Annotated in this window: 170 protein-coding genes and 11 pseudogenes (1 of these 181 only partly in view); 86 read left to right on the top strand and 95 right to left on the bottom strand. The window is 71.2% G+C overall.

Annotated elements, in window-relative coordinates; translation table 11 throughout:
- Positions 1-44 carry the 3' portion of a GntR family transcriptional regulator gene (locus ACZ4U1_RS01910; RefSeq protein ID WP_467898379.1) on the top strand. The gene continues 613 nt to the left of window position 1, outside the view, so 44 of the gene's 657 nt are visible here — the last part of the coding sequence; its start codon lies off the left edge, out of view; its stop codon occupies positions 42-44.
- Positions 45-85: 41 nt separating this feature from the next.
- On the opposite strand, the gene ACZ4U1_RS01905 is transcribed toward ACZ4U1_RS01910, so the two are convergent.
- The 5 genes from ACZ4U1_RS01905 to ACZ4U1_RS01885 form a co-directional block, all read right to left on the bottom strand.
- Positions 86-796, bottom strand: a complete 711-nt coding sequence (locus ACZ4U1_RS01905; protein WP_467898376.1) for an N-acyl homoserine lactonase family protein — start codon at positions 794-796, stop codon at positions 86-88.
- A gap of 97 nt (positions 797-893) precedes the next feature.
- Positions 894-1,862 (bottom strand): pentapeptide repeat-containing protein, encoded by a 969-nt coding sequence (locus ACZ4U1_RS01900; protein WP_467898374.1) that lies wholly within the window; start codon positions 1,860-1,862, stop codon positions 894-896.
- Positions 1,863-2,216: 354 nt separating this feature from the next.
- On the bottom strand, positions 2,217-3,446 hold the full coding sequence (locus ACZ4U1_RS01895) for a cytochrome P450 (RefSeq protein WP_467898371.1): 1,230 nt from the start codon (positions 3,444-3,446) through the stop codon (positions 2,217-2,219).
- A 64-nt stretch (positions 3,447-3,510) separates the two neighbouring features.
- Positions 3,511-4,119 (bottom strand): phosphopantetheine-binding protein, encoded by a 609-nt coding sequence (locus ACZ4U1_RS01890; RefSeq protein ID WP_467898368.1) that lies wholly within the window; start codon positions 4,117-4,119, stop codon positions 3,511-3,513.
- Complete coding sequence (locus tag ACZ4U1_RS01885; protein WP_467898365.1) at positions 4,116-4,919, bottom strand: thioesterase II family protein; 804 nt, start codon at positions 4,917-4,919, stop codon at positions 4,116-4,118. The genes ACZ4U1_RS01890 and ACZ4U1_RS01885 overlap by 4 nt, the downstream gene beginning before the upstream one ends.
- Before the next feature lie 1,191 nt (positions 4,920-6,110).
- Between ACZ4U1_RS01885 and ACZ4U1_RS01880 the strand changes: the two genes are divergently transcribed.
- Positions 6,111-7,439 (top strand): condensation domain-containing protein, encoded by a 1,329-nt coding sequence (locus ACZ4U1_RS01880; RefSeq protein ID WP_467898362.1) that lies wholly within the window; start codon positions 6,111-6,113, stop codon positions 7,437-7,439.
- 49 nt (positions 7,440-7,488) lie between these two features.
- The gene (gene aroF / locus ACZ4U1_RS01875; protein WP_467898358.1) at positions 7,489-8,541 is read left to right on the top strand and encodes a 3-deoxy-7-phosphoheptulonate synthase; all 1,053 of its coding nucleotides are present in this window, start codon (positions 7,489-7,491) and stop codon (positions 8,539-8,541) included.
- A gap of 116 nt (positions 8,542-8,657) precedes the next feature.
- Here the strand turns inward: aroF and ACZ4U1_RS01870 are convergent, their stop codons facing one another.
- A complete protein-coding gene (locus ACZ4U1_RS01870; protein WP_467898355.1) occupies positions 8,658-13,730 on the bottom strand; it encodes an amino acid adenylation domain-containing protein in 5,073 nt (1,690 codons plus the stop codon).
- Between the two features lie 122 nt (positions 13,731-13,852).
- On the opposite strand from ACZ4U1_RS01870, the gene ACZ4U1_RS01865 reads away from it, so the two are divergent.
- The gene (locus tag ACZ4U1_RS01865) at positions 13,853-15,766 is read left to right on the top strand and encodes a condensation domain-containing protein (protein WP_467898352.1); all 1,914 of its coding nucleotides are present in this window, start codon (positions 13,853-13,855) and stop codon (positions 15,764-15,766) included.
- Positions 15,767-15,876: 110 nt separating this feature from the next.
- On the opposite strand, the gene ACZ4U1_RS01860 is transcribed toward ACZ4U1_RS01865, so the two are convergent.
- A complete protein-coding gene (locus tag ACZ4U1_RS01860) occupies positions 15,877-17,391 on the bottom strand; it encodes an MFS transporter (RefSeq protein WP_467898349.1) in 1,515 nt (504 codons plus the stop codon).
- 122 nt (positions 17,392-17,513) lie between these two features.
- Here ACZ4U1_RS01860 and ACZ4U1_RS01855 point away from each other — a divergent pair, with 122 nt between their 5' ends.
- From ACZ4U1_RS01855 to ACZ4U1_RS01830, 6 genes are all read left to right on the top strand, one after another.
- A complete protein-coding gene (locus ACZ4U1_RS01855) occupies positions 17,514-18,470 on the top strand; it encodes a LysR family transcriptional regulator (protein WP_467898346.1) in 957 nt (318 codons plus the stop codon).
- Between the two features lie 477 nt (positions 18,471-18,947).
- On the top strand, positions 18,948-20,276 hold the full coding sequence (locus ACZ4U1_RS01850) for a serine hydroxymethyltransferase (protein WP_467900030.1): 1,329 nt from the start codon (positions 18,948-18,950) through the stop codon (positions 20,274-20,276).
- Positions 20,273-21,088 carry a thioesterase II family protein gene (locus ACZ4U1_RS01845; protein WP_467898344.1) on the top strand — a complete coding sequence of 272 codons (816 nt, stop codon included), beginning with the start codon at positions 20,273-20,275 and terminating at the stop codon, positions 21,086-21,088. The genes ACZ4U1_RS01850 and ACZ4U1_RS01845 overlap by 4 nt, the downstream gene beginning before the upstream one ends.
- Positions 21,075-22,703: a PhpK family radical SAM P-methyltransferase gene (locus tag ACZ4U1_RS01840; protein ID WP_467898341.1), complete on the top strand. Its 1,629-nt coding sequence runs from the start codon at positions 21,075-21,077 to the stop codon at positions 22,701-22,703. Before ACZ4U1_RS01845 ends, ACZ4U1_RS01840 begins: the two co-directional genes overlap by 14 nt.
- A gap of 39 nt (positions 22,704-22,742) precedes the next feature.
- Positions 22,743-24,671, top strand: coding sequence for a non-ribosomal peptide synthetase (locus ACZ4U1_RS01835; RefSeq protein WP_467898338.1), 1,929 nt, complete (start codon positions 22,743-22,745; stop codon positions 24,669-24,671).
- Positions 24,668-24,895, top strand: coding sequence for an MbtH family protein (locus ACZ4U1_RS01830; protein WP_467898335.1), 228 nt, complete (start codon positions 24,668-24,670; stop codon positions 24,893-24,895). The genes ACZ4U1_RS01835 and ACZ4U1_RS01830 overlap by 4 nt, the downstream gene beginning before the upstream one ends.
- A 79-nt stretch (positions 24,896-24,974) precedes the next feature.
- Here ACZ4U1_RS01830 and ACZ4U1_RS01825 read toward each other — a convergent pair whose 3' ends face one another.
- The 5 genes from ACZ4U1_RS01825 to ACZ4U1_RS01805 all read right to left on the bottom strand — a co-directional run bounded on the left by ACZ4U1_RS01825 (position 24,975) and on the right by ACZ4U1_RS01805 (position 30,796).
- Complete coding sequence (locus ACZ4U1_RS01825; RefSeq protein ID WP_467898332.1) at positions 24,975-26,201, bottom strand: cytochrome P450; 1,227 nt, start codon at positions 26,199-26,201, stop codon at positions 24,975-24,977.
- Positions 26,198-27,994 (bottom strand): non-ribosomal peptide synthetase, encoded by a 1,797-nt coding sequence (locus ACZ4U1_RS01820; RefSeq protein WP_467898329.1) that lies wholly within the window; start codon positions 27,992-27,994, stop codon positions 26,198-26,200. The genes ACZ4U1_RS01825 and ACZ4U1_RS01820 overlap by 4 nt, the downstream gene beginning before the upstream one ends.
- A gap of 39 nt (positions 27,995-28,033) precedes the next feature.
- The gene (locus ACZ4U1_RS01815) at positions 28,034-28,801 is read right to left on the bottom strand and encodes a thioesterase II family protein (protein WP_467898327.1); all 768 of its coding nucleotides are present in this window, start codon (positions 28,799-28,801) and stop codon (positions 28,034-28,036) included.
- 88 nt (positions 28,802-28,889) lie between these two features.
- Positions 28,890-30,110, bottom strand: a complete 1,221-nt coding sequence (locus ACZ4U1_RS01810; protein ID WP_467898324.1) for a winged helix DNA-binding domain-containing protein — start codon at positions 30,108-30,110, stop codon at positions 28,890-28,892.
- 32 nt (positions 30,111-30,142) lie between these two features.
- Positions 30,143-30,796 carry a response regulator transcription factor gene (locus ACZ4U1_RS01805; protein ID WP_467898321.1) on the bottom strand — a complete coding sequence of 218 codons (654 nt, stop codon included), beginning with the start codon at positions 30,794-30,796 and terminating at the stop codon, positions 30,143-30,145.
- A gap of 430 nt (positions 30,797-31,226) precedes the next feature.
- On the opposite strand from ACZ4U1_RS01805, the gene ACZ4U1_RS01800 reads away from it, so the two are divergent.
- From ACZ4U1_RS01800 to ACZ4U1_RS01775, 6 genes are all read left to right on the top strand, one after another.
- A complete protein-coding gene (locus tag ACZ4U1_RS01800; protein ID WP_467898319.1) occupies positions 31,227-32,078 on the top strand; it encodes an AfsR/SARP family transcriptional regulator in 852 nt (283 codons plus the stop codon).
- Between the two features lie 66 nt (positions 32,079-32,144).
- Positions 32,145-32,822 (top strand): flavodoxin family protein, encoded by a 678-nt coding sequence (locus ACZ4U1_RS01795; protein ID WP_467898316.1) that lies wholly within the window; start codon positions 32,145-32,147, stop codon positions 32,820-32,822.
- Entirely contained in the window at positions 32,819-34,234 is a 1,416-nt protein-coding gene (locus tag ACZ4U1_RS01790) for a phenylacetate--CoA ligase family protein (protein ID WP_467898313.1), read from the top strand. Before ACZ4U1_RS01795 ends, ACZ4U1_RS01790 begins: the two co-directional genes overlap by 4 nt.
- Before the next feature lie 96 nt (positions 34,235-34,330).
- Positions 34,331-35,890, top strand: coding sequence for an anthranilate synthase component I family protein (locus ACZ4U1_RS01785; protein WP_467898310.1), 1,560 nt, complete (start codon positions 34,331-34,333; stop codon positions 35,888-35,890).
- Positions 35,887-36,489, top strand: coding sequence for an anthranilate synthase component II (locus tag ACZ4U1_RS01780; RefSeq protein WP_467898307.1), 603 nt, complete (start codon positions 35,887-35,889; stop codon positions 36,487-36,489). Before ACZ4U1_RS01785 ends, ACZ4U1_RS01780 begins: the two co-directional genes overlap by 4 nt.
- 104 nt (positions 36,490-36,593) lie before the next feature.
- Positions 36,594-37,199, top strand: coding sequence for a DinB family protein (locus ACZ4U1_RS01775; protein ID WP_467898304.1), 606 nt, complete (start codon positions 36,594-36,596; stop codon positions 37,197-37,199).
- Here the strand turns inward: ACZ4U1_RS01775 and ACZ4U1_RS01770 are convergent.
- On the bottom strand, positions 37,154-37,468 hold the full coding sequence (locus tag ACZ4U1_RS01770) for an NIPSNAP family protein (protein WP_467898302.1): 315 nt from the start codon (positions 37,466-37,468) through the stop codon (positions 37,154-37,156). The two genes, ACZ4U1_RS01775 and ACZ4U1_RS01770, sit on opposite strands and share 46 nt — an antisense overlap.
- A 154-nt stretch (positions 37,469-37,622) precedes the next feature.
- On the opposite strand from ACZ4U1_RS01770, the gene ACZ4U1_RS01765 reads away from it, so the two are divergent.
- Positions 37,623-38,759 carry an FAD-dependent oxidoreductase gene (locus tag ACZ4U1_RS01765; protein ID WP_467898300.1) on the top strand — a complete coding sequence of 379 codons (1,137 nt, stop codon included), beginning with the start codon at positions 37,623-37,625 and terminating at the stop codon, positions 38,757-38,759.
- 66 nt (positions 38,760-38,825) lie between these two features.
- Here ACZ4U1_RS01765 and ACZ4U1_RS01760 read toward each other — a convergent pair whose 3' ends face one another.
- Positions 38,826-39,566, bottom strand: a complete 741-nt coding sequence (locus ACZ4U1_RS01760) for a DUF4097 family beta strand repeat-containing protein (protein WP_467898297.1) — start codon at positions 39,564-39,566, stop codon at positions 38,826-38,828.
- A 182-nt stretch (positions 39,567-39,748) separates the two neighbouring features.
- Between ACZ4U1_RS01760 and ACZ4U1_RS01755 the strand changes: the two genes are divergently transcribed.
- Positions 39,749-40,705, top strand: a complete 957-nt coding sequence (locus ACZ4U1_RS01755) for a hypothetical protein (RefSeq protein WP_467898294.1) — start codon at positions 39,749-39,751, stop codon at positions 40,703-40,705.
- Between the two features lie 16 nt (positions 40,706-40,721).
- Here ACZ4U1_RS01755 and ACZ4U1_RS01750 read toward each other — a convergent pair whose 3' ends face one another.
- On the bottom strand, positions 40,722-41,597 hold the full coding sequence (locus ACZ4U1_RS01750) for an alpha/beta hydrolase family protein (RefSeq protein ID WP_467898291.1): 876 nt from the start codon (positions 41,595-41,597) through the stop codon (positions 40,722-40,724).
- A gap of 143 nt (positions 41,598-41,740) precedes the next feature.
- Here ACZ4U1_RS01750 and ACZ4U1_RS01745 point away from each other — a divergent pair, with 143 nt between their 5' ends.
- The 3 genes from ACZ4U1_RS01745 to ACZ4U1_RS01735 all read left to right on the top strand — a co-directional run bounded on the left by ACZ4U1_RS01745 (position 41,741) and on the right by ACZ4U1_RS01735 (position 45,666).
- Positions 41,741-42,484: an HAD family hydrolase gene (locus ACZ4U1_RS01745; RefSeq protein ID WP_467898288.1), complete on the top strand. Its 744-nt coding sequence runs from the start codon at positions 41,741-41,743 to the stop codon at positions 42,482-42,484.
- Positions 42,481-44,877 carry a glycoside hydrolase family 65 protein gene (locus ACZ4U1_RS01740; RefSeq protein ID WP_467898285.1) on the top strand — a complete coding sequence of 799 codons (2,397 nt, stop codon included), beginning with the start codon at positions 42,481-42,483 and terminating at the stop codon, positions 44,875-44,877. The genes ACZ4U1_RS01745 and ACZ4U1_RS01740 overlap by 4 nt, the downstream gene beginning before the upstream one ends.
- A gap of 189 nt (positions 44,878-45,066) precedes the next feature.
- On the top strand, positions 45,067-45,666 hold the full coding sequence (locus ACZ4U1_RS01735; protein ID WP_467898282.1) for a hypothetical protein: 600 nt from the start codon (positions 45,067-45,069) through the stop codon (positions 45,664-45,666).
- A 158-nt stretch (positions 45,667-45,824) separates the two neighbouring features.
- Here ACZ4U1_RS01735 and ACZ4U1_RS01730 read toward each other — a convergent pair whose 3' ends face one another.
- A complete protein-coding gene (locus ACZ4U1_RS01730) occupies positions 45,825-46,691 on the bottom strand; it encodes a class I SAM-dependent methyltransferase (RefSeq protein ID WP_467898279.1) in 867 nt (288 codons plus the stop codon).
- Positions 46,692-46,831: 140 nt separating this feature from the next.
- Here ACZ4U1_RS01730 and ACZ4U1_RS01725 point away from each other — a divergent pair, with 140 nt between their 5' ends.
- Positions 46,832-47,416, top strand: coding sequence for a TetR/AcrR family transcriptional regulator (locus ACZ4U1_RS01725; RefSeq protein WP_467898276.1), 585 nt, complete (start codon positions 46,832-46,834; stop codon positions 47,414-47,416).
- Between the two features lie 97 nt (positions 47,417-47,513).
- Positions 47,514-47,942: an NAD(+)--rifampin ADP-ribosyltransferase gene (arr, locus tag ACZ4U1_RS01720; protein ID WP_467898273.1), complete on the top strand. Its 429-nt coding sequence runs from the start codon at positions 47,514-47,516 to the stop codon at positions 47,940-47,942.
- 42 nt (positions 47,943-47,984) lie between these two features.
- Here arr and ACZ4U1_RS01715 read toward each other — a convergent pair whose 3' ends face one another.
- The 10 genes from ACZ4U1_RS01715 to ACZ4U1_RS01670 form a co-directional block, all read right to left on the bottom strand.
- Entirely contained in the window at positions 47,985-48,896 is a 912-nt protein-coding gene (locus ACZ4U1_RS01715) for a GNAT family N-acetyltransferase (protein ID WP_467898270.1), read from the bottom strand.
- 354 nt (positions 48,897-49,250) lie between these two features.
- Positions 49,251-52,484, bottom strand: coding sequence for a trypsin-like serine protease (locus tag ACZ4U1_RS01710; RefSeq protein WP_467898267.1), 3,234 nt, complete (start codon positions 52,482-52,484; stop codon positions 49,251-49,253).
- A gap of 1 nt (position 52,485) precedes the next feature.
- On the bottom strand, positions 52,486-52,806 hold the full coding sequence (locus ACZ4U1_RS01705; RefSeq protein WP_467898265.1) for a trypco2 family protein: 321 nt from the start codon (positions 52,804-52,806) through the stop codon (positions 52,486-52,488).
- A 114-nt stretch (positions 52,807-52,920) separates the two neighbouring features.
- Positions 52,921-53,835 carry an NAD-dependent epimerase/dehydratase family protein gene (locus ACZ4U1_RS01700; RefSeq protein ID WP_467898262.1) on the bottom strand — a complete coding sequence of 305 codons (915 nt, stop codon included), beginning with the start codon at positions 53,833-53,835 and terminating at the stop codon, positions 52,921-52,923.
- Entirely contained in the window at positions 53,832-54,914 is a 1,083-nt protein-coding gene (locus ACZ4U1_RS01695) for a cytochrome P450 (protein WP_467898259.1), read from the bottom strand. The genes ACZ4U1_RS01700 and ACZ4U1_RS01695 overlap by 4 nt, the downstream gene beginning before the upstream one ends.
- Positions 54,915-54,958: 44 nt before the next feature.
- Positions 54,959-55,741, bottom strand: a complete 783-nt coding sequence (locus ACZ4U1_RS01690) for a glycosyltransferase family 2 protein (RefSeq protein ID WP_467898256.1) — start codon at positions 55,739-55,741, stop codon at positions 54,959-54,961.
- Positions 55,738-57,216, bottom strand: coding sequence for a class I adenylate-forming enzyme family protein (locus ACZ4U1_RS01685; RefSeq protein ID WP_467898253.1), 1,479 nt, complete (start codon positions 57,214-57,216; stop codon positions 55,738-55,740). The genes ACZ4U1_RS01690 and ACZ4U1_RS01685 overlap by 4 nt, the downstream gene beginning before the upstream one ends.
- Entirely contained in the window at positions 57,216-57,956 is a 741-nt protein-coding gene (locus ACZ4U1_RS01680; RefSeq protein ID WP_467898251.1) for a glycosyltransferase family 2 protein, read from the bottom strand. The genes ACZ4U1_RS01685 and ACZ4U1_RS01680 overlap by 1 nt, the downstream gene beginning before the upstream one ends.
- Positions 57,953-58,981: a 3-oxoacyl-ACP synthase III family protein gene (locus tag ACZ4U1_RS01675; protein ID WP_467898248.1), complete on the bottom strand. Its 1,029-nt coding sequence runs from the start codon at positions 58,979-58,981 to the stop codon at positions 57,953-57,955. The genes ACZ4U1_RS01680 and ACZ4U1_RS01675 overlap by 4 nt, the downstream gene beginning before the upstream one ends.
- Before the next feature lie 235 nt (positions 58,982-59,216).
- Positions 59,217-60,203: an NADP-dependent oxidoreductase gene (locus tag ACZ4U1_RS01670; RefSeq protein WP_467898245.1), complete on the bottom strand. Its 987-nt coding sequence runs from the start codon at positions 60,201-60,203 to the stop codon at positions 59,217-59,219.
- 126 nt (positions 60,204-60,329) lie between these two features.
- Between ACZ4U1_RS01670 and ACZ4U1_RS01665 the strand changes: the two genes are divergently transcribed.
- Entirely contained in the window at positions 60,330-61,310 is a 981-nt protein-coding gene (locus tag ACZ4U1_RS01665; RefSeq protein ID WP_467898242.1) for a GlxA family transcriptional regulator, read from the top strand.
- Positions 61,311-61,418: 108 nt separating this feature from the next.
- Here ACZ4U1_RS01665 and ACZ4U1_RS01660 read toward each other — a convergent pair whose 3' ends face one another.
- Both ACZ4U1_RS01660 and ACZ4U1_RS01655 read right to left on the bottom strand, forming a co-directional pair.
- Positions 61,419-65,504, bottom strand: a complete 4,086-nt coding sequence (locus tag ACZ4U1_RS01660) for a hypothetical protein (RefSeq protein WP_467898239.1) — start codon at positions 65,502-65,504, stop codon at positions 61,419-61,421.
- Positions 65,505-65,643: 139 nt separating this feature from the next.
- Positions 65,644-66,645 (bottom strand): ArsR/SmtB family transcription factor, encoded by a 1,002-nt coding sequence (locus tag ACZ4U1_RS01655; RefSeq protein WP_467898237.1) that lies wholly within the window; start codon positions 66,643-66,645, stop codon positions 65,644-65,646.
- A 56-nt stretch (positions 66,646-66,701) separates the two neighbouring features.
- Between ACZ4U1_RS01655 and ACZ4U1_RS01650 the strand changes: the two genes are divergently transcribed.
- The 3 genes from ACZ4U1_RS01650 (at position 66,702) to ACZ4U1_RS01640 (ending at position 68,240) form a co-directional block, all read left to right on the top strand.
- On the top strand, positions 66,702-66,827 hold the full coding sequence (locus tag ACZ4U1_RS01650; RefSeq protein ID WP_467898234.1) for a hypothetical protein: 126 nt from the start codon (positions 66,702-66,704) through the stop codon (positions 66,825-66,827).
- On the top strand, positions 66,824-67,561 hold the full coding sequence (locus tag ACZ4U1_RS01645; RefSeq protein WP_467898231.1) for a TSUP family transporter: 738 nt from the start codon (positions 66,824-66,826) through the stop codon (positions 67,559-67,561). The genes ACZ4U1_RS01650 and ACZ4U1_RS01645 overlap by 4 nt, the downstream gene beginning before the upstream one ends.
- A 316-nt stretch (positions 67,562-67,877) precedes the next feature.
- Entirely contained in the window at positions 67,878-68,240 is a 363-nt protein-coding gene (locus ACZ4U1_RS01640; RefSeq protein WP_467898228.1) for a hypothetical protein, read from the top strand.
- A gap of 55 nt (positions 68,241-68,295) precedes the next feature.
- Here ACZ4U1_RS01640 and ACZ4U1_RS01635 read toward each other — a convergent pair whose 3' ends face one another.
- Together ACZ4U1_RS01635 and ACZ4U1_RS01630 are read right to left on the bottom strand one after the other, a co-directional pair.
- Positions 68,296-68,874 (bottom strand): class F sortase, encoded by a 579-nt coding sequence (locus ACZ4U1_RS01635; RefSeq protein ID WP_467898227.1) that lies wholly within the window; start codon positions 68,872-68,874, stop codon positions 68,296-68,298.
- A 150-nt stretch (positions 68,875-69,024) separates the two neighbouring features.
- Positions 69,025-69,324: a hypothetical protein gene (locus ACZ4U1_RS01630; protein ID WP_467898224.1), complete on the bottom strand. Its 300-nt coding sequence runs from the start codon at positions 69,322-69,324 to the stop codon at positions 69,025-69,027.
- Between the two features lie 573 nt (positions 69,325-69,897).
- Here ACZ4U1_RS01630 and ACZ4U1_RS01625 point away from each other — a divergent pair.
- Entirely contained in the window at positions 69,898-70,896 is a 999-nt protein-coding gene (locus ACZ4U1_RS01625; RefSeq protein ID WP_467898221.1) for an ATP-binding cassette domain-containing protein, read from the top strand.
- The gene (locus ACZ4U1_RS01620) at positions 70,893-71,702 is read left to right on the top strand and encodes an ABC transporter permease (RefSeq protein ID WP_467898218.1); all 810 of its coding nucleotides are present in this window, start codon (positions 70,893-70,895) and stop codon (positions 71,700-71,702) included. The genes ACZ4U1_RS01625 and ACZ4U1_RS01620 overlap by 4 nt, the downstream gene beginning before the upstream one ends.
- 7 nt (positions 71,703-71,709) lie before the next feature.
- On the opposite strand, the gene ACZ4U1_RS01615 is transcribed toward ACZ4U1_RS01620, so the two are convergent.
- Together ACZ4U1_RS01615 and ACZ4U1_RS01610 are read right to left on the bottom strand one after the other, a co-directional pair.
- Positions 71,710-74,847: an ATP-binding protein gene (locus ACZ4U1_RS01615; RefSeq protein WP_467898216.1), complete on the bottom strand. Its 3,138-nt coding sequence runs from the start codon at positions 74,845-74,847 to the stop codon at positions 71,710-71,712.
- A 639-nt stretch (positions 74,848-75,486) separates the two neighbouring features.
- Positions 75,487-77,061 (bottom strand): Na+/H+ antiporter, encoded by a 1,575-nt coding sequence (locus ACZ4U1_RS01610; RefSeq protein ID WP_467898213.1) that lies wholly within the window; start codon positions 77,059-77,061, stop codon positions 75,487-75,489.
- Positions 77,062-77,456: 395 nt separating this feature from the next.
- On the opposite strand from ACZ4U1_RS01610, the pseudogene ACZ4U1_RS01605 reads away from it, so the two are divergent.
- Positions 77,457-77,711: pseudogene (locus tag ACZ4U1_RS01605) on the top strand (amino acid permease); the annotation flags it as partial.
- Between the two features lie 375 nt (positions 77,712-78,086).
- A complete protein-coding gene (locus ACZ4U1_RS01600; protein WP_467898211.1) occupies positions 78,087-79,061 on the top strand; it encodes an L-threonylcarbamoyladenylate synthase in 975 nt (324 codons plus the stop codon).
- A 356-nt stretch (positions 79,062-79,417) separates the two neighbouring features.
- Here the strand turns inward: ACZ4U1_RS01600 and ACZ4U1_RS01595 are convergent, their stop codons facing one another.
- A complete protein-coding gene (locus ACZ4U1_RS01595) occupies positions 79,418-80,170 on the bottom strand; it encodes a helix-turn-helix transcriptional regulator (protein WP_467898208.1) in 753 nt (250 codons plus the stop codon).
- 123 nt (positions 80,171-80,293) lie between these two features.
- Between ACZ4U1_RS01595 and ACZ4U1_RS01590 the strand changes: the two genes are divergently transcribed.
- Positions 80,294-80,842: a DUF2231 domain-containing protein gene (locus ACZ4U1_RS01590; protein ID WP_467898205.1), complete on the top strand. Its 549-nt coding sequence runs from the start codon at positions 80,294-80,296 to the stop codon at positions 80,840-80,842.
- Between the two features lie 73 nt (positions 80,843-80,915).
- Entirely contained in the window at positions 80,916-81,374 is a 459-nt protein-coding gene (locus ACZ4U1_RS01585; protein ID WP_467898202.1) for a hypothetical protein, read from the top strand.
- Between the two features lie 70 nt (positions 81,375-81,444).
- Here the strand turns inward: ACZ4U1_RS01585 and ACZ4U1_RS01580 are convergent, their stop codons facing one another.
- Positions 81,445-81,891 carry a hypothetical protein gene (locus tag ACZ4U1_RS01580; RefSeq protein WP_467898199.1) on the bottom strand — a complete coding sequence of 149 codons (447 nt, stop codon included), beginning with the start codon at positions 81,889-81,891 and terminating at the stop codon, positions 81,445-81,447.
- 115 nt (positions 81,892-82,006) lie between these two features.
- Complete coding sequence (locus ACZ4U1_RS01575) at positions 82,007-82,861, bottom strand: hypothetical protein (RefSeq protein ID WP_467898196.1); 855 nt, start codon at positions 82,859-82,861, stop codon at positions 82,007-82,009.
- Positions 82,862-82,994: 133 nt separating this feature from the next.
- Between ACZ4U1_RS01575 and ACZ4U1_RS01570 the strand changes: the two genes are divergently transcribed.
- Positions 82,995-83,672, top strand: coding sequence for a hypothetical protein (locus tag ACZ4U1_RS01570; protein ID WP_467898194.1), 678 nt, complete (start codon positions 82,995-82,997; stop codon positions 83,670-83,672).
- Between the two features lie 133 nt (positions 83,673-83,805).
- On the opposite strand, the gene ACZ4U1_RS01565 is transcribed toward ACZ4U1_RS01570, so the two are convergent.
- Positions 83,806-84,153 carry a redoxin family protein gene (locus tag ACZ4U1_RS01565; RefSeq protein WP_467898191.1) on the bottom strand — a complete coding sequence of 116 codons (348 nt, stop codon included), beginning with the start codon at positions 84,151-84,153 and terminating at the stop codon, positions 83,806-83,808.
- A gap of 243 nt (positions 84,154-84,396) precedes the next feature.
- Here ACZ4U1_RS01565 and ACZ4U1_RS01560 point away from each other — a divergent pair, with 243 nt between their 5' ends.
- Positions 84,397-85,128, top strand: a complete 732-nt coding sequence (locus ACZ4U1_RS01560; RefSeq protein WP_467898189.1) for an SMI1/KNR4 family protein — start codon at positions 84,397-84,399, stop codon at positions 85,126-85,128.
- Positions 85,129-85,615: 487 nt separating this feature from the next.
- On the opposite strand, the gene ACZ4U1_RS01555 is transcribed toward ACZ4U1_RS01560, so the two are convergent.
- Positions 85,616-86,224, bottom strand: a complete 609-nt coding sequence (locus ACZ4U1_RS01555; RefSeq protein WP_467900027.1) for a YdeI/OmpD-associated family protein — start codon at positions 86,222-86,224, stop codon at positions 85,616-85,618.
- Between the two features lie 877 nt (positions 86,225-87,101).
- A complete protein-coding gene (locus ACZ4U1_RS01550; protein WP_467898187.1) occupies positions 87,102-87,512 on the bottom strand; it encodes a VOC family protein in 411 nt (136 codons plus the stop codon).
- A gap of 714 nt (positions 87,513-88,226) precedes the next feature.
- Between ACZ4U1_RS01550 and ACZ4U1_RS01545 the strand changes: the two genes are divergently transcribed.
- From ACZ4U1_RS01545 to ACZ4U1_RS01515, 7 genes are all read left to right on the top strand, one after another.
- The gene (locus tag ACZ4U1_RS01545; RefSeq protein ID WP_467898185.1) at positions 88,227-89,600 is read left to right on the top strand and encodes a phenylacetate--CoA ligase family protein; all 1,374 of its coding nucleotides are present in this window, start codon (positions 88,227-88,229) and stop codon (positions 89,598-89,600) included.
- The gene (locus tag ACZ4U1_RS01540) at positions 89,597-90,562 is read left to right on the top strand and encodes a hypothetical protein (protein WP_467898182.1); all 966 of its coding nucleotides are present in this window, start codon (positions 89,597-89,599) and stop codon (positions 90,560-90,562) included. Before ACZ4U1_RS01545 ends, ACZ4U1_RS01540 begins: the two co-directional genes overlap by 4 nt.
- Positions 90,563-91,128: 566 nt before the next feature.
- Positions 91,129-92,118, top strand: a complete 990-nt coding sequence (locus ACZ4U1_RS01535; RefSeq protein WP_467898179.1) for an STAS domain-containing protein — start codon at positions 91,129-91,131, stop codon at positions 92,116-92,118.
- A gap of 175 nt (positions 92,119-92,293) precedes the next feature.
- Complete coding sequence (locus tag ACZ4U1_RS01530) at positions 92,294-92,779, top strand: DUF5994 family protein (protein WP_467898176.1); 486 nt, start codon at positions 92,294-92,296, stop codon at positions 92,777-92,779.
- Between the two features lie 139 nt (positions 92,780-92,918).
- The gene (locus ACZ4U1_RS01525) at positions 92,919-94,112 is read left to right on the top strand and encodes a PP2C family protein-serine/threonine phosphatase (RefSeq protein ID WP_467898173.1); all 1,194 of its coding nucleotides are present in this window, start codon (positions 92,919-92,921) and stop codon (positions 94,110-94,112) included.
- A 436-nt stretch (positions 94,113-94,548) separates the two neighbouring features.
- Complete coding sequence (locus ACZ4U1_RS01520) at positions 94,549-96,126, top strand: N,N-dimethylformamidase beta subunit family domain-containing protein (protein WP_467898170.1); 1,578 nt, start codon at positions 94,549-94,551, stop codon at positions 96,124-96,126.
- 33 nt (positions 96,127-96,159) lie between these two features.
- Positions 96,160-96,594 carry a contact-dependent growth inhibition system immunity protein gene (locus ACZ4U1_RS01515; RefSeq protein ID WP_467898166.1) on the top strand — a complete coding sequence of 145 codons (435 nt, stop codon included), beginning with the start codon at positions 96,160-96,162 and terminating at the stop codon, positions 96,592-96,594.
- 354 nt (positions 96,595-96,948) lie between these two features.
- Here the strand turns inward: ACZ4U1_RS01515 and ACZ4U1_RS01510 are convergent, their stop codons facing one another.
- Positions 96,949-97,743: an alpha/beta fold hydrolase gene (locus ACZ4U1_RS01510; protein ID WP_467898163.1), complete on the bottom strand. Its 795-nt coding sequence runs from the start codon at positions 97,741-97,743 to the stop codon at positions 96,949-96,951.
- Between the two features lie 444 nt (positions 97,744-98,187).
- On the opposite strand from ACZ4U1_RS01510, the gene ACZ4U1_RS01505 reads away from it, so the two are divergent.
- Positions 98,188-98,580, top strand: a complete 393-nt coding sequence (locus ACZ4U1_RS01505) for a MerR family transcriptional regulator (protein WP_467898160.1) — start codon at positions 98,188-98,190, stop codon at positions 98,578-98,580.
- A 51-nt stretch (positions 98,581-98,631) separates the two neighbouring features.
- Here ACZ4U1_RS01505 and ACZ4U1_RS01500 read toward each other — a convergent pair whose 3' ends face one another.
- The 6 genes from ACZ4U1_RS01500 to ACZ4U1_RS01475 all read right to left on the bottom strand — a co-directional run bounded on the left by ACZ4U1_RS01500 (position 98,632) and on the right by ACZ4U1_RS01475 (position 103,622).
- Positions 98,632-99,327 (bottom strand): NAD(P)-dependent oxidoreductase, encoded by a 696-nt coding sequence (locus ACZ4U1_RS01500; protein WP_467898157.1) that lies wholly within the window; start codon positions 99,325-99,327, stop codon positions 98,632-98,634.
- A 23-nt stretch (positions 99,328-99,350) separates the two neighbouring features.
- Positions 99,351-99,941, bottom strand: coding sequence for an NADPH-dependent FMN reductase (locus tag ACZ4U1_RS01495; protein WP_467898155.1), 591 nt, complete (start codon positions 99,939-99,941; stop codon positions 99,351-99,353).
- Between the two features lie 105 nt (positions 99,942-100,046).
- Positions 100,047-100,982 carry an RNA polymerase sigma-70 factor gene (locus ACZ4U1_RS01490; RefSeq protein WP_467898153.1) on the bottom strand — a complete coding sequence of 312 codons (936 nt, stop codon included), beginning with the start codon at positions 100,980-100,982 and terminating at the stop codon, positions 100,047-100,049.
- On the bottom strand, positions 100,979-101,281 hold the full coding sequence (locus ACZ4U1_RS01485) for a hypothetical protein (protein WP_467898151.1): 303 nt from the start codon (positions 101,279-101,281) through the stop codon (positions 100,979-100,981). The genes ACZ4U1_RS01490 and ACZ4U1_RS01485 overlap by 4 nt, the downstream gene beginning before the upstream one ends.
- Positions 101,282-101,574: 293 nt before the next feature.
- Complete coding sequence (locus tag ACZ4U1_RS01480) at positions 101,575-102,810, bottom strand: epoxide hydrolase family protein (protein ID WP_467898148.1); 1,236 nt, start codon at positions 102,808-102,810, stop codon at positions 101,575-101,577.
- A gap of 194 nt (positions 102,811-103,004) precedes the next feature.
- On the bottom strand, positions 103,005-103,622 hold the full coding sequence (locus ACZ4U1_RS01475; protein WP_467898146.1) for an SUKH-4 family immunity protein: 618 nt from the start codon (positions 103,620-103,622) through the stop codon (positions 103,005-103,007).
- Between the two features lie 718 nt (positions 103,623-104,340).
- On the opposite strand from ACZ4U1_RS01475, the gene ACZ4U1_RS01470 reads away from it, so the two are divergent.
- Positions 104,341-106,503 carry an ATP-binding SpoIIE family protein phosphatase gene (locus tag ACZ4U1_RS01470; RefSeq protein ID WP_467898144.1) on the top strand — a complete coding sequence of 721 codons (2,163 nt, stop codon included), beginning with the start codon at positions 104,341-104,343 and terminating at the stop codon, positions 106,501-106,503.
- 169 nt (positions 106,504-106,672) lie between these two features.
- On the opposite strand, the gene ACZ4U1_RS01465 is transcribed toward ACZ4U1_RS01470, so the two are convergent.
- The 3 genes from ACZ4U1_RS01465 to ACZ4U1_RS01455 form a co-directional block, all read right to left on the bottom strand.
- A complete protein-coding gene (locus ACZ4U1_RS01465; protein ID WP_467898141.1) occupies positions 106,673-107,860 on the bottom strand; it encodes a beta-ketoacyl-[acyl-carrier-protein] synthase family protein in 1,188 nt (395 codons plus the stop codon).
- Positions 107,861-108,277: 417 nt separating this feature from the next.
- Positions 108,278-108,610 carry a putative quinol monooxygenase gene (locus ACZ4U1_RS01460; RefSeq protein ID WP_467898138.1) on the bottom strand — a complete coding sequence of 111 codons (333 nt, stop codon included), beginning with the start codon at positions 108,608-108,610 and terminating at the stop codon, positions 108,278-108,280.
- Positions 108,611-108,763: 153 nt separating this feature from the next.
- Positions 108,764-111,565 carry a SpoIIE family protein phosphatase gene (locus ACZ4U1_RS01455; protein ID WP_467898135.1) on the bottom strand — a complete coding sequence of 934 codons (2,802 nt, stop codon included), beginning with the start codon at positions 111,563-111,565 and terminating at the stop codon, positions 108,764-108,766.
- A 206-nt stretch (positions 111,566-111,771) separates the two neighbouring features.
- Here ACZ4U1_RS01455 and ACZ4U1_RS01450 point away from each other — a divergent pair, with 206 nt between their 5' ends.
- Positions 111,772-112,803, top strand: coding sequence for a PP2C family protein-serine/threonine phosphatase (locus tag ACZ4U1_RS01450; protein WP_467898134.1), 1,032 nt, complete (start codon positions 111,772-111,774; stop codon positions 112,801-112,803).
- Positions 112,804-112,935: 132 nt separating this feature from the next.
- On the opposite strand, the gene ACZ4U1_RS01445 is transcribed toward ACZ4U1_RS01450, so the two are convergent.
- Positions 112,936-115,317 (bottom strand): SpoIIE family protein phosphatase, encoded by a 2,382-nt coding sequence (locus tag ACZ4U1_RS01445; RefSeq protein ID WP_467898132.1) that lies wholly within the window; start codon positions 115,315-115,317, stop codon positions 112,936-112,938.
- 174 nt (positions 115,318-115,491) lie between these two features.
- Between ACZ4U1_RS01445 and ACZ4U1_RS01440 the strand changes: the two genes are divergently transcribed.
- Positions 115,492-116,067 (top strand): PadR family transcriptional regulator, encoded by a 576-nt coding sequence (locus ACZ4U1_RS01440; protein WP_467898129.1) that lies wholly within the window; start codon positions 115,492-115,494, stop codon positions 116,065-116,067.
- A 95-nt stretch (positions 116,068-116,162) separates the two neighbouring features.
- A complete protein-coding gene (locus ACZ4U1_RS01435; protein ID WP_467898126.1) occupies positions 116,163-117,887 on the top strand; it encodes an acyl-CoA dehydrogenase family protein in 1,725 nt (574 codons plus the stop codon).
- A 108-nt stretch (positions 117,888-117,995) separates the two neighbouring features.
- On the opposite strand, the gene ACZ4U1_RS01430 is transcribed toward ACZ4U1_RS01435, so the two are convergent.
- Positions 117,996-118,751, bottom strand: a complete 756-nt coding sequence (locus ACZ4U1_RS01430; RefSeq protein ID WP_467898123.1) for a metallophosphoesterase — start codon at positions 118,749-118,751, stop codon at positions 117,996-117,998.
- Between the two features lie 111 nt (positions 118,752-118,862).
- On the opposite strand from ACZ4U1_RS01430, the gene pdxR reads away from it, so the two are divergent.
- Together pdxR and ACZ4U1_RS01420 are read left to right on the top strand one after the other, a co-directional pair.
- Entirely contained in the window at positions 118,863-120,239 is a 1,377-nt protein-coding gene (pdxR, locus tag ACZ4U1_RS01425) for a MocR-like pyridoxine biosynthesis transcription factor PdxR (RefSeq protein WP_467898120.1), read from the top strand.
- An 862-nt stretch (positions 120,240-121,101) separates the two neighbouring features.
- Positions 121,102-121,761: a TetR/AcrR family transcriptional regulator gene (locus tag ACZ4U1_RS01420; RefSeq protein WP_467898117.1), complete on the top strand. Its 660-nt coding sequence runs from the start codon at positions 121,102-121,104 to the stop codon at positions 121,759-121,761.
- On the opposite strand, the gene ACZ4U1_RS01415 is transcribed toward ACZ4U1_RS01420, so the two are convergent.
- The 3 genes from ACZ4U1_RS01415 to ACZ4U1_RS01405 form a co-directional block, all read right to left on the bottom strand.
- On the bottom strand, positions 121,745-123,448 hold the full coding sequence (locus ACZ4U1_RS01415) for a carboxylesterase/lipase family protein (protein WP_467898114.1): 1,704 nt from the start codon (positions 123,446-123,448) through the stop codon (positions 121,745-121,747). The genes ACZ4U1_RS01420 and ACZ4U1_RS01415 overlap by 17 nt on opposite strands.
- Positions 123,449-123,480: 32 nt before the next feature.
- Positions 123,481-124,710, bottom strand: a complete 1,230-nt coding sequence (locus ACZ4U1_RS01410) for a choice-of-anchor Q domain-containing protein (RefSeq protein WP_467898111.1) — start codon at positions 124,708-124,710, stop codon at positions 123,481-123,483.
- A gap of 988 nt (positions 124,711-125,698) precedes the next feature.
- On the bottom strand, positions 125,699-126,520 hold the full coding sequence (locus ACZ4U1_RS01405) for an SCO6745 family protein (protein ID WP_467898109.1): 822 nt from the start codon (positions 126,518-126,520) through the stop codon (positions 125,699-125,701).
- Positions 126,521-127,438: 918 nt separating this feature from the next.
- Here ACZ4U1_RS01405 and ACZ4U1_RS01400 point away from each other — a divergent pair.
- The 3 genes from ACZ4U1_RS01400 to ACZ4U1_RS01390 are packed head-to-tail and all read left to right on the top strand — an operon-like array spanning position 127,439 to position 130,073.
- Positions 127,439-128,638: an acetyl-CoA C-acyltransferase gene (locus ACZ4U1_RS01400; protein WP_467898106.1), complete on the top strand. Its 1,200-nt coding sequence runs from the start codon at positions 127,439-127,441 to the stop codon at positions 128,636-128,638.
- A gap of 59 nt (positions 128,639-128,697) precedes the next feature.
- Positions 128,698-129,327 carry an HAD family hydrolase gene (locus ACZ4U1_RS01395; RefSeq protein ID WP_467898103.1) on the top strand — a complete coding sequence of 210 codons (630 nt, stop codon included), beginning with the start codon at positions 128,698-128,700 and terminating at the stop codon, positions 129,325-129,327.
- Positions 129,328-129,380: 53 nt separating this feature from the next.
- On the top strand, positions 129,381-130,073 hold the full coding sequence (locus ACZ4U1_RS01390; protein WP_467898100.1) for a TetR/AcrR family transcriptional regulator: 693 nt from the start codon (positions 129,381-129,383) through the stop codon (positions 130,071-130,073).
- Positions 130,074-130,131: 58 nt separating this feature from the next.
- Here the strand turns inward: ACZ4U1_RS01390 and ACZ4U1_RS01385 are convergent, their stop codons facing one another.
- Together ACZ4U1_RS01385 and ACZ4U1_RS01380 are read right to left on the bottom strand one after the other, a co-directional pair.
- Positions 130,132-130,797: a TetR/AcrR family transcriptional regulator gene (locus tag ACZ4U1_RS01385; RefSeq protein ID WP_467898097.1), complete on the bottom strand. Its 666-nt coding sequence runs from the start codon at positions 130,795-130,797 to the stop codon at positions 130,132-130,134.
- Positions 130,794-132,089 carry a PucR family transcriptional regulator gene (locus tag ACZ4U1_RS01380; protein WP_467898095.1) on the bottom strand — a complete coding sequence of 432 codons (1,296 nt, stop codon included), beginning with the start codon at positions 132,087-132,089 and terminating at the stop codon, positions 130,794-130,796. Before ACZ4U1_RS01380 ends, ACZ4U1_RS01385 begins: the two co-directional genes overlap by 4 nt.
- Positions 132,090-132,277: 188 nt before the next feature.
- On the opposite strand from ACZ4U1_RS01380, the gene ACZ4U1_RS01375 reads away from it, so the two are divergent.
- The 5 genes from ACZ4U1_RS01375 to ACZ4U1_RS01355 are packed head-to-tail and all read left to right on the top strand — an operon-like array spanning position 132,278 to position 137,154.
- Positions 132,278-133,036, top strand: a complete 759-nt coding sequence (locus ACZ4U1_RS01375) for an ABC transporter ATP-binding protein (RefSeq protein WP_467898092.1) — start codon at positions 132,278-132,280, stop codon at positions 133,034-133,036.
- Positions 133,033-133,839: an ABC transporter ATP-binding protein gene (locus tag ACZ4U1_RS01370; protein WP_467898090.1), complete on the top strand. Its 807-nt coding sequence runs from the start codon at positions 133,033-133,035 to the stop codon at positions 133,837-133,839. Before ACZ4U1_RS01375 ends, ACZ4U1_RS01370 begins: the two co-directional genes overlap by 4 nt.
- Before the next feature lie 5 nt (positions 133,840-133,844).
- A complete protein-coding gene (locus tag ACZ4U1_RS01365; protein ID WP_467898086.1) occupies positions 133,845-134,726 on the top strand; it encodes a branched-chain amino acid ABC transporter permease in 882 nt (293 codons plus the stop codon).
- Positions 134,723-135,871 carry a branched-chain amino acid ABC transporter permease gene (locus ACZ4U1_RS01360; RefSeq protein WP_467898084.1) on the top strand — a complete coding sequence of 383 codons (1,149 nt, stop codon included), beginning with the start codon at positions 134,723-134,725 and terminating at the stop codon, positions 135,869-135,871. Before ACZ4U1_RS01365 ends, ACZ4U1_RS01360 begins: the two co-directional genes overlap by 4 nt.
- Before the next feature lie 5 nt (positions 135,872-135,876).
- Positions 135,877-137,154, top strand: a complete 1,278-nt coding sequence (locus ACZ4U1_RS01355) for an ABC transporter substrate-binding protein (protein WP_467898082.1) — start codon at positions 135,877-135,879, stop codon at positions 137,152-137,154.
- A 64-nt stretch (positions 137,155-137,218) separates the two neighbouring features.
- Here ACZ4U1_RS01355 and ACZ4U1_RS01350 read toward each other — a convergent pair whose 3' ends face one another.
- The 7 genes from ACZ4U1_RS01350 to ACZ4U1_RS01320 form a co-directional block, all read right to left on the bottom strand.
- Positions 137,219-138,946, bottom strand: a complete 1,728-nt coding sequence (locus tag ACZ4U1_RS01350) for an alkaline phosphatase family protein (protein WP_467898079.1) — start codon at positions 138,944-138,946, stop codon at positions 137,219-137,221.
- Between the two features lie 127 nt (positions 138,947-139,073).
- The gene (locus ACZ4U1_RS01345) at positions 139,074-139,439 is read right to left on the bottom strand and encodes a hypothetical protein (RefSeq protein WP_467898076.1); all 366 of its coding nucleotides are present in this window, start codon (positions 139,437-139,439) and stop codon (positions 139,074-139,076) included.
- A gap of 94 nt (positions 139,440-139,533) precedes the next feature.
- Entirely contained in the window at positions 139,534-139,791 is a 258-nt protein-coding gene (locus tag ACZ4U1_RS01340; RefSeq protein ID WP_467898073.1) for a DUF5132 domain-containing protein, read from the bottom strand.
- A gap of 198 nt (positions 139,792-139,989) precedes the next feature.
- Positions 139,990-141,132 (bottom strand): alpha/beta fold hydrolase, encoded by a 1,143-nt coding sequence (locus tag ACZ4U1_RS01335; RefSeq protein ID WP_467898071.1) that lies wholly within the window; start codon positions 141,130-141,132, stop codon positions 139,990-139,992.
- Positions 141,133-141,270: 138 nt separating this feature from the next.
- Entirely contained in the window at positions 141,271-142,038 is a 768-nt protein-coding gene (locus tag ACZ4U1_RS01330; RefSeq protein ID WP_467898068.1) for a thioesterase II family protein, read from the bottom strand.
- Between the two features lie 76 nt (positions 142,039-142,114).
- Positions 142,115-142,540, bottom strand: coding sequence for a DUF5132 domain-containing protein (locus ACZ4U1_RS01325; RefSeq protein WP_467898065.1), 426 nt, complete (start codon positions 142,538-142,540; stop codon positions 142,115-142,117).
- A 164-nt stretch (positions 142,541-142,704) separates the two neighbouring features.
- Positions 142,705-144,480 (bottom strand): DUF885 domain-containing protein, encoded by a 1,776-nt coding sequence (locus ACZ4U1_RS01320; protein WP_467898063.1) that lies wholly within the window; start codon positions 144,478-144,480, stop codon positions 142,705-142,707.
- A gap of 284 nt (positions 144,481-144,764) precedes the next feature.
- Between ACZ4U1_RS01320 and ACZ4U1_RS01315 the strand changes: the two genes are divergently transcribed.
- The 5 genes from ACZ4U1_RS01315 (at position 144,765) to ACZ4U1_RS01295 (ending at position 151,595) form a co-directional block, all read left to right on the top strand.
- Positions 144,765-146,237: an ABC transporter substrate-binding protein gene (locus ACZ4U1_RS01315; protein ID WP_467898060.1), complete on the top strand. Its 1,473-nt coding sequence runs from the start codon at positions 144,765-144,767 to the stop codon at positions 146,235-146,237.
- A gap of 49 nt (positions 146,238-146,286) precedes the next feature.
- On the top strand, positions 146,287-147,273 hold the full coding sequence (locus ACZ4U1_RS01310) for an ABC transporter permease (RefSeq protein WP_467898057.1): 987 nt from the start codon (positions 146,287-146,289) through the stop codon (positions 147,271-147,273).
- Between the two features lie 88 nt (positions 147,274-147,361).
- On the top strand, positions 147,362-149,221 hold the full coding sequence (locus ACZ4U1_RS01305; RefSeq protein ID WP_467898054.1) for a dipeptide/oligopeptide/nickel ABC transporter permease/ATP-binding protein: 1,860 nt from the start codon (positions 147,362-147,364) through the stop codon (positions 149,219-149,221).
- Positions 149,218-150,285, top strand: a complete 1,068-nt coding sequence (locus tag ACZ4U1_RS01300; RefSeq protein ID WP_467898051.1) for an oligopeptide/dipeptide ABC transporter ATP-binding protein — start codon at positions 149,218-149,220, stop codon at positions 150,283-150,285. Before ACZ4U1_RS01305 ends, ACZ4U1_RS01300 begins: the two co-directional genes overlap by 4 nt.
- Positions 150,282-151,595 (top strand): NAD(P)/FAD-dependent oxidoreductase, encoded by a 1,314-nt coding sequence (locus ACZ4U1_RS01295; RefSeq protein ID WP_467898048.1) that lies wholly within the window; start codon positions 150,282-150,284, stop codon positions 151,593-151,595. Before ACZ4U1_RS01300 ends, ACZ4U1_RS01295 begins: the two co-directional genes overlap by 4 nt.
- Positions 151,596-151,679: 84 nt before the next feature.
- Here ACZ4U1_RS01295 and ACZ4U1_RS01290 read toward each other — a convergent pair whose 3' ends face one another.
- From ACZ4U1_RS01290 to ACZ4U1_RS01260, 7 genes are all read right to left on the bottom strand, one after another.
- Entirely contained in the window at positions 151,680-151,868 is a 189-nt protein-coding gene (locus tag ACZ4U1_RS01290) for a hypothetical protein (protein ID WP_467898046.1), read from the bottom strand.
- Between the two features lie 31 nt (positions 151,869-151,899).
- Positions 151,900-152,664: an SRPBCC family protein gene (locus ACZ4U1_RS01285; protein WP_467898043.1), complete on the bottom strand. Its 765-nt coding sequence runs from the start codon at positions 152,662-152,664 to the stop codon at positions 151,900-151,902.
- 3 nt (positions 152,665-152,667) lie between these two features.
- On the bottom strand, positions 152,668-153,915 hold the full coding sequence (locus tag ACZ4U1_RS01280; protein ID WP_467898040.1) for a cytochrome P450: 1,248 nt from the start codon (positions 153,913-153,915) through the stop codon (positions 152,668-152,670).
- 10 nt (positions 153,916-153,925) lie between these two features.
- Entirely contained in the window at positions 153,926-154,141 is a 216-nt protein-coding gene (locus ACZ4U1_RS01275) for an MbtH family protein (protein WP_467898037.1), read from the bottom strand.
- Between the two features lie 5 nt (positions 154,142-154,146).
- Entirely contained in the window at positions 154,147-177,981 is a 23,835-nt protein-coding gene (locus ACZ4U1_RS01270) for a non-ribosomal peptide synthase/polyketide synthase (RefSeq protein WP_467898034.1), read from the bottom strand.
- Between the two features lie 106 nt (positions 177,982-178,087).
- On the bottom strand, positions 178,088-180,382 hold the full coding sequence (locus ACZ4U1_RS01265; protein WP_467898032.1) for an ABC transporter ATP-binding protein: 2,295 nt from the start codon (positions 180,380-180,382) through the stop codon (positions 178,088-178,090).
- A 170-nt stretch (positions 180,383-180,552) separates the two neighbouring features.
- The gene (locus ACZ4U1_RS01260) at positions 180,553-180,888 is read right to left on the bottom strand and encodes a DUF5132 domain-containing protein (protein WP_467898030.1); all 336 of its coding nucleotides are present in this window, start codon (positions 180,886-180,888) and stop codon (positions 180,553-180,555) included.
- Between the two features lie 720 nt (positions 180,889-181,608).
- Here ACZ4U1_RS01260 and ACZ4U1_RS01255 point away from each other — a divergent pair.
- From ACZ4U1_RS01255 to ACZ4U1_RS01245, 3 genes are all read left to right on the top strand, one after another.
- A complete protein-coding gene (locus ACZ4U1_RS01255) occupies positions 181,609-181,956 on the top strand; it encodes a hypothetical protein (RefSeq protein ID WP_467898027.1) in 348 nt (115 codons plus the stop codon).
- A gap of 353 nt (positions 181,957-182,309) precedes the next feature.
- Positions 182,310-184,064: a hypothetical protein gene (locus ACZ4U1_RS01250; RefSeq protein ID WP_467898024.1), complete on the top strand. Its 1,755-nt coding sequence runs from the start codon at positions 182,310-182,312 to the stop codon at positions 184,062-184,064.
- Between the two features lie 135 nt (positions 184,065-184,199).
- Positions 184,200-185,981 (top strand): MFS transporter, encoded by a 1,782-nt coding sequence (locus ACZ4U1_RS01245; protein ID WP_467898021.1) that lies wholly within the window; start codon positions 184,200-184,202, stop codon positions 185,979-185,981.
- Positions 185,982-186,676: 695 nt separating this feature from the next.
- Here ACZ4U1_RS01245 and ACZ4U1_RS01240 read toward each other — a convergent pair.
- From ACZ4U1_RS01240 to ACZ4U1_RS01230, 3 genes are read right to left on the bottom strand one after another with little or no spacing between them, the layout of a single operon-like run.
- A complete protein-coding gene (locus tag ACZ4U1_RS01240; protein ID WP_467898019.1) occupies positions 186,677-187,093 on the bottom strand; it encodes an arsenate reductase ArsC in 417 nt (138 codons plus the stop codon).
- A gap of 31 nt (positions 187,094-187,124) precedes the next feature.
- Positions 187,125-187,859 (bottom strand): aquaporin, encoded by a 735-nt coding sequence (locus ACZ4U1_RS01235; RefSeq protein ID WP_467898016.1) that lies wholly within the window; start codon positions 187,857-187,859, stop codon positions 187,125-187,127.
- Positions 187,856-188,230 carry an ArsR/SmtB family transcription factor gene (locus ACZ4U1_RS01230; RefSeq protein WP_467898013.1) on the bottom strand — a complete coding sequence of 125 codons (375 nt, stop codon included), beginning with the start codon at positions 188,228-188,230 and terminating at the stop codon, positions 187,856-187,858. The genes ACZ4U1_RS01235 and ACZ4U1_RS01230 overlap by 4 nt, the downstream gene beginning before the upstream one ends.
- A gap of 103 nt (positions 188,231-188,333) precedes the next feature.
- Here ACZ4U1_RS01230 and arsM point away from each other — a divergent pair, with 103 nt between their 5' ends.
- From arsM to ACZ4U1_RS01200, 6 genes are all read left to right on the top strand, one after another.
- The gene (gene arsM / locus ACZ4U1_RS01225; protein WP_467898010.1) at positions 188,334-189,236 is read left to right on the top strand and encodes an arsenite methyltransferase; all 903 of its coding nucleotides are present in this window, start codon (positions 188,334-188,336) and stop codon (positions 189,234-189,236) included.
- Positions 189,218-190,288, top strand: coding sequence for a transposase family protein (locus ACZ4U1_RS01220; protein WP_467898007.1), 1,071 nt, complete (start codon positions 189,218-189,220; stop codon positions 190,286-190,288). The genes arsM and ACZ4U1_RS01220 overlap by 19 nt, the downstream gene beginning before the upstream one ends.
- Before the next feature lie 183 nt (positions 190,289-190,471).
- Entirely contained in the window at positions 190,472-191,230 is a 759-nt protein-coding gene (locus tag ACZ4U1_RS01215; protein WP_467898004.1) for a calcium-binding protein, read from the top strand.
- Between the two features lie 242 nt (positions 191,231-191,472).
- Positions 191,473-191,679, top strand: a complete 207-nt coding sequence (locus tag ACZ4U1_RS01210) for a hypothetical protein (RefSeq protein ID WP_467898001.1) — start codon at positions 191,473-191,475, stop codon at positions 191,677-191,679.
- A 171-nt stretch (positions 191,680-191,850) separates the two neighbouring features.
- A complete protein-coding gene (locus ACZ4U1_RS01205) occupies positions 191,851-192,021 on the top strand; it encodes a hypothetical protein (RefSeq protein ID WP_467897998.1) in 171 nt (56 codons plus the stop codon).
- 349 nt (positions 192,022-192,370) lie between these two features.
- Positions 192,371-193,642 (top strand): L,D-transpeptidase, encoded by a 1,272-nt coding sequence (locus tag ACZ4U1_RS01200; RefSeq protein ID WP_467897996.1) that lies wholly within the window; start codon positions 192,371-192,373, stop codon positions 193,640-193,642.
- 140 nt (positions 193,643-193,782) lie between these two features.
- On the opposite strand, the pseudogene ACZ4U1_RS01195 reads toward ACZ4U1_RS01200, so the two are convergent.
- Positions 193,783-194,351, bottom strand: a pseudogene (locus ACZ4U1_RS01195) (tetratricopeptide repeat protein); the annotation flags it as partial.
- A 153-nt stretch (positions 194,352-194,504) separates the two neighbouring features.
- Here ACZ4U1_RS01195 and ACZ4U1_RS01190 point away from each other — a divergent pair.
- Positions 194,505-195,551, top strand: a complete 1,047-nt coding sequence (locus ACZ4U1_RS01190) for a hypothetical protein (RefSeq protein ID WP_467897992.1) — start codon at positions 194,505-194,507, stop codon at positions 195,549-195,551.
- A gap of 17 nt (positions 195,552-195,568) precedes the next feature.
- On the opposite strand, the gene ACZ4U1_RS01185 is transcribed toward ACZ4U1_RS01190, so the two are convergent.
- Positions 195,569-195,814, bottom strand: a complete 246-nt coding sequence (locus ACZ4U1_RS01185; protein WP_467897989.1) for a hypothetical protein — start codon at positions 195,812-195,814, stop codon at positions 195,569-195,571.
- Positions 195,815-195,858: 44 nt separating this feature from the next.
- The gene (locus ACZ4U1_RS01180; protein WP_467897986.1) at positions 195,859-196,680 is read right to left on the bottom strand and encodes an SDR family NAD(P)-dependent oxidoreductase; all 822 of its coding nucleotides are present in this window, start codon (positions 196,678-196,680) and stop codon (positions 195,859-195,861) included.
- Positions 196,681-196,892: 212 nt separating this feature from the next.
- Between ACZ4U1_RS01180 and ACZ4U1_RS01175 the strand changes: the two genes are divergently transcribed.
- The 6 genes and pseudogenes from ACZ4U1_RS01175 to ACZ4U1_RS01150 all read left to right on the top strand — a co-directional run bounded on the left by ACZ4U1_RS01175 (position 196,893) and on the right by ACZ4U1_RS01150 (position 202,523).
- The gene (locus tag ACZ4U1_RS01175; protein ID WP_467897984.1) at positions 196,893-197,813 is read left to right on the top strand and encodes a hypothetical protein; all 921 of its coding nucleotides are present in this window, start codon (positions 196,893-196,895) and stop codon (positions 197,811-197,813) included.
- Positions 197,814-197,914: 101 nt separating this feature from the next.
- Complete coding sequence (locus ACZ4U1_RS01170) at positions 197,915-198,403, top strand: hypothetical protein (protein ID WP_467897982.1); 489 nt, start codon at positions 197,915-197,917, stop codon at positions 198,401-198,403.
- A gap of 304 nt (positions 198,404-198,707) precedes the next feature.
- Positions 198,708-199,136, top strand: a complete 429-nt coding sequence (locus tag ACZ4U1_RS01165; protein ID WP_467897979.1) for a VOC family protein — start codon at positions 198,708-198,710, stop codon at positions 199,134-199,136.
- Between the two features lie 395 nt (positions 199,137-199,531).
- On the top strand, positions 199,532-201,202 hold the full coding sequence (locus ACZ4U1_RS01160; RefSeq protein ID WP_467897976.1) for a tetratricopeptide repeat protein: 1,671 nt from the start codon (positions 199,532-199,534) through the stop codon (positions 201,200-201,202).
- 30 nt (positions 201,203-201,232) lie between these two features.
- Positions 201,233-201,424, top strand: a pseudogene (locus tag ACZ4U1_RS01155) (IS5/IS1182 family transposase); the annotation flags it as partial.
- 286 nt (positions 201,425-201,710) lie between these two features.
- Complete coding sequence (locus tag ACZ4U1_RS01150; protein WP_467897973.1) at positions 201,711-202,523, top strand: hypothetical protein; 813 nt, start codon at positions 201,711-201,713, stop codon at positions 202,521-202,523.
- Positions 202,524-202,642: 119 nt separating this feature from the next.
- Here ACZ4U1_RS01150 and ACZ4U1_RS01145 read toward each other — a convergent pair.
- The 11 genes and pseudogenes from ACZ4U1_RS01145 to ACZ4U1_RS01095 all read right to left on the bottom strand — a co-directional run.
- Positions 202,643-202,690: pseudogene (locus ACZ4U1_RS01145) on the bottom strand (hypothetical protein); the annotation flags it as partial.
- Entirely contained in the window at positions 202,687-202,827 is a 141-nt protein-coding gene (locus tag ACZ4U1_RS01140; RefSeq protein WP_467897970.1) for a hypothetical protein, read from the bottom strand. The pseudogene ACZ4U1_RS01145 and the gene ACZ4U1_RS01140, both read right to left, overlap by 4 nt.
- Before the next feature lie 190 nt (positions 202,828-203,017).
- Complete coding sequence (locus tag ACZ4U1_RS01135; protein ID WP_467897967.1) at positions 203,018-203,839, bottom strand: DUF2785 domain-containing protein; 822 nt, start codon at positions 203,837-203,839, stop codon at positions 203,018-203,020.
- Between the two features lie 400 nt (positions 203,840-204,239).
- Positions 204,240-204,887 carry a DUF7691 family protein gene (locus ACZ4U1_RS01130; RefSeq protein ID WP_467897964.1) on the bottom strand — a complete coding sequence of 216 codons (648 nt, stop codon included), beginning with the start codon at positions 204,885-204,887 and terminating at the stop codon, positions 204,240-204,242.
- A gap of 609 nt (positions 204,888-205,496) precedes the next feature.
- A pseudogene (locus ACZ4U1_RS01125) lies at positions 205,497-205,761 on the bottom strand (DUF4235 domain-containing protein).
- A 5-nt stretch (positions 205,762-205,766) separates the two neighbouring features.
- Positions 205,767-206,249, bottom strand: a complete 483-nt coding sequence (locus ACZ4U1_RS01120) for a DUF3618 domain-containing protein (protein WP_467897961.1) — start codon at positions 206,247-206,249, stop codon at positions 205,767-205,769.
- Entirely contained in the window at positions 206,246-206,617 is a 372-nt protein-coding gene (locus ACZ4U1_RS01115) for a phage holin family protein (protein WP_467897958.1), read from the bottom strand. The genes ACZ4U1_RS01120 and ACZ4U1_RS01115 overlap by 4 nt, the downstream gene beginning before the upstream one ends.
- A 472-nt stretch (positions 206,618-207,089) precedes the next feature.
- A pseudogene (locus ACZ4U1_RS01110) lies at positions 207,090-207,341 on the bottom strand (transposase); the annotation flags it as partial.
- A 24-nt stretch (positions 207,342-207,365) separates the two neighbouring features.
- On the bottom strand, positions 207,366-208,850 hold the full coding sequence (locus tag ACZ4U1_RS01105; protein ID WP_467897955.1) for an alpha/beta hydrolase: 1,485 nt from the start codon (positions 208,848-208,850) through the stop codon (positions 207,366-207,368).
- 328 nt (positions 208,851-209,178) lie between these two features.
- Positions 209,179-209,782, bottom strand: a pseudogene (locus ACZ4U1_RS01100) (hypothetical protein).
- A 326-nt stretch (positions 209,783-210,108) separates the two neighbouring features.
- A pseudogene (locus tag ACZ4U1_RS01095) lies at positions 210,109-210,243 on the bottom strand (IS5/IS1182 family transposase); the annotation flags it as partial.
- A 44-nt stretch (positions 210,244-210,287) separates the two neighbouring features.
- Here ACZ4U1_RS01095 and ACZ4U1_RS01090 point away from each other — a divergent pair.
- Positions 210,288-210,844, top strand: a pseudogene (locus tag ACZ4U1_RS01090) (TetR/AcrR family transcriptional regulator).
- Positions 210,845-211,766: 922 nt separating this feature from the next.
- Complete coding sequence (locus ACZ4U1_RS01085) at positions 211,767-212,348, top strand: hypothetical protein (RefSeq protein ID WP_467897952.1); 582 nt, start codon at positions 211,767-211,769, stop codon at positions 212,346-212,348.
- A 169-nt stretch (positions 212,349-212,517) separates the two neighbouring features.
- Here ACZ4U1_RS01085 and ACZ4U1_RS01080 read toward each other — a convergent pair whose 3' ends face one another.
- The 3 genes and pseudogenes from ACZ4U1_RS01080 to ACZ4U1_RS01070 form a co-directional block, all read right to left on the bottom strand.
- On the bottom strand, positions 212,518-213,255 hold the full coding sequence (locus ACZ4U1_RS01080; protein ID WP_467897949.1) for a maleylpyruvate isomerase family mycothiol-dependent enzyme: 738 nt from the start codon (positions 213,253-213,255) through the stop codon (positions 212,518-212,520).
- Positions 213,256-213,511: 256 nt separating this feature from the next.
- A pseudogene (locus ACZ4U1_RS01075) lies at positions 213,512-213,799 on the bottom strand (ATP-binding protein); the annotation flags it as partial.
- A gap of 148 nt (positions 213,800-213,947) precedes the next feature.
- On the bottom strand, positions 213,948-214,088 hold the full coding sequence (locus ACZ4U1_RS01070; protein ID WP_467897947.1) for a hypothetical protein: 141 nt from the start codon (positions 214,086-214,088) through the stop codon (positions 213,948-213,950).
- A 320-nt stretch (positions 214,089-214,408) separates the two neighbouring features.
- On the opposite strand from ACZ4U1_RS01070, the gene ACZ4U1_RS01065 reads away from it, so the two are divergent.
- Complete coding sequence (locus ACZ4U1_RS01065) at positions 214,409-215,320, top strand: DUF5995 family protein (RefSeq protein ID WP_467897944.1); 912 nt, start codon at positions 214,409-214,411, stop codon at positions 215,318-215,320.
- Between the two features lie 388 nt (positions 215,321-215,708).
- Here ACZ4U1_RS01065 and ACZ4U1_RS01060 read toward each other — a convergent pair whose 3' ends face one another.
- On the bottom strand, positions 215,709-216,791 hold the full coding sequence (locus ACZ4U1_RS01060; protein ID WP_467897941.1) for a DUF1996 domain-containing protein: 1,083 nt from the start codon (positions 216,789-216,791) through the stop codon (positions 215,709-215,711).
- Between the two features lie 135 nt (positions 216,792-216,926).
- Positions 216,927-219,056, bottom strand: coding sequence for a discoidin domain-containing protein (locus ACZ4U1_RS01055; RefSeq protein ID WP_467900025.1), 2,130 nt, complete (start codon positions 219,054-219,056; stop codon positions 216,927-216,929).
- Positions 219,057-219,467: 411 nt separating this feature from the next.
- Between ACZ4U1_RS01055 and ACZ4U1_RS01050 the strand changes: the two are divergent.
- The 3 genes and pseudogenes from ACZ4U1_RS01050 to ACZ4U1_RS01040 form a co-directional block, all read left to right on the top strand.
- A pseudogene (locus tag ACZ4U1_RS01050) lies at positions 219,468-220,562 on the top strand (DUF4158 domain-containing protein); the annotation flags it as partial.
- Positions 220,563-221,078: 516 nt separating this feature from the next.
- The gene (locus ACZ4U1_RS01045; protein ID WP_146464684.1) at positions 221,079-221,249 is read left to right on the top strand and encodes a DUF5670 family protein; all 171 of its coding nucleotides are present in this window, start codon (positions 221,079-221,081) and stop codon (positions 221,247-221,249) included.
- A gap of 517 nt (positions 221,250-221,766) precedes the next feature.
- Positions 221,767-222,039: a DUF4190 domain-containing protein gene (locus ACZ4U1_RS01040; RefSeq protein ID WP_467900023.1), complete on the top strand. Its 273-nt coding sequence runs from the start codon at positions 221,767-221,769 to the stop codon at positions 222,037-222,039.
- A gap of 792 nt (positions 222,040-222,831) precedes the next feature.
- Here the strand turns inward: ACZ4U1_RS01040 and ACZ4U1_RS01035 are convergent.
- Genes ACZ4U1_RS01035 through ACZ4U1_RS01020 form a run of 4 tightly spaced genes read right to left on the bottom strand, consistent with a single transcriptional unit; the run spans position 222,832 to position 227,540 of the window.
- The gene (locus ACZ4U1_RS01035) at positions 222,832-223,866 is read right to left on the bottom strand and encodes a 2-hydroxyacid dehydrogenase (RefSeq protein ID WP_467897938.1); all 1,035 of its coding nucleotides are present in this window, start codon (positions 223,864-223,866) and stop codon (positions 222,832-222,834) included.
- A gap of 17 nt (positions 223,867-223,883) precedes the next feature.
- Positions 223,884-224,504, bottom strand: coding sequence for a histidine phosphatase family protein (locus tag ACZ4U1_RS01030; RefSeq protein WP_467897935.1), 621 nt, complete (start codon positions 224,502-224,504; stop codon positions 223,884-223,886).
- Entirely contained in the window at positions 224,501-226,033 is a 1,533-nt protein-coding gene (locus ACZ4U1_RS01025; RefSeq protein ID WP_467897933.1) for an FGGY-family carbohydrate kinase, read from the bottom strand. Before ACZ4U1_RS01025 ends, ACZ4U1_RS01030 begins: the two co-directional genes overlap by 4 nt.
- Complete coding sequence (locus ACZ4U1_RS01020; RefSeq protein WP_467897930.1) at positions 226,026-227,540, bottom strand: FGGY family carbohydrate kinase; 1,515 nt, start codon at positions 227,538-227,540, stop codon at positions 226,026-226,028. The genes ACZ4U1_RS01025 and ACZ4U1_RS01020 overlap by 8 nt, the downstream gene beginning before the upstream one ends.
- A 247-nt stretch (positions 227,541-227,787) precedes the next feature.
- On the opposite strand from ACZ4U1_RS01020, the gene ACZ4U1_RS01015 reads away from it, so the two are divergent.
- Together ACZ4U1_RS01015 and ACZ4U1_RS01010 are read left to right on the top strand one after the other, a co-directional pair.
- Positions 227,788-228,564, top strand: a complete 777-nt coding sequence (locus ACZ4U1_RS01015; protein ID WP_230922903.1) for a DeoR/GlpR family DNA-binding transcription regulator — start codon at positions 227,788-227,790, stop codon at positions 228,562-228,564.
- 251 nt (positions 228,565-228,815) lie between these two features.
- Positions 228,816-230,084 carry an MFS transporter gene (locus tag ACZ4U1_RS01010; RefSeq protein ID WP_467897927.1) on the top strand — a complete coding sequence of 423 codons (1,269 nt, stop codon included), beginning with the start codon at positions 228,816-228,818 and terminating at the stop codon, positions 230,082-230,084.
- Positions 230,085-230,686 lie beyond the last annotated feature (602 nt).

Raw genomic sequence — 230,686 nt, 5'->3', positions numbered from 1 at the left:
GACACGTGGAAGGGTTCGAGGCGGCGATCCGCGGCGTCATCTGACGTTCGGGACGGGTTGTAGGCGTCTGCGCCCCGCGTCCGCGCTAGAACGTACTGCGCGCCGGTTCCCAGACCGAGCAGTCGTGGGCGAAGAGGACGCGGCGTGGGTCGAAGTCGGCGAGCCGTTCGAGCCAGGGCTGGTAGGCGGGGAGCGGCTCTTCCGGACCGTGCAGTGTTGCTTGGCGGGCGAGGTGGTCCGAGGCGAACTGGGACGCGAAGTCGTGTGCCTGCCCGGCGAGGATCACGGTGCCGTCGCTTCGCCGAACGACGAGGGACTGATGCCCCTGGGTGTGTCCTGGGGTCGGGATGATCCAGATTCCCGGCCGGACCTCCGCCTCGCCGGCGAGCTCCTCGTAGGTCGCGCCGGGGAAGTCGACGAGTTCGGCGAAGGTGTGGTCGCCGCGGCGGGCCGTGGCCAGCTCCACGTCCTGGACCAGGATGGGCTTGCCGCCCAGGAGGGGATTCCCGCCGCAGTGGTCGAAGTGCAGGTGGCAGTTGACGACAAGGGAGATGTCGCAGAGGCCGGCCCCCGCCTCGGAGAGGGCGTCTTGCAGCGGACGGCGACGGGGGCGGTAGTGCGCTTCCGTCTCGGGGTCCGCGTTGCCGATGCCGGTGTCGAAGAGGATCAGGCCCTGATCATGCTCCACCAGGTAGGCGAGCACGGGTTCCACCCGCGGTTGCGGGCCACCGGTCTCTGCGGCGGGGCGGACGAAGTAGCCCAGGTCAAGTCGATGCACCGCGGTGTTCTTCCCCATGCGGCCATCCTGGCAGGCGGCCTTCAACGGCGGTCACGGCCAACCGGTGTCCTGACGGACATCGGTGACTTTTCCGCTGTCGGCGGATTCCCCGCGCCTACCAGTGCGCGGGCCGGCTGAGCGCCGGGGGCAGTACGGTGGCCGCGTCGCCCTTGGCCGCGTTCAGCTGCGCCTGGGTGAGGAACAGCGCGCCGGTGAGGTCCGCGCCGCTCAGGTCGGCGTCCCGGAGGTCGGCCCCGATCAGGTCGGCGTCGCGCAGATCGGCCTCGCTGAGGTCGGCGGCGACGAGGAGGGCGCCGCGCAGGCTCGCCCCCCTGAGGTCGGCGCCGGAAAGTTTCGCGCCGATCAGATCGGCTCCCCGGTGGTTCTTCTTACGGCCCGGGACCTGGGCCCGGGCCAGCTCGCCGGCCCGCAGCAACAGTGTGTTGACCTCGCCGCGCAGCGCGTTCACGTCCAGCCGGGCGATCGACTCGGCGCTGCCGCGGGTCAGACCGTCGATGTGGGCCAGCGCCTTCCGCAGCTCCTTGTGGACGGGGCGGGCCGGTGCGAGGCCGAGGGCCTCGGTGACGTACCAGAGCAGCTCGTGCAGCTGCCGCATGACGGGGAAGACCTGGAACATGGAGCGCGCCGTCTTCGGCGCCTGACGCCAGTCTGTGCCCCCGAAGGTGGTCTGGGACACCTTCTGCCCGGCGCCGAAGCAGTCGAAGACGGTGCAGCCCGGGTAGCCCTTGTCGCGCAGCTGCGCGTGGATGCCGCAGCGGAAGTCCTGCCGGAGGTTCGAACAGGGCTGGCCGGCGGGCTTGTCGACGGCGAAGTCGGCTGAGCGGGCGAAGGGCAGCGCCACGCAGCACAGCCCGAAGCAGTTGGCGCAGTCGGCCTGCAGATCCTTGCGGTCCTCCGAGGCCTTGCCGCTTCGGGGCGCCGCGTGTTCCCGCCCCCGTGGCCGGGGCGGCCTGCGGTCCTGCTCCTTGGAGTCCGGGCGGTGCTCGGGGGTGGGCCGGCCCTTCTCGGCCTGCCGGCTCGTGAGGCCCTGGCCCGCGGTGCCGCGCTCCCGGTCCTTGCTCATCGGGCTACCGCCGTCGCGGCCCTGGCCTGCGGACGGACGCGTGCGCTCACCTGCCTGGGACGGGCGGCGTCCTTGCCCGCCGGCGGCGGACGACCGTCGGCGTCCCCCGGAGGAAGAGGGGGCTCCGTGCTGTGGCGACACCGTGCGTGCTCCTGTTGGGCGACGAGCACCGCATACCGTGGCGCTCTGAGAACGGCTCTCATTCTCGCAGACGGCACTTGGTGCCCGACCGAGCGGCTGCCGGGACCGGGACCGGGCGGCAGGTGCGGTGCCCGGGCGTCCGCGTCGCCGTCACCTCGCGCGCGTGGGTCGGGTCGCGCAGGCCGACCGCGTCCAGGGCCCGCCGGATGCCTGTCAGCGGCCCTTCAAGGTCACCGGAACGCTGCAGACTCCGCCGAGGAAGTTGGAGTAGATCCGGGCCGGTTCGCCGGCCGGTTCCAGGTCGGTGACCAGGTCGCGCAGGGATTCCAGGACCGCGCCGATCTCCAGACGCGCGAGATGGGAGCCGAGGCAGAAGTGGGAGCCTCCGCCGAGGGTGACGTGCTTGTTCGGGTTGCGCGACAGGCGGAAGTCGTCGGGGTGTTCGAAGACCTGCTCGTCGCGGTTGGCCGACACGTTCCACAGGGTGACGATGTCGCCGGCCCGCAGGTCCGTGCCGCCGACGGTGACGTCTCGTACGACGGTGCGCGCCATGTGCATGGACGGAGTGGTCCAGCGCAGCACCTCGTCGACGGCCGTCTCCACCGCGACCTCGCCGCGCTGCCACGCCTGCCACTGGGCGGGGTGGTCGAGGAACGCGAGCACCGCTCCGCCGATGGCCATCCGCGTGGTCTCGCCGCCGCCGAGGATCAGGCTGTAGCAGTTGAAGACGATCTCGTCGTCGGTGAGACCGCTGCCGTTGACACGAGCCGAGGTGAGCAGGGTGACGATGTCGTCGGCGGGGGCCGTCCGCCGTCCTTCGGAGAGGTTGGCGAAGTAGTACAGGACCTCGTTCTTGGCCCGCCAGGCGTCGGCATGGGTCAGGACGGGGGTCTCGGAGGCGACCATGGTCGAGGTGAGGGCGAAGATGCGCTCGCGGTCCCGGTGCGGGACGCCGAGCAGGTCGCAGATCGCGGCGAGCGGGATCTCCTTCGCCACGTCCGTCGCGAAGTCGCAGGTGCCGCGCTCCAGCGCCTGGCCGATCAGCTGCCGGGCCATCGCGCGGATGCGTACCCCCAGCGCCTCCAGGCCCCGCCGGGAGAAGGTCTTGGTGAGGATCTGGCGCACCTCGGTGTGCCGGACGCCGTCGGTCAGCGACAGCATGCGACGACCCGCCGAGTCCCCGCCTCCGCGCAGCGCGTCGAGCACGTTGCCGCGTTCGGAGGTGAAGTGCGTGGTGTCGCGGTAGACGGCGCTCACGTCACGGTGGGCCGTCAGCATCCAGTAGCCGGCCAGCCCGTCGCGCGGCGGCTGCCGGCGGACCGGCTCGTGCGTGCGCAGGTGACGCCACACCTCGGTGAGGTCACACGTCGAGTGCAGGACCCGGTCGGCGAAGTCGAGACGGTCGATCTCGTCGGGTGACAGGATGGGGCGGGACCCCGGCATCGGTCTTCTCCTTTCCTCCGCCTCGCATGCGTGGCTTTCCACCCGAGTACGCGGCTCGTGCGCCTCAGTGCGCGGCCTCGCCGGCACGCGCCCGGTCCACCGCGTCGGCCTGGTGCCGCAGCACGCTGTTCTCGAACAGCACCTCCGGCGGCACCTCCAGCCCCAGGTCCCGCTGCAGCCGTATCCGCACCCGCACGGCGAGCAGCGAGTGGCCGCCGAGCGAGAAGAAGTCGTCGTCGAGACCGATGGCGTCGACGGCGAGCAGGTCCTCCCAGACTCCCGCGAGGTACCGCTCGGTGGGACCGGCGGGCGGTGTATGGGGGGCTCGCCTGCGGGCCAGGTCCTCCAGGGCGCGGGCGAGGCCGTCCGCGGTCCAGGCGGCGTCCGACTGGTGAGCGCGTGCCGTCATGGCCACGAACTCCGGGACGCCCGCGGCCGGTTCACGGTCCGGTACGAGCTTCGCGTCGGCCAGGTGCTCCCGCAGCTCCCGCAGGGACAGCGCGTCACCGGACGGGGCCACGAAGGCGATCAGACGCCGGGGTTCGGCGTCCGTGGCGCGGACCGCCGCCCTGGCCACCGAGGGGTGCTCCAGCAGTACCCGCTCCATCTCGGCGGGCTCGGTGCGCACCCCTTGTACCTCCACGGGACCACTGGGGCGTACCAGAGGGGTCATACCGTCATCCTCCGCTGCACGTCGGCTTCCTGGGGCCGGCCGAAGTCCCGCTCGATCACCTCGGCCAGCGGCGCGGTGGCGTCGAGGACCGACCACTTGCCGCCGGGCAGCGTGTGCGGGCTGAGCGGGCCGCATTCGGACCAGTACGTCATCTCCTCCGGGCGGACATCGGTGTCGTCCTGCCAGCTGATGGCCGTCACGGGGCAGTTGACCGGTTCCGCCGCCGCGGGGCGGTAGCCGAAGCACATGCGCAGATCGGCCCTGAGCACCCGCAGCGCCATCGGGACCAGGTCGGAGTGCAGCTCTCCCTGACCCAGCATGCGGGAGACCCGCTGCACCTGTTCACGCAGCTCGTCGTCTGTCATCGACGGGTGGTAGACGCCGGTGGCGCCGGGGGCGGGCATCCGGTAGCGGCGCTCCGGCGGCCAGTGCGGCACACGCGACGACGACACGAAGAGCCGCCGGGGAGCGGGGGCCCGCTCCGCGGCCAGCGCGGCGACCAGAGCGTGGGCCAGCAAGGCGCCCATGCAGTGCCCGAACACGGCGTACGGCCGGTCGGTGTAGGGCAGCAGCGCTCGCGCGCAGTCCCTGCCGAAGTCCTCGAACGTCTCGTACGGGGCGTGGCCGAGCCGGTTCTCCCGGCCGGGCGGCTGCACCGGGCACACCTCCAGCGGCCCGAACCGCTCGGGCCAGTGCCGGAACACCGAGGCGCCGACGCCGCTGTACGGCATGACGAACAGCCGGGCGTCCGCGTGGGCCGACGGTTCCCGCAACAGCCAGGTGCCGCTGCGCTGCGACATGAATCCTCCCGGGGCCACGGCCTCCGGCGGCGCGGCCTGTCGACTCGAACACGGGCACGGACGCTAAGCGCGGGCGGTTAGCCGAAAGTTACGCCGCCCCTCACCTGCCGGCCCGCGCCCCGCGTGCCGGCCCACCCCCCACCGCTGCCTGCCGGTTCGTGCTTCGCCTGCCGGTCTGTGCCCCGCCTGCTGGCTTGGTCCGCGCCTCGCCTGCCGGTCCGTGCCCCGCCCGCTGGCTTGGCCTTCGCCATCGCCTGCCAGTCCGTGCCCCGCCCGCCGGTCCTGCTTCGCCTGCTGGCTTGGCCTTCGCCTTCGCCTGCCGGTCCGTGCTTCGCCTGCCGGCCCTGGCCTCCGGCCCGCCTGCCCGCCCGGCCTCCGCCCAACGCCTGTCGGCGTGGCCACCGGCCCTTGCGGCGACCGCCCGGGCGCGCGGGTCGGTACCCACCCGCCGAGGCCGCCTGCTCCCCAGGCCCCAGGCCCCAGGCCCCTGGCTACCGGGCCCCCGGACCGCGCGCCCACCCGCCCACGGCCCCCTGGACCGCGCGGCCGCTCCTCTCGCCCATCCGTCGAGCTCGGCAGCCCTGTTGTCGTCCGCCGAGGCCGCCTGTTCCCCAGGTCGTCGGCCCCTGGACCGCTGGGCCGCTCCACCCTTCCACTCTCCGACCCGACAGGCCCGGTTTGTCGTCCGCCGCGGTCGCCTGTCTCCCAGGCCGCCGTCCCCCAGGATTGCGGGCCCGCCCCGCCCTTCCACCCTCCGAGGCGACAGCCCCGGTTGTCCTCCACCGCGGTCGCCTGTCCCCCAGGCCGCCGTCCCCCAGGATTGCGGGCCCGCCCCGCCCTCCCACTCTCCGAGGCGACAGCCCGGTTGTGGTCCGCCGACGCCGTCTGCCCTCCAGGCCGCAGGCCCCCCGAGCCGCTCGGCCGCCCACCCTCACACCAGCCCACCCCCTGAGGCCGCAGCCCCGGTTGTCGTCCGCCGCGGTCACCGGCCCCCGGCCATCGCCCTCCGCGTTCGTCACCGTCGAGTTCGTCACCCCCCGCCGATCGCCCGCCGACGCCCGCCAGGCCGCCGTAACCGTCCGACGTCACCCGGGCAGCCCCACCCGTGTCCGAGGTCGCCCGGGCGGCCGTAACCGTGTGCAAACCGCGCCCCGGCACGCTGAGCCGCACGCGTACAAGGAGCTGATCTCCGTGGCCGATGCCCGCTCGCGCATCCAGGCGCTCTCGTCTGACCGGAGGGCCCTGATCGAGGCCTTGGCGGCCGGGCGACCGGCGGGCCGCGCGCCCACGACGGCGGCGCAGGAGCGGTACTGGCAGCTCAACCAGGCCGATCCCGCGGACCCCCGCTACCTGTGGCCGTGGGCCCTCTCGCTGCGCGGGCCGCTCGACACCGACGCGCTCGGCCGGGCCGTCCGCTCCGTGCTGAACCGGCACGACCTGCTCACCTCCACCTTCCGCCGGCAGGACGGCGCGTTGTGGCAGATGCGCGATACGGCGCCGGCCCGCGGGCCACGCCTCGTGCGGGTTCCCGACGGACCCGGTGGCGTGCAGCGCGAGATCGAGCGCATCAACCGGCGCGGCAGGGACCTGGCACGCCAGGCGCCCGTGGACACCACACTGCTGCGCGTCGGCCCGGACGAGCACGTCCTGGTGGCGGACATCCACGCGATCGCCAACGACGCCTGGTCGATGCGTCTCTTCCTCGACGACCTCGCGGCCCACTACAACGGGTCCGCGCCCGCCTCCCGTCCCGCCCCCTTCGCCGAGCACGCCGCCCGGCAGCGGCGCTGGCTGGCCGGTGAGGAGGCCGAGCGGCAGGCGCGCCACTGGGTCCGGGCCCTGGCAGGTCTGCCTCCCGCACCCCTGCCCGCCGACGGCCGTCGCTGCGTCGTACAGCGGGTCGACGTCCCGGCCGGCGTCATGGACGGGGTGCGCGCCATCGGCCGACAGGCCGGCGCCACCCCCTTCATGACCCTGTACGCCCTCTTCGCGGACGTCCTCGGCGCACTGACCGGGCGCACCGACATCGTGGTGGCCTCGTCGGTGTCGGGCCGCGACACACCGGACACCCACCAGGTCATCGGCTGCTTCGTGAACCGGGTGGTGCTGCGCGTCGACGTGGGCGGTGCTCCCGGTGACCGGGAACTCGTCCAACGCGGCCGGGCCTCGGTCCTCGCGGCCCTGGCCAACGCACGGCTGCCTTTCGAGCACGTGGTGCGCCGTGTCGCACCCGACGAGTACCACCGGCCTGCCCCGTTGGCGGACGTCATGTTCGTGTACGACGACCAGGACGGGCGGGCCGCCACCGGCGCCGCCCCTCGGTTCACCGGCCTGGAGGCGTCGTTCGTCGAGCCCGAGTACCGCACCACACGATTCGCCCTGCTGTTGACCGCGCGCCCCGTGCCGTCCGGGGGGCTGGTCCTCGAAGCGCACTGCCCGAGCGACCCGCACCACGTCCGCACCGCGCAGGAGTTGCTGCGCCGCTGTGCCGTACGGTTCGCGCGGCTGCGCGGCGCCTGAGCCACGTGCCGCGGCGCGCCCGCCCGCGCACCGGGAGGAAGGACCCCAGATGATCGCCATCGTCCTGAGTGACACGTGCACCCCCGCGCAGCGCCGGCACGTGCTGTCGGCGGTGCAGTTCGCGGGATCCGGTCTCAGAGTGCACACGCCGCATCTGGTGTCGCTCACCGGTGACCGGGACCGCGTCGCGGCCGTCCTGGACGGCCTGCCGCAGGTCACGCAGATCGCGTCGCTGTCGGCCGGGTACCCGCGTGCGGCGCGGCTGGCGGGGCGCGCGGCCACCACACGGGTGTGGGTGTCGGACGTGGAGATCGGAGGCCCCGGATTCACCGTCATCGCCGGCCCGTGCTCCGTGGAGAACCGGCACCAGATGCTGACCACGGCCCGGGAGGTCCACGCCTGCGGCGCGCACGCGATCCGCGCGGGCGCGTTCAAGCCCCGTACGTCGCCGTACGCGTTCCAGGGCCTCGGTGAGGCGGGACTGGGGCTCCTGGCGGAGGCCCGGGAGCGGACCGGCCTGCCCCTGGTGACGGAGGTGGTGGACGTACGGGATGTGGAGCGGGTGGCGCAGGCGGTGGACATGGTGCAGATCGGCGCCCGGAACATGCAGAACTACGCACTGCTGCGCGAGGCCGGCAGGTTGCGCATGCCGGTCCTGCTCAAGCGCGGCCTGGCGGCCACTCTGGACGAGTGGCTGCTCGCCGCGGAGTACGTGCTCGACGGCGGCAACGAGCAGGTCGTGCTGTGCGAGCGGGGGATCCGTACCTTCGAGACCGGATACCGCTTCACGCTGGATCTCGCCGCCGTCGTCGTCCTCAAGGAACGCACGCACCTGCCGGTCATCGTGGACCCGAGCCATGCCGCCGGCACCCGCGGCCGTGTCGTGCCCCTCGCGCTCGCGGCAGCCGCCGTGGGGGCCGACGGCATCATCGTCGAGGCACATCACGATCCGTCCGCCGCGCTGTGCGACGCGGCGCAGGCCCTGCCGACGAGTGACCTCGCCGAGCTGATGCGCAGGCTGCGGCCGGCCGCGCAGTCGGCGGGACGCACGCTGGAGCCTGCGCCGGGCGGGCGGACCCTGACGTCCGTGAGCGGCGGCTGACCGGGACGGCGCGGACGACACCCGAGGCGCCTGCCTGAGACACCGAGGGGCTGCCGGAGTACCGTCCGGCAGCCCCTCAGCAGCCCCTCGGTAGCCCCTCAGTGCGCACCCCCGGCCTATCCCGCGTCCTGCTCCTCGTCCTGCGCGGCCGTCCTGGCCACGGCCTCGGCGAAGGCGACGACCCGCGGGCCGTGCTCGGCGTCCGTCGCCAGGCCCTTGGCCAGCTGCGCGCACGTCGGCAGATCGAAGATGTCGCGGACGGACAGGGGCACGTCCAGCAGCGAGCCGAGCCGGGCCGCGAACCGCGTTCCCGTGAGGGAGTCGCCGCCGAGGAGGAAGAAGTCGTCCTGGACGCCCACTTCGGGCCGCTCCAGGACCTCCGCGCAGACCGCGGCGACCAGCGCCTCCAGCGGCCCCCTGGGAGTGTCGTCCGGGTCCTGCGGACTCGTCTGCCCGGCCGTACGGCGCGCCTGCTCGGTCAGGGCGAGCCGGTCCACCTTGCCGTTGCCGGTGAGCGGCAGCGCGTCCAGGATCCGTACGTCCGCCGGAACCATGTAGCCGGGCAGCCGCTCCCTGAGATGCGCGGACACCTCGTCACCGCTGACGTCCCCGGCGACGAAGGCCACCAGATGGCGGGCCCGGCTCTCCCGGGCGGGCGCCACGACCACGCACGCCTCCACCCGGGGATGGCTGCGGGCGGCGTGTTCCACCTCGCCCAGTTCGATCCGGTACCCGTTGACCTGGACCTGGAAGTCGTCGCGTCCGAGGATCTCGATCGAGCCGTCCGGCAGATAGCGCCCCAGGTCACCCGTGGCGTAGACGCGTTCCCCGGTGGAGGGGAGCCGGAAGAAGCGCTCCCGGGTGCGTTCCTCGTCGCGCCAGTAGCCGTGGGCCAGTCCGACGTCGCTGCCCACCACCATCTCGCCGGGCACCCACACGGGCCGGTCCCGCCAGGCGCCGTCCAGCACGTGGTAGCGGTGGTTGGCCATCGGCTTGCCGTACGGGATGCTCGTCCAGTCCGGGTCGATCTCGCCGACCGGCTGGAGGATGGACCAGCAGACGGTCTCCGTCGGGCCGCCCGACCCCATCACCCGCAGGCGCGGGGCCAGTGCCCGCATGCGGTCGGGGAGGGTCAGCGGGATCCAGTCGCCCGACAGCACGGTCAGCCGCAGCGGTTCCAGCACGGGTGCCGCGCTGTCGCCGGCGACCTGCTCGGCCGCCTCGACCAGCATCTGCGCCAGTGCCGGCACCGAGTTCCAGAAGGTCACCGACTCCCGGCGGACGAGGTCCACCCAGTGCGCGGGGTCGGGCCGTTCACCGGCATCGGGCAGTACGGCCGCCCCACCGGCGGCGATGATGCCGAAGACGTCGTACACGGAGGCGTCGAAGTGCAGCCCCGACACGGCGAGCACCCGGTCGCCGGGACCGACACCGAAGCGCGTGTTGATGTCGCTGAACATGTTGGTCACACCGCGGTGGTCGACCATGACACCCTTGGGACGGCCCGTCGACCCGGAGGTGTAGATGACGTACGCCAGGTCGCGCGGCCCCTGCACGGAGGCGAGCGGAGCATCGCTGACGGTGTCGAAGTCACGGTCCACGGCCAGCACCCGTACGCCGTCCGGCCACGCGAGTGCGTCGACGAGCCGGCTCTGCGTGAGCACCAGCTCCGCCTCGCCGTTCTCCAGCAGTTCCCGCAGCCTCAGCGGCGGTACCGCGGGGTCGACCGGCAGGTGCGCGGCTCCGGCGGTGAGGACGCCGTACACCGCGGCGTACTGCTCCCAGCCCTTCTCGGCGACGATCGCCACCAGCCTGCCCGGACGCGCCCCCAGTTCGCGCAGGCGCCGTCCGATGCGGTTGGCGTGGGCGTGCAGTTCGGCGTGGGACAGGGTGCGGGCGGTGGTGATGACGGCGGGGGCGTCGGGGCGCTCGGCCGCCTGCCGCGCGAGCATCTCGTGCAGGAGTGTGTCGCCGACCTCCCGCGCCGTGTCGTTGACCGCGGCGCGTACGGCGAGCTGTTCGGCCGGTACGAGATCGAACCGCTCGGCCTGCCAGAGCGCCTCTTCCGTGATCAGGCGGTCCAGCAGCCCGCAGTAGGCGGTGAACATGTCGTCGACGAGGCCGGGCGGGAACATCGCGTCGAGGAAGTCCCACTTCAGGTGCAGGGTCCTGTCGATCTCACGGATCTGGAAGTCGAGCAGCACCTGCGGGGTCTGGGAGATGCCGTACGTCTCCCGGCCGAGCCCCGACACCTGCCGCCGGGGCGGATGTCCGAGCAGGCTCGTCACCACGATGGGCATGGCCGGGCGGGCCCCCGCGGCGGGCCGGCGGCGTTGCAGCTCGCGCAGCACCCGCACCCCGTTGAAGTGCCGGTGCTGGAGATCGGTCCAGATCTGCTCCTGGATGTCCAGGGCACGCTCGGCGAACGTCCCGTCGGTCTTCTCCACGGCCACCAGGAGCGTGTTGGTGAAGTCGCCGAGCAGCCGGTCGATGTCCGGGTGCACCGGCAGCCGGTCGAAGACGGGGAAGTTGATGGTGAACGCGTCGTTCCTGCTCCAGGTGCGCAGGACCTCGGCGAAGACCGCCACGAGGATGCCGGACGGCGTCACGCCCAGCCGCCGGGCTCGCTCCTGGAGCCGGTGCCAGCGCGCGGGGGCGAGCTGGTGCGCGTGCCGTTCGAAGCGGATCGTGCCCCGCGGCCGCGTGACCAGGGGCAGGTCGGGTGCGGGGGGCAGATCCGGGACGCGCTCCAGCCAGTAGGCGCGGGAGCGTTCGTAGGCGGGCGTGGCCTCCAGTGCCGAGCGCGCCTGCGTCACGTAGTCCCGGAACGTGATCCCCGGTGCGGGCGGGGCCGTGTCCGGGTCCTCGTACAGCTCGATCAGCTCCGGGAAGAGCACCTGGAACAGGCTCCAGGCGTCGACGACCAGCAGATCGACGCCGATGTGCAGACGCACCCGGCCGCCGGGCAGCAGCGTGACCCGCACGTCGAACAGCGGGCCGGTGTGCGGGTCCATCACCTGGTGCGACATCTCCTCGCGCACCCGCTGCGTCCGCTCACCGGCCGCGTCCGGGGACTCCTCCCGCAGATCGAGCACCCGCACCTCCTGACCGGCGGACGGTGGCAGCACCCGCTGGGTGCCGTCGGCCAGGACGACCGCGCGCAGCATGTCGTGGCGGCGCACCACCTCGGCCCACGCCCGCTCGAACCGCGGCACGTCCAGCCCGTCGCGCTCCCACTCGAAATAGCCGTGGCAGCCCACGTTCCCGAAGTCGACGGCGGCGCCCCGGCCGATCCACAGCGCCTGCTGCGTCTCCGTCAGCGGGAACGGCTCGTACCGGCCGGCCCGGTCGCGGCGCACCGGCGGCAGGCCGGTCAGGGACGAGGTCGCCTCGGCCGCGCCGCGTGCCGCGGTCAGCCGGGCCAGCGAGGCGACGCTCGACGCGCGCATGAGTTCGGGGAGCGTCACGTCGAGGCCGAGTTCCTCGCGCGCGCGGGTCAGCAGCCGCAGGGCGCTCAGCGAGTCGCCGCCCAGGTCGAAGAAGCCGTCGAGGACACCGATGTCGTCCAGTCCGAGCACCTCCGACCACAGGGCCGCCAGGCGCCGCTCCGTCTCGTTGCGCGGCTCCACCCTGCGCACGTCCAGGCCGGGCCGGCTCCGGCCGGCCGCCGGCAGCGCGGCCCGGTCCACCTTGCCGCCGGGGCCGACGGGGATCTCGTCCACGACCGTGAGGGTCACCGGAACCATGTAGGCGGGCAGCGTCCGGCGCAGCGCCCGGCGGATCTCGGACAGCAGGGGCGGGGCGGACGGGGCGGTGACGAGGTAGCCGGCCAGCCGGCGTTCCCCGTCCGCCGGTTCGGTCACGGTCACGGCGGCCTGGAGCACACCCGGCTGCCGCGCCAGCGCCGACTCGACCTCGCCCAGGTGGACCCGGTAGCCGCGGATCTTCACCTCGTCGTCGGCCCGGCCGATGACCTCGATCTCGCCGTCGGGCCAGCGCCGTGCCACGTCGCCCGTCCGGTACAGGACCGGGTGCGGGTCGTCGGGCAGGGGGTTGGGCAGGAACTTCTCCTCGTTCGTCGCGGGCTGGTTGAGGTAGCCGAGCGAGAGGCCGGCGCCGGAGACGTACAGCTCGCCCGGCTCCCCGGGCGGGACCGGCGCCAGCGACTCGTCGAGCACATGGACGTGCACGCCGGGCACGGGGCGGCCCACCGGCGGGGCGCGGTGCAGGCGCTCGTCCTCGGTCAGGGTGCGGCTCACGGCCGACAGGTTGCACGTGGTCACCACGGTGGCCTCGGACGATCCGTAGACGTTCACCACCTCGAACGGCAGCGTGTCCGGCGGCCAGGTGCGCAGGCGCTCGCCCGCCACCCGCACATTGCGCAGCGCCGTGTCGTCCGGCCAGCCCAGCGACCAGCAGCGCTCCGCCGTCGCCGTCATCATGAGGCTGTGGGAGACGCGCTCGCCCACCAGCCAGTCCCGCAGCGCCCCGGGGTCCGCCGCGACATGCGGTTCCGGCACGCACACCGTCGCGCCCGCGGCGAGCAGCGGCAGACAGTCCACCTCGACCAGCCCCGCCCCCGGGGAACACAGCCAACTGCCCCGCGAGCGCGGCTCGATGGCGCACTGCTCGATCAGCGTGTGCACCAGCGTCCGCAGGGCGCCGTGCCGGAACAGCACGGCCTTCGGGTCGCCCGTCGAGCCCGAGGTGAACGCGACATGGCAGACGGTGGCGTCGGTCACCGCGACCTCGGGCGGTCCGGCGGGCGCCGAACGCCATGTGTCGCCGTCCATCAGGACCACCGGCACCCCGGGGCCCTCGTCCAGCCCGGCCGCCGTGTGCTCGTCCGCCAGGACGACGGCCACCTCGGCGTGCCGCAGCATCGACGCGACCCGGGCCGAGGGGTGCGCGGGGTCGATCAGCACCGCCGCCACGCCCAGTTTGAAGCAGGCCAGCTGGGCGATCAGGTGCGCCGTGCCGCGCCCCAGGTACAGACCGGCCCGCGCGTCCGGCCGTACTCCCAGCCCCTGGAGGTGCCGGGCGAGCCGGTTGGCCGACTCCTCCAGGCCGGCGAAGTCCAGGGCCGTGCCCGCGTGCTCGACGGCCGTGGCCCTCGGTGTGCGGCGGGCTGCCAGTGCCACACGTTCGTGGACGTAGAGCTGTGACTCGTGGGAGTGGGTGTCCCGCACGACGTTCCGCCCTTTCCGCGCTGGAGACAGGAGGCGGGGACGGTAGGCCGCCGAGGTTAGCGAAGGGTTACGCGGCCGGGCGTAACCGGGCCCTAACCCGGCGGCCCTAGCCTCGGCCGGTCATGGACGACTCCCTCAGCCGCCTGACGCCCCAGCAGTGGACCCGCCTCGCCGAGCGCGTGCGGGCCGGACAGCCCCCCGCGCACGGAGAACCCGGCCCGCCGGTGCCGCGCGCCGACCCCGCGGCCCCCCTCCCCGCCACCCACACGCAGGAACAGCTGTGGTTCCTCAGCCGGCTGACCGCCGGCACGCCGAACTACAACGTGCCCTTCCGCTTCGATCTGGAAGGCCACCTGGAGCCCCGCCACCTGCACACAGCCCTGCGTACGGTCGTCCAGCGGCACGACGCCCTGCGCACCGAGCTGCGGCCCCACCCCGGCGGACTGCGCCAGGTGGTCCGGGCACGGGTCCCGGTGGAGCTGCCGGTGCGCGATCTGTCCGGGCACGACGACCCCCGCGCCGCCGCCGACTCCCGCTGCTTCGAACTCGCCCGCACCGTCTTCGACCTGGAGACCGCGCCGCTGTGGCGCTTCGAACTGCTGCGGCTGGACGAGCGGGGCGAGCGGCACGTGCTGGTGTGGGTCGCCTCCCACACCATCGCCGACGGCGGAGCGGTGGGCGTCCTGCTGGACGAGGCCGGCGCCGCGTACGCCGCGCTGGCAGCCGGCCGTGACGTCGTACTGCCCGACCCCGGGCCCCAGCTGGCCGACTACGCCGCCTGGCAGCGGACCACGCTGACCCCGGCGGAGACCGAGCGGCTCACGGCCTACTGGCGCCGCCGCCTCGACGGCTACGACGGCCTGCGCCTGACCTACGACCGGCCGGGCACCGCGGGCACCCTCCCCACCGGCCGCACCGTGCGGTTCACCGTCCCGGCCGGCCTGCGCCAACGGGTCGTCGGCCTGGCCAGGGAGCACGCCGGGTCGCCGTTCATGGTCCTGCTGGCCGCCTACCAGGTGCTGCTCGCCCGGCTGGCCCGCCGCCCCGACGTGGCGACCGCCCTGCCGCTGGCGTGCCGCGACACCCCCGGCTTCGAGCGCGTGTTCGGCTCGCTCACGAACACCGTCGTGATCCGCACGGACACCGGCGGCGCCTCCTTCGCCACGGTCCTCGACCGGGTCAGGGAGGCCGTCCTGGGCGCCATCGAGCACCAGAACCTGCCGTTCGGCAAGCTCGTGGAGGAGCTGAGGCCGGTCCGCCACGGACGTACCAACCCCATCGCCGAGACGATCTTCAGTTACGGCGGCACACCCGCGACCCTCGGCTGGACCCCCCTCGGCGACTCGGTGCGCGCCGCCTGCCGGGGCATGTCCAACGACACCGTCCGCTTCGACTTCGAACTGGTGCTGGACGACACCCTGGAGGGGCTGACCGGCCGGTTCGAGTACGACAGCGACCGCATCGACGCGCGCAGCGCCCGCCAGATCTGCGAGGCCTACCTGGAGATCCTCCGCGCCGCGGTGGACCACCCCGACACCCCCCTGCCGCAGCTGCCGGGCGAGCAGTCCGGCCGGCCCCGCCCGCCGCTGCCGGCCTGGTCCGCGGCGCCCGCCGGCGCCCCGGATCCCGCACCCCCGGGCGGGCCGGCATCCCCGGGCGGGCCGGCACCCGGCACGTGCGGCGCACCGCGCACCGAGACCGAGCGCGCCGTGGCCCGCATCTGGGCCGGTGCCCTGGGCCGTGACGTCCTGGAACGCGACGACGACTTCTTCGCCCTCGGCGGCTACTCGATGCTGGCGGTGGACGTGATCGCCGCCGTCAACGAGGAGTTCGGAACCGATCTGTCGGTGATGCAGATCTTCGAGACGAGCGGTCTCGCGTCGCTGGCCCGTGCGGTGGAGGCCGACGCCGCCGCCGTCGGAACCGACGGGGCGCGCGAGGACGAGACGGTTGCCGCGGACCTCCTTGAGCAGGTGGAGGGGATGAGCGACGAGGAGGTGGCGCGGGCGCTGGAGCGTCTGCGCGAAACCCCCTGAACCCGGGCCCGCCGCAGGGGAGAAGGAGAGCGGCCGCCCCGCACCGGAGGCGGGGGATGACTCCGGCGGGACGGCCGCTCGTCGGGGGGCCGGTCGGGCGTGACCGGCCGTCAGGTGTGCTGCGCTCCGGCCCGAGGCGCCTGCACCTGCGGGGAGCCGGGCGTCTGCGGCTGCCGTACGGCCTGCATGACGGCGGCTACCAGGACCGCGCCGACGACGAGGACCACCGCCGCCGTCACGAACGCGAAGCGGTAGCCGTCCACCATGGCCTGCCCGGCCGCACCGCCGGAGCCGCGTGCGTCATGGGCGTGGGTGACGGCGAGCGTCGTCAGCACCGCCAGCCCGAGCGAACTGCCCAGCTGCTGCACCGACGTCTGCACTCCCGAGCCGAGGCCGGCGTCCGCGTCCGACAAGCGGTACAGCGCCGCGTTCTGCAGCGCCGGCAGGCCGATCGCCAGACCGAACGACAGCACCACCGTCGCCGGTACGAGCTGGCCCCAGAACGAGCCCTGGGCGTCGATGCGCGCCAGCAGCAGCATGCCCACCGCGCTGACACCGAAGCCCACGATGATCGCCGTCTTCGCGCCGGCCTTCGTCACCAGCTGCGTGGAGACCACCATCCCCGGGATGAACGCGGCGCAGAAGGGCAGATACGCCAGACCCGACTGGAGCGGGGAGTAGCCGAGGACCTGTTGCACGTACAGCGTGACCAGGAAGAACATCGCGGCCATGGCGCTGGTGAGGAACACGGTGGCCACATTGGCGGTGATCCGGGTGCGGTCGGTGAAGAACCGCAGCGGCATCATCGGATCCGGAACCCGGGCCTCGACCAGCGCGAACAGCACGACCAGCACCAGCCCACCGGCCAGGGACCCCCACACCGCCACGCTGCTCCACGGGTGCTCCGACGCCTGCAGCAGACCGTTGACCACCGCGACCAGCCCGGCCGTGATGAGCAGACCGCCCCAGACGTCGGGCCGTTGCCGCGCGCCCGTGACCGGCGCGTCCTGCACATTGCGTGCCGCGAGAGCCAGCGCGACGGCGGCGACGGGCAGGTTGACCAGGAACACCCAGCGCCAGCCGGCCAGATCCACCAGCACGCCCGACAGCAGGACGCCCACCGTCGCCCCCATGCCGGCCAGACCTCCCCACATGCCGAGGGCCTTCGCCCGCTCCTTGCCGTCCGTGAACATCAGGACGATCAGCGACAGGGCGGCCGGCGACGCCATGGCCTCGCCGACGCCCTGGGCGAACCGGCTGACGATGAGCACACCGGAGTTCCAGGCCAGGCCGCTGGTCAGCGAGGCCAGGGCGAACAGCGTCGTACCGATCACGAACAGCCGTTTGCGTCCGACGAGGTCGGCCACCCGGCCGCCCAGGACGAGCAGTCCGCCCGCGGCCAGCAGATAGCCGTTGACCACCCAGGCCAGGCCGGCCTGCGAGGTGCCCAGATCGTCCTCGATCGAGGGCAGCGCGATGTTCACGACCGTGTTGTCGATCACGATGATGAACTGGACCAGCGAGAGTACGGCCAGCGCCTTCCAGCGGCGCGGGAACGCTGCGGGCTGCTCCGCGGGTGCGGGGGCGCCTCCTTTGCCCTCGGGCCCGGTCTCCATGGTGGACATCTGTTCTCCCAGCAAGCGGACGGACATCTTCGTCACGTCGAGTCAATGCCGGGCGCACGCGGCCTGTCCAACAACGATCACTCCGGGTTTGACAACCATCGGGAGTCTTCGAAGATGAGAGCGTGGATCTGGACATGGCGCAGGTGAGGGCATTCATCACGACGGCTGACGAGCAGCACTTCGGCAAGGCGGCCGAGCGCCTCCACCTCAGCCAGCAGGCGCTGTCCAAGCGCATCCGCCGGCTGGAGGAACTGCTCGGCACCCGGCTCCTGGAGCGCTCCAGCCAGGGCGTGGAACTGACCGAGGCGGGCTCCCGCTTCCTGGGCCCCGCCGTCGCCGCCCTGGACGCCGCGGACACGGCCGTCGCCGCCGTCGCCGCGGCCGGCCGTCCGCTGCGCATCGACGTCCTCGACGAGCGCCTGGTCCCGATACACCTCGTGCAGCGCTGGATCGACGCCGACCCGGACGCGCCGCTGGAGGTGAGCATGCGGCACGGCCTGGAGAACGCGCTGCCCGCCCTGCGGCGCGGGGAGATCGACGTGGCGTTCGGCCGGGTGCACGCGCTGCGCACTCCGTGGCGGGACGAGTTCGCGTACCGGCCGGCGCGACTGGAACCCCTCGTGCTGCTGGTGGGCCTCGACCACCCCTTCGCCCAGGAGCCGTCCGTCCGCCTCGCCGAGCTGCCCGGAGTCCCCCTGAGGACGCCCATGGGCGGCGGCGTGCTGGAATGGACCGCCTTCCTGCGGGAGTTCGCCGACACCTGGTCGCTCGACCTGAACACGAGCGGACCGGCGCTCAGCCTCGACCACCTGGTGGACACCGTCGCGGACAGTCCCGGCGCGGCGACCCTCGTCGGCGCGGGCATGAACGTACCCGACGGGCAGCGCATCCGGACGGTGCCGCTCGTGGACCCCACCCCCGTGTACCCGTGGTCGGCCGTGTGGCGCCGGGACCGGCCGCACCGGCTCCTGTCGCGGCTGCTCGACGCCGCCGGGAGCGGCGCCCGCGCCCGGGACATGGCCGACGCGATCGGCCCCGTCTGGCTGCCGGCCGCCGACCGGTCCGGCCTCGGCCTGTGACCACGGCCGCCGGCACGGCTTTGCTTGCAGGCCTCGGTCGGTGAGGCCGGTTGCTGCCACGGCCCCGGCTCCCGCCTGCTGCCGCCGCCGTCGTCGCTGCCGAGGGGGCTGGCGTCGGTCTGTGGCATCGGCTGCCTGCGTGGCTCTGGTTGCAGGCCTCGGCCTGTGAGACCCGCCGCGGTTGCCGTTGCCGTTGCCGCTGCCGTTGCCGCCGTCGCCGACCGGTCCGGCCTCGGTCTGTGGCACCGGCTGCCTGCACGTGTGTGGTCGTCTGCCGCCGATCGGTCCGGTGCGGATCTGTGACCACCGCCGTCGGCACGGCGTAACCGCTGCCAAACCCCGCCGCCCTACGGTCGCCGGGCCCCCGGTCCTCCGGGGTGGCCGACCACGCACCTAGGACGCGAGGACAGGGCAGTGGACTCATTGACGTTGCCGAACCAGGCCGGGCCCGCGGCGCGGGGCACCGGGCAGCGGGACCTGACCGTCAGCGCCGCGGCGTCGCTCCGGCGGCACGACCCCGAACTGGACGGGCTGCTGGAGCAGGAGTTCAGGCGGCAGCAGGACACGCTCGCCATGGTCGCCTACGCCAGCCTCGCCGACCCGTCCGTCCTCGCCTGCGGCGCCTCGGTCCTGGCCAACGTCACGGCGGAGGGGTACCCCGGCGCCCGCTACCACCCCGGCTGCCGCTGGCTCGACCAGGTGGAGGAACTGGCCGTCCGCCGGACCCGCGCCGTCTTCGGGGCGCGCTACGCCAACGTCCAGCCGCACTCGTGCTCCCAGGCCAACCTCAGCGTGCTGTTCGCCCTCATGCGCCCCGGCGACACCGTCCTCGGCCTCGCCCTCGACGCGGGCGGCCATCTCACCCACGGCGCACCGGCGTCGGTGGTGGGCGACTACTTCCACGCCGTCGGGTACGGCGTGGGCGAGGACGGACGCATCGACTACGGGCAGGTGCGGCGCCTGGCGCACCGGCACCGCCCGAAGGTCGTCATCGCGGGCGCCAGCGCCTACCCACGGGCCCTGGACTACGAACGGTTCCGCTCCGTCGCCGACGAGGTGGGGGCGTACCTGCTCGCCGACATCTCGCACATCGCGGGCCTCGTCGCCGCGGGCGCGCACCCCAGCCCGATCGACCTCGCGCACATCACCACCCTCAGTACCTACAAGCAACTCGGCGGCCCCCGCGGCGGACTGATCCTGAGCGGCGCCGAGTGCGACACGCCCGGACCCGACGGCGTCCGCACCCTCGCCCAGCTGATGCAGCGGGCGGTCTTCCCACGCAGCCAGGGCACGCTGAACGCCGCCGGCATCGCCGCCAAGGCGCGGGCCCTCGCCCTGGTGGCGCGACCCGAGTTCCGGGCCCTGGCCGAGCGCATCGTGCGCGACGCCCGGGCCCTGGCCGAGGAGCTGACCCGCCGCGGTCACCGTGTGCTCACCGGCGGCACCGACACCCACATGGTCCTGGTCGACACCACGCCCCTCGGCCTGTCCGGGGCGGCCGCGGAGCGCGCCCTGGAGGAGTGCGGGATCCTCGCCAACCGCAACCGCATCCCGAACGACACCCGCTCACCGCGGATCACCAGCGGGCTCCGGTTCGGCACCAACATCCTCGCCCAACGTGGCCTGGGGCCCGAGGACATGGGGGAGTGCGCCGACCTCGTCCACCAGGTCCTCACCGCGACGAAGCCGGCCGGCGCGGCGGGACACCGGCTCGACCCCGCCGTACGCGATCGGGTACGGCGAGCCGTGCACCGGCTGTGCCGGCGGCACCCGCTCCCCGGCTACACGGGGGAGCTGGCCGTATGACCTCCGCACCCCAGCGCGCCGCCTACTTCTCCCGGCCCTGGGTGTGGGACCTGCGACCGACCCCCGGCCCGCACACCGCGGCCCTTCTTCTGCTGCCGCACGGCGGGGGCAGCGCCCACGCCTTCACCGAATGGCCCGCGCACTTCCCCGACGACGTCACCGTCCTCGCCGCCCAGTACCCCGGGCGCGGCTCCCGCTTCGGCGAGCCGCCGGCGCGCAGCATGGAGGAGTTGCGCGACGCGCTCGTCGAGGCCCTGGACGACCTGGACCTGCCCCTGGTGATCTTCGGCAACAGCCTGGGCGCACTCCTCGGGTTCGAGGTGGCCTGGCGTCTGGAACAGGCCGGGCGCCCGCCCGCCGCCCTGTGCGTGTCGGGGGCCTGGGCACCGCACGCCCGCGAACCCGGCGCGACCTACGGCGACGCCCTGTGGTCGGACTCCGCGCTGGTGGACTGGCTGCACGAGTACGGCGGGATGCCGGCGGAGGTGCTGGCGGACCCGGATCTCCTCACGCTCGTCCTCGACGCCGTCCGCGCGGACCTGACGATCGTGGAGAACTACCGGTTCGGGCCCGCACCACGGCGGTTGGCGTGCCCTATCACCGTGCTGGGCGGCACCGAGGACCGCCTGGTGAGCGAGCCCACCCTGAGGGCGTGGACCGAGCGGACCCGGCGGGACGCGGAGGTGCACCTCCTCCCGGGCGACCACTTCCACTTCGCCGACCACCTGCCGTACGTGACCGGACTCGTGCGCGCCCACTTCCCCACACCCGCCGACCCGAGCGGAAAGCGAGCCGAACATGACCGGACTTGACTGTGTCGTCATCGGTTACCACGCCGGTGACTTCGATGACTACCGGCTGATGTGCGAACAGGCCGGTCCGGACTCCCCCGAGTGGCAGATCTACCGCAAGGAGCACCTCGTCCTCGACGGCCGCCCCATGCCCTGGCTGGAGGCGTTCAGCCACCTGCGCAACCGCGCCACCGGACGCAACGACCGCTACCACGTGGGCGAGGTCTTCAACCTCGCCGCGCTCTACCTCACCAACCACCTGCGCCGGCACGGCTACTCCGCGGAACCCGTCTCGCTGTTCGGGGCGGAGCAGGAGGAGCTGGCCGGGCTGCTCAGCCGGCGCCCGCGCGTGGTGGCGATCACGACGACGTTCTACGTGACCATCCTGCCGGTCGTGCAGATCGTGGAGTTCGTGCGCAAGCACGCGCCCGACGCCCACATCGTGGTGGGCGGCCCCCTCATCGACAACCTGTGTCTCAACGGCATCACGGACGCGCTCCAGGACATGTTCTTCGCCATGGGCGCCGACACCTACGTCCAGGAGCCCCAGGGCGAACAGACCCTGGCCGACCTGTGCGCCGCGCTGACCGCGGGTGCCTCCGTGGAGAAGGTGCCCAACGTCATCCACTGCCCCGACGACACCTGGGTGCTCACCCGCCGCCGCCCCGAGGCCAACGACCTGGACGCCTGCGCCATCGACTGGAGCCGCTTCAGCAGCCGGCAGATCGGCGCCACGGCACAGACCCGCACCGCCCGCAGCTGCGCCTTCAAATGCGCCTTCTGCGACTACCCCTCCCGGGCCGGCGCCCTGACCACCGCCTCGGTCGACACCGTGCGCCGGGAACTGCGGGCGCTGGCCGAGAAGGGCGTGCGCAACGTCGTGTTCGTCGACGACACCTTCAACGTCCCGCCCAAACGGTTCAAGGAAATGTGCCGCATGATGATCGAGGAGGACCTGGGGCTGCGGTGGTACTCCTACCTGCGCTGCTCCAACGCCCGCGACGAGGAGACCTTCGACCTCGCGGCGGAGTCGGGGTGCGCCGGTGTCTTCCTCGGCATCGAGTCCGGGGACACACAGGTCCTGCAGAACATGAACAAGCTCGCGCAGGACAGCCAGTACCGCACCGGGATCCAGCGGCTGAAGGAACGCGGCGTGACCACCTTCGCCTCCCTCATCGTCGGCTTCCCCGGAGAGAACGAACGCACCGTCGCCAACACCGTCGACTTCCTCAACGAGACCGCCCCCGACTTCTGGCGGGCCCAGGCGTGGTGGGGCAACGAACGCTCGCCCGTCTACCGCAACAAGGAGCTGTACGGCATCAAGGGCGCCGGCTACAGCTGGGAGCACTTCACGATGGACTCCCGGGAGGCCGCCGCCCACTGCGACGCCATGTTCGACGCGGTCACCGAGTCGACCTGGCTGCCCCTGTACGACTTCGACTTCTGGTCCCTGCCGTACCTGGCGGGCAAGAACGTCACGGCAGCCGCGCTCAAGCCGCTGCTGGACACCACCCAGCGGCTGATGCGCGCACGCGACGCCGCCGCACCGGACGCCGCTCACCTGGCCGCCCTGGAGCGGGAGTTCGCCGACGCCGTCGCCGCCCTGGACACCGAACCGGCCAAGTACCGCTACTGACCGGAGCGGGCCGCGCCGAGCAGGGTAGAGGAGGACCGTGTGACACGCAGCAGCACGCCCTGGGCCACCGCCACGCGCGAGGGCACACCGACCCCGCCGGAGGGGTGGGAGCCCGTCCACCGCGGACTCGACCGCGCCGCGGCCCGGCATCCGGGCCGGCCCGGCGTCGTCGCCGCGGCCCGGTCGCTGACCTTCCGCCGGCTCCGGACGCACTCCGACGCACTGGCCCGGATCCTGCACGCCCGGGGAGCGGCCCCGGAGACCATGGTGGGCCTGTGCCTGCCCCGCACCGCGGACCTGCCGGTGGGCCTGTTCGGCATCCTGAAGTCGGGCGCGGCCTACGTGCCGCTGGATCCCTCCCACCCCGAGGACCGGCTGCGCTTCCTGGCCGCCGACTGCGGCATGACGACCGTGGTGACCCACTCGTCGGTCGCCGGCCGGCTGCCCCAGCCGCTGCGCGACCGCGCCCTCCACCTCGACACCCTCGACCTGGACGCCGACACGGCGGCGGGTCCCCCCGGGGTGGACCTCCGCTCCGGCCACCCCGCCTACGTCATCTACACCTCCGGCTCCACCGGCCGGCCCAAGGGCGTGCAGATCACGCACGGCGCCCTGACCGAGCTGCTGGACCGGCTGCGCGGCGCCGGCATCGTCCGCCGGGAACCAACCCGCGTCGGATGGAACGCGAGCATGTCCTTCGACGCCTCCGTACAGCAGTGGATCCGTGCCTGCGCCGGCGACACACTGGTCCTCCTCCCCGAGGAGCTGCGCACCGACCCCGAGGCGCTCGCCCGGTTCCTGCGCGAACAGCGCATCACCGACCTGGACATCACCCCCTCGCACCTCCGCCCCCTCGTCGAGCACCTGACGCCCACCGCCGACGCGGACCCGCTCACCCTCCTCGTCGGCGGGGAGGCCATCGACCCGGACCTCTGGCAGGCCCTCGCCGCTCTCCGGGCGAACGGTGCCGCCGTCGCCCACAACCTCTACGGCCCCACCGAATGCACCGTGGACGCCACCGCCACACCCGTCGAGGCACGGCACGACCCGCACCTGGGCGCCCCCCTGCCCGGGGTGGGCCTGTACCTGCTCGACCCGGCCCTGCGCCCCGTCCCCGACGGCGAGCCCGGGGAGATCTGCCTCGCCGGCACCGGGCTCGCCCGCGGTTATCTGGGCAGGCCCGGGCTGACCGCGGCCCGCTTCGTCCCGGACCCGTTCGCCGGGGACGGCAGCCGGCTGTACCGCACCGGAGACCTGGCCCGCCGGCGTCCCGACGGCACGCTCGCCTATCTGGGCCGGCTCGACCACCAGATCAAGCTGCGGGGCTTCCGGATCGAGCCGGGCGAGATCGAGGCGGTACTCGCCGGGCATCCGCAGGTGGCCGAGTCCGTCGTCGTCAAGCGCGACGACGTGCCCGCGGCCCCCGCCCTGGTCGCGTACTGCCGGAGCGCGCCGGGCGCACCGCGACGGCCGGACGAGGAGGACCTGGACGCATGGGCGCGCCGGCACCTCCCGGACCACATGGTCCCCGCCGCCTACGTCGTCGTCGACGCCTTCCCGCTGAACGGGTCCGGAAAGGTGGACCGGTCCGGGCTCCCGCGACCCGAGCCGCGTACGTCCGGCACACCGGACCGGACGGCCGCGCACGCCGCGGCCACGGGGCCGTACGAGGAACTGGTGGCCCGGACCTGGTGCGAGGTACTCGGCGTCGAAGAGGTCGGCGCGGACGAGGACTTCTTCCGCATCGGCGGGAACTCGCTGCTGGCGATCCGGGTGGCGGCCCGGATCAGACGAGCCACCCGGCTCGCCATCCCCATGAGCACCGTCTTCGCCAACTCCCGGTTGCGTGCCCTGGCCGCGCACCTGGAACAGGCGGCGCACGGCCGGCCCGGGGACGACAAGAACGACGACAAGAACGGCGACAAGAACGACGACAAGGACGACGACACGGTGGAGGGCATGGCATGAGCGTCGACCGCGAGGACGTCGGTACGGAACCCGCGCCCCGCACATGGAACGTGCTGGTCAACGCCGAGGAGCAGTACGGCCTGTTCCCCGCCGACCGGGAGCCGCCCGGAGGCTGGCGGCACACCGGGTTCTCGGGCGGCGAGCAGGAGTGCGAGCGCTACGTGGACGAGCACTGGACGGACATGCGGCCGCTGAGCCTCCGGCACGCCACCGAGCGGACGTGACAGAGCCGGCCGGAAGAGCGAGAGGGGGGAGACACCGTCTCCCCCCTCTCGCGGTGCGCCGTGCCGCTCCTTCGCGGGCTCAGCCGGCGGTCACCGTCACCGGCAGGTGCTTGATGCCCAGCATGAAGTTCGACCGCAGGCGCTCGACGGGCCCGGCCACGCGGAAGCGCAGCCGGCGCTCCGCCAGCGCCCGCATGAGCAGGGTGATCTCCTGCCGCGCCCCGCCCATGCCGATGCAGCGGTGCGCCGCCACGCCGAACGCCAGATGCTGGTTCGGGGTGCGGGAGACGTCGAAGACGTCCGGTGCGGGGAACTGCTCCTCGTCCCGGTTGGCGGAGGCGTTCCACAGCGTGACCGAGTCCCCGGCACGGATGAGGGCGCCGCGGAGCTCCACGTCGCGGGTCGCGGTCCGCTGCACGTAGGCGTTGGTGGACGTCCAGCGGAAGACCTCCTCCACCGCGGTGCTCAGCAGCCCCGGGTCGGCGATCAGTCGCTCGGCCTGATCGGGGTGGTCCGCCAGGGCCAGCACGGCCGCCGTGGCGGTGTACGGGGTGGTCTCGTTGCCGCCCACCGCCACGTTCAGGCAGTTGTACAGGATCTGGCTGTCCGTCATGGGGCGGCCGTTGATCTCGGCCGAGCACAGGATGCTGACCAGATCGCCGCCCGGTTCGCGCCGCCGTCGCTCCATCAGCTCGGAGATCATGTCGAAGATCTCCACCTGGGAGGCCACCAGCGTCATGCCCGTCCCGGCCGTCCCCGCGTACTCCGGGTCCTTGTGCCCGATCATGGAGCGGGTGAGCCGCAGCAGGCGGAACGCGTCGTCGCGCCCGAGGTCGAACATCGCCGACAGGAAACCGGCCGGGAGCTCCAGCGCCACCTCGGTGGCGAAGTCGCCGCCGCCTTGGGCCACGAACTTGTCCAGCGCCGCGTCGAGGAACTCCACCACCCGCCGCGTGGCCTTCTCGATCATCCAGGGCGCGAAGGCCTTGTGGACCTGCTGGCGCAGCAGCCGGTGGTCGGGCGGATCGGAGCAGATCAGCATCTGGCCGGACGCGGTGTCCGCGGCGCTGCGGTACGAGCCGCCCAGCACCGTCCCGAACCGGGACGAGAACGCGGACGCGTCGATGTACGCGGCGGCGACGTCCTCGTACTTCGTCAGCGCCCAGAAGCCGCCGTCCGGCGTCGGGTTCCAGTACACGGGCGCGTTCTGCCGCAGCCACGACCACGCGGCGTGCGGATCACCGGACACGAACAGGTCCAGGTCGTTGAGGTCGATCGGCGCGTCGGGCCGTGTGCGGCCGGTCATGAGGTCACCATCGCCTTTCGCTTCTCGTTGATGACGCGGGCCAGGTCTTCGAGCACGCTGTCCTCGAAGAGCGCCTCCGGCTTGAGCGAGACACGCATGTCCCGCTGGATGGTCAGGCGGGCCCGGACCGCCAGCAGGGAGTGCCCGCCGAGTGCGAAGAAGTCGTCGTGGACGCCGATGCCCTCCAGGGCCAGCAGGTCCTCCCACAACCGCACCAGATAGCGCTCGACGTCGTCGCGCGGGGGAGCGTGGCCGGCGCCGCGCAGGGGGCGGTCCGCGTGGATCGCCAACAGGCGGTCCCAGTCCCGCTTTCCGTGCGGGTCGGTCGGCATCGACGGCAGGACCACGAACTCGGACGGCACGAGATACCGGGGCACGCGCTGCTCCAGGAAGGCCCGCAGATCCCGCAGCGACAGCGCCTCGCCGGCGGGCACGGTGAACGCCACCAGGCGCCGGGCACCCGACTCGCCGACCGCGGTGACCGCGCACTCCCGCACCCCGGGATGACTGCGCACCGCCGCCTCCACCTCACCGGGCTCCACCCGGTAGCCACTGATCTTCCACTGGCGGTCGATCCGGCCCAGGTACTCCACGACCCCGTCCGGCCGCTGCCGGACCCGGTCACCCGTGCGGTACATACGGCTGCCGTCCGCGGCGAACGGGTCGGGCAGGAAACGGGCGGCGGTCAGCCCCGGCTGGTCGAGATAGCCCCGGCCCACCCCACTGCCCGCCACATGCAGCTCGCCGGGCGTGCCGGGCGGCACGGGACGCAACTGCGGGTCGAGCACGTACAGGCGCGCGCCCGCGAAGGCGCTGCCGATCGGCACGCTCTCGTCGGTGGCCGGCGGAGCGCTGCGGATCTCGTGCCCCGTGCACGCGACGGTGGTCTCGGTCGGGCCGTAGAGATTGAACAACCGCCCGGTGAAGCCGCCCGCCAGCAGGTCCCGGCAGGTCGCCGGGAGCAGGACGTCACCGCCCGAGCACAGCAGCCGCAGCGAGGAGAACGCCTCACGGTCGTGGCGCACCACGTCGCCCAGCGCGACGGCCGGCGCCAGCATCGCGGTGATCCGGCGCCGCCGCAGCTCGCGCTGGAGATCGGTGGCCAGCAACTGCGCGAACGACGGCAGCACCGCGATCTCGGCACCGCCCGCCAGGGCCCGCCAGACCTCGAAGGTGAAGGTGTCGAACGAGACGCTCGCGGCCTGCCCGGACCGGTCACCGGGACGCAGTTCGGGCAGCGCCGCGTCCAGCGCGAAGGCGGTCATCTGCCGGTGTTCGAGCACCACGCCCTTCGGGGTGCCCGTCGAGCCCGAGGTGAACAGCACACAGGCCGCGTCCGCACCGGCCGGCTCCGGGAGCGGCGGGCCGTCGGTGCCGGTGCTCTCCTCGGCGCCGCTCCACTCCATCACCGGGCAGCCGGCGCCGGCCGGCCCCTCGGCCAGGGCCGGCTCGGTGACCACGCAGGCCACCCGGCCGACGGACAGCATGTGGTCCCGGCGGGCCGCCGGATACGCGGTGTCGACGGGCAGATAGGCGGCGCCCGCCCGCAACACGCCCAGCACGGCGGTCACCAGGTCGACGCCCCGCGACAGGTACAGGCCGACCCGGTCGCCCCGGAGCACCCCCCGCCGGACCAGTGTCCGGGCCAGTGCGGTGGAACGGCGGTCCAGCTCCGCGTACGACAGGCGTGACGTGCCGTCGCTCACCGCCGGGGCGTCCGGGTACCGGCCCACGCTCCGGGCGAACAGCGCCACCAGGGTCGCGGATCCGGCCCCACGTGCGTCCTGATTCATGGTCGTCCCTTCCAGCAGACGCCCCCAGACGGATCCCGGTCACGGGGCGGCGGGTGCGAAGTCCTCGGCGATCAGTTCCGTCAGGGCGGTCGGCGCGGTCAGGTAGGTGAGCGCGTCACCGTCGAGGGTGTGATGGGTGACCTGCCCGTAGGCGTTCCACTCGCGCAGGTCGGCTGGCCCCACGTCCGGGTCGTCGCGCCAGCCGATCGCGCTGATCGGCGACTTGAGCGGGTACGGGCCCGGGGGCCGGTAGCCGTAGCACATGTCGACGTCGCCCCGCAGTACGCGGATCGCGAGCGGGAGCAGGTCCGGCAGGATCTCACCGCCGCCCAACCGCCGTACCACGCGGCCGAGTTCGCGGCCGAGCCGTTCGTCGCTCATGGACGGGTGGAACATCCCGAAGAAGCCGCGGCTGGGCACCAGGCAGGAGGAGAGGTACAGCCGGTCGGGCAGCAGGCCGCCCTCCTCCTGGATCCGTACCGTCAGCGCGTAGCACAGCAGCGCTCCCATGCAGTGCCCGAACAGCGCGTACGGCCGGTCCAGGTACGGCGCCAGCGCCCGTGAGGCGTCCGCGGCGAAGGTGTCGAAGTCGCGGTAGCCGTCCTCGCGGATGCGGTTCTCCCGCCCCGGCAACTGCACCGGGCACACCTCCAGCGGGCCGATGCGGCCGGGCCAGCCGCGGAACGAGGCGGCTCCGGTGCCGGCGAACGGCAGGCAGAACAGCCGTGCCCCGGACTCGTGCGACGGCTCGCGCAGCAGCCAGCGTCCCGCCGGGGGCGGCCTCCTGCCCGTGGCCGGTGGGATCATCCGTCCTCCCCAGGTCCGTTCGCCGACGCGGCTCGGCGGTGCCGCGACGGTCGGAGCGCGACCCTAGGGCGGGGAGGTTAGCGACCGGTTATGCGAAGCGGACCGCGACCTCGTGGTCACCGGAGGCCGCCAGCAGCGTCTCGGCCTCCTCGGTGACCCGGCGGCGCAGACCGGGGCGCAGCGGCGTGAACGCCTCGACCTCGACCTCGGTGCGCCGGGCCGACCGCCGCGCCGTCCACACCCCGCCGATCAGGCCGTCGACGACCAGCACCGGTGAGATCCAGCCCGCGGTGCGCGAGACCTTCGTGCGCAGCGCGGGGTCGGGCAGCAGGGACGCCAACTGCCGGGACACGCCCACGACGTACGGATCGAACCCCGGGAGCAGCCGGACCACGGGGGCGTCGCCCGCCGCGGGGCGGTCCATCGCCTCGAGGTCCTCCCGCAGAGCCCACGCCCGGTGGCCCTCGACACTCGTCGCCTCCACGGCGTCGCCCAGTTCGCGCAGCGCCGCGCGCACCTCGGGCGTTCCCGTGCCCCACCAACGAGCGAAATCGTCCGGCGCGGCCGGGCCGTACGCGCGCAGATAGCGTTCCAGCATCCGGCCGAGCGCCCGGGCCGGTCCGGACGGCTCCGCGCGGTCGGGAACCGCTGCCCGCTGGGGCGGCTCCGTGTCCCCGGGCGGCCGGCCGTGGCCGCCGAGCCAGTACCGGGGCGCGCAGAACGTCACGTTGCGGCCCCGCTGCGGGCCGAAGCACAACAGTCCGCGCCGCGCGGCCGGCTTGAGCAGCACCCCCCACCCCGAGCGCACCTTGTCGCCGAGCGCCTCGTCGCCCGTGACGGCGCCGAGGCGCTCGGCCAGCTCCTCCCGGGTGAGCGTCTCCTCGCCCAGCGCCTCCGGCAGCGCGTCCAGGACCAGCTCCACATCGCGCGGCGCGATCCCCTGCTGCTCCAGGAGCCGCTCGGTCAGGAGGCGCCCGTCGTGCCGTAACGCGGCGACGTACGACGGGAGTTCGGCGGCCGGCAGCAGATGGAGCGTGCCCCGCATCGCCCAGGTCTTGACCAGCCTCCGGCCGTCCCACAGCGCGGCACGTACCGCGGCCCCGGTGTCGGGGAGCCGGGTGCGGGCCGCCACCGCCTGTTCCGCTGACGACATGACCTGCGCGTGCACACCGCACAACGCCGACGCGACGCCTTCCACGGCTTCGCCCGGATCCGGCGCGGTGACCGGATCGACCAGGTGGTGCCGGCGCAGCCGCCAGGCCGCCACCTGGGACCAGGTGAGCGACCGTGGCCGTAAGGAGCGGGACATGGCCCTCATTCTAGGTTCCGGCGCGGCGGGCGCTAGGAGAAGTCGATGAGCCCGAGCGTGCCCGCGCGGCGCACCGCGTCGGCGCGGGAGACGGCGCCCAGCTTGCCGTAGACGTTGGTCAGGTGCCGTTTGACGGTGGCCTCGGCGAGGTGCAGTCTGCTCGCGATCTGACGGTTCGTCATGCCCTGTGCGACGAGGCGCAGGATGTCCAGCTCACGGGGCGAGGGCTCCTCGACGTCGGGTGTGCTGCGCCCCAGGGCGCGTATGGCCCCTTGCGGCACCGACACCAGCACGTTCCCGCTGCTGTGCATGACCGTGGTCAGCGCCGACACGAGTTCGTCCCGGGCCATGTTCTTGACCAGGTAGGCGGCGGCACCGCGCAGCAGCAGATCCTCCATCAGGGCGGTGTCGTCGTGCATGGCGAGCACGGCCGTCCGGGTCGTCGGCGACAGCCGGCAGGTGCACTCCACCACGGCCGCGGCCGTCGGGCCCGGCATCTGCACGTCCAGGAGCAGGATGTCCGGCCGGTGCTGCCGGACCAGGGACAGGGCCTCGTCGCCGTCGCCCGCGGTGCCCACGACGCTGAACTCGGGGACGGTCGCCAGGAGTTCCTTGAGCCCCTCGCGGAACAGGGATTGATCGTCGGCCACCACGATGGTGATCGTGTCGGTGGCTCGGTCGGTCATGTGCCGCTGCCTCGCGCCCGTACGGCGGGATGCCGGCGAAAGCGTCTTGCGCGGATCCCGGGGAGGGTGAGGCAGGCACTCGACCGGCGATTCCGTTCCTTGCAGTCTTGCCCAGACGCCATGCAGTTCCCCCTTACTGCACCGGACCCGAGTGACGGTGTTCAGCGCCGTTCAAGGCTATACCTCCCGGGCGAACCTGTGCCCGTGCGCGCGGCCGTTGTGGCTGGAACCGCTCGGCCCGCGGCCCGCTCCGGCACAGCACCCTCCGGCTGATCCCAAGGGTGTAGGCATGACTACGACGTTCGGCGCTCACCCCCTGATGCGAAGGGCTCACCGGCCGACCGTTGGCTTGTTGGCGCACATGGCACCTTCCTACGTTGGCCCCTGCCGTTTCGTGCTGGACACAACGGGGAAATCAGGGGGAAACACGATGCCCGACACGCACGCGAACAGCCGCGCCCCCCACGACGCGAACACCTCGGAGGACGCCGACACCTCGGACGACGCGACGGTGGAGGTGCGCTGCCTGGGTGACTTCAGCGTCACCCTCCAGGGCGCACCCGTCCTGAAGTGGCGGGCGGGCAAGGCCCGTCATCTCTTCCAGTACCTGGTGATGAACCGCGGCCGTCTCATGCTGCGGGAGCACCTGTACGAGGCACTGTGGCCCGGCAGCGAGTGGACACCCACCAGCAGTTCGCTGAAGGTCGCCATGCACGCGCTGCGCCAGGTGCTGCGGACCGAGGCGGACGGCCAGGGGCAGCCCGCCGTGACGATCGAGTACCGCGATCACGGCTACATCCTCCACGCCGACCGCGTCTGGGTCGACGCCGAGGAGATGGAACGCCACCTCGAGGGAGGCGCTCTGGCCGAACGCCGCGGCGACACCGCCGCGGCGACGGCCCACTACTGGCAGACCGTCACGCTCTACCGCGGCGAGTTCCTGCCCGGAGAGACCACCGACTGGGTGGCCGAACAGCGGGAGTGGACCCGCTCCACCGTGCTGCGCGCCCTGCACCGCCTGCGCGAACTGGCCCTGCGCGACGCCGAGTACGCCGCGGCGACGCGGTACTGCCGGCAGATCCTGGACGTGGACCCCTATCAGGAGGAGGCCTACCAGACCCTCATGTACGTCCACGGCAAGCGGGGCGAGCTGGGCAGCGTCAAGTCGTGGCACGACGTGTGCGCGCGCCGGCTCAGCCAGGGACTCGACGCCCAGCCCGCCCCGCGCACCCGGCGCCTCCTGGACGACGCGCTGCACGGCCGCCTCGCGCCGCTGATGTAACCGCCGGCTAACCGCGCCCGGCGAGGATCCACGCCCCGACCGGTTCACACGAGGGAGGCGCAGGTGGTGAGCGGCACCCAGAAGATCCGCATCCTGGCGGTCAACGGCTCGGAACGGCCCGACGGCAACAACGCGGCCATCCTCCGCCACGCCGACAAGGAACTCGCGGGCCGGGGCGCCTGCCTGGACGTCGTCTGCCTGCGCGACCTGCGGATGTCTCCATGCGGCCCCTGCGGCGACTGCAACTTCCGCACCACGCCCTGCACGGTGGACGACGACGTGGCCGCGGTCGTCGACCGGATGGCCGAGGCCGACGGCATCATCTACGCCACCCCCGTCCACGGATTCGGCAGCGCGCCGCTCATGCCCGCCTTCATCGAACGCTCCGGCACCGGGTACCTGCGGTTCGACCGGCGGCTGACCAACAAGGTGGCGGGCGCCGTGGTCACCGGGCGCCGCTACAGCCACGTCGAGACCTACGCGCACCTGCTCCACAACATCCTGCTCAACCGGATGATCGTGGCCGGCCACGGCTTCCCCTCCGTCGTCTACGGCGACGAGGCCGGCAGCGCCCTGGAGGACGAGGAGGGCATGGAGATGGTCACGCGCATGCTGCACCGCATGGTCGACCTGATCCAGGTGCTGCGTGAACACCGCGAGCTGACGGGCCGCGACGCACTGGCCGTCGACATCCCCAGCGAGCGTCACCGGTCCCCCCGCCGCGCACAGGGAGCAAGCCGATGAACGACGCCCACGTCGACCCGCTGTTCCGGGACGCCTACGCCGCGTTCACCGGTGACTACCACAACGGCACGCTGAGCGCGGAGCGATGGGAGGCCTGGGACACGGAACGGCTGCGGACGGTGGTCCGCCATGTACGGGACAACTCCCCGTTCTACCGCCGGCACCTCGCCGCCGCCGATGTCGACGGCCTCACCCCGCGATCCCTGGAGCAGCTGCCGTACACGACCAAGGACGACCTGCGCCGCGAACTGCTGGACGTGCTGTGCGCCCCCGTGTCCGAGGCCCTCGTCTACTACGAGACCACCGGCACGACCGGAGCCTCCACGCCCTGCCCGCGCGACGCCAAGGACGTCTTCACCAGCGACCTGCACGTGGAGGAGGCCTGCCGCCGGCTGTTCGCGGCGCGCTACGGCAACCGCCTGCCGGTGATCGGGCTGATGGGCCCCAGCGAGCTGTACGCGTTCGGCGACACCTTCGGTGAGGTGGCCCAGCGGCTCGGGGCGGCCCATGTCAAGATCTGGCCCGAGTCGCCGCGGGTCGGCTTCGAGAAGGCCCTGCGCCTGATGCACCAACTGGAGGTCGAGGTCGTCGTGGGCGCGCCCGCCCTGTGCCTGGGCCTGGCCAAGGCCGCCCGGCACTACGGCTACGACCTGCGCCGCGACTTCAAGGTCGACCTCTTCCTGGTGCTGGGCGAGATCTGCACCCCGGCGTTCGCCCGGAACGTCGCCTCGCTGTGGGGAGCCGACACGCTGCCGATCCTGTACGGCTCCCAGGAGGCGCTCGCCATCGCCACGGGCTGTGCCGAGGGCCGGCTCCACCTCTCGCGTCCCAACTACCTCCCCGAGGTCGTCGACCCCGCGACCGGGCGGAGCCTCGGCCGGACCGGCGAGGGGGAACTGGTCCTCACCATGCTGGTCGACGGGATCAAGCCCCTCATCCGGTACCGCACCGGCGACCATGTGCGCCTGTCCGAAGAGCGCTGCGCCTGCGGCCGGCCCGGTCCCCAGGTCGCGGTGACGGGACGCGTCGCCGACCACGTGACCGTCGGCGGGCGGCGCCTGCGGCCCGCGGATCTGGAGGAGGCGCTGCTGGACGGCGTGCGGGGCTGCCTCGGCTACCAGATCGTGGTCGATCCCGGCCCCGACGGCACGGACCGGGTCACCGTACGGCTGGAACTGCTGCCCGACCGCCAGGACGACGCGGCGGCGGTGGCCGCAGCGACCGCGCGGCGCCTCCTCGACAGGTGCGGCGTCCGGGCGAGCGTCGAACTCACCGCCGACCTCGACCCCGTGACCCACACCGGTGCGTTCGTCAGCTGGAAGGCGGCGCGCTTCCAGGACAATCGCGCGGAACCGGACCACGAGGTACGAGCAGCCCGGCAGGCCGCGGTGCGGCACCTGCTGCCCGGCTGACCACCCGTACCCGGTCCCCGCCCGTACCGGGGTCCGTACCCGGTCCCCGCCCGCAGCAGCCGCGATCCGGAAGAGGCCAGGAAGGAGTGCCGCCCCATGACGACGCACTCGCCCGCTCACCCCCCGGCCGTCGCCGTCACGGTACGGCGTACCCGCTGTGCCGCGCCGCGGCCGCTCGCCGCGTACCGGGCGCTGGCCGCTCGCTACGGGCGGGACCAGGTCTACCTCCTGGAGTCCGCGGGCGGCCCGGCGCCCGACAGCCGGCGCAGCCTGGTCGGCTTCCGTGCCCTGCTCACCGTCACCGTCACGCGCGGCCGTGTCGAGGCCACCGGCGTCCCGGCGCTCACGGATCTCGCGGCCAGCGCGATGCGCAGGGGACTCGGCCTGCCGGCCGCGGAGAGCGGATCGCTGCACCTGCCCTCGCCCGGCGCGCTGTGGACCGCGCTGCGGGCGCTGAACGCCGCCTTCGTCAGGAACGAACCCAACGAACCCAGCGAACCCAGCGAACCCGGCGAACGCGGCGAGCCCGCCGGGGACTTCGGCTTCCTCGCCTTCCTCGGCTACGACACCGTGCACTACATCGAGAACCTGCCGCGCCTCATCCCGCAGGAGGAGGAACTGCCCGACCTCTCCCTGGCCCTGTTCCAGGGCTGTCTGTCGTATACGGCGGAGCAGCCGCACACCGGCCCGTCGCACGCCGAGCTGGTGCTCGCCGACGCCCCCGGGTGGCCGCCGCTGGACGCGGAGACCGTCCGGCACACCCTCACCCCCGTCCCGCCCGCACCGGCGGACGAACCCGCGTGTCCCGACGTCCCGCCGCCGAGCCGCGTGCGCGACAGCACGACGCCCGAACGGTTCCGTGCCGACGCCCGGCAGGCCCTGGCCCACCTGCGGGCGGGGGACATCTACCAGGTACAGCTCGGCCACGAGCTGACGATCGAGAGCGACGCCGACCCCGTCGACGTCTACACGCGCCTGCGCATCCGCAACCCCTCGCCGTACATGTACCTCGCGCCGTTCGCGGGCCGGACGGTCATCGGTGCCAGCCCCGAGCTGTTCGTCCGCAAGGAGGGCGACCTGCTCACCATGCGACCCATCGCCGGCACGCTGCCGTGCGGCGCGGATCCGGGCCAGGCGGCACGCCAGGCCGCAGCCCTGCGCGCGGACCCGAAGGAGATCGCGGAGCACGTCATGCTGGTGGACCTGTGCCGCAACGACATCGGGCGGGTGTGCCGCAGGGACACGCTGGACGCTCCGGACATGCTGCGGACGGAGAGGTACACGAGGGTGCTGCACCTGGTGTCCACGGTCACCGGGCGGACCGAGCCGGACACGGACGTCTTCGACGTCATCGCGGCCCTCTTCCCGGCCGGCACCATGACGGGCGCACCGAAGATCCGCGCCATGGAGATCATCGAAGCGCTGGAGACCCGGCGCCGGGGCCTGTACGCGGGCGCCGTCGGCATCATCGGCCACCGGGGCCACCTCAACCTGGCCCTGTGCATCCGCACCCTGGTCCACGACGGCGGGGCCTACCGCACGAGAGCGTCGGCAGGCATCGTCGCCGACTCCGACCCCGACCGGGAGTGGACGGAGACCCTCGCCAAGTGCAGCGCCGCTCACTGGGCGGTGACGGGAGAGGAGCTGCTGACGTGAAGGTCCTGCTCATCGACGCCTTCGACAGTTTCGTCCACATCATCCGCCAGTACCTGCTGACGACGGGCGTGGACGTCGTGGTCGTACGGGCGGCCGACGTGGACGCCGCGGACCTGCCCGGCCCGGGGACGGACGCGGTCGTGCTCGGCCCGGGGCCGGGAACGCCCGACGACCACGACTACCCGCGCTTCGTCCGGGCGACGGCGGGCCGGGTCCCGCTGCTGGGGGTGTGCCTCGGGCACCAGGCGGTGGCCGCCGCCCACGGCGCCGCGGTCCGGCCGGCGGAGCGGATCATGCACGGCAAGACCAGCGCCATCGAGCACGACGGACGCGGCGTCTTCACCGGGATGCCCGACGGCTTCACCGCCACGCGCTACCACTCCCTGGTGGTCGTCGAGAAGACTCTCCCACAGGAGCTGGAGGTGAGCGCGAGGGCGCGGGACGACGGGTACGTCATGGGCCTGCGCCACCGCCGCCTGCCGATCGAGTCCGTGCAGTTCCACCCCGAGAGCGTCTGCACCCGCTCCGGCCTGCGGCTGATCGAGAACTTCGTCACGAACGCGGCCGACTGGACCGAGCGCCGGGCCGGCCACGGCTGACGGGACGTCACCACCCACGAACGGGGGGGCGGCCGTTCATACTTTCCGGGCTTCGGCTGTGCTGCGGGACCGGCGGCGCCCGCCCGCCGCCTACGGTCGTCGCCATGGAGATCGACTGGAACGAGCAGCTGGTGGCGCAACTCGACTGGCACTGGCGCCACCAGCTGCGCCCCCGGCTGGACGGCCTGAGCGACGACGAGTACTTCTGGGAGCCGGTGGCCGGCGCCTGGAACATCCGCCCCCGGGACCGCGGCCGTACGGCGTCGGCGGCGGGATCGGGCAGCCACGTCATCGACTGGGCGACACCCGAGCCGCACCCGGCTCCGGTCACCACCATCGCCTGGCGGCTCGGCCACGTCATCGTCGGCGTCCTGGGCATGCGGGTGGCGCACTACTTCGGCGGCCCGAAGACGGACTACGAGACCTACGCGTACGCGGCGACGGCCACGGAGGCGCTGCGCCAGCTCGACGAGGCGTACGAGGGGTGGCTCGCCGGAGTGCGGGGACTGGACGCCCACGCGCTGAGCGCCCCGAGCGACGACCTGTGGGACACCTACCGCCACTGGCCGCTGGCGGCCGTCGTCCTCCACGTCAACCGTGAGGTCATCCACCACGGAGCGGAGATCGCACTGCTCCGCGACCTGTACGCGGCGCCTTCCGCCGATCAGTCACGGCGCGGCAGCAACGGCCGCATGAAGGTGCGCTCGTAGCGCAGGACACAGCCGCTGTCGTCCCGGATGCGATCGGCCTCGACGAAGTCCGGATGCCTGCCGAACAGCTCTCGGTACCGCTCGTAGGCGGCCAGACCGGGAAAGCTGAACAAGGCCAACGCCTTGTCGCTCGCGCCCTCGGCCGGCAGGAAGTAGCCGTGGTGGGTGCCGCCGTGTTCCTCGACCAGCGTCATCCACCGCTCGGCGAACCGCTCGAAGGCGTCGATCTTCGCGGCGTCGATCGTGTACTCGACAACACAGGTGATCACGACAGCATCGTACGGCGGACTGCTGTTTCTGTCGGTGGTCTGTCGGTGGTCTGTCGATGCCTGCCGGGACATTGGAGTGGTTGGCGCCGGCCGACAACGGCACCGGCACCGGCCATCGGCATCGCAATCGTCCACGGTCAGGAAGGAAGCCCCCATGACCACCGACATCACGATCATCGGCGCTGGGCTCGGCGGCCTCACACTCGCCCGCGTCCTGCACGTCCACGGAATACCGGCCACCGTCTACGAGGCGGAGCCCTCCCCGGCTGCGCGCTCACAGGGCGGCATGCTCGACATCCACGACTACAACGGCCAACTCGCCCTCGAAGCAGCAGACTTGATGGACGAATTCCGTGGCCTCATCCTGGAGGGCCGCCAGGCACTGCGGATCCTCGACCCGGACGGAACCGTCCTGCTCGACAAAGCCGACGACGGCACGGGGGGACGCCCCGAGGTACAACGCGGCGAGCTGCGACAGATCCTGCTCGACTCACTCCCGGCCGGCACCGTCCGGTGGGGGCACAAGGTCAGCAGCACCCGTACCCTCGGCGAGGGCCGCCACGAGGTGACGTTCGCCGACGGCAGCACCGTCGTCACCAGCCTGCTGGTCGGCGCGGACGGCGCGTGGTCCCGGGTCCGGCCGCTACTCTCCGCCACCACACCCGAGTACACCGGCAAGTCGGTCGTCGAGACCTATCTGTTCGACGCCGACACCCGGCACCCAGCCGCCGCGAAAGCGGTCGGTGGCGGGTCGATGATCGTGCACACGCCGGGCCGGGAACTCTTCGCGCACCGGGAGAGGGGTGACACTCTGCACGCCTACGTGGGGCTGTCCGAGCCGCAGGACTGGTTCGACGCCATCGATTTCGCCGATGCCGCCGTGGCCACGGCGCGGATCGCGAAGGAGTTCGACGGCTGGGCGCCCGAGCTCACCGCGCTGATCACCGACTGCGACACCGCGCCGGTCCTGCGCCCCCTCTACGCCCTGCCGGCCGGGCACCGATGGGACCGGGTGCCCGGGGTGACCCTGCTCGGCGACGCCGCCCACCTCTCGGCCCCGAACGGCGAAGGCGCCAACCTCGCCATGCTCGACGGCGCCGAACTCGGCAAGGCACTGGCCGCCCAGCCCGACGACATCGAGGCCGCCCTCACCGCATACGAGGAGGCCATGTTCCCGCGCAGCACCGAGGCTGCCACCTTCGAGGGCGCCGAGGCCCACGGGACCGACTCCGACAACGACCCGATCCACGCCCTGATCACCGCGCTCACTCGGCAGGAGCAGTCCCGGTAGGGCCCCCGGAGACCGCGGGGGAACCGGTGGCCCAGCTGCGTGCCGGCCACCGGGCCCTTCCGCCCGCTACCCTGCCGATTTCACAGTCAAGTCACCGCTCGTCGTCGACAGGTCCAGGCGGTACTTGCCTGACGGATCATTCGTGAACGCCACTTTCTTGTCGCCGTCGGCGTTGTTCGCCGAGATCCGGTACTTGGCAGGCGGCGCCGTGACCGTGAGATTGCCGCTGGTCGTCCGGGCCTTGATGTTCTGCGGGGTGACCGTCTGGATCGTCACCTCGCCGTTCGATGTCTGCGCGACGATGTCGCCACCCTTGGCGTCCTTGACGTCGACGTCGCCGTTGGACGTGCGCAGCTTCACAGGGCCCGTCGCGCCGGTCACCGCGATCTCACCGTTGCTCGTGTGCACATCGACCGGACCCACACCGGCCAGCGTGAGGCCGCCGTTGGACGTGCCCCCCGTCACCGGAAGACCGGCGGGCACCTTGACGACGTAGTCGACGCCGCAGTTCTCACCGCAGCCGGAGAGCGTCAGGACGCCGTTGCTGACGCGGAAGGACGTGCCACCGGGCTTGTCACCACGGTAGTTGACCTTGCGGTGGACGGAGACCGAGGACGCGTCGGCCGAAGCGTCCACCGTCACCTGTCCGTTCCTGTTGTCGAGACGGACGGAGGTGACTTTCTGGGACACCTCGGCGTCGTCCTCGAAGGTGCTGTCCTGACCGAGTGCCGAGCACGCGGAGAGGCCTCCGACTGCGAGAGCAGCCAGAGCCACTGCAGTAACGACGCGGGTCTGTGGGCGTTGCATGAAGGTCCCCCGTGTGGAGCGAGTCGAATCGGTGGTCAGTCCCTGCGATCGTACGCAGCCAAGATCACCTTTCCACTGGGGTAAACCCCCCGATGCGCATCGAGTGATCACGCAGGGTGTGTGATCGATAACGATCTGGGCTCAGCCCTTGCGGGTGGTGTGATCCGTTTTAGCCTCCGGCCATGGGATTTCTCTCAAGCCGCCGCAAACGGGCTCGTCTCGCCCCCGAACTCGACGACCAGGAACTGGGCAGACTGCTGAAGTCCCTGCTGGCGACCACCAGGACGGGAACGATCGCCACCACCGACCTGTGTACGGCCCAGCTGTCCCGGCTCCTGGACCAGGACCCGGGTGACTGGGACCGCCGTACTCACCGCATCAGCGTCCTCGCGGACTTCCTCGCCGCATCGCGTCTGCCGGGCTCCTGGGCCGCGCGTGAACCCCGTAATGCGACCGCGCTCGTGCTGCACGCCTGGTCCCAGGTGGCACAGACCCACGCCCAGGACCGTCCGGGCGACACGGATGACGCCGTGGAAACCTGCCTGCGCGCCGCCGAACTCGCACCGGACGATCCCACCCCCTGGGTGGCCCTGCTCAAGGTGGCGCGCCGGCAGCGCTGGAAGCAGCCCCAGGTGTTCGGGGTGTGGAACGAGGTGCTCGCGCGTGACCGCTGGAACCGCGAGGCGTACATGAACATGCTGGGCTACCTCACCCCGGAGGAGGGAGGCTCCCGGCTCCAGGTTCTGGAGTTCGTCGACGCGCTGTGTGCCCGTATGCCCTCCAACGCGCCCTGCGCCGGGACGGAACTCACCGCGCAGATCTTCCAGTACCACGCCATTCTCGGCCGGGGCGGATACGAAGCACTGGTGGCGCGGACCCACTGGTCCCAGGGGATGGCCGCCCAGGCGCTCGACCGTGTGGCGCACACCTGGGGTCAGCCGGGATTCCTCCGTCACGCCAAGGCCCTTGCCGACCTGAACCTCCTCGCCTACGCACTGATGGCCGGCGATCGCCGGGTCGAGGCCGGGGCGGTGTTCGAGGCCATCGGTGGGATCGTCACCGCCTGGCCCTGGCAGGCAGGCGGCGATCCCCTCGCCGAGTTCGAACAGGCACAGCGCAGAGCCACCGTCGGCCTGTGAGCCGAGGGCCGTTGCCTCAGCAGTCACCAAGGTGCCGCCGGAAGAAGGCGGCCGCCTCCTCGCCGACCCGTACGCGGACAGCCGGGTCGGCGGGTTCCGGGGCGAAGAAGTCGTCGTGGCGGACGTCAGGGCCGGCCGAGCAGCCAGTCGCTGTGGGGATGTGCTCCAGGTACGGTTTGGTGTCGACTTCGTACGGGTTGACCGTGTCCGCTCCACCCCAGCGGATGCCCACAGGAACTCGTATGGTTGCCAGGCTTTCCGGGGTCACGAGGCCGCCGACTCCGGGGGCCACCTGGAACACCGCCCGCACTCGAGGATCCGAGAGGTCTGCTGCGGCGGCATCCAGCACACGTCGTGACGACTCGTCCCGTTGGTGCTTCTTCCGCAGCGCCTCCAGCGCGCCGGGGAACTCGGGGATCTCCGGCAGAGGGACCGTTCCCGTCAGTACGGCCGACACGATCTGCGGATCGAGACGGGCCCCGGCAAGGGCCGCCGCCGTGTAACCGCCGAGGGAGAAACCCGCCACGCCGACCGGACCGAGCAGCTGTTCCCGGGCGAGCGCTTCGAGGGTGAAGGAGACGTCCAGGGGCCGCTCCCATACGTGGAGAAAGCCCTCCGGCTCGTAGCCGTCGATGTGGTTGTTGCCGTGGTGATCAAGGGCCACGACACGGAAGCCCGCTTCGTACAGCGGTCGTACCAGCCACTCCATGCTGCTGCCCGAACCCCCGGTGCCGTGTGAGACGACGACCAGCGGAGCAGGCGCAGGCTGTGGGCGGCTCGGTTCCCACAGGTAGAGACGGACAGGACGCGGACGAGTCGGATCCCGCAGGTCGTGTCGGGACTCGTCGTGCAGGACACGTATCAGCGGCTGTCCCGGTCCAGAGATCGTCATGGTGACATCGTAGGGAGGCCGCTCGCCCCGAGTGCTGGTCTTGCGTTGGGCCGCCGCTCCGCCCTCGACCGTGCGGGTGTCGTCCGGCGTGCCGGACGGTGGCCTGACGTGAGCGCCCGCGGGTGCCTCATAGCCTCGGCGACATGCTGGGGCTTCCTGCTCATGTCCGTGCCTGTCTGTTCGACCTCGACGGTGTCCTCACCCAGACCGCGAAGGTGCACGCGGCGGCCTGGAAGGAGATGTTCGACGGCTACCTCCGCGAACGCGCGACACGCGAGGGGACCGCGTTCGTGCCCTTCGACGCGGTGGACGACTACGACGAGTACGTCGACGGACGCCCCCGCGAGGACGGCGTACGCACGTTCCTCGCCGCCCGGGGGGTGCACCTGCCCGAGGGAACACCGGACGACCCGCCGCGAGCGGAGACGGTCAACGGACTGGGCAACCGCAAGAACGCCCTGGTGCTGCAGCGGATCCGCGAGGACGGGGTGGAACCCTACGAGGGCTCGGTCCGCTTCCTCCACGCGGCACGCGAGGCCGGCCTGCGCCGGGCGGTGGTGTCGTCCAGTGCCAACTGCCGAGACGTCCTGGCCGCGGCCGGCATCGAGGACCTGTTCGAGGAACGGATCGACGGAGTCGTGGCGCGCGAACGCCGCCTGCGCGGCAAGCCCGCCCCGGACACCTACCTGGAGGCGGCCCGCGACCTCGGCGTCGAACCGGACGAGGCCGCCGTGTTCGAAGACGCCCTGGCCGGCGTCGAGGCCGGGCGGGCGGGCCGGTTCGGCGTGGTCGTGGGCGTCGACCGGGTGGGCCAGGCGGACCAGCTGCGGGCGCACGGGGCGGACATCGTCGTCCGTGACCTGGCCGAGCTACTGGAGTCGCGGTGATCACCCATCCCAGCTACACGGTCGAGCCGTGGTGCCTGCGCGAGACCGAGCTGAACCTGGACGTGCTCGCCCAGAGCGAATCGGTGTTCGCGCTGTCCAACGGACACATCGGGTGGCGCGGCAACCTGGACGAGGGAGAGCCGCACGGGCTGCCCGGCGCCTACCTCAACGGCGTCTACGAGCGGCACCCGCTGCCCTATGCGGAGGCGGGCTACGGATATCCCGAGTCCGGCCAGACGATGATCAACGTCACCGACGGCAAGATCATCCGTCTGCTCGTGGACGACCACCCGTGCGATCTGCGCTACGGCCGGCTGCAGGAGCACGAACGCGTTCTGGACTTCCGCTCCGGCATCGTCAACCGCACGGCGCGGTGGACGTCGCCCGGCGGCCGCACCGTCCGGATCACCTCGCAGCGGCTCGTCTCCTTCACCCAGCGCGCGGTGGCCGCGATCGTGTACGAGGTCGAGCCGGTCGACGGACCGACCACGGTGGCCGTGCAGTCCGAGCTGGTCGCCAACGAACAACTGCCCCGCCTCCACGGGGATCCCCGCGTGGCCGCGGCGATCGAGTCCCCTCTGATCGCCGAAGAGCACTTCGCCCAGGACACCCGTCTGCGGCTCGTGCACCGCACCACCCACAGCGCACTGCGGGTGGCGGCAGCGGCCGACCATCTCGTCGAAGGCCCCGAGAGCACGCGCTGGACGGCGCAGAGCGAGCCCGACGTCAGCCGTCTGACGGTGACCGCGGACCTGGTGCCCGGGCAGGCGCTGCGGCTGGTCAAGTTCGTGGCCTACGGCTGGTCGGGGGAGCGCTCACTGCCGGCCGTGCACGACCAGGTGGACGGAGCGGTGGCGGCCGCGGTCAGCACGGGCTGGGACGGGCTGCTCGCCGCGCAACGGGCCTACCTGGACAGCTTCTGGGCCGGCGCGGACGTCGAGGTCGAGGGCGACGCACAGATCCAGCAGGCGGTGCGGTTCGCCCTCTTCCACGTGCTCCAGGCGGCGGTCCGCAACGAGAACCGGGCCATCCCCGCGAAGGGCCTGACCGGCACCGGGTACGACGGGCACTCCTTCTGGGACACCGAGTCGTACGTGCTGCCCGTCCTGACGTTCACCGCGCCGGAAACCGTCGCGTCGGCGCTGAGGTGGCGGCACCGGATGCTGCCCGCGGCCCGGGAACGCGCGCGCCAGCTGGGCCTGTCGGGAGCCGCGTTCCCCTGGCGGACGATCGACGGCGCCGAGAGCTCCGCGTACTGGCCGGCCGGCACGGCCGCCTTCCACATCAACGCCGACATCGCCATGGCCGCCGTCCGGTACGTCATGGTGACCGGGGACGAGGACTTCGAGCGCCGTGAGGGTCTCGACCTCCTCGTGGACACCGCCCGGCTGTGGCGTTCCCTCGGACACCACGACGCGGAAGGCGTCTTCCACATCGACGGGGTCACCGGACCCGACGAGTACAGCGCCATCGCCCGCGACAACCTGTACACCAACCTGCTGGCCCGGCAGAACCTGCTGGCCGCCGCGGACGCTGCCGCGCGCCACCCGGACCGGGCCGCGGAACTCGGTGTCGACGACGAGGAGACCGCGGTGTGGCGGGACGCCGCGGCTCGCATGGCGGTGCCGTACAACGACTCCCTCGGCGTGCACGAACAGTCGGCAGGGTTCACGAGTCTCCAGCGCTGGGACTTCGAGGCGACCCCACCCGAGCACTATCCGCTGCTGCTGCACTACCCCTACTTCGACCTCTATCGCAAGCAGGTGGTGAAGCAGGCCGATCTGGTGCTGGCCATGATGGAGTGCCCGCACCTGTTCACCGAGGAGCAGAAGGCGCGCAACTTCGCCTACTACGAAGCGCTCACCGTCCGCGACTCCTCCCTGTCCGCGTGCTGCCAGGCCGTGCTCGCCGCCGAGACCGGGCACCTCCGGCTGGCCTACGCCTACCTCGGCGAGGCCGCGCTGATGGACCTGGACGATCTGGAGCACAACACCCGCGACGGGCTGCACATCGCCTCCCTCGCCGGCACGTGGATCGCCCTGGTCGCGGGTTTCGGCGGCCTGCGCCGGTACATCGGCGAAGACGGAGAACCCGATCTGCCGGCGTTCGCACCGCGCCTGCCGGAGGCACTGTCCAGGGTGGCGTTCACCGTGCTGGTCCGCGGACGCAGGCTGAAGGTGGACATCGGCCCGTCCCGCGCGCGTTACCGGCTGGTGGAAGGCGAGCCTCTGGTCGTGCTGCATCACGGGGAACCGATGACCGTGACCACCGACGCCCCGCTGGACCGTCCGGTGCCCCCCACACCCGCGCGGCCCGAGCCACAGCAGCCACCGGGCCGTCGCCCGGCGGGCCTCGTCACCGGAGAGGAACAGCAGGCGGGGACACAGGACTAGGTTCTTTCGTTTGGATCACCCGCCAAGTGCCTACAGTGCTCAGGCGTGGCGATTTCGTAGCTACTTACAACTTCCTGTCTGGTGGGTTGGGCACCGAGTACTGTCTTCCTCAAACGCGCACGGCTACCACGACGACGGAGGTCGGGCCCTCCGCGAGCAGTGGGAACAGGACCTTGGGGGACGTCAGTCATGCCACCGACGACGCAATCACCAGCCGAAGAGGTCTGGGAAGACTGGCGGAGATCGCGGATCGACTCCCTGCTCCCGATCTCCGGCTTCTCAGCCCTCGTCATCTTCGGGGCACTCGCCTACTTCAAATCCCACTACCGACTGACCATGACGGACGACTACGCCGCGATGAGCTCTGCCGCCATCATGGTCATCCTGGTCCTCGGGTTCGTCGAAATGCACGCGCTGGCCACGATCACGCGGCAGCTCGTGAGTCAGGCTTGGGAAGCGGGATTCGACACAGACGGGGACACGCTTGGAAGCCGGGTGGTCAAAACCCAATTACGGAGTCTGCGGCTGACAGTCTTCACTTGGATGCTGCTGTGCCTCTTCATGACCGCGGCCCTGATCCTCACCTTCCTGTGGGCGGCCATCGACGGCCACGGACCTGCTGGTCTTCTTGCCGGCTACACACTCATCGTCACGATCGTTGGTCTCCTGTTCGTACTGGCAACGGCCTTTGCAAAGGTCTACGCGGAGTATCGCACCGCAGCGTTCGGCGACGTGTTCCCCCTCAACGGAAGCAGCACCGCCCCAGCGGCCGAAGGTCCTACCGAGTAGCGTCGCCCCGATCGCCTGGCAACGCCGGCCCGCCTGTGACAGCGAGCGGGCCTTTCTCTGTCTGCTCCATCGGGCAGCGTGTGCGTGGCGTGGTAGCCAGGGCGGCAGGCACATTGCCGGATCTCCCTCGGGGGCGCCCGATGATCCAAACGAAACCCCTAGGACCTGGCCGACGAGCCGCCCGGGCGGTCCGCCGTGACCAGCCACGACGTGCTGCGCAGCCGGACCGTGCCGTCCGTCGCCTCGTGGTCGCGCAGGTGGTCCGTCAGGGTGCGGCGGGCGCGGGCCCGTGCCGTCGGGTCCGCCTGCTCCATCAGGTGACGACCGGGGCCCGTTCCCAGCAGGAACCGCGCCGCGTCCTCGGCTCCGTCTCCCCATGCCCCGTAGGCCTGCGTCTGCTCGATGGTGATGCCGGTGAATCCCGCCGAGGTGAGGACGTCGCGGACGCGGTCCGGCGCGGCCAGCGAGAACATGCCGGGCAGCCCCGGCTGCCCGAAGTCACCGACCGGCAGGAAGTCGCGCAGCGCTGCCATCGCCGTCACCCAGTCGTTGAGCGTGGCATCGGCCGGGCAGACGAACGCCAGGCGACCGCCGGGGCGCAGCGCTCGGCCGACGTTGCCGAACGCCGCTACGGGATCGGTGAAGAACATCACCCCGTAGCGGCTGATCGCCGCGTCGAACGCCCCCGCCTCGAAAGGGTGGGCCTGTGCGTCCCCTTGGCAGAACGAGACGTTGGTGATGCCCTCTCGCTCCGCGCGGGCCCGGGCCTCGGCCAGCATCGGACCGGACAGGTCAAGGCCCAGCGCGCGCCCCTGGGGCGCCCGGAGCGCCGCGAGGCGCGTGGTCTGCCCGGAACCGCAGCCGACATCGAGGGTCCAGTGGTCCTCAGCGATTCCGGCGGCGTCGAGAAGGGGCTGGTCGAACCCCTCGTTCACGGCGTTCCAGCGGTCCTGGTTGCGGGCCCAGTGGGCTCCTTCGGGGCCGTTCCACGCCTGAGCCTGCTCAGCGTTGACGATGTCCGGCACGGGTGCCTCCTGTGAGGGGCGACGGAGAATGGGCGTACGCCCAAACAGTATGGGCGCATGCCCATACTGGCAATCCCCGCTACCATCCAGAAGGTGGCGCCCCCTTGGAGGGCGGCGGAGGCGGAACGGAAGAGGAGCCCATGTCACCGCGCGGAGTGGCGACACCGGACGTACGCGAGCGGCTTTTCGCGGCCGCCGAGCGTGTCGTGGAGAGGGACGGGCCCGGCGCGCTCACCAGCCGGTCCGTCACCACCGAGGCGGGCTGCGCCAAAGGACTGTTGCACGCGCACTTCGCCGGGTTCGACGAGTTCGTGGCCGAGCTCTGCCTCGACCGGTTCGCACGGACGGCGGCGAAGGCGCGGGCACTGTCGGGGCTCGCCGGCCAGGGCACGGTGACGCGGAACCTCGAAGCTGTCGCCCTCGCGCTGTTCGACTCCGGCGGTCCCGCCATCTCGGGCCTGGCCATGACCCGCCCCGCCGCCGCGCTGCGCATCCGCGAGGCCCTGGAAGGAGGGGCCCCCGGGTTCACCGCGATCCAGGACGCCATCGCCGGCTACCTGAAGGACGAGCAGAAGCTCGGCCGGGTGGCGGAGACTGTCGACCCGTGCACGGTGAGCCTCGCCATCGTCGGCACCGCCCACCATCTGCTGATGACCAGCCGGCCGGGCACACCTGATCCACGGCCTCCCCTGACGCGCCTGGTGGCAGCGTTGGTGGACGGCTAGCTCGCCGGTGCCGTCGGCCTGTTCGTGGTGCGCGTCACGAGCCGCGGTAGCTGCTGTGGTTCCCTGTTATCCCAGGCCCAGGCCGAAGGAGTAGCCCATGACCAGCGCCCCTGTCCCCTTCCAGGTGTACGAGGAAGGAACCTACCTGCACGGTACGAAGGCCGATCTTGTTCCGGGGGATCTGTTGATCCCCGGCCACGCGTCCAACTTCGAGGAAGGGCGCACCTCCCGCCACGTCTACGTCTCCGAGACCCTGGATGCCGCTGCCTGGGGCGCCGAGCTGGCAGCCGGCGACGGACCGGGTCGGATCTACGTGGTGGAGCCGACCGGCGATCTGGAGGACGATCCCAACGTCACCGACAGGAAGTTCCCGGGCAACCCCACCCGTTCCTATCGCACACGCGAGCCCGTGCGCATCCTGTCGGAACTCAAGGGGTGGGTCGGGCACTCTCCCGAGCAGATCGAGGCCATGCTGAACGGGCTGGCCGACCTTCGCCGCCGTGGCATGGCCACGATCCTGGACTGACGAGTGCCGCCGAGCCCGCGGGAGCCTCCGCGAGGCAGTGGCCTAGAGGCCACCGGCTCGTACCGGCCCGGGGCCCTCGTCCGGGAGCCGTGGCGCTCGACCCCCTACGCCCTGGTCGGCTGTTGGGGTCCGGCGCGGAGCACCGTTCGGTGGAAGGAAACGCGCCGATTTGCGGGCCAGTAGGGCGGAGAAGTGTTCACGTGCGTCAGGGCGCAGCCGTGCCAGGGCGACCATGCCGGTGATGACGGCGTCGGCGATCTCGTCCTCGACGTCTGTCCATGAGTGGCTGTGCCCTTTCCGGGGATTGGTGCCCCGGGCGCCGATGACGGCCTGCGCGGCCTCTCCCACCTCCTCGGCGAGCTTGAGCACTTGCAGGGTCCACTGCTCCTCCGGCTGGAGCCCGTTCTCGGTGTCGAGGCGGCTGAACGCGTCGGCCAGACGCTGGATCGTGTCCCAGTCGCCGGCGGCAGCGGCACCCGTGTGGCGCTCACCGGATGGTCGCGGCACCGCGGTCCTGCGCATGAGTGCGGGATCGCTGGAGAAGCCGAGGGCCTCGTACAAGGGCCTGGACTCGTCACTGGCGTGCAACTCGAAGAGGGTGACGCCTTCTTGCTCCAGGTCGCCGAGGAGCGCTGTCAGGGCGGCCCTGGCATAGCCGCGGCGACGGTAACCGGGGAGCGTGGCCACGGCCTGGATGCGCGCGGCCAGTCCCTCTGGGTACCGAGGCGCGGGCAGCACGGGGCTGACGAGGGCCAGCGCACAGGTGACGAGTCCGGCGCCGGGCGCGTCGACGACGTAGGCCCGGGCGTCGCCGTCGGGCTGAAGGCGTCCGGCCAGCTGGTCCCGGCACAGGGCCAGCCAGGCCGTATCGAGCGGTCGGGAGAGGATCAGCTCCGATCGCAGGCGGGTGATGCCTTCGGCGTCGTCGGGCGTGGCACGGCGGGCAGTGGTCATGGACCGGTCCTTCGTGTTCTGTCGATGGGGGAGGCGGCAAGGAGGAGACGGCAAGGGGGAGGTGGCAAGGGGGAGGTGGCAAGGGGGCCGGCGTTCGGGCCGTTACCCCTGTGGTTCCTGCCCGGTCCCGGGGGAGGGGTCAGGCAGGAGTGGGCGTCCGCGGGTCGGTGATGGGGGTGAAGCGGGCGGGTGCGTGGCCGATCGGCACGCCGGGGCGCCAGTCGCCGATGCTCTCGCCGGGCTGGTCGGCCGGCTCCCCGCGCCGGCGGGTGACGAGTGCGCCGAACCACCCGCTTCCGGGCGGGGCAGGCTGTGCGGCCCGACGTGCAGGAGCTTGGTGTCTGACATGGTCAGTCAGACGTCTCCGTTTCGGCGAACGCGAGTGGAACTGCGCATCATGGCGTCGATGAACGCGCCCACGCTCGCCTGCTCGGTGGCCTCGGCAGGGTCGGAGGCCATCACGGTCACATGCGTCGACAGTGCCATCGCACGGCTCAGGTGTGCCGTGGCCTCCGTCATACGGCCCGCCGTCACCAGGGCATGGACGAGGCGGTTGCGGGTCGGTGCCTCCTCGTAGGGGTCGTCCGTCTCGTGGAAGAGGCGGCATGCCTGCTCGAACAGGGAGGCCGCGTCGTCGTACTGCCCGGCACGCTCCGCCGCCTCTCCGCGGCCACGCAGCACGAACGCCTCGGCATGCGGGTCCCCGCTCTCCTCCGCTATCGCCTGCGCCCGGTCCAGAGCGGCTGCCTCGTTTTCGCGCTGGTGTCCGGTGCCGTGGGCGAAGGCGAGGTCGATGAGGGCGAGGACTTCGCTGTACCAGTCTCCGTACTGCCGGAAGATGTCGATCGATCTCTCCAGGTGCCGCACCGCCTTCCGCAGCGCCGACCGGTTGTCCTGTGGCCGGCCCTGGAGCTGGAGCTCCAGCTCCTTCCTCTCCAGGGCGATCACCATGGCGGCTGCCCTGCGATCGGTGTCCAGTCCTCTGTGGTGCTGTCGTATGAAGTCGGCCGCCGCTCCCGGACGTGCGTCCGCGGAGGCCGCGTAGAGGTGAGCCCGTGCCCGTCCCAGCAGCCGGAGCGCTTTGCCTTCGCCGTACAGGTCCCCGGCCCGGCGGCTCAGGAACACCGCCCGCGTGCCACATTCGGCCGCCTCCAGGAGCTTGTCCGTCTCCAGCAGGACAAGCTCCTGGACCGGATGCAACATCGCTCTCTCGCGCAGGGTCTCGCCCAGACCGAGCAGTGCGGCCGCCTCGGCGGGCAGGTCGCCGAGACGCTGCTGAAGACGGATTGCCTGACGGAAGGCCTCTGTCGCGTTGTCGAACAACCGCTGGCGGGCCAGGACCCGCGCGAGATGGCTCAGGGCGACGCCCTCGCCCCGGGCATGGCCCAGCGAGTGATAGGTGCCGGCCGCCTCCCGCAACGGATCGACGGCCTCCAGCAGTCGCCCTTGCTCTGCCAGCGCTCTTCCCTGCCGATCCAGCGCGGCGGCCAGTTCCTCTTCCTGGTCCAGCTCACGGGCCGCGCGTACCGCTCGTTCCGCGATGGCCAGCCAGTCGCCGAAGCGACGCCGCAGCAGCAGGTATTCGTCGAGGCTACGGGACAACCGCAGCACCAGGTCCGGGAGTTGCGCATCCTCGGACGAGGCCACCGCGGCGACCAGTGCCACGGCCTCCGCGTCGAACCACGCCAGTGCTCCGGCCGGCTCCGAGGAAAAGCGCGACTTCCCGGCATGCGCAGGGCTCCACAGTTGCCGGGAGGCTTCCTCGGCCACCACCGAGTAGTGGTGCAGCAGCCGGTCGCGGGCCGCGCGGACGTCGTCGGGGGAGTCGCGCTCGTGGGCCAGGCCGGCGACGTACACGCTGATCAGGTCGTGCAGCCTCCAGCGGTTCTCGGGTGTCCCCCGGTCGACGAGGCTGGCACGGCACAGTGACGTCAGGGCGCGTCCTACGGCTGGGATGCCCTCGTCGGCGATGACGGCGGCCGTCTCGGTGGAGAAGTCGCTGCCCAGCCGCACCGACAGCAGTCGGAAGAGGCGGGCGTCGGACTCGGCCAGCCGCTCGTAGGACAGGTCGAAAGCGGCACGGACAGCGAGGTCGTCATGGACGAACTCGGCCAGCCGCTCGCGTTCGTCGGCGAGTCTCGCGACCAGCTCATCGAGGCCCAGGGCCGGATCCTCGCGCAGCAAGGCCCCGGCGATCCGCAGGGCGAGGGGCAAGTGCCCGCACAGCCGCGCCAGTTCCCGGGCCCGCCCCCGGTGCTCCGCCATGCGCCCGTCCCCCTCGCCCAACACCTTCTCCACGAGGGAGACGGCGTCGTCCGGGCCCAGCACCTCCAGCTTCATCGGCCGCACGCCGTCGAGACCGGTGAGCATCCGGCGAGAGGTGATGACGCCCCCTGTGCTCGGCAGTAGCGGACGGACCTGTTCGGGACCGGAGGCGTTGTCGACGACGACCAGACACCGCTGCCCCTGCTCGGCCCGCTCGGCAAGGACTTTCCGGTACAGCGCGCTGCGCTGGCCGGTACGCCTCGGGACCCGCTCCCCGGGCACGCCCAGGGCCAGCAGCAGGTCGTACAGCGCCGCGCCCGCGGCCTCGTCGTCGCCCTCCTCGTAGTCCCGGAGGTCGACGAACAGCGCCCCGCCGGGGAACCACCCTTGCTCCTCCGCCAACCGTGCGGCTTGGAGGGCGAGTTCGCTCTTGCCCACGCCGGGCAGCCCTGCGATCGCGACGACCGTCTCCCGGGAGTCAGGGGCGCGGGAGCGGGGGTCCCACGTACGGAGGATGGCGTCGAGTTCGGCCTGCCGGCCGGTGAAGTTCGGTGTGGCATCCGGAAGACAGAGGGCCAGGGACGGGACGATGTCCCTCACAGGTCCCTGGAGCACGGTGTCAGCCCCGGTGAGTGGTTGCGCGGTGAGGGGAACCAGTTTCGGTGCACCGTCCCCGTGGTGCTGCAGATACGCGACGAATCCGGGATCGGCGATGAACGTATGAGCGGGGCAGGCGTGCAGCCGGCGGTTCTCGTAGGCGTCGTCGTCATGTACGACCACACCGACGAGATGCTGGTGACAGAAAACGGCGCTGCCGGATGCGCCTCCCCAGGCTTGCCCGCCGCCCGGATGCCAGGCCGGAGCGGCGTCCACCGCCAGGACATAAAGGTCATGGGGAGCGGCGCCGCCGGCCAAGGGGGGAAGCGTTCCGTGCAGGTACTCGACGTTGCGCTGCCCATCGGCCTTCACGACCGCTCTGGGGAAACCCAGGGCCTTGTAGGGCAGTGGGTCAGTTCCGGCAGGCCGGCCCCAGCGCACCGTACCGGGCACCTCCACCGGGGCTTCGAGCAGGAGCAGAGCGACATCGCGGCCGCCGGGGTGGATCCAGCACACCGTCGCAGCGCGCCGCTCCCTTGCCTCGTGGTCGGGACCGGGATGCCCCACGCGCACGTCGATCCGCGGCCACGGAGCACCGGTGCTCTTGTTCACGACAGCGTGCCGGGCCGTGAGTACGAGGCTCGCCGCGATCAGGTAGCCGGAGGCCAGGCTGTGGTGCCGGTCCGCATCGCCGCTTCGGACGTCTGCCAGCCTGCGGGGGTCCAACTCAGTCCTCGCCGTCGTCCCAGGCGCCCGATTGGTTCTGGCTGATCTCGGGGCTGGTGCCGCCCGCAGCCCGATCCTTCACTTGCAGCTTCAGTGTCAACTTGTGGGTACGAGTGGAAGAACCAGACCCGCCCGCCCCGACGGTCGCCACCCCGAACTGCAGCTTCCCGTCCCCCTTGCCCTCTTTCCGTAGCTCCAGCAGCAGCTCCAGCTGGGCTTCCTCGATCTGGAAGGCGAACTGCTGCCCGGCTCCCCGGTCCTGGGCCTTGTACAGCTCCTGCCGCAGTTCCTCGATCGCCGCGGCCAATCCGGTCGTCGCCACGCTGGTCATCCCCCTTGGACACCGGTCTCGATACATCCGAGCATCGCTCAGGGCAGCAGTGTGCCAACCACGCCACGAATCGCCAACGCGGTGGGGCCGCCTTCCACCCTTCGTTCAGCAATGGGTGGCTATGGCAGCCGCATAGTCCGTGAGGAGGCGACCAGCTGTCCATCCCTGAGACTCGGCCTTGGACACGTCCAGAACGACCGAGGTGGCTAGTTGGTCGACCGCGTACGGGGTGAGCACCGGCTCGGTGCCGGAACGCGGTCCGGCCAGAAGCTGCGCAGCCCTCGCCGCCGTACGGGCAACGGGCGCCGGAACGTGGCGGATCCGTGCGCGTACGCCGTGGGCCTGAAGGACGGCCCGCACGGCCTGGTCCCGGTCGTACGGCGCCGGGTCGGCGATGTTGTAGGCCCCGGAAGGCCAGTCGGCCGCCGTGAGGCAGGCGTCGGTGAGGTTCTCGACGGCTGTCAGGCTGAGGCGGACACTGGGGCCGGGCAGCAGGAGCAGCCCGCGTCGGACGCGGGAGAGCAGCCGGGGCACCAGATGCGGGTCCCCGGAGCCGTAGACCGCCCGGGGCCGCAGGACGACGGCGCCGCCGGCGAGCGCCAGGGCCTCCCCGGCGGCCTTGGTGCGGCCGTACGCGTTCAACTGGCCGCGCACCGGGTGGTCTTCGGTGATGCGGGAGCGGCCGGGTCCCGGCTCGTACACGCTCGCGCTGCTCACCCACACCACCGGCCGTCCGGCAGCCGCCTCCATCAGCCGCGCCGTGCCGTCGACGTTCACGGCCCGCATCGCGGCCTCGGCACGGGAGCCGGGCAGTGGATCGCCGACCGCCGCCGCGCAGTGCACGACGAGGTCCGCGCCGGACAGATCCGGCACCTCGCGGGCGGCGTCCCACGGTATGTGCCGGCCGAGCGGCCCCGGCCGCCGCCCGACGCACAGCACCTCGAATCCCCGGACGGCGGCGGCGACGGCGACGTGGGACCCGCAGAAGCCGCTCGCACCGGTGACGGCGACGGTGGTCATCGATCCTCCTGTGTTCCGCGCGTGGCTCGGACGCTGAGCGACCGCCAGCCGGGCAGCGCGGCGCGCCGGTCCACGCGGGCGTGGACGACGGCGGGGCGGTACGCGGCCAACGCGGCGAGGAAATCGTCCAGTTGGGCACGGGCGAGCCGGGCGCCGGGGCAGGCGTGGGGTCCGGCACCGAAGACGAGCTGGGCCACGGCGGGCGGGGCGGGCCGATGGGCGTCCGGAGGGTCGCTGTGGGCCCGCGCGGCGTGCCGGGCCACCAGGATCAGCCGGTCCCCGGCCCGTACCGGGCAGCCGTCGAGGTCCGCCGCGGCCGCCGCCACGCGTGGCAGCAGGGGAGAGGGCGCGGTCACCCGGAGCAGTTCGCCCACCAGGACCGGGCGCAGCCGGTCGTCGGCGGCCTGGTCCCACAGCGCCGCGTCCGCGCACCAGGCGGCGGCGCGCGGGAGGGCCGCCACGGTCGTGTTGACGGCGGCGACCGCGAGCATCACCCGCAGGGCCGACTCCTCGGCACGCTCTACGGACCCGGCGGGGGAGAGCAGAGCCTCCAGCCGCCCCGCCGCCGCGGCGGCCGCCCGGGCGGTGCCGGGCGGCCGGGGTCCGGGCAGATGGTCGCGTACGGCGGCCGCCGCCGCGCGGGCGGCAGCCGCGGCGATGTGCTCCGGGTCCCCGGGGACGTCCAGGAGCGCCCGGACCGTGACCCCGGCCAGTTCGCGGGCCAACGGCACGAGGTCGACGGCGCGGCCCGCGCCGAGCGGGGCGAGGCGGTGGTCGAGGACCTGGCGCCACACGGGGCGCAGCCGCTGCACACCCGCCGCGCCGAGGTGGTCGGCGACCGCCCGCCGGGCGGCGCGGTGACCGGTGCCCTCCTGGTCGAACAGCGCGCCGCCCGCGGACAGCTCGCGGGCGGCGCCGCCGGTGGTGCCGCCCGCGGTGCGGTCCAGCGGGACGCGGGTGAGCGCGTGTCGGTACGCATCCTCGCCGTGCACCAGCACGGTGCCGCCCAGGCGGCTCACGGCCCGGCGGCGGGAGAGGGCGAGCAGCGCGAACAGCGCGGGGTGAGAGCGCGTGTACACGCGTCGGTCCCTGCGCCGTGCTGCCCGGGCCCCGGAAAGCGTGGTCATCGGATGTGCACCTCCTGCGGGTCGGCGGGCCGGAAGCGGCGGTCCCAGTTCCACAACAAGGTCCTGCGGGCGCCCCACGCCCGCAGCCGGCGGAGGCTGCTGTACACCACCATCCGTTCGGCCCGTGCGATCCGGTCGCTGTGCCGACGCGCCCGGTTGAGCAGGGCGACGTCCTCGGGCGGTCCCTCCAGCGGCACGCGCGGCGAGCCTCCGCAGCGCAGGTACAGATCGGCCGTGACAGCGAGGTTGTGGCCGTGGCACAGGACGTAGGGTGCGCGGTAGCGCGGGTGGCGGTGGGCCCTGCGGTAGCGGCCGTACAGCGCGGTCGTCCGCACCACCGCCGGCAGCAGGTACCGCTCGGCGAACGAGGGGTGCTCGTCCCGGCGCGGCACGCTCCGGCCGCAGGCCAGCTCCGTACCCCGGCCGAACTCGGCGCGGGCTGCGGCGATCCAGTCGGCGGCGGGCAGGCAGTCGGCGTCCGTACGGACGAGCAGCGCCGCCCCGCGCTCGATGGCGTACCGGAACCCCGTGTCGGCGGCGGCGCCGGTGCCCGGTTCCTCCTCCCGGACCACGTGCACGGGGAAGGGCGCGCCGGCGGAGAAGCGGTGCACCACGTCGGCGGTCGCATCGGTGGAGGCGTTGTCGACGACGACCAGCGCGAAGTCGGTGTCGGTCTGGTCGGCGAGCGCGGCGAGGGTGGCCCCGATCCCGGCCTCCTCGTTGTAGGCCGGCACCACCACCCACAGCGGCGGTGCCGACTTCGCCGGCAGGGCGGTCACGTGCGGCCCCCTTCCGCGAGGCGCCGGGCGGCGAGCCGGGCGGTGGCGGCCCGGTCGGGCTTGCGGGAGCGCCCGGACAACGGAATCTCGGTGAACAGGACCGCGTCGGGCCGGGCGGATCCCATCCGCTGGAGAGGCCTGTCCAGCGCCGCCCGCAGTGCCGCACGGTCGGTTCCCCGCCCCGGCTGCACGACGGCGACCAGACGCTCGTCGCCGTCATCGGCCGGTACGCCGACCAGCAGCGCCAATTCGACGCCGGGCACGTGCAGCGAGGGCTCGTACAGCCCCGGATAGATGTTCTCCGCGCGCCTGAGCACCATGTCCTTGGCGCGGCCCTCCAGCACGATCCGCCCCTCCTCCAGGCGGGCCCGGTCACCGGTGGCGACCCACGGGTCCGGTTCCTCGCCCAGACAGCGGTCGCGGGCCGCCGGGCCGGACAGCAGCAGCTCACCGGACGCGTCCACCTTCGCCGCCACTCCCGGAAGCGGTACGCCGACCAGGTCGCCGGCGCCCGTGTACGCGGCCTTGTCGGCCTGCTCCACCGCCGCAGCGGGGAACATCTCGGTCAGCGCGTACACGCCCCAGGCCTCCTCGGCGCCCGCTTCCTTGACGCGGGTGAGCAGCCCGGTGCTCGCCGGGGCCGAACCCGTCCACACCCGGCCCGTGAAACGGGCCCCCCGCGCCAGCGCCGACCGCAACTGAGGTGGGGTCAGATAGGTGGACGTCGGGGCCAGTTCGCTCAGCTGCCGGGCCAGGACGCGCGGGGACCGAGCGGGCAGCGCGACCGGTGCGCCGCTCGCGAGGGACGGTACGAGGACGAAGAACGTCCCGCCCAGGACCGGCCGTCCCGGCTCCGGACGTACCAGGTCGGTCACCGCGGTCATGCCGGCGGCCAGCGAGGAGCGGGTGTGCACCACCGCGCGCGGCCGGGACGTGGTACCGGAGGTGAAGACGATGACCGCGTCCGCGTCGTCGTCCACCGGCCGCGGCGGCACCACGCCCCGCGTGCCGCCGGCCATGGCGGGCGCGCAGCCGGGCAGCCGCGGCCCGACCGTGACCACCGGACCCAGCTCGGCCAGGTCCGGCAGCGCGAGGCGGGCCCGGCGGGCGAGCGGCCGGGCCCACCCGGCGACCGCCTGCGCGGCCGCGTCGGCGACGACGAGGCCGGGCCGGGCGAGGGCCAGCCGGGCGCGCAGCACGTCCGGTCCGGCACCGGGGTCGAGCACCGCCGCCCGCGCGCCGAGCCGGTGCACGGCCAGCATGACAGCCAGCGCCCGCGGCCCGGGCCGTACGGCGACGCCGACGGTCCCGGCCGGACCGACACCGTGCGCGTGCAAGGCGGCGACGTAGCGGTCGGTGAGATCGGCCAGGTCCCCGTACGTGGCCTTGACGCGGGTGGCGCCCGTCCGGGTGGCGCCGAGGACGGCGGGCCGGCCGGGATGGGCGCGCAGGGCATGGGTGAGCGCGTCGAGCATCAGCGCGGATCCTCCCCGTGCCGGCCCGGGCCCTTGTCGAGGTACCAACGGGCGGTGCCGATCAGGCCGTAGGCGCGCAGCCGCCGGGTCGAGTTCTCCACGATCATGTCGCGGGCGTGCACGATGGCGGTGGTGTGCCGGCGGACCCGGTTCAAGAAGAGCCGGTCGGTGGGGGAGGGGCGGCGCGGCATCCCGCCCACGGCCTCGTACAGCGCGGCGGTGACGGCCATGTTGTTCCCGGCGTGCATCCGGTACGGGGCGAGGTAGCCGTGCCGCCGCCGGTGCGCCGGGCGTACGCGCCCGAACAGGGCCGCGAGATGCACCAGACCCCGGAACACCGCCCGTCCGAACGGCCTGTGCTCGTCGCGCCGCGCCTCGATCCGCCCGCACACCAGACCGGCGCCACGCCCCAGCGCATCGCGTGCCGCGGCCGTCCAGCCGGGGTGCGGCAGGCAGTCGGCGTCGGTCCGGGCCAGCAGCGTCGCGCCGCGCCCGATGGCGTAACGGAAACCGGTGTCCACCGCGCAGCCCACCCCCTTCTCCTCCTCGCGCAGCACGTGCACGGGGAAGGGCGCCCGGCGGGCGAAGCCGCGCGCCACATCGGCGGTCGCGTCGGTGGAGGCGTTGTCCACGACGACGAGGGCGAAGTCCCTGTCCCGCTGGGCCGCGAGCGCCTCCAGCGTCGCGCCGATCCGCGCGGCCTCCTGGTGTGCGGGCACCACCACCCACAGGGCGCTCATGCCTTCTCCCAGACCATCGTCATGATGCTCACGCCGCCGCCCAGGCCGACGAACAGCACCCGGTCGCCGGGGCGCAGTCCGGCGTGCACGCGGTCCAGCTGCACACCCAGCGTGGCGCTGGCCATGTTGCCCAGCTCCGGCACGGTGACGACGAGCCGGTCCCGGGGTACGCCGGTGAGCTCGACGAACCGCTCCAGGTACGGCACGGTGACCTGGTGGACGAGAACGTGCCGGAAGTCGTCCCAGCCGAGTCCGGTGCGCTGCCGCATACGGTCGAGGACCGAGGTGCCGACCTTCTCGAACACGTCCCGCAGCTCGGCTCCGTCCCCGCGGAAGTAGGTGTACTCGTCCCCGCGGGGGTGACGCGAACCGCCCCCGAAGATCCCGCCGACCCGCCAGTGCTCGGAGTGCGTCTCGGTGTCCACGTCCAGGATTCCGCCCCGGTCGACCGCCTCCAGCACGACCGCGGCTCCCGCGTCACCGAAGGTGTAGCCCGCGAAGCCGTCCCGGAGCTGCTCGGGACTGGACGGGGCGTACCGGACCGCCCGGCTCGGGGTCTCCCCGGTGACCACGAGAGCCCGGCGGACCCGGCCGGCCAGGATCATCGCGCGGGCGGTGTCGATGCCGTTGGCGAAGCTGTTGCAGGCGTTCGTCACATCCAACGCGTGGGCCCGGGACCCCAGTTCGGCCTGCACGATGTGCGCCGTCGCCGGTTCGGCGACGTCCCGGGTGGCGGAGGCGAACACCAGCAGGTCCACGTCGTACGGCGTCAGCCCGGCCCGCTCCAGCGCGGTCCGCGCGGCCCGCACGGCCAGCGTGGAGGCGTACTCACCCTGCCGTACCGCCCGGCGGGCGACGATGCCGGTGGCCCGTTCGAGCATCCGTACCGGCAGGCGCAGCCCGGAGGCCGCGGCTACCTGCTCCTGGAGGTGCCGGGAGGTGATCTCGGAGTCCGGCAGGCAGGACGCCACCGCTGTGATGCCCACCCGCGGCACCGGGCCGCGAGCAGCATGGTCTATGTGCATGCGGTGCACGCTACGACCGGTTCCGGACAGCGTGCCTGAGCACGCGTACCTAGTCGACCTCGGTAAATGAGCGTGCGTACCCCGGCGGAGGGCAGCCGGCTCTCACTGGTGGACGCGTCCGCCTCCGGCGCGTCCCGGGGCTGATCGGCGATCACGGCACCGCTGGTCAGCAGGGCCACGCGTGAGCCGGGCCTTGGCGCGTGTTGCCGTTCCAGGCGGGCGCCGGAAGGCGAGCTTACGGGAGCTCGGGATCAGCAGCGACAGTCAGGACGATCTTTCCGGTGGTGTGGCCGGCCTCGCCCAACGCGTGTGCCCGGGCGGCTTGTTCGAGTGGGAATGCCTTGTCGACGATCACCCGCAGGCGGCCGTTCTCGATCAGTGCGCTGATCTCCCGCAGCCCCTGCTGGTCGGGTTCGACGAGCATGAACACCGCTCGCACCCCGGCTGCTTCGCACTGCCGGGTGGGGAAGGTGTCGTCGAACGGCAGGATCGAGACGAGGGTGCCTCCCCGGCGCAGGGTGCGCAGGGAGCGCGCCCAGTCGGGTCCGCCGATGCTGTCGAGGACGACATCGACGTCGCGGACGGTCTCGCCGACGTCATGGGTGCGGTAGTCGATGAGTTCGTCGGCGCCGAGCGTGCGCAGCAGGTCGTGCTTGGCGGCGCTGGCGGTGGCGATGACATACGCGCCGCGGGCCTTGGCGATCTGCACGGCCAGGTGGCCGACACCACCGGCGGCGGCATGGATCAGGACACGGTGTCCTGGCTGGACATGAGCGGTGTCGACCAGGGCCTGCCACGCGGTGAGCGCGGCCAGCGGCAGGGCACCGGCTTGGATGGGGTCGAGGCCGCGTGGGCGCGGGGCGAAGTGGCGGGCCGGTGCGGTGACGTACTCGGCATACCCGCCTGCGGGGTGCGGGAAGCGGGGCATCCCGAACACCTCGTCACCGGGCTGGTGGAGCGTCACGCCCGCGCCGACGGCCTCGACGACTCCGGCCACGTCGAAGCCGAGGATGAAGGGAGGTGTCGCCCCGGTGGCGAAGACACCGCGTTCGCGGGTTTTCCAGTCGGCGGGGTTCACACCCGCCGCGTGAACCCGGACCAGGATCTCGCCCCGGCCCGGCTCCGGTCGCATCGTCTCGATGACCTTCAGGACGTCGGGGCCTCCGGCCCTGTCCTGGGATACCGCACGCATGGTGGAACGGGTGGTGACGGGCTGGGACATGAAGGTGTTCCTTCCGCGGAGGTACAGGGGATTCTCGTGCCGGCGGGGCCGTGCACGGCCCAAGACTGCCTGGTCGGCACAACCCCCGGTCATGTCGTGACGGCCATGTCCTGAAAGGATCCGGCCATGCACCGTGTTGGCGTTCTGGCCCTGGACGGCGTCGTCCCCTTCGAACTCGGCATCCCTGCCCGCATCTTCAACGCCGCCCGCGACAGCGACGGCAACCCGCTCTACTCCGTGACCACATGCAGCGTGGACGGCGGCCCCGTGCGCGCCGAAGCGGACTACGACCTCGCCGTCTCCCACGACGCCTCTGTGCTGGCCACCGTCGACACCGTCGTCGTCCCGCCCTCCCACCAGCTGGGACCGATACGGGAGGAAGGCCGCCTGCCCGGCCCGCTGCGCCATGCCCTGTCCGCCATCCGCCCCGGCACGAGGATCGTCGCGATCTGCACGGGCACCTACGTCCTGGCCGCCGCCGGCCTCCTCGACGGCCGCCCCGCCACCACACACTGGCGCGAGGCCGACCGGCTGCAGCGCATGTTCACGACCACCCGCATCGATCCCGACGTCCTGTACGTCGACGACGGCGACGTGCTCACCTCCGCCGGAGTCGCGGCGGGCATCGACCTGTGTCTGCACATCGTTCGCCTCGACCACGGCAGCCACATCGCCAACGAGGTCGCCCGCTCCTGCGTCGTACCGCCGTGGCGCGACGGCGGCCAGGCCCAGTACATCCGACGCCCCGTGCCCGATCCATCCACCGGCAGCACCGCGGCCACCCGAGCATGGGCCGTGCAGCACCTGGTCGAACCGCTCACCCTGTCCGACCTTGCCGCCCACGCCAACATGAGTGTGCGCACCTTCAGCCGCCGCTTCCGCGACGAAGTCGGCAGCACCCCCGGTCAGTGGCTCACCCGGCAACGCGTCGACCTCGCACGACACCTCCTGGAGACCACCGACTGGCCGATCGACCTGGTCGCCCACAGAGCCGGTTTCGGCACCGGCGCCTCTCTGCGCCAACACCTCCACACCGCCATCGGCGTCAGCCCCCAGGCCTACCGCCGCACCTTCCGCCCCCAGACCTCGATCCGTCATGCTGGTTGACTGATGCCGGCTCCGGCGTGCTCCCAATCGCATCCCCGGCCGGCTCGAGGTTCCGACCTCGCAGCGCTTCGTCAGAGGTATGACCTCAGAGGTATGACCTCATCGGTATTACCTCGGGGCTGCTGCCACGCCGGCCGCTACGCCGTCCCACGCCCGCGTGAACAGCACGGGCAGCGGCGCGGAGGGGACCGCGGCCAGGTGTGACGTCGACCGGTGCTCCCTGGCCAGCGGCAGCAGACCGAGCTTCGACGCCTCGATCGGGAGACGCGGCGGCTTCCGCTCCTGCCAGGTGCCCGGCAGGAAGAGGGAGCGGCCCGCTCGTGACCGGACGGCCCGCAGCACTCGGCCCGACGCTTCCAGCTCGGCCTGCGCCTCTTTGAAGCGGCTGGGCTTCCATCCGGTCCACGCCTTGACGTTGCGGTCCGACGGGTCCGGCAGTGCCAGCAGCATCAGGTACAGCGACGCGGCGTCCCTGCCCAGCCCGAAGACCGCGGCGCAGTCCTCGACGAGATGCGGCACGGACCGCGCGGGGTCCTGTTCCCAGCCAGGGGAGCGCTCGCCGTCGATGGCCAGGTGCTTCCCGAGCGCGGCGAAGTCGTCGCTCAGCAGCAGCCGCAGGTCCGCGACGGCGGGCAGTCCGGAGGGGCTGGGCAGCCACTGCGAGGGCAGTACGGAGTCGAGGTAGGTGTCCAAGGTGTCCAGCAGCGGATCATCGGGTCCCTTGAGCGCGGCGGGGTCCACACGCAGATGACGCATGTCGTACGCCGCGTCGGCCACCTCCGTGACCGCCGGATGAGCGGTGAGCGCCTCGGTCGAAGGGGGCGCGCCCATCAGGTAGTTGCTCTGCAGGGAGAAGAGAGTGAGCGGGCCGGGGGCCGAGGCCCGCTCCTCGCACAGCCGGGATATCGCCGCGCCGATCACGGGGCGCAACGGGTCGCCGGCCGGGGTGCGGTAGGCGAGCCAGGCGGCGATCCTCGGCAGGGCCAGCAGGTGCGGTTCGCCCGCCAGGCCCGCGCGGTGCGGAGCCAGGCAGTCCGCCCCGGTGGCGAGGCGGCCGAGGAGGGCGGGCAGCCGCAGGTGGGGCCACCAGCCACGGCCGCCCCGGCGCTTCTGCCGGGCGATGGCCGCCTCGCCCTGCGGCGGGAGTGTCTCCTTGCCGGCGAGGGGCAGGAGCGCGGTGGGTACGGGCAGGGGGCTGCCCAGCTCCTCCAGCCACCATGCGGCGGCCCGCTCCACGTCGGGGCCTGTGATCCACAGCTGCTCGGGATCGTCGGGAAGGAGCTTGTCGTAGAGAGTCGTGAGGAACCGGGGGTCGAGGGCGTCGGTCAGTGCGGCAACCGCCTGTTCCGCTTCCTTGTGCCGGATCTTCCAGGGCTCCAGGTCGGTGGAGTAGTGGTCGGAGCGGTAGTCGTCCTCCTCGTCCAACTGGTGCGGCGCGCAGGGGACGTGTGCGGTCAGCAGCGCGGAGGCCTCCGCCGGGGAGAGGCCCAGCCGCTCCGCGAAGGCTCCGGCGAGCTCCGGGCGGGCCGGTGCCGGGCCGTGCTTGCGGTACAGCTCGGCGAAGCGCGTGAACCAGCCGCCGGGACGGACCGGCTTCAGCACGTGGGCACGCGTGAGCTTCACGCCCGCGGAAGCCAGTGGGCCGTCCTCCGGAAAGGTCCCGTCCGGGGAGTACTCCCACAGCGTTCGCCGGGGGTCCCTGCCCGCACTGGTCAGTACGTAGGCGACGGACGTGTCCGTCCGGAAGACGGTCCCGGGTAGCGGAGCGTTGATGTCGGCACGGTCCTCGGGAACCTCGCAGTGGACGATCCGCCAGTGGCCCGGCTCACCGGTGACGAAGGCATGGGCGGCGTACATCATCAGCGACCGGGCCGCAGAGCCGTTCGCCCGCGACGAGACGGCGCACAGGGCCAGTGCCGCGGCGCACGCGTGCGTGCGACGGAACCGCCCGTTGAGGGGCATCCGGTCGAACGTGGTGGTGGCCTGCGCCAGATCGCCTCCCCAAACTGCCGTGCCGTCCTTCGCGAGCGCCACCATCTGACGGCTCACCTGGTCCTCCGGCTCCTCCGGCCGCGCGCCGGCGGTCGGCGGCACCTCGCCCTCGCCGGGGGCGAGGCGGCGGACCAGCCGCTCCAGTCCCGCACGGCAGTTGACGGCCATGACCAGGCAACGAGCTGCCTGGTTCTGCATCGGCTCGCCCAGTTGCGGCAGCGCCTCCAGGATCGGACCGCGATTGGGCCCCGTGACACCCTCCCGCTCGACGTAGGACGGCTCCAGCCTCCCCAGCAACTCCTCGACCTGCGCACGCGAGACGGTGTCGGGCAGCTCCGCCATCAGCAGCGGCATGACGTCCACCGCCGCGAACTCGGCAGCGGCGTCCGCGTCCTTGAGGAGGAGGTCCACCGCCACGCCCACGTGAACGAGCCGGCCGAGCAGCAGGACCAGTTCCTCGAAGTCGACCCCCGCGCGCAACTTCGCCCGCTCCCGGCCGAACCAGGCCCGGATCTCCTCGTGCCCGACCGGATTGTCGAACAGCTGGGGGATCCGGTCCCAGCCCTTGGTCTGGTGCGGCTGGTACCAGCTGTTCGACGCCAGGTCCTTGGTGGTCATCTCCACGTCGGCGCGTACCCGCGCCCGCAGCTCCCGGGCGAAACGCTCGTCCGCCAGGAGGTGCTCCAGCTTCGGCCGGTGGCTGAGCTGGATGTGGTACAGCTGCGACGGGCCGAGGAGCTCCGGAGGATCGGCGACCGGGGCTCCGTGTTCCAGCAGCAGGTCGATCAGATCGAGAGGCGTCTTACCGTCGCTGTACTCGCCGAATCGCCGATAACGGAACTCCACGGGCACACCGTCGGCAGCCAGCTTCGGCGCGATCCGCTCGGCGATCTCGTACATCACGGGCCAGGGGCCGTTCCCGTCACTGTTCGACCGGATGCACGCGGACAGCCAGGCGGCGGCCTCGCCGACGGGCAGCCCCGGGACCTCGCCGGTGAGCAGCGCGAGCGCACCGGTGCGCTCCAGCAGCTCCCGCCACACCGTGGAGCTGTCGCCGAAACGGCGAGGACGCAGCTTCAGCACTTGGCGGGCGGCCTCCGGGGCGCGGCTGCCCAGCAGGTCCATGACCGGGCCCTTGAGGCAGTCGGTCCAGAACTTGTCGTCGGACAGCGAGACACCACCGACCGCGAACATCTCCCCGAGCAGAGTGGCCAGTTCCCTCTCGGGGTCCCGGCCGGCGGCCTTGGCGAGCTTGCGCACATCGGCGGCCAGCTGCGGGTACACCTCGGACGACGCCTGGACGCGACGGATCACCACCTGGCGGAAGCGCGAGAGGTCCGCCTCGGTCGCCTCTCCCTTGACGGCCAGCTCGCGAGCCCAGGCCCGCAGGACCGTGGCGGAGAGGGCCTTGCCCTCGGCGTACGTCAGGTACCGGTCCAGCAGCCACTGCTTGTCGGCCTTGCGCGCCTGCACCCGCTCGGCGGTGCGGGCCCGCCCGAACCAGGCGGCGGCCGCCGCGTGCTCACCCTCCCGCAGGGCGAGGTCGGCCATCTCGTCGAGGAGCGTGATCAGCAGTGCGGGGGCCGACTCCTCCAGGCCCTGGAGGACACCGTCGATGTCCTGCTTGAAGACGAAACGCCACTGACCCGTGCGGTCCTGCAGGAGCAGGAGCTTCTCGGTCGCCAGCTCCTCGAAGCCGGGGTGGGCGGCGATGACCCGCTCGGGGAAGGGAAGCACACCGTCGGACGGGTCCGGTATGCCGGTGGAGAAGCAGCCGTCCGGCTCCCAGTGCTGCCCGCGCATCAAGCGGTCGCGGTACGGGATGAGCTGCTCGGGAAGCACCTGGGTCAGCGTGCGGCCGTCGAACCCGGCATACGTACGGGCCCACAGCCCGCCGTCCCCCAACTCGTCGGTGAGCTGGACGGACTCGGCCTCCAGAACCTCCCGCCACAGCGGGTCCGCCTCGGCCAGGGCACGCGGCACGCGCACCCCGGCTCGCGCCCACTCAGCCGCCCGCAGGCGACACGCCTCACGGTGCTTCCGCAGATGCGTCCGTGCCCCGAGCAGGGCTGCGAGCCCCGGAGCACCCACGATCGCCTCGGGAATCTTCTTGAGCTTCCGCCCCTGCGGATTGCGGTAGACGACTTCCAGATCGTCCGTCAGCTCCGCGGTGTACCCGCCTTTTTCCACACGCGTGCCCATGCGTCGGCCTTCCCCCGTAGTGCTGGTTCGATGATCACACGCTACGCCGTGCCACTGACAATGCCCGAAGAAGGGGAGGCGAGGCCGTGCTCATGGGGCGCGGCCGACTGTCCGAGGAGTACTTGCCGAGTATCGCGAGCTACGGCCCCTCGTCGCAGAGTTGGTCGCCGAGAGGTGTGCGGCTGTACAGGACGTTTCGGCCGTGGCGGACGCGTCGTGTCAGCCGTGCCTGGTGGAGGACGTCGAGGTGCTGGCTGACGGCGGAGGGGGTGACGCCGATGCGGTGGGCGAGTTCGGTGGTGGAGGCGGGTTCCTCGAGCAGGAGCAACAGTCGGGCGCGGGGCCGGCCGAGGAGGCGTTGCAGTGAGCGGTGGACGCGGGCGGGGGTCAGGTCTTCGGCCATGAGGCCGTGTCCTCGCGCGGGGTAGATGATCAGTGGTGCTTGTTCGGGGTCGATGGCGGTGATGGCGCCTTGCGCGAACAGGGTCGGGCTGAGGACCAGTCCTCTGCCGCCGATCGCCACGCCTGCCGGAGTCGTGGGCGCGTGCTCGCAGGCGATGGTGAGTGTGCCGTGGTCCCAGCGCAGTTGTGGGTCGATGCCGGTGAACAGAGCGTCGGCTCCGCCGGCGGCGAGTGTGCGTGCGCGGTGGGCGATGTCCGCTTCGAGGAGGGAGCGGGCTCGAGGCCACCAGGCAGGGGCCAGGCAGGAGGTCCAGTAGGCCTCCAGCGCGTCGGCGACCTCGGCGAGCAGGCGCTCGGGGGAGTGGAGGCCGTGGCGCAGGGGTTCGGGGATGGCGCCGTCGTGCGGGAGGTAGGCGCGTTCCAGGTCACCGGGGACGCGGTGGGGCGGGGTGGCTCGCAGGGCGGCGAGTTCCTCCTGGATGTCCGGCCAGGGCGAGGTGGGGCGCGGAGTGAGGAAGTCGGGCAGCCACCGGTTGGACGCGATCAGGCAGTGCAGCAGCCGGGTGTGTGCCGGACCGAGCCCGGTGAAGGCGTCCCGGAGGCGGCGGAACCAGGGCAGTTGTGTCGGGTAGTGGACCGGGTGGGTCCACATGCGCAGGCTCAGTACGGCTTCCTGTAGGGGCGAGCAGGCGAAACAGGCTGACGCCAGGTCGTCGAGGCCGAGGTGGAACCGCACCATGAAGCCGGATGCTAAAGGAATTCACCCCGGGCACGCAGGATGCTGAGATCGGCCGCATGACCGCTGTCGCCTACGACCGCCCGCACCCCGCGCCGGCCGGGAACGCCCGCTCGGCGCATGCCGCACGCCCGCCCGGCGTGCTGCTCGCGATCGCACCGGCGGGCCGGGGGGAGGGGAGGTGAGCGGCGAGGTCGCCGCCCTGGCCCTGGGCGCGGTCATCGCGGTCGGCGCCCTGGTGCAGCGCATCACGGGGATGGGGTTCGCCCTGGTCTCGGTGCCCGTTCTCGCGCTGCTGCTGGGCCCGTCGGACGGGGTCGCGCTGGTCAACTGCGCGGCCGGCGTGGTCAGCGCGGTCGGGCTGGCCAGCACGTGGCGGCAGGTGCGCCTGCCGGCGATCAGCGTGCTGGTCGTGGCAGCGGCCGGCACGGTACCGCTGGGGACCTGGACGGCGGCCCGCTTGCCGGAGCCGGTACTGCTCGCCTTTCTGGGGGCGGCGGTGACCGCCGCCGTCCTGCTGGTGCTGGCCGGGGTCCGGGTGGCATCGCTGCGCGGCACCGGCGGTGCCGTGGTCGCGGGCGGGGCGAGCGGGTTCATGAACGCGGCCGCCGGAGTGGGCGGACCGGCGCTGTCGCTGTACGCGGCCAACGCCGACTGGCCGGTACGGCAGTTCGTACCGAACGCACTGTTCTACGGCGTCGCCCTGAACGTCTTCTCGGTGGCCGCCAACGGCCTGCCGGACCTCACCGCACCGGCATGGCTGGTGACGCTTGTCGGTCTGGTGGCCGGCGCCCTCCTCGGGGAGAGTCTCACCCGGCGGGTGCCTCAGGCGTGGACCCGGCACGCTGTGATGCTGCTGTCCCTGGCCGGCGGGCTGATCACCTTGCTGCGAGGTGTGTGGGAACTGAGCGGCCGGTGAGAGGTGACGGGCCGGGTCAGGAACCGGCGAATGGCCTCGTGGAGCTGCATCACGAGGTCCGCCGAGTCGGGCTCGGCATTCCGTCGTCCCCAGAGATCCAACCGGTTGACGCACGCCACCGTCGCACCGAGAATCGGGCGGCATGGACGCCGGATTGGCAGCAGTACTCGGAGCACTCGCCGGCGCTGTCGGAACGGTTGGCGCCGGACTCGCTACGAGCTGGTCAACCCGGATAAATGCTCGCATTACAGCACGCGCAGAATACATTCGTTTACGGGACGAGCCTCGGCGTGCGGCATATCGGTCGTACCTCCACGTGGTCGAGGATCTTCTGGAGCACAGCCTGACCGATTTGGGATTCGGTGAAGTGTCCCGCGATGAATTCACTGAAGCCCGGTTGGAAGAACTGCGCCTCAAGATGATCCAACTTGGGTCGAAGCGCCTGGATGTGGGTCTGGCCGGGCCGCCAGAAATGGGACGGATGGCCTTCGACCTGTACGGGACCGTGCGGCAGATTGTCCGGCGTCTTCATGTGGCGATTCACGGGAATGATGACGCGGACGCAGCGTTCGCTGCGGCACGACGGCAAGCCAAGGAATTCCACGCGGAAGTTGACTCTTTCATCAATACTGCGAGCAGCTCGCTGACAGACGACGGTACCAAGTTGATCGAGCGGTGACGTTCGCATTGCTGCAGCCGGGAAAGGGACACAGTGTTCCGCCCCGGGACAGGCGCTATGTCACCGCGGTCAGCGTCGCGTAGACCACGACGTTGCCCAGGTAGCCGGTGCGCTTGGTGTAGCCGCCACCGCAGGTGATCAGCCGGAGTTCGGGCCGGCCGGAATTGCCGTAGACCTTCTTGCTGGGGAAGTCGTCCCTGTCGTACAGCTCGACGGCGCGGACGGCGAACACCGCTGTCCGCCGGTCCGCACGGCTGATCTCGATGGTGGCGCCCTTGGTCAGGGCGCCGAGGTTGTAGAAGACGCCGGGGTCGCCGGTGGGCGTGTCCACGTGCCCGGTGGCGACGGCGGTTCCCGCCGAGCCGGGAACCGTGCCGTCGCCGTACCAGCCGGCGAGGCCGGATTCGCCGGCTGGTGGGGGCCGTAGCGCCCCTTCCGCATCGAGGCCCACTCGTGTCATCGGGGCGTCCACGCCGATGGCTGCGATCCGCAGCCGCACCGGCTCCGCGGGGGGCAGCGGACGGACCGGGGGGCGGGTGGGGTCCGCAGAGGCCGACAAGGCCTGGGCCGCCGCCGGCTGCGGTGGCTCCTCGTCGTGCGCCCCGCTGATCAGCAGCGCCGTACCAGCCGTCATGGCGCAGGCGAGAAGGAGCACTGCGCGGACGGACGGATCCCGGGAAGCGCTGGTGGGGTGTCTGGGTACCATCGCGGTTGAGCCTTTGCTCCACACGGCGGGTGCTGTGCAGCGGGACGGGTGGGCCTCGCGGCCACCGGAGGCGGATGGTCAGCTTCGGTTGTCGTTCGGGCGGCGGCACATCCAGACCACACCCCCGGCGGCGGCCGTGAGGAGCAGCCCACCACCCAGAGCGAGCCCCGTACCCGTGTTGTCGGCCGGTCCGAAGCCGGCGTTGACCGAACCGCTCGGCGGGCGGCCGGTGACCCGGTACGTTTCCGTGACCATGGTCAGCGGCGGACACTTCAGGGTGACTGTGTCGCTGCCCGCCTCGGTTCCCTCCGGGATCTGGAACTGGCCGGTGAGAACCCCCTCCTCATCGCCTTCGAACAGGTGGAACTCTCCCGCCACCTCCGACCGGCCCTTGCCGTAGTCCGCGTCAGGGTCGCAGGCCCTCGTACTGACCGTGACCGTGGAACCCGGGGAGGCATTCCACGGGTCGATACTGACATCTGAGTCATCAGCGGCGGCAGCGGCCGGGATCTGCAGTCCGAGGGCACCGAGAGCCAGGCCGATACCTGCACCCACATGTGTGTAACGCATGCCAATCCTCCAACGGAACAGCGTCCGGCCTGTCTGCGCGGCGCCTCTCCTGTTCCGCTCACGAGGCAACCGACAGCCCGTCAGTTCCGCAACCTGACGAGGCACCACATGTGTCACCCGGTCAGGTGCAGCAGGCGTCCGAACGTGGTTCCGTCCGCAGGTCACCGACGCGTAGATCATCCATGGCGATCACCCACCACCCCGTCCCCATAGTGGTGAAGTCGACCGGCCGCCTACGCATCCGCTGGGAGAGCCCAGACGACTGCTGCCGTAGCCCTGGATGTGCGGTTCCCTGCGGATTTCAACGCCCTGACGCCGCACGCGAGCGGCTGAAACCGTGTTGAAGTCACGCTGAACCGCCTGGGCCGCAGGCTCTGCTGCATGACGACGACGGATCACGCACAGGAACACGAACACGAACTCGCGATCGCGGCCACAGGCCTGCGCAAGTCCTACGGGGACAAGACCGTCCTCGACGGCATCGACATCCACGTGCCCGCCGGCACGATCTTCTCCCTCCTCGGGCCGAACGGTGCGGGCAAGACCACGGCGGTCAGCATCCTGTCCACGCTGATCTCCGCCGACGGCGGCCAGGCGCGGGTCGCCGGGCACGATCTCGCGGCCGAGGCCCAGGCGGTACGGGCCGCCATCGGGGTCACCGGGCAGTTCTCCGCCGTGGACGGGCTGATCACCGGCGAGGAGAACATGCTCCTGATGGCGGATCTGCACCACCTGTCCAAGCGGGAGGGGCGGCGGGTCACCGCCGAGCTGCTGGAGCGGTTCGACCTGGTCGAGGCCGCGAAGAAGCCCGCCTCCACCTACTCCGGTGGTATGAAGCGCCGCCTCGACATCGCCATGACCCTGATCGGCCCCCCGCGGATCATCTTCCTCGACGAGCCGACCACCGGTCTCGACCCGCGCTCCCGCCACACCATGTGGCAGATCATCCGCGAGCTGGTCTCCGGCGGTACGACCGTCTTCCTCACCACCCAGTACCTGGAGGAGGCCGACCAGCTCGCCGACCGTATCGCGGTGCTCAACGGCGGCAGGATCGTCGCCGACGGCAGCGCCGAGCAGCTCAAGCGGCTCGTCCCCGGCGGGCACGTGCGGATGCGCTTCTCCGACCCGGCGGCATACGAGCGGGCGGCCACCGCGCTGCGCGAGACCACCCGGAACGACGAGGCGCTCACCCTGCAGATCCCCAGTGACGGCAGCCAGCGGGAACTGCGCGCCATCCTCGACTGGCTCGACGCCGCCGGTATCGAGGCCGACGAGCTGTCCGTGCACACCCCGGACCTGGACGACGTGTTCTTCGCCCTCACCGCCGGCCCCGCACCTTCCCAGTCCGCCGAGTCCACCGACAAGGAGACCGTCCGATGAGCGCAGCGCCCCAGTCCCTCCGGGCCCACCCCTTCCGCGACAACCTCACCATGCTGCGGCGCAACCTCCTGCACGCGCGCCGCTACCCCTCGCTGACCCTGAACCTCCTGCTCACCCCGGTCATCCTGCTGCTGCTCTTCGTCTACGTCTTCGGTGACGTGATGAGCGCCGGCATCAACGGCGGGCACGCGAACCGTTCCGACTACATCGCCTACCTGGTACCCGGCATACTCCTGCTGACCGTGGCCATGACCTCGCTCGGCACCGCGGTGTCCGTGTGCACCGACATGACCGAGGGCATCATGGCCCGGTTCCGCACCATGGCGATCTCCCGCGCCTCCGTGCTGATCGGTCATGTGATCGGCAGCGTGATCCAAACACTGATGGCTCTGGTGGTGCTGCTGGGCATCGCACTCGCCATCGGCTTCCGGCCCGACGCGTCGCCGCTGGAGTGGATCGCGGCGGCCGGGCTGATGGCGCTGGTCAGCGTCGCGCTGACCTGGCTCGCGGTCGGCATCGGCCTGGTGAGCCCCAACCCCGAAGGTGCCAGCAACATCGGTACGCCCCTGGTGATGCTGCCGTTCCTGTCCAGCGCGTTCGTGCCGGTGGACGCCATGCCGGGCTGGTTCCGCTGGTTCGCCGAGTACCAGCCGTTCTCACCCGCCATCGAAACCCTGCGCGGGCTGCTGCTGGGCAGCGAAATCGGCACGAGGAACGCGGTACTGGCCGTCGCCTGGTGCCTGGGGCTGAGCCTGCTGGGCTACCTGTGGTCCAAGGCGCGGTTCAACCGCGAGCCGCGGCAGTGACCACGTGTCACCCGCGAGCCGCGACGGTGAGCTCGCGCAGTGCCGCGGCCCGCAGCTCCTCCCGCCTCAGGGCGGCGTACGCAGACCTCGCGTCGGCGTACGCCGCCCTGTCGGCGTTCTCGGCCCTCTGCCGCGACCGGGCCGAGGACATGCTCGGGAACTCCCGCATCACCGGCATCCGCTCCGCCAGCGCCACCAGCCGTACGGCCGACGTGTCGCCCCCGGCCAGCCCGGCGAGCCCGAGCGCCAGCAGGACCGTGCCGTACACCGGCAGTTCCACCGGTGATCTGTCGTCCGACGAGACGGACAGCATCCCGAGCAGCCGTTCCCGCAGCCGCTCGGCAAGGCCGGCCACCGGCTCCAGCCGACCATGGAGTGCGTGCGCCGCCAGTGCGGCTGACTGCACCTGAAGCAACCACTGATCCACGAACGGGTCGCCGGCCTGCCGCAGGCTGTCCTCCCGTATCCGCTCGATCGCCCGGCGCCACAGCCCGAGCCCGATCTCGGTCAGCCCCCGGGCCAGCGCGATCTCCGCCCGGGCGGACAGATCGGGAGTGTAGATCTGGGCGGCCTCAGGCTGCTGGACGAGGGCCGCGAGCCCCAGCCAGTACTCCGCCTCGTCGACCTCCCCGCGCTGCAGACAGGCCAGCACCAGCCCCCAGTGGACGCCGACCGAGTCCATCCAGTCCCCGAACCCACCGAGCCCGTCCTGGGCGGCCCGCAGATGGTCGTACGCTTCCTCGCCACGCTCGGTCCGCAGGCACAGCTCACTGATCCGCCCATGACTGAGCAGCAGCATGGCCGGATTGCCCAGCGGCTCCAGCGCGTCGAGCATCCGGCGGGCACAGCGGAGCGCGCGCTCCGTCTCGTGCTCGGACTCCCACAGGTAGCTGGCGACGCCCGCCGCGACGCCCGCCAGCAGGGGCTCGTCGGCGTCGCACAGCTCCTGCAGCCGGGCGTACTGCGGCGGGTGCATGTCCGGGACGGCGCAGAGCACGATGCCCGCCGCCCGCAGCAGGGTGTCCGGCGGGGCGGGCGGCAGTCGGCGCAGCGTGACGAGCTGGCGCAGTGCGTGCGGGCCGTAGCCCATGAAAAGGCTGGCCGTGCACACCGTCGCCGCCGTGCGGGCCGGCTCCACATCCTCGGGCCCCGGGCGGAAGTGGGACAGCGGCCCGCCGGTCTCGGCGGCGAGCCCTGCGAGCCGGGCGTAGTTGGTGTCGGTGGCCCACAAGGAGGACAGCACGGCGGTGAGCGCCGCGGTGGTGGACCCGTCGGCGCGGGCCAGCGCGTGGCGCAGCGCCAGGACGAGGTTGTCCTGCTCGGCCCGGATGCGGGTCCAGGCGGGCAGCGGATCGCCGCTGAACAGCACATCGTGGTGCGTACGGCCGAACTCCCGCGCCCAGCGGAGGAACCGGTCGGTCACCGCCTCGCCCTCGCCGGCCTCGGCGCGTCGGGCGGCGCTGAACTCCCGCAGCGTCTCCAGCATGTGGAAGCGCACCCCGGAAGGGCTGTCGCCCACCTTGACCAGAGACTGGTCGGCCAGCTGCTCCAGCAGATTCAGCGCGTCCCCGGTCCGGCCGAGCACGCACTGTGCCGCGTCCTCGGTGAAGCCCCCGGGAAACACGGACAGCGCCCGCAGCGCCGCCCGGCCGTCGGGCTCCAGCAGGTTCCAGCTCCACTCGACCACGGCGTGCAGCGTGCGGTGCCGCTCGGGTGCGTCACGGGCGCCGCCGCGCAGCAGCGCGAAACGGTCCCGGAGGCGACGCGCGATGTCGGCCACGGCCAGCACCCGCACCCGGGCCGCGGCCAGTTCCAGGGCGAGCGGCAGTCCGTCCAGGTGGCGGCAGATCTCGGCAACCCGGTCGGCGGGCAGGTCCACGCCGGGCCGGGCCGCCCGCGCCCGCTGCTCGAACAGTTCCACCGAGGTGGCCAGCGACAGCTCCGGCAGGGCGTACACGGACTCCGAGGTCAGCCCCAGCGGGGCCCGGCTGGTGGCCAGGACCCGCAGCTCCTTCGACCGCGACACCAGCGCCTGGACGAGGGCGGCGGCGCCGGCGATCACCTGCTCGCAGTTGTCCAGCACCAGCAGCGCGGGCCCCGTACCCAGCGCGCCGACGATGCCGCTCACCGCGTCGCCGCCGCCGGCGAGCTGCCGGCCGTCGCCCGCGCCGACGGCCGAGGCCACCTCACCGGCCACGTCGTCGTCGGCGGTGACACCGGCCAGGGGCACGAAGTGCACGACCGGCTGTTCGGCGGCACGGCTGACCGCGTGGGACAGCCGGGTCTTGCCCAGTCCGCCGGGGCCTACGACGGTGACCACCCGGGCCTCGCGCAACAGCCCGGCCACGGCGGCGATGTCGGCGTCCCGCCCCAGCAGCGGGTTCGGGTCGTGCGGCACCCCCTGGCGGACCCGGGGCGCATCCGCGTTCAGCAACTCCTGATAGAGGGACCTGAGGTCAGGGCCCGGATCGGTGCCCAGCTCGTCGCGCAGAGTACGGCGGTAGGTGTCGTACCGGGTCAGCGCCGCGGCCCGGCCCGCGGTGGCCGCCTCGCAGCGCAGCAGCTCCGCCAGCACCTCCTCGTCCCGCGGCAGCTCCCGGGCCACCTCGGCCAGCGGTGCCGCGGCCTCCTCCCGCCGCCCCAGCCGGGCGAGCGCGAGCGCACGGGAACGGACCAGCGAACGGTGTGCCCGGAGCCGATCGGTACGCAGCGCCACCACCGGATCGTGCAGGTCCTCTCCCGCCCCGGCCCCCACGCTTCCGTCCCACAGGGCCAGGCCCGCCTCGGCCTGCGCCAGGGCCCCCGCGTGATCCGCCGCCCTCGCGCGCTCGGCACTCGCCGCCTCGTACAGCAGCAGAGCGGAACTGTCGACCCGAGCCTCGTCCAGCGCCAGCCGGTACCCCGTCGGCGTACTGACGACCAGCTCCGCGCCCACCTGCGCCCTGAGCCGCGACACCAGGACCTGCACCGCCTTGCCGGGCCGCTCCGGCAGCCCGTCCGGCCACAGGCCCTCCACCAGCCGGGCCGTGCTGCACCCGGTGCGCAGATCCTCGGCGAGCAACGCCACCAGCCCGCGCAGCCGGGGCGCGGTGATCTCCTTTCCGCGACAGGCGACTTTGGGCAGCAGGGTCAACTCGGTGGTCACCCGTGAAGATTAGCCACATGGTGCTCTTCCCGGGTCAGGAGAGCCCCGAAGCCCGGAGCACCTCACGTGACGAAGCACTGCCAGGTGGTCCTCAGCCGGTGTGGACGCGGGGCCGGCGGTGCCGGTCCGGTTCTGCCTCGCGCAGGATCTCGCGAGTGACCGGGGCGACCTCGCCCTGGCCGAAGCGCGTCGGGCGCGCCGCGCGCGGCCACCTGCCCGGCGCCGGAGACGGCGAGGGCGCGGGGCGGGGCAGCGCGGTCGGTCCAGCACCGGCCGACGCGGTGGTCGGCACGTGCTCGCCGACTGGGGCCGGGCCCGGGGGCCGGCCGGGAGAACCAGCGGGCCGGCGACGGCACCGCGGCCACGGGTCTTCGATCATCGACGCCTCAGCTCTGGCCCGCCGTGCTGCCGCCCCCGGCCTTCTTCCTCCGGCGGGCCCTCTTCCCACGGGCACGCCTGGACATGGACGTCAGCTCGGACCGGCAGGTCCGGGCGCCTGGTCCTGCGGTCCTCGGCGGCGGCCGGAGCGGGCTCGACGTGCTGGTCACGGTCGTAGCAGGGCCGTTGACGTCCCCACGGCCGGGCCGCGGCGATGGTGTTCACGCTGCTCGGACCGCGGCCACGGCTCGCCGCATCCCGCTAGGCGTCCGCCAGCCGGGTCTCCTCCAGGTCCAGGGAGCGCTGGAGGCGCCGCCGGGTGGTGTCGCTGATGCGGTGGTCGTCGTACAGCCGCTGGAGTTCCGCCGACTCCACGGCGATCAGGTCGCGTCGCAGCTGGCGGTAGACCCGGTCGGCGGACTCGGTCGCCGTGGCGGTTCCGTCGCTCTCGGCGAGGCGCTCGCGGGCGTCCTCCAGCCGGGCGTTCAGGCCACGGCGGAGCCGGTCGAGGACGATGTCCGGTACGGCCTCCAGCTCCGCCAGTTCCTCCAGGCGGGCGAGTCCGGCGTGGGCGAGCCGGGAGCGGGCCTCGATCTCCTCGCGTTCGGTGTGGGCGGGCTTGAGGGCGATGCCGGAGGCGCGGACGACGGGGGCGAGAGTGAAGCCCTGGACGACGAGGGTGACCACGACCACCGAGGTGGTCAGGACCAGGACCAGGGGGCGGTCCGCCAGGGCACTGCCGTTCTTCGTGACCTCCGGGATGGACAGGGCCGCGGCCAGGGGCATCACACCCCGCGTTCCCGCCCACGTCAGCACCACCGGCATCCGCCAGTTCAGCCGGCTGATCCCGCCCTTGCGCTGCACGACCGCCGACAGCGGCGCCAGCCACAGCAGGCGCACGGCGATGAGCGTGCCGGCGACGGCGAGGGCGTACAGCGGCCAGGCCCGGTCGCCGGCGGCCAGCGCCCGCACCTGCGCCGGCAGCGCCAGCCCTATCAGCGAGAAGACCACGCTCTCCAGCAGGAACACCACGGTGCCGTACACGGCGTGCAGTTGGAGCCGTATGCGGGCGTTGGTGAGCCGGTCGCCCCGGCCGCCCAGGATCACCCCGGCGACCACGCAGGACGTCACGCCGGACGTGTGCGCGACCTCTGCCAGGAGGTAGGAGGCGTACGGGGTGACCAGGGCGATCACCGTCTCCAGTACGGGGTCCTCGGTGCGGCGCCGGATGAGGGTGATCACTCCGGCCACCGCCGCCCCGATGAGCGTGCCGCCGCCGGCCAGCAGCACGAACTCGGTCCCCGCCGCGCTCCAGTTCGCCGCCGCCGACGCGACCGCGATTCCCGCCGCCACCCGGACCAGCACCAGCGAGGTCGCGTCGTTGAACAGGCTCTCCGCCTGGACGAGGACCCGCACCTTCGGCGGCAGGGCCAACTTGCGGCCGAGCGCCGTCACCGCCACCGGGTCGGTGCTGGCCAGCACCGCGCCCAGCACGAACGCCATCTGCCAGGACAGGGGTGTGACCAGCGCCGCCACCGCGCCGACGGCCGCCGCCGAGGCGAGCACCAGACCGATCGCGAGGATCCCGACCGGCTTCCACACCGCCCGCAGCTCACGCCAGGGCATGTCCTCCGCGCTCGCGTACAGCAGCGGCGGCAGCACGACGAGCGCGATGATCTCCGGGCTGATCTCGATCTCGGGGGTGCCCGGCAACAGCGCCACGCCGAGACCGGCGACCACCAGCAGGGAGGGCGCGGGGACGCGCCAGCGGCGGGCGAAGGTCGCCACCACGGTGGCCAGGGTGACCAACGCCAGTACGGTCCCGACGCTCCGCATGCCGTCCCCCTGGGCTGTGAAGGGGAGCCGCCCTGGCTTCCCCGCCGACCAGACTTCCCGGCACACCGCTTTCACCCTATCGGCCCTGGTCAATGTCTGCGTGCCCGGCGCCAGGGAACCGCCCACGCGCGGCCCACGCGGCCTGCCGGACGGGTTTCCTTGCAGAACGGCCCCTTCGTGACGCGGCGCGTTGACCGGAGGTGCCGTGCCGCCCGCGGGGCGGACGTGCTGGTGGGCTTCGCGGAGCGCCACGGGCACCGGCACACGCAGACGCTGCTCGACGGCCGGAGGTCGTCTCGCGTGCCACGCCTGCACCTACCGCGGCGCGGCCCAACCCCAAGCGCGCAGGGCTGGGCAGATCGAGCTGGTGGACATGGCGCCCGAAGAGCTGCGGCGCCGCATGGGATCCCGGGGTGCCGCTGGTACGGCTGACCTGCGCGCGACGCACCCTCGGCCGGCCGATCGCCGCGTACGTCCGCGCGGTGGCCGCCGCCGAGCCCGGCGCCCGGGTCACCGTGCTGATCCCGGAGACCGAGCCCGAGCGGCTGTGGCAGCGCCTGTTGCAGAACCAGCGGGGCGCGGTCGTCGCGCACGCGGTGCGGCGGCAAACGGACGCGGTGATCTGCCGTCTGCGCTTCCGGCTGCCCTGACTGCCCTGCGGGAAGCCCGGTTCGCTCTGACCGGAGCGCGGCCAGGGAGCGCCGGTCGGCCGCCCGCTTCCACGTCACGCTCGCGCGCCCGGCGCCGCTTCGGCCGAGGGCGGACACGGTCCAGGACGGCGCCGGCACCCGCCACCGCACCGATGACCAGTATGAAGATCGAAAAAAGCCTCGACGCCCCGGCACCGTGGATCGCCTTGGGAACCGTCGGCCGGTCAGGTCCGCAAGGTGTCGGCGGTACGTTCCACTACGCCGCCCGCATCATGACGGCCATCACCAGCCCCGACGCCCGCGTCCCGCCGGCGGTTCGTGGCGGAGGGGGACCGGTTCGTGGCGGAGCGGGACAGTGAGAGGATTGCGAGAGTGATGGCAACAACCAGTGACATCGAGAAGGCGGCCGAGGTGCTGCGCGCCGGGGGCCTGGTGGCCCTCCCGACCGAAACCGTCTACGGTCTGGGCGCGAACGCCGAAGACCCTGCCGCCGTCGCGCGCATCTTCCAGGTCAAGGGACGCCCGCCCTCCCACCCGCTGATCGTTCACATCGGCGGCGCGGAGCACCTGGACGACTGGGTCGAGGACGTTCCCGCAACCGCGCGCCTACTGGCCGAACACTTCTGGCCGGGGCCCCTCACGCTGGTCCTGCGGCGCGGCCGACGGGTGCCCCTCGAAGCCACCGGCGGCCTGGAGACGGTGGCCGTGCGCGTGCCCGACCACCCCGTCGCACTCGCGCTGCTGTCGGCCTTCGGCGGAGGCGTCACGGCTCCGTCCGCCAACCGCTTCGGCTCGGTCAGCCCCACGACGGCACACCACGTCCGTGCGGAGCTCGGCGATGCCGTCGACTTCGTGCTGGACGGCGGCCCCTGCGAGGTCGGCGTCGAGTCGACTATCGTCGACGCCACGGGCGAGACCCCGAGCATCCTCCGACCCGGCGGGGTGACGCGCGAGGACCTCGAGGCGGTGCTGGGGCGCCCGATCGCAGTGCCCTCGACGAGCCGCGTCCGGGTACCGGGCCAGCACCCGTCGCACTACGCGCCCCGGGCACGGGTCGTCCTCGTCGAGCCGGAGAAGGTCGTCGCCGAGGCGGAGCTTGCGCAGGAGCTGGGGCACCAGGTGGGCGTCTTCCTCCCACACTCCCTCGCCGACGCTCCGGTGAAGGCGCACGCCGTGGTGACGGTCCCCGACTCCATGGCCGCCTACGCGCGCGGGCTGTACGGGTTTCTGCGCGAGCTCGACCTGCGAGGGTGCGACCTGATCGTCGCCTCCCTACCGGTGGAAGAGGGGCTGGGACTCGCGATCGCCAACCGGCTCCGCCGCGCTGCGGGCCCCCGGACCTCCGCCTGACCAGCACGGATGCCGTTCCAGGTGTCTTCCGGAACTCCCACTGGACACGCGTGCGACCCCCATCAGGGGGGCGTGCCGCTCCCGATGGGCCGTTCCGCCAGGGCCGCCAGGGATGGGCGGTCGGAGACGCCGCGCGGGGGACCACCGCATCGTGGTCCCCACCCTCACTGCCCCCACCTGCACCGGCCGCCTGAACCTGTCCGTCACCGGTAACCTGCCCGTCACTGGTACGCCCTCCCTGGTGACGACCCGTATCCGCCTCGACCGCCCCAGCCCGCGCCGGGAGGTCCGGGCTTCCGTCGACGCGGCCGACCTGCTCGCCGAACCGTTCGGCGCCTCCTCCTGATCTCCGTCCGTCAGCGCTCCTCGGGTGTCTCGCCGTCATCGTGGGGGGCGGTCGGGCCGAGCCGCACACAGCACTCTCCGGGTTCGGGGGCCAGGACGGCCTGCACCCCATTGACCTGCAAGCCCTGCAAGTAACCGGAGAGGAACGCCTGGTTCATGCCGCACACCAGGTCGGGGGCCTTGGCGGCCAGCGGGTGGAAGGGGCAGTTGCGCAGCCGCAGCTGGGTGGGGGTTTCCCGGACGGGTTCGTAGCCGTACCGGTCCAGCAGCTGCTCGCAGGTGGTCAGCCCGCGCTCGGGGCCGAGGCGGCCCGGGCGGGTCTCCTCCCGTGCGGCCTCGCCCAGTCGCCTGCCGCGTTGCCCGGCTGTCCGCATGGCCGCTTGCGCGGCTTTTTCGTCGGCGCCCTCGGTCAGGACGGCGTCCAGGAGCAGGTCGGCCAGGAGTTCGTGGCGCCTGTCGGGGATGCTCACGGTGATCTGGGCGTCGGTGGGTTCGTACACCTTGGGCTGCCTGCCGACCTTGCGGATCCCGCCGGGCCTCCCGTACCGCGCGCGCAGCAGGCCGGCCTCGACAAGCTTGTCGAGGTGGAAGGCGGCCAGCTTGCGCGATATGCCGACGCTGGCGGCGGCCTCGTCCCGGGTGACGGCGCGACCGGCACGCCGGATGAAGGCGAACATGTGCCGCCGCGAGTCCTCACTCAGGACGCTGACGGAGTCGATGGCGCGGTCGGTCCCGTCGGCCTGTGCAGTCGGATCAGAAGCCACAGGACCACGGTAACTCCCATTCATGCGGGCACAAGTGTTCTTCCGGCCCGCTGTCCTGCAGGTCTTGACGGCCTCCTGGAATAAGACCAGGATTTGTTGGTGAAACTAGTGGGAGGTCCCGCGATGGCCAGTGAGTCACAGTTTCAAGCCAAGCGTCCGGTCAGCGCCGCGCTCGCCGGTCCGTACGGCCACCCGTTCCACCCGATCCTGGTGACCGTGCCGATCGGTGCCTGGGTGACCAGCCTGGTGTTCGACATCGCGTCCCACGTCGTGCACCGCCCCGGCTTCCTGACCCAGTCCTCGGAGTGGCTGATAGCCGTCGGCGTGATCGGCGCGCTGCTGGCAGGCATGGTCGGATTCCTCGACCTGTTCGCGATCCCGTCCGGCACCCCGGCCTTCCGCACCGGCCTGGTCCACATGACGCTGAACCTGCTGGTGACAGCCGTCTACGTCGTCAACTTCCTGTGGCGCTACGGCGATCACGCCGGCGGTGGAAGCGTCGGCACCGGCAGGCTCGTCCTGTCCGCGGTCAGCGTGGCCGCCCTGGGCGTCTCGGGTTTCCTGGGCGGCAAGCTCGCCTACCGCTACGGCGTACGCGTCGCCGACGAGTCCACCCAGGCCGAGGGATACACGCGGAGCCACAGCCACAGCGGCACCCGCTCGACCGGGTGAACCGGCCCGCACACCCACCACGGTGGCCGGTGCCCTCCGGCTGCCCTCACCCCGCCCCCCTTCGGAGTTCCCCATGGACATCGCCGCACTGATCACCTGGGTGGTCACCGCTCTCGGCGGTTTCTACATGCTCGGCACCTGGATCCAACGCGGCGGCATCCGCCAGCAGCAAACCGGAACCAGTCGCCTTCCCGCACCCGTCGTCTTCGGCCACTTCGCCCTGGCCGCGATCGGCCTGGTGGTGTGGATCATCTACATCGTGGCCGACAAGGACGCCCTGGCCTGGACTGCGTTCGGCCTGCTGCTGCCGGTCGCCCTGCTGGGCTTCGTCATGCTCGCCCGCTGGATCCCCGTCTACCGCGAGCGCACAACGGCCGGGGCCGGAGCACCCGCCGCCACGGGCCCGGGAGCCGAGGCCACCGTCCCCGCCGAACGGCACTTCCCGGTACCGGTCGTGCTGGCCCACGGCCTGCTCGCCGTGGCCACCCTCGTCCTCGTACTACTGACCGCCCTGGGCGTCGGCGGCAGCTGACACCGAGCCGGCGCCGTACCGGCGGCGACGAGAACCGCTCAGGAAGGACAACGGCACCGGACACGGTGAGTCACAGCGACCACCAGCAATACACGCGCCGGCCGTCCGCGCGGGCGCGCTGAGCCAGCCGGGCCAGGCTCTTCAGAACACCGGCCGTCTGGTCGACGCTGATCCCGAGCTGCCGGAGTTCGTCGGTCATCGACCACGGCTCGGCGAAGCGCGCAAGGTCGTCCTGCGTTGCCGTGACGAGGGCATCGATCAGGGTGTCGGACAAGCTCACCACAAAGGGCGGGCCCTCATCCGGCGGCGACAGCACTTCGCCGGACCGCGGGCGTTCGCCGGCCTCCTCATAGCTGCAGCCCGTCATGATGGCTTCGAGCTGGGCGATGGCGACGACCGGATCGATGTCCTTGACGAAGACCACGTCGAGTTCGGCCTGCCCCGGCCCTCCCGGAGTCTGGAGGACCGCGACGGCGGCCTGGTCGTCAGCGGCGGAGAAGTAGTCGCACAGGGGCATGCCGCCGATTCTGACATCCAGGCTGCGAGAGTCCGCAGGTGTGCGACGCCGAGCAGGGCGTGATGAACACCGTCGCCTTCCATGCGGTGGTCACGGAGGAACGGATGGTGCGCTCTCAGGTGATGCCCAGGCGCGTCAGGACTCCGCTTGCGGCAGGGCTGGGAGGGTGTGAGCTGCCACTGAGTGGCGAGCCCCACGTGGGGTCATGCCATGCGCTCCCGGCCGAGTGCTCGAGCAGGTGCTGTGCTGTGATCGGGGCGGTGTCCTGAGAGGCTCCTACCGCAATCAGAGCGGCGGTGAGCGTCGCCGCTGCCTCATCCGGTAGGGCATGCTCATTGAGCAAGGGAAGCAGCAGCAGGAGACGGGCAGCCGGCTCCTCGATCCCTTCGGCTGTGGAACCCGGACTGTCGACGACGCGGATGAGTTCACGCCACGTCAGTGTGTCCCCGCGCAAGTCCCCGTCCCAACTGGCGATGTGCCGGGCACTGCTCCAGCTGGGATGCGTGAACAGGTAGTCGACTCCGTAGTCGCCGACGAGGTTGCGGTAGACCACCACGGCCTCGTACCCGCCATCCACCGGCAACCGGAACACCGGCCACCGCTCGGGGTCCATGAGCACCTCGGACATGGCGTCGACATCAGCTCCGTCATCGCCGAACCACTCCGGCTCAGCACCCGCATCACGACAACACGGGCCCCACAGGTGGTTCGACCAGAAGCCCGGACGGTCTACCAGCGGCTCGCCGGCGACCAGCGGGCCGCCGTCGTATCCCTCGATCAGCACGCCGTAAGCCTGCCATCCGCTGCTGACGGGGTCCGCTCCGGGCGCCGGCGCGGAGGTCCGACAGAAGCCGATGATCTTCCAGGTCTTCCTGCGGGCGAAGGCATGTTCGATGGGGGTGCGGACCTGCTTGGGGGAGCTGTGGTGGGCCTGCTTACAGTCGGGCAGTTCTGCACCTTTGCCGCGCATGCTGTCCCTCCACGACGGATCGACGCCGTGATCACACCAACCACATCAAGAGCATCCCGTCAGTGACCAACTGTCACAGGAGAGCCATTAGCCTGAGCGGATGTTCGGACGAAATACGAGGAGTACACGGACGGTGCTGCCTGCGTACACGGTCGAGGTCGGGACCGAACCGCTGATCCGTCCGGTGCGGGACTCGGTGGGAGGCTGGCCCTTCCTCGACCAGGGCCAGGACTGGCCCGAGTGCTTCTGTGGTGAGCGGATGGCTCTGTTCTTCCAGTTCGACATCCCCGGGGATCTGGAGCCTTTCGGTGGAGACCACCTCCTTGTCTTTCACTGCCGTGCGCACAACGACGCGTCCGACCCCCAACTTGCTGACGGTCGGCTCGTACCGAAGTACTGGGACGCTCCGCAGCCGCCCTACCCGGCTCCGTTCTGGCGTGTGCTGATGCAGAGCCGCGCGGCATTGCCGTACCCGGAAGCCGAACCGGCCCTGTGCGTGCTGCCGCTGACACTGCGACCTTTCGTCGATGCCACCGACGAGGAGGGCGGCGGGGCACAGACTTTCAAGGTGGGCGGTACCCCGTCCTGGGCGCAGGATCCCGAGTACTACACGTGCGCGTGCGGCGCGGACTTGGTGTATGTCTGCCAGGTTCCTGAGGGCAAGGACTTCGCTGTCTACCCCGGCCGGCCAGAACAGCCCTACAGCGTCAGGGCCGACACCTACTGGCTGTTCCTGGGCAACGAGGTCTACCTGCTGGCGTGCCCGGCCCGCTGCGATCCAGCGGCCATCTGGCCGGTCAACCAGCACTGAGGCGTCGCCAGCAGGCAGCCACCGTTCACCCTGCGCGCACGCCGTCAGCCGATGCCCCAGATACTCACCGGGACGGCATCGTCGTCCGGGGCGAAAGGGGAGATCCGACGGACGTGAGTCTTTGCGGTGCGCCCTACAGGGGGTTCTCACGCAGCCAGGTCAGGACCTGCTGGGTGTGCTCGTCGGGCGGGAGGATCAGGTAGAAGGCGTACTCGATCACACCGTCACGAATGACGAGTGTCAGCCGCTTGAACAGGCTCATTCCGTCAGCCTCGAAGGTGGGCAGACCAAGAGTCTCGGCCAGGCTGAGGGTGGGGTCGGAAAGCATGTCGAAGGGCAGCCCCAGTCGTTCCACGACTTCGTTCTGGTAGTCGGTGTCCTGGCTGGACAGCCCGTACACGCGGCCGGCGCCGGCTTCGAGGAGCTCTTGGGATCGACGTCCGGGACCAAGTAGATCGGTGGGCACCTGCGGGTTGTTCATCGTTACCGCCCGGACTCGCCAAGTCCTGGGGACACCGCATATTCATGGCGGCCCAGCTCACGGTGAGCGTGACGGTACGCCAGTCCGCATCGGGTACCGTCCGCCGTTCGATACGGCTCCTGCTCCTCGTGACCGATCCGACTCCTCTGGCTTCGCCAGTGTGAGACGGGAACGATTGATGCCGACTTGTGGGCGGGCCAGGGCGAGGAGAGCGTCGCTGAGCGGCACCGATATCGTCCTGGCATGACACAAAGGTTCGATCTTGCAGCCTCGCTCGCCAGAGGCGTCGAAGGCCGCAGTGGCGCATGGACCTTCATCCGGGGCTTCGCCGCTCACTGGGCCGGCGCACCCCTGGGAAGCGATGACGGATGGACGGAAGCCGATCTCGACGCTGCAGAGGAGAGGCTGGGTCTCAGGCTGCCGACGGCCTTGCGCGAGGCGTATCTGCTGTTCGGGCGTCGGAAGGATCTCACCAGCAATCACGATGTACTGCTCGGCCCGGCGGAGCTGTATGTCGATGACGCCAAGGAGGCCCTGGTCTTCCGTCACGAGAACCAGGGAGCAGCATCCTGGGGCATCCTCCTCGGCAGCCTTCAGGACGACGATCCTGCGGTGTTCATCCGGCCTGACCTTGCCGACAAGAGCGCCGAACGTTGGGAGGACTGGCTGGAGCGCCTTTCCCTTTGCTTCGTCGAGATCATCTTGTCCGAGTCCCTGCAGGCCGATGAAGAGCTCTGCGACTTCCTCGATCCGGATGATGACAGCGTTGAGCTGCTGGAGGCGAACTCCGTCCAACTTCCGTTCCCGGCGTATCCCACGGGTGAGGAGGAGAGCGGGACCCGGTGGTTCCTGGGCCAGGACGTCCTTCTGCGCGACGACGACGGCATGGCCGTTCTGGCCCGTGGCCGGACGGCGGAAGACCTCGACCGTGTTCGTGACCTGATCCCGGGCGACTGGCTCAACGACTGTCGCTGACCACGTCCGGGGCTGCTGCAGGCCGAGTTGGCGACTTCGACGTAAGCCCAGGTGATGGAGCGGAAGGGTGCCGCCGCATATATGTAACCAGCCGAAGTGAGGTGGGTACTGCGAAGCCGGGGCGCGGACGTGGACATGGCGATCTACCGCTTTCCCGACATGTCCACGAGCTTCGATACGCCCGAGCACGACGCCACACTTGTCCGGGATTCCACGCAGCCCCGAGCCGTTCTCGGTCATGCCGTATTGGAGGCTGCTCACCTCCGCCGACTGCACCCCCAGCGCGACAAGTGTGAACACCAACCCGATGCGGCCTTCCCGTAGAGGCTCGGAGACAGCTTTCCCGTGTCTCCGATCTTGAGCGGTGCGCCTGCTCAGGGCCTTAGGCGTTTCGTTACGCTCGGGGAGGGCATGTGGTGGCTGCTGCCGGGGCCGCAGGCGCGCCGGGGCCCCAGGGCACCACACGGCCATGGTCCCCTTTCCGTGACTACGGGTACAGCTTCTCGCCCTTCGCCAGCATCGCCACGTACTTCTCGATCCGGCGCGCCCGGGTCTCGGCCTTCTTGGCGTCCTGGATCCGGTACAGGATCGCGTAGCGGTTCTGCCGGTCCAGTGTCTCGAAGAACTCCGCCGCGCCCGGGGCGGCGGTCAGGGCCGCCGCGAGGTCGTCCGGCACCGTGGCGGTCTTCGCCCCGTCGTAGGCCGCCTCCCAGCGGCCGTCCGCCTTGGCGCGGTCGACCTCGGCCTGCCCCGGCGGACGCATCCGGCCCTGCTCGATCAGGGCGGCCACCCTGTCCCGGTTGACCTTGGACCACTTGCTGCGCGGCTTGCGCGGGGTGAACCGCTGGAGCCACCACTGGTCGTCGAACTTGGCCTTCTGGCCGTCGATCCAGCCGTAGCAGAGTGCCACGTCGAGCGCCTGGGCGTAGTCCAGCGCGACGATTCCGGGGCCCTTCTTACGAAGCTTGAGCCAGATACCCGGCGAGACGGCGTGGTTCTCACCGAGCCATGTCTCGAACGCCTCGGCGGATTCGAATGCGATGATCTCCAAGTCCTGAGTCACCCCAGCAGCGAACCACACCCCGCCGGTTGTCATGACGCATTCGGGCACGGCCCCGGATGCGGGATGCCCGTGGACCTGCGTGATCATCTCTGTTCTCGACGCAGAACGATCATGCGAGGGCCACGAGCTTGCGCAACGATACGACGTTGCTGCTCGGCCTCGACGGGGTGTCCGTCGCGCGGGTTGAGTCAGGGCCTGCCCGGCCTGCGGGGTTATCGCCCCCCGGGTGAAGGGCTCGGCGGTGACCCGGCCGGGCGATCTCCCTACGGGGAGAGCGGATGGGAGTTCCGCTGGCACAAGCGCCGCTGGTGGTGCCGCGAGGTCGACTGCCCTCGCCGGGCCTTCACCCAGCAGACCCCGGCCGGTGCCTGGCAGCCCTCATCCGCTACCGCCGGAGTGAGCGAGAGGGGATGGCCCGAGAGCGAGATCAGCGCCACCCCAACGGAATGGTGGACAACTGCCCCGCCGGCTCCCAGTCCGCTGGCCTTGCACTGGGCTCGAACCAAGGGGCTCCATCACCGATCCAGGCTCCGCGATGCCGGCGGACTGCGGCCAAGGTGCCGTCTTCGTTCCCGGACTCACATCCGCAGCACGCGCAGATGACAAACAAGGGCAAGCCGTACTCATCGAACCGCGCGTCGCCCGTAGCCAGCCCGCAGACCCGGCACACCGTCTCAACCCTGTCGGTCACGAGCCCAGCCTACGGCTACGCCAATCGAGACATCGTCGTGGTCGACAGGCCGCCGCGCGAGCGGCCCAGCGCGTGGTGGCCCGGCTCCGGTGTGCTCCCGCCGGGCGGCTCGCGCTAGCATCCCCTGCCGAAGCACGGTGGCAGGGCCCGCCAGGCGCAGCCGCTGACCAGGACGTAGACGATGGCCGCGAACAGCCGCTCGCCACATAGGGCACCGTCTTAGTCGCGCTTGGGCCAGATGAGGCCCTGATCGGTCCAGATGACACCCTTGTTGCGGCAGAGGCAGAAGGGGTGGCCGACGGGGTCGGCGTAGACGCGGAAGCCGTAGCCGTCGGGGTCGGTACAGTCCCGCAGCAGGGTTGCGCCGAGGGCCAGGACGCGGCGCTGTTCGACCTCGATGTCGTCGACTTCGAAGTCGAGGTGGAACTGCTTGGGGTGCTCGCTGTCGGGCCACTGCGGGGCGCGGTAGTCCTCCACCTGGATGAAGGCCAGTTCGATCTCGCCGAACTGGATACCGGCCCAGTTCTCGTTACTGCCCTCCTTGACCGGGAGCCCCATCACCTCGGAGTAGAAGGCTGCCAGCTTCATCGTGTCCGGGCAATCGATGATGAAGTCGGTTAGTCGTAGCATCCCGCGATCTTGCCACAAGATCAAATGATCCGGTCTCGTGTTGCGGAGCCGGCCGAGACGGTCCGCCACCGGTCAGCGACACAGCGAGCGGGATGCCGTGTCCGTCGGTGAGGACTTGTCGGCTTGCTGCCTGGCCGTGCTCGGTCGACCGGGCTGGAGCCCCCTTGGTGTGTGGTGGCGCTCGCCTCTCGTCCGGGGTGAGGGAGTGCGGCGTAGGTCGGTTCCGGTTGTGGTGGGTGTGGTGGGGCGTGCGGGGGTGCTGGTGGTCGTGGGCGCGGTGTGGGGTGGCTGCTGCCCGGATTCCGGTTCTTGTCGTGGCGCGAACTGGCCGTAGATTCGGGCCGATTGAATGTTTAGCGGCGCAAGTTTGATCGTGTAGCGGAACCTTGACAGCAGACATTGCGCCATTTGAAGATCGGTGCGCCTTCGCTGACCGGCGGGGGTTCAGTTGTGAGCGATGCAAGGGGGTTTTGGTATGTCTGCGATCGTTTCCACGCTCAAGCACACCAAGTACGTCATGGGTTCCCTGGCTGCGGTGCTGTTCACGAACTGCCCCAGCTGACATGGGGAACGGGGCGGGCGGCCACAGCCGCCCGCCCCGGCATGGTGAGGGGCCGGTGAGGTGGCAGTGCCGGCCTGACCGGGGGCCAGGACGGGGGTCGGGGGAGGGTCATGTTCGGTGCGGGGGTTCGGCAGTTCAGGATGGCGCTGGCTATGGTGCTCGGCCGTCCGATCAATGTGCGCTCTGCCGAGAGACTCGTCGAGGACGCGCTGGCCACGCTGGCCGAGTTCGGTGCGCCCGGTGAGGATGTCGAGCACCTGCTGCGCGGGCCTGCCGCGGACCCGCAGATGCGTACCGACCTCGCGAATCGGGCGTTGCGGCGCACCGCGAAACGCCTCGTGGCCACATCGCGTTTCTACGCCGACCACTTCGCGGCGGCGGGGGTCGACCCGGCCGCACTGACCGTCGAGAACGTCACCACGGTGCCCGTCACCACCAAAGCCGATCTGGTCGGGCGGCCCGGTGATTTCCTGTGCAGTGAGCCGTTTCTGGCGTCCCGGACGACGGGGACGACAGGCCGGCCGGTCGAGGTGTGGTACTCGCGGTACGAAGAACGTCTGTGGCCGGCGCTGGTCGCCCTGTCGCAGGTGCTGCGCGGCACCGTCCGTACCACCGACGTGGTCCAGTTCAACATCAGCTCCCGGGCGACGGGCACCGGGTATGCGGAGATGCAGGTCGCCCGCCTGGCCGGGGCGGCGATCCGCATGGTGGGCCTGGTCCCGCCGGCCGAGACACTCGATCTCATGGCGGGAACCGGCCCTACCGCACCGACCCTGATGGTCACTTACCCGAGCTATCTCGGGCAGCTGACCCGCCTGGCCCGTGAGCGGGGGCTGGGGCCTGCCGACTTCCGGCTGCGGCGTATCAACGTCGGCAGTGAGGTCCTCTCGCCCGCTCTCGCGCAGGCCGCGGAGAAGACGTTCGGCGCCGCTGTGCACGACGGCTACGGCATGACCGAGGTGACCCCGGTCGCCGGTGCGATCTGCAGCAAGCGCCATCTGCACATCGACGCCGGTATCGGCCTGGTGGAGGTGTGCGACCTGGACACCGGGGCGCCGGCCGCGCCGGGAGCGCTCGGCACGCTCGTCGCCACTCCCTTCTTCCCCTACCGGGAGTGCATGCCCTTGTTCCGTTACGACACCCGCGACCTGGTACGGCGCCTGCCCGATGAGCCGCTGACGTGCGAGATGGCGAACGTGCCGGCGACCTCGCACATCCTGGGAAAGGCCGACCATGTGCTGCGCACCGAGCACGGCCCGGTGACCCCGCGCGAGATCATCGAGGTCCTCGATGCGCTGCCCGGCGCGCGCTGGCCGGTGCGCCACCGCGCCGACGTCGTGGACGGGCGGCTGCACGTCCAGGTCGCCGCCGCCTCCGTACCCGAGACCAGCGGTATCGCGCGCTACTTCGCCGAGGCCGGCCTGGACGCCGGCGTCGACATCATCCCCGGAGAGGGACGCGAGCTGCGGCGCTACCGCTGTGATCTGGTCGAAAACAGCTTCGCCTACGCGGGGCCGGTCGCATGAGCGCCGCGCAGACCGCGTTCTTCGTCCTGGTGACCCTCGCCGTCGCCCTGGCCGTGTGCCTGGCCTCCCTCGCCTACTTCCAGCGGGTCACCCTGCCCCGGCCGGCCGTCGGCGTGTTCAACGGCAACGACATGGTCATCATGATGGGCTTCGTCGTCGTCCTGCCCGTGCTGTATCTGGCCCTGCCCGACTGGCTGCTGCCGCCCGTGCTGGGACTGACCCTGGCCGGCGGCCTCGCCGTCGGCTACGGGCCCGTTGTCCGCCGCACCGCGGTGCGCTGGACGCTCATCGCCGCGGTCCTGGCCGCCGACTGGATCACCGCGCGCAGCGCCCAGGACGACCCCACCCACGCCACACCGTACTGGCTGGTCAACAGCCTGGTGATCATGCTGATGGCGGTCGGCGCCGCCAACCTCAACGCCCAGGGCGGCCTGAAGCTGCGGCACGTCTCCCGCTTCGCCCTGGCACTGGCCGTCTACGACCTGTTCTTCGCCACCGTCATCCCCCTCACCCAGAAGCTGTTCGACGCCGTGCAGGGCTACGCCTTCGCACCCTCGGCCGGACTGCGCATCGGCGACTTCGGCGCCGTGGTGGGTATGGGCGACCTCCTGGTGTACGCACTGTTCACCACCGTGGCCTACAAAGCGTACGGACGAGCGGGGCTGCTCTGGGGCCTCGCGCTGGTCACCGTGTTCGGTGCGCTCGCCCCGACACTGACACCCGTCATGGTTCAGGCGCTCACCGGACACCTCCCGCAGATCGTGCCCGCGCAGATCTTCTTCGGCCCGGCCGCGTTCTGCGGCTACCTGGTGCTGCGGCGGCGCGGCCCCGAGCGGCGCATGGCCGACCTCCGCCCGCCCGCCCCGTCGGCGACAGCCCCCGCACTGCACCAGCCCGCGGAGCCGGCCACCGTCGGCGAGCCCCGCGAGCGTTCCCCACACCACTCGCCGACCGGCAGCTGACCGATCCGGCGGTGCAGAAGCGCAGTCACTCACCTTGGAGACCTCCGAGATACGGCCACAGGGTTGCCCCCGCTGCGAGGCGGACCCTCGCCGGCCGGCCCACGTCCGCGATCTCTGCGTCTTCGGGCAAGGAGGGGTGCACTGACCGGCAACCGGCAAGGAGGACCACGGCTCCTGGGAGCGGCAGAGCGCCGCACTGCTCTGCGGACGGGGCCGCGTCCGGCCCATGTCGTGTCACGCGGCCCTGCCGTGCCGGGCGCCGAGGACGCGACCGCTGCTGCCAGGGCGCACGTAGCGGGTCTTCGACTCTCCCCACTCCTGGCCCTGGTCGGCTCCGCTCCCGGCTGCGGGCGACGTACGGTGGAGTTACCGAGGGCATCACGTATTCCGGCCGCCGCGCCGGGGTCGTCCTCGGCGAGAGACGAACCCCGGGCCGCCCCAGCGGCCGGCGCGGAGACGGGTCGGCATCATGTCCGCCGCTGTCGGAGCACCTCCACACGAGCTCGTCATGACGGGCCCCTACCGCGTACCCGTGCCGGGCTGTGTCCCCGCCGAGGGGAGGCGTGATGGTCCTTTCCCGGCTGGACATCCACCGGCGGAATCGAGGGGAGGGAGCACTCGTCACGCTCGCCGGTGAGATCGGACCGGCTACGGCGCCGCTGCTGCGGGCCGCACTGGAGCAGTGTCTGCGCGACGGCGTCACCGTCATCGACATCGATCTGACCACGGTCGGCTCCTGCGACACCAAGGGCCTGGACGTCTTCCTGTCGGCGTCACGGCGCGCCGGCCGAGTGCACGCCTCCCTGCAGCTGCACCACCCGTGCGCACAGATCACCCGGCTCCTCGCCGTCACCGGATCCACCCCCTTGCTCCTCGCGGATCCCACGGACCCCGTGCCGCCCGCACCGCCGCGCGACCACCTGGAAGCGGCCTGCTCGGGTCCGTCGGACGACGGGAAGCGGACGCCGGGCGACCCCGCTCGTGGGCCGGTCCTCAAGGACGGGATACGCCTGCGTCGGCTGACCCGATGGCAGACCGAGGCGATGGAGGAGGACATCGCGGACCTGGCCATGACGTCCGTCGCGGACACTCCCGGTGGGTCGTTCCACAACCGGGCGGAGTTCCTGCACCGCCTGGCCATCAGTGCCCGGCGCCCCGGCTTCGCGCTGTTCGTCGCGGAGACGACGGTGCTGGTCGGCTGCGCCTACGGTTTTCCGGTGGGCCCGGACGGCTCAGGCCGGCGAGACTTCGAGCGCATGCTGCGGGAGAGCATCCAACGGCTCACCGCCTGTGCACGGTTCGTCGTCCTCACTCAGGTGGTGGCCCGTCCTCACGCTCAGCACCGCGACATCGCCCACCGCCTGCAACATCGTCTGCTCACCGACCGGCACGCCGCTCTCGGTGTCGTCCTGCTTCATCCGGCCGACCAGGCCGGACAGGCCGCCTTCCAATCCTGGGGCTGGCAGAACATGGGAGAGATCGTCGGGCTGCCCGGTCCGGTCGCTCCCTGTGTGCTGATTCTGCCTCTGGGAGGGACGTCCCCGGCGGGCCGGTGATCGAGCGTCTGCCGCGCGCACCTTTGCGCGGGCGACAAACGGCTCCGCCGTCCAGGCCGGTACGGCCGGGAGTACGCTGACCTTACCGAGAGCTTTCCGGGCGCACGAGCACGACGGCGCCGTTCCCGGCGAGTGACAGACGCGGGCAGCCGCAAGCTGCCCGGGACGGGATCGCATGATGGACGCCGTCACACAGCCCGCGGAAGGTACGTCACTGGGTGACGCGGGGACCTACCGGCCGCCCTTGTCCCGGCTGAGCCTTACGCCGGACGTCAGCCACGGCCCGCTGGACGGAGCCTGGTGGCCACGGTGCGACGCGCCGGAACTGGAGCTGCCCACGCTGGTCGGCTCATTGGACCCGGGTGCCGGCACCGTCACTCGCGTCACCTTGGGCACCGCCTCCTGGCCCGATGCCCCGCAGACAATGATCGCGCCCGGCCATGTCATCGAGGTGGTCCGGACCGACCTCTGCGGCACGGTGGGGCGCTGGGAGCTGCTGGCGATCCCACCCGACGAGCCGGCGGGAGTGGCCACCCGGCTGCCGACGGATGCCGCCGACCCCGAGAACCCGCTGCCGGCACCGCGCATGCTGGCTCTCGCCGAGGAAGACCTCGCCGAAGAGGCCACAGGGGAGGCGGAAGGAGGACACGGACTCAGGTGAGGGTCCGACGCCCGTCGGGCCCATGTGACCGTTCGGCGGGCCCGGTCGTCGACGTCCCCGGTGGAGCGATGGCACGAGCGATCTCCTGGTCGTCCCACCCCACCGCAACCGATAGGCGCGGATCATGGCGGGTGAGCGGATGAGGCCCGAACGGCCTGCGGGCCGCTCCGAGAGCTTCGGGGAAGCGCTGCTGGGAGCGGTTCTCGATCGCGCGCACGAGCTTCCTCCCCATCTCATCGGGCCGCTGGTCGCCGACGTGGTGGAGCGGTTGGGGGGCCGCCGTCCGCAGGTGCTGCTCCAGGACTACGGCCAGTTGCTGCTCGTACCGCTGGCCGGTGAGGGCCTCACCGGCGGGGAACCGCTGATGATCGACGACTCCGAGGCGGGCCGCTGCTTTCTCGACGCGGTGCCCGTCGAGCTTGCCGAGGACGACGGGGTACGGGTGCACATGCCGCTGCTGGACGGCGGCGACCAGGTCGGGGTCATGGCGGTGACGCTGGACAGCGTCGATGACGACGACCGCCGCCTGCTGCTGAGGATCTCCGGCCTGGTGGCCGACCTCTTGGTGACCAAACACGGCTACTCCGACCTGTTCTTCGGCGTCCGGCGCCGCGAACCGATGAGCGTCGCCGCGGAGATCCAGTGGTCCCTGCTTCCGCCGCTGGCGATGATCATGCCTCGGGTCGCGGTGGCCGGCATCCTGGAACCCGCCTATGACGTCGCGGGTGACAGCTTCGACTACGCCCTCAATGACGACACCCTTCACTCGATCATGATCGACGCGATGGGTCACGGACTGAACGCGGCCACGATGGCCACCGTGGCCATCGGCGCCTACCGCCACGCCCGCCGCCTCGGCATCGGACTGGCGGCGATCTACGACTTCATGGACCGCGCCGTAGCGAGGCAGTTCGGCCCCGAGCACTTCGTCACCGCGCAGATCATGCAGCTGGACACCACGACCGGACAGGTGCAGTGGGTCAATGCCGGTCACCCGCCGCCGATCCTCGTCCGCGACCACCGCGTCGCACAGCGCCTCGTCGCCCCGACGACCCTCCCGGTCGGCCTGGGTGGTCCGAAACCATCGGTCGGCGAGCTGAGGCTGGAGCACGGGGACCGCCTGCTGTGCTTCACCGACGGACTGATCGAGGAGCACGAGAGGGGAGGGGCGGTGTTCGGGGAGGACCAACTGATCGACTGCGTGAATCAACTGGAGAAAGCCGGCCGAGGGATCCGGGCGGTGACGCGCTCCCTGTCCCACACCCTCAAGCGGGCGCGGGGCGGGCACACCACAGACGACGCGACGCTGCTCATGGTGGAGTGGCGCGGTTGACCTCCCCCGTCGAGGACACCTTCGCGTGACTCCGTGGTCCAGCGCGCGGTCCGCTGCGAGGAGGGCATGGAGGAGGCCACACGAGCGATCTCGTCGTACGGGCGCCGTCCAGTACGTAGATCGTCGTCACACCGCGAGGCTAGGCGATCCCCGATGGGGCGCGGTAGTGGCGGATCTCGCGGGTGGCGTGCTCGTCGACGCCGGTCAGGACGTTCCGGCCCCTGGAAGATGAGCCGTGAGAAGCTCATCGATGCCCTTGACGGCAGGGGTGCCGTCGCAAGAAGACCGCCGCACGGTGGTGGCGGCGGTGTCGCAGGTGCTGGGGCCCGCGCCCCCATGACGCCCGGCGGCCGAGAGCAGGGCGCGCGGCCCGCATCGCTGTGCCACCTTGGTCCGGAGAGCAGGTGACGCGCGAGCCGCTGGCACGGGAGGCGTTATGGAGATCGGTCCTGTCCGGCAAGGAGGGCCGGAGAACGGGACGGCACACGTACGGCGGCTGGGGCGCAGGCGTGTCCTCGGAGCGTGCGCCGGCCTCGGGCTCGCCTCGGTGACGGCCGCGGCCTGCGACGCGGCCGCCCCTCCGCGCGGACAGCACCGGGCGGCCGTCTCCCACCGGCCCGAAGCGGAACGGGACCGCCCGGGAACACCCGAGTGGCGTATCACTTCCCGGGGTCCTGCCCCCGCCGTCGCCGGCTACGCGGACCGGGTGAGCGTGACGCCGGGCGAGGAGTGCGGCCTGTACGTCTCGACGACCGCGTCGTCCTTCCGGGTCTCGGCCTTCCGCGTCGGCTGGTACGGCGGGGCCCAGGCCCGGCTCGTGTGGTCATCGGAACGCATACGGGGCCGCGTCCAGCCGGAACCCCGCTTCCTGCCGGACACCCGCACCGTGCGCGCGGACTGGCCGCGCACGCTCACACTCGGCACGGCCGGCTGGCCGGAGGGGGCGTACCTGCTGCGGCTGGAGGCGGACAGCGGCCACCAGCGCTACATCCCTCTGATCGTGCGTTCCACGCAGGGCGCGGGCCGAACGGTCCTGATGCACGCTCCCGCCACCTGGCAGGCCTACAACCGGTGGGGCGGCTACAGCCTCTACGCCGGTGCCTCCGGCGCGTACGCCGCCCGCTCCCTGGCCGTCAGTTTCGACCGGCCCTACGACGCCGACGGCGCGGAGAAGTTCATGGTGTACGAACGGGCGGCGGTGGTGCTGGCGGAACGGCTCGGCATACCCCTCGCCTACACCACCGGCACGGATGTGCACCGCGACCCGGAGGTCCTGCGCGACGCGGCCGCGATTGTCTGTCTGGGCCACGACGAGTACTGGACCCCGGAGCAACGCCGGCACGTCACACAGGCGCGCGACACCGGCACCAACGTGCTCTTCCTCGGCGCCAACACCTGCTTCCGCCGGGTCCGCATCGAGCAGGGGGAGACGCAGCCGGACCGCACGGTGGTCTGCTACAAGTCCTCCGTCCGGACCGACCCCCTCTACACCACCCGGCCCGCCCTGGTGACCACCGACTTCCGCCGGGCTCCGGCGCCGGACCCCGAGTCGTCGCTCACGGGAGTGCTCTACGAGGGCTACCCGACGGACGCGCCGTACGTCGTCCACGCGGCGAACCACTGGCTGTACGAAGGAACGGGTGTACGGCCCGGCGACGGCTTCGCCCACCTGGTCGGCGTGGAATACGACCGGGTCAGCCCCGCTGCACCCGTCCCCGAACCGCTGGAGATAACGGCCCACTCTCCTCTGGTGTGCGGCGGGCGCCGCAGCCACAGTGACTCGGCCTACTACACGGCTCCGAGCGGCGCGGGCGTGTTCGCCACCGGCACCATGCGCTGGGTGGAGGCCCTCGTCGCCGGCACCTCCGACGGCGGCCGCGACCACGGGATGGATGCCCGCACCCGCGACTTCGTCACCCGTACGACGGAGAACGCCATGCGAGCCTTCGCGGAAGGCCCCGCCGCCCATCACCGCCCGGCAGCACGCCCGAACGTCAGCGAGGTGTACGTCTGACATTCCTTGCCGGCTCCGTTCAGAATGGACCGCATGGACCATCTGCTCCACCTCGACCGTACGCTCGATGAGTTGGACCCACCCCGGTGGAAGCCTCCTGCGGCCGACGCAACTCATCTGGTCCGTAACGTGCACGAGTTGCGGCGCGTGCCCCTGGGCGAACTCTCGCCGGCCGATCTGCGCACCCTCGTCTCACAGCAGGTGGCACTGCCCTACGTCCTTCCGCTCGCAGTGTGCTTGCTGCTGGAGGAACCGCTCCTTGACGCCTACTTCTACGAGGGTGACCTGCTGCTCGCCGCGGTCGATGCTCCCGCTTCGGCCTGGGCCCGGCTTCCGGATCTCGGCGCGCGGCTGTGCACCGTGATCACGGCATTGCCGGAGACAGCAGTCGCCGGCCTGCCTCGCGGCGCCACCGAGGAACTTGCCCGCTTCGTCGCGCGGCTCGAACCACTTCGCCCCGCGCCGTAGGACCCACCTTCCGTGGGCGGGAGAGCGCTTGAACACGGTCAGGTCGAGCGTGACGGTCTGGGGGCTACCCCCGCAGGTGTGGGTAGACCGTGGAGTGTACCCGCATGCCGTATGAGCGGGCCGGCGGGGTCGTACCGGCACACGACGCCGGTACGGCCGACGCGGGGCCTTGGCGGCCGGCGAGACGTGCGCGAGAGACGGCCCCTTCTGACGGTTGCCCGGCCCGGGGGAGTCCCGCCTCCGGATACCGCCGCCGGCCGGCGGTCTCGGTCACCAACGATCTGGTCGCCGTCGCGGGCGACCATGAGCGCCTTGTCGAGTTCGGGGCAGCGGGCGAGCTGGTGGGGACTGGCGTCAGGCGCGGACGTCGCGGAGGAAGTCGCGCATGAGGGCGCCCCACTGCTCGGGCTGCTCGATGAACGGCAGGTGCCCGGTGGGGATCTCGGCACAGCGCGCGCCGGGGATGCCGTCGGCGAGTTGCCGGTGGTGGTGCGGTGTGACCAGCTGGTCGAGCGTGGTGGAGATGACCAGGGTCGGCACGGCGACCGTGGCGAGGTCGGCTCGTACGTCGACGTGGTTGATGAGCAGGTCCAGGTGTTCTGGCGTGCCGGGCGGGACCGTGGCTGCGGTGTTCTTGATGGCCGTGTCCAGGTCGTCCTGGCCTACGGCGTCCAAGGCGGGGGCGCTGAGGCCGATCAGGGACACGAAGCCCGCCAGGCCCTCCAGGTCGTTCGCGAGGAGGAAGTCGCGCCACATCCGGGCCGCCAGCAGGAACCGCGGGTTGGGGTGCGCGAACCCAGCGGTGAGGACCAGAGCGGTGACGCGTTCAGGGTGCCGGGTGGCGGCCCGGATGGCGACCGGGCTGCCGAGCGAGTAGCCCGCGATGGCGAAGGACTCCACACCCTCCTCCACGGCGGTGGCGACAAGTTCGTCGGCCAGGCCGTTCAGGGAAAGGGGAGCGTCTGCGCGCGGAGTGCGGCCGCTGCCGGGGTAGTCGGGTCCGACGACGGTGTGCCGGGCGGCCAGCGTGTCCAGGACGGGGCCGTAATTGGCGTCCACACCGCCGCCGGCGCCGTGGGCGAGCAGCAGGCCCGGGCCGGTGCCGCGCACGACGCGGCCGAGGCTTGAGGTGGGCAGAGCAGTGGACATACGTGTCTCTCCTTCGGAAGGCCGGTGGTGAGGGCGTCGCCGCCGAGTTGGGAGCAGCCGGCGACGCATGGGTTGAAGGCGGAGGCGCGGATCACGGTGACCGAGGGCGAAGGTGGTTCGCCAGCCCCAACTGTTCGCCGCGCCAGATTCCCCGGGACGCGCCGAAAACTGAGGCCAGGTTCCGGTCGGCGGTCATGACGGCGATGGCACGGCCACGACCTGACACAGGTGCAGATCTGCGGCGCGCTCGGGCAGTAGCCCGACCATGACCCACTCGGCGGTGCCCACGACGCCCACACACCAGGTGAACCCCCAGGGCGGCTGTGCGGCCCGGTGCAGAGAGCGGGGGTCGTCGGGGCGCTGAGGTCGCGGTGCTGGTCGTCATGCACGGGACGCTAAAGTCTCACATCGGTGTGAGAGTCAATAGGGTGAGGTGCAGGTCACGTGCGCATCGGGGAGATGGTCCGCCGTACCGGGATCAGCGAGCGACTGCTGCGTTACTACGAGGAACAGGGGCTACTGGCGCCGACGAGGCTGCCGAGCGGCTACCGCGTCTACAGCGACGCGGACGTGGACACGGTCCGGCGCATCCGCATCCTGCTCGCCGCCGGGCTGCCGACCGCCACCATCGCCCAGGTCCTGCCGTGCGTCCGCGACGACAGGCCGACCCTCGCGCCGGTCTGCTCCGACCTGGTGGCGGAGCTGCGCCGCGAACGTGAGCGCATCACCCGCGCGATCAATGACCTGCAGGCGTCACGGAGCCTGCTGGACACGATCATCGCCGCCGGCCCCGCCGACGCCGACCCTGCGATCCGACAGCCGGTGTCACAGGGCTGACGTCGGCCGAGTCCCCGCGCGGGCACATGCAGTCAGTGGCTGTACCTCTGTTCAGACCTTGGCGAGCGCTTCCTGCCGGATCCACCGGAACAGAGAGGGGTTGTCGACGGTCGTGATGACGCTGATGGTGCTGCGGACATGGCGGTCGTCGTCCAGCAGAGCCAACATGCTCGCGGCCAGGTCCACCCGGGCGGTGAACCTGCCGTCGGCATGTCCTTCGACGACGGTGTAGTCGGTGGCGGACGGCAGGTGGTAGAGCCCGCTCGGACGGACGATCGTCCAGTCCAGGTCGCTGGCCTTGACCAGGGCTTCCATCCTGCGCATGTCGTCGTACAGGGTCTTGCCCAGCACCCGTGTCACGTAGGGCAGGAGCACGCGGTTGAAGAGGATGCCACCGTCGGAGTAGGGGTGCGGGTCCACCCCGCTGGAGCTGACCACGGCGAGTCGGCGCACGCCGTGCCGCCGCATGGCGGCGACGATGTTGGACGTCCCTTCCGAGTACGTGTGGATGGGCTGCTTGCCGGCCGGGACGCCGAGGGTGGACAGCACCGCGTCCTGCCCTGCCACGGCGGCGTCGACGGCCGCCGGGTCGAGTACGTCGGCGCCGGTCACCTTGAGCCGGTCGTGGCGCAGGGGGAACGTGTCCGGCTTGCGGGTGACCGCGGTGACCTGGTGTCCGGCCGTGAGTGCCTGGTCGGTGAGCAGGCGGCCGGTGGGGCCGTTCGCGCCGAAGACGGTGATACGCATGAAGACTGTTTCTCCTTGTGGGGTCACGACGCGTTCTGGGCGGCGGACTGGGCCAAGCGCAGCGGGCGGAGCGCACCGGCCCAAGCCAGGAGCTCGTCGACCAGCGCGTACACCTGCGCCCTGTGGAGTTCCCGTGGCCGGAAATCGGTGAGATCCGTGAAGTCCTCGCGCAGCAGCAGTGCCACCTGCGGCCCGATATCGGCCATGCACAGCACGCCCGCCTGTGCGCGGAGCTTCTGCACCGCCATGACGGCGCCGAAGATGCCGTAACCGACGTAGGCGACTGGCTTGCCGCCCCACTCGTCGTGGAGGTAGTCGAGGGCGTTGGTCAGCGCTGCGGGCGGTGCGGTGTTGTATTCGGGGGTGACGAAGACGAAGGCGTCGTACGAGGCGATCCGCTCGGCCCATCGTCGGGTGTGCGGGTGCCGTCCCGGTGTCATGCGTGCCGGAAGCGGTTCGTCGAGCAGCGGCAGGGCATGGTCCACCAGGTCCACGAGCTCGAACTCGGCTGTGCCGTCCGATCGTTCCGCTGCCAGTTTCTGTACCCATCGGGCGACCTGATGGCCGTTGCGGCCGGGACGGACGCTGCCGATGATGATGCCGATCCGTAGCATGTCGATCCTTTGTCCTGGTTGTCGGGCGTGCGTCGGGTGCCGCGGGGCGGGCGCGGCGGAGCGCCGGAGTGCGGTCGAGCGCCGGGGTGCGGTCGGTCGCCGGTCTCAGTCGGTGGCCTGTCGGGCGTACTGCGTGGCGCGCAGGACCGCCCAGGCGTCTGCCACGGGGCCGACGTGCCCGAGCTTGTCGGGGTTGCTCACCGTGCGGATGGTCTGGACCCGGCCGTCGAGGATGTCCAGGCTCCAGGTGTTGACGACGCGGCCGTCCCGGTCGCGGAAGACCGCTCCCGGCTGGCCGTTCACCTCGTGCGGTTCCACGGCGCCGCCGATCCGCGTGAAGGACGGGACGAGGGCGGCCAGCACGCGGGCCACCTGGTCGTCGCCGAAGAAGCCCCTGGCCCACTGAGGTGCCTTGCCGCCGCTGTCGGCGACGAGCTGGACGTCGGCGGCGAGCAATTCCCGGAGCCCGTCCACCTCTCCAGCCCGGACGGCGTCGAAGAACCGCGCGGCCAGCTCCTCGCGCTCGCGCCGGTCGGCCTCGAACCGTGGCCGGCCCTCCTGCATGTGACGGCGGGCACGGACCACCAGCTGGCGGCATGCGGCCTCCGAGCGGCCCACCGCCGTGGCGATGTCCGGGAAGCCGAAGGCGAACACCTCCCGCAGCACGAACACGGCCCGTTCCAGCGGGGTGAGCCGTTCGAGAAGGAGCAGTGCGGCCGTCGATACCGAGTCGGCCAGCTCCGCCGAGCGTTCCGGGTCCTGGTAGGGGTCGTTCAACAGCGGCTCGGGAAACCAGGGCCCGACGTACTCCTCGCGGCGGACCCGTGCTGACTTCAGCACGTTCATCGAGACGCGGGTGACCACAGCGGACAGGAACGCCTTGACCGACGCGGGCGGTGTCGTCGACGCCTGGTAGCGCAACCAGGTCTCCTGCACGGCGTCCTCGGCCTCGGCCACACTGCCCAGGATCCGGTAGGCGATCGAGAACAGCAGCGGTCGCAGCTCCTCGAACTCCTCGGCCCTTCCGGTCTGCGCGGTCACGCCGGCTCCTCCTCGAAGCCCTTGCGCCAGGACGGATGGCGCGGCTGCCGACCGAGCTCGCGCTCGGCCTTGGCGTTGGAGGAGCCACGCCCCCGCGTCATCATCACCACCGCCTGATCGCCGGCCAGGAGCCGGGCGAGCCACACGGGGATCCGCACCGGCCGCCTGGCTCCCGCGCACGCCGCCGGATGGGGAAGCCAGTCGCTCGCCGGGGCCGTCACCTGGTGGGCACAGGCGAGGAGCTGAGGCACCAGCCGGCGCCCCAGGACTCCGGCTCCCCTTGCCACGAACACCCTCATGACCCTCACCGTCCCGTCGTCGACATCAACATCTCTGTCACCTCCTGAGACAAGACGGCCGGTCGATCTGTGACATCGACGGCGGGATGGTCGGCACAGAGGACTCGCCGGGGTCCGCACGGCGGCCCGGCGGTACGGTCCTCATCGCCCTGTGATCAGCAGCCGACAAATGGAGAACGGCCCGACCGTGTGCGCGCCGCTCCCGTCACCACCGGCTTGCCCGGTCGGCCGATGCGCACGCCTCCGCCAGGCGGCGTGCGCCCGGCCGTCGCCGGACGAGCCCGCAGGCTTGTTCAGGGCCTGCGGCCGTGGAAGGTGCGGCGCAGGTCGCTCACCCAGGCGCCGGGGTTCTCCCAGGGGATGAAGTGGCCGCCGTGGTCGTGGGCGTTGACGTTGACGTGGTTGAACCAAGCGGCCTGCGGGCCGGTCTTGAACGCACGGACGCGCTCGTCGGCGGTGTGGATGCCGGGCGGATTCTCGTATGTGACGAAGGTGAGGCCGACCGGGGCCTGCACGACCGGGGTGCGGTCGTGAGCGGGGGACCAGGGGTAGCGGTTGGCGTTGGCGTAGTAACGCATCGACGTGGCGATGGAGTTGTTCACCCAGTAGATCGTGGCGTGGGTGAGCAGGTCGTCCCTGGTGAAGACGGCTTCAAGGTCACCGCCGTTGTCGCTCCAGACGTTCCACCGCTCCAGCAGCCAGGCGAGCAGTCCGGCGGGCGAGTCGCTCAGCCCGTGGGCCAGGGTGGCGCCGTCGAGCATGTGCACGGCGAGGTGGGACGCCCAGCGGTGGTCCAGCTCGATGATGCGGGCACGGACGTCGGCGGGCTGGTCGTCGGTGAGGGGCCGATTCCGTGCGAAGTCCCAAGCGCGGGGCCCGGTGAAGAAGTCGAGCGGCAGTCCGGAGCCGATGTGGATACCGTACAGCTCGTCGGCGTACTTGTGGCCGAGCTGGCTGGAGACGAGCCCGCCGATGTCGCAGCCCCCGGCGGCATACTTCTCGTATCCCAGGGTCTCGGTCATCAGGGTGTGCCAGAGGTCGGAGACCTTCCAGAAGTTGACGTCCGGAAAGCCGGTGAGCGGGCCGGGGAAACCGAAGCCGGGCAGGGACGGCACGATGACGTCGAACGCGTCGGCGGGGTCACCGCCGAACGCGGCCGGGTCGGCGAGCGGGTCGATCACCTTCGACCAGTGCCAGAACGTCCAAGGCCAGCCGTGGGTGAGGATCAACGGGACCGGGCGCGGTCCGCAGCCGGGCTTGCGCATGAAGTGCACGGGGACACCCGAGACGCTCACCTGGTAGTGCTCGTAGACGTTGATGGCGGCCTCGGCCTTGCGCCAGTCGTAGCCGTCCCGCCAGTAGGCGACCAGCTCGCGCACATAGCTGTCCGGGACGCCGTAGGACCAGTCCCCATTGTCCTCGTCCAGCGGCGGACGGGTCAATGTGAGTCGGGCGCGCAGGTCATCGAGGACCTCGTCGGACACATGGATCGGGGTGGGCTCCAGGGGTAAGGGCTGCGGGGTGGTCATGCCGTGATTCCTTACGGGACGGGGGAAGCGGTGCCGTCGGCCTGTTGGGTGGGCGGGCAGCGAGCCGGGCCATTTTAAGGAGTGCGGGCAGCGACGCGGCGAGTGCCTGCCGGTGGTGCGTGTCGAGCCGGCCGGCCAGACGACCGATGCGCTCCTTTCGCGGCGTCTCGTGTGTGGGCGACATCGGTCGGCGATCACCCGTGGAGCGAGCGGGCTCCCGGGCTGTTGCCCTTGAAGCGCTGGCCCATGGCGATCTCGTCGCCCACGACCGACCAGACGGTCTCGTCGTCCTGGAAGGGGAGTGGGTCAATGCTGCTCGTCTCCTCACGGATGCGGTCGACCTCGCCCTCCAGTCGCTCGAAGTCGGCTTCCTCGTCGCCGTCGTCGCCGCTGAAGGTGAATTCTTCGAGCAGGCGCTGGAACCGGAGGTTGACCTGGACGAGGGAGGAGACGTCCGTGTGGAGTTCCCGCGCGGTCTCCTCGTCGGGGTCGAAGGCGTGCACCCTGCCGGAGGCGGGGTCGAGGGCGGGGTGCGCGTTGAGCAGCCAGCCGATGACGGGCCATGCGCCCGCGCCTTCCGCGGCGTCCTCGAAGTCCTCGATGTGGACGGCGTCCTGGACGAGGGGCAGCAGGCCGTCGTCCTCGTCGGGCTGACGCAGCAGGAGTGTGCCGGTGGGTACGCCGACGGTCTGCAGGAGGCGGGCGCCCTCGGTGTCCGCGGCGGCGGACGGGAAGGCGGTGGCGGAGATGGTCGCGAGCCGGTCCTCGCCGAAGATGTCGGCGAGTTCGCTGCGGGATACGTCGAAAAGCACTGCCGGAACTCCGAACTCGGCGGCGGCACGGCCACCGTGGGACGCTCAACGGACGGAAGCGGTCACCACGACAGCGTTGAGCGAACCAGTCGCGTCCCTGCGGTGTGCCGCCATCCCCTTGCACGGAGGATACGGTCGCGATCTCCCCGCCGTCCTCCACGAAGCGGTGCTCGGCTCCCCGGACCTGGTCCGGCACCGGGATATCGCCGTGCGCTACCTGCCCGCCTGCCCAGGACGGCGGCGGTCATCAGCCCGTGGCCGATCACGTCGCCGACCGTACGGTGGCTGTGAGCCGCTCGACCAGGCCACCCCGCGGCGACGCCCTCGTCCTCTACACCGACGGCCTGATCGAACGGCCCCGGTGAGGACATCGACGTCGGCCTGACCCGCCCGGCCTCCACGCTCGCCACCTGCGCCGAGTACGGCGCGGAACGTCTCGCCGACGCCCTTCTCGCCCGCCTCGACGTTGCCGGTCGCGCCGCCGCGACATCGCCATCGTGGTCGTCCGCCTGAACCGAACCACCCGACCGTACGGACGACGTGTCCTGCCGGGGCCTCGGCCGTCCTCTGGGTCCGTGTTCACCGTGCGGTTCGCTGGTGTGGGCGAAGCGACCCCTGCTGTTATTCAATGAGGTGTGCGGTCAGGGATCTCGGGGGCCCCGTCGCACGGGTCCGAGTACGGCCCCGGCGCTGCGCCGGGGATTGCTGAGAGAGTCGCATGGACTCCACACCCTCCCCCTCGTCCTCTTCGGCGTTCGACCTGGTCAGCAGCGCCCTAGGGCGATACATCCCGCGCGGCGGAGCGGGCGCGGACGCCGGTCCTGGCGACGCGCAGGGCGACCGCACCACGCGCCGGCGCGTCCCCGAAGACCCGGCGGCCGGCCGTCAGGAGCAGATTCTCGGCGCCGTCAACCTGGACAGGGATCTGATCATCACGCGCTGCAATCTGGACGCCCCCGTATTCGCGGGTCTGGACGGCGTGGTCGGGAAGCCATTCGTCGATCTCCTGCCCCCCGGGGACGTACCGACGGTCACCCGGCGGTTGCGGCAGGTCGTGGAGACCGGTGAGGCGCACGTCGCCCGGATCCAGCGTCTGCGCCGCGACGACGGGTCGGAGCTCGTCGTCTCCATGAGCATCCTGCCCGCAGCGGCGCCCGAGGAGGGCCTGACCGTCTCCCTGATCGCGATGGCCAGGAGGCTGCACCTCTATGCCGCCGAGACCGCGATCGGCACCTCGCTGGACATCGGCGAGACCGCGCAGTCGCTGGCGGAGTCCCTGTTGGCCTGGGGAGACGTCGCCGCCGTCGACCTCGACTTCGCCGTGTGGACGGGCGAGGGAGTCAGCGGCCGGGCAAAGGGACGCATCCGGCTACGGCGGGCGGCCCTGGTGCCGGACCGGGCGTGGCCCGAGGGCTATGTGACTCCGGGCGACGATCTTCCCGGCGACGCGAGTCGCCTGCTGGCACAGGCGGTGCTACGGGACGATGCCCCGCAGACCATCGTCATACCCGACCGGGAGGCAGTCGAGCGGGTGCTCGGCAGCCCACGAGTCGTGCGGGCCCTGGTGCCCGGTGACCGGTCGGCGGGTGTGGCGTGCATACCGCTGGTCCTGGACGGCACGCCACCCGTCGTACTGGGCGTGGCGGAGGTCTGGCGGCGGGCGGACTGCCCCTTCCGCGACAGCGAGCTGCTCGACCTGCAGGAACTGGTGGCCAGGACCGCCCACCACGTCGACCTGGCTCGTCAGCACCAGCGCGAGCACACGCAGGTACTGGCCCTGCAGCGCCGTCTGCTGCCCCGGACCGGCGGTGACACGATCGAGATCGCCAGCGTCTACCAGCCCGCCACGCCCGACAGCGCGGGCGTCGGCGGCGACTGGGTGAACAGCTTCCCGCTGCCGGACGGCCGGACCGCGCTGGTGGTCGGTGATGTCGTCGGTCACGGTCTGGGAGCCGCGGCAACCATGGGCCAGCTGAGCATGGAGGCCCGCGCGCTGCTGTCCGCGGGACTCGCGCCCGACGAGGTGCTGGAGCACCTGGACGAGACCGTGACGCTCCTGGACGACGCGGAGTCCGGGCTGACGGCCGGCTACAGCGCCCTCGGGTCGACCTGCTGCATCGTCCTCTACGACCCGGTCGGCCACCACGTGACCCTGTCCAGCGCCGGCCACCTCCCCCCGGTCCTGGTCTCCCCGGACGGGCACGCGGACCCGCTCGCGGTCCGCCCCCACCCCGGCCTGGGCGCCGAGTTCGCGCTCCGGGAACCGTTCGACGTGCACACGTTCGGCGCACCCCCGGGCTCCCTGCTCGCCCTCTACACCGACGGCCTGGTGGAGGATCCGGCCGTACCGATCGACGAGGGCATCGGGAGGCTGGCGGACGCCGTGTCCTCGGTACACCCCTGGGACGCCCTGCAGCGGGCCGCACGGCACGTCGTCTCCGTGCTGGCACCCGTGCGCCAGCGCGACGATGTGACCCTGCTGCTCGCGCGGATGATCGGCTACCGCAAGGGGGACACCGCGACCTGGCGGCTGCCCGCCCGCGACGACGCCCCCGCGCGTGCCCGCGCGCAGGTCTCCGTGCTGCTGCGGCGATGGCACGCCAGGGAGGACACCCGGGACAACGTGCTGCTGCTGGTCAGCGAGCTGGTCACGAACGCGGTGCGTTTCGCCGCCGGTCCCATCACGGTACGGCTGATCAGGGCCGGTCACGGCCTGCTGTGCGAGGTGGGTGACACCGGCAGCGGCAGGCCGCGCCTGAGGCGGGGCGGCCTGCTCGACGACGGCGGTCGTGGCCTGCACATCGTGCACCGGCTCACCACTCGGTGGGGAGTGCGGTGGACGGACACCGGCAAGGTGGTCTGGGCCGAAGTCGCGAGGTGACGCGGCTACGTGCCGGGGACGCGGCCGGCGTGCGGGAGCGGGCGGGGGCAAGGGCGCCGTGCGCGTCAGCCGCCGCCACCGACGGTACGGACGGCGCCCTCGGCGGTACCGGTGGTGTGACCGCTGATGCGGGCGGCCCCTTTGCCGGTACCGGTGGCGCGGCCTCGCACTACAGCCACTCGCCTTCCAGGGCGGTGGCGGTGAGGCCCGGTGCCGCCGCGTACAGAACGGCGCGATTGCCGGGCTTCTGCTGCTTGGCGTCGTGCGCCCGCCGCAGGATGTCGAACACGGCGGCGCCTCCGCGGTTGCCGCTGGTGTAGCTGTCCCGGCTGTAGTCGAGCAGTCCCGACGGCCACGCGTCGGGCATCGTCTGCTCCATGTACTCCAGCACCCGGGTCCCCCCGGGGTGCGCGAGCAGCACGTCGGGGTGCCAGGAGTCGGGGGTGTCCTGGTAACGGACGCGCAGCCACTCCCACATCGCGGTGACCGTCGCCTGTACGGCGCGCGGCCCGCGCCGGTCCATCACGAAGTGGGTGCCGTCCGCCCGCGTCTCCAGGCGGTGCAGGTCCTGGGTGCCGGGCAGGGTGTGGTGCCAGGCGGCGTCCAGCCGCAGCACCGACTCACGCCGCGGGCGGCCCGTGACGACCGCGGCGACCGCGGTGTCCGCGAACAGCAACCGGACGATCAGAGACTCGAGCGTGTCGTCCGCGGGCTGGTAGGTCGTGCTCAGCGCCTCCGCGATGACGACCAGGACCACTCGGTCGGGGTCCGCGGCCACGAGATCCGCCGCCAGCGCCAGGGAGCGGGTCCCCGCGATACAGGCCCACTGCGTGGCCGGCAGCAGCATCACGTCGTTACGGAGCGGAAGCTTGTTGGCGAGGGCTATGTCCAGACCGGGCAGCGCGGGGGTGGTGGAGTGACTGGTGATCAGGCAGTCGACGTCCGCGGCGTCCAGCCCGGCTATCTGCAGGGCGCCGCGCGCCGCACGCTCCCCGTATGACTGCACGGCCTCCCAGGCCGGTGCGGTGCGCTCCTGGACGGTCTGCGGTCCGGGTATGGTTTCGAGGGCGGCGATCACGCGGTCCACGTCCTGCTGGGTGAACCCGTCGCGTGCCAGCGCCTCTTGGGCCGGCTCGATGCCGACAGTCCGCAGGCCGCCGCCGTTGCCGGGCGCGACGGCGGTCTCCAGCGGCAGCATCCACCCGCGTGTCTCGATGCCCGTACTCGCCGCGATGCTGTCGATCCGCGGTGCCCACGTCGCGTGCGGGTGCCGGTCGCGCACCTCCGCCACGATCTGGCTGGTCTTCACGGTGTGCTCGCCGTGTATCACGGCAGGAGGGCAGACGTAAGCGGCCATACTGGGGCACCTTTTCGGCAGGGGAGGGGGAGCGGGGCCAAAGGGGGAAGTCGCGAGTGCTGTGTCATGGGTCACTTCGGACCCTTGCATCCAATGGGTGCGCATTGACCCCACTTTGGGGGCTGGTGTCCGTTTCGAGCATGCGCGCTAAAGGGACATTTCCGCTGTGATGCAGGCAACTTAGGTGCCGTTGGAGCGCGTGACACGTGACACACCGCTGGTCAGGTCCCTCAGAGCGGTGCCACAGCTCTTGCCCGCGATGAACGACTCAACGAGTCAACGACTTGGGCGGGGCAACTCCTGGGCCGTTCTTCGCCGGTCCGGCGGGTGTCGCATCCGCTCCGTCAGCAACCGCGGACGCGACACCCCCGGAGGCGCCGGCGAGGTGACGACGACGGCGCCGAGACGCGGAGATGATCAGCCCCGGTCCTGTACGGCCATCTCTGCGAGCAGGGACCAGTCCTCCTGCGGAAGCGTCATGTTGACGATGCGCGGCGTCTCGGCGAGGTGCGGCGGCAGCGTCTGCTGCGCGTTGCGGAAATGTGGGGAACGGACGTGCGCGGCACCCGCCTCCTCGTCGCGGAAGGCCTCGACGAGCACGTACTCGGTCGGATCGTCCACGCTGCGGGACCAGTCGAACCACAGGCAACCCGGTTCGGCACGTGTCGCCTCGGTGAACGCGGCCGTGATCTGGGGCCATTGGTCGGCGTGCTCCGGCCGCACCCGGAATTTCGCGGTGATGAAGATCATCCAAGCTCCTCGACGGGCTTCGTGTTGCGTGCGTCCATGGTCTGCGTGGTCCGCCGCCGACGAAGCGCCCGACGCGCCGAGACCTCCCTTCCCGCTCCTGATGCACGCGCGCCAGTTCCGCGAGCAGCCCCCCAGCCGGGGGTTCACTTCGGCTCACAAGCCGGGATCGTCGAACTGGTCGAGAAGGAAGTCGACCGGTGCGAGGCCCGACGCGGCGGAAGTACCGTCCGGGAGAACCTGTTCCGCCCAGATGACCTTGCCGCGGGTCGTGTACCGCGTCCCCCATCGCTGAGCGAACTGTGCCACCAGGAACAGCCCCCGCCCGCCTTCGTCCGTGGTCGCCGCCCGCCGCAGGCGCGGCGAGGTGCCGCTGCTGTCCGAGACCTCGCAGATCAGACAGCGGCCGTGCAGCAGCCGCACGCCCACCGGCGGCGAGCCGTACCGGATCGCGTTCGTGACCAGTTCGCTGACGATCAGTTCCGTGGCGAATCCGGTCTCCTCCAGCCCCCACTTCCGCAACGTCTCCCTGCAACGCGCCCGCACCGAGGGAACCAGCGCGGGGTCCGGCGGCACGTCCCACTCGGCGACGTGCGAGGGCGGGAACGTCCGGGTGCGTGCCGTGAGCAGCGCGATGTCGTCGGAGGAGTGCGACGGCTTCAGCGCGTCGATCACCGCCTGACACGTCTCCTCGGGGGTGCGGCTTTCGGACCCCGCCAGCGCCCGGCGCAGCCTCTCCAGTCCGACGTCGATGTCCTGGGTGCGGTCCTCCACCAGGCCGTCGGTGTACAGCACCAGTTGGGAACCCTCCGGCAGGGACAGCTCGGTGGTCTCGAACGGGTAGCCGCCCAGACCGAGGGGCGCCGAGGCCGGTGTCCCGGCACAGGTGACCGTCCCGTCCGGGCGCACGACGACCGGTTCCGGGTGTCCCGCACGGGCCATGGTGCAGGCCCCCGCCACCGGGTCGTAGACCGCGTAGAGGCAGGTCGCTCCGGTGACGCCCGCGCCCTCGTGGTCTTCGGCGGCATCACCCGCGTGCTCCTCGTTGTCCATACGGACGACCAGGTCGTCCAGATTCCCGAGCACCTCGTCCACGGGCAGGTCCAGGACGGCGAAGTTGTGTACCGCGGTACGCAGCCGGCCCATCGTCGCCGCCGCGTGCAGACCGCGCCCGACGACGTCGCCCATCACCAGGGCCACGCGAGCCCCCGGAAGCGGGATGACGTCGAACCAGTCCCCGCCGACGCCCGCCTCCGCCGGCAGATACCGCCAGGCCACCTCCAGCGCGTCCTGTTCCGGCTGCCCCCGCGGCAGCAGACTGCGCTGCAGCGTCACCGCCATCGCGTGCTCCCGGGTGAACCTCCGGGCGTTGTCGATGGCCACCGCCGCCCGTACGGCCAGTTCCTCCGCGAAGGTGAGGTCCTCTGGCTCGAACGCCGGGGAATCCGCCGTCCGGTAGAAGTTCACCACACCCAGTGCCACGTTCCGCGCCCGCAGCGGGACGGTCACCAGCGACCGCAGCCCGCACTCCAGGGCCGTCCGGGCGCGCTCCGGATCCTGTTCCCGCCAGCCCTGGGCCTGCCGCAGATCCGCCTCCAGCACGACCCGCCCCTCCTGCAGCGTCCTCATCTGCGGGCTCCGGACCGAGAAAGTGATCACTTCGCCCAGCCGATACACCGGGATCATCCGCTGCGCACCGCCGATCGCCACCCGGCGCAGATGCCGCCAGCCCTCCGCGGTCGGCTCCCACCCCCGCAGCACCGCGTCGAGCAGATCCACCGTCACGAGGTCGGCGAACTGCGGCGCCGCCACCTCGGCCAGCTCCTGGGCCGTACGCCCCACGTCCAGTGTCGTGCCGATCCCCACCCCGGCCTCGTACAGGAGCTTCAGCCGCTCCCGTGCGACCTCGGCCCGCCCCGAGACCGCCGCCAGCTCCGTGGTGTCCCGCAGAGTCACCACGCTGCCTCCCCGGTCGGCCTGCGGGTACGTCGGCCGCTTGTTCACCGCCAGCAACCGGTTCCCTGCGCGATGCACCTCATCGGTGACCGCCTCCGGCGACGACAGCACGCGCATGACCGGATCCGGCAGTGCCAGCTCCCGCACCGGGCGCCCCTGCACGTCCTCCGGCAGCCCGAGCAGCCGCGTCGCCTCGTGGTTCGCGAGCAGCAGTCGTCCGTCGGGACCGGTGATCAGCACCCCCTCCCGCACCGCGTGCAGGACCGCGTCGTGGTGCTCGTACAGCTGCGCCAGCTCCACGGGGGACAAGCCGTGCGTCTGCCGCCGCAGCCGTCGGGACACCAGCGTCGTTCCCGTCATGGCCAGCGCCAGCGCGGCCGCGCCACTGCCCAGGATGACCGGCAGCTGCGGCAGCCACAGTGCCGCCACGTTCTTGACCGTGAGCCCGGCGGAGACCAGGCCGACCACCTTGCCACGCGAGTCGGTCACCGGGACGACGGCCTGTACGTCCGTCCCCTCGCCCGTGGGCAGGGGTGGCCCGCCGGCCTCCTCGACGACGGTACGGCCTTGCAGCGCCGGTTCGATGGTGCCGACGAACTTCTTCCCGATCTCCTTCGGATAGGGGTACGTATAACGAATCCCCGTCGTGCTCATGACGACGACGAAATCCATGCCCGCGCGCTTGCGCGCGGCCTCGGCCCGCGGCTGGAGCACCGCTGACGGGTCCCGGCCCAGCAGGGCCGCGGCCGTGCCGGGGGCACTCGCGAACGACTGGGCCGCGATGACCGACGCCCGTCGCCCCTGCTGCAGAGCGTCACGCGACGCCTGGAGCATCATGCCCACCACCGCGGCGACGACCAGCAGGACCACGATGACGACCTGGAGAAGGAACACCTGACCGGCCGCACTGCGCAGGTCCAGCAGGGAAGCGCGACGTTCTGGCGGACGTCCGACGGGCGGATGACGTTCCGGGCCCCGAGGGCGCCCGGAAAATACCTCCATACACCCTTGATAACACCGCTGCGGGGCAGTCGGCGCTGCTCGATCCCGCCGCGCGGCCGGCAGCACCCCTGGACTCGATGACCAGGCGCTCTCACGAAACGAAGACCGTTCTGCCCCGATAAGATGCTTTTGTGATCAGGACAGGACGGCTTCGGCGTCACCGCCCTCCATACGGTGGCCGACGCGAGACCGTGGTGCTGTCGCCCGTGATTCTCACCGTCGTCATCTCCGGCCTGGCCTTCGCCACCCCCAGGGAGATCGCCTTCAGCCGTCTCCTGCCCGTCGCACCCGCCATCGCCGCCGCGATGTGGCCCGTGGTCCCGACCATCCTGCTGGGGGCCTTCTGCCTGCTGGTCATGATCGGCCTCAGCCTCGTCTACACCGATCTGGGAACGCCCTACACGGCCGCCGCGATCGCCGCGGTCACTCTGGCGGCCGCTTATACGAGCCATCTCCGGCTCCAGCGAGAGGAGACACTCTTCCAGGTCCGGCTCGTCGCCGACGCGGCCCAGCAGGTGCTGCTGCGCCCGCTGCCGCGCCGGGTCCAGCACGTCGAGATCGAGTCGCTGTACCTGGCGGCCCAGGAGCAGGCCAGGATCGGGGGCGACTTCTATGAGGTGGCCGACACGCCGTACGGAGTTCGGCTGCTCATCGGTGACGTGCGCGGTAAGGGGCTGTCCGCGGTGGGGGCTGCCTCGGCGGTGATCAACTGCTTCAGGGAGAACGCGTACGACCAGCCCGACCTGAGGGGCATCATCCACCGCCTGGAGACCAGCATCGGCCGCTACAGCGTCGCGATACTCGACCCGGATCAGCCTGAGCACTTCGCCACCGCTCTGATCGCCGAGATCCCGTACGGGCGTGGGCAGGTGAAGATCCTCAACTGTGGGCATCCCCCGCCACTGCTGATGCGGAGCGGAGAGATCCGCGTCCTTGAGCCCACCGTCCCCTCGCCGCCCCTCAACCTTGCGACGCTCCTCGGAGACGACTACACCATCGACACCGTCGACTTCACCTCGGGCGACCAGATGCTCTTCTACACCGACGGCGTAACGGAGACCCGGGACCGCACGGGCGCGTTCTTTCCGCTGCCGGAGTGGACCCGGCAGCTCGGCCCGGCGGCGCCCCGCGAGCTGCTGGACCGGCTTCACGAAGACCTGCTCCACTACAGCGGCGGAAGGCTCGATGACGACATCGCCGCTGTCGCCGTCCGCTGTAGGCGCGCCGGGGCTCAGTAGGAGGCCGGACGGGTGTCAGATCACCCTCGTGGCCGGACGAGCCGGTCCGCCGACGAGAAAGCCGGCCTCCCGGTGCGCGTGCCGGTCCGACCGGTCTGTCCGTGAGGGGGCGTCCGCTGCGGCAAGGCGCTCCTAGGGAAGGGCCAGTTCGGCCCAGATGGTCTTCCCCGACGCGGTGTAGCGCGTGCCCCAGCGCTGGGACATCTGGGCGACGAGGAAGAGGCCGCGGCCTCCCTCGTCGTCCCGCCGCGCGCGCCGCAGGTGGGGTGCGGTGTGCGCGTTGTCGGAGACCTCGCACAGCAGGCAGCGGTCCCTGATCAGCCTCAGCATGACGGGCCCGGTGGCGTACCGGATGCTGTTGGTGACCAGCTCGCTCACCACGAGTGCCGCGTTGAACGACAGTTCGGACAGGCCCCAGTTCGCCAATTGGCGCTCGGTGTCCGTGCGGGCCCGCGCCACCATGGCCGGGTCGGGCGGCAGCTCCAGGTCCGCCACATGGTCGGCGCCGAGCCGGCGGGTGCGGACGAGCAGCAGCGTGGCATCGTCCGCCTGCGGGCCGGGCGGCCGGACCGACAGCGCGCGGTCGCACAGTTCCTCCAGCGGGCACCGCTGCCAGGTGAGTACATGGGCCAGGCGGTCGATTCCGCTGTCGATGTCGGTGTGCCGGTCCTCCACGACCCCGTCGGTGAAGAACGCCACGACGCTGCCGCTGGACAGACTCAGCTCGACGTTCTCGTAGGGCAGGCCGCCCAGCCCCAGAGGCGGCCCCGGCGCCAGCGCGGACAAGGCCACCGAGCCGCTCGCATCGGCCACGATCGGCGGGGGATGGCCCGCGCTCGCCCAGACACACCGGCCGCCGACCGGGTCGTAGATCGCGTACAGGCACGTCACCCCGAGCGTCTCGTCGCCGAGCCCGTCATCGGTGTCGGTTGCCGAGTCCTGCGCGACCAGGCCGTCCAGCCGGGTGAGCAGCTCGGCCGGGTCCAAGTCCAGCAGGGCCAGGGTCCGTACGGTGGCGCGCAGCCGGCCCATGGTCGCGGCCGCGTGCACCCCGTGGCCCACCACGTCGCCGACGGTGAGGCCGACTCTGGCACCGGACAGCGGGATCAGGTCGAACCAGTCGCCGCCCACGCCCACGCGACTGTCGGCAGGCAGGTAGCGGTACGCCACGTCGACCGCACTCTGCTCGGGCAGGTGCTGGGGCAGCAGGCTGCGCTGCAGTACCAGGGCTGCCGCGTGCTGGCTGGTGTAACGGCGGGCGTTGTCGATGCCGACGGCGGCTCGCTCGGCCAGTTCCACGGCGAGCGTCTGCTCCTCGGGCCCGAAGCGGTCGGGGTTGCTGCTGCGCCGGAAGGTGGCGAGGCCCAGCACCGCGTTGCGGGTGAGCAGCGGGACGAAGAGGCAGGAGTGCGAGGCGGCCGAGCCCTTACCGCCCGGTGTCCCGGGCGGGCAGGCGTCCACGACGGGGCGGCTGGTGGCCAGACTCTGCGCCTGTGGTGACGAGGCCGGGTAGGAGACGGGACTGGTCCGGAACTCTTCCGGTGTCCGGCCGTGCATCCGCAGCAGACTGTGCCCCGGCGCCGAGCCCGTGGGCGGCTGCCGCCCCTCGATGACCGCCGGCGCCAGGTCCACCAGCACCTCGTCGGCCAGTTGCGGTACCGCCACGTCCGCGAGTTCCGCGGCTGTGCGCCGCACATCCAGCGAGGCACCGATGCGCTTTCCCGCCCGTACGAGCAGCGACAGCCGTTCCTGGGCGCGGTAGCGTTCGGTGATGTCGAGGGACTCCTCGAAGAGTCCCAGCGGTTCCCCTCGGGCGTCCACCAGGCGGTGGTACGAGCAGGACCAGACGTGCTCGCGCACCGGGTCGGCGGGGGCGCGACCGCGATAGTGCATCCCCATGATCGGTTCCCCCGTCGTCAGCACGTGCTCCATGATCTGGTCTTCGTCCGGAGGGTGGTGGCGGGTGATGAATTCGCCTTCGGGGAAGAGATCCGCGGCCGGTCGGCCGATGTACTGGTCGATCCCCGCCAGCTCCAGATCGGTGGAGACGTTCCCCCACACGACGCGCATGTCGGTGTCGAAGATGGTCAAGCCCACGGCGGACTCGGTCGCCAGTCCCTGCAGCATCGCCAGCTGCGCCTCCCAGCCGCGCAACGTCTCCAGGTCGGCCGCGACCACGACGGTCGCAGCGGCGCCCCGGTGCGCGAGCGGGCTGAACGTCACGGCCGCGCGCAGGGTACGGCCGTCCCGACAGCAGAGGTCGAGGACCGTGCTGCGGGGCCTGTGCGTCTTGCAGAGCTTGCAGAGGGTGGACAGTCGCTGCTCGGGGGCCGCTGCCAGCAGCCGGGCAGCCGACTGGCCGAGCACGTCCTCGGGGGAATGTCCGAGCAGGCGCCGGGCCGAGGACCCCCATCCGGAAACGCGGCCTTCGGCGTCCAGTACCGCGGCGGCGGCCTTGGAGAGGTCCAGAGGACTATGGAAGTCGACGTTGGCGGCATTCGGAAAACGATCCATGGCACCGCTTCCCTTCGTGCTCCCTCAGCATCCCGTGCCGGGGGACGGTCGACAACCGCACCCGCGATCACGACCTGCCAGGTCGTGAGGACAGGGGCCGTCCGCGGGGTGAGCCGCGTCGCATCGGAGCGGGGAGACTTGTTATGCAACGAGTTGCATAGCATGATCGGCGTCATGGCGCTCGAACACGCGATCCTCGTGTCGCTCCTGGAGAAGCCAGGCTCCGGCTACGAGCTGGCCCGGCGCTTCGAGCGGTCCATCGGCTACTTCTGGACCGCTACCCACCAGCAGATCTACCGCGTGCTCAAGCGCATGGAGAACGACGGCTGGGTCGACGTCCGGGACGTTCCGCAGCAGGGCCGGCCGGACAAGAAGGAGTACTCCGTCGCCGACCTCGGCCGGGCCGCGCTGACCTCCTGGTTGCACGATCCGATCGAGCCGGAGAGCGTCCGCCACGATCTGGCCGTGAAGATCCGGGGCGCCGCCTTCGACGACGACCCCTCCGCCCTCATCCGCGAGGTGGAACGGCACCGGCAGGCCCACCGGAACCGGCTGGCCCACTATCTCGCGGGCCAGGCGCGGGACTTCACGGCGCCCGAGGCGAGCGAGACCGGCCCCGGGGGGCCGCTCGACGCGGAGCGAGAACTCCAGCACGTCGTCCTGCGCGGCGGCATCGCCTACGAGCGGATGATGATCGACTGGCTGGACGACGTGCTCGCCACGCTGGCCCGGTTCGGCCCGGGCCGCTGATCGCCGTCGTACCCGCCGCCGTACCCCCCGACCCGGCCAGTCCAGCCGTCAGACCTCCCGATCCCACCGTCCACCAGCCGAAAGGCGTCATTCCCATGGCTGACCAGCTGCTGTTCAACCCGCGCACCTACGACCCCGCGCACTTCGACCCCGAGACGCGCCGCTTGCTGCGGGCCACCGTCGACTGGTTCGAGGAGCGCGGGAAGGAGCGGCTGATCGAGGACTACCGGACCCGCGCGTGGCTCGGCGACTTCCTCGCCTTCGCAGCGAAGGAGAACCTCTTCGCCACCTTCCTGACACCGTCGTCCGCCGCGGGGGAGGGCGAACCGGACAAGCGCTGGGACACCGCCCGGATCGCCGCGCTCAACGAGATCCTGGGCTTCTACGGCCTCGACTACTGGTACGCCTGGCAGGTCACGATCCTCGGCCTCGGCCCGGTCTGGCAGAGCGGCAACGCCGCCGCCCGCGCCCGCGCCGCCGAACTCCTCGCCCAGGGAGAGGTGTTCGCGTTCGGCCTGTCGGAGAAGGCCCACGGCGCCGACATCTACTCCACCGACATGCTGCTCGAGCCCGACGGCAACGGCGGCTTCCGGGCCACCGGCTCCAAGTACTACATCGGCAACGGCAACGCCGCAGGACTCGTCTCCGTCTTCGGCCGCCGCACCGACGTCGAGGGCCCCGACGGCTACGTGTTCTTCGCCGCCGACAGCCGTCACCCGGCCTACCACCTGGTCAAGAACGTCGTCGACTCCTCCAAGTTCGTCAGCGAGTTCCGCCTGGAGGACTACCCCGTAGCGGCCGAGGACGTCCTGCACACCGGCCGCGCCGCCTTCGACGCCGCCCTGAACACCGTGAACGTCGGCAAGTTCAACCTGTGCACCGCCTCGATCGGCATCTGCGAGCACGCGATGTACGAGGCCGTCACCCACGCCCACAACCGCATCCTCTACGGCCGCCCCGTCACCGCCTTCCCGCATGTGCGGCGCGAGCTGACCGACGCGTACGTCAGGCTCGTCGGCATGAAGCTCTTCAGCGACCGCGCTGTCGACTACTTCCGCTCCGCCGGCCCGGACGACCGCCGCTACCTGCTCTTCAACCCGATGACGAAGATGAAGGTGACCACGGAGGGCGAGAAGGTCATCGACCTGATGTGGGACGTCATCGCGGCCAAGGGCTTCGAGAAGGACAACTACTTCGGCCAGGCGGCCGTGGAGATCCGCGGCCTGCCGAAGCTGGAGGGCACGGTCCACGTCAACCTGGCGCTGATCCTGAAGTTCATGCGCAGCCACCTCCTCGACCCGGTCGAGTACCCCGACGTACCGACCCGCCTCGACGCGGCCGACGACGACTTCCTGTTCCGGCAGGGGCCGGCGCGCGGCCTCGGCTCGGTGCGCTTCCACGACTGGCGGCCCGCCTTCGACGCGTACGCGCACCTGCCCAACGTGAGCCGCTTCCGCGAACAGGCCGACGCGCTCTGCACGTTCGTCGCCACGGCCGCTCCCGACGCCGAGCAGAGCCGCGACCTCGACCTCGTCCTCGCGGTCGGTCAGCTCTTCGCCCTCGTCGTGCACGGGCAGCTCATCCTGGAACAGGTCGCCCTGACCGGACTCGACGAGGACGTGCTCGACGAACTCTTCGCCGTCCTCGTGCGGGACTTCTCCACGCACGCCGTCGAACTGCACGGCAAGGACTCGGCGACCGCGCAGCAGCAGGAATGGGCGCTGGATTCGATCCGGCGACCGGTCGTCGACGAGGCACGTACGGAGCGGGTCTGGCAGCGGGTCGAGGCACTGTCCGGCGCGTACGAGATGGCCCCGTAGCCGCGCCATGGGCATCACCGGTGGCCGGGTCGCCTGGGCCCGGCCACCGGTGATGCCCAGGCGGCCCGGCTGGCCTGCCTCATGGGTTCTCGGGCCGGCGTGGCGCGCTCACCCGCCGACATGACGGAAGTGCGTGGTCACCTGCCCTGTCTCGTCGACGATGTGGAAAGCGAGCGCAGGTGGATGGTCCAGGTGGACGTGGTCCTGCGGGTGTGCGCGATGCTCCCAGGGGAGCCGGACGGTGGAGACGACTCCGGGGGCCACCAGCAGCGGGCGTCCGGCGAAGACGGTCGCCGCGGCGGTGTGGGCGTGGCCGCAGACGAACGCCGCTATATTGCGGTGGCGGTCAGCGAGGGCCGCGAGCCGCTCCGTACCGAACTGGCGGATGCCGTCGACGAACGGCACGTGCAACCGCGCCGGCGGGTGGTGGAAGCCGATCAGCACGGGTGTCCGGTCGGACGTCCGGGCCAGGACGTCTTCGAGCCACGTCAGCGTTTCGTCCGAGAGGAAGCCCTCGTCCTTTCCCGGAACCGACGAGTCGCACATCGCGATGACCACGTCGGCGCTCAGGTGCACCTGGTCGACCGGAGCCGTCGAACCCGCTTGCGCCAGCAGGTGAGTGCGGAAGACATCACGCCTGTCGTGGTTACCGGGACAGAGCATCACCGGGTGCCGTGAGGCGAAGACCCGACGGGCCTGCTCGTACTCTGCCGGCAGACCGTGATCGGTGATGTCGCCGGTCACCAGGACCGCGTCGAGATCGTACGGCAGGTCTTCCAGGTAGCGCATGACAGCCCGAGTGCGCTCGATGCTGCGCGGCTCACCGTCGAGGTGAGTATCGCTGAGATGGGCTATCACGGTCATCGACGTGTCTCCTGTCGGGCTGTTGATCACTTGGGCTGAGGCTAGGCGGACGCTGGACCAGGTGTAAGGTCCGGTCCTGTGCGGAAATCCTGGTCCGGTTCGCGTGTCGACTTGCACATCGGTCTCGACGCCTCGAAAGGCCGCCGTTCGGCACTGGAGTCGGCGCTGCGCGACGCGATCCGGCAGGGGCGCCTGGCCGCAGGGGCGCTCCTGCCCTCCACCAGGGGCCTGGCCACCGAACTCGGACTGTCCCGTGGGACCGTGACCGCCGCCTACGACCAACTGGTCGAAGAGGGCTACCTGACCACCCGGCCCGGGTCGGGCACCACGGTGGCCGACATACCCCCGGAGACAGTGGCCTCTCCATCAGCCACACCGGTACCTGCGGGTCCTCGTCATGACCTGCGCCCGGGGCTTCCCGATGTCAGTGCCTTCCCCGCCCGCGCCTGGCTCGCGGCAACTCGCCGGGTGGTCACGGACTCCCGCTCGGTGATGCTCGGCGCCGGAGATCCGCAAGGGCGGATCGAACTGCGTACCGCGGTCGCCGACTACCTGGGCCGCACCCGCGGCGTGGTCACCACCCCCGACCGCATCGTCATCACCTCCGGCTACTACCAGGGCCTGGGCCTGCTCAGCGGTGTGCTGGCCCGAAGCGGCGCCAGGAGGGTGGCCGTCGAGGATCCCAGTCACAACGTCTTCCGCGCCGTCGTCCAACGTGCCGGACTCGCCACCCCGCCCATGGCCGTCGACGCCCGCGGCGCCTGCGTGGACGCGCTGACCCCCGAGATCGACGCCGTACTGCTGACGCCCTCGCACCAGTACCCGACCGGTGTCCCTCTCCACCCCAGCCGACGTCAGGCCGTCGGCGCCTGGGCACGCGCCACCGGCGGGCTGGTCATCGAGGACGACTACGACGGCGAGTACCGGTACGACCGTCAGCCCGTCGGCGCCTTCCAGGGCATCGCTCCCGACCGGACCATCTACTGCGGCACCGCCTCGAAGACCCTCGGCCCGGCGCTGCGCCTGGCCTGGATGGCTCTACCGCCCCAGCTGGTGAAGCCGGTGGTCGAAGCCAAGCAGCAAGCCGATCTCCACACCGAGAGCCTTTCCCAGCTCGTCCTCGCGGATCTGATCACCACGCACGCGTACGACCGCCACGTGCGCGCCACCCGTCTGCGCTACCGACGACGACGGGAACTGCTCCTGGCCCGAATGTCCGGTGTCACCGGGCTGACCGCCCACGGTGTCCCCGCCGGTCTGCACACCCTCGTGACCTTCCCCGCCGACTGGCCACCCGAAGACGAGATCCTCTCCCTCTGCGCCCGGCAGGGACTTGCCCTGCGCGGTCTCTCAGAACTTCACACCGATCCGCACGGGCGTCCGGCAGGTCTGCTCATCGGCTTCGCGGCCCCGCCCGAGCACGCCTACCGGCCCGCTCTCGACGCGGTGTTCGGGACGCTCCGGAAGCTGGCGACCAGCGCGCGCTGACGAAGCAGGGCGACAGCCGTCGGTGATGCGTCACCCGTAGGTGTCCGCGGCTTTCGTCGGTGCGGCCACCCAGAGGCCCTGCAAGCCAGACCAGGTGCCGACGCGGTGAGTGACCGAGGTTGCCGGCTCAGAGCTTCATCGTCTTGGAAGACGCGCCTGTCGGGGCGCTCGGGGTGAGCTACCGGCTCACGTCACGTGGCTTGACGACCGCCTAGTCGCCTCCGGGGCGGGGCGCTCCGGACGTGGATCCATCACTCGCCCCCGGCCGGGCCTACGTCGCTACCTGCCGGACGCGTCAGCGCGGTAGCCATCGGCAACCGGCGGCCGATCAAGTGTCGAAACCCGAGTGTGCGCAGGCGAGTTGCGGCGGCGAGGCAGGCCTCCACCGACACACTCGGCAAGGCACGTCACAGCCGGAGTTGAGCGTTCGTCCTGGTGTGGAGAGGGGGTGATCCACACGGGCCCCTCGCCGGTCGACCGGGGCCGGGCCGGCTCGAAACACCCCGCGGCGATCTGCTGGTTCTGCTCGACACCTGCCGGGTAGAGGTCGATCAGAAGACCGGTGAGCCGTGCGCGTTGTGAACGCACCGCGCCGACGCCCGCCCGCTGCCGGGCGTGTTGCGGGTGCGTCGTCGGGGCGGACACCGGGGCCGTCTCCTCCCGCGACAGCAGCCGGGTCGCCAGAGCGTGCTGCCGCGGGGTGCCCAGGCGGCCACGGCCAGGTCCGCGGTGCCGTCACGCAAGGCCTGGGGAAGTCCTCCCTTTGACGAAACCTGTCGCGGTCACTGCACGCGGCCGGATGCGAGGCCGAGATTCGGCGCGAGGCCGAGAGGACACCGGCTTCTCGCCTAGAGTCTGCTGTATGACGGAGGCACCGGCCCAGGACCGCGGCGCACGGTCCCGTGACGCGATTCTCGACACCGCCGGCGAACTGATGTCGCGGTACGGCTACGCCGCCACGTCCATTTCCATGATCTCCGCCGAGTGCGGTCTGCCTGCCAGCTCCATCTATTGGCACTTCGGCAGCAAGGACGGCATCTACGTCGCTGTGCTGGAGCGCGCCAGGACCGCGCTGCTGGCAGCTCTGCCCCCGCCCGGGGTGCCGGGGGCCGATGTCGCGCAGCGCCTGGACGCCTTCCTCGCGGAGGTCGAGGACGCCTTCCAGCGCCACCCGCACGGTCTGAAACTGCTGCTGGGGCTGGGCATGGTGCGGCAGGACGCCAGCGCGGCGGCCGTGGCCGAGGTGCACCACTACCGCGACGCGCTGGTGGCCTGGGCCCAGGACGCGCTGACCGCCGTCTTCGGGTTGGACGACCGCACCGAGGTCGCCGACGAACTGGCGCGCTTCACCCTCAGGATGGCGAGCGGCACCGCCGTCGCCCGCTGGTTCGAACCGGACGCCGTGCTGGAGACCGGTCCCTTGGGCGTCGCCTTGCTGGCGCTCGCGGCTCACCACGGCGTTGTGGTGCGCGGGACCCTGGGCGAGGGCGCTCCATCGCGTGACGTCACGGACCCGGAATGACGGGCAGCCGCAGGTGCCTCGACGTCATCGCACCGCTCCCCGGGACGTGGCGGAGTGGAGCCCAGAACGCGCAGTGGTGGTCGGTCGCGAAACCGGTGGTGGATGCGGCACCGTCCGGCGCCAGCACCTGGATGCGGTCCCCTTCCTCCGTGTAGCGAGGCCAGGCGGGGGCACGGGAGCCGTTGGGGTCACCGGTGGCCGCGAACCGTGCCCAGTAGCCGGTCATCGTGGCGGACAGCCGCCGCTGGGCGGGCGTCAGGTGCAGGGAGTCCATGGGAAAGAGATAGGCCAGTTCGGAGGCGTGGAACGCGCCCTGCGGTGTGTGCGGCGCCGGGATGAACGGTGGTGCCTGGGGGTCGTGGAACTCGTAGGCGTAGACGGGTGCCCGGGTGCCGTACAGCCGGCTGTCGGCCCGTGCCGGGCAGGCGAACCGCTGGTCGGTGTTGACGGCGGAATAGGCCAGGTTCGGGGAGGGATAAGCCGAGACCGGATACGTGTGCAGGACTGCCGCCGCGCGACCGCCGTGCTGGACACCGATCAGGGCGGCGTACGAGGCGGCGGTCAGGGGGCCGCCGGCGAGCAGGTCCACGTACAGCGCGGTGAAGTACCGGTACTCGTCATGGGTGCTGCCGCTCAGTGTCGGGACGGCGTTCACTCGTCCCTCGGCCCATGCCCTGCGCGGAGCACGCGGGAGGACACCCGGCCCGGTGTTGGGGCCCCACAAGGACGCCGGCCCGGTTCCGCTGCCGCGAAGGAGTTCGGTGGTGGGCAGGGCACGCAGACAGGTCGCCGCGGTCGTCGGGTCCGCACAGCCGACCGAGGCCGCGAAGTCGCTTCCCCTCCGCTCGGCCGCGCCCAGCGTGAGCGGTGTCAGTGCGCCCTCCGAGGCGCAGCTCCCGCTCTGTTGAACGGCCCGCTGGAACAGGCCCGCGGCGGTCGGGGAGGCGATGTGGGCACAGGTGTCCACCGATCCGGCGGACTGGCCGCCGAGGGTCACCCGGTCGCGGTCGCCGCCGAAGGCGCCGATGTTGTGGCGGACCCAGCGCAGCGCGGCCTGCTGGTCCATCAGGCCGTAGTCGCCGGAGGCGTGGTCCCCGCTCTCCGACGACAGGGCGGGATGGGCGAGGAACCCCAGTGCTCCCAGGCGGTAGTTGACGGTCACCACGACCACTCCGCGCGCGGCCAGCGCCGAGCCGTCGTAGTCGCTCCCGGCGCCGTAGGCGTTGCCGCCGCCGTGCAGCCACACCAGCACGGGGAGGGTCTGGCCGCCGGCGCGCGCGGGTGTCCACACGTTGAGGTACAGGCAGTCCTCCGTCGTGCTGCCGGTGCGGTTGGACTCGCCGGGCAGGACGGGGCCGCCGTCGGGGAGCAGCGTCAGCGGCGGTTGGGGGCAGGGGCGGGCCGGTGCCGTGGCGTCCCGCACGTCGGGCCATCGTTCGGCGGGCTGCGGAGGGCGCCAGCGCAGCTCGCCCGTCGGCGGGGCGGCGAAGGGGATGCCCTGGAACACCCGGAGGCCGTCGCGGTGGGCCGTGCCGCGCACCCGGCCGTGGTCGGTGCGCACGACCAGGGAGTCGTGAGCGGCAACGGCCCGGGCCGTGGGCGGGGGAGCGGCGAGCGAGCCCAGCAGCAGGGCCAGAACCGCGATCACGGGGCGGGTCAGGGTGGTGCGCAGGCGGGGTCCTCTCATCGCATCTCCTGATACCGGTGCGAGCGGTGTGGTCATGGCGTGTGCTCGTAGGCGCCGATGTCGCACGCGGCGCCCTGGGGACGGGCGACACCGCGCTGATCGGTGGCCGGGCAGTCGGTCGCCGCGTCGAGGGCGGGGCTTCCCGGAAGCAGGGCGGCGGTGTCCGTGGGGCCGCCGTTGTCCGCGAGCGGGCCGATCAGCGGCGCACGGCTGGGCAGGTCGCCCGCGGCGGTGAGTCGGCAACTGCCGTCACCGTCGATGTTGTGGCCCTCCGAGGCGATGGTGGCGAAGGCCTTCTTGCAGTTGGCGGGCTTGCCGTCGACGGTGTTGCCGGCGACGAGGGAGTTGCGCAGGGTCAGCCGACCCAGCGGTAGGTCCACAACGTCGGGGATCGGGGACGGCAGGCTGTCGAGGTAGGCGGGGGCGATGTTGATTCCGCCTCCACCGTCACTCGCAATGTTGCCGGAGATGGTGGAGTTGAGGATTTCCACGGGGCCCCGGCCGCGGATGTCGATCCCGCCGCCGTAGCCGGCGAGGCTGCCGGGGCGGTCGCCGGGGTTCGTCACGGTGTTGTCGGCGATGGTCGAGTTGGTCACGGTGCCGCTGTCGTCGAACCGGATGCCGCCGGCCTCTCCCGCGACGTTCCCGCTGACGGTGCTGTCGACCAGATCCAGGTGCGAGCCGGGGATGTTGAAGATGCCACCGCCATAGCCGGCGGAGTTCCCGGTCACGACGACCCGGCGCAGCGTCATGTGATGTCCGTTGGCGATACCGCCGCCACCGGTATCGGTTATGGGCAGTTCACGCTCCTTCGTCAGGCCCCCGGTGACCGTCAGATCGGACAGCCCGGTGTCCGCCTGCATGCGGAAGACACGGTCCAGCTGGTTGGCATCGATGACGGTGGTCCGTGCGCCGGAGCCGCGGATCGTGGTGGGGGCGTCGACGTTCAGGTCACCCGTGGTGGGGTCGGGGTGGTCTCCGATGATCTTGCGAGGATCCGGCGGGATGCTCAGCCGGTAACGGCCCGGAGGCAGGCTGATGGTGCTGCCCGGACGGGCGTTGGCGGCCATCACCGCGGCGCGCAGGCTACAGGCCCCCGACGCGGTGCGGCACAGGCCGTCCGACGGGTCGGCATCGACCGCGTCGGTCGTGGTGTCCACAGTGAACTCGGTGGGTTCGGCGGCCCGGGCGGTGGGGGCGGCGAGTGCTGCTGCCGCGGCGAGGACGAGGCTCAGTGCCGCCGGACTGGTTCGGACGTGCATCAGGTGAACTCCTCTCGGTGAGGAAGGGAAGGGAAGGGAAGGGGGCGAGGGGGAGGACTCGGCTGATGCCAGAACGGGCAAGGACTCGGCTGCGACGAGGACTTCCTGCTGGTACGCGATGCGGCTCGTGCGAGAAACGCGGCCGGGCGCCCTGCGGTGTGGCGCTGGAGCGGCATGGCGGGGCCGCGGCGGGAGAGGGCGGACTGCGAACGGCGCCTGCATGACGGGGTTGCCGCCGGAGTCGTCCGCGTGAACTGTCCGCGTCAACCGTCCGCGCTCTGTAGGGAGCGTTCCATTCAAGGAGTTCCGTTGTCTACCGGCCGGCAGGGGAATGACCGGATAGAGACGGCGCCTGTAGGGGGAAGCCGCCGTCGGTCCAGCCGCGTCTGCGTCACCTCGACGTGAGCGGGCGGCCGGGCGGAGGAACTCGGCGCACGCCTCTTGACCTCTCACAACTACTGGTCAGTACGCTCACGCCACCCTCAACGACGTCCGGTGTGCTCCCCGTGCGGCCGCGGCGAGCCGGTCCCTCGGCGCGCACCCGCACGCCCGCCCGGCCGCAGGCAGCGCTCCCGTGATCCGGGAGGCGCCCTCGCGGCCCCGCTCAGAACGAGCCGTCGAGCGCTGCTCCACCTTCAACTCGGCCGGCGATCCCGCCCTTCGTGCACGGACAGTGCACGGATACACCGGTGACGCGGGCAACTGGAACACCATGGCCGACCGATTCGGAACCGACGGTTGCCGACAGCGCCAACAGCCGCTTCGACACTTCCCGCACCGAGATGCGCAGCGGTTCCGGCTTTCTCCGGAGCGGCGAACACCAGGACCGCCTGCCTCAGCCACACGGGCCTTCTCACGGACGCAACGGTCTACGCCCAGACCCGGGACATGATCAACCGCTGACCTCCGGCGGCCCAGCGGCCGACCGGAAGCGCGCTACCGGGGTCGGCCTCTCAGGGGAACCGCCGCCCCGGTGGCGGTTCGGCGGTCAGCCGAGCCGGAGAAGGCCGGCTTCGACGACCGCGTGGCCGAAGGCGCTCGCGAGTTCGGCGAGGCGCTCACAGCCGGCGTCACCCAGGGCGGCGTAGGCGGGAAGGGCCAGACGGTCGGTGCGGTCCTCGATGTGTCGGCGCAGGCGTGCGCCTTCCGAGCTGGGGGCGTCGCCGTCGAGCAGGCCTCGCTCGCGCAGGCGCTCCCGGGTGGCGGCCCACTCGTCCTCGGGCCAGGCGCGGCTCGCCTTGAGGAAGTCGACAGGGACGTCGCCGGTGGCGGCGTGCAGAATCAGGGCCTCCAAGCCTCCGACTCCCTCGCTCAGCAGGCACGCGACATGGCCGTCTCCACGGAACTCCCGGAGCACCGTCTGAGCGTGCCACAGCTGTAGTACCGGCTCCTCCGGCCAGGGAAGGGCGGCATGCGCGGCGAACAGCGGGCGGCCCTGGGGGTGTTCGCAGGCCGCCTCCGCTGCCCGGCGGGTCAGCGCCAGGACCTCGTCCAGGTGGGGCAGTTCGTGGATTCCTGCCCGCCGCAGGGCTTCGCCCGCCGCGGCGTACCGCGCGTCCAGCACCTGCTGCGGCGTCGTCGTGTCCCAGACCCCCTCGACCGTCCGCCGTACGAAAGCGGGGTTGAAGTTGTAGAAGGTCGAGATGATCAGCTCGGCCGATGCCCGGCCGAAGGCGGCGCTGCGGGAGGCGAAGTACCCGGCGCGTCCGCTCAGTCCGAGAGCCGCGTACCGCCGCCGTGCCTCAGGGACGAAGTAGATCATGCCGTGTACGGGCTCGAGGCGGCGCCAGGCCGCGCGTGCTGTCTTCATGGGGTCACCTCTTCGGAGAGTCGATGAGCGGGGTGTTCGCTGCGGTTGCGCACTCGCGGTGCGTTCGCAGGTGTTCGAGCAGCAGGCGGCTCGGTGCCTCCTCGGGGACCCCATGGCCGACACCCTGAGGGGCTCGGACCGGTACGGCCCGTTGACCCAACGCCCGGTCTCCTGTGCGGCCACCGTGCCGAAGGCGCTGTCCTCCGGGCTCCGGGCGTGCAGCGTGGGCACGTCGACGACGCCGATCCCGCCGTCGGGGCGGCCGGCCCGGTACCAGTACAGCGCTGCCGTGAGAGCCGCCGGCTGGGACAGGCGCCGTAGGCAGGTCTCGGCGCTGTCCTGCGGGACCTTTTCGCCGTAGAGGTCGCGAAGCCCTTGGATGTCGTGGGCGAGCGGGCTCGTCAAAGTGCCCGGGTCGCTGAGGGCGGGCGCCGGGGGAGTATCCGCGCTGGTCGGGCGCCACCATCGGGTAGCCCTGCGCGGTCGGCGCCTCGATCCGCCGGTGGCATACCAGCCCCGTCTGCGGGGAGCCGTGCGGCAGCACCGGGCGGCCGTGGTGCGGACCGGCCACGAGCGCCTCGAACGCGCCCGCGGCGGTGGAGCTGCTCGACTCGGTCACACTCCGCCTCCTCATACCGACTGGTCGGTAGCCTTCAGGTGTGAGGGTGGGCTGTCAAGGGGAAGCCCATGACCCGGGCCAGTTGAAGTTGACGCCGGATTCAACTATAACGGCGCCCTAGGCCGACTCCCCCCACTGCCATGGTTCTCCGCCACCGGAGGGGACGGTTCACGAGCCCTCGCCGCGCCGTAGCCGGCGCTCGGCACCGCCTGCCGGCCTCGACACCCGGCTCGCGCAGCACCACATTCCCACCCCGACGGCCCCGGGCGAACCGGACCCACAGGAAACAGTGAGGCGACATGAGGGAAGCAGTCATCGTTTCGACGGCACGGACGCCGATCGGAAAGGCCTACCGTGGGGCGTTCAACGACACCCAGGCACAGGAACTCGCCGCCCACGCCCTCTCGCACGCGGTGCAGCGCGCCGGGCTCGAGGGGGGCGAGGTCGAGGATGTGATCTTCGGCTGCGCCGCGCAGCAGGGGTCCTCCGGTTTCAATGTCGCGCGTCAGGCCGTTCTGCGTGCCGGACTTCCGGACTCCGTGTCGGGAATGACGATCGACCGGCAGTGCTCCTCCGGCCTGATGGCCATTGCGACGGCCGCCAAGCAGATCGTGGCGGACGGCATGCAGGTCGCTGTCGGCGGTGGCGTCGAGTCGATCTCGTTGGTGCAGAACGACCACATGAACACCCACCGCATGGCCGATCCCTGGCTGGTCGAGCACAAGCCGGCCATCTACATGCCGATGCTCCAGACGGCGGAGATCGTCGCCGAACGCTACGGCGTGAGCCGGGAGCGCCAGGACGAGTTCGCGCTGGTGTCGCAGCAGCGCACCGCGGCGGCGCAGGAGGCCGGCCGGTTCGACCGGGAGATCGTCCCGCTCCGCAGCGTCAAGAAGGTTCTCGACAAGCAGTCCGGTGAGGTACGGGACGAGGAGGTCACCCTGACCCGGGACGAGGGCAACCGCGCGTCCACGACGCTCGAGGGCCTGGCCGGGTTGGCGCCGGTGCTGCCCGACGGCCAGGTGAGCGCGCATTCCAGCGTGACGGCGGGCAACGCCTCCCAGTTGTCGGACGGGGCCTCCGCCTCGGTGTTGATGGAGGCGCGCGAAGCCGCGCGCCGCGGACTGGAACCGCTGGGCGTCTACCGGGGCATGGCGGTCGCGGGTTGCGGGCCGGACGAGATGGGCATCGGCCCGGTGTTCGCCATCCCGAAACTGCTGAAGCAGCACAACCTCACCATCGACGACATCGGCCTGTGGGAACTCAACGAGGCGTTCGCTTCCCAGGCGCTGTACTGCCGCGACGAACTGCACATCGACCCGGAGCGGTTCAACGTCGACGGCGGCGCCATATCGGTCGGTCACCCCTACGGAATGACCGGAGCCCGGCTGGTGGGGCACGCCCTCATGGAGGGCAGGCGGCGAGGGGTCCGGTACGTGGTGATCTCGATGTGCGTCGGCGGCGGCATGGGCGCAGCCGGACTGTTCGAGGTCGCCTGAACCCGGCCTCCCTGCCAGATGCAAGCCAACACGAGAGAGGCGCGGACACTGTGTCGAACATGGCGGAAAACACCCGAAGCGCGGTTCTGGTGGACTTCGGCGGGGTCATCACCTCCAGTGTGCTGCGGGCCTTCACCGACTTCGGCGCCTCCCTCGGCGGCGACCCGCGACTGCCCCTGGACCTCCTGGCCCGGGACCAGCCGTCCCGCGCCCTCCTGGCCGCGCACGAGTGCGGCCGGATCGACACAGCGACCTTCGAGCGGGGATTCGCCGAACGTCTCCGCGTCCACGGCGCGGACGTACCGGCGGAGGGACTCACGGCCCGGATGCAGGCGGGAGTCTCCATCGACCAGGACGTGCTCGCGCTGCTCGCCGGTCTCCGGACCGCCGGCCATCCGGTCGCCTTGGTGTCCAACTCGTTCGGTACCGGAACGTACGACGGCGTCGACCTCGCCGCTGTTGCCGATGCGGTCGTCATCTCCGCCGAGGTCGGGGTCCGCAAGCCTTCCCGGCGCATGTACGCGATCGCCTGTGAACGCCTCGGTGTCGATCCCGGGCAGGCGGTCATGATCGACGACCTTCAGCACAACCTCGACGGGGCCGCCCGGCTCGGCATCGGGGGCGTCCTGCACACCAGTGCCGCCGACACCCGCCGTCAACTTGCCGAACGCTTCGGGATCAGCGGCTGACCCGGCCTTTCCTGTTCATGACCATGGTGTCGCATTCAAGTACAGTTTCCGGGATGGACAGCACGGCGCCCGAGGAGACCGACGGCGAGAAGGCACCGCCCATGGCACCCCTCTCGCACCTTCGAGAGCCGCCCACGACGCAGCGAGGAGCGCGGACCCGGGCCGCTCTCGTGAGGGCCGCGCGCAAGGTGTTCGAACGGGACGGTTACCTCGACACCCGCCTGACCGACATCACCAAAGAGGCCCGGTGCGCGGCGGGATCCTTCTACACCTACTTCGCCAACAAGGAAGAGGTGCTTGCCGCCGTCCTGCTGGAGGCACAGGAGGACATGCTCCACCCGGGCATGGGCCGGGTGGAGGGTGCCGACGATCCCTACGCGGTGCTCGAGGCGAGCAACCGCGCGTATCTCGAGGCCTACAGACGGAACGCGAAACTCATGGCACTGCTCGAACAGGTCGCGCAGGTGGAGCCGGAGTTCCGTGAGTTCCGGAGCCGGCGCGCTGACGCTTTCATCCGCCGGAACGCGCGCGGCATCGCCGACCTCCAGGCGCGGGGTGTCGCCGACCGTGAGGTCGATCCCATGATCGCCTCCCGTGCGCTGTCCGGCATGGTCAGCGTCATGGCCTACAACGCCTTCGTGCTCGGGGCACGGCAGGGACAGGGCCCCCCGGTGGACTTCGAGGAACTCGTGTCCACGGTCACCCGGCTCTGGGCGAACGCCCTGCGGTTTCCCGGCCACCGCTGATCCGGGTGCGGCCGTCGGCATCGCGCCGGTCGCTGTCCTGGTCTGCGGGGCGGGCCTTTCAGCCGGGTGGTGTCGACAGGTGGACCAGGATGCCGCAGACCTCGTCCACGATCTCCCGGGCCTCCGTCTCGTCCGCGCAGTCGGCCAGCTCGCGACCCGCGCCTCCGATGACGGTGGTGAGCACGCTCACCCGGACCCGGCCGGCGCGTCGCCGCTCGTCCACCTGCAACAGCCGGGCGTTGCGCCGTACCCACGCGCGGTCCCATTGGCGGCGCAGCGCGTCGAAGCCCGAGGGCCCGTCGTCCTCCGCGAAGAGCCTGCCGAGCCGCCGGTTGTCCCAGGCACCCTCCAGGTACGCCCTGGCTCCCGCCACGAAGAGGGCGATGGGGTCGTCCACACCACGACTGCGCTCGGAGGTCAGCGTGGCCGCGGTCCGGCGCTCCTGCTCCTCGCGGAACTCCTCCCAGAGGGCGAGGTAAAGCCCTCGCTTGCCGCCGTAGTGCTGGAAGAGGCTGCCCACAGGGATGCCGGAGCGCGCCGCGATCTCGGTGAGGCCGGCGTCGGTGTAACCGCGTTCGGTGAACACCTCCAGCGCGGCGTCCAGCAGCGCACGCCGGACCGTTCGCCGCTGCCCGGTTGGCCCGGCCGGCGGGGCCGTGCCCTCCTGACCGCCCGGCAGCTGCCATGCCGCCCCGGTCCCGGCGGACTCCACGATGCCGCTCACTGGCAATCCTCACCTTCCGCGGCGCCGTCGCGGATGGCGAGGGCGACCAGTAGTTCCAGGAGGTCGGCGATCCGGCGCGGATTGCGGCCGGTGCGTTCCTCGATCCGGCGCAACCGGTAGTGCGCCGTGTTGTGGTGCACCCGCAGCCGGTCGGCGGCCAGCCGCAGATTGAGGTCCGCCTCCGCGAAGGCCCGTATGGTGGCCGCCAGCGTGTCGCCACGTCTGCGGTCCTCCTCCAGCAGCACACGCACCCGGGGATCGACCAGCTGGCGGGCGAGGTCGTCGGCGCGCAGCGCCAGGTAGTCGAAGGGGGACAGCCGCGGCAGGGCCGCCACCCCGCCCCCGCTCGGCACCAGATCGAGGGCAGCCCGCGCCTCCTCGTACGCCCGCGGCAGTTCGGACGCGCCCCGGGCGACCGTGCTGATGCCCATGGAGAGCATGGTTCCCTCCCGCGCGAGCCGCTCCTGCACGGCCTCGAAGTGGGCGCATATGTCCTCCGCGTCCATGCCGGCCCGGACCACGGGCACGGCCACCACCTCGCCGTGGCGCACGACGACCAGGGTCCGGCCGGCCCAGGGCCCGGCGACGCTGATCGACGCACTGGTGGCATACCCGTGCTCCGCCGTGGTGAGGTCCCCGGTGCGCGTGTCACCGACGCACATCGCCACGACCGCCATCATCGGTGAGCGCGGGCCGATGCCGTACGCCTGCGCCGCTGCGAACAGCGCACCACGCGTCGGGGCCACGCCGGCCAGGAGCTGGTCCAGGAGATCCCGGCGCTCCCGGTCCGCGTCCGCCACCACGTGCTGCTGGAACTCGACGTAGGCCTGCGCGGCGTGGGTGCTGGCGTAGTCGACGTACCGCATCAGCGGCGTGACGAGGGACAGCGCGGCCTGCTGGGCCTCGGCGGACGTACCCGCACACTCCAGCAGCGCGTCCCACATCACCTGCCGGCCGACCCGGAAGGCACTGATCCAGTCCTCCAGGGCGAACCCCGCGCGCGCCCGGCGCATGGCCGCCGCGCGGCTGAAGACGAGGTCTTCGGCAGCGATCTCGCGGTCTCCGGCCAGCGCCGCCAACTGCATCCGGTAGTGCTCCAGCACCTGCTCCCGTACCTCGGCGAAGAACCGCTCGTCCTGCAGCGCGTACGACGGGATCTCCGTACGCATCACCTCCACCGCGGCCTCCGCCACCTCCTCGACCCGGTCGTGGACGGCGTGCAGGATCCGCCGCCGCTCCCGGCGGATCGGTTCGGACAGCGGGGGAGTGTCCAGGGCGGGACCACGAGACATGGCGCCGATCGTCGTCGTCCGGCTCGTGCTCCGTCAACAGGCCCGGCGCGAGACATCTCCCGGCACCTGTGCGCGGCGCACAGTCCGGCGACCGGGAAGTTGGGTGCTCACACCCAATGTGCGCCTGGAACGCCCCCACCTACTGTGACGCTCGCTCACCCCCCAGCACCTCGGAAGGGGCGTCACTCATGCTCGCGGTCGACGGTATCACCGTGCGCTTCGGCGGTATCACGGCACTGGACGGTGTCGCTTTCACCGTCGAGCCCGGCACCGCCGTGGGGCTCATAGGGCCGAACGGAGCCGGCAAGACCACCTTGTTCAACTGCCTCACCAGGCGCTGCACCCCCGACGGGGGAGACGTGCGGTTCGAGGGCGAGGACCTCCTCGTCCTCCCTCCACACGCTGTGGCCGGACGCGGCATCGCCCGCACCTTCCAGAACCTGGGCCTGTTCCCGCGGCTCACGGTCCGGGAGAACGTCATGGTCGGCGCCCACAGCCGGGGGCGCACCGGACACCTCGCCGCGGCGCTCCGGCTGCCCCGCGTCCGGCGGGAGGAGAGGGAACTACGTGACCGGGCGGACGACTTGCTACGGCGGCTCGCCCTGGCGGACGTCGCCGACCACCCCGCCTCCGGGCTGCCGTTCGGCACGCTCAAACGCGTCGAACTCGCCCGGGCGCTCGCGGTCCGCCCCCGGCTGCTGCTGCTCGACGAACCCGTGGGCGGGCTCAGCCACGGCGAGGTCGACCGATTCGCGGATCTGGTCCGTTCGGTGCGCGCGGAATTCGACCTCACGCTCGTCGTGGTCGAACACCACATGGGATTCGTGATGGGCCTGTGCGACAAGGTCGTGTGCCTCGACTTCGGGCGCAAGATCGCCGAGGGCTCGCCGGAGGAGATCCAGCGCGACCCGGCCGTCGTCGAGGCGTACCTGGGGGTGGCGGCGTGAGCGAGCCCACCACCGACCGCACCGAGGCCGTGGCGAGTACGGAGCCGGACTTCCTGAAGGTGTCCGACCTGCACGCGGGATACGGCCAGGCCCGCGTGCTGCAGGGCCTCGACTTCGCCGTCGCCCGCGGTGAGGTGTGCGCGATCCTCGGACCCAACGGGGCGGGCAAGACCACGACGCTGCGGGCGCTGTGCGGCATGGTCCGCGGCCGCGGCTCGGTCACCCTGAACGGTACGCAACTGCTGGGCCGCCCGCCCGAGCAGGCCGCCCGGGTCGGCGTGGCGCACGTGCCCGAGGGCCGGGGCACGTTCAACGACCTGACCGTCGAGGAGAACCTGCGTATCGGCGCCCACGTACGCACCGGCCCCCGATGGCGGGGCCGTGCCGAGCGTGCGGCCGTGGCGGCCGACCTGGAACGGGTCTACGGCTACTTCCCCAAGCTGCGCCAGCGCTCGCGTCAGGCCGCCGGCAGCCTCAGCGGCGGGGAGCAGCAGATGCTCGCCATCGGGAGGGCGCTGATGCTGCGGCCTTCCCTGCTGCTCCTGGACGAGCCGTCCCTGGGACTCGCCCCGCTGGTCACCCGCGAGCTGTTCGAGATCGTCCGTTCCGTCAACGAGGAGGAACGCACCACCGTGATCGTCGTCGAGCAGAACGCCCAGCTCGCGCTGGACATCGCGCACCGGGCGCACGTACTGGAGGCCGGCCGCCTGGTGCTGTCCGGACCGGCCCGGCGGATCCGCGAGGACGGGCAGGTCGCCGAGGTGTACCTCGGTGTCTCCTTCAGCTCGCGCAAGGCCGGGTGAGCACCGTGACCGATCTTCTGCAGCAAGTGGTGGAAGGACTCGGCTCCGGCGCGGTGTACGCGAGCCTGGCGCTGGCCCTGGTGCTGATCCACAGGTTCACCGGGATCGTCAACTTCGCGCAGGGCGAGCTGGCCATGCTCTCCACCTACGTCGCCTGGCAACTGGTGGCGTCCGGGATGCCGTTCTGGCTGGCACTGCCGGTCACCCTCGCGGTGTCCTTCGCCGGCGGCATGCTGGTGGAGCGGATCGTCATCCGTCCCGTGCAGGGAGCACCCGAGCTGACGGTGGTCATCGTCACGGTCGGCCTGTTCATCCTCGTCAACGCGCTGGCCGGACTGATCTGGTCGTTCACCGTGAAGGACTTCCCACAGCCGTTCCCGGACGGCGGGCTCGACCTGGCCGGGGTGCGCGTGGACTGGTCGACGCTCGGCATCCTCGGTGTGGTGGCCGTCGTGATGGGCCTGCTGTACCTGCTGTTCCAGCACACCTCCGTCGGCCTGGTGATGCGGGCCGTCGCCTGCAACCCCTCCTCCGCCCGGCTGTCGGGCATCCGGGTGGGCCGGGTGCTGATGCTCGGCTGGGGGCTGGCCGCGACGGTCGGCGCGGTGTCGGGCGTGCTCGTCGCCCCGGTGCTGTTCCTGGAGCCCAACATGATGGGCGGGGTGCTGATCTACGCGTTCGCCGCGGCCACCCTCGGTGGCTTCGACAGCCCGGTCGGTGCGGTCGTCGGCGGCCTGTTCGTGGGCGTCGCCGAGACGCTGACCGGGGCGTACGTCGATGTGGTCGGCGCCGATCTGAAGGTGGGCGTACCCCTGGTGATCATCCTGGCGGTGCTGCTGGTACGCCCCCAGGGCCTGTTCGGACGGGCGGCGGTGGAACGCGCATGAGCACGATCACGACCGTACTCGGCACGGACCGCGCCCGACGGCTGCGGGCCGCGCTCACCGTACTGCTCGCGGCGGCCGCCGCCGTCGGCGCACCGTTCTACTTCGCCCCCTTCCAGGTCTTCCAGCTGACCATGGTGCTCCTGTACGCCGTCGCACTGGCCGGCCTGAACCTGCTGGTCGGCTTCGGCGGGCAGATCTCGCTCGGGCACGGCGCGTTCTTCGCGGCGGGGGCCTACACGGCGGCGGTCATGCTCGACCGGTACGACACCGGTCACCTGGCCACGCTGCCGGTCGCGGCCGCCGCAAGCTTCCTGCTGGGCCTTGGCTTCGGCGTGCCCGCCCTGAGGCTGCGCGGGCTGTATCTGGCCCTGGTCACCCTCGCGTTCGCGGTGTTCCTGCCACCCCTGCTCAAGCGGCTCGAACCGGTGACGGGCGGCTCCATGGGACTGACCGTGGACAAGCTGCAGCCACCCGCCTGGAGCGGGCTGGCCGAGGACCAGTGGATGTACTTCGTGGTCCTCGCCGTCACCGCGGTGGCTCTGCTGCTCGCCCGCAACCTGCTGCGGTCCCGGGTCGGCCGGGCACTGCTCGCCGTGCGGGACAACGAGAGCGCCGCCGAGGTCATGGGCGTGCGGCTGTCGCTGCACAAGACCCTCGCCTTCGCGTGGAGCGCGATGTTCGCGGGTGTCGCCGGGTGTCTGTACACCTGGGTGATCGGCTTCGTCTCACCCGACTCGTTCAGCTTCGTCCTGTCCATCACCCTGCTGGCCGGCCTGGTCGTCGGCGGGCTCGCCTCGCTGTACGGGCCCCTGCTGGGCGCGGCGTTCGTGATGTACGTGCCGAGCGTCTCGCAGGACCTGAGCGAGGCCGCACCGGGAGTGGTGTTCGGCCTGCTGATCATCACGGTGATGTTCGTGGCCCCGACCGGCCTGGCCGGTCTGCCGGGCCGTGTCCTGGGCGCGGTCGCCCGTCGCCTGCCCCGCACCACCGCCACCCTCGACCGGACGCCCGAGACCGCATCCGCACCCGACGCGGAACCGGAGCCCCGGGCGGGATCCGGCCCCTCCGAAACCCTCGACCCCGCTGCCTCCACCGTTGCCGACGCCGAACCCGTGGGCGCACCGCCCCGCACGGAAAAGGAATGAACCCCATGCGCAAGACGACCGCCCTGCGGGTGGCCGCGGCCACGATCGCCGCCGTGCTCACCGCGACCGCCTGCAGCAGCCGGCGAGGACAGGACTCCCAGGACACCGCCGCCGCCGGCGCCTGCAAGGGACAGCAGACCACCGGCATCACCGACAAGACCATCAAGCTGGGCGGGATCTACCCGCTGTCGGGACCTGCCTCCGCGTACGGCACGATCAGCAAGGGCGTTGCCGCCTACTTCAGTCACGTCAACGACAAGGGCGGCATAGACGGCCGCAAGGTCGAGTTCGTCGTCCGCGACGACGGCTACCAGCCGCCCAAGGCGGTCGAGGAGGCCCGCAGACTGGTCGAGCGGGAGAAGGTCTTCGCCGTGTTCCAGACCCTGGGCACGCCGTCCACGGCGGCCGTGTGGGACTACCTCGACCAGCAGAAGGTGCCGCAGCCCTTCGTCGCCACGGGAGCCTCCGTCTGGGGCGCGGACGACAAGCACCCCTGGACCATCGGGTGGCAGCCCAACTATGTGGCAGAGGCCCGGGTGTACGCCAAGTACCTCAAGGACGAGAAGCCGAAGGCCGAGGTCGCGGTCCTCTACCAGAACGACGACTTCGGCAAGGACCTCCTCGGTGGGTTCAAGAAGGCCCTCGCCGGCAGCGGCGTCAAGGTGGTCGCCGCGGAGAGCTACGAGGTCACCGACCCCTCCGTGTCGGCACAGATGGCGAGCCTCGCCCGCTCCGAGGCGGACGTGCTGCTCGACATCACCACGCCCAAGTTCGGCAGCCAGGCCCTCGCCGCCGACGCCAGGAACACCAAGTGGAACCCGCTGCACATCGTGAACAACGTGGCCTCGTCCGCCGCGGTGCTCAAGCCCGTCGGGTTCAAGAACGTCCAGGGCGTGGTCTCGGCGACCTACTTCAAGGACCCCGCCGACCCGCAGTGGGCGGACGACCCTGAGGTGAAGACGTACAAGAAGGCCCTGCACGAGTACGCCCCCGACGCCGATCCGGCCAACCAGTTCAACGCCTACGGCTGGGCCGTCGCCTCCAGCCTGCACCAGGCCCTGGACGCGATGAAGTGCCCGACCAGGGAAGGACTGCGGGACGCGGTGCGCAACCTGAAGGACGTGAAGGTGGGCATGCTGCTGCCCGGAGTCACCCTGTCCACGGCACCGGGTGACGCCTTCCCGATCGAGACGATGCAGCTGATGCGGTTCAAGGGCGAGCGGTGGCAGCTGTTCGGCAAGCCGGTGGACACCCGCAAGGAGTTCGGCCCGCTGACGAAGTGAGCCGGCGGGGGCGGTCCCGGTCGATGCCCCGGCCCTGGGGACCGCCCCCGCCCCGTCGACCGCATCACCCCTGATCTCGCCCCTGGAATTCCGGCGGTTCGATGCCGTGATGCAGCTTGAGCTTGGCATCCACCATAAAGATCGCCGCGTCGACGTTCGACTCGATCGACGCGTACCTCTGGATCCACCCGTCGTGCCGTGGTGGCTGTGCTTCGTTGAGGATCCGAAGCAGAGCCACCTGAGCGAAGCCGATTTGCGTCGGGCCGGCCGGGCGAGGCCGGATCTCCCTGCCTCTGTAGAGATTCCGGTGTCTGGCTGTCAGGAGGTCGGACCGCCGCGACCTCAGGGTGGGGAGGTCGTCCTCCTCACAACTCAACGGGTGGGTGTTGACGGCTGGATCGGGCAGGATCGTCGGCGTGTCCGTGCGCGGCTCCTGCAGCGACACGAGGGGGAGCAGGCAGTTGGCAGTCCCGTCTCGATCAGTGAGGTTGTGCATGCCGAAAAGACGCTCGACCGTGGCAAGTATCGATGTGTGATCGTATTGAGTGTGGTCGATCACGCCCCGCCTGATCAGTGGTGAAATCACCAGGGCAGGTACTCTCACCCCCAGCACGTCGAACTGGAATCCGTTCCGCACGTAGCTGTCAGTGATCACATCTCCTGGAGGAACCGCTGCCGGAGGCCTGACATGGTCATAGAATCCTCCGTGTTCGTCGAAGGTGATGATGAGGAGACTCTTCTCCCAGTGCGGCGAATTGCGAATCGCTTCGTAAACATGCTTGACGAGGCGTTCACCGCTCGTTACGTCATCCAGCGGATGCATGGAGTTTCCGCACGTGAAATCCCCCGGACCCGTGATATCGAAACCATGGGCTCCGTATCTGGGCTCGATGAATACAAACTTGGGGGAGAAGTCAGGGTTCCTGACCTCCTCCCTGAACTTGTCAAGATCGGTGAAGCGCCCGTGCAGTGCGTTGAGGCCCATGCCGCTCATCGCAAACGAGACCGGAAATTCATCCCCCTCGAATATTCGCCAGTCGATGCAATATTCATCCAGGAGGTCGAATATGTTTCCGTTGGCGAAGCGATAACCCTCGACCGTGGTGGAAGTAATGATGTCCGAAGGCCGAGGGCTGCCGTCCAGGCCGCCGGACGAAGCCGCCATGGCGAACAGGCGGTTGGGCCAAGTGGGCCCCGGGACCGAGCAGAACCAGTTGTCGCACACGGCGAATTCTCTCGCCAGTTCGGTCAGCACCGGGAGCTGCTCAGGCCTGAAGCATTTCATTATTCTTTCGGGCGTGGTGGAGCCGGTGGCGCGATAGTTGGCGATGAAACCGGAGTTGTCGATCGTCGGGTACAGGTGAGTGGGTGGGAATGTGCTGCCGGCTCCGCACAGTGCCACGACCGTCTGTGAAAACTCGTGTCCAGGGTCCTTGTCGATCCCTTTCAGGGCGAAGTCTGCACCGGGAACGACGGGGAACCGCGTACCGTTCGCTGGGTCCACATTGAAGTCGCGCGTCGGGTCGGCGCCGATCAGCGTCGTGCTCTTTCCCTGGACATCAACCCCTTCGAGGCCACTGAACCCGAAGACGTGATCGAAGGATCGATTTTCCAGCATGAGGACGAACACATGCTCCACCGGTACCCGCTCGCGCGCTCTCCTGCGAGACACGGAGACAAGCCCGCACCGCAACCCGTCCCATGCAACGCAAAGGAACTGCAAGAAGTAGGAGAAAAGCATGCAGATCGCCTTGCAAATGACGGCGAACGCTATACAGGCCGACTCGGCCACCCGGTACCAGGCTCTACAGAAGAAGCCCCCTGCACAGTTCCGAGCCCCCTGGTCCGCCCATTCGGCGCACGTGGACTCGACAGAAGGTGACCATTTCTTGCATGTGATCACCATCCGGGTCACCCGTTTAGTGCACGCCGACATGGCCGCCTCCCTCAGCCGGCAATTTGCTACGCAACTTCCTGCGCATGGAAAAAAGCCTCAAGGTGGCAACAAGTATCCCGGTCATTTTGCCGACCGCGGAAGCGATGATGATGGAGAGGCAGCACCACAATGCTGCCGATACGGTCCAGGCCTGATACGCGACGAGAGCCGCCACGGAGCCGCAACCCGCCAGGATCAGGGTGACCCCACCCGCCTTGCATCCGCATTCATCCGCATACTGACGCATGCGCATGCGAACCGAAGCCGCGTCAGCAGGGTTCGCGCCGAGGCTCCTCAGTAATCTGTCGATCTCCCAGGCGGCTTCTCTTCTCACCCGGTTCCCGGTCATGTTCAACGATCCTGTACGCCGAGGCCCGCCCCACACATCCCACAACAGCACGGGTGGGAAGGCTCTGCAACCGAGACAGGCCCAGGCCCTTCGGTCAGCCGGTGGCACCCTGCGGCGTGACCTCACCGTCGGCTTTCGCGCGACGCGTGCGAGCTGAGCTCGCCATCTTCTCGGCGGCCACTTGGGCGGTGAGGTCCTGAATCTCCTCACCCGCCTCGATGGCTGCACGCTTGACTTCGAGGGTCAGGCCGACCGACGTCTTGATGATGCCCCGCACCAACGGTTTCGCCACTCGTTTGATGAGAGGGCCCGTGACGAGGCCGACGAGAAAGGGAGGAAGTACAGGGGCCATGCGCAAACCCTCTCTTGTGTACGCGGCACGGTTGCCGCTGCCGCACCTGCCACTACCGCCTGGTCGGCGGCGCGGGCAGAAATGTCCCCCACCTGAAATCACCGTAGTCGGACCTCGGCCGACGCGCCCGGGGACGCCGATGCCTTTCATTCGTTCGGGCGGAGGTGCGCCGGAGCGGAGCGTGGCTGCGGGACGGGATCAGGACGGGTCCGGTGCACCCGACTCGCGTTCGGCCAGCAGTGAGCCCACGGCCTGCATGACGAATTCGGGGACGCGGTCCGGGAAATCGTGGCCGGTTCCCTCCGGGGTGTAGACCCTCCGGGCAGCGCTGGAGGCCGCGAGGAAGCGGTCTCTCACGGTGAGGAAGAAGTGCCGTACGCGGGCGCTCTCCTCAGGATCGTCGACCGCGTCGAAGATCCTGTCGCCGCCCGTCAGATCGCGTGGGGCCACGAGAAGCAGGGGCAGCGAGCCGAGCTCGCCGTCGTGTACGACCGTCTGCCAACCGTTTCGGACGATGCCGTCCGGTGACAGCTCTCGCAGGATCGATGCCGCGGCGCAGCTCGCCTTGGTCCTGGTCTCGATCACGGCGAGCACCCGCGTCGGGTGCTCAGGAGCGTGCGCCTCGTCCCTGGGCAAGAGGGCGTGGAGGCCGAAGAGGTGGCGCAGTGCCAGGGCGGTCTGGTCCCTGCCGGCGTGCCGCAGGGTCGCAAGCGAGGGGCCGAAGGCGACGACGTCGGGCGGGGTGGGATCGAGCAGGACCAGACCGGCCACCAGACCGGGGCGGCGCCTGGCGGCGTTTGCCATGAGCAGCCCCCCGAGGGAATGCCCCACGAAGACGTAAGGCCCCTTTTCGCCGGCCCGCTCCAGCGCCGTCAGCAGTTCGACGGCTTCGGCTGCCGTCGTGCGCGGGAACGGGCCCGGGTCGCTCCAGCCGGAACCCGGACGGTCCACCAGGACCGAACGCGTCCGTTCGCGCGCCAGCGCGTGCAGCGGGTACATGGCGTACCCGCCGGCGTGACCGCCCGGCATCCAGACCACGGTGGGCCTCGTTCCGGCGTCTCCCTCGGCGAGGATGTGCATGCGGTAGCCGCCCACGTCGACCATGCGTCCGGGTGGCGGGTACCTCGACCCTATCCGGGCCACATGGACCAGATGGCGCAGAGACCCCAGACCGAGGACGAGGGCCATGGCGCAGAGCACGCCGCCGAGAACGCGCCAGCCGCTTCCCAGGGTGACGCACCACGCGCCGACGGCCGCCGGCAGCAGGGCGATGGTCAGCCCGGCCCAGTCCCGGCTGAGCAGCCGGAGTATCGCGTCCTCGCCACGTCTGCCCGGTCGCATGGTTCCCTCTCCGTCCCAGCCTCCGTGGTCGCTGCCAGGGACACCGCGCGTCTCCGCGCCCGGCACCAGCATCGTCCCCTGAAAAACCCACGGGCGCCACGCACGGTGTCGGGCCCGGCCCTCGGGGGCATGCCACCCTCAGGTCTGGTCCGCGCCGCACCCGTGGGCAAGGCGTGCGGCCACGTCCGCGACCACTTCGGCCTCCCGGGCCACGAGATAGAAATGGTCCCCGGGGAACGAGCGCAGTTCGAAGGAACCTGGAGCGGTGAGGTCGGACCAGGCGAGGACCCGGTCGAGCTCGCAACTGGGATCGTCCTGGCCGACGTACGCTGTGATCGGCGCCTTGACCGGAGTCGGATGCGGGGGGTGGTAGCCCTCGATGAGCCGGTAGTCCGCCCGGAGGGCGGGCAGCAGCAGGTCACGCAGCTCCGGGATGTCGTAGGCCTCCGAGTGCAGGTCTCCGAGGTGCCGGACGCGGGTGATCAGTTTCTCGTCGTCGGCACTGTGCAGTGCGGTGCGTTCGGCCCGCTGGGGGGCCTCGTGTGCGGAGACCAGCAGGTGTTCGGGGACGAGGCCGCGAGCCTCCAGCCGGACGGCCAGTTCGTAGGCGACACAGGCACCCATGCTGTGTCCGAAGAGCGCGAGCGGCCGGTCGTGCCAGGGCCGCAGCGCGTCCTCGATCGTGTCGGCCAGGGTGGCCATGTCCTCGATACAGGCTTCCGCGAGCCGGTCCTGGCGGCCGGGATACCGCACGGCGAGCACCTCGATGTCCTCCGGCAGCAGCGCGGGCCAGCCGTGGAACAGTTGTGCCGTGCCGCCGGCGTGCGGGAAGCACACCAGTCGGAGCCCGGGGTCCGCCGCGCGCCGGTGGACACGGAACCACTTTGTCGCGTCGTGCGCCGTCATCGCTTTTTGAAACCGCCCAGCTGTGAGGAGTTGAGCTTGGAGGGAAAGGCGGGAAACTGCTCCACCGTGCGACGACTCAGTGCGCCTTGGCAGCGGCCGAGCCGGCACCGCGGGCCTTGCCGACGGCCTTGCCCTCGCTGCCGGACTGCGCCGTGTGGCCCGCCTGTGCCGTGTGAGCGGCTGCGGCCGGGGGTGCCGACCCGGTGCCCGACTCGGTGCGGCCCGCGATGCGGCCCGCGGTGCTGCTTTGCGGGGCGCTGATGTCGGTGCCGTGCTCGGCTTTGTGCTCGGCTCCGTGCGTCATCTGGACGGCGAGCACCTCGGCGGTCGCCTCGGCCGCGAGGTCCTGGATTCCCTCGCTGGCTTCGTGGACGGCCCTCTTGACCTCGACTCCCAGGCCGACCGACGTTTTGACGATGCCTCGGATGACCGGTTTGCCCAGCCTTTTGAGCAGGGGCGCGGCGATCAGGCCGATCAGGAAAGGAGGTACGACAGGCGGCATGGCAGGACATCCTTCTCTTCTGCCGAGAAAACGATGACGGAAAGGCAGCAGGAGACGCATAGGAAAACGTGCGATGACAGCATGGGTTCCGCATCCTCGAACCCGCATACTCATTGCAGAGAGTATCCAAGCGCGAGCGCAGGGCTACCGGTCCGCCGTGGCCTTCACTCGTTCGAGTAGAACACCCTGCCTTTGACGGCCTGTTCAGGCCGATGTTCAGCCCCTTCAACGGCCGGCACTTCTCTCGCCACCCGTCGGCGCAGGACGGGGAACGGCAGCGTGCCGCCGGCCAGCACAGCCTCGTGAAAGGCGCGCACGTCGAACGCGGCACCGGCGTCGCGTTCGCAGGCTGCCCGCAGTGCCGTGAACTCCGCGTGTCCCGCCCGGTACGTCAGCGCCTGTCCCGGCAGATCGGTCGCGTAGCGCAGCAACTCGGTCGCGATCTGCCCCTCGGACTCGGCCGCCGCGTGGGCGCGCATGAAGGCGCGCGCCTGCTCCAGCGTCATCGTCCCGAGGTTGAGGCCGGTGTCGACGACGAGGCGCTGCGCGGTGAACCGCTCATGGGCCAGGCGTCCGTACGCGTCCCACGGGTCGTCGTACAACCCCATCTCCCAGGCGAGACCCGCCGCGTACTCCGCCCAGCCCTCCTCGAACCCGCTGAAGGCCACCAGTTCGCGGCGCAGGTCGGGCAGCGCGGTGTTCTCGGCCTGACGGGCGAGGTGGAAGTGGTGGCCGGGCGCCAGCTCGTGGTAGATCAGCGCGGCCGCACCGAGCAGTGACCGGTGCGCCAGGTCGGAGGCGTTGTAGCGGTAGCGTCCCACCGGTTGCGTGGCGGTCGGCTGCTCGTAGTAGCCGAAGGTCATCGACGCCTCCAGAGCCGGGTCGAGACGGGCCACGCCGTAGGGGGCGCGGGGCAGGACCGCGAACCACCGCGGCAGCAGCGGCGTGAGGCGGTCGAGGTGGCCTTGGTAGCGGGCCTCGACCTCTTCCGGGGTGGCGGCGTACAGGCGGGGCTCGGTCGCGAGCCGTTCGTTGAACTCGGCTTCCGTTCCCGTGAAGCCGAGCCTGTCCCGCATCTCCCGCATCCGTTCGCCGAGTTCGCGGCACTGCTCCCGGCCGAGTTCGTGCAGGCGCTCGGGTGGTGTGTCGCCGGATGTGTACGTCCTGACGAAGGCCCGGTACGCCGCTTCGCCGTCCGGGTAGTGGGCCCATCCGACGGCCCGAGGTGCCCGCCCGCGGTAGTCCGGGTCGGTCACGAGGGCGAGGAGACGGTCGAACGCCGGCTCCAGCTCCGCGGCCACGAGCCCCGCCACCGCGTCGCGCAGGTGGCCCCGGCTCGCCGCGTCGAGCCGGGCGAGCCGCTCGGCGTCCGCCCGGACGTACCGCGCCGTCGAGGCCCGGAGACGGGTGAGGGTGGTGTGGACCCCGGCCAGCGCCGGGGCCGGGATGCGGAAGCCCCGGGCCGCCTGCCCCGCGGCCTTGTCACCGATCGTCTCGACGCAGCGGGCCAGATCTCGTACGAGGGACACGTACCGGTCGGCATCGGCCCGGTGCTCGAAGCGGAACGGACGGAAGACCGTGTCGCCGTACTGCTGGAGGCGGAACAGCTGATACGGCGTGGCGGTGGGGGTGAGCCAGTGGAAGCGGCCCGCCTCCGCTTCCTGCTCGGCCAGCGCCCGGAGGAAACCCACGGTGTCGGCGGCGGGACCGGACAGCTCCGCGAGCCGCAGCGTGCCCAGTCGGTCCAGCACCCCCGCCGCGAACCCGGCGCGCTCGTCGGCCTCCGCGGCAGACACCCCCGGCAGCGACTCGACCGGCAGACCGCGGCGTGCACGCAACAAAGGCTCACGTACGAGCAGGAACTCCCAGTACGAGGCCGCGAGTCGGTCGACCTCCCGCCCCGCCGAGCCGTCCGGGGAGTCCGATGGATGGTTCACCACGGTGCCAGTGTGCGCGCTGAAGTGACGTGACATCAGGAACCGTGCCCGGACCGCGAGTCGGGCGGCCTCACTCGGACGAGGGAAAACGTCCGGCCCGTTCGTGTCCGGCCCGGACAAGCCGGTGCGAGGCCGCCGATCTCGGTGGCACGATGAAAACCATGCACCGCCGAACCGTGTCGTCACCCAGGGTCCGGTCGGCCGCGGTGGTGTCCGCCGCTGTCGTGTCAGCCGTGACGGCCGGGTGCGGCGGCGGTGACGTGTCATCGACACACACCCCTGTCGTCGTGGGGGGCACCGTCACGATCGCCACCCCCTCCGAGACCCCGAGTTTCCATCCGTACGCGCAGTTCGGTTCCACCTTGGCTCCTTATGCCTACGACTCGTTGGTCAACATGGCGCCGGACGGGCGTGTGGTGTCCGGCCTGGCCGAGAAGTGGCGGGCCGGAGCCACTTCGGCGAGTTTCACCCTGCGCAAGGGGGTGACCTGCTCCGACGGCACGATGCTCACGGCCTCCGGGGTGGCCCGGTCACTGAGCTACGCGAGCGATCCCCGTAACCGGCTCGTCGGCGCGCGGGCGGCACTGCCCGGTGTGCCGTTCACGGTGTCGGCCGACGACGCGGGACGGACGGTGTCGGTGCGGATGGCGTCCCCGTACAGCTTCATCGTGCGGACGATCGGTCTGGTGCCCATCGTCTGCCCCGCCGGACTGGCGGATCCCGGCGCGCTGGACAGGACCACACAGGGCACGGGGCCTTATGTGCTGAGGGGCTACACCTCGGGCGGCCCGTACGTCTTCACCCGGCGCAAGGGATATGCGTGGGGGCCGCGCGGGGCGACCAACGCGGCTGCCGGCCAGCCCCAGCGGATCGTGGTGTCGGTGGTCCCGCAGGAGTCCACAGCGGCGAATCTGCTGCTCACGGGCGGCGTGAACATCGCGACGGTGACCGGACCGGACCGCGCGCGGCTGACCGGCCACGGCCTGGCCACCGCCGAGGTGCCGACCGTGGTGGGCCTGACCTTCTTCAACGAACGCTCCGGCCGTCCCTTCAGCGACCCTGTGCTGCGCCAGGCACTGGTGGGCGCCCTGGACCGCAAAGGCCTCGCCAATGTGGCGATCGGCGGCGACGGAACACCCGCGAGACACCTGACCGCCGTGGACTCCGTCTGCCACGCCGACGTGGCCGCCGGGAACCTGCCCTCGCGCGGTGCCGTGAGGGCCTTGCGCGCCGCGGGCTGGACGAAGAACGCACAGGGCAGGCTGGTGAAGCACGGCAGGCCGCTGCGGGTGCGGCTGCTCAGCAGCGCCGACTTCGGCTCCACCCTCCCGTCGGTCGCCGAACTGATGGCCGCCTCCTGGCAGGCACTCGGCGCGGACGTCGACCTCGTCAGCGAGAGCCGCAACGCGGTGATACAGGCCATGTACCAGAGCGGCGACTTCGACGCCGTGGTCGGCAGCTCGCCGGGTCCGCCGCTGCCCGCGCAGCTCGTCCCGTACTTCTCCGGGCCGCCACCGTCCCGGGGACTGAACTTCGCGCACGTCGCCAACCGCGCCTACGACCGCTTCGTCGCCCTCGCGCTGCGCGCCCCGGGCACTGCCAGCTGCGCGGACTGGAACCGGGCCGTGGCGGCGCTGTTCCGCTCGGCCGACGCGCTGCCCGTCGCCGACGGCACGAGCACGGTGTACGGCTACCGGACGACCTTCGCCGTCGCCCCCGGCGGCCGGATCGTACCGACCAGCATCCGCCTGCACCGGTAGCGGCGGCGGGCACCGCCCACCGCCACGTCCCACCAGCGGAGGAGATTCCATGACGACCGTGCCCGCGCGGCTCGGTGCCCTGGCCCGGAGCCATCCGTGGGTGGTGTTCTGCTGCCGGCGTGCGGTGCGGCTGCTGGTCTCCCTCTTCGTGGTCGTCACCGCTTCCTTCGCGATGATCCGGCTGGTACCCGGTGACCCCGTCCGGGCCGCGCTGGGTGTGGACGCCCCGCCGGACCTCGTGGCGGCGAAGCGGCACGAACTCGGCCTGGACCACGAGCTGTCGGCGCAGTACCGGCAGTATCTGGGGCATCTGGCCCACGGGGACCTCGGGGTCTCCCTGGTGACCGGCGAGCCGGTCGCCGACCTGATCAGGGCACGTCTGCCGGCCACCTTGCTGCTGGCCGTCCTGGCGTTCGCCTGCGTACTCGTCGTCGCCCTGCCCGGGGGGCTGCTCGCCGCGGTGTGGACACGCGGAGGGCGGCGGCCCCGGGCGGAGCTGACGTTCACCGCCACCACCTCCGTCCTCGCGGGCATGCCGGACTTCGTGCTCGCAGCGGGTCTCACCGCGGGACTGGCGGTCGCCCTGCGCATCTTCCCGGTAGCCGGCGACCTCGGTCCCCGGTCCTACGTGCTGCCCGTGCTCGCGCTGGCGCTCGCTCCGACCGCGGTGCTCCTGCGGATCGTACGGGTGGAGACACTCAAGGTGCTCGCGACGGACTACGTGCGTGCCGCCCGGGCGAAGCGGCTGCCCGCCGTCCCGCTGTACCTGCGTCACGTGGCACCGAACACGCTCACCGCGTCGCTGACGCTCGCCGGGAACCTCCTGCCGGCCCTGATCGCGGGGACCGTACTGGTCGAGAAGGTGTTCGCCTGGCCGGGCATCGGTGCGGCGATGGCGCAGTCGGTGGCCGCGCAGGACTACGCGGTCGTCGAGGCGTCGGTGCTGGTGCTGGGCTCGGCCGTTCTCGTGGTGAACTTCCTGGTCGATCTGGCCCTCGCGCTGCTCGACCCCCGATCGGTCATCCGGAAGGCGTGATCCGATGGTGCTGTCCTCCCCGCCCCCTTCCCCGCCGCGTGCCGCCGCCGGCCGGTCTCGTGCGCCCCGGTCGGCCTGGGCCTCGCCCATGGGTGTGATCACCCTGGCCATGCTCGGATCCCTCGCCGTGCTGGCCGTCGCGGGAGCGGTGCTGTGCGGGCAGGCCGCCGGCCGCCCGGACCCGTCGGCGGTGCTGCGGGGGCCCAGCGCGGGTCACCCGCTCGGCACGGACCATCTCGGGCGTGACCTCCTCGCCCGGCTGCTCTCGGCGACCTGGCTCTCCCTGCTGCCGGCCGTCGCGGCCACGCTCCTCGGGGCGGCGGCCGGGCTCACACTCGGCGCGCTCACCGCCGTCGTGGGCGGGCGCGCCCGCCGACTGCTGGGAGCCCTGATCAACCTCCTGCTGGCCTTTCCCGCGCTCCTCGTCGCGATGTTCTTCGCGGCCCTCTTCGGCGCGGGCGCGGTCGGCGCGGTGTGCGCACTCGCCGTCGCCTGCGCACCGGGCTTCGCGCGGATCACGCAGACCCTCGCCGCCGGAGTGGCCGGAACCGACTTCATGGCGGCGGCGCGGGTGCTGGGCCTGCGCCGCCACCGGCTCCTCCTGCGCCATGTCGTGCCCCACATCGCCGAACCGCTGCTGCTCACCACCACGGTCGCCGCGGGCTCGGCACTCGTGGCGCTGTCCGGACTGAGCTTCCTGGGACTGGGGGCGCAGCCCCCCTCGTACGACTGGGGGCTCCTGCTGAGCCAGGGGCTGGAGCGCATCTACACCGAACCGCTGCCCGCCGTGGCACCCGGCATCGCCATCGTCTACGCCGCTGTGGCCTTCCAACTGCTCGGCGAGGTGCTGGCCGGAACCGCCGCGCGACACGCTCGTCCACGGCAACGGGGAGAACCCGCACCACCTCCGGCACCCACCGACCGCCCGGCGGACGCCGACCACGTGCTGGAGGTGGAGGATCTGCGGGTGGTCCTTCCCGCGGCGGACCGGGTGGTCCGGCCCGTCCGCGGTGTCACCCTCGCCCTGCGGCGCGGTGAGATGGTCGGCCTGGTCGGCGAGTCCGGCTCCGGCAAGTCGCTGACGGCGCTCGCCATCGCCGACCTGCTGCCGGACGGCGCCTGCGCGACCTGGGGCACCCATCGGTTCCTCGGCGCGGATGCCGAGTCGTTGTCACGCGCAGAGCGGCGCGGGCAGCTGGCGACGGGAATGGCGATGGTCTTCCAGAACCCGGCCTCGGCCCTCAACCCGTCGCTCCGCATCGGAACGCAGATGACGGAGGCCGTGCGCGCACACCACGGCACTCCTCGTGCCCGGGCCACCGAGCAGGCCTTGGCCGCGCTCCAGCGCGTCGCGCTGCCCGGCGGGCGCCGGTTGCTGCGCTCCCGGCCCTTCCAGCTGTCCGGCGGTCAGCGCCAGCGCGTGGCGATCGCTGCCGCCTCGATGATGCGGCCCGCCCTCATCGTCGCCGACGAGCCGACGACAGCCCTGGACGTCACCGTGCAGCGGCAGATCATGGACCTGCTGCGCCGTATCCGGCGCGACGACGCCACCGCGATCCTTTTCATCAGCCACGACATCGCCCTGGTGGCCGACGCCTGCGACCGGGTTCTGGTCATGTACGGGGGAACGATCGTGGAGAACCTTCCCGCCCGTGAGCTGGCGACCGGCGCACGGCATCCGTACACGCGGATGCTCGTCGCCTCGGTCCCGGACATGGCCGCAGACCGTGCCCGCCCCCTGCACACCATCGAGGGAGGGCCGCCCGATCCGTCCGATGCGGCCCCGGGCTGCACGTTCCACGACCGCTGTGCGCACCGACTGGACCGGTGCGCCGTGGAGAGCCCCGTGCTGTCCCGGCTCGGCCCGGAGCACGAGGCCGCCTGCTGGCGACCGCTGCCCCCGTCCCCGTTCCGCGGACAGCGTGAGACCGAGGAGGCGGAGAAGTGAGGGAAGAGGAAGAGGCCGGGCTGGCGCTGCACGACGTCACCGTTCGCCACCACGGGCCGTTCGGGCCGGTCACGGCAGTGGACGGGGTGTCACTGGAGGTTCCCCCGGGCACGACGGTCGGCCTGGTCGGCGAGTCCGGTTCGGGAAAGTCCACCCTGGCACGTGCGGTCGTCGGGCTGGACAGCCCCTGCGCCGGGCGGATCACGGTCGGCGGGCGGGAGTACCGTGGGCACCGGGCGGCCGATCGGCGTCGGCTGGGACAACAGGTCCAACTGGTGTTCCAGGATCCCGATACGGCCCTGGACCCGCGCATGACGGTCCGACAGTCGCTCGCCGAATCAGCCGGGGCCTTCGTCAGGCTGGACCGCCGCAGCCGCGAACAGCGCATCAGGGGACTGCTGGAACTGGTCGGTCTCGACGCCGGCTGCGCCGACCACGTGCCGCGGCAGCTGTCGGGCGGCCAGCGCCAACGCGTGGCCGTCGCCCGCGCCCTCGCCGTCGAGCCGGCGGTACTCATCGCCGACGAGGTCACCTCGGTTCTCGACGTGTCGGTCCGGGCGGCGCTCCTCACCATGCTCCGGGATCTGCAGCGGCGCATCGGTTTCGCCATGCTGTTCATCAGCCATGACCTCGCCGCCGTCCGCCATGTGTCGGACGTCGTCGCCGTGATGTACCTCGGCCGGATCGTCGAGACCGCCGCCACCGACAACCTGCTGCGCAGCCCACGGCACCCCTACACCCGAACGCTGCTGTCCGCCGTGCCGAGCCTGCACGCCGGACCACGGCAGGCCGGGGAACTGCTCCTGTCCGCAGAGCTGCCCGATCCCGCGTCGCCACCGACCGGGTGCCGCTTCCATCCGCGGTGCCCCGTCGGGCCGGGGCGGCGTCCGGGGCGGGAGGTCTGCGCCGCACGGGACCCGCAGCAGGATGCGGCCGGACAGCCGCACCGTACCGCGTGCCACTTCCCGTACCGCGCCGACGACTGGCCGCCCCGCGACGGTGGCTCCCACCAGGCCTCGGACGGTGACCGGGCTCTGCGAACCACCGGGGGCCTGCCGTCATGACGAGGGAATCGGACACGCTCCCGTCCGGCGCGGACGCGGTCGTCGTGGGGGCCGGTGTGATCGGTGCCGCGGTGGCACTGGAACTGGCCCGCACCGGTCGGTGCGTCGTGGTCGTCGACAAGTCCGGCGGCGTCGCCCACGGCTCCACCAGCGCCTCGAGCGCGATCATCCGTTTCAACTACTCGACCTGGGACGGTGTCGCCGCCGCCTGGGAGTCCCAGCACTGCTGGGCACGATGGGCGGAGCACCTGAGTACCCCGCGCGGCACTGTCCTGGCGGCGTTCCGGCGGACCGGAGCGGTACTCCTCGACGCCCCGGGCTCCGGGACGCCGGAGGTCACCCCACTGTTCGAGCGTGCCGGCGTGCCGTACGAGCGCTGGGATACCGCCACGCTGCGCAGCCGGATCCCCGGCATCGACCCGGCGCGCTACGGGCCGCCCAAGCCCCTGCGCGACGAGGCGTTCTTCGCCCCGCCCGAAGGGCAGCTCGGCGCGCTGTTCACACCCGACGCCGGCTTCGTCGACGATCCCCGGCTCGCGGCACAGAACCTCGCGGACGCGGCGGCCCGCATCGGGACCCGCTTCCTCTTCCATCGCAGGGTCGTCGGTGTCCTGCGCCGTGAAGACCGGGTGGCGGGCGTTCGGCTCGCCGACGGCTCCGCGATCACGGCACCGGTGGTGGTCAACGCCGCCGGGCCCTGGTCCGGAGCGCTCAACCGGATGGCCGGGGTCGGGGCCGAGTTCACCGTCGGGGTGCGCCCACTGCGCCAGGAGGTCCACCAGGTGGCCGCACCGGTCTGCCAGGGCGGCCCGATCGTGGCCGACGTCGACCTCGGGACCTACCTGCGCCCCCTCGGCGGACACCTCCTCATCGGCAGCACGCTGCCCGCCTGCGATCCGATGGAATGGCTGGACGACCCCGACCTGTGCAACCCACACCCGACACCCACCCGGTTCGACACCCAAGTGACCAGGGCCGCACGCCGGTTCCCACTCCTCCGTGTTCCGAACAGGCCGACCGGAATCGCCGGTGTCTACGACGCCGCCGACGACTGGACCCCCATCTACGACCGCACCGATCTGCCCGGCTTCTACGTCGCGATGGGCACGAGCGGCAATCAGTTCAAGAACGCTCCTGTGGTGGGCCGGTTCCTCGCCGCCCTGGTCGACCACGTGGAGGCCGGCCACGATCACGACCACGATCCGCTGCGGTACACCGGCGAACACACCGGCCTCGTCATCAACCTGGGAACGTTCTCCCGTAAACGGCCCATGGCCGAGGGAGCCGCCTCGCGCACCGTCATGGGCTGATATCGGCACGGCACCGGTCCGCGGCCGGTGCCGTCCGGGAGCTGCCGCGCCGGACGGCACCGGCCGCGTGACGTCGGAAGAGGTCTACCAGCGGCCGCGTGCGGATGCGGAGCTGAGCCGGGAACTCAGCACCGACAGGAAGGTCGGGAGCTTGTCCACCGCGGATTTGGGGACAGGGGTGACATGGACCGTGTCCCGCACCACGTCCTGCACGACGAGCTTGTAGGCACCGTCTTCCTGGACGAGTTCGGCGGCGTAGAGCAGTCTTTCCACCAGGGGCCCTTCGGTTGTGTCGTGCGATGGGTCAGGCGCCGTTGAGCCAGGCGTTCCACGCCTTGGTGGCCTGCTGTTCGTCCACGTCCTCGGCGAACAGGTGGTGGCCCACCCAGATCGGCCAGTTCCAGGAGCTGCCGTTGAAGAACCGGTACAGCGCGTGCGGACCGCGCAGGCCGACGAAGTCGGGGCTGAGCCAGTCAACGACCACCTCCTCCGAGCCGCCGTCCGCACCCGGGATGTCGAGCGACAGCCGGTCGCCGACGGCCGTGTCGTCGGCGAGGCCGAGGCGTCGGCGCAGGGCGGCGAAGTCGGCGGGGTCGTCGGTGCGCTCCTCGCGGCCGGCCTTGACGTAGACGGCGGGTCGGCCGGCGAAGTGCCCCAGGTACTCGGCGAGGCTGTGCTGGTAGAAGTCGACGTGCTTCTCGGCCGCGTCCGCCTTGGTGTCCCAGTACTCGTCGACGACTCCCGTGTGCACCCAGTGGATCCCCATCCGCAGGTGACTGGTTCCGTCGTCGAGTGGCTCGATCCGGTAGGTGAGGGTGTTGGAGAACCCGTCGTCCATGGCCACGCGCACGGCGAAGTGGCGCGGCGGCTCCCACGCCACCACGGTGCCGTCGGCTCGGGTGACCTTTCCGCCGACGCGCGGCTCGACCTCCATGGGGTACAGCCAGCCGAGGTTGCCGGCGCCGGTGGCGACCGCCTGCCAGACCTGCTCGGGCGTGGCGGTCAGGTCCTGCTCCCGGCGGACCTCGAACTCTCGGGCCATGGTCAGTTCTCCTTCGTCGTCGTTCATGCGTCAGTAGGTGAGCGGAAGGGCGGTCAGCCGCCGTTGCAGGGGATTGGGCCGCCATTCCAGGGCCGCCCCGTCGGCCAGCCGCAGGTGCGGGAGCCGGCGGACCAGCGTGCCGATGGCCACCTCCGCCTGAAGCTTGGCCAGCGGACCGCCGAGGCAGAAGTGCGGGCCGTTGCCGAAGCTCAGGTGCCGGTTACCGGGGCGGGACAGGTCGAGCCGGTCGGGGTCCTCGAACCGCTCGGGGTCATGGTTGGTCGCGGCGAGGAACAGGTACGCCAGCTCACCCTCGCGCAGGGTCTGCCCGCCGATCTCGACGTCCTCGGCCACGACCCGGACGATCGCCTGGGTCGGCGTGTCGTAGCGGGCGAGTTCGTCTACGGCCGTGCGGATCAGCGCCGGGTCCTCGCGCAGCCGGGCCAGCTGGTCGGGGTGGCGCAGCAGGGCGAGCGTGCCGTTGCCGACCAGGTGGGTGGTGGTCTCGTCGCCCGCGGTGATCAGGACGAAGCAGGTGGACAGCAGTTCGGAGTCGGTGAGCCGGTCGTCCTGCGCCTGCGTCGCGACCAGGGCGCTGATCAGGTCGTCGCCCGGGTCGGTCCGGCGTCGGCGGACGAGTCGGGCGAGGTACTCCTCGTACTGCGCGATCGCGGCCTCGGATTTGTCGATGTCCTCGGAGAGCCGGCCGAGGCGGCGGAACCAGCTCTTGACCTGCGGGCGGTCCTCGGGCGGGATGCCGAACAACTCGCAGACGACGGACAGCGGCAGCGGGGAGGCGACCGCCTCGATCAGGTCCATGGAGGGCCCCGCCGCGACCGCCTCGTCGATGAGCCGGTCGACGATCCGCTGGATGCCGTCGCGCAGGGCTTCGACCCGACGGGCGGTGAAGGCGCGGTTGGCGAGCTTGCGCAGCCGGGCGTGGTCCGGCGGATCGGTGTTGGTCATCACCCGGCCGAGCCGGTCGGTGAGCCGGCTGAAGGCCTTGAGGTCGCCGCCGAGCGCGCCGTAGGCGCGGGTCATCCGGTCCCGGTCGTTGGACAGCCGCAGGTCCGACAGGGCCGCCTCGACGTCGGCGTACCGGGTGAGGTACCAGATGCCCTGGGTGCTGCGGTGGACCGGGCTCTCGCGCCGCATGCGGGCGTAGAACGGGTACGGATTCCGGCGGGCCTCGGGCGTCTGCAGAGCTGCGGCGAGGTCGCCGGGCAGGACGGGGCCCGCGGTGCCGCAGGCCCCGTCCAGGGTGTCGGTGGAGGTCATGTCGGCCGCGTTACCGCTGGGCGTCCATGGCGTCGGCGAGGCTCTTGGGCCGCATGTCGGTCCAGGTCCGCTCGACGTACTCCAGGCACGCGGCGTGGGTCCCGGGGCCGTGGGCGACGGTCCAGCCGGCGGGGACGTCCGCGAACTGCGGCCACAGCGAGTGCTGGTTCTCCTGGTTGACGAGCACGAGGAAGGTGCCGTTCTCGTCATCGAACGGGTTGGTCATGGGGATCAGTCCTCCTGGTTGCGGGGCGGGGTGTCACCGGTGGCCTCGGCGAGCTTGGCGGCCAGGATCGGTCCGATCTGGGCCAGCGAGCCGGCTTGGGTCATCCGGTCGTGCCGGGTGGTGATGTCGTGCGACTCGATCCGGCCGGTGACGTACGGGCGCCAGGTTCCGGGCCCGGCGTTGTCCTCGCCCCGGTCGATCGTGGAGTTGAACAGCAGCAGGTCTCCGTCGAACTTGCCGGGGGCGAAGTCGACCGCCAGCTTCGCGTTGTTGATCATGATCTGGACGACGACCTCCACCTGCTGCCCTGTCAGGCCGGCCAGCGCGCTGCCCCGCTCGCGCAGGATCTCGGCGACCTCGCCGTAGGTCAGCGGCCGGTCGCCCAGCTCGTCCAGGTTGCAGTCGAGCACACCGACGAGAACGTCCCGCTCGGTGGGCACGGGTACCTCCTCGAACGCCACGTCCTTCACCGGATAGGCGTCGAGAATCGCCAGCAGCGCGGTCCGCTCGCCCTGTGCTTGCAGCTCGCAGGCGATCGCGTGGGCGATCAGCCCGCCGGCGGACCAGCCGAGCAGCAGATACGGGCCCTCGGGCTGGATCTTGCGGATCTGGTGGGCGTAGTCGGCCGCCATCTCCTCGAAGGACGTCGGCAGGGGTTCGGGGCGGCCGAGGCCGCGCGCCTGGAGCGCGTAGACCGGGTACTCGGAACCGATGTGGTTCAGGAGCCCGCTGTACGACCAGCTGATGCCGCCGCCGGGGTGGATGCAGAACAGCGGTGTCCGGCACCCGGTCGTGCGCAGTGGCAGCACGACGTCCAACGCGTCGTCGGGATCGTTCATGACCAGGCGCTCCGTGAGTCCGGCCACGGTCGGCGCCTCGAACAGCGTGCGCAGGCCCACCTCGACGCCGAGGGTCTCGCGGATGCGGGAGACCAGGCGGGCGGCGAGCAGCGAGTGCCCGCCCAGGTCGAAGAAGCTGTCGTCGATGTGCACCTGTTCCCGGCCGAGCACCTGGGCGAACAGGTCGCACAGCAGTTGCTCCTGCGGTGTCCGGGGGCCGCGTCCGGCGCCCGGCGCACCGTAATCCGGGGCCGGCAGGGCGGCCCGGTCCAGCTTGCCGTTGGCGGTCAACGGCAGCGCGTCCAGGGTGACGAACGCGGACGGCACCATGTACTCGGGCAGTTCCCGACGCAGCCGGTCGGACAGCTCGCCGGCCTCGGGGGCACCCTCGGGAGCGGGGACCAGGTAGGCGACGAGCCGCTTGTCGTCCGGCTGGTCCTCGCGGACGACGACGGCCACCTGGGCGACGCCCGGGCAGCCCGCGAGCACCGCCTCGATCTCGCCGGGTTCGACCCTGAAGCCGCGCAGCTTCACCTGGTGGTCGGCCCGTCCGGCGAACTCCAGCGTGCCGTCGGCCAGCCACCACGCCAGGTCGCCGGTGCGGTACATCCGGCTCCCGGCCGGCCCGTACGGATCGGCGGTGAACCGCTGTACCGTCAGGCCGGGCCGGCCGGCGTAGCCCCGCGCCACGCCCACCCCCGCGAGGTACAGCTCGCCGACCACGCCCGGCGGCACCGGCCGCAGCGCCGCGTCGAGCACATAGGCGCGCATGTTCGTCATCGGCCGGCCGATCGGCACGGTCGCGGCGTGCTCGGAGAGGGTGTGCACCGGGTGGCAGGTGGCCAGGGTCGTGGCCTCGGTGGGCCCGTAGCCGTTCACCACCGTGATACCGGGGCAGGTGGCCAGCACCCGAGCGACGGCCGCCGGGGAGACCACGTCACCGCCGGTCCACACCTCGCGGACCCCTGCGAGCAGCTCCGGCCGCTCCTCGGCGACCAGGCGGAACAAGCCGGCCGTCAGCCACAGTCCGGTCACCCGATGCTCGCCGACCACCTGGTGCAGCAGGTCGAGATCGAGCCGCCCGGGCGGTGCGACCACGATCCGGCCGCCGCCGAGCAGGGGCACCCAGTGCTCGTACGTCGAGAGGTCGAACGCGGTGGGGGAGTGCAGCAGCACCCGCTCGTGTCCGCCGTCGCGCCAGCAGGGGGTCAGGGCGTGGGCCACCACGTCGCGGTGGGTGACAGCCACACCCTTCGGCCGCCCGGTCGAGCCGGAGGTGTACATCACGTACGCCAACTGCTCCGGACGGCAGAGCACTTCAGGGTCGGAGGAGTCGGACTCGGCCTGGATCAGCGCGGTCAGCACGTCCTCGGTGAGGACCAGCGAGGCCCCAACCTCCTGGAGGATCAGGTCGATGCGGGACTGCGGGAAGCGCGAGTCGAGGGGCACGTAGGCGCCGCCCGCCTTGATGATCGCCAGGATCGCCACGACCAGATCCGCCGAACGCTCCAGCAGTACCGCGACCGGCGTCTCCCGCTCCACGCCCTGGCGGATCAGTGCCCGCGCGAGGCGGTTGGCCCGCAGGTCGAGTTGCCGATAGGTCAGCTCCGTGCCGCTCGCCACGACGGCCACCGCGTCCGGGGTGGCTCGCACCTGACGGGTGAACAGCTCCGGCAGCGCGGCCTCGGGCAGTTCGGCGGCGGTGTCGTTCCACTCGTACAGCAGCCGGTGGCGCTCTTCGTCGGACATGATGTCGATCCGGCTGATCGGCCGGTCGGGGTCGGCGACCACCGCGCGCAGCAGCCGCGCCCAGCGGGCGAACAGCAGCTCCACGGTGCCCGGGTCGAACAGATCGGTGGCGTACTCCACCGCACCGACCATGCCGTCGAGGCTGCCGTCCGGGCGGTACTGCTCGGCCAGGCTGAACGTCAGGTCGACCCGTGCGGTGCCCGTCGGTGCCTCCAGGTAGCCGGCCGACAGCCCCGGCAGCGAGAACTCGCCCACCGGCGCGTTCTGCAGGGCCAGCATGATCTGGAACAGCGGGTGGTGCGACAGCGACCGGGCCGGGTTGACCACCTCGACCAGGTACTCGAACGGCACGTCCTGATGGGCGTACGCGGACAGCGCCTTGTGCCGTACCCGGCCGAGCAGTTCGGCGAAACCGGGGTCGCCGCTCGTGTCCGTGCGCAGCACCAGGGTGTTGACCATGAACCCGACAAGGTCGTCCAGCGCCTGGTCGGTGCGCCCGGCGATGGGGCTGCCGATCGGGATATCGGTGCCGGCGCCGAGCCGGGTGAGCAGCGCGGCGAGGCCGGCCTGGAGCACCATGAACACGCTGGCACCGCGCGTGGTCGCCAGGTCCCGCAGCGCCTGGTGCAGTTCGGCGTCCAGCCGGACGGCGAGCCGGCCGCCCCGCTGGGAGGCCACCGCCGGCCGCGGGCGGTCCGTGGGCAGATTCAGCCGCTGTGGCAGCCCGGTCAGTTCCTCGCTCCAGTAGGCGAGTTGCCGGGCGAACAGGCTTTCCGGGTCGGTGGCCTCACCGAGCAGATCGCGCTGCCATCGGGTGTAGTCGGCGTACTGCACCGGCAGCGGGGACCACGGCGGTTCCTCGCCTCGGCAGCGGGAGGCGTAGGCCGTCGCCAGGTCGCGGGAGAGCGGGCCCATCGACCAGCCGTCGGCAGCGATGTGGTGCACCACGAGCAGCAGCACATGCCGGTCGGAGGCGAGCGCGTAGAGCTCCGCGCGGACCGGAGGCTCCGCGGCCAGGTCGAAGCCGCGCTGCGCCCCCTCCGCCAGCCGGCCGGGCAGCCGCACGTCATCGAGTTCGATGACCGGCAGCTCGGGGCGGGCCTCGTCCGCGCTCAGCACGAGCTGGTACGGCACGCCGTCGGCTTCCCGCAGGACCGTCCGCAGGCTCTCGTGCCGGGCGACCACGTCGGCGAGCGCGGCGTGCAGCGCCGCCCGGTCCAGTTCGCCGTCCAGGCGCAGCGCGAGCGGCATGTTGTAGGTGGCGCTCGGCCCGTCCATGCGGTGCAGGAACCACAGCCGTTGCTGGGCGAAGGAGAGCGGGATCCTCGCGGGGCGCGGACGCGCCGTCAGCGCGGGCCGCTGGGTGACCGAACCGTCGAGGCGGGCCGCCAGGGCGGCCACGGTCGGGTGCTCGAAGAGCGTGCGGACCTCCAGCTCCGCGCCGAAGGCCGCCCGGACCCGGGAGGCCAGGCGGGTCGCCAGCAGGGAATGCCCGCCGAGGTCGAAGAAGCTGTCGTCGACACCGACCCTGGGCAGCCCGAGCACGTCGGCGAAGAGATCCGCGAGCAGTTGTTCCTGCGGGGTGCGCGGCGCCCGCCCCCTCGCTGCCGACCCCAGGTCGGGGGCGGGCAGTGCGCGGCGGTCGACCTTGCCGCTGGCGGTCAGCGGCAGTGCGTCCAGGACGACGATGGCCGACGGCACGAGGTAGTCGGGCAGCCGGTCGCGCAGCCGTTCGCGGACCGCGCCGGCGAGGGCGCCCGTGGCGCGGCTGCCGGTGGGGCGGTTGGTGAGCGAGGACAGCGCGGTGCCGGACGGCCGCAGCGGCCGGTAGGCCTCGACGGGGGCGTCTCCCGGTACGCCGCCGATGACGACGTCCAGCGCGTCGGGCGCGTCGGCCGACCAGGTGACGTGCACCCGGCGGCCGAGTTGTTCGCCCAGCTCACGGAAGTCCTCCGGGTCGGGCAGATCGCCGCAGTCCGGGCCGTGCAGCCGGTCCAGCAGTTCGGCGAGCGTGCCCTCCCCGTTCTGCACAGCGCGGGCCAGTGCCGCCTCGCGGGCGACGCGCCGGTTCGGCACACCGGTGATGCGCACCGGGTCCGAGCCGGGCCGGGCGAGCAGCTCGCGCACCGCCGCGAGGTCGGCGACGTCTCGGCCCCACGTCAGCTCCCGCGGCGCGGCCGACGCCGCCGGGCCGGCCGACTGGTCGTGCAGCGTGACGTCGTAGCGGTAGCGGGTGAGTTCGTTGTGGTGCCGGCCGCGCTTGACCTCCACGGCCACGGCCCCGGCGATGCCGCGGTCGCGCAGGACGGTGAAGAAGTCCGGGTCGACCAGGAGTTCCTTCTCCAGCACAAGGGCCTGCTCCACGGCACGGCGCACCGAGGACAGGTCGGCGCCGTCGTCGGCCCGGTGGAGCTGGACGGCCGTCGCCAGCGGGCGCAGCAGCCGCAGGTTGCGGACATCGCCGACGAAGAGCGCGCCGCCGGGGGCGAGCAGCCGCATGAGCCGGTCGATCACGTCCGCGAGGTAGTCGGCGGACGGGAAGTACTGCACCACCGAGTTCATCACGATGGTGTCGAACCGACCGACCGGCAGCCCGTCCGTGTCGTGCGCCGGGCGGGTCTGCAGCACCACACGCTCGGCCAGCTGCTCCTCGCGCGCCACTTGGGCGGCCAGCGCGTCGATCGCGGTGGCGGAGAAGTCGGTCGCCCAGTAGTCCTCGCAGTGGGGTGCGATCTGCGACAGGAGCAGGCCGGTGCCGACGCCGACCTCCAGCACCCGGCGGGGGCGCAGGGCCACAATGCGCGCCACGGTGGCGTCCCGCCACTCCCGCATCTGCTCGAGCGGGATCGGGCAGGCGTCGTAACTGCTGTTCCAGCCGACGAAGTTCTGGCCGAACGAGGCTTCCTCGCGAGCGATGGGCAGGGTGTCGTAGATGTCCCGCCACTCGCTCACGTGATCCGCTTCGAGGCCGCTGTCCCGGGCCGCTTCCTGGCGCGGGACGACGTAGCCGACGAGTCGGTCGTCCTGCGCGAGGACGGCGGCCTGGGCGACGGCGGGGTGCTCGGCCAGGGCCGCCTCGACCTCACCGAGTTCGACCCGGAAGCCGCGCACCTTGACCTGGTCGTCGTGGCGGCCGACGTACTCCAGGTCACCGTCGGCGCGCCAGCGCACCAGGTCGCCGGTGCGGTACATGCGTTCGCCGTCCGTGCCGAACGGGCAGGCGACGAACCGTCCGGCCGTCAGTCCCGGCCGGTTCAGGTACCCGCGCGCCAGGCCCGCCCCCGCGACGTACAACTCCCCGGCGACACCCGGCGGCACCGGCCGCAGCCGCTCGTCCAGGACGTACACCCGGGCGTTGGAGATCGGTCCGCCGATCGGCGGCACGCCCGACCCCGGCGTGAGAGGGGCGCTCATGGTCGCGCACACCGTCGTCTCCGTCGGACCGTAGGCGTTGATCATCCGACGGCCCGGTGCCCAGCGGTCCACCAGCTCCGCAGGGCAGGCCTCACCCGCCACCACCAGGGTGGACACCGCCAGCGCGTCCTGCGGCACGGTGGCCAGGAGGGACGGGGGCACGGTCACGTGGGTGACCGCGAGGTCCGGGTCGGTCAGCGCGGCGACCGGGTCCGCCGCGGGGGGCAGCACCAGGGCCGCGCCGCACAGCAGGGCGGTGAAGACCTCCGACACCGAAGCGTCGAAGCTGGGCGAGGCGAACTGGAGGACGCGGCTGTCGGGCTCGATCGCGAACCGCTCGATCTGGGCGGTGACCAGACTCGCCACGCCGCCATGGGCGACGATGACACCTTTGGGTCGGCCGGTCGAGCCCGAGGTGTAGATCACGTAGGCGGGATGCCGGACGTCGAGGGTGATCTGCGGATCGGTGTCCGGCCAGTCTCCCTCGGTGACCATGGCCGGGTCGTCGACGACCACGGTGGGGCGGGCGTCGTCCAGCATGAACGTGATCCGTGAGCGGGGGTAGGCCGGGTCCACCGGCAGGTACGCGGCCCCGGCCTTCAGTACGCCCAGGACGGCCACGACGGACTCCAGTGACCGTGGCAGGGCCACCGCCACGATCTGCTCCGGGCCCACGCCGCGGGCGATCAGCGCGTGCGCGAACCGGTTCGCCCGGGCGTTGAGCTGGGTGTACGTCAACTCGGTCTGGCCGTGGACCAGCGCGATCGCGTCCGGCGTCGCCGCCACCTGCGCCGCGAACGCCTCCGGCACCGGTACGGCGCCCACCTCACGGGTGGTCGCGTTGCCGCGCTCCAGCAGCCGGTGCCGCTCGTCGGCGTCGAGGAGGTCGATCCCACCGATCGGCTGCGCCGGGTCGGCGGTGACCGCCTCCAGCAGGAGCGTCCAGCGCCGGGCGAGGGCGGCGACCGTGTCCCGGTCGAACAGGTCGGTGGCGTACTCCACCACGCCGACGATCCCGGCCGGGCTGCCGTCCGGCCCGAACTGTTCGGCGAGGTTCACACCGAGGTCGAACTTGGCTGTCCCGGTGGCCACCGCGTAGGTGGTGACGTCCAGGCCGGGCAGCGAGAAACGGCCCATCGGCGCGTTCTGCACGGCCAGGATGGTCTGGAACAGTGGGTGGTGGGACAGGGACCGGGACGGGTTCAGTACCTCCACCAGGTGCTCGAACGGTACGTCCTGGTGGGCGAACGCCGAGAGTGCCGTCTCCCGTACCCGCCCCAGCAGTTCGGCGAATGTCGGATCGCCGCTCGTGTCGGTGCGCAGCACCAGGGTGTTCACGAAGAACCCGACCAGGTCGTCCAGTGCCTCGTCCGTACGGCCCGCGATCGGGCTTCCGATCGGGATGTCCGTGCCCGCGCCCAGTCGCGTGTACAGCGCGGCGAGGCCCGCCTGGAGCACCATGAACAGACTGGTGCCGGTGCGCCGCGCCAACTCCACGAGCGCCGCGTGCAGTTCGGCACTCAACTCCAGGCCGACCTGGTCCCCGTGCCAGCGGGCGACGGCCGGCCGCGCCCGGTCGGTGGGCAGCTGGAGCAGCTCCGGCAGGTCGGACAACTGCCGTTTCCAGTAGTCGAGCTGCTCGGCGAACCGGCTCTCCGGGTCGGCGGCGTCACCGAGCAGGTCGCGCTGCCACAGCGTGTAGTCGGCGTATTGCACCGGAAGGACCGGCCAGCTCGGTGCGCGCCCCTCGCACCGGGCGGCGTACGCCTCGGCCAGGTCGCGGGCCAGCGGGCCGGTGGACCAGCCGTCACCGGCGATGTGGTGCATCACCAGTAGCAGCACATGCTCCTGCGGCGCGAGCGCGAAGAGCTGAGCCCGCAGTGGCGGTTCCACCGCCAGGTCGAAGGGCTGCCGGGCGAACTCGGCGAGCAGCTCCGGCAGTTCGGCCTCCGATGCCTCGGTGGACCGTACCCGTGGCCGGGCCGCACCCGGGGCCAGGACATGCTGGCACGGTACGCCGTCGACCTCCGGGAACACCGTCCGCAGGCTCTCGTGCCGGGCCACCACGTCGCAGAGCGCCTCGTCCAGCGCCGCCGCGTCGAGTGTCCCGGTCAGCCGGAGTGCCAGCGGGATGTGGTACGTCGCGGCGGTGCCGTCCATGCGGTGCAGGAACCAGAGCCGGCGCTGGGCGAAGGAGAGCGGTACCGCGTCCGGACGCACGTGTGCCGTGAGCGCCGGGCGGGCGCGGCCGGCCTCGGCCAACGCCTCGGCCACCCCCGCCGCGGTGGGCGCCTGGAAGAGCGCGCGCAACCCGAGCTCCACACCGAGCACCGAACGAATCCGTGCGACCAGCCGGGTGGCGAGCAGGGAGTGCCCGCCCAGGTCGAAGAAGTCGTCGTCGACCCCGACCCGCGGAGCGCCCAGCACCTCGGCGAACAGCTCGCACAGGATCTGCTCCTGGGGCGTACGCGGAGCCCGGCCCGTCCCCGCGGTGACCGACTCGGGCGCGGGCAGCGCCGCTCGGTCCAGCTTTCCGTTCGGCGTCAGCGGCAGCACGTCCAGGAGCACGAACGCCGACGGCACCAGGTAGTCGGGCAGGCGGTCGCGCAGGTACGCCGTCAGCTCCGCCGGACGTACGACCGCGTCGGGACGCGCTGCCACATAGCCGACGAGCCGGTCGTCCCGCGCGAGGACGGCGGCCTGGGCGACGGCGGGGTGCTCGGCCAGGGCCGCCTCGATCTCACCGAGCTCGATGCGGAAGCCGCGCACCTTCACCTGCTGGTCGGCGCGGCCGACGTACTCCAGGTCACCGTCGGCGCGCCGGCGCACCAGGTCGCCGGTGCGGTACATGCGTTCGCCGTCCGTGCCGAACGGGCAGGCGACGAACCGTCCGGCCGTCAGTCCCGGCCGGTTCAGGTACCCGCGTGCCAGGCCCGGCCCCGCGACGTACAACTCTCCCACCGCGCCCGGCGGCACGATGCGCAGGCGCTCGTCCAGCACGTACACCCGGAAACCCGCGACCGGTCGGCCGATCGGCGGGAGGCCCGACCCCGGCGAGAGAGGATCGCTCATGGTCGCGCACACCGTCGTCTCCGTCGGACCGTACGCGTTGATCATCCGGCGTCCGACCGCCCACCGGGACACCAGCTCCGGCGCACACGCTTCACCCGCCACCACCAGGGTGGCAACCGTGACATCGGCGCCGTCGAGCGCCGCCAGGGCCGAGGGCGGCAGCGTCACATGGGTGACGTCGAGCCGGCGGTCCGTCAGAGCCGCCAGCGGGTCCTCGACCGGGGCCAGGACGAGGGCGGCACCGGTGAGCAGGGCGCTGCACAGGTCCCAGAACGACGCGTCGAAGCTGGGCGAGGCGAACTGGAGCACCCGACCGCCCGGCGCCACACCGAGCCGCTCGACCTGCGCCGCCACCAGGCCCCGCACACCGGCGTGGCTCACCATGACGCCTTTGGGTCGGCCGGTCGAGCCCGAGGTGTAGATCACGTAGGCGGGATGCCGGACGTCGAGGGTGATCTGCGGATCGGTGTCCGGCCAGTCTCCCTCGGTGACCATGGCCGGGTCGTCGACGACCACGGTGGGGCGGGCGTCGTCCAGCATGAACGTGATCCGTGAGCGGGGGTAGGCCGGGTCCACCGGCAGGTACGCGGCCCCGGCCTTCAGTACGCCCAGGACGGCCACGACGGACTCCAGTGACCGTGGCAGGGCCACCGCCACGATCTGCTCCGGGCCGACGCCGCGGGCGATCAGCGCGTGCGCGAACCGGTTCGCCCGGGCGTTGAGCTGGGTGTACGTCAACTCGGTCTCGCCGTGGACCAGCGCGATCGCGTCCGGCGTCGCCGCCACCTGCGCCGCAAGCATCTCCGGCAGGCTCATGGCGGCAGCCCCGCTCTCAGCGGCGGGAAGGAGCGCGCGGCGCTCGTCGTCGGACAGCAGATCGATCCCGCCGATCGGTCGGTCCGGAGCGGCCGCGACCGCGGCCAGCAGCCTGGTCCACCGGGCGAAGAGGGCCTCCACGGTCGAGCGGTCGAACAGGTCGGTGCTGTACTCCACCGCTCCGCTCAGCCCGGCCGGAGCGCCGTCGGACCCGTGCTGCTCCGCCAGGCCGAAGGTCAGGTCGAGCCGCGAGGTCCCGGTGGGCACGGCCATGCCGGTGGCCCTCAGGCCGGGCAGTTCGAAGTCGCCGCCCGGCGCGTTCTGTACGACCAGCCCCGTCTGGAACAGTGGGTGGTGGGACAGGGACCGGGACGGGTTCAGTACCTCCACCAGGTGCTCGAACGGTACGTCCTGGTGGGCGAACGCCGAGAGTGCCGTCTCCCGTACCCGCCCCAGCAGTTCGGCGAATGTCGGATCGCCGCTCGTGTCGGTGCGCAGCACCAGGGTGTTCACGAAGAACCCGACCAGGTCGTCCAGTGCCTCGTCCGTACGGCCCGCGATCGGGCTTCCGATCGGGATGTCCGTGCCCGCGCCCAGTCGCGTGTACAGCGCGGCGAGGCCCGCCTGGAGCACCATGAACAGACTGGTGCCGGTGCGCCGCGCCAACTCCACCAGTGCCGCGTGCAGTTCGGCGTCGATCCGCACGTCCAGCAGGTCACCGCGGTACGACATGGCGGCCGGACGCGGCCGGTCGACGGGCAGGTGCAGCTGGTCGGGCAGCCCGGCCAGCGCCTCGGTCCAGTAGGCGACCTGGCGGGCGAACACACTGTCCGCGTCCTGCTCGTCGCCGAGGATCTCGTGCTGCCACAGGGTGTAGTCGCCGTACGTCACCGGCAGCGGAGGCCATGCGGGGGCCTCACCACCCCGCCGGGCGGTGTAGGCCGTGGCCAGGTCGCGGGCCAGCGGGCCCATGGACCAGCCGTCACCGGCGATGTGGTGCAGCACCAGCAGCAGCACGTGCTCCTGCGGCTCGATCTCGAACAGCTCCGCCCGCAGCGGGAGTTCCGACGTCAGGTCGAATCCCCGCACCGCCGCCTCGCGCAGCAGGGCCGGAACCTCCGCCTCCTCGGCCGCGCGCACGGTCAGCGGGACAGTGACCTCGGTGGAGTCCAGCACCCGCTGGTGCGGAACGCCGGCGGTGTGCGGGAAGACCGTGCGCAGGGTCTCGTGCCGGGACACCACGTCGGCGAGCGCGCCACTCAGCGCGGCCCGGTCGAGGTCGCCGGACAGCCGCAGGGCGAGCGGCATGTGGTAGGTGGCGCTCGGCGTCCCGAACTGCTGGAGGAACCAGAGCCGGCGTTGCGCGAACGACAGCGGCATGGGCTCGCGGCGGGGCCGGGGGACCAGGGCCTGCCGCGCGGTGCCGGCGTCATGCAGCCCGGCCGCGAGTCCGGCGGGCGTGGGCGTCCGGAACAGGCTGCGCAGTTCCAGCTCGACGCCGAGGGTCGCCCGGACCCGCGAGACGAGGCGGGTGGCGAGCAGGGAGTGGCCGCCCAGGTCGAAGAAGTCGTCGTCGACCCCCGCCTGGGGCAGGCCGAGCACCTCGGCGAACAGCTCGCACAGGATCTGCTCCTGCGGCGTGCGCGGCGCGCGGCTGCCGGCGGTCGCGCTCGGCTCCGGCGCGGGCAGTGCCGCCCGGTCCAGCTTCCCGTTCGGTGTCAGCGGCAGCGCGTCGAGCAGCACGAACGCGGACGGCACGAGGTGGTCCGGCACCCGGTCGCGCAGGTACGCCGCCAGCGTCGCCGCGGTCACCCCGGTCCCGGCCAGGGGGACGACGTACGCGACGAGCCGGTCCTCCCGGGCGAGCACCGCCACCTGGGCGACTCCCGGACGCGCGGCCAGTTCGGCCTCGATCTCGCCCGGCTCGATCCGGAAGCCGCGGATCTTCACCTGGTGGTCCGTCCGGCCCGCGAATTCCAGCTCGCCGTCGGCGCGCCAGCGGACCAGGTCACCGGTGCGGTACATCCGCGCGCCGTCCGGGCCGTAGGGGTTGGCGACGAACCGCGCGGCGGTGAGCCCGGGCTGGTTCAGGTAGCCGCGGGCGAGTCCCGTCCCGGCGAGGTACAGCTCGCCCGTCACGCCGGGTGGGACCGGCCGCAGTGCCGCGTCCAGCACGTACACCTGGCAGTTGGCGATCGGTCGGCCGATCGGCACCGGCAGTGGGCAGTCGGCGGGGTCGGCCGGGAGCGGGTAGGCGGTGATCACGTGGGTTTCGGCGGGGCCGTAGTGGTTGTGCAGCTCCCGGCCCGGCCGCCGGGCCTGGAAGCGGCGCAGCGCACCGCCCAGGCGCATGGCCTCGCCGGCCTGCGCGATCAGCCGCAGGTCCGGCAGCTCCAGTCCGCCCTCCTCGGCGGCCTCGGCCAGCGCCTCGATCACCAGGTTGGGCGCGAACAGTTCCTCGACCCCGTGCCGGTCCAGCCAGCGGGCGAACAGCTCGGCACTGCGGCGCTGTTCCTCGGTCGGCACCACGAGGGTCTTGCCGTACAGCAGCGCGGACAGGGTCTCCTGCACCGAGACGTCGAAGCTGATCGCGGTGAACTGAGCGGTGCGCGTGCCGGGTCCGCCACCCACGGACCTGTGGTGCCACGCCAGCAGGTTCAGCAGCCCGCCGGCGGGCATCACCACGGCCTTCGGCCGACCGGTGGAGCCGGAGGTGTAGATGACGTAGGCCGGGTGGCGCGGGTCCACGGCGACGGCCGGATCGCGCTCCGGCAGATCTCCGTCCGGTGTGACGTCCGCGAGGTCGTCGAGCACCACGGCCGGACGCGCGTCCTGAAGCATGTACGCGATACGGGCGGCCGGGTAGTCCGGGTCGACCGGCAGGTACGCCGCACCCGTCTTGAGGACCGCGAGGACGGCGACCACCAGCTCGGCGGAACGCGGCAGCCGCAGGGCGACGACCTGCTCCGGTCCCACCCCGCGCGCGATCAGCGCGTGCGCCAGGCGGTTGGCCCTGCCGTTCAGCTCCCGGTAGGTCAGCACGGTGTCCTCGAACACCACCGCCGGGGCGTCCGGGGTCGCCCGGACCTGGGCCTCGAACAGGGACGGCAGGCCGGTGACGGAAGCCGGGCACGCGGTGTCGTTGCGCACGACCAGCAGCTCGTGCCGCTCCTCGGCGGTGAGCACGTCGATCCCGCTCAGCGGCCGGTCCGGCTCGGCGACCACCGACGCCAGCAGACGCAGCCACCGGGCGACCAGCGCCTCCACCGTGGCGTGGTCGAACAGGTCGGTGCTGTACTCGACCCGCCCGACGATGCCCTCGGCCGGCCCCCCGGTGCCGCCCCGCTCCAGCAGGTGGAAGCCGAGGTCGAACATCGCCGTCGGCGTCCGCACCAGGACGATCTCGGCGGCCAGACCGTCCAGCGCGAACTCGGTGCGGGGCACGTTCTGCAGCGCGAGCAGCACCTGGAACAGCGGCTGGCGCGCGAGCGACCGGGACGGGTTGAGGGCCTCGACGACGTGCTCGAACGGCAGGTCCTGGTGCGCGTACGCGCCCAGAGCGTTCTCCCGGACTCTGCCCAGCAGTTCAGCGAAGGTCGGGTCGCCCGACGTGTCGGTCCGCAGCACCAGGGTGTTGACGAAGAACCCGACGAGGTCGTCCAGGGCCTGGTCGGTCCGGCCGGCGATCAGGCTGCCGACCGGGATGTCCGTGCCCGCGCCGAGCTTGTCCAGCAGCGCCGCCAGTGCGGCCTGCAGCACCATGTAGGCGCTGGCCCCGTGCTCCCGGCCCAGGCGAAGCAGCCCGGCGTGCAGTTCGGCGTCCAGCTCGATCGCGAGGTGGCCGCCGGAATAGGAGGGGGTAGCGGGGCGAGGGCGGTCGGCGGGGAGCCGGATCTGCTCCGGCAGGTTCGCCAACTGCGTGGTCCAGTAGGCCGTTTGGCGGGCGAACAGGCTGTTTTGGTCGGCCGGGTCACCGAGCAGTTGCTGCTGCCACAGGGTGTAGTCGGCGTACTGCACGGGCAGCGGCGCCCACTGCGGCTCCTCGCCCCGGCGGCGCGCCGCGTACGCGAGGGCCAGGTCGGCCGACAGCGGGCCCAGCGACCAGCCGTCACCGGCGATGTGATGGACCACGACCAGCAGCACGTGTACGTCCGGTGCCACCTCGAACAGGTCGGCCCGCAACGGTGGCTCGGAGGCGAGGTCGAATCCGCGCGCCGCGGCTGCCACCAGCAGCTCCGGCAGGTCCGTCTCGTCGGCCGGGGTGGCCCGCAGCTTCGGCCGCACCACCCCGGGGTCCAGCACCTTCTGGAACGGTACGCCGTCCGCAGCCGGGAAGACCGTGCGCAGGCTCTCGTGCCGGTCGATGACGTCGGCGAGCGCCTTCTCCAGGGCCACCCGGTCCAGTGGTCCGGACAGCCGCCACGCCAGCGGCATGTTGTAGACCGCTCCGGCGCCCTCCAGCTGGTCCAGGAACCACAGCCGCCGCTGCGCGGACGACAGCGGCACCAGCTCGGGCCGCTCCGCCCGGCCCAGGGCAAGCCTGGCTCGGCCGGCGTCACCGAGAACGGCGGCCAGCCCGGCCACCGTCGGAGTCCGGAACAGGGTGTGCAGCGCCAGCTCGACGCCCAGGGTCGCCCGGATCCGGGCCACCAGCCGGGTGGCCAGCAGGGAGTGCCCGCCCAGATCGAAGAAGTTGTCGTCGACGCCGACCTGCGTCAGGCCCAGTACTTCGGCGAACAGCCCGGCCAGCACCTGTTCCTGCGGGGTGCGCGGCGCCCTGCCGGCCCGCGCACCGGAGGTGAACTCCGGCTCGGGCAGGGCGTGCCGGTCGAGCTTGCCGTTGGTGGTCAACGGCAAGGCGTCGAGCGCGACGAACGCGGCGGGCACCATGTAGTCCGGCAGCCACGCGCGGAGGTGGGTGCGCAGTTCCTCCGGCCGAAGCTCGGCGCCGGTGGCGGGCACCACGTAGGCGACCAGGCGGGTGTCCTCCGCCTGGCCCTTCCGGGCGATCACCGCGACCTGACCGACCTGCGGGTGTGTGGCCAGCGCCGTCTCGATCTCGCCGGGTTCGATCCGGAAGCCGCGCACCTTCACCTGGTCGTCGGCACGGCCGAGGTACTCCAACTGGCCGTCGGCGCGCCGGCGCACCAGATCCCCGGTGCGGTACATGCGCTCACCTGCCGCACCGAACGGGCAGGCCACGAACCGCCCGGCAGAGAGCCCGGGCCGGTTCAGGTAGCCGCGCGCGAGGCCCGGGCCGGCGACGTACAGCTCCCCGGTCACACCGGGCGGCACCAGGTCCAGCCGCTGGTCCAGCACGTACGCCCGGAACCCGGCGACGGCACGGCCGATCGGCACCGCGCCCGCCCCCGGCGACAGCGGTTCGCTCATCGTCGCGATGACCGTCGTCTCGGTCGGACCGTACGCGTTGATCATCCGGCGTCCCGGCGCCCAGCGTGCCACCAGCTCCGGCGGGCATGCCTCGCCCGCGACCGCCAGCGTCGGCACGGCCACCGCGTCCGGCGACAGCGCCGCCAGCACGGACGGCGGCACCGTCGCATGGGTGAGAGCGAGGCCCGGGTCGGTCAGCGCGGCGACCGGCTCGGCCGCGGGCGCCGGCACCAGAGTGGCACCGGTGAGCAGGGCGCCGCACAGGTCCCACAGCGAGACGTCGAAGCTGGGCGAGGAGAACTGGAGCACCCGGCTGCCCGTGTCGATGCCGAGCCGCTCGACCTGTTCGGCGACCATTCCCCGCAGGCCCGCGTGGCTCACCACCACGCCCTTGGGCCGTCCGGTCGAGCCGGACGTGTAGATCACGTACGCCGAGTGCCGGGCGTCCACCGCAACGGAGGGGTCGGTGTCCGGCCACTCGGACACGTCGGCGACCATCGCCGGGTCGTCGACCACCACGGCCGGCCGTGCGTCCTCCAGCATGAACGCGATCCGCGACTCGGGATACGCCGGATCCACCGGCAGATAGGCGGCTCCCGTCTTCAGGACGCCCAGGACGGCCACCACGAACTCCACCGACCGCGGCAGTACCACCGCCACGATCTGCTCCGGACCCACACCCCGTGCGATCAGTGCGTGCGCGAACCGGTTCGCCCACACATCGAGCTGCCGGTACGTCAACTCCACACCCGGTGCGGCCAGCGCGACCGCCTCGGGCGTCGCCGTCACCTGCGCCGCGAACATCTCCGGCAGGCTCGCGGCGACCGCCCCGCCCTCCACGGCGGGCAGCAGCGCCGCACGCTCCTCGACGGCCAGCAGATCGACGCGGCCGAGCCGCAGCTGCGGGTCGGCGACGGCCGCCCTCAGCAGCCGCACCCAGCGCGCGACGATCGTATCGACGGTGGCCGGATCGTACAGATCGCTCGCGAACTGGACGAACGCGTCGATCCCGTCCGGGGAGCCGTCCCCCGCCTGCCGCTCGGACAGCGAGAAGACCAGGTCGAACTTGGACGTGGTCGAGGTCAGCTCCACCTCGCCGACGCGCAGCCCCGGCGGGGCGAAGTCCGCTCGGGGCGCGTTCTGCAGCACCAGCATGACCTGGAACAGCGGGTGGTGCGCCAGCGACCGCACCGGGTTGAGGGCTTCGACCAGATACTCGAACGGCAGGTCCTGGTGGGCGTACCCGGCCAGTGCGGTCTCCCGCACCCGGCCCAGCAGCTCGGCGAACGTCGGATCGCCCGAGGTGTCGGTACGGAACACCAGGGTGTTGACGAAATAGCCGACCTGCTCGTCGAGCGCCTGGTCGGTCCGGCCGGCGATCGGGCTGCCGATCGGGATGTCGTCGCCCGCACCGAGCTTGCTCAGCAGCGCCGCCAGCCCGGCCTGAAGCACCATGAACAGACTCGTCCCGTGACCGCGCGCCAGCTCGCGCAGACCGCGGTGCAGCCCGGCGTCCAGCCCGGCGCGCACGTAGCCGCCCCGGTGCGAGGCGACCGCCGGGCGGGGCCGGTCGCCGGGCAGCTGGAGCTGATCCGGCAGATCGGCCAGCTGCCCGGTCCAGTAGGCCGCCTGTCGGGCGAACAGGCTCTCGTGGTCGGTGGCGTCGCCGAGCAGCTCATGCTGCCACAGGGAGTAGTCGGCGTACTGGACCGGCAGCTGTGCCCACTGCGGCTCCTCGCCGCGGCAGCGCGCCGCGTAGGCGGCGGTCAGGTCCCGTGTGAGCGGACCCAGCGACCATCCGTCACCCGCGATGTGGTGGAGCACCACCTGGAGCACGTGTTCGTCCGGCGCCAGCCCGAACAGCTCGACACGCAGCGGCAGATCGACCGCCAGATCGAACGGACGAGCCTTCGCGGTCGCCAGCACGCCCGGCAACCCGGCCTCGGTGGTCCGGCTCACCTCCAGCCGCGGGCGGCCCGCCACGACGTCCAGCACCTGCTGGTACGGCACGCCGTCGACCACCGGGAAGACGGTGCGCAGGCTTTCGTGCCGGCCCGCCACGTCCGCCAGGGCGGCTTCCAGAGCCCGCCGGTCCAGGGGGCCGGACAGCCGCCAGGCCAGGGAGATGTGGTAATTCTCGCCGGCACCCTCCAGCTGGTGCAGGAACCAGAGCCGCCGCTGTGCGAACGACAGCGGGATCCGCTCGGGACGGGGACGGGGCACCAACGCCCGCTGCGCCTGGCGGGCACCCGTGAGGGCGGAGGCCACGCCGGCCGGGGTCGGGGCCTCGAACAGGGTGCGCAGCTCCAGCTCCACCCCCAGGGTCGCGCGGACCCGGGCGGCCAGCCGGGTCGCCAGCAGGGAGTGCCCGCCCAGGTCGAAGAAACTGTCCTCGACACCGGCCTCGGCCACCCCGAGGACCTCGGCGAACAGCTCGCACAGGATCTGCTCCTGCGGTGTCCGCGGCGGGCGGCCGGTGTCCGCCGTAGCGGGGCCGGGCGCGGGTGCGGGCAGCGCACGTCGGTCCAGTTTGCCGTTCGCGGTCAGCGGCAGGCTCTCCAGGGTGACGAACGCGGCCGGCACCATGTACTCCGGTAGCCGTTCCCGCAGGTGCTCGCGGAGTTCGGCCGGGCGTGGGGCGGCCCCCGGTGCGGGCACCACGTACCCGACCAGCCGGGTGTCGTCGGCGCGGTCCTGCCGCGCCAGGACGGCGACCTGGGCGACGCCGGGGTGCGCGGCGAGCGCGGCCTCGACCTCGCCGGGTTCGATCCGGAAGCCGCGGACCTTGACCTGGTCGTCTGCCCGGCCCACGAACCGCAGGCTGCCGTCCGCGTACCAGCGCACGACGTCGCCGCTGCGGTACATGCGCGCACCGGCCGGCCCGAACGGGTCGGCCACGAAGCGCCCGGCGGTCAGGCCCGGCCGGTTCAGGTAGCCGCGGGCCAGCCCGGCGCCCGCGACGTACAGCTCGCCCGGCACGCCTGGCGGCACCGGCCGCAGGCGGGTGTCCAGCACGTACGTCCTCAGGTCCGGGATGGCCGCGCCGATCTGGCCGGCGGCGGTGCCGGACCGGTCGAGCGCGGCGTGGGTCACGTGCACGGTGGTCTCGGTGATGCCGTACATGTTGACCAGACGCGGCGCGTCGTCCGGGTGTCGCTCGTACCAGCTCGCCAGCCGCGCGTGCTCCAGCGCCTCGCCGCCGAACACCACGGTGCGCAGGGCGAGCGACCGACCGGTCCGCGGTGCGTCCTCATCCGCCTGCATCAGCTGGTAGAAGGCCGACGGCGTCTGGTTGAGCACCGTCACCCGCTCACGGGCGAGGAGTTCCAGGAACCGGTGGGGCGAGCGGCTGGTCTCGTGGTCCACGACCACCAGCCGGCCGCCGTACAGCAGTGGGCCCCACAGCTCCCACACCGAGAAGTCGAAGGCGTAGGAGTGGAAGAGGGTCCAGACGTCCTCGGCGCAGAAGCCGAACAGCTTCTCGGTGGAGCCGAACAGCCGCACCACGTTCCGGTGCGGGACCACGACGCCCTTGGGATCACCGGTGGACCCGGAGGTGTAGATGACGTAGGCGGGGTGGCCCGGATCGAGGGGGACCTCCGGGTCGGTCTCCGGCAGCCCGCCCAGGTCGGCGGCGTCCAGCAGCAGCCGGTCCACCGGGTCGGAACCCGGCAGTTCGCCGGTGCGGCCCGTCGTCACGAGCAGCGCCGGCCGGGCGTCACGAAGAAGGTAGGCGACCCGGGCGGCAGGATACTGCGGGTCCACCGGAACGTACGCCGCTCCCGCCTTGAGGACCGCGAGGACCGCCACCACCAGCTCGGCCGAGCGCGGCAGGGCCAGCGCCACCAGCTGCTCCGGTCCCACGCCCCGGGCGATCAGGTGGTGCGCAAGCCGGTTGGCCCGGGCGTTCAACTCGCCGTACGTCAGCGTGACGTCGCCGCTCACCACCGCGACCGCCGCCGGGTTCGCCCGTACCCGCTGCTCGAACAGCGCGGTGATGCTGCTCTCCGGCAACTCCCCGCTCCGGCCGCCGACGGCCGGCAGCAGCGCCCGCAGCTCTTCCGCGGACAGCACGTCCACCTGGCCGATCCGCCGGCCGGGGTCGGCCACCACGGCGCGGAGCAGCCGCAGCCACCGCTCGACGATCCCCTCCACGGTGCCCGCGTCGAACAGGTCGGTGCTGTACTCCACCAGGCCCGACAGCCCCTGCGCGCCCGGCTGTTCGGTCAGCATGAACGTCAGGTCGCACTTGGCCGTCCCGGTATGGACCAGGTCGGTCGTCACGCGCAGCCGCGGCAGCTCGAACGTGCCGAGCGGCGCGTTCTGCAACGCGAGCATGCTCTGGAACAGGGGGTGGTGCGCCATCGACCGGGTCGGGTTCAGTGCCTCTACGAGGTGCTCGAACGGCACGTCCTGATGCGCGTACGCGGCCAGCGCGTCGGCGCGCACCCGGCCCAGAAGTTCGGTGAACGTCGGGTCGTCGGAGAGATCGGTACGCAGCACCAGGGTGTTGACGAAGAAACCGACCAGGTCGTCCACGGCCTCGTCGGTGCGTCCGGCGATCGGCGTGCCCACGGGTACGTCGGTGCCCGCGCCCAGCTTGCTCAGCAGGGCGGCCAGCCCGGCCTGGAGCACCATGAAGAGGCTGGCGCCGCCGTCACGGGCGAGCGCGCGCAGGCCCTGGTGCAGTTCGGCGTCGATCCGCAACGGCAGGTGGGCGCCCCGGTGCGACGTCACCGCCGGCCTGGGCCGGTCGAACGGCAGCTCGATCTGCTCGGGAAGGTCCGCCAGCTGCTCCCGCCAGTACACCAGTTGACGGCTCAGCAGGCTGTCCGGGTCGGATTCCTCACCGAGCAGCTCCCGCTGCCAGAGGCTGTAGTCGGCGTACTGCACCGGCAGCGGGGACCACTCCGGCTTCGCCCCTTCGGAGCGCGCCGCGTAGGCGGTCGCCAGGTCCCGCGAGAGCGGCCCCATCGACCAGCCGTCACCGGCGATGTGGTGGACCACGAGCAGCAGTACGTGCTCGTCGGCCCCCAGCCGGAACAGTTCGGCGTGCAGCGGCGGCTCCTGCGAGAGCTCGAAGCCGTGCCGGGCCGCCTCCGCCAGCCGATCCGGCAGGTCGCCCTCGCCGGCCTCGGTCACCCGCAGTCGCGGCCGCGCCTCGTCGACGTCCAGCACCCGCTGGTACGGCACGCCGTCGACCACCGGGAAGACGGTGCGCAGGCTCTCGTGGCGTTCGACCACGTCCGCCAGGGCGGCCTCCACGGCCCGCTGGTCGAGGTCGCCGGACAGCCGCAGCGCCAGCGGGATGTTGTACGTGGCGCCCGGGCCCTCCATGCGGTGCAGGAACCACAACCGGCGCTGCGCGAAGGACAGCGGGATCACCTCGGGACGCTCGCACCGCCCCAGCGCCGGCCGTGCCCGGTCCGCGGCGTCCACCACCGCCGCCAGTTCCGCCACCGTCGGCGCGTCGAACAGGTCGCTCAGCCTCAGCTCCACGCCCAGCGCCGACCGTGCCCTGGCGACCAGCCGGGTGGCCAGCAGTGAATGCCCGCCCAGGTCGAAGAAGCTGTCGTCCGGCCCGGCCTCGGCCACCCCGAGCACCTCGGCGAACAGCCCGGCCAGCAAGTGTTCGGTCCCGGTGCGCGGTGCGCGGCCCGGGGTGGCCGAGGCGTACTCCGGGGAGGGGAGGGCCCGTCGGTCGAGCTTCCGGTTCGGCGTCAGCGGCAGCGCGTCCAGCGTCACGAACGCGGTCGGCACCATGTACTCCGGCAGCCGCTCGCGCAGGTGCTCGCGCAGCGCGGATACGGCCACCGTGGCACCCGCCACCGGCACGACGTAGGCGACCAGCCGGGCGTCCCCTTCGGTACGCACCACAACGGCGGCCTGCGCGACCTGAGGGTGCTCCACGAGCACGGCCTCGACTTCGCCGAGTTCGATCCGGAAGCCCCGCACCTTGACCTGGTCGTCGGTACGGCCGAGGAACTCCAGGTTCCCCTTCGGATCCCACCGCACCAGGTCGCCGGTGCGGTACATCCGCGAGCCGGCCGGCCCGAACGCGTCGGCCACGAAACGCTCGGCGGTCAGACCCGGCCGGTTCAGGTAGCCACGCGCCAGGCCCGCGCCGGCGATGTACAGCTCACCCGCCGCACCCGCGGGCATCGGCCGCAACGCGCCATCCAGCACGTACAGCCGGGTGTTGGCGACCGGCCGGCCGATCACCGGACGCCGGCTCGACTCCAGCGGTGCGACCACCGAGTTCACCGTGCACTCGGACGGACCGTAGAAGTTCTGGCAGGACACCCCGTCGGCCGAGCGCAGCCGCTCCCACAGCCGCTCCGGGAGAGCCTCCCCGCCCGCCGCGACCATCGCGGGACGCCACTGCGGATCGTCCAGCATCCCCTGTGCGACCAGCACGCGGAGGTACGACGGGGTGGCCTCGATGAAGTCGAGCCGATGGCGCCTGGCGTAGCCGACGAAGGCGTCCGGGTCAGTCCAGGTCGCCTGGTCCAGGACGTGCAGCTCGTGACCCGCGAACAGGCTGAGCACCTGGTTCCAGGCCGCGTCGAACGAGACCGACGTGGTCAGGGCCACCCTCAGCCGCTGCCGGTCCACGAGCAGCGGCGGGAACAACGTCTGCTGCTGGTCGGTGACCAGGTTGAGCAGGCCGCCGTGCGTCGACACCACGCCCTTGGGCCGCCCGGTGGAACCGGAGGTGTAGATGACGTACGCCGGATGCTCCGGATGGACGGCCGCTTTCGGGTCCACTGCCGGACAACCCGCCACCATCGCGGCCGTCTCCGGTTCGTCGATCACCAGCCGCTCGGCGGGACCGGCCTCGGGCAGCCGCTCCCGGACACGGGAGTCGGTCACCACCAGGACCGGCCGCGCGTCGCCGAGCATGTACTCGATCCGGGCGGCAGGGTACTCCGGGTCGACCGGGACGTAGGCGGCCCCGGCCTTGAGCACCGCGAGGATCGCCACCACCAGTTCCGCCGAGCGCGGCAGGGCCACCGCGACCAGCCGCTCCGCCCCGACCCCACGGGCGATCAGGGCATGCGCCAGCCGGTTCGCCCGTGCGTCCAGTTCCGCGTACGTCAGTGACGCGTCCGGCCCCACCACCGCGACGGCGTCCGGCGTCGCCCGCACCTGCGCGCGCAGCAGCTCCGGCAGGCTCTCCGCACAGACCCGGGTCACCGGACCGGCGCCCAGCGCCAGCAGCTCACGCTCGTCGTCCGCGGCGAGCAGGCCGATCCGGCCGACCGGCTCCTGCGGGTCGCAGCCCGCGACGGTGTCGATCAGCGCGAGCAGCCGCCTTTGGTGGGCGGCGAGTTCGTCCTCGCTCCAGGTCCCGGGCGCGCCCTTGAGCTCGACCCGGAATTCACTGTCTCCCCGGCAGCCCGTGACCCAGAGGGCCAGCCCGGTGGCCGGATCCGGGAGCAGGTAGCGCAGCGTGGCGGGATGCCCGGCGAAGCTCGGCGGGGAGTCGAAGACCAGGATGTTGACGACGAGCGGGAACGCCTCCCCGGCGGTCCGGGAAACACCGAGGTCCCGGAACAGGCCCTCACTGCGGTAGCGCTGGTGCGCGAGGGCCGCGTCGGCCTCCCGCGCCACCTCGGCGACGAGGTCGTGCCACCGGGTGTCCGGTCGCACCGGCAGGCGCAGGGGCACCACGTTCGCCACGGTGCCGGGCGTGGACAGCAGCGCGCGTTCGGCTCCCTCGCGGCCGGTGACGGGGAGGCCGATCAGCACGTCCCGGTCCCCGGTGAGCCGGTGTGCGTAGAGAGCCGCCGCGGCGATCAGCGGACGGGACCAGTGGACTTGGCTCTGTGCCACCCCCGCTCGCAGCGCGTCCACGCGGAGCACCGCCGGTTCCACCGAGGCGTGCGGGCCGCTCTCACCGCGCGGAGCCCGGCCCGTGAGCCGAGTGGGCTCCGGCCGGTCGGCGAGCCGCTCCGTCCAGTACGACTGATCGGAGGTGAACTGCTGGGAAGCGTGGTAGTGGGCGTCACTGCGGACCAGCTCGGCCAACGAACGGAACGGTGACGGCGAGACCGGGCCGCCCGCGGCCAGCGCCGTGTACATCCGCGTCAACCGCCGCCGGACGAGGGACAGGCCGAATCCGTCCATCACCAGATGGTGGTAGTTCTGGTACAGGAGATGGTGTGTCGGCGAGAGGCTGATCAGCGCGAAGCTGAAGAGCGGGTCACGCGCGAGGTCCAGCGGACGCATCCGGTCCCGGGCCATCCACGCGAGGGCCGCCGCTCGCGGGTCGGGCTCCGCACTCACGTCGAGCAGACGGGGTTCCCAGTCCCATGCCCCACGGACGACCTGAAGCGGTTCCTGCCCGTCGTCGACGAAGCTCACGTGCAGCGCGTCGATCTCGTCGACCACCCTGCGCAGCGCGGCCTCGAAGAGCCGCGCGTCGACCGGGCCGTTGACCTCCAGATAGTCGCCGATGCGGTAGGCGTCGACCGCCGTCCGCGCGCGCTGCTCGGCGAGCCAGATCTCACGCTGGGCCGCCGTCAGGGGAAGGGCATCGCCGTCGCGACGGGACATGGGGGGTACCTCCAAAGTGTGGGCAGGCGTGGTCGCAGGGCGTGCCGGGACACGCCGACCGCGGTGATGTCACGCGGTCGGCGGTCGGGTGGCGCGGCAGCTGCGGTCAGGCAGCGAGTTCGCCGGCCTGGAGTCGCCAGAGGGATGCGTAGAGTCCGTGCTGGGCGAGAAGTTCGTCATGGGTGCCCTGTTCGGCCACGACACCGCCTTGGTCCATGACGTAGATCCGGTCGGCGTGGCGGACCGTGGAGAGCCGGTGGGCGATGATCAGCATGGTCCGGTCGGCCGCGAAGGCGCGGAGCGTGCGTTGGATGGCGGCCTCGGTCTCGTTGTCCACGGCGGAGGTGGCCTCGTCGAGGATCACGACCGGCGCGTCCTTGAGGATCGCGCGTGCGAGCGCGATCCGCTGCCGCTGGCCGCCCGAGAGGGCGGCGCCGCGTTCGCCGATCACCGTGTCGTAGCCGTCCGGCAGCGCCGCGACGAAAGCGTGTGCCTCGGCCATCATGGCCGCTTCGACCACGGCCTCGTCCGAGGCGCCGAAGCTGCCGTAGCGGATGTTGTCGGCGATGGTGCCGTCGAAGAGGAAGGGGTCCTGGGCGACGAACCCGATCGCGTGGCGCAGATCGTGCCGAGGTACGTCGCGAACGTCCCGCCCGTCGAGCAGCACGCTGCCCAACTCCGCGTCATGGAACCGCATCAGCAGCTTGGCGATCGTCGTCTTGCCGGAACCGGTGGCGCCGACGAGGGCGGTGACCTGCCCGGCGGGGATGGTCAGCGAGAGGTCCTCCAGCGCCGGCGGCCGACCGGGGTAGGCGAAGGTCACGCTGTCGAGGACGATCTCCCCGTGCACCTTCTCGACGTCGAGCGAGCCGCCGGTGCCGTCGGCCTCGGCGGGCAGGGCGCGCAGCCGCTGGACCCGGTCGTAGGCGGTGATCGTGCGCTGGTACTGGTCGACGATGCCGCCGAGCCGGTTCATCCGCAGCAGCACCATCTGCGGCAGCCCGATCAGCGGGCTGAAGACCTCGAAAGGCAGGCTGCCGTTGAGCACCGACCGGCCGCCGATCAGCAGGGTCCCGGCCATCGAGCTGGTCGTGCAGACCCGGACGATCTCGGCGTGGCGGATCGTGCTCCGGTCGGTCTGCTGGTTGCTCTCCTGAGCCTCCCCGCTCAGCCGGTCGATGCGCTCGGCCTCGTAGTCCTCGGTGCAAAAACTCTTGATGGTGGCGCCGGCCTGCAGGGTGTTCACCAACTGGCTGTGCAGCCTGGCGCGGTGCTCGCCGGAGACGGCATAGTCGGCCGCGAGTTTGTCCTGGTAGTGGAACGACAGCCAGGCGATGACCGGGATGGGCAGGAACGCGATCCAGGCGACCTGCGGCGCCAGCAGCAGGAACAGCGGGACCAGCAGGGCCATGCTGGTCCCCAGTTGCAGCAGGTCGTTGGCCGAGGTGGAGAAGAAGGTGCCCAGCTGGCGGACGTCGTCGGTGAGCGCGCCGGCGATCCGGGTGGTCCGCTCGCCCTCCAGGTGCCGCAGTTCGAGGTGCTGCACGTGGGCGTACGTCCGGTTGCGCCAGTCGTGCTCGATGTCCTGGCCGAGCCGGCGCCACTGGAGGTTCGAGCTGTACGAAAGGCCTGCTACGGCTGCGCACGCGACGGTCACCAGCCCTGCCAGGCCCCAGAGTTGAGCGGACGCGGTGGTCAGACCGAAGCGGACGAGCGGCGCGGCCTCGCCCTTGATGAGAACCAGCGCGGTCCAGCCGAGGAAGGTGCCCAGCGCCATCTCCGAGACCTGGCAGGCCACCGACAGCGCGGAGGCGCGGTAGAGCCGACGGCGGTGTGGTCCGGCGATCTCCAGCAGGGGGTGTCGTTCGGCTTTCGTTCCGGGCAGGTCCCGGGTCGCGTCGACCGTTCTGCGCCAGGCCTTCCGGACGATGACCCCGGTCGCCGCAGCCACTCCGCCCAACGCCACCAGTTGCTTGCTCAGCGCCGACCCGCGGACCAGGGCGATGCCGGCCGCCACCCCGCCCCCGACGGCGAGCACGGGGAGCGCAACGCCGTGATCCGCGCGCGGGGCCGGCTCGGCGGCGGGCCGTGCCGGGACCGGACGCCCCGCTCCGGCCGAGCCCTCCACCACCAGGGTGACGGCTTTGCGGACGAGCCGGCCGACGTCCGCGGCTTTCACTCGCGCGTCGTGCCGGACGAGGACCCCGCCGGTGACCGGGTTGGCCTGCGCCCCGGTGATCCCGGGAAGACGTCGCAGGACCGCGGCGAGGACTTCGGCGGCCTGAGGCCGTCCGAGAACCAGCTTGACGTCCCAGCGCTGGCGGCCCGGAATGACCGAACGCGGACGCACGTCCAAATCAGCGGAGCGATATCCGGCGGCGGCACCCAGCAGAGATGGCATGTGTACGATCACCTGTGTGTGGAGGTCGCAAAAACCGTGACGAGCACGACGTACCAATGCGACGGAGTGAAAATTCCGGGAAGAACAATGCGGTCGGCACGTCCACGGCCGCCTGCCACTCGGGCGCGTTTCTCCGAGGCCGCACGGCGGCGGCCCGGGCCGGCAGTGTTTCAGCGCCCCTTGCCGGCACCGGTGGTCGCGCGGATCTTCGGAGTCCTCGCCTCGCCCTCGGCCCGGGCGGCGGCCTCGTCCTTCCCGGCCGCCTGCTGACTCTCATCCGAACGGGTTTCGGCGTCACCGGCGGCGATCTGCGCCGCCACCATCTCGGCGGCTACCTCGGCCGCAAGGTCTTGGATGTTCTCCCCGGCCTCAACCGTCGCCTTCTTCACCTCGAGGGCGATACCGACGGACGTTTTGACGACGCCGCGCATCAACGGCTTGAGGAGACGCTTGGCCAGCGGCGCGGCGATGAGGCCGACAAGGAAAGGCGGTACTACGGGCGGCATGATGCTCCATCCTCGTTACGCACATGTAAGACAGGGACCTCCGGGCACTGTGAACTTTGAAACAGCACACAGTTGGGCGGATGGAAGCACCCATTTCCAGGAATTTTCGAGAGTCCGCTACGAGTTGAATTCCTGGTCGATGGGGCCCGGTACCCGCTCTTCCGTCACCGTAGTGGATCGATGTCCATCGAGACCAAATCGCCGAGGTTGTTTTCACTCATGTGAGTGCTCTTGATCTTCGCGGGTAACGTGGAGCGCTGTACGCATACTCATCGAACGATCTACTGGGCCGATTTTCCTATGTATTGAAGGCTGCTGTGTTTATCTTCGTCACTGTCTTCCCGACGGCGACTTTGGTGCCGCAGCGAGGGATCAGTCCCGTGCGCGGCGCCTGGGTTACGCGGGAGGCGGAGCAAGCGGGCGCCAAGCGGACCTGGTACTGCGCCCACTTGCCGCTGCGCGCGGACCGAGCCCCGGCCGACGCACCCGGCAGCACAGCTGCGTGACAACGCGCCCGAGCCGCTACACCCAGACGCTACCTTCCACAACCCACCCGCTGCGCAACACACCACAGACAACCCCCACACCGAACAACAGCCCCGAATCGACACCTCGCCATCACCCGAATGGACGCATCCGAATGGCGGTACCGCGCCTGGCGAATCTACGGTCGGTGCAGATCTCGGTTCCGAGACAGGTGGCTAGCCAGGGAGGTCAACCATGAACCGACTTCGCGCCGTCGCCCTCGCCGCCGCGCCCGCGGCAATGGTGATCGGCCTGGCGATTCCGGCTCCCGCCGCGCCCGCGCCGAAGACGCCGACAACGCCCAACGCCGGCTGCTACGTTCCGCGGGCTGACCAGGTTCTCACCGCCCAGGAAGGCATCGACCTCGGCAATGCCTGCAAGGCTCAAAAGAAGGCTGACCCCTCGTGGCACTGGATGGGCAACTACGGCTCGGTCTATGACGTGGTCAACGTCGCGAACAGCAGGGGCGTCGGCGCCGGCGGGCTGGTAACGATACCGAATGCCAGCGGCGGCGGCCTGATCCCGACGTTCATGTACTACTGAACAGGCGGCTAAGAACGTCCGCCGGTACGTCATGAACGCACGTCATGCGCGCATCGGAGTGGCGGCACGGCGGGCAGTCTTCTGCTGATCACGGAGTTGCTTGCGTTCTGTGATCCTGGGAGCAGACTCGTGCCCGTCGTGCCTGCGTCCATCATCGACCCGTTCCGCGCCGAGTGGCGATCGTTGAGGGGTGAGATGCGGCACCGCGTCACCGGCGATAGCATGGATATAACGGCCGCGCGAGCCCAGTGACCGGTGGCCGAATCCCCGTGGCGTTCCTCGCGTTCGTTCGTGTGCCTTCGTTTTCCCTCGTTCCCTGGGCCCGCAGACTGCGGGAAAGGACACGGAACACGATGAGTCAGACGGACACCCTGATCGCCATCGAGAAGACCGAAGTGGGATATCACGAAGGTTTCTCGAACGGCCACTACAACAACCACCAGAAGTTTTCCCCCGCTGTCCCCGGACTTGAGTGGTCACAGAACCAGGCATGGTGTCAGACCTTTCAGTCCTGGGCCTTCCAGCAGGCCGGCGTGAAGAGCCTGGCGCCTGTGACCGCCTCCTGCCCGACGGCTGTCAACTGGTACAAGAGCCGCGGCAGGTTCTCGTACTACCCCGCGATCGGGGCGATGGTGTTCTTCGGCCACTTGGGCGGCGAACACGTCGGACTCGTCTACAAGTACGACGCGGACTATGCGTACGCCATCGAAGGGAACACCAACGCCAACGGTTCGTCCGAGGGCGACGGGGTGTACCTGAAAAAGCGTGCCCGCCGGGACAGTAACCTCTACGGATACGGGCTGCCGAAGTTCGCGGAGGGAATCGTCACGGCCGATCCGGGTTTGAAGAACAAGCCCGGATACACGTATATGGCAGCTGCCTCCTCCCGTGAGTCCGATGCACTGTCCGTGGCAGAGGCTGAAGAGGCGCTGCCGTGGGTGTCCTCGAACCAGCTCACCTGGGCGGCCACTCACCCCATGGCCGAGGAGCAGGCCGCGGGCAACGGCGACGGCACCGCGGTGGACGATGTCGCTCTCGTGCAGGATGCGTTGGCGAAGGTCATGGGTGTCGCCCCGGACGACCCGCGCTCCGTGTTCGAGGCGGAGACGCAGGAACTCTTCGAGCGATTCCGTGAGGAGAAGCTGGGCCGCTCCCAGGCGGACGGCCACGGCGTTCCCAGCACGCTGGACCTGGTCGAACTGGGCAGGCAGTCAGAGCTGTTCAACGTCAGGGCGGGTTCGTCCCCGGCCGCGGAGCAGCCCTGGGTCAGCCTGAACCAGGTGGTCTGGGCCTCGACGCACAGTGCCGAGGAGGAGCAGGCACAGCCGGGCGGGGACGCCAGCCCGAAGGCCGATGTGGCTCTGGTGCAGGACGGGCTGGAGAGGGTCATGCACACGGACGTCGCCGATGAACGCGGGATGTTCGAGACCGCCACTCAGGCCCTCTACGACGAGTTTCGTCGTACGGTGCTGCATCTCTCCGGCAGTGACGCCGTCGGGACACCCGGCGTGCAGTCGCTGACCGAACTCGGGCAACGCGCGGGGCTGTTCCGGGTGCGTACCGGTTTCCCGGTGGGCGGGACGACGGGCGGTACCGGCGTCGAAGCCGTGGGGCAGATAGATCCCAAGCAGGTGACGTTCCACCGGTACACACCCGAGGGCACGCTGGAGGGCTGGATCGACCAGGCGAGTACGGCGGCCGGAGTCCAGAAGAGCAGCTACTGGGTGAAGGGCTTCAAGACAGCCATCGCGCGCGAGTCGTCCGGCAACCCCAACGCCTGCAATCTGTGGGACAGCAACGCCAAAACGCCTCCCGGCTTCAGCAAGGTCAAGGACTTCGGGGACGGCTATCGGGGCGATGGGCGGATCGTGAGGCTGAACGGCGCGCTCACACACTTCCAGTGCTCCCGGGGCATCGTGCAGTGCATCCCGCAGACATTCGCCCAGCGCCACGTTCCCGGTACCTCGCTGAACATCTACGACCCCGTGGCATGCATCGCCGCCGCGATGCGGTACGTCCGCAGCCGCTACGGCGTCGCCATCGACGGTTCCAATCTTGCCAAGAAGGTCCAGCAGTTCGACCCCAACCGGCCTCCCCACGGGTACTGACGGCAAGGCCGGACAAGAACGACGAGCGGCGCCTGGCTCCGGTGGGGGGGCCTGTGCCGGCGGAGGTGCGCGACCGTTGCCCTGCTGACAGCGGCCGCCCCAGCCGGGCTCCCCGGACACGGTTCTTCGTCCGGCATGGCCCATCTTCGCCAGCTCACTGGCGGGCATGAAATCCTTCAACTTTGCAAATCCGCCAGAGGGCACAAAATTGTTCAGTCCGCAAATCCAGCAGAGGACATATATTTCCCTTCGGTCGCAACAGTCCTGACAAGAAACTTCAAGCTTGACGGCGTCGTCGGGTTTGCTTATGGTCCAGTCGTTCAGCTTCCCGCCGATCGATATCCGAAGGTGTTCATGACCGTGCCTCCGACGTTGCCGAAGTTCAGGCAGCAGTTGATTCTTGCCGTTCTTATGTTGTGTTCGCTGCTGATTTGGCTGGACAATACCGTCCTGAGTACTACGCTGGAGACCCTTGCCGACCCGGTCCGCGGACTGGGGGCCAATCCCGGTCAGCTGCAATGGGCGACCGGTTCTTACACTCTGGCCTTCGCCACATTGATGTTCACTGCAGGCGCACTGGGCGATCGGTTCGGTCACCGGACTGTGTTTTCCAGTGGGTTGGTGATCTTCGCCGGGTCCTCGCTGTGGGCGGCGTGCGCAAGCGATGCGGGCCAGCTGATTGCAGCTCGAGCTGCGATGGGGGTGGGCAGTGCGCTGATCACGCCCGCCATGATGGCCATCCTTATGTGGACCTTTACTGGCTCCGCTCGGGCTGCCGCGATCGGCATTTTCTCGACGTCGGCCGGTGTCGGAATGGCTGCCGGCCCGGTGCTGGCGGGATTCCTGCTCGATCATTTCTGGTGGGGCTCGGTATTTCTGATCAATGTCCCGGTCGCGGCATTGGCATTGGTCGGGCTCGCCGTGCTGGTCCCGAATTTCCGCAGCCCCACTCTGCGGCCACTGGACCCCGCTGGAATGTTGCTGTCGATCAGTGGGCTCGTGGCGTTGGCCTATGGGCTGATCCGGGCGGGGCAGGTGGCTGCGTGGAGTCGTACTGACGTCTGGGCGCCGATCGTTGTCGGTCTGGTTCTGCTGGCCGTCTTCGTACTCGTCGAACTGCGTGTCAAGGTGCCCAGCTTTGATCCGCGACTGCTCGCGCAACGCACATTCGGTGGCGGCAATGTGGCGCTCGGATTGCTGCTCTTCGCTGTGGCCGCCATCACCTTCTACAACGCGTTCTACCTGCAAGGCGCGCTCGGATTTTCGCCGATGAAAGCGGGCTTGGCCAATATCCCTACCGCGCTCGGCGCGCTCGCGGGGGCACCTCTTGCCTCACGCCTGGTTCTCCGCCTGTCGCTACGCGCTGTCTCCGTGCCGGCGCTCACCGTGGCTGCGCTGACCATGGGCGGGTACGCGTTCCTCGGACTCCAAACTCCACTCGTCTGGATCGAGATCCTGTTGTTGGTACAGGGTCTCTCGATCGGCATGGTGATCGGCCCCGTTACAGCCGCATTGATCAGCAACCTGCCGTTGGAACAGGCCGGTGCTGGATCGGCCGTCACCAACACCGTGCGACAGACCGGCAGTGTGATCGGAATCGCAGTAGGCGGCACGATCCTGTCGATCACGTACCGACGTGCGATCGAACCTTCCCTGCAGGGTGCACCCGGTCCGGTGCAGGATCAGGCGCGAGTTTCCGCCGAACAGGCCCGCCACGTCGCCACCGCCATCCACCGGCCCGCTCTCGCTCAGTCTGCTGATAATGCGTTTGTCCATGCCATGCACGTCGGCGCGGGCTGGATCGCGGTCATCGCACTGCTCGGAGCAGCCGTGCTGCTGATTACCCTGCCTGCTGTCGGAAAGAAGAAGAGTCCGATACCGGAGCCGGACTGCGAAGGGGCTCGCAGCTCTGTCTGAGAGTGGGCCTGCGGCGGGCCTGAGCCTGGGTCACATATCGGCTTCCGCAGCTCAGAGGTGTCGATGCCGGCGAACAGCCGCTTGCAGAGGACATTGGTGAGCGCAGGGTTGATCTGCCCAGGTTCCGACTGCCGAACGTGGACCCCACCGCGTAACGGCCGAGGTACAGCCACTCGTTGAGGGCAGCGACGGGGACAGCCGCCTCGTAGCGACCGCGAGCTTGTCGTATCGCGTGACGACAGCGCGGTGCCTCTTGAGGCGGTTGATCCCGCACCCGACCGCATGGCGCTCGTGGTCGTCGACCGGGTCGAAATACGGCGGCCGGCCTGTCGCGGGACCGAGCTTCTGGCGGTTGCGCGCCTGGTCGGCCTCGTCCGGGATGGTGCAGCGGATTCCGCGGCGGCGCAGGTGGGCGCGTTCCTGGGGGAGGCGTACGCCTTGTCCGCGCGGGCCCGATGGTGGCGGACGCCTGGCCGGCCCAATCCGATGCGGCGTACGCCGACTCTTGTCGATCGTGATCACGGCAGGGCAGCGCGGGGACTCGCCGCAGTTCGCACCCGTACTGGAGACACACCGGTCCCGGCCCGGAACCGTATGCCGTCGATGAGCAGCCGCCGGGACCGGACGGGCGGCCGCCCTGCCTTGGCCCCTTCGGTAACAGCGGCTCCGACACCGCCCACTGCTCGGCCAGCGCGTCAGCCGGGAGCCACTTCCGAGATAAGGGCCCGGACGCGGGTCTCGATCGCGTCGCGGATGGGGCGTACGGCGTCAATACCCTGCCCGGCCGGGTCGTCGAGCTGCCAGTCGAGGTACCGCTTGCCGGGGAAGACGGGGCAGGTGTCGCCGCACCCCATGGTGATCACGACGTCGGATGCCTGGACGACCTCCACCGTGAGGATCTTCGGGGTCTCGGCGGAGACGTCGATGCCGACCTCCTTCATCGCCTCCACCACGGCCGGGTTGACGGTGTCTGCGGGAGCCGAGCCGGCGGAGCGGACCTCGACGCGGTCACCGGCGAGGTGGGTGAGGAAGGCGGCGGCCATCTGGGAGCGGCCGGCATTGTGGACGCAGACGAACAGCACCGACGGACGCGGCGTGAGGGAAGAGCTCATGAGCAGGGGCTTTCTCGGGAGAACGGATCGGTCAGGAGACGGCGGGCTCGGGCTCGCCGTGCGGGACGACGACCTCATCCGGGGCGAGAGCAGGGCGGCCGTAGACCACAGCGACGGCTCCCAGCCCGAGCACGGCTCCCAGCAGCTGGGCCGCGATGAACGGGGCGACGGAGGGCGGGGCGATGCCGGCGAAGGTGTCGGTGAACGTCCGGCCGACGGTCACCGCGGGGTTCGCGAAGGACGTGGAGGAGGTGAACCAGTACGCGGCCCCGATGTAGGAGGCCACCGCGGCCGGGGTGAGCGCGGCGCGGCTGATCCGGCTGAGGCCGAAGATCACTAGTATCAGCCCGGCCGTCGCGACGACCTCGCCCAGCAGCAGGTGCCCGGCCGACCGGTCGTGGGCGGAGAACTGGACCAGCGGCTTGGCGAACATCGCGTCGGCCAGGACCGCGCCGCCGATCGCGCCCGTGATCTGGGCGAGCACGTACGCGGTGACGTCCCGCTGGGTCAGGCCGTCCGACTCACGGCGGCCGGTGAACCAGGCGGCGAGGGTGACGACCGGGTTGAAGTGCGCACCGGACACGGGCCCGAGCAGCAGAATGAGCACGCCCAGGCCGAAGACCGTGGCGAGGGAGTTGGCGAGCAGCTGCACACCGACGTCCGGCGACAGCTCGGTAGCCTGGATGCCGGATCCGACCACCACCGCCACCAGCAGTCCGGTGCCGACCGCCTCAGCGGCGACGCGGCGGCCGAGGGAGACGTTCACGCTGTGACCCCGGCGGGCTCGGTGGTGGTCAGGAATGCGGCGAGCTTGTCCAGGACGCCAGGCAGCACCCAGTAGTAGACCCAGGTGCCGCGGCGCTCACAGTCGATCAGGCCGGCCTGACGCAGCAGCTTCAGGTGGTGGGAAATCGTTGGCTGGGACAGGTCGAAGGCCGGAGTCAGCTCACACACGCACACCCCTCCGGCCTCGCCGCGCGAGGCGATCATCGACATCAGCCGCAGCCGGACCGGATCGCCCAGGGCCTTGAAGACCTTCGCCAGATAGGCGGCCTGGTCCTCGTCCAGGGGCGCAGCGGACAGGCCAGGGCAGCAGGCCGCGTCCCGGCCGATCGCCTCAAGCTCTTGTTTTGACATGCCTCTATGTTGACGTTTTTCGATTCAAGGCGCAACGTTGCATCAACGAACGTCGATACAGCCGTTCCGGGTCGTGCCGCGGCCCGTCATCTGGGAGTGAGTCATGAGCGAGCAGACCACCACCGACCTGCGCGAAACCGTCCGCCAGCGGTACGCGGCGGCGGCCATGAAGGTCACCGAGGGCGGCATCGCCTGTTGCGGGCCCGAGCCGGTCGAGGTCGACGAAAACTTCGGCTCCACCCTCTACGCCGCCGACGACCGCGACGCGCTGCCCGCCGCGGCCGTCGCCGCCTCGCTCGGCTGCGGCACCCCCACGGCCGTCGCCGAACTCCGCGAGGGCGAACACGTCCTGGACCTCGGTTCCGGCGGCGGCATCGACGTACTCCTCTCCGCCCGCCGCGTCGGCCTCGCCGGCAAGGTGTACGGGCTGGACATGACCGACGAGATGCTCGCCCTGGCCCTCGCCAACGCGGCAAAAGCCGGCGCGACCAACGTGGAATTCCTCAAGGGCACCATCGAGGCCATCCCGCTCCCCGGGAACACCATCGACGTCGTGATCTCCAACTGCGTGATCAACCTGTCCGTCGACAAGTCCGCGGTGTTCACCGAGACCTTCCGCGTTCTCAAGCCCGGCGGCCGGATCGGCGTCTCGGACGTCGTCGCCGACGACAGCCTCACCACAGACCACCGGGCGGAGCGGGGAGACTACGTGGGCTGCATCGCCGGAGCCCTGTCCTTCGCCGAGTATCGCGCGGGACTGGAGGCAGCCGGCTTCACGGACATCCAGATCACCCCGACCCATGTGGTCGCCGACGGCATGCACTCCGCCATCGTCCGTGCCAGCAAGCCCGCCACCGCCGCCGGGACAGACTCCCGCGCGACGTCTGCTACGGACGGTGACTGCTGCGGCGTCACCGCCTGCTGCACCCCGGCCGAGCAGGCGACCGACCCGTCCTCCACCGTCAGTGCCGCCAAGGGCGCCGCCGGATGCGCCTGCCAGAGCTGACCTCTTGCACCCGGTGGGAGGCGCGCAGATCGCTGCTGCCGGGTGCGCAGGTAGTGGTGCACAAAGTCAGCACAGTGGAAGGCGCGTTGATGGCCGATGCCGCCGGGTGCGGCCCTCCCGGGCCGTGCCCGGACTGCGGTCGGCGCGCCACGCGCATCCACAGCCGTTACTGGCGCCGCCTCGCCGACATGCCCGTGACCGGACGAGAGACGGTGGTTCACCTCCCCGGCCGCCGGTCCTTCTGCGATCACACCGGCTGCCGACGCAAGACCTACGGGGAACAGGTCCGTGGCCTGACCGAGCGGTACCAGCGGACGACGCCGTCCCTGCGGTCGGCACGGCGCCTGATCACCGTGGAACTTGGCGGCCGACCCGCCCAACGCCTTTGCGGGAAGCTGCTGTTGCACGGCGGGCGGGCGGGGCTGCTGGGCATGCTCACGGCTCCGCCGACACCGCGACGGTCGCCGCCTGGCTCCACCAGCACCCCCGGAGCAGAGATCGTCAGCCGCGACCGCTCCATGATGTTCGCCAAGGCCATCCGCCAGGCCGCACCGCAGGCCCAGGAAGTTGCCGGCCGCTGGCACCTCCTGGAGAACCTTTCGTCCGCCGTGGAGAAGACCTGCCGGCAACATCGCCAGAGCCTGCGCACTCACGCCATCCGGCAGTGGCCGCCCCAGCCGGGCGGGCCTCCACGTGTTCCGCCGCCCCCCCTCCTGGAATGGGTCCGGCAACGCCACCAGGACGTCCAGGCGCTCGCGCAGACGGGTTGGTCGCTCAGTGCGATGGGCCGGCGCCTGGGCCTCGACCGTAAAACGGTCCGCCGGTACCGCGACAACGACCTCGACAGCCTGCTGGCCTCCGCCCAGGATCGCGGCGCCGGCGTGCTCACGCCCTACATGCCCTGCAACAGACGCGCTTCACTGCTGGATGCGCCGTTTCTCTCCAGCTGTACCGCGAGATCTGCGACCTCGGATACGCCGGCAGCCGCCACGTCGTCAGCGGCTACGTCACCCAACTCCGCGACAGCACCGCCGTACCCGCGACAGTGGTAGTCACTGCACCACGCACGATCACATCGTGGATCATGCGCCCCAGGAAACGTTGAGCCATGCGGAGGCCGCCGCCCTGGACGGGGCCAAAAACAGGGGGCGGCTGCGAGGCGACTAGTATCACCCCGCTGCTCCGGACGCCCTTGATCACGCAGCTCAGGGGCCGGCGTTCCACCTGGGGGTTTCATGGGCAAGCGTGCCGCCGCGACTGTCGTCGCCTCACTCACGATCACGTGCCTGAGCACCTCGCCGGCCACAGCGGACACCCGCGTGGGGGACACACAGATCCTCTCCGCCTCCATCAACGGCGGCAAGCCTGTCGTGGTCGGGACAGCCGAGCAGACGTCCTTCACCGTCACCGTCACCGCCAGTGATCCCGAGGGCATCGACTACATCGACCCGCTCCTGTACAAGGGGCCCATCACCGAACCCACCGGCTACCTAGCGGCAGCAGGCGAACCGGAATGCACCGTGTCCAACGACGTCACCACACGGTGCTCTTGGCACTTCATGCTGGGGCAGTCGTTCCTCCAAACCATCGATGCCGGAACCTGGCGACTCCACGTCAACGCAACGGCACAGGACGGGGACTACCACTGGAAGGACTCCGCAGCGTCCGTCAGCATCCAACGAGCCTCGAAGCTGACGGCCAACGCATCACCCGAGCCGGTGGCCAAGGGCAAGCCCATCACCATCACCGGCACACTCAGCCGCGTGGACTGGACTGACTCCAGGTATCACGGGTACGCCAACCAGCGCGTACGCCTGCAGTTCCGCACGTCCAGCGGCACCTACAGCACTGTCAAAACCGTAACGTCGAACTCCGCCGGATACCTCAAGACCACTGTCACCGCCGGCCAGGACGGATACTGGCGCTACAGCTACGCGGGCAACACCACCACCGCGGCCGTCAACGCACCAGGCGACCTCGTCGACGTACGGTAAGCAGGGCTGGTCCCGGCGACGCGGCTACGCGTTGGCCAGCGGCCGCGCCTGGCGGACCCTGCCGCCGTGCTTCGGCATCTCGAGTCGACCGCCCGTTGTCGGAGTCCTTGAGGGCGCTGATCACCATGAACACCGCGTCTCGGACGGGTTGTTGATGCGGGTCACAGCCATTTGCCGATCGCGGCGACCAGCACGATGCCCTCGTAGCTGTTGCCCTGCGGGCCTGTGGATATGCTCCTGCCATGCGACGACAGGGATGGATGGTCAAGGCGGCTTGCTGGCTGGTGGTTTGGGCTGTGTTCACCGTCGTCATGCGCTTTGTCACCGGCTTCGCGGACATCTACAGGGGCTGGCTGACGACTGCGTTGACGGCCGCGTTGGTGGTTGCCTCCTGGGCCCTGGGCCTGTGGGTGCGGTCCCGCAGGGAGCGCAAAGCCACAGTGCAGTAACCGGACGACGAGCTCGGAGCGTCGTAGCCCCGGATGAAACCCACCGGTCAACCTGTGTGTCCGACCGACGGAGGACACGCATGAACTCACTGATGTGATAAACCAGTTCGGCTCGCCCCCCCCCGCACCACCCGATCCGCGGCCAGCCACCCGTAGAAAGCAGACTGCACCGTGTTCCAGGAAACCCCCATCTTCAGCCGCCTCGTCGCCGAACGCGGCGACATCCCCACCCAGGTACGCGGTGAAGCCGACCGCATACACCGCGACCTGGCCCGGGTGATGCCATGGGTGCCCGTATCCGACCTGCCCGCCCGCGCAACACCAGACAGGCCGGCCTGGTGAGGCGCGCACACTTCAAGATCCCGCCCGTCCTGGACCGGCGCGCCGCTGTCATCGGGACGACGCCGGTGCCCGGGCGGGAGGAAGCGCACTGTGAAGATCACCTCGAAGAACGGCCTGGCGTGCTCAGGCGGTAAGGGGCACCGCCGCCAGGGCCGATGCGCTCGGTGGCCCAGCCGCCGCTTCCCGGCCGTCCGCAGCCGGCGGTCAGACGCCCCCCACCCGGAATCCACCGCGAGCAGGGCGACGCCAGCTCGCCGTGTCCTTCACCACAATTCACTCGTATCTGGACACATCCATGCCTATAAGTGGTTTTACGCTGGTGTGCTTTGAAGGTGCTCAGCACGCAGTTATGCAAAGACCAGTGGCATGGGAGAAGCGTTTGATCACGGTACGTAAACGACGCACCGGGCAGGTGGCTGTGGCCGGCGTACTCGGCGGCGTACTCGCAGTGACGGCCCTCGGCGGTACCAGCAACGCTGCGACCAGCCGCGACCCCGCCGGGAAGCATCCGGAACCACAGGCGCGAGTGAGTCAGGCGGCGGCCCAGGATGCTTCCGACGCCCGAATAAAGATCACGCCCGGGCAAGCCGCCTACGAGGTCGGGATCGAGGACTCCGTCAAGGTCACCGTCAGCAAAGGCAAGCTCACCAAGGTGACCATGACCGCCGTCGCGACCGGTGCCGAGATTCCGGGCACCCTGTCCGCGGACCGCACGTCCTGGAAGCCGGACGGCCGGCTGGAGCGGGCCACCAGGTACCAGGTCGCCGCAGAGGCCCAGGACGCCCAGGGCCGCTCCGCCACCGAGAACGCGACGATCACCACGGTCTCCCCGGCCAACGACTTCATCGGGCACCTCTTCCCCGAGAACGGCTCGACCGTCGGCGTGGGCATGCCGGTGGCGGTCAACTTCGACACGGCGATCAGTGCGAAGGCCGTCGTGGAGTCGAGGATCCAGGTCAGCTCCAGCAGCGGCCAGCGGGTCGTCGGCCACTGGCTCAACGACCACCGCCTGGACTTCCGCCCCGAGAACTACTGGAAGCCCGGCTCCACCGTCACCGTCAAGCTCAACCTCCACGGGGTCCGGAAAACGGTCACGTTCAAGATCGGCCGGAGCCAGATCAGCACGGTCGACGCCGCGACGAAACAGATGACCGTCGTACGGAACGGCAAGAAGATCAAGACCATCCCGATCTCGTCCGGCAGCCGGGAGCATCCGACGTACAACGGTCAGATGGTCATCTCCGAGAAGTTCCGGCACATCCGCATGAACGGCGCGAGCGTCGGCCTCACGGAGAAGGACGGCAAGCCCGCGTACAACATCGGGGCCGTACCGCACGCCATGCGCCTGACCGACTCGGGCACGTTCATCCACGGCAACTACTGGGGTGCCGACTCGGTCTTCGGCAAGGTCAACACCAGCCACGGCTGCGTGGGTCTGAAGGACGTCAAGGGCGGCGGCGACGGCAGGCAGCCCGCCGCGTGGTTCTTCGACAACTCGATGATCGGTGATGTCGTGATCGTCAAGAACTCCGACGACAAGACCAGGTTGGCGCCGGACAACGGCTTCAGTGACTGGAACATGCCGTGGAGCGAGTGGGTCGCGGGCAGCACGACCCACTGAACCGGTCTGCTGTGATGCGTGGTGCGTGCCCTCGAAGCCCTTGACGATGTCCTCGGGGCCATATCGGCCGACCCGTGATCATCGACTCCCCTGGCAGTCTGGCGGTCGACCGGCCGTGCCACTCCACGGCCGGTGACGCGGCCGCGCAGCGCCCGGGCGTGCGCGTCCCGGTCGTCGGCCTGCGCGGCGAGCAGGCCGCCCCTTCGAACAGGACATACGCCGTGTCGTAAGCACCGAAGGTGCGGTGCATCTGGGCCATGCGATCCAGCGCCCACGCCGTGTGCCGCGCTCACCGCGCCGCCGTACCTCGGCCGGCAGCTGCTCGTGCAGCCGGCCGCCGGCCTCGTGGTCGCCTTGAACCCGGCCGGTCTCCGCCGGCCATACCGGTGAGTAGCCGCGCACCACCACGTCCCTGCCACGCTCGCCCGGGTCGGCGGCGAGCGCCGGCAGCCGCCGGGCCGGGGCGGGGCGAGCGCGCCGCGCTGCCGGGCGAGGGTGTCGCCGGTCCACAGCACCCAGGCCATCGCGGCCGTACCCCCGGCGTCGCCGGCCGTGTGGTAGCTCTCCTCACAGGCTTGGCTCGCCTCCCAGGCTTGGCTCGCCTCCCAGGGGCGGGCCGCCCCCGTGCCTGCCCCAGCCGCCGGTGCGTCTCCGCGACGGCCAGCCCTGGCCGTGCCGCCTCGGCGTGCCGGCCGGTGCGCTCGGCCGCCGTGGTACTCCCTCGCCGAGCGCGTTGAGGTTGCCTCGGGCTACGAAGGAGGCATCGCACGGCGCGCCGACGAAACGCGTTGCGCGGCGCCGGCACCGGCCCCAGGATGGGCGGGGCGTGCGCTGGGGGCGCGCGACGGGGGGAGGAGCGCGCATGGCGGGGGACGTCGTGGCAGACGGCAGGACCGGTGTGTCCGGCGCGGCCGACGGTCCGAGCGACCCCTCGGCCATGGTCACGGTCGGGTCGTTGGAGGACACCGGTCTCGCCGTCGGCCGCAGTCCCGGGATCACTCTGTTCTCCGTGCTCATCAGTGCGCTCGGGGACAGCCGGCACGGCATGCCGTCCGCCTGGGCCGAGGAGATGCGGCGCGCGGCCCCGCGGGCGGAGGCCCGCCTGCTGGCAGCACTCCTGCGGACCGGTCGGTCGTGGCTGCCCGACAGTCTCACGCTGAGCGGGGCCCTGGGCGTGGGCGCCGGGCCGGTCACGGTGGCCGACGAGCTGGACCTGATGCGCCCCGACACCCTCGCGGAAGAGGTCGTCGCATGGTTCGGAACGGCCGTGCCCCGTCCGTGGCAACTCGTCGTGGACCGGCCGGGCTCCGTCGTGGACGTGTACCGGCGGCTCGCGCAGGCCGTGTGGCGGGCCTTCGAGCCGCTGTGGCAGCGGGCCGCTCCGCTCCTGGAACGGGAGGAGGAGCGGATCGGCCGCGCTGTCGTGACGCGCACCATGGAGCCCGTGTTCAACACGCTGGGCTCGCCCGTCCGTTACGGGGACGGCCGCCTCCGACTGCCGGTCGGCTGCCCGACGCACAGCGCGGTCCCCGGGCGGCGCCTGGTGCTGGTCCCCCTCGTCTCCGGCCACCGGGCGACGGCATACAGCGCTGAGGACGACGAACTGGTCTGGATCGGTTATCCGTTACCCGGGCTCGCCCGCCTCACCGAGACGTCTCCGCCCCGCCTCGACGAGACCGGCCGGCTGGCCCTCGTGCTGGGCGCCACGCGAGCCGCTCTGCTGCTGCACGCCCGCTTCCGGCCGTCGGTGAGCGACGCGGCGAGCCGCCTGGGCATCGCGGTCAGCACCGTCACGTACCACGGTGACGCCCTCGTGCGCGCCGGCCTGCTGCACCGGCACCGGCACGGGCGCGAGGTCCGCCTCGACCTGACCGACGACGGCCGACGGCTGCTCGACCTGCTCGCCTAGGGCCCCAACCCCGCACCTCAGCAAGTGCTGTTTGTGTCCCACGGGTTGGGCGACATCCCATCGGGTTGCGCGGGAGGCGGGCAGTCGAGCGAGGTCACGGTCAGGGGGGAGGCGGCCGGGACGGCTCCGGGTTTGTACGGGCCGTCCGCGACGACCGTCCCGGGCTTGAACGGGCCGTCGGCCCACGGGGCCTGGACCGCGTCGGTCGTCGGCAGGAGCGCGACCGCTGCCGCGGCGATCAGTCCTGCGAGGGTGATGCGCATCGGAACTCCTCGGTGGTGTGTGATCAGGCAGGGGCTGTGGTGTCTCAATCCGGCGTCGTGTCCTCCCGCACTCCCTGCTGCCGCGGTTCCGGATCACCGTCCCCGGTGTCGGCGGGCCCCAGGTGGAGACCCCCGTTGACCTCGATGGTCTGCCCGGTGATCCAGCGTGCGTCGTCCGAGGCGAGGAAGGCCACGACATCGCCGATGTCGGCCGGTTCGCCCGGACGTCCCAGGGCGGTCAGACCGGCGACGCGCCGGGCGGCCCCGTGGTCGCGGAGCCAGTCGTTCATGTCGGTCTCGGTGATTCCCGGGGAGACCGTGTTGACGGTGATCCCGCGAGCGCCCACCGTGCGGGCCAGCGACCGGCCGAAGACGTTGAGCGCGCCCTTGGTCATCGCGTACACGATCTCCGGGGTGGCGAACCAGGTGACCCCCGAGGAGATGTTGATGATCCGGCCACCGTCGGGCATCAGGTGCAGCGCCCGCTGTGTGATGAACAGCGGGGCCCGCACGTTCGTCGCGAACAGCCGCTCGTAGGCGTCCGGGGTCACCGCGTCGATGGTGGCGCCGTAGTCGATGACGGCGGCGTTGTTCACGAGGATGTCCAGGGGCCGCCCGTCCAACTCCCGCTCCAGGCCGGCGAACAGGGTGTCCACGTCACCGTCCACGCCCAGCTCGGCGCGCAGGGCGAACGCCCGGCCTCCCGACCGCCGGATCGCCGCGACGGTTTCCTCCGCCGCGGCCTGCCGGCTGCCGTAGTGCACGGCGACCCACGCCCCGTCAGCGGCGAGCCGTTGTGCGACGGCCCGTCCGATTCCGCGGGATGCGCCCGTCACCAGGGCTGTTCTTCCGGATAAACCGGTCATGATGGTCCTTTTCCTTCCGTAGTGAAGTCGGCCGTACGAGGGGCCGGTGGTGATCCTCGGTCGCCGGGCGCGCCGGCGCGAGGCTTTCGAGGAATTTCCAAAGGCGGTCTCCCGGCGACGTTTGCAGAGGGATCGAAAGGCTCGCCCGCCCCTTCGGCCGTCCCGAGGATGGAGCGCGTCGGCAACAGGGCGACCGGACGGGGGAGGGGACCATGAAACGGAGCGGTGCCGTGGCGTGGCTGCTGGCGGCGGTGACCGCCGTGGGCGCGCTCGCGGCAGCGGGCTGCACGTCCGGCGCGGTTCCGTCGCACGTCCCGGCCGCACAGCACGACAGGCCCCGACCGCTGACGGACGCCGAGGCCGCACGGATCTCCGCCGCCGAACAGCGCCTCGTCCGGCGCTGCATGGAGCGCAAGAGCTTCCGCTACTGGGAGGCCGAACGGCCCACCGCCGAGGAGAGCCGGTCCCTCGGCTATGTGTCCGACGACGTGGCCTGGGCCCGCACCTACGGGTACGGCGGCCGGATCCGGGTCGAGCTGGAGCGGGCGCGCCGCACGAACCCGAACGGGGCCTACCGCCGCAGCCTGCCCCCCGACCGGCGAACCGCCTACGACCAGGCGCTGGACCAGGGCGACGCGCACGTCCTCACCGCACGTGCCCCCAGCGGCGGCACGGTCCGCAAGCGGGTGGGCGGCTGCGTAGCCGAGGCCGAGCGGCACCTGTACGGGGACCCGGAGGCCTACTTCCGAGCGGAGAAGACTGCGACGGGGCTCCAACCCCTCTACGTCCCGCACCTTATGAGGGATCGTCAGATACAGCATGCCCTGGCCGCATGGGCGCGCTGCATGGCCCGCGAGGGCCACCCGTACCGTACCCCTGACGAGGCCCGCGCGGCTGCCGAGCGCAGCATCGCGACCGCCGCGCCGGGGGAGGAGTTCGCGACGGAACGCACCATCGCGGTGGCCGACGCGAGCTGCGCCCGCACGACCCGGCTGAGGACCGTCGGCGAGCAGCGCGAGAAGCACTACGCCGACGATCTGCGCGACCGCTACGGCGAAGCCCTGGAGACCTACGCGCGGCTCCGGCTGCGCGCCCTGGCCCGAGCCGCCGCGATCGTTCCGCCGAGCCCCTGAGCAGCTCGCACGCACCGCCGCTCGCCCGGACCGAACACCACTTTCCTACCCGTCCTGCGTGGACAGCCGTTCACGCACACCGTGTCAAGGAGGACACACACATGCGCGCACGCTTGCTCGGCTCGGCGATGGCGGCCCTGGGGTTCGCCTTCCTCGGAGCCACGGTCCCCACCTCGGCCCAGGCCGCTCCCCAGGGGGCGTACTGCGACGCGGAGTGGAGCCGACACGGCCGGGACGGTCTCGTCCGCGCCTGGTCGGGCTACGACTGCACCGGCACGCTCCTCGGCGCCGCCGCCGGTGACGACTACGCCTGGGGGGACAGCTACGGCCCGTTCCGGGGCAGCGACTACAGCGAGCCCAAGTCCGTCATGAACAGCGGCTACCTGGGTGGGCTGGACGTGGTCGCCTTCTACGCCACCAGCGGCTACCGGGCCGAGTACGGATATGTGTGCCTCTCGCCGTACGAGCTGTACGCCGACGACCTGTCCGACAACTACTACACCAACGGCGGAGGCCCGGTCCTCAACCACATCGGCTCCCACAAGTGGGTCACGGCCTCCGCCTGCGCGGCGGACAGCTGGCTCACCTGACCGACGCACACCTCCCTGTGCCCGGGAACCGGTCCGGCCGGCTCCCGGACACAGCCGCACGGCCTGGCCGCACTGTGCGACGTGGCGAACGGTTGCCTGGAACAAACGGTGACCTACGAGCCGGCCCCGTGGGGCCCGCCCCTGCCGCGATCGCACGGCGGAGGCCATGGTGTGGGTGGCGGCCTCTTGCGGTTTCCGGAGAATCACGCCCCTTGACGCCACTCATGTCCCGCGAGACCTCGACCTGCACGGCGGTGACGTCCCGGGGGTTCAGTGAACGGGCAGGCGCTCATATGGTGGCCCAATGACGTCGATCAAGAAGTTCCAAGTCACCTTCGACTGCGCAGAACCTGAGCGCCTGGCTCGTTTCTGGTGCGAGGTGTTGGGGTACGTCGTACCGCCGCCACCGGAGGGGTTTGCCACTTGGGACGAATACAAGCGCTCGCTGCCGCCTGAGCAGCAGGATGCGTGGTTCGCCTGTGTGGATCCCTCAGGCGTGGGCCCGCGACTGTACTTCCAGCGCGTTCCCGAAGGGAAGGCCGTCAAGAATCGAGTGCATCTCGACGTGCGGGTCGGCACCGGCCTCGTGGGTGAAGAGCGCCTCGCCGCACTTGAGGCCGAGTGCGCGCGACTGGTCCCGCTCGGCGCGGTACACGTGCAAACGCTGTATGACGGCAACGATGCGTGCATCCCGATGCTGGACATCGAGGGCAACGAGTTCTGCATCGACTGAGGAGACTCCTTCGAGACCTGCGGCGGGCCGCTGCCGGAACGAGCAGCGCGCGGACATCCCCCGCCCTTCGGGAAGAAAGTGAAGAGAGCGTCCGGTCGGCGTCGCGCTGTCCAGGCAGTCGGGGCAGTTCGGCGTCGGCGGCCGGGCGATGCACGACCCGCGCCCCGGCGACCCGGCCTGCTTCGACCAGACCGGCGACACCCCTGATGCCCCGGGGCCGACTCGCCCCTCGAACCAGCCGGGGCAGGGGCACGCACGCTGGGAGGCCGGGCCGGCGCGCCGATCGTCGTGCACTCGCCCTGCCGTGTCGGGGCGAGCCCTCGCGTACCGGCCTTGCCGGTCGGGCAACGCCCGCCTGTTGGCCCGTCCTTGGCGCTACCTGGCACGATACGATCATGACGCAGGACATACAGGCCCACGGAGAGGCGCTCGTCGCCGCCGCCCGCGCCGGCGACGCCGAGACCGCCCGCCGGCACACCGATTTCTTCGTGCTGCGCAAGCTCGTGGACGAAGGCATCCCGTACTGGGAGCAGGCCGTGGCGGCCGGTGACGCCTTCTCGCATTACACCCTCGCCAGGTACCGGAAGATCCGGGGTGATCGGCGGGCCGCGGAAGCGCTCTACCGCGCTGTCGCCGACCGCCACGCCGGTTGCGCCTACGGACTCGGTGTCCTGCTCCGCGAGGATGGTGATCCGGAGGCCGCCGACTGGTTCCGTCGCGGCTGGGAGGGAGGACGCCACCTCGACTGCAAGATCGAGCTCGGCAAGCTGCTCGCGGCCGAGGGGCGACTGGACGAGGCGTCGAAGTTCCTGATGAGCGACATCGATCTGGGCGATATCGCGGTCTTCCGCTGGGCTCAGCTCTTCGATTCGATCCGTGAGGATTTCGACCGGGTCGCGGCGGGGCTCGACGCCGCCGAGGCCGACGGGGACGCAGACGCCGCCGCGGAGGCGCTGCGCCCGCTGTTCGCCCTGGAAGAGCACTTCCGCGACTACCCGGGCCTGACAACCGAGGCCGCCGGTTACTACCGCAGAGCCTCGGCGCTCAGCGCATCCGCCCGCGTGGACCACGCTGTGTTCCTGACGGAGACCGGTGGCGAGGCGTCCTGGCCCGAGGCCCGGGACCTGCTGGTCCAGGCCCATGACGAGGGCTACGCAGGCGCCTCGTACGTCCTCGGTGTCCTGCACGAGCAGCGCGGCGACCTTGGGGACGCCGAGCACTGGTACGGCCTCGCGGCCGCCCACGGGCATCAGCCGGCCCAGTGGAACCTCGGTCTCCTGTGCAAGCGGCAGCGGCGCTACGACGAGGCCGAACGCTGGTTCCGGGAGGTCGGCGAGGACGCCGAGGGCGTCGTCGAGCAGCTCGCCCGGATCGCCGCGATCCGAGAGGGCGGCTCCGTCGCGCCCGGCAAGGACCTGCGTCGGCTGCCGAGGCTGCGCGAGCGAGCCGAGGCGGGCGACGTGCACGCGTCGTACGCGTACGGGAAGATCCTCGGCGACTGGGGCGGCGCGGATGACCGCCACCTGGTCCGCTGGATCGAGCCCGCCGCGCTGGCCGGGGACCCACAGGCGGCGTACGACCTGGCGGAGCTTTACGGCGCCCTGCGCAGGCCCGCGCTGCGCGACCAGTGGTACCGGACAGCCGCCGAGGCGGGCCACCACGACGCGTGCAACCAGATGGGGTGGCTCTCCGAGTACCACCGGGACTACCAGGAGGCCGAGCGCTGGTATGTGCGCGCGGCCGGTGACGGTTCCCCACTGAACGCCATGCTCGCGGGCAAACTGAAGGCCCAGCGTGGCGCCTACGCCGAGGCGGAACCGTTTCTCCGCAGGGCCTGGGAACAAGGCGGCGACTCCGCCTACAGGACGGAGGCCGCCGGCTACTACGGACTCGTCCTGCACCGTCTGGGCCGCCTCGCGGAAGCCGTCGAGCCGCTGCGGACCGCCGTCGCACGCTGGGACGACGACGTGAGCGCCCGCTACAGCCGGGACGACCTGGACGTACTGTCCCGGACGGTCGACCCGGAGACGGAGCTGGCCAAGGTGGAGGCGGCGCTGACGGCGTGACGCCGTCCGGATGTCCGGTGGGAGTACCGGCGGCGGCTGGGGGACTGGAATGAAGCCGGGTCCGGCAGAGGCTGCACGAGGTCCTGCGGGTCGAGCTGAACGCCGTACGCAAGGTGGACGGGTCCCGTTGCGCGGTTGATTCTTCGCACGTCAGGGCCGTAGTAAGGGGGGCCAGCGACGGGCCCGTCGCCGGTCGACCGGGGCCGCGCCGGCTCCCGACATGGCACCGAGCACGGCTCCGGGCTGGGGCGTCGACTGGTGGGCGGTTGAGCGGACCTTTGCCTGGCTTCGTCGTGTCAGCCGTTGTTACTGGTCGATGGCAACGCCGGCTATCTGGTGGCCATTGGTGCCCTGCGCCATCGTCATGGTGTGCGTTGAGGTGGCGGCGTGGCTTCAGTGTCCGGAAGCTGCGTTGGGCAAGCCTTATGGGCAGGGTAGGCAGAGGTGTAGGTGTTGGTGGTGGGAGGAGGGCGCTTTGGGTGGGTCGGGATGGAGTGGTGGGGACGGTATGGCTCACGGCAAATCCCGGTTCGATGACGTCTACGAGAGTCCGGACCCGCGCGCGTACTTCTTGAGGCTGGCCCCGCTGGAGTACGAGATCCCGCAGCACGCCCAGCCAGTCTTCCGGCAGGCCGCGGCTGAACGGGCAGCGCTCGACGACGGCCGCCCCGGCACGCCCGTTGTGCTGGACGTGTGCTGCTCGTACGGCATCAACGCCGCGCTGCTCAATCACGACGTGACACTGAAGGACCTGTACCAGCGATACACATCCCGGGCGGCGCAGACCATGTCGACGGCGGAACTCGCCGCCTGGGACAAGAAGTTCTACGCCGAGCGGCGCAGACCCGACGCCGTGCCGGTGTACGGGCTGGACGTGGCCGCGCCCGCGGTGCTGTACGCACTGGAGGTGGGCCTGCTGGACGCCGCCTTCACGGACAACCTGGAACAGCACCCACCCGGTCCCCGTCTGAGCCGGGCGCTTGCCGACCTCGGCCTGATCACGCTGACAGGCGGCGGCAGCTACATCACGGAACGGACGTTCGCGGCGCTGCTCGACGGCGCCCGGCGCCCGGTATGGGTGAGTGCGTTCGTGCTGCGTACCGTCAACTACGCACCTGTCGTACAGGCACTGGCCCAGCGCGGCCTGCACACCACGGCCGATCCGTCGCGTACCTACCCGCAGCGTCGGTTCACCGACGACCGAGAGCAGCGGTATGCGATCACGGCAGTCCGGGCACTGGGCGGTGACCCGTCCGGGCGGGAAGAAGCTGGCCGGCTCCACTGCGTGTGGTACGACTCCCGCCCGGGTGACCGTAACTGAGTATGTGACCCTGTACCGGCAGGACATCGGCTTCCCACGCCGTCGCCCATTGTGGGGACGACCCAGCCGTGCAGGGCCACGCCGAGTGGGACGCGTAGAGCGCCTGCGACCAGTCCGGTCAGGACGACCGAGGTGATGACCGTAGCGATGGTCTGCCGGGACGTCATGCCGAGTGATTTGTGGACACTGATCTCCCGGACGCGTTCGCGGTGTCGAGCGGCACGCCGTTGAGCACGCCGAGCGCGGCGACGGTGACGGGCATCAGCGAGAGGATCACGGACGGCGCGTTGAGCGTGACGGCCATGTCGCTGCCGGCGTCGAGCCCGCCGGCCCGAGCGGTGACCCCAGGCGAGCCAGGTCTTTGTTCAGCGCGTCGACGTAGCCGGTCTACGGTGGTGCCTGGCGTGCGTGCGACTGCCCTTCATGACGGTGACGTCAGCCCCACCGGACATCAGCCTCGCCTGGCCTCCTCTTGCCCGGGTCTCCCTCCTCTGTCAGGCGAGCCAGTAACAGTACAGGCGTAGGAGACCGGCAACACGAGCGGCAACTGCCTCGGCATGGGGTGGCACGCTTTCATCACTGATGCCGCGGGCCAGATGCAGATGAAGGGACTGAAGCGTGGAGAAGGTATTGAAGGCCCAGACCGGGACGGGCCCGGGCCCTTCACCGTTGTGCAGGGCCTCCGTCACCACACTCAGCCAACCGGTGGCCTGTTCGTGATCAAGGCCAGGCGTCTGCAGGATCCGCGTCAGCGCACGGGCAAGCCGTGCATCCTCCAACTGCACGTATCGGTAGTCGGTTTGCCTAGCCGTCATCCTGCGCGCACACAGCTCGAGTAGTTCTGCGCGGCGGTCGGGCAGGACCCTCGCGAACGCGGCAGCAGCGTCGGCGCCGTGCGCGACGGCGTGCAGCCAGCCCAAGGAGTCGTCCCACCCCCGGGTGTCCTGCTCGGCCGGATACCAGGCCGAGAACTCGGCATACCAGCCCTCTGCCGCCTCCCGCGTCACGAGACCGGGAACGCTGTCCGCCCGTCGCAGAACCAGACAAAGAGTCAGCGGTGCAAAGCTCCGGGCCTGCACCTCCGGATGGGCGAAACGACTTGCAGCGGTGTCTCCAAACTGCTCAAGGACTTCATCAAGACGTCCCTCCGCAATCCAGCGAGCGGCTGCCGTGTAGGCGAAGTCGTCACGGATCTCAGGGTCAGGCGAGACCAGCATCGCCAACAGCTCGTCGGCGATCCGAGATGCCGGTGCGGCCTCGGGGAAGGGGAAGCCGTCGGCAGCCATCGCCGGCCAGTCGACGAAGTCAACGCTCATCACATCAAGCTTTCACACTACGGCGGGAGCCAGCAACGAGCGGCGCCGGTGGGAGCGTGAACATCGAGAGCCACGGACAGGCCGCCAGGGGAGCAGCCCGACCGTGAGTCCGATGCGTGCGGCTGCCTGGGGGCCTGGGACCAAACCCGCACGCGCCGTGATGGTGAGGATCCCGACAACGCCCGCTTCGACAGCCGACTTGACCAGGGAGCGGTCCACAGGTCCCCGGTGAGCAGCCCCGGTTCGGTGATCTCGTCGAGGACCTAGGCGACCGCCTGCCCCTTTCGCGGTCCTGTTCAGCGTGCCGCATCGGGGTGGCGTTGGACCGCAATGACGGCCCGGGGGCCGCGCAGCGGCGTGGGGTGGGGGCGGCTGCGCGGTGGACGGGGGCAGGAGCCGGTCAGCCCTGAATCGAGAAGAACAGCGTGTCCATGGTGTATCCGTACCGGAGAGCGTTCTGCCATTCGTCGTGCTCGACCCGCATCCTGTCCATGAGGCTCCGGGCCTCATGGGTGAAGGCGTTGTCCATGCGGTCCAGGACGGCGGCGTAGGCGTCGGCGAGTGGCTTGGCCTTCGCCAGCGGCAGACGGCCGATGGCCGGGTAGCCGTCTATGGGCGCCGGAATGTGGAAGGGAATCTCGTCGGGCGGACCGGCGAAGAGGAAGTCGAGCGGCAGCAGGTCCTCGGGGACCCCGAGGCGCCGCAGTTCGTCGCCCATGCGCCCGAAGAACGTGGAGGGTTTGGAGTACACGCCGAAGTCCATGGGGTCGGACCCGCTCCAGTCGATGATGTGCTGGAGCGCCTTGTAGTACGCGTGGCCCACGTATGCGCCGTCCGCGTTGGCGTGGCCCGCGAGGAGATGGTCGAGCGCCTCGGGGATGGTGAGGCCCAGATCGATGCCTTGGCGTTCGAGGTTGAGCTGGTCGGAGTGGGCGTCCTTGCGTATGTGATCCTGGAGTACGCGCTGCTGGGTCTCGTCGAGTTCGCCTTGCAGGTAGGACACGACATGGCTCTGGTTGGCGGTGGTCATCGTGATGATGTGACTCATGGGCCTCATGGTGGCAGGGGGTGCCGACAAGGCGCCGTGCAGGGTGGAGGACGCGCGCGGGGCGGTCGGCTCTGGCCGGCCCTGGCGACTTGGTCCAAGTGCCGGTGGACGTGGCGTGACGCAACCTTGTCGCCCTCTCCCGGATTGCGGCACCACCGCGGAGAAGTAGCTGGCCGTCAGCGAGAAGCTGGACACTGCTACTTCAACAGGTACTCGCCGAACCAGCCTGGGCGAGGAAGCTCGCCGGAGAAGGACCGGCGGGGCCTGACCGCGCTGCTCTGGTCGAGCATCAACCCGTACGACACCTGCCGCCTCACCATGGACGGGCGACTCAGCTTTCGCGCGGCCGATGTTGGTGGTACGCCTCAGAGTTCGGAACACGATCTTGTGAGCGGAAGTTGCGACCGTGCAGAGGTAGGCAGGGACGAGCGAGGTGTCCGGGAGGCTGCAGCCAAGACCCGTGGTCATCATCGGGTGTACCCACCCGCAAGCGGGCGCCGACCTGGCGGCGAGACCTCTTCGACCGTGGCGGCAAAATCTTTCGGTGTGAGGGGCAGTCCGTGAACGGGGGTGCCGGTACTCGCGTACCGGCACCCCCAGTCTCGCCCGTCAGCCGGGCCAGATCCCCGTCAGAGAGCGGGTGGCGGCGGCGCCGGCGCGGTCGACGCGGCCTTGACCCCGGCGAAGGTGGCGCTCTGCACCATGGCGGCGAGCAGGACCTCGCTCCAGCCGCGGTCCTCGTCGGGGGCGTCGGGAGCGTCGCCGTCGTGGCCGAGCATCTTGCACGCCCGCTTGACCGCCGCTCCAGCGATCACGCCACTGACCGCGCCCATGCGAGACCGACCGGCTTGTTAGCGATCTTCGAGGCTTTCACACCGTTCATCCCTCGCGACGACGGCAGACCATCCAGGCCACGACCGCCACACCCGCGGCGGCCAGGAGCAGACCACGCTTGTCGCGGGCCATCTGCGCACCCTGGGCCGTCTTCTCCCTCAGCGGCTCGGGCGCCTTCTCCTGCCACAGCTGGCCGGCCTGAGCGGCTTTGGCCCGAGCCTGCCCGGCGGTCTCAACCGCCTTCTCCTTCACCGGATCGGGCAGCTTGTCCTGCAGTTGACCGGCAGCCTGCGCTGCCTTGTCCTTCAGCTCCCCGGCCTTGAGCGTGGCCTGCTCCTTCAGCTCGCCTGCCCGGGCGGCGACATGTTCCTTGACCTCTGTCGCCTTCTCCTGGGCGCGGGCCTTGACGTCGGTCTTGGCCGCGAGTGCCTCGACCGTCTGGCCGAGCTCCTCGCGGGTCTGCTCGACCTGCTCGCGCAGCTCCTCGGGGCTGTCGGCGGTGGGCTCGTCGTGGGGTGGCTGGGTCATCGGCGTGCACTCTCCTTGATCTCGGCCACGTCGGCCTTCACGTTCTCTACCGTCTGCTCCGGCGTGGGCGGCGCGGCCTGGTCAACCTGCTTCTTCCCACTCATGACCATCACCGCAGCGATCACACCCAGCATCGCGGTGACGATCAGTGCAGCGGCCCACACCGGGAGCACGAGCGCCAGCGCGGCGATCACGGTCGCCACCAGAGCCTGCAGCGTCAGGAAGCCGACCAACCCGGCTCCACCGAACAGGCCACCGCCCTTGCCGTACCGTTTGCCCTTCTCCTTCATCTCCGCCTGCGCCAGGCGCATTTCCGCGCGCACCAGCTCCGTCAGCTGCCGCGAGGCACGCTGCACCAGCTCGCTCACCGGCTGCTGGCCAGGCGGGCCCGCGGAAGACGGCTGGGTACTCGACACGGCGATCACCTCCCCGTCGCTGTCTGATACGAACCGGGCTCAAGGCGCCCGGCATCGGCTGAGTGCGCGAGTACCCCGGCGTTGTCAGTTCAGCCGGGCCACCGACAGCAGCCGTTACCGGACGAGGAGGACGCGAATCGCCAGAGGACCGTCAGCCTACGGCGTCTGCTACTCCGCCTTGTGCCGCATCAGCGGCCGTGGCCCATGCAGGACGACAAGGCGCTGATGATGCCGACGCTTGCACAGGCCGCTCGACACGATCTGGGCCGCGCCCAGGGTGAACCAGCCCCGTGGCGGCGGACTCGCCACCCGCCACGGGTTGCCATCACCGCCGCGGCGGCACACCACAGCTTCGTGTTTTCCGGTGCGGTGTCCGTCTGCGACGTCGTGGTGCGTAGGGACGATTCCGGAGCCGACGCACTTGACGGGCGGCTTCGGCGGTCAGGCCACCCAGCAGGGTGGTGAAGCCGGCGTTCCGCCAGACTTGCAGGCGCCGTAGACGGTCGGCCAAGGCCCGAACTCGCCCGGCATCTCAGCCCCTGCGCGTTTGTCCGAACCGCCAGATCACCCCCTCGAACAGCTCCCGCGGGCGCTCGGGGTACGGGCCGTATTCGCCTGCCGACAGGAACGGCTCGATCGACTTCCACCGCTGCTCGGTGAGTTGCCTGCGCCTCACGGTCGTTTTCCTACCGGCCAGCTGTCAGGATGGCACGGCGGGGCAGCTGGTGCCCTGTGGCGGGACTGTCAGGTCGGTGAGGTAGCTGTTCACGGTGTCCTCCATGCACGGGCCGCTGGTGACGCTGCCGTGCCCGTGGCCCTCGTAGGTGAGGAGCACGCCGCTGCGGCCGAGCTGCCGGGCCACCGAGACCGCCCACGGGTAGCCGGTGGCGGGGTCGTGCAGGGCGTTGGACACCAGGATCGGCGGGGCACCGTGTACGTCCAGACGATGTTGCGGGTTGGCGGTCGGCGCGCCCAGACACGCCGCTGTCATGTGGAGCGGCAGCAGGTAAGGCAGGTCAGACGCGGTCGTGTTCATCATGGCGACGAGCGAGGCGTACTCCCGGTGGTCACGCACGGGCAGGTGCCAGTCCGAGCAGAAGACCGGGGTTGCCGGATGCAGCGGCGCTATCGCGGTGGGGGACGCGGGCAGCGGCTTGCTCGCGTCCATCCCCGCGATCGCCGTGGCGAGGCCCGCGTAGTCGGCCTGGTAGAACTTCCGGAACGCGATCTTGTTGACCAGATCCGAAGACGACAGCGAGGCACCCGGATTCGCCGGGTCCTCCAGCTCGCCGCGCCCGGCACGGGCCAACAAGCCCTGCCAGACGGCGCGGACGTCACGGCCGTGCAGCGCACAGTCCGCGGCACCGTCACACCACTTCACGAACTCCCGGAACGAATCCTCTGCCGTGGCCGCCTCGGACTGCAGGAAGTCACGGGTGGTCGGGACGCTGTGGTCCATGACGCTCTCCAGCACCATCGCGCGCACGCGGCGCGGGTAGGTCTCGGCGTACTGCGCGCCGAGCAGCGTGCCGTACGAGCTGCCGTGGAAGGTCAGTTTCCGCTCGCCGAGTGCGGCCCGGAGGGCGTCCAAGTCCCGGACCGTCTGGGCGGTGTCAAGGTGGTCGAACACTGGGCCGGTACGGGCCCGGCAGTCGGCACGAAGCCGCCTGTTGTACGCCATGGTGGCGTCGAAGTCCGCCTGGCTCTTCAGCTCCGGTGACGGCCGCTCGGCAAGCAGGTCGCCGGAGCAGGTCACCGGGTTGCTGCGGCCCACGCCGCGCGGGTCGAAGCTGACGATGTCGAACCTGCGGCGGACATCGGAGCTGAACCGGCTTATACGGCGCACCACCATCTCCACACCCGAGTCGCCCGGACCGCCGGGACCGAACACCATCGAGCCGACGCGTGCGCCGGGGTCGGTGGCCTTGCGGCGGGCCACGGCCACGTCGAGTCTCGGCCCGTCCGGGTGGGCCCAGTCGACCGGCACCGACAGAGTGGCGCACTCGGCTCCCGGACTCGCCGGGTCGTCACACGGTGCCCACCGCAGGGCCCCGGTGGCAGACGGCGACGCGTGTACGGCGGGAGCGGTGACGAAGCCGGTGATGACGGCCATGGCGGCCCCCACGGCCATGGCCGTGCCCCGCGCGGCGATACGCCGCAGTGCGGATCTGCCCCTGAACGGCATCGATCCTCCTCGTGAAGAGAGCGGTTGTGGGTGCGGACCCGGCCGGGGCACCCTCGTCACGTTAGGTGCACTGTCGTCCATGTGGTGCCTCTGTCAGGGGCTTTTCCGGGTCGGGTCGGGGACCGCTCAGGGGCGATCGGGGTGCAGGGCGAAAACGGTCGTGGTCGGGTCAGGACAAGGGCTCCGCTGCCGTCTCGGTCGGCCCCTCAGCCACGACGCCGACCTATACAAGGAGCGAATCACCGTCGAGAAGGAGCGAATCACTGTCGAGTGGCTGATCGACAAGTTTGGAGAACGGCGTCGCAGGTGGCTGCCGATTGGCCGTGGGTCAGCGCAGGCCGGTCGCCCATGCCGCGAGTGCGGCGAAGTCGTCGCTGGTCAGGCCGCATCGGGGGTCGACCCAGTGCAGTAGGGCGGGGCCGCTGTGATGCTCCTTCACCCAGGCGCGATCCGCCTCGGTGATCTGGTCATCGATCCAGGCGAACGCCCGGCCTTGAGCCCACGCGACGATCTCCGGGGTCTTCCAGAACACACCGTTCCCGGACTGGGCCCGCGGCGAGGGCCAGGCGATGAAAGGCAGCTCGGGCAGTCCCAGGACCGGTGCGACGAAAGCGTTGGCTTCCTCCTCCCACGTGGTCGCCCACACCAGGTCGAAGGGGAGTGCGTCCAACGCCGGGCCGTGAGCGGGGTTGAGCCACACCCGTAGTGGCTTCGCCGGCTTGTTCGGCAGCCCCCACTCGGCCAGCCGGCGCCGTTCGGCAGCCCCCACTCGGCCAGCCGGCGCCGTTCGGCAGCCCCCACTCGGCCAGCCGGCGCCGTTCGGCGGCTTCCCAGCGAGGTGTCAGAAGCCGGTGCGTCAGATAGCCCTCGGGCCGTCGATGCGGCTTCGCGGCATACGGGTTCAGCGGTCCGTCCACATCCACCAACAGCACTGGGCGCACCAGCCCACCCCCTCCCCGATCTGCATCGCACGGTACCGGCCGATGACGAGACCGCCCAGCGCAATCGGTGGCAGGTAACGATCTCCGCGAGTCGGTTCGGCGTCGCCAGCCTGCACAACCTGCCCCAGTAGGCGCGTAGCTGGCCCACCGCCCCGCCTCTCTGGCAGTCGTTCGCTCGACCACCCACCAGTAGAGGCCGACTCCGGAGCCGTGTCGGTGCTGCGCCGTGTGACGGCGGGCGCCGGGGACCCGGACCGGCGCAGCCGGGCTCGCGCATTCCTGACCGGACGCACCCTCATTGTCCCTGACGCTTTCGACGCCCTCACCCGCGCTCGCGCCCACCGGCGGGTCACCCAGGACTTCAGCTGCCGCCAGGTGCAGCCCGAGGTGGCGACGAAGATGATTGCGGCCACTACCGCACGATCACCACGCCGCCGCCGGCCGCCGCCCCTGCACACGTACCGGGGGTTCCGACGCCCGTGACAATCGGGTCCGCATCCTGGACGCCGCCCGAGCGGTGTTCGGCGAGGAGGGCCTGAGTGCGCCCGTGCGCGAGGTCGCCCGGCACGCAGGCGTCGGCCCCGCCACGCTGTACCGGCACTTCCGACCAAGCAGCAACTGATCGTGGAGACCTTCGCCGAGCAGCGGCGGGTCTGCCATGCCGCCGTCCGCGACGCCCTTTTGGACTCGGACCCGTGGCATGGATTCCGGACCCTGGTCGAGCGGATCTGTGAACTTTACGCGCATAGCCGGGGATTAGCCGACGTCTTCATGACGGCCTTCCCCGAGGCCATGGACTTCGCCGCCGACCGGCAGCAGACTCTGCGTGCGGTCGGCGAACTGGCTTGCCGCGCCCAGGAGACCGGCCAGCTGCGTCCCGGCGTCCTCGACGACCTGGTCCTCGTGCTCATGGCCCACCGGGGCCTCCAAGCTACGCCGCGTGCCGCTCGGGTCACGGCCTCCCGCCGCTTCGCCCCTTACGTGATCGAGGCGTTCCGCGCCGCGCCACAGACGGGAGCGCCTACGCCGCTGCCGCCAGCACCACGCCTGTAGCTCACGCACTCGGCCGGCATGCCGTAGATCCGTCACTCGTGCCGTGCCAGCCGGATGCTGTGTGTCCGGGGCTAGGCCGTCTCTTTCGGTCATCGACCGGCATACTGGGCGCCATCCAAAACATGGGCGGAAGCAGATAGCGTGAAATCCGACATATTTCGCATCAGTGCAAGCCTTGCGACTGCCACCGTGACGGCATTCGCCCCGTCCTCATGCGGGGCAGGTAAACCCGTCGTCACTCCAGAGGCCGTAACTCATTCCGAATTGGTGGGCCGATGGGACGGGGAGCGGGAATGTGGATCGCCGACAGTTCGACTACGTGACGATTACACTTTTTCCAGCAAAGACTTTCCAGTCGAGTGGGACGGCCCTGTACCGGACGCGAAGGTGACACGCCGTTCATCCGACGGGAAATGGCATGGGGTCAACAAAGATCCTGGCCTGTCACCCTATCTGGTGCTTAGTTTCAAGAATCACAACGACGTCCAGATTCTGCCATTCTTTTTGGAGCATGGGGAGCTGCAGATGGATGGGACTGTCCACGCGGGCGGTGGTGACCCCTATCCCTACCCATGTCACTACAGACGCACTTCTGTTGACCCTGAGGCCTAGGGCACTTCTTTCGGAGGTGGAGTCCGGAGAGGCAGATGTGGCGGTCGTGTCGTAAGCGGGTGGCCAGGCCGTGTGGTCCTGGGCCGGCCGGTGGGCCGGGGCACCCGTAAGCGGGCCATGACCCCTGCTGTGGTGCGGGCGAGATGGGAGACGTGTCCCGCGGTGTGTCCCGGGGTGAGGATGGCGAAGAACGAGCTGTCGCCGAAGACGTCGTTGGTTCCTTCGAAGTTCCCGGCCGGGGCTTTTGTTGTTCGTTCCCCCGAGCCCAGGGCCTGTGATCGATGTCAGATGCGCGCTGTAACTTCCCCACATGGGTGTGTACCTGGTGAGCGTCGGCGCGGAGGAATGGTTCGGTGAGGGGGAAGACGGATGGGGCGAAGTTGCTTCAGCGCTCAATGCTGAACTCAGGCGGCGGGGCCTGCCGCCCTACGAGGACGTACCCCCGGAGACGGACTTCGCACCCGGCTCAGGGCAAGCCTTCGAGGAGAAGCTGACCTCCTCCATGACCGGGTTCCTCACCTTGTGCCAGACGCACCTGTCAAGAGAGGAATCGGAGATCCTCTGCGGTTGGACCGTGCTCGTACCCTTCTCGCTCGATGAGGAGATCTGGTTGCCCATCGACTCCGGCGACTACGAGTCCATGGTCGCCGGCGCTCCCCAGGTACTACCGCTCGCCGAGAAGCTGGCGGCAGCCGTCGATCTGCCGGCCGAGACTCCGGCGACATGCGACAACCTAGACCTGAGCATGTGGTTCAGGAACCAGGCAAAGGAGCTGGCCACTACTCGAACAGGAGCGTGGAGCAAGGACCTGGACACAGCCTTCTACGTCGCGGTGTTCCTGCGCGCTGCCCAGCACTCGATCCGACATGGCTGCCCCATCGTCTGCACCTGAGACCCATCTTCCGTCCCACTGTTCCCCTGGCGGAGATCACTCACCGTGCACGCGTCACGGAAGCGAGCCAGAACCTGCACTTGCCGATCACAGCTCTGGAATGTCGATGAGAACTGACACCACTGCGGCGGCCCTGACTCGTCTTCGCGACTGGGTTCGAAATCGCTGATCAGTAGAGGAAGGGTGGCTTGGGGAGTGTCGAGGCGCCCTGGACGGTCAGATCGGCGCCATGGGTGCGTCCCATGAGCCAGGCGAGCAGCGCACGTTGCGGGCCGTGAACCGTCGGCCGTAGTTGCGCGGTGCCGATGTCGTAGACGGTGCCGGTATCGTCAGCGAGTAACCGCATGGCGGGAGTATCGTCACGCGCGGTGAAGGACGCCACGACCTGGTCGAGCATGTCGTGGACGAAGTCCTCAGGCCAGTGAGCAGGGGTGTAGCCGGCGTTCAGATCGGCATGGTGGACAAGTACTTCGCACAGCCGGGAGTCAGCGGCCCGGGCAGCGGGCCGTACTTGTCCGCGTGTCCAGCGAACCAGCCGGGTCCATGCGGCGGGTGGCATCCTTCGGTACTCGGCCGCGAAGGCGGCGGCGCTCTCGCGCAGGTCAATCAGGAGTTCGGTGGCGTTGCGGTCCGCTCCCGCCTCGATCTGCTCGGCGCGGGCAGCCAGGCTGGGATACTCCGGTGTCTCCACCCCAGTCCGTGCCCAGATCAGCAGGTTCCGCCCACCGTCGGCGTTGCGGGCCAGGTGGGTCAGCACGTGGCCGCGTGACCAGCCTGGCAACAGCGACGGGGCCCGGACGTCGTCGTCGGTGAGCTGGGCCGCTGTTCTGAGCAGGTGTTCGGTGGCGGTATTGATCTGGTCCAGGGTGCGCGCGGGGTCGAAGCCCGTCTGATCGTCCGTCGTCACGCTGCCGCCTTCTGGAATTACTTGACCAGCCGTCCCCTTCGGAAGCGGGTTCGGGAACGCTGCCAGGGAGGACCAGGCTTCCCCCGTGCTGCCATCCTGACAGACTGGCATGTGCTGTTGTGCTGGTCTGTCAGAAGCTGAACGATCCGGGGCATGTGTGTCCTTGGGTGGCTAGCCTGTGATGGAGTCCTGAGCTGCGACTGTTGCCTCGGTGACGGCGAGGCCGTGGGACTCGGTGCCGGTCTGGATGAGAGTTGACGGTGACGTCGACGTTGGGGTTGACGTCGAAGTCGAAGGCGCACAGCGACTTCTCGCGCGGGAAGGTGGCGGCTTTGATCCGCCGCTCGGAGCGGCGGCGGACCCGGTCGTCGCCCTCGACCATCAGCAGTTCGGCGAGGAACGCTCCGTAGGACATCTGGCCCCGGGCAGCTGCCTCGGCGAGATCGGAGAGCCGAGCCCGGATGGTTGGCAGCCGCAGCATCCGGCAGGCCTGCAGCACGGCCGCGTCAGCGGCCTCTTCCGTGAGTCCCGGTGGCGCTTGCATGTGGTCACTGGGCCTCTCCTTTCCGGGTGCGGAAAGGTCGGCTCGGTGCTCGGTGCTCGGCGGGCCGCAGCAGTTGGTCGTAGGCCGCAACCGAGGGCAGCGGCCGGGTATCGGGTGGCAGGGGTGCCAGTCGTCGTTCGGTTAGGTGCTACCGCCCACCACGCGTCGTGCACCGGAGTGAACTTCCCCGCTGTTCGTGCCGGGCGAGCTCTGTGCGGCCGTCGTCGACGACCACCTCGGAGGCGTACAGCGTGACCGGCACGGTGCGACCGATCAGCCGTACCGGCACCGACTGGTGGTCGGCGCGGACACTGACCTGGCTGTATCGGCCACCCGCAGACTGAACAGCCGACCCGTCTCGAATGGCTCGCCCGGCAGCGACCACAGCAGCGGCTGTTCGGCGGCGAGGTACTCGCCCACCGTCCGCCGCCGCGAGCGGTAACCGCCCAGCCCGTAGTCGGGGGACTCGAGTCCTCCGCGCGCCGCGCGCCCGAAGGGCCGCAGCCGGCAGCGTGCTTGGGTCCGCCTCGTCGGCCGTAACCTCCCGTCTTTTGGTCTCGTTCCAGCAGGCGGCAGTTCTACCGCCGGGAGTACGAGGAGGGGCGAGCCATGGTCCGTCGGCCGCGCGGAGTCCGTACGTTCATTGCCGTCGCCATGGCGGGCGTTATCGCCCTGAGCGGCGGCACCGCCTCCGCCGCCGCGCCGACCGCGGTCCCGGCCGGGCACCTGGTGTGCCAGAGTACGGCCATCCGTTGCGTGCAGGACGCACGCCGCACCCTGGAGGGGGTCCGGGACCGGTTGGGCTGCGACCACCGCGCGCCCTTCCCCGCCATCTACGTCCACCTTGAGCGTTCGCTGGAGGCCGCGGTCGCCGACGGCGGCGGTTTCGACGAGCCGTCATGGCTCGCCGGAAGCCTCAACACCGGCTTCGTCAATCTGTACCTCGACGCCTACGACGCCGACCGCGAGGGACGTCCCGTCCCGGCCGCCTGGCAGGCGGCGTTCGCGGCGGCGCGCACAGCCGATGTCAATGCCGGGCAGGACGTGCTCCTGGGAGCCAACGCGCACATCCAGCGGGACATGCCGTACGTCCTCGCCGCCCTCGGTCTCACGCGCCCGGGAGGAGGCACCCGCAAGGCGGATTACGACCGCTTCCAGACGGTCCTGGACCGCGCGTACGGCCCCGCCGTCCAGGACGTCGCCAGCCGCTACGACCCGCTCGTCGCCCTCGCCGACGACCGCTGGAACCCCATCGCCGGTCTCACCGCCCAGCAGCTGTTCCGTACCTGGCGCGCCCAGGCGTGGGAGTACGCGCGGCAACTCGCCGACGCCCCCGACCAGGCCGCCCGCGACCGCGTCACCCGCAGGATCGAGACGAACGCCGCGCAATGGGCACAGTTGCTGGGCACTGTCAGCGTCCCTGGCTATCGGAGGATCCGCGACGACTACTGCCGGACACGCATCAGTGGCGAGCTTGTACCGACCGTGCCCGCAGGAACCCCACGTTTCGCCCGACCTTGACCCGTGCCCTGTCCGTCCGGCACGAGAAGACCACACGCCATCCGGAAGTGACGGCCGCGGTCACCGGCCCGGCCGCTCCCGAGGGGTCCGAGACGGAGACGGCCACGCCGGTGCAGGCTGTCCGTCGCCACCCCGAGCGTCCCCCGGCCCGGCCGTGGCCCGTCCCGCCGCTTCACCGGCGCTTCGGCGGCGCCGAGTTGTTCGCGTACCCACCTTCCGCACCGGACTCACCTTGTCGATCAGCCAGTCGATCGTGTCGTCGTCCATGTCGTCAGTCATCCCCACGCCTTGGTGCGTGGGTGATGCCCGCCTTCCGCCCGGAGCTGACCGAAGGCCCGGCCGACCCGCGGTCCGCGGGCGCGGCCGGGCCGAGGGTCGGCATCGGCGGTCAGGGCAGCCGGTAGTCCGTGTTCAGGGCCGCACCCGCTGCCGGGTGTGTCTGGTCGTAGCCGCGGGCGTCGCACTGGAGGCCGCCCACGATGCAGTGGTCGACCATGGCCTTGAGCGTCCGTTCCTCCCAGGCGTTGAAGAAGTCGTAGTGGAAGGAGTAACCGCGCCCACTTGCCAGGTGTACCTGGGACATGTCGCCGTTGACCGGGAAGGCCATCTTGAACTCGATCATCGGCAGCGCGACTGGATGGTCGGCGGGGCACATGTTGTCGTTGGTTCCGGGCTTGACGACCGGATAGGCCATGTGGCTCTTGTGGTCCGGTGTGTCGAGGTACTTGCCGTCCCAGCAACTGGGCGCCTGGAAGCGGATGTTCAGTTGTACGTCGGCCCGGTCCGGGCAGCTCGTGGGGATGTCGGTGTTGAAGTAGCTGTCGCCGCACTCCCAGCCCTCGACGAAGCCGCGGTGGTGGCGGAACTGGTCGGCGCTCTGCATCGGATCGCCCACGACGAACCGCAGGCCCCTGGGGAAAGGCCGCACACTGGTGTAGTCGGTGACGCCGGCCTTGTAGTAGATCGTCTGGGGGCCGACGGGCAGGAGCTTCTGGTCGCCCTTGTACAGCGAGGGCATCCAGTACCCCGAAGCGTCGGCGGGTGCCTTGCAGGTGGTGGCGCCGCCGTAGAGGGAGGCCGTGGTACTGCCCGCGTTGGTCGAGGTGTTGCCCATGAAGGTGTGGTCGTGGGACTTGCCGGGCTGGCCCGGGTAGACGATCGGGTCGTCCGCAGCGGTGTGGGTGACGGAGCAGTTGGCCTGGAACTCGTGGAAGTAGCGCGGTGGCGGAGTGTTCGTGGACGGCGTGACACCGGTGACCTGCGGCACGGCCGGTATGTAGCCGTCGCCGTCCGGGTCGTCGCCGGACGCCTGGGTGGACACGGCCATCGTGTGCCCGGTGTGCGCGACCGCAGCGGCGGGCACCTCGCGGCTGTCACCGGCGGCGGAGGTGAGTGTGCCGACGCCGAGGGCAGTGGCGAGGAGGGCGGTGCCGAGGAGGAGTGCGGGGAGTCGTTTCGGACTCGATCTCATGGGAATCTCCTGCCCGTGCGTTGAGGGGGAAGAGGGTTCGCGCACACGCGGTGCGTGCCACGCGGATGGTGGGACGGGTGCGGTGATGGACAGGCGCCGCGGAGGGCTCCGTCATCGTCGTCCGGGGCACAGCCGTCAGCTGTAGATCCCCAGTTCGTGGAGGGAGTAGCCCCAGCCCGTACCGCGTGCCGTCAGCTGGAGGCGTACGTAGCGGCCGGTGGTCGAGACGTCGATGGTGTCGACGTCACCGTCGCCGGCGGTCGTGGAGTACACCGGGTGCCAGGTGTTCGCGTCGTCGGACACCCGCACCTCGTAGGACTGGGCGTAGGCGGGGTCCCAGACGAGTTGCAGCTTGCGCAGGGCCTTGGAGGAGCCGAGGTCGACCTGGAGCCACTGCGGGTCGCTCCAGTCGCTGGCCCAGCGGGTGTCGGCGCGGCCGTCGACGGCCAGCGCCGGGGTGCAGGGGCAGTCGCCGTAGGACTGCTGGAAGGAGGAGGCGGTGGCGGGACGGTTCAGGGCAAGGTTGGTCCCGCTCACCGGCGGGGCGACGACCTTGACGGACTCGGTCTCGATGCCGGCGTTGCCGTGCCCGTCCTCGGCCTGCACGTAGACCTTCCACACGCCGAGTTTCTGGGGCGCGGTGACGGTGAAGTTCCCGTTCCCGGTCGAGTGCCACTGCGCCTGGACGAGTCGCTTGTCGCCGTTGGCGTAGTTGCCGCTGAGGAACACCTTGTACGTGACCGCGTCACCATCCGGGTCACGGACGTCGGCGTGCACGGTGAACTCACCGCCGGCGGGTGCGGAGGAGGCCGGGGACACGGTCATGTTGCTGATGACCGGGGGCGTGTTCGCCCCGGAGGTCGAGCCGGTGTACGCCTTCTTGACGGCGTAGTACGACAGCCGCTTCAGCCCGTCGGGCACGAGGTTGAACCAGACGCCGCCGAAGTCGTGCTCGGTGCCGTAGTGGAACAATGTGGCGCCCAGGGCCACACCCTGGTGGCCGGTGACGCAGTTCCAGGCCTCGGTGTATCCGTCCGCCTTCTGTACGTCGGCCGGCTCGTCGGGAACGCCGTTGGCGTCGTCGGGCACCTCCCACTCGCCGGCGGGTCCGGTTTCGGTGATGATGTACGGCTTGGTGTAGCCCCCGTCGATCCAGTCCTGGCGGACCTTGCACACGTTGCTGTAGGAGTTCATCGCGTACAGGTCAAGATCGGGTGCGTTGCGCTTGTAGTACGGCCAGGCGCCGGTCCACGCGTCGGTGGAGGTGACCGGGTGGTCGGGGTCGATGCTGTGGATCTTCTTGGCGACGTCGTTGACGAAGCTGGTGTAGGCGTTGCGCTGCGTCTCCAGCTCCGCTCCGCTGTAGCAGTTCTGCAGACCGAGGACAGACTCGTTGCCGACGTTCCACATCAGCGTCGCCGGATGGCTCCTGTAGGTGTCCACCCACTTGGCGAACTCGGTGAGCGTGTTGTTTTTGTAGGCGGTGTCGGTCACGTAGTTGACGCAGCCCCCGGAGCCCGGCCCGCCGCCGGGCTGGAGCCAGAAGCCGTTGATCACGTGGATCCCGTTGGACGCCGCGGCGTCCAGCAGTGCCTTGCTTGAGCCGTCGGTGCCCCAGGTGCGGATCGTGTTGGCGCCCATGGCCTTGACGTCCGGCAGATACCTGGGAGCGTCGGAGACCGCCGGTCCCCAGGTGACTCCCTTGACGGTGTACGGCTGGCCGCCCACGGTCAGACGCCAGTTGCCCTGGCCGCCCTCGACCTTCACGGCGCCCGGGGCGGGCTGCGGGGTGCTGCCGCCGGTGGAGCCGTAGACCTGGAACTCCCACAGCGAGTACCCGTATCCGCCGGACCGGGCCAGGCCCTGCATCCGGACGTAGCGGCCGGTCCCGGAGACGGTGAGGTCGTCGGTGCCGCCGTCACTGCCGGTCACCTTCGTCAGGGTGTGCCAGTCGTTGCCGTTGTCGGACGCCTGGATCTCGTAGTCCTTGCCGTAGGCCGACTCCCAGGTCAGGACGGCACGGCTGAGGTTCGAGACCTGGCCCAGGTCGACCTGGAGCCACTGCTGGTCGCTCCACTGGCTGGCCCACCGGGTTCCCGTGAGGTTGCCGTCCACGGCGGCGGCGGCCGCGTAGCCGTCGCCTTCCTGCGAGGAGGCGGTGGCGGGCCTGCCCTGGGAAAGGAGGGTGTCGGCCGCGTGCGCGCCCGGGGCGATCGCGACGGTGAACGAGGACGCGAGGAGTGCGCCGAGGGCGATGAAGAGCATGGCCGCGCGGCGGGGGAGGGGGGTGGTGGAAGCCGGTCTGGACAACGGGCGCTCCTGACGGGTCGGTTCGCCGGGGACAGGCCGTGACGCTGGACGGGCCGTACTGCTCGGTCTCGCCTGAACCGGTTGGCGGTGTGGGGATGGTCGGACCACGCTCCGGCGGAGGAGGCCGTCCATGTGCGCGGACTACGGGGTTGCGATTCCCTCGGGCCTGAGAGCAGGGCGGGGCGGGGTCCGGCCCGGAGGGGAGGCATTGCCGTTGCGTGCCGGGGGACGCGGTGGGTGAGCGCTCTCCGGAACCATGCCCGGCAGTCCTGCCCGGGTCAAGGAGTCCGACGGGGCTTTTCTTTTGGCTTTACTTAAGTCAGTGTCATGACGGCGTGTCCCTCCTCGGGGCGTTACGGTCGGTTCGTGCCGGTGGAGTTTCTGACTGATGAGCAGGCCGAGACGTACGGGAAGTTCGCCGAGGAGCCGACCCGCCCCGAGCCGGAGCGGTTCTTCTTCTTGGACGACGTTTTCTTGGACGACGTCGACCGTGACCTGATCGCCCGGCGACGCTCCTCGCACCACCAACTTGGCTCCGCGCTCCAGATGGCACGGTGCGCTATATCGGTCGGTTCCTCCCGGACGACCCGCTCGACGCGCCGTGGCCGGTGGTCGAGCACCTGGCCGTGCAGCTCGGTATCGAGGACCCGTCGGTGGTGAAGCGGTACACCGAGCGGCCGAAGACGGCGTACGAGCACGCGTGGGAGATCCGGGACGCCTACGAGTACCACGAGTACGAGGATGCGGAGTGGTCGCGGCGGTTCCGTACCTTCCTGCACGGCCGGGCGTGGACGCATGCCGAGGGGCCGGTGGCGCTGTTCAGCCAGGCGGTGGGCTGGCTGCGCCGGCACCGGGTGCTGCTGCCGGGGTGTCGGTGCTGGCCGCACTGCCCGGGGGCCTGGTGGCGACACTGAAGACGCCGGAGGGCTCCCGGTTCGCGGAGCTGGAGCGGCTGCGCCGGCCGCCGACGCGGACGACGGGTACGGCGTTCGCCCGCGCGCTGGAGCGGGTGGACGAGATCGGTGCGTACCGGCTCGGTCGCTCGGTCGGCTGAAGTTGTCGCAGATCCCGCCGAACCGGATGGCGGCGCTGTACCGGTACGCGCTGGGGTCGAAGACGCCACTGCTGGAGCGGGCGTCGGGGCCGAAGCGCACGGCGATGCTCACGGCGGCGATGCGGCACCTGGAGGCAAAGGCGATCGAGGAGGCCCTCGACCTGGTCCAGGTCCTGATGGCCACGCGGTTGCTGAACGCGGCGAAGCGGAAGACGGAGAAGGAACGGCTGTCGACGCTGCCGCAGTCGGAGAAGGCGTCGCGCACGCTCGCGCGGGCGACGAAGGTGCTGTTCGAGGAGCTGGAGCTGTTCGAGGAGCACGACGCGGACCTGGACGTGGCCGCGCTGTGGGCGGCGCTGGAGGAGGTCGCCCCGCGCGCCGCCGTGATCGCTGCCCAGGCCGAGGTGCCGATCGTGAGGTTCTGGGGCGAGGGGCTGCCCGCCTCGGTGGACAGGCTTCATGCTGCGGCATGCCGCAGCACTGCTCTGTACAACCGGCCGGGCGTGGGCTCGTGGGGGGCGTTGTGACCGAGCACGGCATGTCGCTCCGCCCGCGCCGTGGGATCGTTCACCCAACGACGAGTGGGTGGATGTCACCAACGTGAGCCATAGACGGTGCACCGCTGGATCCTGCGCGACGGCAGTCGATGAGCGGCGTCCACGGACGGGTCACACACGAGCTGCCTCGGTTGCCGGTATCGGGTGCTGGCTGTGCGCATGGCCGGTACTGCGCCGACAAGCCCGGGGCCATGGCATCACCTTAGGTGATACACGCTGTATGACTGCGGTGCGTGACATGCGAAATGAGGGGAACCACGCATGGCGCGCGACGCGCATATGCCCCTCATTCCATGGAAGTAACTCATATTTTGTGTGCTTGTAGGACTGAAGTAAGGGCACCAGGTGTCCAGGAGGTTGATAAAGATGGTTCCCCTGCTTCTGGTTCTTCTGCTGGCTCTGATCCTCTTCGGTGCGGGCTTCGCCCTGAAGGCGCTGTGGTGGATCGCGGTGATCGTGCTCGTCGTATGGCTGCTTGGCTTCGTCGTCCGCTCTGCGGATGGTGCGGGCCGTAAGGGCCGCTGGTACCGCTGGTAGGTGGAGGCGCCCAGCGCGGGAGCGCGTCACGCGCGCAGGATATGTGGGGCCCGGCCGGACACGGTCGGGCCCCACTCGTGTGAAAGGGCGCCTGCGAAGTGGCTGGGAGGGATCGGGCTTATCGGACGCATCGCAGGGTACGTGAGTCGTGCATCGGTCCCGCAGACCCAGCAGTGGAACCCTGCTCCTCCTGTCTGCGGGGCCGGTGCGCATCCGGTCAGGGCCTGTACCGCCCATTGAACGCAGGGGTGAGCCGACGCGGGGCCTGGCCGTGTCGATGAACTGCTTGGCCACTTTCTCGGTGTGCTCTGTGTGCTCGGTGTCCTCAGGGTCGGAGGAGGAGGCGAGCGCGATCTTCTTGCCCAGGACGCGGGCGTAGACGGTGACGGCGTTGACCGGCGTCCACTCGGCCCTGCCGGCCCGCACCCGGCATCGTAGGCATGCCCCGGCCGTGACGGGCAACCAGAAGGGAACCGAAGGAGAGAGAAAGCCGACCGCGACAGTTTGGGAGATAGCGATGTCGTCCCACAGCAGAATAGGCGCGCACCGGACGAGCCGGACGAGCGGACTGGCGATAGCGGGACTGGTCTGCGGCATCGTCGGAATCTTCTTCCTGCCGATCATCCTGGGACCGCTGGCCGTTGTCTTCGGCGCCGTGGCGCTGCGTCAGACCGGTTCCGTGATGGCGAAGTGGGACATCGGCCTCGGAGTGCTCGACATCGTTCTCATGATCGTGATGTTGGTCGTTGCCGCCAACAATGGTGGCAGCCTCACCTGGCACATCGGCTGATCCGCGTCCGCCCGGCCCGCGGACGGCGTCTGTGCGCCGACGCGTGGGCATCCAGCGGCCTGCGCCGCCCACCGGCTCCGCTGCCGGGGGTGGCACAGGCATGTGCGTGAGGACCTGCGGGAAAGCAGCGCAGAGCCGAGAGCAGCAAGCGTAGGTCTCTCGCCACTGTGCCAAACTGCTTCCGGTCGCCCTCGGGGCGGGCGGGGCCGACCGTGTCGACGGACACCGCCGTATGGAGCGTGACGTCCACAGCCCCGGCCCGAGCGACAGCTCGGTGGCGAACAGGTCTTCCAAGTGTCCGCGGTCAATACCCCGTGAAGCAGGTCACCGCTGCCTGCCGCTCCTGTCCGTACGGCTCTGGTGGCACCCCCGGGAGACCGTTCCCGCGCTGCCGGCCCGGACCTCCGGGTCGCGCAACAGCAGGCACAACTCCTGCCGGACATCGCGTGGTTACCTGCCCGGACACGCTGGGCGGAGCGCCCAGGGCGCGAGAGCTGCCGGGCGGCGGCGAACACGGGCCCCAGCGGGCCCCAGCGGGCCCCAGCGGGCCCCAGCGGGCCCCAGCGGGCCCGGTGCCGTCGGCGGCGCCGTCCAGTCGTCTCCGTCCCGGACAGCCGCAGCAGACCGACGGCCACGATGTGAGCCGGTCACTCCCGCGCCACCCGGACCGCCTCGGCGCCGCGCCGGGCAAGCCGGTTCTGCAACCGCTCGAACGAGAGGCGGCAACAAGCCAACTCCACGTGCCCGCCCCGTGAAGAGAGCAACGACCGCCTCACCACGTACGAAACGGTCCTAGCCCGCGGGGTTCGCGCAGTGGGCGAGCGGCTCGCCGCGCAGGTGGCGGCCCACCTCCGCCGCGACGATCCGGGCCGCCTTGTGCGCGACCTCGCGGCTGGCGCCCGCGATGTGCGGTGTGAGGACCACGCCCGGCGCGGACAGCAGCCGGGCGCCCGCCGGTACAGGCTCGGCCGGGTACACGTCGAAGCCCGCGCCGGCCAGCTGCCCGGAGTCCAGCGCGTCGCACACCGCGTCGTAGTCCACCAGCGCGCCCCGCGCGCAGTTCACCAGCACCGAGCCGGGCGGCATCGCGGCGATCTGCTCGTGGCCGATCATGCCGCGCGTCTCGTCCGTCACGCGCGCGTGCAGGGACACGATGCGGGAGCGGCGCAGGAGTTCGTTCAGCGGCACCAGCTCCGCGATGCCCTTCACCGACCGCGGGTCCACGTACGGGTCGTGCACCAGCACCGTCGCGCCCATCGCCGCCAGCACCCGCGCCACCCGTGAGCCGATGGCGCCGAAGCCGACCAGGCCCACCGTGGCGCCGTCGATCTCGATGCCGCAGTTCGCGTAGTCGTAGTAGTCGCCGCGCCAGAGAGCCCGCTTGAGGTCGGTGTGCACGTCGGCGACCCGGCGGGCGGCCGCGAGGATCAGGGCCAGGGTGTGCTCGGCGGTGGCGACGGCGTTGCGGCCCGGCGCGTAGCAGACCCTGACCCCGTGCCGGGTGGCCGCCTCCAGGTTGGCGTTGACCGGGCCGCCGCGGCTGACGCAGAACAGCTCCAGGTCCGGGCACGCCTGAAGGATCCGCTCGGTGAGCGGCGCCATCTGCGTCACGCAGATCCGTGCGCCGCGCAGCGCCTCGATCATCTGCTCCTCGGTCCCGGACGCCTCGTCGACCTCGGCGACCTTCCCGAACGGCGTGTGCGGCCACGGCAGTTTCAGCTCACGCACGTCGAGGGCGGCGGGGTCGGGCACGGCGGCGCGCAGTTCGCGCGCGAGCAGCTCGGGCAGGACGAAGTGGTCGCCGGCGGCGAGGACGGTGGTGGTCACGCGGGTACTCCGGTCGGTCAGGGGTGGTCGGTGGGCAGGACGGGGGCGTTGAGCCGCAGCAGCGCGGCCTGCCCCTCGCGCAGCCGCAGTTCGGTCAGCGCGCCGTTCTCCAACGCGGGGAACACGCTCCGGTAGCGGTCGAGCGGGATGCCGAGCAGCGCGCACAGCATCAGGCGTACGAGGGTGGAGTGGGCGACGACCAGGACGCGCCCGTCGGGCAGTTCGCCGGCCACTTCCGTCAGGCAGGCGACGCCGCGCCGGGCGGCCGCCGCCGGGTCCTCCCCGCCGGGCAGGTGGTGGGCGACCGGGTCGGTGAGGAACGCGGCCAGTTCGTCGGGGAAGAGCTCGGCCATCTCGGCGCGGGTCAGCCCGTCGCCGCGGCCGAAGTCCACCTCGTACAGTCGCTCGTCCACGCGCAGCGGCAGGCCGAGGGCGTCGGCCGAGGGCTCGGCGGTGAGCCGGGCCCGCGACAGCGGTGAGCACAGCACGGCGTCCAGACGCTGCCCGGTCGCCCAACCGCCCAGCGCCGCCGCCTGTTTGTGGCCGCGCTCGGTCAGCGGTACGTCGGTGCGGCCGGCGTAGCGGTTGTCCGCGTGCCACGCGGTCTCCCCGTGCCGTACGAGGACGAAGTCGGTCATGTCCGGGCCTTTCCGTGGGCGTGGGCGGCCACCTGCTCCTCCAGCCATCCCCGGCGGGCCAGTTCGTCGACGAAGCCGAGGTAGGCGGGCAGCAGCCGCCGCGTACGGTCCGGGTCGGGGTCGAGTTCCTCGCGCACGCGCACCATCGCCGCCGCCGCGTCGCGCAGGGTGGCCCCGGACGCGGTGGCCGCGAGGACGGCCATGCCGACGGCGCTCTCGGCCTGTTCCGGCAGCAGCACCCGGCGGCCGAGGACGTCGGCGCGCAGCTGGGACCAGTACCGGTTGCGGGCGCCGCCGCCGGTCAGGTGCAGTGGGCCGGTGACGGGGGCGCCGAGATGGTCGAGGTAGTCGAAGCACAGCCGCTCCAGGCAGGCCACGCCGAGCAGGCAGGAGTGGAACTCCTCGGCCCTGCCCGCCGGTTGGCCCAGCGTGAACGCGGTGGCCTGCGGGGCGCGGAACGGGAAACGTTCGCCGCTGTCACCGGCGAGCGGATAGGTCACGGCCGTCGAACCCGTCGAACCCGTCGAACCCGTCGAACCCGTCGACGCCGTCGCCGCGGGCTCCGCGGCCTCCGCGGTCAGCGCGGGCAGGTCGGCGCCGGGGAAGCGGCGGGTGAGCACGCCGGCGCCGCTGCTGGAGGCGCCGCCGGGCAGCCAGGTGCCCTCGGGCCCGCGATGGCAGTACACCACCCCGGCCGGGTCGCGCACCGGGTGCGGGCTGACGCCCTTGAGGACGAGCGTCGTCCCGAGCACCGAGTTCCAGGCCCCGGGCTCCAGCGCGCCCGCGCCGATCTGCGCGGCGCAGCCGTCGGTCATCCCCGCGACGATCGGCGTGCCGACCGGTATGCCCGTGGCGGCGGCCGCCTCGGCGCAGACCTCGCCGACGACCGTGCCGGGGCGTACGACCTCGGGCAGCAGCCCCGCCGGGACGCCCAGCGCGGACAGCTCCTCCTCGGGCCAGCGCTCGGCGAGCAGGTCGTAGCCCGTCTTCAGGGCGTGGCTGGCGTCGCTCGGCACCTGGCGGCCGGCCAGCCGCCAGGTCACCAGGTCGGCCTGGTGCAGCAGCCGGGCCCCGGCGGGCGGGCGGTCCCGCTCCAGCAGCCACAGCAGCTTCGGCAGCGCCCAGGACGGCTGCATGGTGCGGTAGCCGAGCCGTTCCCACACCGGCGCGCCCACCGCGTTGACACGGTCGGCACAGTCGGCGGCGCGCCCGTCGTCGTACATCAGACCGGCGGTCAGCGGGGTGCCGTCGGGGGCGGCGAGGAGGATCGTGCCGGAGGTGGCGTCCACGGCCACGCCCCGCACCCGGCCCGCCTCCACGCCGGCGAGGGCCTCGCGGCAGGCGGTGCTCAGCGCGGACCACCACTGCGCGGGGTCCTGCTCGTGGCGGGGCCCGTCGCGGCGGCCGGTGAGCGGGCGGGAGGCGGCGCCGACGACGCGTCCGGTGCCGTCGACGGCGACCGCGCGGGCGCTCTGGGTACCCAGGTCGAGACCGAGGTGGACGGCGTCGGGGGAGAGGGCGTCAGACATGGGCGGCCTCCGGGGCGCGGGGCGTGGCGGCGGGCGTCCAGCCGAGCCTGCGGGCCGCGTCCCGCCAGGTCAGATGCGCCGCGTACAGCTCGTCGTACAGGGCGGCGCGCCCGGGGTCCGGCTCCCATGACGACCCCATCCGCACACACCCGTCGACGGCCTCGCGCATGTCGCGTACGGCGCCGGTGAGCACCAGACCTGTCAGGAAGGCACCCTTGGCGCCCAGCTCGGTGTCGGTACTGCGGGCGGTCGGCACCCCGGTGGCGTCGGCGATCAGCCGGCACCAGCGGTCGCTGGCCGCGCCGCCCCCGCACAGCCGCAGCTCGCGCACCCGTGTGCCGGAGGCGTGCAGGCAGTCACGGACCACCAGCGACAGCCCCTCGAACACCGCCCGGGCCAGGTCGGCCGGGGTGTGCGTGAGCGACAGCCCCCAGAACGCCCCGCGCGCCCGGGGATCGAGGAACGGCGCCCGCTCCCCGGCCGGTGACAGATACGGCAGGAACGCCAGCCCCCGCGCGCCCGGCTCGGCCGAGAACGCCAGATCGCCGAGCGCGGCCGGACCCTCCATGCCCAGCGTCCGGCACGCCCAGTCCAGCACCTCCGTGCCGGACAGCGTCGGGAAGGCGCGCAGCACCCGCTCGGGACCGTCGTAGGCGATGGTGATGCCGCACGGCTCACCCGAGGTGTCCACCGAGTCGCGCACGATCTCCGTGCACAGCGTGGTGCCGAGGATCGCGCACGCCTGCCCGGCCGTTACTACGCCCGCGCCGCGCGCGGTGGCCGCGATGTCGTACGGCGCCATCACGACCGGAAGACCGGCCGGCAGCCCCAGTTCGCCCGCCGCGTGGTGCGTGATCTCGGCGATCCGTTCCTTCTCGCCGAGGACCCGGGGCAGCAGCGGCCGCGCCCAGTCCATGCCGAACAGGTCGATCACCGTCGGGTCGTAGTCGCCGGTGGCGTGGTCGAGGAACGGCGCGGAGGCGTCCGAGGGGTCGATCGCGGTGACGCCGGTGAGCTTCAGGAACAGCCAGCCCGCCGCGGTGAGCGCGGTACGCGAGCGCTCCAGCCGCCCCGGGTCGTGTTCCGCGAGCCAGGCGAGCACCGCGTTCGGCATGCCGCCGCAGGTCAGCGAGCCGTTGCGGCGGAACGCCGCCTCCAGCACGCCGTCCTGCTGCCAGCGCGCCAGCAGATCGCCGGCCCGCCCGTCGGACCACAGGATCGCGGGCCCGGTCGGGCGGCCCTCGCCGTCGACCAGCCAGCAGCCGTCACCCTGCGCGGTGAAGGCGACCAGCCATACGGGATCGTGCGCCTCCCCCAGCTGGGCGAGCGCGCTGCGCACGGTGAACACGACCGCGTTCCACACGGCCTCCATGTCCTGTTCGGCCCATCCGGGATACGGCCGCAGCACCTCGGTGCCGATGCGGGAGACCGCCAATTCCCGACCCCGGTCGTCGAACACCACGGATTTGATGACGGACGTGCCGACGTCGACGGTCAGTACCGACATGGCTGCACTCCCTGTCCCTTCGTTGCTCCGGCGACACCCTCAGGGAAACCCGCGGGAGGAGCACCGTCAATTACTCGCCGCGCATATCCCGCGACGGAGACGTGGATTGATGTGAAGTACCGGCGACGTGCCGCCGACGTGCCGTCGAAGAACCGTGCGCCACCGGCCGCGGGGCCTGTGGGGCGACCGGCCGCCGTGTTATGTTCGTGTGAGTTTCGCACAACGAGTTCGCATGGAGGCCGACGTCATGGACCGGGTGGACGCCCAGGCCGACCGGCGGCGCCGGGTGCGCGAGCTCGTCACCAGCAAGGGGTTCGTACGGACCGCCGACCTGGCCGCGGAGTTCGACGTCAGTGTCATGACCATCCACCGCGACCTGGACGCCCTGCAGGCGCAGGGCTGGCTGCGCAAGGTGCGCAGCGGCGCGAGCTGTCTGCCGTCCACCCAGTTCCACGGCAGCGTCGGCGAACGCATGCGGGCGATGGCCCAGGTCAAGCGGCGCCTGGCGGGCGCGGCCGCGGAGGAGCTGGCGCCGGGCCAGGTCGTCATGGTCGACGACTCCACCACCTGTCTCGCCCTCACCCAGCACCTGCCCGCGCACACCCCGATCACCGTCATCACCAACTCGCTGCCCGCCATCTCCGCCCTCGCCCGCGAACCCGGAGTCGCGCTGGTCGCCCTCGGCGGCACGTACTTCCCGGCGTACGACGCCTTCATGGGCCCGCACACGGCGGCCGGCGTGGAGGCGTTCCGCGCGGACGTGCTGTTCATGTCCACCACGGCCGTCACCGCCGGCCGCTGCTACCACATGTCGCCGGAAACCGTGCAGGTCAAGCGGGCGATGATGGCGGCCGCAGCCCGCCGGGTGCTGCTCATCGACCACACCAAGTTCGCCAACCAGGGGCTGTACGCGCTGGCCCCGCTCACCGACTTCGACCTGATCCTCGTGGACGACGCGGCCCCGGCGACGGAGGTGCGCCGGCTGCGCGAGCAGGGCGTGGCGGTGCGGGTGGTGGCCGGCTGACCCGGCCGACCGTCACGTGAACATCACGCGGACTTCACCCGGCCCACAGCGCGGTCAGGACCCCCACTCGCCCCCCTGACCTGCGCGAACACGTCCGCCCGCCCCCCGTCCGGCGGGCGACTTCACGCGACGGCCCCGGCGTCCCGCGAGGTGTTCCCACCGGCGGATTGACGGACTCCGGCACGGCTCTTTTCATCGTCACCACTCGCGGCATTCCGCTCCGCCGAAAACCCCGAAAAAGGTGATGAGACGTGCTGAACCTCGATCGCATCGGAATTCCCAGGGTTCTTGCCTGGGGATTTCTCGGCGTCCTCATATTCATGATCGGTGACGGCGTCGAATCCGGATATCTGTCGCCGTATCTCCTCGACCAGGGATTCCCCCGCAGCCAGGTGGCCCTGCTGTTCACCGTGTACGGGGTGACGGCGAGCATCGCCGCATGGTTCTCCGGCGCGCTGTCCGACCTGTGGGGTCCGCGCCGCGTCATGCTGCTCGGCCTCTGCATCTGGTCGGCGCTGCAGGTCTTCTTCCTCGTGGTCGCGATCCCCGCCCACAACGTGGGACTGCTGCTCACCGCATACGGACTGCGCGGCTTCGGCTATCCGCTCTTCGCCTACGGCTTCCTGATCTGGGTGGCGGCCGTGACGCCGCCGCGCCGGCTGGGCTCGGCCGTGGGCTGGTTCTGGTTCGCGTTCACCGGCGGACTCCCCACGCTGGGCTCGCTGTTCGCCAGCTTCGCGGTGCCGTGGGTGGGCGCCTACCGCACCCTGTGGCTCTCGCTGGCGCTGGTGATCGCCGGCGGGCTCATCGCCCTGCTGCTGGTGCGCGAACCCGTGGGCCGCTCCCGGCTCGCCCCGGCCGGTGAGCGTCCCGTGGCGACCCTGCTCGGCTCCCTTGCCATCGTCTGGCGCAACCCGCGGATCGGCGCCGGGGCCGTGGTGCGGGCGATCAACACGGCGGCGCAGTTCGGCTTCCTGGTCTTCCTGCCGGTGTTCTTCACCGACACGCTGGGCTTCTCGCTCGCGCAGTGGCTGCGGCTGCTGTCGGCGATGTTCGCCACGAACATCTTCTTCAACCTGCTCTTCGGCGTCGTCGGCGACCGCATCGGCTGGCGGCGCACCGTCGCCTGGTGCGGCGGCGTGGGCTGCGCGGTGACGACCCTGCTGCTGTACTACGGGACCGTGGCCGCCGGCCACAACTTCCCGCTGGCGCTGCTGCTGGTGAGCCTGTTCGGCGCGACGCTCGCCGGTTATGTCCCGCTGTCGGCACTCATGCCGTCGATGGCGCCCCGGCACAAGGGGCAGGCCATGTCGGCCCTCAACCTCGGCGCCGGCGTCAGCACGTTCCTGGGGCCGGCCGTCGTCGGGCTCTTCCTCGGGCCGCTCGGCGTGGAAGGCGTCATGTGGATCTTCGCCCTGCTGTACGCGGCGAGCGCGGTGTTGACGGCGCTCCTGACGCTGCCTCGGGAGGCGACGGAGACGGTCGCGGACGCGGCCGCCGTGCGGCAGCCGGCGGCGTAGTACGAGGGTCACGTTCCTGGCCTGTCGGGCAGGTCCTGAAGGACTCGTCGAGGCCCGCCACGAACAGGGGCTGGGTGAAGTCCGCGCTATCCAGATCAACGGCTGTGGCTTCTCTCCGCTCCACCTGGCGCGGCAGTCGGCGCAACGCAATGCGTCCACTGCCGCGCAGGGGCGGGCGGTCTCCTCTTCCCGGCCTCCACCGCGTTGGCGTTCGGCGACGCGGACACCAGCCTGTGGCCTTTCCGCTGCTGCGTGTTCCTCTTCGGTGCCGCGATCGGCTGCCTCTTCATACCGACCACGGTCGCCTCGCCGGCCACCATCGACCGGCGGATCTGGCTCAGGCCACGATGCTGAACACGGTCGGGCGCCAGCCCGGCGGAGCGCTCGCACCGACGGCGGTGACCACGATCCTCGTTCTCGGCACCCCGCAGGACGTCGCCGCGCCGCCGCCCCTCCCCGCGTATGAGAACTGGTATCTCGCCGTCGCCGCGATCGCGGCGACGGCGGTTTGTGGCCTCCCATGGGTCGACGGTCCCCCACGGCCCGGGCGTAGCCGAGACCGGGGTGGGTCCTGAAACCCGCCGCGCCCAGGCGGGTGTCCA

It is taken from the genome of Streptomyces sp. NPDC028928 (assembly GCF_055564915.1).
This window is presented reverse-complemented; position numbering and strand designations above follow the sequence as displayed.

What these genes read in the sequence shown, in the direction of transcription:
- ACZ4U1_RS01045 (WP_146464684.1), top strand. Translation starts at nt 221,079, where the DNA reads ATGGTTCCCCTGCTTCTGGTTCTTCTGCTGGCTCTGATCCTCTTCGGT.
- ACZ4U1_RS01515 (WP_467898166.1), top strand. Translation starts at nt 96,160, where the DNA reads ATGGACCATCTGCTCCACCTCGACCGTACGCTCGATGAGTTGGACCCA.
- ACZ4U1_RS01500 (WP_467898157.1), bottom strand. Translation starts at nt 99,327, where the DNA reads ATGCGTATCACCGTCTTCGGCGCGAACGGCCCCACCGGCCGCCTGCTC.
- ACZ4U1_RS01180 (WP_467897986.1), bottom strand. Translation starts at nt 196,680, where the DNA reads ATGACCGGTTTATCCGGAAGAACAGCCCTGGTGACGGGCGCATCCCGC.
- ACZ4U1_RS01015 (WP_230922903.1), top strand. Translation starts at nt 227,788, where the DNA reads ATGGACCGGGTGGACGCCCAGGCCGACCGGCGGCGCCGGGTGCGCGAG.
- ACZ4U1_RS01190 (WP_467897992.1), top strand. Translation starts at nt 194,505, where the DNA reads ATGGCGGGGGACGTCGTGGCAGACGGCAGGACCGGTGTGTCCGGCGCG.
- ACZ4U1_RS01210 (WP_467898001.1), top strand. Translation starts at nt 191,473, where the DNA reads ATGCGACGACAGGGATGGATGGTCAAGGCGGCTTGCTGGCTGGTGGTT.
- ACZ4U1_RS01260 (WP_467898030.1), bottom strand. Translation starts at nt 180,888, where the DNA reads ATGCCGCCCGTAGTACCGCCTTTCCTTGTCGGCCTCATCGCCGCGCCG.
- ACZ4U1_RS01055 (WP_467900025.1), bottom strand. Translation starts at nt 219,056, where the DNA reads ATGCTCTTCATCGCCCTCGGCGCACTCCTCGCGTCCTCGTTCACCGTC.
- ACZ4U1_RS01525 (WP_467898173.1), top strand. Translation starts at nt 92,919, where the DNA reads ATGAGGCCCGAACGGCCTGCGGGCCGCTCCGAGAGCTTCGGGGAAGCG.
- ACZ4U1_RS01165 (WP_467897979.1), top strand. Translation starts at nt 198,708, where the DNA reads ATGACGTCGATCAAGAAGTTCCAAGTCACCTTCGACTGCGCAGAACCT.
- ACZ4U1_RS01470 (WP_467898144.1), top strand. Translation starts at nt 104,341, where the DNA reads ATGGACTCCACACCCTCCCCCTCGTCCTCTTCGGCGTTCGACCTGGTC.
- ACZ4U1_RS01280 (WP_467898040.1), bottom strand. Translation starts at nt 153,915, where the DNA reads ATGACCTCCACCGACACCCTGGACGGGGCCTGCGGCACCGCGGGCCCC.
- ACZ4U1_RS01905 (WP_467898376.1), bottom strand. Translation starts at nt 796, where the DNA reads ATGGGGAAGAACACCGCGGTGCATCGACTTGACCTGGGCTACTTCGTC.
- ACZ4U1_RS01105 (WP_467897955.1), bottom strand. Translation starts at nt 208,850, where the DNA reads ATGCCGTTCAGGGGCAGATCCGCACTGCGGCGTATCGCCGCGCGGGGC.
- ACZ4U1_RS01815 (WP_467898327.1), bottom strand. Translation starts at nt 28,801, where the DNA reads ATGATCCCACCGGCCACGGGCAGGAGGCCGCCCCCGGCGGGACGCTGG.
- ACZ4U1_RS01585 (WP_467898202.1), top strand. Translation starts at nt 80,916, where the DNA reads ATGGACATCGCCGCACTGATCACCTGGGTGGTCACCGCTCTCGGCGGT.
- ACZ4U1_RS01890 (WP_467898368.1), bottom strand. Translation starts at nt 4,119, where the DNA reads ATGACCCCTCTGGTACGCCCCAGTGGTCCCGTGGAGGTACAAGGGGTG.
- ACZ4U1_RS01455 (WP_467898135.1), bottom strand. Translation starts at nt 111,565, where the DNA reads ATGGAGGTATTTTCCGGGCGCCCTCGGGGCCCGGAACGTCATCCGCCC.
- ACZ4U1_RS01775 (WP_467898304.1), top strand. Translation starts at nt 36,594, where the DNA reads ATGGAGATCGACTGGAACGAGCAGCTGGTGGCGCAACTCGACTGGCAC.
- ACZ4U1_RS01230 (WP_467898013.1), bottom strand. Translation starts at nt 188,230, where the DNA reads ATGTCAAAACAAGAGCTTGAGGCGATCGGCCGGGACGCGGCCTGCTGC.
- ACZ4U1_RS01735 (WP_467898282.1), top strand. Translation starts at nt 45,067, where the DNA reads ATGCCACCGACGACGCAATCACCAGCCGAAGAGGTCTGGGAAGACTGG.
- arsM (WP_467898010.1), top strand. Translation starts at nt 188,334, where the DNA reads ATGAGCGAGCAGACCACCACCGACCTGCGCGAAACCGTCCGCCAGCGG.
- ACZ4U1_RS01310 (WP_467898057.1), top strand. Translation starts at nt 146,287, where the DNA reads ATGACGACCGTGCCCGCGCGGCTCGGTGCCCTGGCCCGGAGCCATCCG.
- ACZ4U1_RS01185 (WP_467897989.1), bottom strand. Translation starts at nt 195,814, where the DNA reads ATGCGCATCACCCTCGCAGGACTGATCGCCGCGGCAGCGGTCGCGCTC.
- ACZ4U1_RS01600 (WP_467898211.1), top strand. Translation starts at nt 78,087, where the DNA reads ATGGCAACAACCAGTGACATCGAGAAGGCGGCCGAGGTGCTGCGCGCC.
- ACZ4U1_RS01565 (WP_467898191.1), bottom strand. Translation starts at nt 84,153, where the DNA reads ATGAACAACCCGCAGGTGCCCACCGATCTACTTGGTCCCGGACGTCGA.
- ACZ4U1_RS01330 (WP_467898068.1), bottom strand. Translation starts at nt 142,038, where the DNA reads ATGACGGCGCACGACGCGACAAAGTGGTTCCGTGTCCACCGGCGCGCG.
- ACZ4U1_RS01410 (WP_467898111.1), bottom strand. Translation starts at nt 124,710, where the DNA reads ATGCACGTCCGAACCAGTCCGGCGGCACTGAGCCTCGTCCTCGCCGCG.
- ACZ4U1_RS01900 (WP_467898374.1), bottom strand. Translation starts at nt 1,862, where the DNA reads ATGAGCAAGGACCGGGAGCGCGGCACCGCGGGCCAGGGCCTCACGAGC.
- ACZ4U1_RS01700 (WP_467898262.1), bottom strand. Translation starts at nt 53,835, where the DNA reads ATGACCACCGTCGCCGTCACCGGTGCGAGCGGCTTCTGCGGGTCCCAC.
- ACZ4U1_RS01430 (WP_467898123.1), bottom strand. Translation starts at nt 118,751, where the DNA reads ATGACCGTGATAGCCCATCTCAGCGATACTCACCTCGACGGTGAGCCG.
- ACZ4U1_RS01560 (WP_467898189.1), top strand. Translation starts at nt 84,397, where the DNA reads ATGACACAAAGGTTCGATCTTGCAGCCTCGCTCGCCAGAGGCGTCGAA.
- ACZ4U1_RS01255 (WP_467898027.1), top strand. Translation starts at nt 181,609, where the DNA reads ATGAACCGACTTCGCGCCGTCGCCCTCGCCGCCGCGCCCGCGGCAATG.
- ACZ4U1_RS01580 (WP_467898199.1), bottom strand. Translation starts at nt 81,891, where the DNA reads ATGCCCCTGTGCGACTACTTCTCCGCCGCTGACGACCAGGCCGCCGTC.
- ACZ4U1_RS01885 (WP_467898365.1), bottom strand. Translation starts at nt 4,919, where the DNA reads ATGTCGCAGCGCAGCGGCACCTGGCTGTTGCGGGAACCGTCGGCCCAC.
- ACZ4U1_RS01805 (WP_467898321.1), bottom strand. Translation starts at nt 30,796, where the DNA reads ATGACCGACCGAGCCACCGACACGATCACCATCGTGGTGGCCGACGAT.
- ACZ4U1_RS01405 (WP_467898109.1), bottom strand. Translation starts at nt 126,520, where the DNA reads ATGAAGACAGCACGCGCGGCCTGGCGCCGCCTCGAGCCCGTACACGGC.
- ACZ4U1_RS01765 (WP_467898300.1), top strand. Translation starts at nt 37,623, where the DNA reads ATGACCACCGACATCACGATCATCGGCGCTGGGCTCGGCGGCCTCACA.
- ACZ4U1_RS01620 (WP_467898218.1), top strand. Translation starts at nt 70,893, where the DNA reads ATGAGCGCAGCGCCCCAGTCCCTCCGGGCCCACCCCTTCCGCGACAAC.
- ACZ4U1_RS01460 (WP_467898138.1), bottom strand. Translation starts at nt 108,610, where the DNA reads ATGATCTTCATCACCGCGAAATTCCGGGTGCGGCCGGAGCACGCCGAC.
- ACZ4U1_RS01790 (WP_467898313.1), top strand. Translation starts at nt 32,819, where the DNA reads ATGAACGACGCCCACGTCGACCCGCTGTTCCGGGACGCCTACGCCGCG.
- ACZ4U1_RS01725 (WP_467898276.1), top strand. Translation starts at nt 46,832, where the DNA reads ATGTCACCGCGCGGAGTGGCGACACCGGACGTACGCGAGCGGCTTTTC.
- ACZ4U1_RS01830 (WP_467898335.1), top strand. Translation starts at nt 24,668, where the DNA reads ATGAGCGTCGACCGCGAGGACGTCGGTACGGAACCCGCGCCCCGCACA.
- ACZ4U1_RS01670 (WP_467898245.1), bottom strand. Translation starts at nt 60,203, where the DNA reads ATGTCCCAGCCCGTCACCACCCGTTCCACCATGCGTGCGGTATCCCAG.
- ACZ4U1_RS01895 (WP_467898371.1), bottom strand. Translation starts at nt 3,446, where the DNA reads ATGCCGGGGTCCCGCCCCATCCTGTCACCCGACGAGATCGACCGTCTC.
- ACZ4U1_RS01130 (WP_467897964.1), bottom strand. Translation starts at nt 204,887, where the DNA reads ATGAGTCACATCATCACGATGACCACCGCCAACCAGAGCCATGTCGTG.
- ACZ4U1_RS01270 (WP_467898034.1), bottom strand. Translation starts at nt 177,981, where the DNA reads ATGTCCCGTCGCGACGGCGATGCCCTTCCCCTGACGGCGGCCCAGCGT.
- ACZ4U1_RS01535 (WP_467898179.1), top strand. Translation starts at nt 91,129, where the DNA reads ATGGTCCTTTCCCGGCTGGACATCCACCGGCGGAATCGAGGGGAGGGA.
- ACZ4U1_RS01060 (WP_467897941.1), bottom strand. Translation starts at nt 216,791, where the DNA reads ATGAGATCGAGTCCGAAACGACTCCCCGCACTCCTCCTCGGCACCGCC.
- ACZ4U1_RS01305 (WP_467898054.1), top strand. Translation starts at nt 147,362, where the DNA reads ATGGGTGTGATCACCCTGGCCATGCTCGGATCCCTCGCCGTGCTGGCC.
- ACZ4U1_RS01495 (WP_467898155.1), bottom strand. Translation starts at nt 99,941, where the DNA reads ATGCTACGGATCGGCATCATCATCGGCAGCGTCCGTCCCGGCCGCAAC.
- arr (WP_467898273.1), top strand. Translation starts at nt 47,514, where the DNA reads ATGACCAGCGCCCCTGTCCCCTTCCAGGTGTACGAGGAAGGAACCTAC.
- ACZ4U1_RS01415 (WP_467898114.1), bottom strand. Translation starts at nt 123,448, where the DNA reads ATGAGAGGACCCCGCCTGCGCACCACCCTGACCCGCCCCGTGATCGCG.
- ACZ4U1_RS01555 (WP_467900027.1), bottom strand. Translation starts at nt 86,224, where the DNA reads ATGACAACCGGCGGGGTGTGGTTCGCTGCTGGGGTGACTCAGGACTTG.
- ACZ4U1_RS01025 (WP_467897933.1), bottom strand. Translation starts at nt 226,033, where the DNA reads ATGTCTGACGCCCTCTCCCCCGACGCCGTCCACCTCGGTCTCGACCTG.
- ACZ4U1_RS01865 (WP_467898352.1), top strand. Translation starts at nt 13,853, where the DNA reads ATGGACGACTCCCTCAGCCGCCTGACGCCCCAGCAGTGGACCCGCCTC.
- ACZ4U1_RS01215 (WP_467898004.1), top strand. Translation starts at nt 190,472, where the DNA reads ATGGGCAAGCGTGCCGCCGCGACTGTCGTCGCCTCACTCACGATCACG.
- ACZ4U1_RS01440 (WP_467898129.1), top strand. Translation starts at nt 115,492, where the DNA reads ATGGCGCTCGAACACGCGATCCTCGTGTCGCTCCTGGAGAAGCCAGGC.
- ACZ4U1_RS01665 (WP_467898242.1), top strand. Translation starts at nt 60,330, where the DNA reads ATGCACCGTGTTGGCGTTCTGGCCCTGGACGGCGTCGTCCCCTTCGAA.
- ACZ4U1_RS01170 (WP_467897982.1), top strand. Translation starts at nt 197,915, where the DNA reads ATGCGCGCACGCTTGCTCGGCTCGGCGATGGCGGCCCTGGGGTTCGCC.
- ACZ4U1_RS01120 (WP_467897961.1), bottom strand. Translation starts at nt 206,249, where the DNA reads ATGACCCAGCCACCCCACGACGAGCCCACCGCCGACAGCCCCGAGGAG.
- ACZ4U1_RS01845 (WP_467898344.1), top strand. Translation starts at nt 20,273, where the DNA reads ATGACCTCCGCACCCCAGCGCGCCGCCTACTTCTCCCGGCCCTGGGTG.
- ACZ4U1_RS01250 (WP_467898024.1), top strand. Translation starts at nt 182,310, where the DNA reads ATGAGTCAGACGGACACCCTGATCGCCATCGAGAAGACCGAAGTGGGA.
- ACZ4U1_RS01325 (WP_467898065.1), bottom strand. Translation starts at nt 142,540, where the DNA reads ATGCCGCCTGTCGTACCTCCTTTCCTGATCGGCCTGATCGCCGCGCCC.
- ACZ4U1_RS01520 (WP_467898170.1), top strand. Translation starts at nt 94,549, where the DNA reads ATGGAGATCGGTCCTGTCCGGCAAGGAGGGCCGGAGAACGGGACGGCA.
- ACZ4U1_RS01175 (WP_467897984.1), top strand. Translation starts at nt 196,893, where the DNA reads ATGAAACGGAGCGGTGCCGTGGCGTGGCTGCTGGCGGCGGTGACCGCC.
- ACZ4U1_RS01285 (WP_467898043.1), bottom strand. Translation starts at nt 152,664, where the DNA reads ATGAACGACGACGAAGGAGAACTGACCATGGCCCGAGAGTTCGAGGTC.
- ACZ4U1_RS01375 (WP_467898092.1), top strand. Translation starts at nt 132,278, where the DNA reads ATGCTCGCGGTCGACGGTATCACCGTGCGCTTCGGCGGTATCACGGCA.
- ACZ4U1_RS01755 (WP_467898294.1), top strand. Translation starts at nt 39,749, where the DNA reads ATGGGATTTCTCTCAAGCCGCCGCAAACGGGCTCGTCTCGCCCCCGAA.
- ACZ4U1_RS01135 (WP_467897967.1), bottom strand. Translation starts at nt 203,839, where the DNA reads ATGAGCGTTGACTTCGTCGACTGGCCGGCGATGGCTGCCGACGGCTTC.
- ACZ4U1_RS01395 (WP_467898103.1), top strand. Translation starts at nt 128,698, where the DNA reads ATGGCGGAAAACACCCGAAGCGCGGTTCTGGTGGACTTCGGCGGGGTC.
- ACZ4U1_RS01345 (WP_467898076.1), bottom strand. Translation starts at nt 139,439, where the DNA reads ATGACCGGGAACCGGGTGAGAAGAGAAGCCGCCTGGGAGATCGACAGA.
- ACZ4U1_RS01810 (WP_467898324.1), bottom strand. Translation starts at nt 30,110, where the DNA reads ATGTCCCGCTCCTTACGGCCACGGTCGCTCACCTGGTCCCAGGTGGCG.
- ACZ4U1_RS01610 (WP_467898213.1), bottom strand. Translation starts at nt 77,061, where the DNA reads ATGCGGAGCGTCGGGACCGTACTGGCGTTGGTCACCCTGGCCACCGTG.
- ACZ4U1_RS01435 (WP_467898126.1), top strand. Translation starts at nt 116,163, where the DNA reads ATGGCTGACCAGCTGCTGTTCAACCCGCGCACCTACGACCCCGCGCAC.
- ACZ4U1_RS01360 (WP_467898084.1), top strand. Translation starts at nt 134,723, where the DNA reads ATGAGCACGATCACGACCGTACTCGGCACGGACCGCGCCCGACGGCTG.
- ACZ4U1_RS01510 (WP_467898163.1), bottom strand. Translation starts at nt 97,743, where the DNA reads ATGTCCACTGCTCTGCCCACCTCAAGCCTCGGCCGCGTCGTGCGCGGC.
- ACZ4U1_RS01480 (WP_467898148.1), bottom strand. Translation starts at nt 102,810, where the DNA reads ATGACCACCCCGCAGCCCTTACCCCTGGAGCCCACCCCGATCCATGTG.
- ACZ4U1_RS01680 (WP_467898251.1), bottom strand. Translation starts at nt 57,956, where the DNA reads ATGAGCGCCCTGTGGGTGGTGGTGCCCGCACACCAGGAGGCCGCGCGG.
- ACZ4U1_RS01860 (WP_467898349.1), bottom strand. Translation starts at nt 17,391, where the DNA reads ATGTCCACCATGGAGACCGGGCCCGAGGGCAAAGGAGGCGCCCCCGCA.
- ACZ4U1_RS01020 (WP_467897930.1), bottom strand. Translation starts at nt 227,540, where the DNA reads ATGTCGGTACTGACCGTCGACGTCGGCACGTCCGTCATCAAATCCGTG.
- ACZ4U1_RS01335 (WP_467898071.1), bottom strand. Translation starts at nt 141,132, where the DNA reads ATGCGACCGGGCAGACGTGGCGAGGACGCGATACTCCGGCTGCTCAGC.
- ACZ4U1_RS01650 (WP_467898234.1), top strand. Translation starts at nt 66,702, where the DNA reads ATGACCGCTGTCGCCTACGACCGCCCGCACCCCGCGCCGGCCGGGAAC.
- ACZ4U1_RS01160 (WP_467897976.1), top strand. Translation starts at nt 199,532, where the DNA reads ATGACGCAGGACATACAGGCCCACGGAGAGGCGCTCGTCGCCGCCGCC.
- ACZ4U1_RS01265 (WP_467898032.1), bottom strand. Translation starts at nt 180,382, where the DNA reads ATGCCATCTCTGCTGGGTGCCGCCGCCGGATATCGCTCCGCTGATTTG.
- ACZ4U1_RS01465 (WP_467898141.1), bottom strand. Translation starts at nt 107,860, where the DNA reads ATGGCCGCTTACGTCTGCCCTCCTGCCGTGATACACGGCGAGCACACC.
- ACZ4U1_RS01660 (WP_467898239.1), bottom strand. Translation starts at nt 65,504, where the DNA reads ATGGGCACGCGTGTGGAAAAAGGCGGGTACACCGCGGAGCTGACGGAC.
- ACZ4U1_RS01220 (WP_467898007.1), top strand. Translation starts at nt 189,218, where the DNA reads ATGCGCCTGCCAGAGCTGACCTCTTGCACCCGGTGGGAGGCGCGCAGA.
- ACZ4U1_RS01545 (WP_467898185.1), top strand. Translation starts at nt 88,227, where the DNA reads ATGGTGCTCGGCCGTCCGATCAATGTGCGCTCTGCCGAGAGACTCGTC.
- ACZ4U1_RS01590 (WP_467898205.1), top strand. Translation starts at nt 80,294, where the DNA reads ATGGCCAGTGAGTCACAGTTTCAAGCCAAGCGTCCGGTCAGCGCCGCG.
- ACZ4U1_RS01380 (WP_467898095.1), bottom strand. Translation starts at nt 132,089, where the DNA reads ATGTCTCGTGGTCCCGCCCTGGACACTCCCCCGCTGTCCGAACCGATC.
- ACZ4U1_RS01840 (WP_467898341.1), top strand. Translation starts at nt 21,075, where the DNA reads ATGACCGGACTTGACTGTGTCGTCATCGGTTACCACGCCGGTGACTTC.
- ACZ4U1_RS01550 (WP_467898187.1), bottom strand. Translation starts at nt 87,512, where the DNA reads ATGCTACGACTAACCGACTTCATCATCGATTGCCCGGACACGATGAAG.
- ACZ4U1_RS01150 (WP_467897973.1), top strand. Translation starts at nt 201,711, where the DNA reads ATGGCTCACGGCAAATCCCGGTTCGATGACGTCTACGAGAGTCCGGAC.
- ACZ4U1_RS01065 (WP_467897944.1), top strand. Translation starts at nt 214,409, where the DNA reads ATGGTCCGTCGGCCGCGCGGAGTCCGTACGTTCATTGCCGTCGCCATG.
- ACZ4U1_RS01750 (WP_467898291.1), bottom strand. Translation starts at nt 41,597, where the DNA reads ATGACGATCTCTGGACCGGGACAGCCGCTGATACGTGTCCTGCACGAC.
- ACZ4U1_RS01400 (WP_467898106.1), top strand. Translation starts at nt 127,439, where the DNA reads ATGAGGGAAGCAGTCATCGTTTCGACGGCACGGACGCCGATCGGAAAG.
- ACZ4U1_RS01530 (WP_467898176.1), top strand. Translation starts at nt 92,294, where the DNA reads ATGATGGACGCCGTCACACAGCCCGCGGAAGGTACGTCACTGGGTGAC.
- ACZ4U1_RS01085 (WP_467897952.1), top strand. Translation starts at nt 211,767, where the DNA reads ATGGGTGTGTACCTGGTGAGCGTCGGCGCGGAGGAATGGTTCGGTGAG.
- ACZ4U1_RS01635 (WP_467898227.1), bottom strand. Translation starts at nt 68,874, where the DNA reads ATGACGGCTGGTACGGCGCTGCTGATCAGCGGGGCGCACGACGAGGAG.
- ACZ4U1_RS01760 (WP_467898297.1), bottom strand. Translation starts at nt 39,566, where the DNA reads ATGCAACGCCCACAGACCCGCGTCGTTACTGCAGTGGCTCTGGCTGCT.
- ACZ4U1_RS01390 (WP_467898100.1), top strand. Translation starts at nt 129,381, where the DNA reads ATGGACAGCACGGCGCCCGAGGAGACCGACGGCGAGAAGGCACCGCCC.
- ACZ4U1_RS01295 (WP_467898048.1), top strand. Translation starts at nt 150,282, where the DNA reads ATGACGAGGGAATCGGACACGCTCCCGTCCGGCGCGGACGCGGTCGTC.
- ACZ4U1_RS01355 (WP_467898082.1), top strand. Translation starts at nt 135,877, where the DNA reads ATGCGCAAGACGACCGCCCTGCGGGTGGCCGCGGCCACGATCGCCGCC.
- ACZ4U1_RS01445 (WP_467898132.1), bottom strand. Translation starts at nt 115,317, where the DNA reads ATGGATCGTTTTCCGAATGCCGCCAACGTCGACTTCCATAGTCCTCTG.
- ACZ4U1_RS01140 (WP_467897970.1), bottom strand. Translation starts at nt 202,827, where the DNA reads ATGGCCGTCACGCTCAACGCGCCGTCCGTGATCCTCTCGCTGATGCCC.
- ACZ4U1_RS01575 (WP_467898196.1), bottom strand. Translation starts at nt 82,861, where the DNA reads ATGCGCGGCAAAGGTGCAGAACTGCCCGACTGTAAGCAGGCCCACCAC.
- ACZ4U1_RS01625 (WP_467898221.1), top strand. Translation starts at nt 69,898, where the DNA reads ATGACGACGACGGATCACGCACAGGAACACGAACACGAACTCGCGATC.
- ACZ4U1_RS01675 (WP_467898248.1), bottom strand. Translation starts at nt 58,981, where the DNA reads ATGCACATAGACCATGCTGCTCGCGGCCCGGTGCCGCGGGTGGGCATC.
- ACZ4U1_RS01240 (WP_467898019.1), bottom strand. Translation starts at nt 187,093, where the DNA reads ATGAGCTCTTCCCTCACGCCGCGTCCGTCGGTGCTGTTCGTCTGCGTC.
- ACZ4U1_RS01655 (WP_467898237.1), bottom strand. Translation starts at nt 66,645, where the DNA reads ATGGTGCGGTTCCACCTCGGCCTCGACGACCTGGCGTCAGCCTGTTTC.
- ACZ4U1_RS01200 (WP_467897996.1), top strand. Translation starts at nt 192,371, where the DNA reads ATGCAAAGACCAGTGGCATGGGAGAAGCGTTTGATCACGGTACGTAAA.
- ACZ4U1_RS01030 (WP_467897935.1), bottom strand. Translation starts at nt 224,504, where the DNA reads ATGACCGACTTCGTCCTCGTACGGCACGGGGAGACCGCGTGGCACGCG.
- ACZ4U1_RS01040 (WP_467900023.1), top strand. Translation starts at nt 221,767, where the DNA reads ATGTCGTCCCACAGCAGAATAGGCGCGCACCGGACGAGCCGGACGAGC.
- ACZ4U1_RS01420 (WP_467898117.1), top strand. Translation starts at nt 121,102, where the DNA reads ATGACGGAGGCACCGGCCCAGGACCGCGGCGCACGGTCCCGTGACGCG.
- ACZ4U1_RS01785 (WP_467898310.1), top strand. Translation starts at nt 34,331, where the DNA reads ATGACGACGCACTCGCCCGCTCACCCCCCGGCCGTCGCCGTCACGGTA.
- ACZ4U1_RS01275 (WP_467898037.1), bottom strand. Translation starts at nt 154,141, where the DNA reads ATGACCAACCCGTTCGATGACGAGAACGGCACCTTCCTCGTGCTCGTC.
- ACZ4U1_RS01485 (WP_467898151.1), bottom strand. Translation starts at nt 101,281, where the DNA reads ATGAGGGTGTTCGTGGCAAGGGGAGCCGGAGTCCTGGGGCGCCGGCTG.
- aroF (WP_467898358.1), top strand. Translation starts at nt 7,489, where the DNA reads ATGATCGCCATCGTCCTGAGTGACACGTGCACCCCCGCGCAGCGCCGG.
- ACZ4U1_RS01540 (WP_467898182.1), top strand. Translation starts at nt 89,597, where the DNA reads ATGAGCGCCGCGCAGACCGCGTTCTTCGTCCTGGTGACCCTCGCCGTC.
- ACZ4U1_RS01825 (WP_467898332.1), bottom strand. Translation starts at nt 26,201, where the DNA reads ATGACCGGCCGCACACGGCCCGACGCGCCGATCGACCTCAACGACCTG.
- ACZ4U1_RS01715 (WP_467898270.1), bottom strand. Translation starts at nt 48,896, where the DNA reads ATGACCACTGCCCGCCGTGCCACGCCCGACGACGCCGAAGGCATCACC.
- ACZ4U1_RS01745 (WP_467898288.1), top strand. Translation starts at nt 41,741, where the DNA reads ATGCTGGGGCTTCCTGCTCATGTCCGTGCCTGTCTGTTCGACCTCGAC.
- ACZ4U1_RS01800 (WP_467898319.1), top strand. Translation starts at nt 31,227, where the DNA reads ATGCCCGACACGCACGCGAACAGCCGCGCCCCCCACGACGCGAACACC.
- ACZ4U1_RS01340 (WP_467898073.1), bottom strand. Translation starts at nt 139,791, where the DNA reads ATGGCCCCTGTACTTCCTCCCTTTCTCGTCGGCCTCGTCACGGGCCCT.
- ACZ4U1_RS01245 (WP_467898021.1), top strand. Translation starts at nt 184,200, where the DNA reads ATGGCCCATCTTCGCCAGCTCACTGGCGGGCATGAAATCCTTCAACTT.
- ACZ4U1_RS01685 (WP_467898253.1), bottom strand. Translation starts at nt 57,216, where the DNA reads ATGCTCGACGCGCTCACCCATGCCCTGCGCGCCCATCCCGGCCGGCCC.
- ACZ4U1_RS01820 (WP_467898329.1), bottom strand. Translation starts at nt 27,994, where the DNA reads ATGAATCAGGACGCACGTGGGGCCGGATCCGCGACCCTGGTGGCGCTG.